We start from the raw sequence: 230,686 nt of genomic DNA on the forward strand, positions 1-230,686 counted from the left end.
AGAGACCGCCCGCCCGTGCCCGTACCGGCGGTGGGCTGGTTGGTGTAGATCGTCGTGCGGCCGGTCCAGTCCTGCCAGCCCGACGTGCCGGAGTACTTGTAGCGCACCACGTTGCCGGGCCGTCCGGATCCCTGCAGCGCCGCGCCGTTGCCCAGCAGGACCGAACCCGGCGAGTTCCCGGTGTCCGAAGCCATCTTCACCGGCGTCGTCCAGCTGCCCGAACCGTCCACAGTGGACGACTGGGTGTAGTAGAGGTCGGGCAGGAACCGGTCTTCCCCCGCCACGGTGACGTCCCGGCGCAGCCAGGCCATCAGCTTGCCGTCGGAGGTGGGCGCGACGTTCGCCTCCGACCAGCCCGCGCCCTCCGCCAGCCGGGTGACCTGGACCCAGCTGGCGCCCTGGTCGGTACTGCGCATCAGTGCGGTGAACGGCCCGTTCGCGGTCGCGCCGTACACGGTGGCCAGCAGCGTCCGGCTGTCCGGCAGCAGCAGGATGCCGCGCTGGAAGCGGGCCCAGGTGGTCGGCGGAGAGCCCGGGTAGCTGGTGGTCGCCGTGCCGGCTGCCGTCATGGTGGTCCCGTTGAGGGTCCAACGGCCGAAGACCCGGTCGTTCTCGTTGTAGGGCGTGGACGGGTCCGGATCCGGGGCCGACCGCGACAACGTGATCGGCTCGAAGTCGATCGCGACGACCGTCCCGGCGGCGTCGGCGAGCCGGACGGCATTGGTGGTCCCGGCCCACCTGCTCGGCAGGGTGACCGGGCTCCAGGTGGCGCCGTCGTCGGCCGAGGTCCGCATCGCGGTGGCGTTCGTGCCCGGTGCGTCGGTGCCGACCCCGTACGTGGCGAACAGCCGCGACGTGCGGCTGCCGTCCGGGTTGGTCACGCTCGCGTTGAACAGCGAGGGGAAACCCGCGTTCGGCGCGGTGGTGTCGGTACCGGGGTTGGTGTAGAAGGTCCGCCCCTGAGGGAGGCTCACGTGCGGCTGGCCGGGCGACGGCGGCTGGGCCGCGCCGGCCGGAGCGGCCACCGCGGCGGCCAGCGCCACCACCGTGAGCGCGAGCGCGGACGACCGGACAAGAGCGCGCATGAGCTGGTTCCCCCAGTGTCGGTTGGTGATTCTCGTCGGAACCTGGCCGTCGGGTCAGGCGTTCTGCCAGGTGGAGCAGAACCAGTTGGGCGTCTTCTGGCAGACGCGGAAGATCGTCACCGGGTTGGCCGAGGTGCCCGGGGTCTTCGAGCTGCAGCCGGAGCTGCTGCCGTTGGCGTCGTCGATGCCGCCACCGCCGCCGCTGCGGGTCCGCCACTCCGTGCGGAACCCGTAGCCGTCGCTGAAGGTGTCGCACGCGTACACGCGGGTGTGGCTGTTGGTGACGCCCCCGTAGCCGCAGCGGATCGCGCCCTGGTAGCTGCAGTTGTAGACCTCGGCGATGGCGTCGTGCGCCGACGCGGCCGGGGCCACGGCGACGGTGCCGATGGCGGCCAGCAGTGCCGCTCCGGCGAGGGTGGGCAGTCGGTGTTTCGACACGGTGCCTCCTGGTGACGTCCGGGTGGGAGTGCGCACGGACCACGGCGGACGTTCCGGACCGGTTGATGCCCGGGCCCGGATGCCACCCGATCGGCGCAATCGTGGCCTGAGGCGGCGGCACGGTCCGATTCGGACGGTCTCCGGCCGGGGACCGGCTTCGCTTACCGGAGAGCGTCGAGCAGCAGGCGTGCGGCCACCGCCGCGCCGTCCGTGCGGATCTCGGCGCCCAACGCCTCCGCTCGCGCCCGGGTCTCGGGTGCCAGTGCCGTTTCGAACGCCGCGCTGAGCGACTCGATGGTCGCCGTCGGGCCGTCGAGGGCCGCGCCGACCTTGCCAGCTGCCACCTGCCCGGCCCAGTACGGGTTGTCCGCCAGGCGGATGGGGACCACCACCTGCGGGACGCCCGCCCGGGCGGCCGTCTGCGTCGTGCCCGCGCCGCCGTGGTGGATCACCGCGGCCAGCTCGCCGAACAAGCGCTGGTGGTTGATCTCGCCGATGGCGAAGCAGTCGTCCTGGCCGTCGACCAGGTCCAGGTCCGCCCAGCCCCGGGAGACGAGGACGCGGTGACCTCGGGCGCGGCTCACTTCGACGGCCCAGCGGGCGATGTCCGGCGCCGGGCTGATGCTGCCGAAGCCCACGTAGACCGGCGGTGCGCCCGCGTCCAGGAACGCCACCAGCTCGGCCGGCAGCGGACGCTCGTCTTCCTGCGTCCACGCACCTGTCTGGACCACTTCGAGACCTGGAGTCTCCTGCCACGGTCCCAGGACCGCGTCCGCCGCCAGCCACGGCCGGGCGGAGTAGACGTGGTCGCGGACGTTGTCCACGGGTGGCAGGCCGAGTGCGGCCCGGTGGCGGTTGAGCGGCGCACGGAACTGCGCGTTCACCATGCGGGCGTCCTGCTCCCACAGCGCGGTGTTGGCGGCCCCCGCCGGCTCCGGCCAGCCCGGGCGCGGTGGCGGGGCGTGGTGCGGCGACGGCAGGTTGACCGCCGCATAAGTCGCGTAGACGTAGTGGATGCCCGCGGCTTCGGCCACGGACCGCGCGGCCACCTGCGCCAGGCCGGCGACCACCAGCGCGTCACAACCGTCGGCCGCTTCGGGGAAAACGTCGAACTGCGTGTCGACCAGTTCCGTCCGGTAGCGGGACAGTTCCGCCGCCGACGGCGGAGCCGCGCCGCTCATCAACGCCCGCACCGGTGGCCCGACCGGCACGGAGTCGATCCCGAGACCGGCCAGCCGCCGCGCGAACTCCTCGTCCGGCGGAGTGCACATCCGCACCTGCGCGCCGAGTGCCCGGAGCTGCACCGCGAGTGCCACCAGCGGTTCGACGTCGCCGCGCGTCCCGTACGTGGACAGCAGCACTCGCATTCGCGTCCTCTTCGTTCTCGTCGCAGACGTTTCGGCCGTGCCGCAAGCAGTCTACCGGTCGGCCGGTGATCGACTCCCTGCTCGCGCGGAACCGCCCGCGGTGACTACTGTGGCGCGCAAGGGCTCCTGACCGTCAACAGAACTTGAGGGCCACCCGATGCCTGTTTCGTCCGTACCCACGCCTGATGTTTCGATCATCCTGCCCTGCGCCGGACTGGGAACGCGCTTCGGAGCGCCGTACGCGAAGGAGCTGCACTGCCTGGCCCCCGGGGTCACCATCCTGGACCGCAGCCTGGAGGCCGTCGTCGAACTGGTGAAGAGCGGGCTCACCGTGCGCGTGGTCGTCGTGTTCGGGACGCACAAGCTGGAGACCGTGAAGTACCTGGCGCGCTACGCCGGGACCTTCCAGCTGGTCTTCGTCTACCAGGACGATTCGGCCCAACCGGGGCTCGACGGAGCGATCCGGTCCGCCTTGCCGATGACGTGGGGACCGGTGGCCCTCGTGCTTCCTGACATCGTTGTCAGCGGCGTCGGCAGCCTGCTCGCCGCCCTGCGGCAGACCGACATGGCGGGCTGGAGCGTGGTGGCCGCCGAAGAGCGGGATCCCGGCACCCTGCGGCAGATGGGCGCGCTGACCGTGGCCGACGAAGGCGGCGTCGTCACCGTCGAGGCGGCAGCGGAAAAGCCGGCGGATCCGTCGGGCTTCAACGCGCTTTGGGGCATGGTGGCGGTCGCCGAGGACGAGGCCCACCGGTTGCCGGACGTGGCGAGGCGGGACGCGGACAGCCCGTTGGCCGGTGCTGTCGCCCACATGGTGGAGCGGATCGTCAACTACAACACCGCCGAGGGCTGACGATCTTGTCCTTTGTGGACTCGCGATTTCCTGGAGGAGAAGCATGCTCGACGATGTGATGGCGGCGCTCGGCACGGTCCTGCCCCGGCTGGCCGCGGTCACCGGTACCCCCGGGATCGCCGTCGCGGTGGCGACGAGCGACGAGCTGCGGACGGCCGCGACCGGGTTCGCGGACCTGGCCGCGAACACGCCGATGACCGCCGGGACCGTGGCACCGGCGGGCTCGCTCACCAAACCCGTCACGGGCCTGGCTTTCATGCAACTGGTCGAAGCCGGCGTGGTGGGCCTGGACACGCCGATCGACCAGGTGCTGCCCGCGGGACTGCGTGGTCCGGACCCGGCGCCCGTCACCACCGCCATGCTGGCCGCCCACCAGGGCGGCTACTACAGCGACATCGTCACCGCCGCAGCGTCCACGGCGCCGGCCGAGCCGGTCCTCGACTACGTCCGGCGCCGGCACGAGGCCGGGCGCGCCGTGGAGTACGGCGGGGTGCTGCCGCTGGTGACGGCTCCGGGCCCGTACTCCTACTCGAGTTTCGGCGTCGGGGTGCTCGGCGGCGCGGTCGAGCACCTGGCCGGCGAACCGTACGGTGCCCGCGTCCACCGGGACGTGTTCGCCGCGACCGGCATGCGGGACACGAGCATCGACGACGGCACGCGGGGCATCGACGGTGCGACCGGGTACATGGCGTTCGGCGACTGGTGCGTGCCGAGCCCGCCCCTGCGCACCTCGGCCTACCCGGGGGTCGGGATGTACACCAGCGCCGCGGACTTCGCGCGGCTGCTGCAATCCTTGCTGCGCACGGCGCGGGGCGACCGCGGCCTGGTCGGGCCGGACTCCCTCGCGGCCATGGTGACCCCGCGGGCGCCGCGCCCGAGCCCGCACGGCGTCCGTTCGTTTTCCGGCCTGACGCTCGAACTCGCCGACCCCGACCTGGGCGACGACTGGTGGTGGGGGCACACGGCGGCGTTCCCGTGGGGGTTCTGGTGGGAGGCGCGGGTCTGGCCGCACCGCGACCTGGCCGCGGTCGCGGTGGGCAACCGCTGGGACATGGCCCGCTTCCACAACCCCGCGACCCGCAGCGCACCGGGCCTGGCCGTCGAGTGGGCGGGTCGTTGGGCGGTGTCCGGCGCCCCGGCCAAGCTCCCGGACATGGACGGGCGGGCCCGCTGGACCGGGCCCCGGCCCACCCCGGAAAGCTCGCGCTGGATGGGCGTGCTGACCGGCGAACGCACCCACGGCCTGCTCGGTGTGGCCGAACCGCTGCCGGTCACGACATTGACGACCGGCGCGCGTTCCCTGGGCGACGTGGACCCGGGCGGCTGGGACCCGGACGCGTTCGCGCGCGGCGTCGAGCAGGCACGGGCGGTGGCACCGGATCCGGACGCGCTCGGGGCGCTGGGCCGGGAACTCGGCCCGGCCGCGGCGCTGTGGATGCTGGAGTGCGGAGCGTCGAGCGCGGACGTGACGATGCCGGTCGGGTTTTACGCCGGTGCTTGATGGGCCGGTTGCCGGCGCCCCAATGTGGCGTTCGGTGCGTCTGACGCACCCGATGCCACATGGGGTGCGTGGGGCGGGCCAGTGAGAAGGCTCAGCGCAGCCGTACCTCCAGGGCGACCCGGTGCCGCCCGCGGGGCAACGGCACCCACGCCGGCTCGGCAACCGGCCGCACCGCGGGAAAGCGGTCGAACAGGCTGCGCAACGCCACTTCGGCCTCCACCTTCGCCAAGGCGACGCCGAGGCAGAAGTGCGGCCCCCAGCCGAAGCCGACGCTGCCCTCGCGGCCGCCGTGCTCGGCCTGCCAACGCACGTCGGCGGTGTGCGGGTGGGCGAACTGCGCCGGGTCGCGGTTGGCCGCGCCGAGCACCACCTGCACCGCGTCGCCCGCGCTGATCCGCACACCGCCCACTTCGAGATCGGTTGCGGCGTAACGGAGCCGGGCCAGCTGGACCGGGCCGTCGGTGCGGACCAGCTCGCGCACCGCGGCCGGCCACAGCTCGGGTTCCGTGCGCAGCAGCTCCCGCTGGGCGTCGTCGCGCATCAGCGCGAGCGCCGCGTTGGAGAGCATGTGCGCCATCGTCTCGTGCCCGGCGAGCACCAGGAACACCACGAGGGCCACGGCGTCGACGTCGGTCAGGTCGTCCTGGGCGACGACCTCGCTGAGCAGATCGTCGCGCGGCTCGGCCCGGCGCCGGTCGACCAAAGCGTGGCAGTAGGCGAACATCTCGCCCAGCGTCGGCGTGATCCGCGCCGGGTCACCCTCGACGAGCACCTTGCCCCAGCGCCACCAGTCCGCCCAGTCCGCTTCGGGCACCCCGACCTGTTCGCAGACCACGGCCATGGCCAGCGGGTAGGCGTACTCGTCGATCAGGTTCACCGTTCCCGGCGCCGCGCCGAGGTCGTCGAGCAGCCCGTCGACGATCTCCTGCACCCGCGGGCGCAACGCGGCGACCCGGGACGCGCCGAAGGCGTGGCTGATGCTGCGGCGCAGCCGGGTGTGCTCGGCGCCGTCGAGACTCAGCAGGCTCGCCCGCAAGTAGGGCAGGTGCTCCGGCGGCGTGCCCAGCGCGAGGAACGCCTCCTCCTGCGTCTGCGCGCCCTGTCCCGGCAGGCCGGTCGGATCGTTGCGCACGGCGGGGTCGGAGAGCACCGCGCGGACGTCGTCGCTGCGGGTGATCAGCCAGCCCTCCTCGCCGTTCGGCAGCCGGGCCCAGCAGACCGGTGACTCGGCGAGGATGCGGTCGTAGCCGCACTTGGGGTCGTTGAGCACGGCCGGATCGCGGACGTCCACCACGGGTTCGGACGACATGGGGCAGAACTCCTTCGGGCGTCAGCCCTTGAGCGGGCCGCCGTTGATCGCGACGCGGTTTCCGAAACGGGTGTACGGGTAGTAGTCGTACGTCGCGTGGTGCTGGACGCAGCGGTTGTCCCAGAACACGAGCGTGTTCGGCTCCCAGCGCACCCGGCAGGCCAGCATCGGCCGGTTCGGCACGACCGAGAACAGCAGGTCGAGCACCGCGCGGCTCTCGTCCGCCGACAGCTGCGGGATGCGCGACGTGTAGGCCGGGTTGACGTACAGCAGCGGCCGGTCGGTCTCCGGGTGCCGCACGACCACCGGGTGCTCGCTGACCGGGGGTTCGTAGCCGTCCGGGATCTTGTGGCCGCGGAAGGCGTGCGCGCCGTCGTGGATCGCGGTCAGCCCGGCCAGCAGTTCCTTCAGCTTCGGCGAAAGCATGTCGTACGCGAGGTGCATGTTCGCGAAGAGCGTGTCGCCGCCACTGCCCGGCTCGGGCATCCGCGTGATGTGCAGCATGGAGCCCAGCGACGGCTCGGCGTCGGCGGTGCCGTCGGCGTGCCAGCCGTTGCCGAACACGTTCGCCGACTCCGGGGCGGTCGCGACCTCGAGGATGTACGGGTTGCCGTGCTCGGGCGGCGGGTTCACCGGACGCAGCTCGCCGAAGCTCGCGGCCAGGCGCTGGTGGTCGTCCGGCGTGATGTCCTGGTCGCGGAACACCAGCACGTGGTGGTCCAGGAACGCCGTTTTCAGCTCGGTGAGCTGCTCCTCGGTCAGCTCCCGGGCCAGGTCGAGGCCGGTGACCTCGGCGCCGATCACCGGGGTCAGGCCCCGCACCGCCAGCGTCCGGTGGTCGCGCGCCGGCCGCGTCGTGATCCGCTTGACGGCGTCGAGTTCGTACTGCTCCATGGTTTCCTTTCCTTACGGTGTCGGGTTCTCGATGGCCGCGGCCACGGCGGTGACGTGGGGTGCACGCACGATGCCGTAGTGGGTGGCGGGCAGTTCGTGCCAGTGGCTCGGTTCGGGCAGGAGGGCTCGCCAGCCGTCGCGATCCGTCACGGGCAAGCCGGGTTCGGGTTCGGCGGCGAGCCAGACGTGGCTGGGTGTCGCGTCCAACCGGGGAAGCTCGTGCCCGGCCATGCTGCGCAGGTTGGCCCGGCACGCGCGGGCGAGCCGCCGGGCGTGCTCGCCCGCGGTGCCGTCGGAGGCGCCCAGTTCGCGCTCGAACACCGTCTCCAGCTGCGCGTCGCTGTAGTCCGCGGCGCTCGCGCCGGGCGGCGGCGGGTCGATGAGGTGCAGCGCCCGCACCGGGTTCCCGGCCGCCTCGGCTTCGGCGGCCATGCCCGTCGCCACCCAGGCGCCGAACGACCACCCGGCGAGTTGCCAGGTGTGGCCGGGGAACAGCTTTTCGAGAGCCGAGTGGTAGCGGCGGGCCCGGTCCGCCACCGGCCAGCCGGGCGGTTCCGGGCGGCTCAGCGCCGGGTCGGCGATCACGCAGACCCCGAGTGCCGGGTCCAAAGCCTCGACGAGCGGGCGGTAGGCGTGGACGTCCCCGCCGACCGGGTGCACGAGGCACACGACTTCTTGCCGAGTCCCTTCGCGCCACACTTGCACCACTACTTCGCCGGCGTCGCCGGCTTCGGAGAGCTTCGCCAGCAAGGCGGCCATCGTCACCTCGGGGCCGAGCCAGGCGAGGTCGAGGTCGACGCCGTAGAGGCGTTTCACCGAGTCGACGACGTCCAGCAGCGTCAGGGAGTCGGCGCCGAGGTCGTAGAGCGGCACGTCGGGGTCCAGTTCGGCGACGCCGAGCAGGGCGCGCACCTCTTCCGTCAGGTCCGCTTCGGCCGGTTTTGCCGTGGCCGGGGCGGTGTCGCGCTCGTGGAACGTGCGCGCGGTCTCGAGGCCGGTCGTCGCGACCAGCAGCTGCGGCAGCCCGGAGCCCAGTGCGCGGGCGAACGTGCGGCGGCCCTCCTCGACGCTCAGGCCGACCGCCAGGTGCGCCTGGTGCCGGGCGTCGGTTTCCAAGGCTGTGACGGCCATTCCGGTGTCGCGCCAGACGTCCCAGCCGATCGAGAGCCGGGCGGTCGGGCCGTCGCGGTGGGCGAGCGCGTCGAGGAACCCGTTGGCGGCGGCGTAGTCCAGCTGGCCGGTGCCGCCGAACCGCGCGGACAACGACGAGCAGTAGACGGCGAACGCGGGCCGGTGACGTTCGACGAGCCGCTCGGTGAGGAGCGCGCCGGCGAGCTTGACGGACTGCGTGCCTTCGCCGCGGGTGGCGATGAGGCCGCCGCCGGGAACCCCGGCCGCGTGCACGATCCCGGCGAGGGGTGCGCCGATGCGGGCGTCGACCTCGTCCGCGGTGATCTTCGTGAGGTCGGCGGCGAGCAGGTCGACGCGGTCCGCCCACGGCTTGAGCGCTTCGGGCAGGTGGGGGTCGCGCGCCAGCAGCACGACCCGGCCGGTCGTGCGGACGAGCAGTTCTTCGGCGACGGCGGTCCCGATGCCGCCGGTGCCGCCGAGGACGAGGTGGGTCCCGTCGGTCTCCACCGGCTCGCCGGCGTGGACCGGTGCGCTCTCCTGCGCCCACCAGAACCCGGCCCTGAGTGCGACGCGCTCGGGCGGGGGCGGCCCGGTGAGCAGGTCGGCGAGCGGGTCCAGGCCGGGGCCGGGCAGGTCGGCCCAGTGGCCGGGCACGCCGCTTTCCTGCGGGCCGACGGCGGTGATCCCGGCGAGCAGCCCGGCTTCGGGACGCGTGACGGCGGTGGTCGCGGGCGCGGCCCCGGCGGACACCCACCAAGTCCGGAGTGGACGGTCGTGGGCGGCCCGCAGGAGCGCCGCGGGGGTGTCGAGGCAGGCCCAGCTCGCGTGGGTTACCGACTTCTCGTCGACGGGCCCGGTGATGCCGAGGGGGAGGGTGTGGATCCAGTCGATTTCCCTGTCCGGCAGGGCATCCAGGACTTGGCGGAGGTCCGCGGTGTCGGCCGGGTCGGCTTCGAAGGTGTCGGGGCCGAGGCGGGCGAAGGTGCCGCCGGCGTGGACCCGCACGACGCGCGGATAGGCGGCGTCGAGAGCGGGCGCGGTGAGCGGGCCTTCGCCGGAGATGACGAGGACGCGATCGGTGCGGGTGGCGGCGGTGGTGGCCCGGCGGAGCCGGACCCAGGTGGGCTGGTGCAGCCACTCGGCTTCGGGCAGCCGCGTGACGGCGGCCCGGCGCGGGAAGTCGAAGTCGCGGGCGGCGAAGGCGGGCGGCGGGAAGTCCCACGGCGCGGGGGCGGGGGAGTGGCCCCAGTCGACGGAGGCGCCGGCCAGCCAGGCGGCCGCCAGTTCGGGAGCGGCACTTTCACGGGAAAGTGCCGGGTCGGCCACCTCCTGCGAGTTCGCCGCGGCAGGGGTCGTGTCGGCGGAGACAGTGGCCGGGCGCTCGGCCACCTCCCGCGGCTCGGCCGCGCGCAGCCACTCGACCGCCGCGGCCGCGTCTTCGCACGCCGCCGCCAGGCGCCAGCGGGCTTCCGGGCGGCCCGATTGCAGGTGCCGGAGAACGTCCACATAGGACTCGGGATGCGCGGACAAGTACTCCGCCACCCGAGCCGCCTCGAGACGCAGCGCCGAGGCGCTGCGAGCCGAAAGCACCAGGCACCGCACAGGATCCGCGCGCGAGGGCGACACCGGGCGGACCGACTCCAGCACCACGTGGGCGTTCGTCCCGCCGATGCCGAAGCTGCTCACCCCGGCCACCCGCGGCCCCGCGGGCCACGGCTCGGCCCGCGTCGGTACCCGGAACGGGCCCAGGTCCAGCGCCGGGTTGGGCGCGCGGAAATCGACCGTCGGCGGGAGCACCCCGTGGTGGACCGCCAGGGTCGCCCGGATCAGGCCCACCACCCCCGCCGCCGCGCCAAGGTGGCCGATCTGGCTCTTCACCGAGGACAACGCACAGCCCGTCGAATCGGGCATCGCCTCGCGCAGGGCCGCGACCTCGATCGGGTCGCCGAGGCGGGTCCCGGTCCCGTGCGTCTCCACGTACCCGACGTCGGCGCCGGAACGCCCGGATCGCCGAAGCGCGGCCCGGATCGCCGAGCGCTGCCCGGCCGGCGACGGTGCGCTGTAGCCCTGCTTCACCGCGCCGTCGTTGGTCAGCGCCGAGCCCGTGATCACCGAGTACACCGTGTCGCCGTCACGACGGGCCGCCGAAAGCGGCTTCAGCACCACCACGCCGACGCCGCTGCCGCCCACCGTGCCGTCCGCGTCGTCGCTGAACGGGCGGCAGTGCCCGTCCGCCGAGAAGATGTGCTGCGGCCGGTACCGGTACCCCTCGGCCAGGGTGACGTCGACGAGCACCCCGCCCGCCAGCATCACGTCCGCCTCGCCGCCGCGCAGCATCCCGGCGGCCTGGTGGACGGCGACCAGCGAGCTGGAGCACGCCGTCTGGGTCGTCAGCGCCGGACCGGTCAGGTCGAGGTGGTAGGCGATCTTCGTGGCCAGGAAGTCCTTCTCGTGGTGCAGGGCGAGCTGGAAGCCGTCCGGCAGCGCGGCCGGGTCGGCCTCGCGCAGCATCTGCCGGAAGTACGTGTCTTCGCCGCAGCCCGCGATCAGCCCGACGCGACCCGCTGCCCCGCCGGCGTGGGAAAGGGCTTCGACGCAGGCCATCAACAGCTGCCGCTGCTGCGGGTCCATCAGCGCCGCGTCGCGGTGGCTGATCCCGAAGTGCTCCGGGTCGAACGCCAGCGGGTCGTCCAAGAGGCTGCGCGCACCGACCAGGCCCTCGGCGGCGGGGAACTCCTCGATGCCCCGGCGGCCGGAAACGACCAGGTCCCAGAACGCCGCCAGGTCCGGTGCGCCGGGCAGCCGCACCGCCATGCCGACGACGGCCACCGGTTCGTCAGTAGCCGCCTCGGAGGAGGTCCGGGCCGGGGCCGGGCCGCTTTCGAGGTGCCGCGTCAGGTCCCGGAGCGTGACGTGCTCGAAGAGGTCGGCCGCGGTGAACCGATAGCCCGCCTCCGCACAACGCAAGTGGAACCGCATCAGCGAAAGACTCGTGGCGCCGGCGGCGAAGAACGTCTCGTCGGGACCGATCGGCGCGCCGGTCACCTCCTCGAACAGCGCCGCCAGCTCGCTCGACGGCCGCGTGGACGTCCGCAGCAGATCCTCTCCCGGGGTGAGGGAAGCGGCGTCCCGGTCGAGCTTCCCGCTGGGCGTGCGCGGCAGGGCGGCGACGACGCGGAAGCGGTCGACCCGCGCGTGCGGTGGCAGCAGCGGGGCGAGGTGGTCCGCGAGCTCCGCCGCCGAAGGCGTCCGGCGGCACTCCAGGAACGCGGTCAGCCGGTCGTCCTCGGCCGCGACGACCGCGTTGACGACGTCCGGGTGCCGCAGCAGCGCCGCTTCGACCTGCCCCAGTTCGAGACGGTGCCCGCTGAGCTTGACCTGCCGGTCGGCCCGGCCGTCGAAGTGCAGCAGCCCGGCGCGGTCGAAGTGCGCGAGGTCGCCGCTGCGGTAGTACAGCTCGGGCAGTTCGGCGAACTTCTCCGAAGCCGCTTCGTCGAGGTAGCACCGGTTCGCCGCGAGACCACCGATGAGCAACTCGCCGACTTGCCCCGGCGGCAGAGGCGCACCCGACGCGTCGGCGACCCGCAGGACCGCGTTCGCCACCGGACGGCCGATGGCGGGCCGATCGGGCCAGCCTGCCGGGTCGCCGTCGAGGGTCAGCGCGCTGACGACGTGGGTCTCGGTCGGGCCGTAGTGGTTGTGCAGGCGCGCGCCGGGAAGCCCGGCGAACCAGCGGCGGATCGCCGGCGTGCACACCAGCTGCTCGCCGGCGGTGATCACGTCGCGCAGCCGCGACGGGTACCGCCCGAGCCGGACGCCGTGCTCGGCGAGCAGCTGCAGGGCGACGTACGGCAGGAAGATCCGCTCGATGGCCGCGTTTTCCAGCTGCGCCAGCAGGGCCGGGACGTCGTGGCGCCACTCCGGGCGGACCAGGTGCAGCCGGCCGCCGCCGCACAGCGTCGTGAAGATCTCCTGGAACGACACGTCGAACGACAGCATCGAGAACTGCTGGGTCGCCGCGGGCGGCGCGTCCTGCCACTGCAGCAGGTTGGCCAGGGTACGGTCCGGGACGCGCACGCCCTTGGGCACGCCGGTCGAGCCCGAGGTGAACAGCGTGTAGAGCGGCCGCCCGGTGTGCCGGGCCGGGACGTCCGGCGCCGGGCCGTCGGTGAGGGTGACGTACCGCCGCTCGACGTCCGTGTCGAACGTTTCACCGGGGGCGAGCAGGATGCAGCGCGGCCGGACGCGGCCGAGCATGGCTTGCAGCAGCTCCGGCGGGTACGCGGGATCCAGCGGTACGGCGGTGATGTTCAGCCGCGCCAGTGCGAGCAGCGCGACGACGTGCTCGGCCGACGGCCGGAAGTACAGCGCGACGTCGGTCGCGTCGTCGGGCAGGGTGGCGGCGAGCCGGGCCGCGTGCGCGTCCAGTTCGGCGTAAGTCAGGGTCGTGTCGCCGGTCAGCGCCGGGGCGTCGGGCGTCCGCGCGACCTGACGTGCGAAGCCGTCCGCCACGGTTTCCCACGTCAGCTCTGCCGCGGCCCCACGGCCGTGGTCGCGGCGGTACGGCTCGGCCAGCTCGGCCGGAGTCCGCGCGGTGCCGTGCAAAGCGCGGTCGAAGACGTCGCCGAGTGCCGACGCCTCGGCTTCGGTGAAGTGGCCGTCGCCGTACTCCCAGAGGCAGTCGAAGCCGTCGGCGCGTTCCACCACCGACAGCGTGAGCGCGCACTTGGCCTCGGCCGCTTCGATCCACAGTGGACTGACCGAGCAACCGGGCAGGCTCAGCGCGCCGAAGTCGGTGTTCTCCAGGACGAACAGGTAGTCGAAGGCCGCATACGCCGGGTCGAGGTCGGCGAACGCGATGTCCTGGTGGTCCAGCGCCGCCCCCGACGCTGCGCCGAGCCGGCGGAGCTGGGTGTCCAGGTCCTCGTCCGGCTCCACCGACAGCGGCAGCCGCACGGTGTTGGCGAACATCCCGACGCCGTCCTCGAACTCCCGCACCGGCCGGTTCGCCACCGGGGCGGCGATCCGCGGCCGGGTCCGCCCGGTCACCGCGTACAGGCTCCAGGCGAACACGCCGAGCAGGAGCTGGAAGCGGGTCAGGCCCAGCTCACCGGCCCACTCGTCGACGCGCTCGCGCCCGATCGTCGTGGTCCGCAGCCGCCCCGCCAGGGACGCCTCAGCGGCGGGCTCGGCATCGTCGTTCCGGGTGGTCGGCCGGTCGCGGTAGCCGGGGGAAGCGAACCACCGGGACTGCCACGCGGCGAAGTCGAACGGCGTGTGCGCGCCCGGCCGCGGCGGGCCGCCGGACAGCTCGCGGAACAGGATGTTCAACGACCAGCCGTCGACCGCGATGTGGTGCAGGCACAGCAGAAAAGTGCCGTCGGGCCGCCAAGCCACGCGCAGCAGCCGGCCCGAAGCGAGATCGAAGGGTGCCGTGAAGAAGTCGTCGCCCGGCTCGGTCCACGGGTCGTACGGTGGTTTCGCCACCTGCCGCAGGCCGTCGGGCGTCGCCTCGAACGCGGTGCGCAGCGCCGGGTGCCGCTCCACCAGGCCGCGCACGCCCCGGCGCAGGGCGTCGACGTCAGGAGAACCGCTGACGCGGAAGGCGAGCGGCACGTGGTAGGCCGTGGATTCCGGATTCCGTTGCTGCAGCAGCCAAAGACGCTGTTGTTCGCTGGTGGCCGGCGCCGTCGTCGCGGTCGTCGGTGCAACCGGCTCCGGATAATCGGCTCGCCCCGCCGCGGAGACGGCGGCGGCGAGGTCGGCGAAGGTGCCGCGCTGCACGATCGAAGGCGCGAGGTCCACGCCCCAGCGTTCCCGGATCGCGAACCGCAGCCGCAACGCCTTGAGCGAGTCGCCGCCGGACCGCAGCCACGTGTCGAGAGGCCGGGCGTCGGGGATGTCCAGGACGCCCGACACGACGTCCAGCACTTCGCGCTCCCACGGGGTCGCGGCACCGCCGGTGTCCGGCCGCCACGGCGCGAACCCGCCGGCCAGGAGCGCGGCTTCGTCGACCTTCCCGTTCGCGTTCCGGGGCAGCTCCTCGACGCGGAACACGTGCTGCGGCCGCATGTAGGCCGGCACGGTCTCGCTCAGGTGCGCCTCGAAGTCGTCGTACGAAAACTCGCCGGCCACGACGAACGCGAGCAGCTCGGCCGTGGCCGCGCGGCGCACGGCCACGTGGACCTGCCGGACGGCCGGATGCGCGAGGAGCCGCTGCTCCAGCTCGCCCGGCTCGATCCGGAACCCGCGGACCTTCACCTGCCGGTCGGTCCGCCCGGCGTAGGCGTACCGCCCGCCGGGCAGCACGCGGACCAGGTCGCCGGTGCGGTAGAACCGCGCGCGGCCCTCGTCGAGCCACGGCAGCCGGACGAACCGCTGCCCGGTCTCCGCGGGCAGGCCGCGGTAGCCGAGCGCGACCCCGGCCCCCGAGAGGTACAGCTCGGCCAGTTCGCCTTCGACGGCCACGCGCTCGTCCGCCGTCACCGCGACCGCGCCGGTGCCCGGCAGCGGGCGGCCGATCGGCACCACGTCGCCGTCGAAGCCCCGCGGAATGGCATAGCTCAGGGCGAACGTCGTCGTTTCGGTCGGGCCGTAGCCGTTCTGCAGCCGCGTCGGCGAATCCGGGTTGGCCCGGTACCAGCGGCGGATCAGCGGGGCGTTGAGCTGCTCGCCGCCGATGACGACCCGGCGCACGGTCGAGAAGCTGTCCGGCACCGTCTCGGCGACCGCGTTGAACAGCGTCGCGGTCACGAACATCGTGTCGACGCGTTCCCGGACCAGCGCGTCGGCGAACGCCCGCGGGTCCCGGACGGTGTCGTCGTCGAGGATCACGCACGTGCCGCCGGTCAGCAGCGGCACCCACACCTCGAAGCTGATCGCGTCGAACGCCGGGTTGGCCAGGCAGGCGAACCGCGTGCCGTGGTCGAGCCAGCCGGGCTCGGCGAGCCGCAGGACACCCGCGTCGCGCACCTCGACGCCCTTGGGCCGGCCGGTCGTGCCGGAGGTGTAGAAGAGGAACGACGCCGGCGCGGGCTCGGCGGGCACACCGGGTTCGACGGGCGGCAAGTCGGGAAGCTCGTCGAGGACGACGACCGCGCCCGCGTCGGCGAGGATGACGTCGCGGCGCGCGGGCGGGCTCTGGCGGTCCAGCGGCACGACCTGCGCGCCCAGGCGCAGCACGCCCAGCATCGCGAGGATCAGTTCCGCCGACCGCGGCAGGCCCACGGCGACCGCGTCACCCGGGCGAACCCCCCGGCGGGACAACGAGTCCGCGACCGCCGCGGCACCGGCGTTCAGCTCGGCGTAGGTGAGCTGACGCGGGCCGTCGGACACGGCGACGGCGTCGGGGTGCCGCAGCGCCCGGTCGTGGACGCGGCGCGCGATCGAGGTCATCGGGCCGCCGGCTCGGCGGTGCTGAGTTCTTGGGTGATCAGCTTGGCCACCAGCGGCAGCGCGTCGCTTTCGAGCATGTCCCAGTGTCCGCAGTCCGCGGGGACCACCTCGAAGTCGCCGCGAACTCGGCGGCGCCAGAACTCCGCGGTGCCCGGGATCGTGTCCTCACCGACGGCCTGCACGAACACCACCCGTGCCGCCGTCTCGCCGGGGTCGTGCTCCCGGGCGGTCAGCCGGTTGTGGTTGTACGTGCGGTGGTAGCGCTCGATCTGCGCGTCCTCGATCCCCGGGTACATCCCGTTGAAGCGGACCAGCTTTTCGCGAAACTCGGCTGCCGGCACCGGTTCGATCGCCGCCCGCGCGGCCGGGTCGTCGGTGGCGGTGGTGTCGAGCAGGACGACGCTGACACGCGGGTGGTGCGCCGCCAGCCGGCGGCCCATCTCGTAGGCGACCAGGCCGCCGTAGGAAAGTCCACAAAGGACCAAAGCTTCACCGGGTCGCGGGTCGACGAGCCGCAGGTACTCCTCGGCCATCGCCTCGACGCTCGGCAGCGGCTCTTCGCCGGGGTTGAGCCCGGGCGACTGGATGCCGACGACGCCCGCGTCCTCGGGCAGCAGGGCGCTGAGTGGCAGGTAGCAGAACGCGGTCCCGCCGGCCGGGTGCACGCAAACGATGCGAGCGCGGCCGGCGCCGCGGCGGAACTCGATCAGGCTGCCGCCTTCCGGCGGGCGGTCCGCGCGCAGCAGGGCGGCCTGCGCCTCGATGGTCGGGTGCAGGATGACGTCCCGGATCGGCAGCTCACGGCCGAACTCCGCACCGATCGCGTGGGCCAGCTTGATCGCCGAGATCGACGTACCGCCGACGTCGAAGAAGTCGTCCGAGACGCCGATCGCGGGGTGCAGCAGCAGGTCTCGCCAGATTCCGAGCAGCGCCAGCTCGACGTGGTCGCGCGGGGCGGCGGTGTTGACGGCCGCGGGTGCGCTCGCCCGGGTGTGCGCCAGCACGGCGTCGCGGTCGAGCTTGCCGCTGCGGCTCAACGGCAGCCGGTCGAACTCGGCGAACACGGACGGGATCATGTAGTCCGGCAGGCGGTCGGCCAGCGCGGCGCGCCACTCGTGCGGCGTCCGGCTCCCACCGCCCGCGATACCGGCGACGAGCCTCGGCTCACCCTCGCGGTCCACGAGCACGGCGGCTTCGCGGACGCCGGGGACGGCCAGCAGCGCGGCCGTCACCTCGCCGGGCTCGATGCGGAACCCGCGCAGCTTGATCTGGTCGTCGCGGCGGCCGGCGTACTCGGCTTCGCCGTCGGGGAGCCACCGGGCCAGGTCGCCGGTGCGGTACATCCGTTCGCCGGGTACGAACGGGTCCGGCACGAACCGCTCGGCGGTCAGCCCCGGCCGGTGCAGGTACCCGCGGGCCAGGCAGTCGCCGGCCAGGAAGACCTCGCCCGCGACGCCCGGCGGCACCGGGCGCAGCCGTTCGTCGAGCAGGTACAGCCGCGAACCGGGCAGCGGCCGCCCGATCGGCGCCGGGCGGTCCACGGGTTTCGGGTCGAAGTGGGCGGTGGCGTAGAGCGTCGCTTCGGTCGGGCCGTAGCCGAAGCAGATCCGCAGGCCGGGCAGGGCCGCGGCGAACCGGGCGAGCGCGGCGTCGGTCAGCGGTTCGACGCCGGTGAGGACCTGCCGCAGCGCGAGCCCGGCCACCCGGCCGGGGTCCTCGTCGATCCAGCGGACGTAGGCGGGCGGCAGGAACGCCTGGACCACGCGGTGCTCCCGCAGCCACGCCATCAGCGCCGCGGGGTCGGGCCGGACGTCCTCGGGCACGACGTGCAGCACGGCGCCGGTGGTCAGGGGGAGCAGCAGTTCGTGCACCGAGGCGTCGAAGCCGATGCTCGACCACGCCGACGTCGCCTCGCCGGGGGTGGCGCCGAAGCGGTCGAGCCACTGGTCGAACAGGGCGAGGACGCTGTGGTGGGTGACGGCGACGCCCTTCGGCCGCCCGGTCGACCCCGACGTGTAGATCACGTAGGCCGTCTCCCGGGGGTCCGTCGTGACCGGGGTCCGGGCCTCGGCGCCGTCGGCCTCGATGGCCGCGACGTCGTCGCTCAGCACCAGCACCGGGCGCGCGTCCTCGACCATCGCCGCCCGTCGCGCGGCCGGCTGGGCGGGGTCGAGCGGGAGGTAGGCGGCACCGGTCTTCAGCACGCCCAGCACCGCGACGACGAGGTCCGCTGACCGTCCACTGAGGACGGCCACGACGTCGCCCGGTCCGGTCCCGCGGGCGCGCAAGGCGTTGGCCAGCTTCGTGCTGCGGCGGTCCAGCTCGCCGTAGGTGAGGGTCCGGTCGTCGCAGACGAGCGCGGGGGCGTCCGGGGCCGCGTCGGCGTTTGCGGTGAACCGGTCGACGAGCCCGCCGGGGCGCCGGTGCGGGCGGGGGCCGGTGCTCCAGGCCGTGAGGATCTCGCGGCGTTCTGCTGTGTCGAGCAGCTCGTAGCTCGCGATGTCGGCGTCCGGGCGCGCCACCAGCTGTTCGAGCACCCGGACGAGGTAGCGGGCGTACCGCTGGGCGGTGGTGTGGTCGAAGAGGGCGACGGCGTGGTCGAGGTGCCCGACGACGTCGCCGTCCTCGTCGGCCAGGTTGAGCGCGAGGTCGAACTTCGCGGGGGCGAACTCGACTTCGAGGGGCTCGACGGCCACGCCGGGCAGCTCCAGGAGGTCGTGCAAGGTCGGGACCCAGGCGAACATCGTCTGGAACAGCGGGGTGTGGGCCGGGCTGCGTGGGGGTTTCACCAGCTCGACGACCCGCTCGAACGGCAGGTCGACGTGGTCGATCGCGCCGCGCAGGGCCGCGCGGACCTGCTTGAGCAGGACCGCGCCGGTGGGGGAGCCGCCCAGCTCGGCGCGCACGGCGAGGGTGTTGACGAAGAAGCCGATCGTGTCGGGGTGGTCGCCGCCTTTGCCGCGATTGGCCGTGGGCACCCCGACAACGATGTCATCTTGCGCGGAAAGCCGGGACAACAGGATGAACCAGCAGGTCAGGATGGTGGAGTAGAGCGTGACGCCGTGCTCGCGCGCCACCGCCTTCGCCTTCGCGGTCAGCTCCGGCCCGAGCGCGAGCGGCACCCGGGCGCCGCGGAAGTCCTGCCGGGCCGGGCGCGGCCGGTCGGCGGGCAGTTCCAGCACCGGCGGCACGCCGTCGAGCCGCTCCCGCCAGTACGTCTCGAGCGGCGCCGGGCCGGCGCCGGCGAGCCAGTCCTGCTGCGCCCGCGCGTGTTCGCGGTAGCGGCCGCTTTCCGGCAGGTTCGCCGGTTCACCGCTCAGTTGAGCGGCGTAGAGGATGCCCAGCTCGCGCAGCAGCAGAGTCCGGGACGAGCCGTCGAAGACGACGTGGTGGACGGTGATCAGCAGGACGTGGTCCTCGGGGCCGCCGGCCAGCAGCCGGGCCCGGGCCAGCGGGGCGCGCGTGAGGTCGAACGGCTCCAACGGGTCGGTGCGCCGCAGCTCGGCCGCTTCGCCCGGCCGTCCGGCGACATCGGTGACGGTGCACGGAAACCCGTGACCGGCGGGTTCGACGATTTGCACGGGCCTGCCGTCTTCGACGACGATCCGGGTGCGCAGGGTTTCGTGGCGGTCGGCGAGGGCGCCGAAGGCTCGTTGCAGCGCCTCGCGGTCGAGCGAACCCCGTAAGGCGAAAGCCATGGTTTCGTTGTAGGCCGGGCCGGCCCCGTCCAGCTGGGAGACGGTCCAAAGGCGCTGCTGACCGGAAGACAGCGGTGCGGACACTCGCATCGAGGACGGCCTTTCCGGGCGGGGCGCGCGAACCGGTACGGCTTTGTGCCGTCGCAGCCGAGGTCGGGGAAACGCTCTCTGTCTGTCCCGACAGTTAACACCACACCATCGGGTGATGACGAGGGGTGACAAAAGTTTGCCCGGAAGTCTCTCCGGCGGACGCGGACAGGGCCGGAAGCGACAGCTTCCGGCCCTGCACGGGGTTCTCGCGAAACGGGTTCGGCTCAGAACCAGTGCGCGCGGCCACCGATCTTGCGTCCGGTCCCGCCGAGGATCGCCAGGACGACGCCGGCGACGGCGAGCACGATGCCGATCGTGTACAGCACGGGAATGCCGACGATGAAACCGATGATGAGCAGGATGACGCCGAGGACGATCATGGTGGGGAAAGCTCCTTTTCCGGGAGAGCCGCCACCTCGGGTGTGGCGGCGGCTCGCTTCGTTCACGGGGTACCCGCGATCGCCTCGGACAAACACACGTTCTCACTCGAAGGACTGGGCGCGCCCGGTCGCCGCCGGGTCCACTTCGGACGGAACACCCGGCTGCCCCGGCGTCAGATCCTGCGGTACCGGCTTTCCAGCAGCGCGAACACCCCGAAGACCGCGATCCCGGCGGCCAGCGCCAGCAGCAGGACCTGCCCGTACGGCTGGACCGCGAGCGTCTTGAGCGCGGGGTCGAGGCCGCCGGCCTTGGCGGGGTCGTACTCGACGGCGGCGACGACGACCATCGCGCCCACGGTGCCGTAGGTGAGTCCCATCGCGCACCAGCCCACCTGGCCGAGGCGTTCCGTCGACCGGCGCACCGCCGGGGATGCCCCGCCGAGGTCGAGGTCGTGGACGAACTTCTTCCTGATCCCGCGGTAGGCGAGGAACGCGGCCACGGCGATCACGATGACGCCGGCCGAGATCACCACGGCGGCTCCCCAGGACTCGGTCAGCACCGTGGCCACCACGGAGCCCGCCTTGCCGGATCCGCCGGTCGCGATCTTCCCGGCGCTGTAGGCGACGAGGCCGTACAGGACGACCTCGACGCCGCTGGTCGCGCGTCGCACCCAGCGCCGTCGCGGCTCAGCGTGCCGGTGGCCCGTGATCGCCTCGGTGAGCTGCCACAGCGCCAGCACTCCGGTGCCGGCGGCGATCAGCCAGAGCAGCCACGCGCCGCTGCCCGACGCGACGATCTGCAGCGCGCCGGCCTTGTCGGCCTTTTCGTTGTCGCCGAGCGCCACCTGCACCGCCAGCCACGCGACGACGAGGTGCACGAAGGCGTAGCAGGTCAGGCCGATTCGGGCGAACAGGCTGAATCCTCTGATGTCGGGCACCCGGGAATCCTGGTCCACTTCGGCTCACTTGACCAGGTGTTGGCCCGTTTTCGTCGGAAACGGCCGCTACGCGGCGTCGAGCGTGATCTCGGCCCACACCGTCTTGCCCGTCGAGCGCTGCCACTGGCCTTACGCGAGGCTCAAGCCCGCGACCAGCCCCAGCCCGTGCGGCGCCGAGCCCATGGACGGCTGCGAACACGCGGGATCGAGACACGCGTCGTCGACCTCGACGCACAGCCAGTTCGCGCGTCGCAGCAACCGGACCTGCCGCGGTGGTTCACCGTGGCGCAACGCGTTGGAGGTGAGTTCGTCGACCACCGTCACCACGTCGTGGCGCCGGTCGTCGGGGAGGTCGAGCAGGAGCCGGTCGGCCCACGCGCGAACCGCGGCCGGCTCGCTGAGGTCGTCGGCCACTTCGCGGACGACGACCCGCAGTTCGTCGGTGTGGTGCCGCGTCTGCTCGATCGTCATCGGCGGCTCGCCTTCCGTCCGGCTCCGCGACTACCTCGCGCGGCGTCCGGCACGTACGTACCCCGTGGACGGCCGTGGCGAACATGCGCGAGTCCTTCCGGTGGGGCGAGGCGGGGGTGGAGCTGGCTCCACGCGACGAGCGCCACCAGTGCGGTCAGCCCGAACACCGCGCCCAGCCCGATGGCGGACGCCGCCGCGCCGGCCAGCGGGGACGCCGCGGTCTGGCCGGCGCCGAGCCCGGCGAAGGACCACGTGACGCCGCGGGCGGGCCGCGTGGGGAACAGGCGGGCGGCCCAGAGGATGCACAGTCCGGTCAAGGCCAGGTAAGTGATGCCGAACAGCGCACCGGAAACCAGGGCGCCGGGGAGGCCGGGGTGGGGCAGGGCGAGGAGGGCGATGCCGGCCGCCGCGAGCGTCCAGGTGGCGAGGTTGCCGGCCCGCAGCCCGAACCGTTCGGCAGCCGGACCGGCCAGGCCGCCGAGCAGCCCGGCGACGCCGATGCCGAACCAGCACCAGGTCGCGGCGACCGGGCCCAGGCCGGCCTCGGTGAGGCGGGAACTGGAGAACGTCCAGTACGGCGCGCTCGTCGCTCCGATGAGGACCGAGTTGAGCATCAGCGGTGCCACGCCGCGAGCGGGACCGGTAGTCGCTTCGGCGGGCCGGGTGCGCGGCAGGGTCCGCCAGGCGACCAGCGTCATCGCCGCGCCGAGCACGGCGAACGTGGCCCAGATCGCGGGCCAGCCGAACGCCAGTAGAGGAGTGAACGCCGACGCGGCGAGCCCGAGCCCGGTTCCGGTGTTGGCCCAGGTCTGCGCCCGCGGCCGGGCGCGCGCGCCGACGGTCTCGCCGATGAGCTGGGCGACGCCGGGCGACACGAGCCCCGCGCTGCCGCCCGCGATGACGATCCCGGCGGCGAACACCACGACGTCCGGCGCCACCGCCATCAGCGCGAGCCCGGCGGTGGCGGCCGCCCCGGCCAGCAGCACGGTGCCGCGCGGTGACCGCGCCGACGTTCTCGGGGACAGGAGCAGCCCGAGGCCGTAGCCCGCGGTGGAGAGGCCGCCGAGCACGCCGACGGCGACGGTCGTGAGCCCGAACGTCTCGCCGAACCGCGGGACGAACAGCCCGTAGGCGTAGCGCGCGAACCCGTAGCAAAGCGCGATCACCCCCGCGCCGGTCGCGGCGATGGGCCACCACCGGGCGGTGTGCTCCTCCGTCTTGGTCGCCATACCTCCACCAAACAGACAGGTCTGTCTGGTGTCAAGTGATGCTATGGTTGCTGCAGGTAATGCAGCAGACCGATCGGTGTGGAGGCGTGGTGGGCCGGACTCGTCCTGGCGACGCGGGAGCGAAGGTGCTCAAGGCGGCTTCGGCGCTGTTCTACCGCGAGGGCATCCACGCGGTGGGCGTCGACACGGTGGCGGCCGAGGCGGGCGTGACGAAGGCCGCCCTCTACGGGAACTTCGGTTCGAAGAGCCGGCTGGTCGTCGCGTACCTGCGCGAGCGCGACCGCCGGTGGCAGGAGCAGATCGACACGATCACGGCCGGGCACGACGACCCGCGCGAGCGGGTGCTGGCGGTGTTCGACGCGTACGAGGCGTGGCTGTCCCGCGATGGCTACCGTGGCTGCGCGTTCCTCAACGCCGCCTCGGAGTACCCCGATCCCGAGGACCCGGTTCGCGAGGTGGTCCGCCACCACAAGACCGCCCTGCGCGGCTACCTTCGGACTCAGCTCGAGCGCGCCGGATCGCCCCGCGCGGACGGCCTGGCGGAGGAAATGATGCTCCTGCTCGAAGGAGCGACGGTCACGTCGGTGGTTTCCCGGGACGCACGGCCGTTTTCCGCGGGGAAGCGGCTCGCGGAGACGTTGCTCGCTGCGGCCGGCGACGAGGTTCCCCGTCCGGCTCGGTGACGGCCGGCCGGTCGATCAGCGGATCGCCCCGTGCGGCAGGACCGCGTGCACACCCCACGTCTCGTTGGCGACCTGGGTGATCCGCAGGTCCACGACCGGGCTGGCGAGAGCCAGCGCGGTCGGCTTGTCGACTCCGTGGAGCCGCTGCATCCAGGTCACCATGGCGTCCAGCGCGTCGGCCGTGGCCTGGTTGAGGTCGGCGTCGAACCCGAAGGTGACCCGGCCTTCCGGCGTTTCGGCGTGGATGCCCGGGAGCACCGGATCCGCCGACAGGGTCAGCGTCACCTCGGTGGTCATCGGGCATTCGATCGCCGTCCCGCCGACTTCGCCGTGTCCTTGCGCCGCGTGGCCGTCGCCGAGGTGCAGCAACGCGCCGGGCACGGTCACCGGCAGGGACAACGTGGACCCGGCGACGAGGTCGCGGCAGTCGATGTTGCCGCCGCCGGCCGCTCGGGGCGGAATGGTCGAGTGGGGTCCCGGTTCGGCGGGCGGCAGGCCGGTGATGCCGAGGAAGGGCGCGACGGCGACGGTGTGGCCGAGGTTGCTGGTGGCGGTGCCGTCGCCGATGTCCCACGTCAGCCGCGACGCCGGTCCGCCGGCCACGCCCAGCCTGCGGTTGAGCTCGTTGTCCTTCCCGCCCGCGGAGGTCCAGCCCCAGTCCCCGGGCGTGATCGACGTGAAGTGCACCCGCAGGACCATGCCCGGCTCGGCGCCGCGCACCGCGATCGGCCCGGTCAGGCAGTGTCCGCGCCGGCCCGGGATCATCGTGGGGCCGTCCAGCCGGGGTTCCAGACAGCCCGCGGCGTCGAGCGAGCCGACGACGACGGAATCGCCCGGGTCCACCGTGAGGACGGGCGGGGTGGCCCGGTCGAAGACGTCCACGGTGGTCTCGCGGGTCGCCGGGAGAAGGTGCTCAGCCACGGCCCGGACAGTGGCCGAGCGCGGCCCGGGCTGTCAAGCCGGGCGCGCGCTGGTCCATCCGGGTGCCGTTCCGGCCGGCACCTCAACCGGCCGCTCCCCGCCGGCGTGATCAGCCGGCCGACAGCCGCTGACGACGGGAGATCCATGCACGCGAAACGGGTACTGATCGGGCTCACGGCCTTCGTCGCCGCGATCGCCGGAACCACCGTCGCGGCGCCGGCCGCCTCAGCGGGGACCCTCCACGACTGCCCCGACCTGTTCTTCTGCTTCTACTTCAACAGCAACTTCGGCGGCGCCCACGCCACTTACGCCTACTCGGACGGCAACCTCGACAACGAGGTGTTCCGGTGGGGCGGCACCAACGGCCGCGGCGTCCAGGTGAAGAACAACGCCGCCTCGGTCGTCAACAACGCGGAATGGACCGCGACGGTCTACTACAACAGCGGCTGCAACGGCAGCGTCGCGTCGCAGTCGTTCGGCCCGTACAGCGGAGGCAACTTCACCGCGACCATGAAGAACAACAACGCGAGCTTCAAGTGGCCTTCGGGACCGGTCATCTTCAGCGACTGCGCCAACCGCGACCAGGACTAGCCGGAAGTCCGGCCGTGGTCACGTCCGACCGAGGGCGGCGCCGTGCGGGCGCCTTCGCGGCAGCCGTCACGGTGATCGCCCTCGCCGGCTGCTCGGCGCCGCCCGCCGCCCCGTCCGGCTTCGATCTCGGCGCGGCGCTCGGGAAGGTGCCCGCCGACGTCTCGACGGTGCACGGCCTCGACCTGCCCCTCGACCGGTCGCTGCTGACGCCGGTCGAGGAGCTCGAGGTCATCAAGGCACGCACCACACTGGTCGAGCGGTGCCTCGCGGCCCACGGGATCACCTACGTCTTTCCGGCGGTCGATCCCGTGCGGGACGCCGACAAGCCGCGGCGGCACGGTCTCGTCGACGCGGGCGAGGCCGCGACCTACGGCTACCGCGACCCGTCGGTGTTCGCCGCCCGCTCCGAGGCGCCCGTCCGGCGGCCGGCGCCGCCGCACGTCGTCTCGGTGATCACCGGCACGCGCACCGGCGAGGCCGGCGGCCGCGCCGTGCCGCCCGGAGGGTGCGCGGGCGAGGCGGACCGGACGATCGCGCCCGACGCGAAGCCCGGCCAGGAGCCGGTGAGCTTCGACCTGAGCAACCGCGGCTACGAGATCACCCGGACCACCCCGCCGGTGACCGCGGCCGCCACGCAGTGGTCGCGGTGCATGGCCGAGGCGGGGTTCTCCTACGCCGACCCGGACGCCGCCGTGAACGACCCCGCCTTCGGCTCGGGCCGGGCGTCCGCGCACGAGATCGCCGTCGCCACCCGGGACGTCCGGTGCAAGGAGCGGGCCGAGTGGGTCCGGACGTGGGTCGGCGTCGAGCGCGCGGTGCAGGACGTGCTCGTCCGGCAGCACAACGGCGACGTCGCCCGCGAGCGGCAGCACAAGGAGCGGCAGCTCGCCGTGGCGCGCGGCATCAACGGCTGACCCCGTGCGCTGACTCCGACCCCGTTTTCGCGTTGATCACGCCCGCCGCGGGCCACCCGGCGGCGTGTGTTTTCATGGGGAACTTCGGGGTCGGTCAGGTGGCTGAGGTGGGGGACGGATGAGCAATCCATTGGTTGCGCCGGTGAAGGATTCGACGACGGCGTACTCGGGGATCTCCCTGCTGGAATCGGCCGCCGACCTGAAATCCGCGATCGAGAGCGGCGACTGGGCATCGGTCGCGATGGGCGCGGTCGGCACCGCCCTGGATGCGCTCTCGATGGCGATGGATCCCTTCGGGGCGATCCTCGCTGCCGGGGTCGGGTGGTTGATCGAGCACGTGGGCCCGTTGAAGGAAGCCCTCAACGGCCTGACCGGCAACGCTGATGAGATCGCCGCGCAGTCGGAGACGTGGAAGAACGTCGCGACCGAGCTGGGCAGTGTCGGGGAAGACCTGACCGGGATGGTGAAGGCCGACACCGCGTCCTGGACGGGGAACGCCGGGGACACCTACCGGCAGCGTGCGCAGGACACGGTGACGCTGCTGGAGACCGCGCAGAAGGGTTGCGAGGGTGCGTCCAGTGGGGTGAAGACCGCGGGTGAGGTCGTTGCGGCGGTGCGGGCGCTGGTGCGGGACATCATCGCGGAGCTGATCGGGCATTTGATCAGCTGGGCGTTGCAGGTGGTGTTCACCTTGGGGATCGGGTTGACGTGGGTGGTGCCGCAGGTGATCGGTGCGGTCGCGAAGACGGCGTCGAAGATCGCGGATCTGGTCAAGCGGCTGGTCACCGCCTTGAAGGCGTTGGTTCCGTTGCTCAAGCGGGCGGGTGATTTGTTCGGGGACGCGGCGAAGGCGTTGAAGAACATCAAGCCCGGCAAGGCCGCGCCGGCGCCGAAGCACGCGGACATCAACGGCAGCCCGAAAGGCCTGGACGGTCCCAAGGGCAAGGGCGGGGACGACTCCACCACGACCGCGGGCGACCACTCGCCGCCCAAGACCGACCCGCCGAAGAACGACCCGCCGCCGCCGAAGAACGACCCGCCCAAGAACGATCCGCCCAAGAACGATCCGCCGCCGGCCTCGCGCGGCCTCGACGACCCGCCGGGCGGGGACTCGACCACGTCTTCCGGCGCGAAGGGCGGTTCGAAGGGGCCCGGCGGCGACCGGAACACCTCCGAGACCAAGGAACCGGGCTGCAAGGAAGGCAGCGGCGACCCGATCGACGTCCAAACCGGCGACGTCCTGGTCACCGAGAGCGACCTCGTCGTGCCGGGGCCGCTCGGCCAGCTCATCGTCCGCAACCACGTCTCGTCCTACCGGGCCGGGCGCTGGTTCGGGCCCTCCTGGGCGTCGCTGGTCGACGAGCGGCTGACCGTCGCGCGCGGGACCGTCACGTACTACAGCGCCGACGCGATGATCCTGCGCTTCCCGGTGCCCGCGCCGGGCGCGACGGTCACCTCCCCGCACGGCCCGCTGCGGCGGTTGCACGGGCAGGGTGCCGAGTACGTCCTGGAGGATCCCTCGCGCGGCACCCTGCGCCGGTTCGTCGCGGCCGACGGGAACCCGGACCTGTTCCTGCTCAAGGAGATCCGCACCGAGAGCGGGGCGTACACCGAGCTGGACCACGACGCCGACGGCGCGCCCGCACTGCTCACGCACTCCGGCGGCGCCCGGATCGCCTTCGACGTCGCCGACGGCCGGATCCGCGCGGTCCGCGCGCTGTCCGGAACGGGGACGTCCTCGTCGCCCGCTACGACTACGACCAGCACGGACACCTCGGCGTGCGCGCCAACTCCTCACCCCGGCCGGCCCGCTACACCCACGACGCCGAGGGCCGGATCACCGGCTGGACCAACCACATCGGCGCTTGGTACCGCTACGTCTACGACCCGCACGGCCGCTGCGTGCGGGGCGTCGGCGACCAAGGCTTCCTCGACACCACGCTGAGCTACGCGGACCGGCGGACCACCGTCACCGACTCCTTCGGCCGCCAGACGGTGTACGAGTTCGACGAGAACGGCAACACGGTCGCGCTGACCGACCGGCTCGGCGGCGTGACCCGCAGCGAGTGGGGGCCGCGCGACGTGCTGCTCTCCCGCACCGACCCGCTCGGCCGGCGTACCGGGTTCGAGCACGACGCGCACGGGCGGCTCGTCTCGGTGCTGCGCGCCGACGGGTCCCGGGCGCTGATCACCGAGCGGACCGAGACCGAGCTGGTGATCGAGGTGGCCGACGGCGACCGGGTCTTCCGCCGTCGCTACACCGCCCCGAACCTGCCGGACCCCTACACCGACCCGCTCGGCGTGACCGCGGACCAGCACCTCGAGCACGCGGCGGACCCCGGGACCGAGCCGGACGTCGCCGAGCCCCGGGTCGAGGCCGACCTGTTCGGGCGGCCGCGGGCGATCGAGCGCGCCGGCGGCCGGACCGCGTACGCCTGGACGGTCGAAGGCTCCCTGCGGGAAGTCCTCGCCGTGGACGGGACCCGCCGGCAGTGGACGTTCGACGGCGAGAGCGCCGAAACGTCCCGCACCGACGAGCTGGGCCGGGTGGTCCGCACCGAGAACGGCCCGATGGGCACGATCACCGCCACGGTCGACGCCGCCGGCGCGCGCACCACCCACCGCTACGACACCGAGCTGCGGTTGGTCGCCGTGACCAACCCCGCCGGGCAGACCTGGCACTACACCTACGACGCCGAAGAGCGGCTGCTCTCCCAGACGGACTTCGCCGGCCGGGTCACCCGGTGCGAGTACGACGCCGCGGGACAGCGGGTGCGGCTCACCGGGCCGGCCGGGGAGACCGTGGAGTCCCGGTACGACCTGCTGGGCAACCTGACCGAGCGGATCAGCCCGGCCGGTACCGAAACCTACCGCTACGACCCGGTCGGCCGTCTCGTGCGCGCCACCGGACCGGACGGCGTGCTGGAGCTGACGCACGACGGCGAGGGCCGCGTGACGCGCCAGACCACCGCGGCCGGGACCACCACCTTCGACTATCCCCACGGCGCCAAGACCCGGCGCACTCCGTCCGGAGTGGACGTCCATTGGGGACAGACCGCGGACGGCGCGGAGCTGCTGCGGATCGCCGGCACCGAGCTGACCCTGCACCAGGACGCCGCCGGCCGCACGCTGGGGCTCTCCGCGGGGCCGAACCCCTTGCTGCGACAGGGGTTCGACCCGGCGGGCCGGCTCGCCGCGCAGCACACCCCGGCGGGCGCCACGCGCTACCACCGGCGCCCGGACGGCAGCATCGCCACCCGGGAGGACCCGGCCGGGGGAGTGCGGTACGAGTTCGACACCGCCGGCCGCGTCACCGCCGCCCTGCGCCACGGCGCGGCCGAGCGCTACGCCTACGACGTGCTCGGCAACCTGATCTCGTCCTCGCCGGGGACCGGCCCCGAGGCGGGCCCGCGCCAGTACGCCGGCGGGGTGCTCGCCGCGGCGGGCGCGGTGCGCTACGTCCACGACGCGCAGGGCCGGCTGGTCCAGCGGACGCTGCCCGCGCCGGACGGCACGCCGCTGACCTGGACGTTCGGCTGGGACGCGCACGACCACCTGGTCGCGGTGCGCACGCCGGACGGCACCCGGTGGCGCTACCGCTACGACGCGCTCGATCGGCGCACCGCCAAGGAACGGCTGGACCCCGCGGGCGCGGTCGCCGAACGGGTCGACTTCGCCTGGGACGGCACGAATCTCGTCGAGGCCCGGCACACCGCCGGGGGCGCACCGGTGGAAACGCTCACCTGGATCCACCACCCCGACGAGGACCGCGTGGTGGCGCAGGCGCGCACCCTGCCCGACGGGCGGGTCGAGGTCTCCGCGGTGATCACCGACGAGGTCGGCACCCCGACCGAGCTGGTCGGCCCGGACCACGGCACGGTCAGCCCGGTGCGGACGAGCCTGTGGGGCCTGACCGCGGCCGGCGCCCGGCCGCCGACGCCGCTGCGGTTCCCCGGCCAGTACCACGACGCGGAAACCGGCCTGCACTTCAACGTCTTCCGCTACTACGACCCGGCCAACGCCCGCTACATCTCACCGGACCCGCTCGGGCTGACCCCGGCGCTGAACCCCGAGACCTACGTCGAAGACCCGTTCCTCGCCGCCGACCCGCTCGGCCTGACCCGCAACAGCGGCAAGGTCGTCAACTACGCCGACGACCCGACCGCGTTCCTCGACGACGACGCCACCTTCGAGGCCCCCGCCCCGTGCAAGACCGGCTCGAAGAAGCGCCCGAACCCGAACCAGGGTGCCGGGAACGGCGCCGCCGGGACGGGTTCCCCCACCAAGAAGCCCCGGACCGGCCGGTACGACCCGCCGCTCACCGGCGATGCCAACAAGTCGCACGGGGATTCCGGCCGCACGGTGATGGAAGGCGGCGGGAAGTCGGGCGGTGGCTCGATCGACGGCTCCGGCAAGGGCAAGTACCCCGGCGGCACCACACCGGCGGGCAACCACCTCACCGACGTCAACGACCTCAACGCGACCAAGCACGCGAACTTCGACCCGCGCATGCAGGCCGAGCTCGACAAGCTCAGGAACCCCAACGACAAGAACGGGTACAAGCCCGACACCGACGAGGGCTACTTCATCAAGGGGCACCTGAAGAACAACGAACTCGGCGGCTCCGGGACCGCGGACAACATGACCACGCTGTCGCGGAAGGCGAACTCCCAGATGTCGGGCAACTTCGAGAACAAGCTCAAGCAGGCGGACATCCGGGTCGGGCAGTTCAAGGACAGCGTCACCAAGATGAGCGACACGGAGCTGCAACGCAAGATCGACTCGTGGGGCATGAACTCGACGCCGGCGGAGTTCCGCAAGCAGGCCAACGACCTCAAGGTGGACTACTCGGTCACGGCCAGTGACAACGTCAAGTGGAAGGACGCCGCCAACCCCGCCGAACAGGGCATCCGGGACCACGTCAAGCTCGACGCCGAGTACAAAGGGTTGACCTCCGACGTGCAGAAGTTCATCCAGCACAACAAGGAGGACAACTTCCTGCCGGAGTTCCCGCCGAAGGGCACGAAGCTGGACACGATCAGCGGCGCGTTCGACCCGCCGATCGTCAAGGGGTCGAACCGGCCGATGCCCAACCTCGGCGAGTAGCGGGGCAGCTCCCCGGCGGGCACACCGGGGAGCTGCCCGGGTCCGGGCGTGGTTGGCGGGGGTCAGCCACGCCGGACAGCATCCGCCCGGCGGCGGGTCACCTTCCCGCCTGCGGTCCGATCATCGAGTTGACGTCGATCGGTTTCGGGATGGCGCCGAGCTGCAGCAACAGGTCCGGCACGCGTTGCAGGCGCCGCGAATCCAGGGTCGAGCCGTAGCCCGGCAAAGTGAGCAGCTTGGCGGTGTCCTCGTCGATCTTGGCGAACCGGACCAGCAGCGGCTCGACCTTGGCGCGGTCGTTCAAGGCGTCGTGGGTGGCCTTCTGCATCGCGCGCTGGAACGCGGCCAGGGTCTTCGGGTTCTCCCGCACCCACTTCTTCGTCGCGCCGTAGCCGGTCAGCGGGAAGTCCTGGGTCGCACCGGTGTTGATGTCGATCACGGGAATCGCGCCGACGGTCTTGGCGGCCTGCGTGATGTAGGGCTCCGGCAGGTACGCGGCATCCGCTTCCCCCTGCTGCAGCGCCGCGGCGATGTTCGGCAGCGGGATCAGCACCCATTTCACCTTGTCGAAATCGACGCCGTGATCCTGCATCACCGAGCGGGTGAGAAGATCCGAGGCGGTGTTCTTGGCCGTGATGGCGATCTTCTTGTCCGCCAGGTCGAAGATTGTTTTCACCGGTGAATTCGGAACCGTGACGATCGCATTGGACTTCGGGTTGACCGATGTCGCGTCGGCGACCAGTTGCATGTCGGCGGCGCCGCTGCTCTTCGCGGTGAAGAACGGGGGATAGGTCGAGAACGCGATGTCGGCTTCGCCGGAGATCGACTTCGTCAACGAGGCCTGACCGCTGGCGGCGATGACGGAATCGACGCTGAGGCCTTCAGCCTTGAAGTAGCCGTTGTCCTGGGCCAGCCAAAACGGCGCGAGGTCCGTGGTGGGCAAGATCGAGACCTTCAGCGTCGTCTTCTCCAGGCCGCTGCCGCTGGACGAGGCGGTCGAGCCCTCCGCGCCGAGTGCGCCGCAACCGGTGACGGCCATGACGGCCGAGAGGGCGAGGGCGGCGTGCCGAACCCGGCCACCGCTCCTGGCGATTCCAAACAAGTCCTGCTCCTCGAAGGAGATGGCGGTTGATCTACCGAATGCCGGGAAGATCCGTTAATCATTTCCCGGGGTGTCAGGCAGGCCACTGTAGGGACCTCCACAACCCTTGACAATGCGAAGTACACGTCAAAACGGGGTTTTCACCACAATGGCGGCACGAATTCTTGATCGAAGATCTTGTTTTTGCTCGCTGATCGTCGAAGGATGCTACGAATCGCCGTGTCCAGAAGCGGGAAACGCCACCGATTCCGGAAGGGCGGGCACCGGGATCGCGGATTCGACCGAAACCGGTTCGGCCGACGACGTTCACTGAGCGTGATCGCCGGCCGCGCAGCCGGGTGCGGGCTCGTTGATCACCTGCCCGCCGGACCGTGTGTCACGGCCGGTCGAGGCCCAGCCGGGTTCGACGACGCGCCGAAAAACTGCGGAAAACGTGGCCCCGGGGTCGTCGATCAATGCAAAAGACAATGGATCAACGGTCGCGCGCCCGGTGCCGACGAGCTCGGCACATTCACGTCATCGAAATCAAAAGGTTGCCGTCGCCGTTCCGGTCGGCACGCTATAATCGTCGGCTTGCGCGTATTTCCGGAAGTGCGCGAAGAGATCGTCGACGCGATGGTCGCCGCGCTGTCGAAACAGTCGAACGGCTCGTGCCGCGGATCCGGCCGTGGGCCCGGTGCTCGCGGCCGGCCGTGGTTTCGTCGGCGGAAGCGCGGGTTCTCCCTCTTTGCCAGGGCCGGAAGCGCTGACGGACTGCGATGCCGTGCTCTGGCCGCCGGGTGCGGCCGCTCGATGATCCCGCGGCATTCGCCGGCCGGTCGCTGGGGAGGAATGGCTGTCCGGGCCCGGCGGATCGGTGCGGAGCTGCGAAGATCGGCGCCCGGCGAGCAGTTGATGATCCATCGGCACCGGGTGGCGGAATAACGCTGGGATCACGAACTGGAATATTCCATCGGAATGGACGTTTTCCCGGAGGGGAACCGCGGCAGTCCATCCGGTCCGGCTCAGTATAGCTCTTGTTGGGTAACGGTTTTCCTTCTATTATCGCCGTGTGCGCCCGCTCACGGACGGTACCGAGCTGCTGGTCGGCCGGGACGACGAGCTCTCCCGGCTGGCTGCATGGATCCGTGAGGTGGCCGGGGGGCGCGGCCGCGCCGTCCTGGTGGACGGCGAGCCGGGCATCGGCAAGTCCGCGCTGGCCCGGGCCGGCTGCGCGGCCGCCGTCGACGCGGGGTGCCAGGTGTTCTGGGGCGCCGGCGACGAGCTCGGGCAGGCATTGCCGCTGCTGCCGCTGCTGGATGCCCTGCGGATCACGCAGGTCACGCGCGATCCCCGTCGTGACGCCATCTCCGAGCTGCTGGGGGGCGGCGCCGTCGCGGGCAAGGGCGCCGACCTCGCCGCCGCGGCGGCCGAGCAGCTGATCGCGCTGGTGGACGAGCTGTGCCAGGACGGACCGGCCGTGCTGGTCCTCGACGAGCTGCAGTGGGCCGATCGCACGACGGTGGCGGTGTGGAGCCGGCTCGCCCGCTCGGTCCGGCAGCTCCCGCTGCTCCTGATCGGTGTCCTGCGCCCGGTGCCGCGCCGTGACGACCTGCGCTCGCTCTACCGGATCGTCGGGCCGGCCGAGCGGCTGCGGCTGGGCCGCTTGGCGGAACCGGCGGTGCTCGAGCTGGTGGCGGCGCTGGCCGGCGGCCGGCCGGGTGACGAGCTGGCGCGGCTGGCCGACGACGCCGCCGGGAACCCGTTGTACCTCACCGAACTGCTCGATGCGCTGGCCAGGAGCTCGTGCCTGGCGGTCGACACCGCGGGCGTCGTGGAGCTGACCGGCGCGGCCACGCCGGACTCCTTACCGGAGGCGATCGCGGACCGGCTGGGCTTCCTGTCCGAGGCGGCGCGGACCGTGCTTCGGGCGGCGGCGCTGCTCGGTGACGGCTTTTCGGTCGCGGACCTCGCGACCGTGACGGACTGCTCGCTGGGCGACCTGCTGCCCGCCCTCGACGAGGCGCGCGCCGCCGGGGTGCTGGTGGCGGCCGGCGACGACCTGGGGTTCCGGCACCCGTTGATCCGCAAGGCGTTGTACGACGAGATGCCGACGGCGGTCCGGATCGCCTGGCACCAGGTCGCCGCGTCGGCGCTGGCCGAGGCGCGCGCGCCGGTCGAGCGGGTCGCGCGGCAGCTGCTGCCGATGGTGTCCACAACGGACAGCCGGGTGCCGGTGCCGCCCTGGGCCGTGCGGTGGTTGCTCGACGTGGCCACGCCGCTGATCGGCCAGGCGCCGGTGGCCGCCGTCGCGCTCCTGCGCCGGGCGGTGCGGGACGCCCCGCTCGACGACGCCGTGACCGGCGCACTGGCCGGCCGGCTGGCCGACGCCTACTACCGGGTGGGCAACGTGGCCCAGGCCGAGCGGATCGCCTGCCGTGCCCTGGACCGCGTCCGTGACCCCGACGTGCACGTCGACCTGCAGACGACGGTCGTCCAGTGCCGCGGGATGACCGGCCGCTCCGCCGAGTCCCTCGACGCGCTGAACGACGCACTGACCCGGCCGGACCTGGAGGCCCGGCACCGGGCCAGACTCCTGGTGCTCATCGCGCGGACGCACCGCGACCTCGGCGAGGTCGACACCGCCGGCCGGGTCGCCAAGAAGGCGCTGGCGGAGCTCGGCCCGGTCGAAGACCGCTGGGCGACGGGGTGGGCGCTGCACGTGCTGAGCCTGGTCGCGATGATGCGGGGCGAGTGGATCGACGCGCTGCCGCTGTTCGAGCGCGCGCTGGCCATCGTGCGGGGCGATCCCGCGCTGATCGACCTCACCCTGCTGCTGCGCATCAACCAGTCGGTCGCCTTCGGCGCGCTCGACCGCCACGCCGAGGCGCTCGCCGCCGCCGGGCAGGCGCGGGAACTGGCCGACCGCACCGGCAGCGTCATGCGGCTGACCCAGGCCCAGAGCGCGCTCGGGCGGGTGATGCTGCGCGCCGGCCGGTGGGACGACGCGCTGGCCGAAGTCGACGTCGTCGCGGACGACCACAAGGACCCGAGCGTGGTGTGCTGCGACCACGGCGTCGCGGCGATCATCCACTTCCACCGCGGCGAGGCGGCCGCGGCCCGGCGGCACCTCGACGTCGCGGCGCCGTACTCGGAACGCCTCGGCGACCTGGTCGTGGAATCGATGGTGCGGGCCCGCAGTCTCGCCCTCGAGCACGCCGGCGCACCGGGACGGGCGCTCGCCGTGCTGACCGACGTGCTGGCCGGCGAAGACGCGGCGGAGGACCTGCTGGGGGACACCGTCCGGCTGGCCGCGACGATCGGCGACGTGCGGACCGCGGCGGAGATCGAGGCCCGGGTGCGCGCGCTCGCCGCCAAGTCCACCGTGCCGCACCACCGCGCGCTGGGCCTGTACTGCCGCGGTCTGATCGAGCGCGACGGGACGAAGTTGTTGCGAGCCGCCGACGGCTACCGCGACACGGGCCGGCCGCTCGCCCAGGCCAAAGCCCTGGAAGCCGCCGCGGTCGCGTTCGCCGAAGCCCGGGCCGAGGATCGCGGGTCGGCGCGGGCCGCCTTCACCCACGCCATCGACCTCTACTCGAAGCTGGACGCACAATGGGACGTGGCGAGGCTGCGCGCCCTGTTCCGGGCGTTCGGCATCCGGCGCGGCCCGACGGTGAAGCACCGCCAGGCCACCCACGGCTGGGACAGCCTGACCCCGACGGAGGGCAAGATCGCCGCGCTCGTGGTCGAAGGCCTGTCGAACCCGCAGATCGCGGCCCGCCTGTACCTGTCCCCGCGCACGGTCGGCACGCACGTTTCGCACATCCTGAACAAGCTCGGCGTGAGCTCGCGCATCGACATCGCCCGGGAAGCCGCTCGCCACCAGTCCGCCTCGGGCTGAGCCCGAGGCGGCCGGTGTCCGAAGTGGAGCGTGCACGGCCGGCGTCAGACCCCCACCTCCGGGGCGTTTCCCTGGGGAAGAGCGAGCGTGCGCGGCGCGGGCGACGTCGAAGACCTGCGCGACACCGCGGCGTGCCCGCTGAGGACCTGGCCGAGCAGGATCGCCACCACCAGCAGCAGCGGTGTCCGCCAGGCACCGGTGTAGGTGTGCAGCCAGCCGCAGGCCAGCACGCCGAACCCGGCGATGACGTACCCCACGCCCTGGACCGTGGCGGACAGCGCGAGTGAGCTGCCCTTGCTGCGCAACGAGATCGTCGTCAGGGCGAACGCCAGCGCGCCCATGCCCGCGCCGGTGGCCGCCGCCCACAGCCAGGGCGCGACCGCCGGCGCGAGGAGCAGGCCGCCCACGCCGATGACGTTGGGTGTGGCCAGGGCGATGACGAGCAGGGTCTGGTTGGTGGTCCGGCGCGTCCAGCCCGGCACCAGCCACATCATGGGCAGGCCCATGGCCATCGACAACGCGAGGCACGCGCCCGCGGTCGCCGGCGGGACACCCGCGTCGCGCAGGATTCCGGGGAGCCAGCCCATGACCAGGAACGTCACCGTCGAAATGAGTCCGAAGTGGATGGTCAAGGCGGAGGCCGGCACCCACCCGGAGGTCGCGCGCGGCGACACGAACTCGCCGGGAGCGCGCCGCCACACCTGCAGGGCCAGCAGCGCCACGACCGCCCAGAGGCCGAGGGCGACCCGCCACGACGACGACAGCACCGCCGTGGGCGTGACCAGCGCACCGGCCGTGCTGCCGAGCCCGAGCCCGAGGGTGAAGGCGGCGGACCCGTTGGCCAGCAGCGGGAGCATGGTGCCGAGCACGGCGATGGACAGGCACGCCAGCGCCGTCCCGGCCAGCAGGGGCGCGGAGCCCCCGAGAACCCGTCCGGTCAGGGACAACACCAGCCCGAGGAGGGCCACGCTGACGGTCCGGCGCGTCCCCACCCGGCCGCACAGCCACGGTGTCGCCCAGCCGCCGAGGCCGATCGCCCACAGGGGCAACGCGACGAGTACCGCGGCGACCAGGTCACCGGCGACGGAGATGTCCGGGAGGGCGGCACCCAGGCTCGTCACGGCCGGCCGCAGGTTGATGGCGAGTACGAAGATCACGACCGTGGAGACGGTGGTAGCACGGAACATCGCTCCTCCTCGGCGTCGAGGTGCGGAGCGTCGGGCCCCGTAGAGCAATGCTTCGCGAAGCGCGTTCACCAGACATCCGTCACCTGACGGATGTACGAAGTTCCGTTGCGCGACAACGGTTGTGCGGTGATTTCGCAGCTCTGCGGATGGGCGTGCATCGGCACGGCCGAACGGATCCCCCTCGGCTGACGGTGTGGTTAATCACCGCCGGTGCGGGTGGATCAGTGGAAGATTCTCACCTCTCTTCCGCCCGGAAAGCGCACTTAAAGTGACCGAGAGCCGGGCCCGTCTCCGGGGCCGGACCCGCCGACCGAAAGAGCAGACCCATGCCTGGACAAGCGCGCGTCCCCGGAGCCGCTCGCGGAGGCGAGGACTTGGCCGGGCTGATGCAGCCGCGGCCGCTCACCATCGCCCACATCCTCGACCGCGCGGAGCGGCTCTTCGCGCACAAGCCGGTCGTCACGGCCGATGCCGAGCGGCTCACCTACGCCGAGGTCGCCGGCCACACCCGGCGCCTCGCCACCGCGCTGGACACCCTCGGCGTCCCGGCCGGTGCCCGGGTCGCCACCTTCGCGAGCAACAGCCGGCGCCACCTGGAGCTCTACCTCGGGGTGCCGGCCACCAAGCGGGTGCTGCACTCGATCAACATCCGGCTGTCGGCGGAACACCTCGAGTACATCGTCAACCACGCCGAAGACGACGTCGTGTTCGTCGATCGCGCGCTGCTGCCGCGGATCTGGCCGAGCGCCGGGCGGCTGCCGCTGGTGCGGCACTGGGTGGTGCTGCCCGACGGCACCGACACGGCGATCCCGGCGGACCCCCGCATCGCGCACTACGACGAGCTGATCGCCGCGGCCGAGCCGTTCACCGGCTCGTTCGAGGACGCGTTTTCGCTCGCGGACGAGAACCTGGCTTCGGGGCTCTGCTACACCTCCGGGACGACCGGGTCGCCGAAGGGTGTGCTCTACAGCCACCGCTCGACGGTCCTGCACTGCCTGGGCACGCTCGCGGCCGGCCTCATCGGCCTCTGCGAGAGCGACGTCGTGCTGCCGATCGTGCCCATGTTCCACGCCAACGCCTGGGGCCTGCCCTACGGCGCGATGATGGCGGGCGCCTCGCTGGTCCTGCCCGGCGCGTCCTCGGACCCGGCGCACCTGCTGCGGCTGATGGCGGCCGAGCGGGTGACCGTCGCCGGGGCGGTGCCCACGGTCTGGACGAGCATGGCTCCGCACCTGCGGGAGCACGACCTGAGCGCCACGCGGTTCCTGCTCGGCGGCGGCTCCGCCGTCCCCCCGGCGCTGTCGGAGGCCTACCGCGCCGCGCTCGGCGTCCCCATCACGCATTCCTGGGGGATGACGGAGGTCAGCCCCGTCGGGGTCATCGGGGGTACGCGCACCCAGCACCGGGACGCGAGCGAGGCCGAGCAGCTGGCCGTGCGGGCCGCCCAGGGCCAGCCGCTGCCGCTGGTGAACGTACGGATCGTCGACGTCGAGACGGGCCGGGAGCTGCCGCGCGACGGCGAGGCCGTCGGCGAGCTGCAGGTCGCCGGCCCCTGGGTCGCGGGCGGCTACTTCCGGGTGGACTCCGCCGGCAGCTTCACCGGCGACGGCTGGCTGCGCACCGGCGACCTCGCCACCATCGACGCCGAGGGCTACCTGCGGCTCGTCGACCGGATCAAGGACCTGATCAAGTCCGGCGGCGAGTGGATCTCGTCGGTCGAGCTCGAGGGTGCCATCGCCTCGCACCCCGACGTCGTCGAAGTCGCCGTGATCGCCCGGCCGGACCCGCGGTGGATGGAACGCCCCGTCGCCTACGTCGCCCTGCGCGAAGGCAGTGCCGCCACGGCCGAGGAGCTTCTGGCGCACATCACGCCGATGGTCGCCAAGTGGTGGCTGCCCGACGAGTTCGTCTTCCTGGCGACGCTGCCCAAGACGGGCACCGGCAAGCTCTCGAAGATCGCCCTGCGGGACTCGGCGCGGATCGCCTGAGGCGCCTCACGACGGCGTGGTGGTGCTCGCCCGCAGCTGGTGCAGCCGGAGCCCGAGCCGCAGTTCCAGGTCGTTCTCGCGACGCCAGTCGAGGCCGAGGACGGTGCCGGCCCGGTCGAGCCGCTTGAGCAGGGTGTTGACGTGCAGGTGCAGTGCCCGGGCCGTCGCCGCGACGTTGGCGTGGTGGGCGTAGTAGGCACTGAGGGTATCGACGAGACCGGTGCCACGCCGTTCGTCGTGGTCGAGGAGCGCGCCGATGGAGGCGGCGAGGAAGCGGTCGAGCTCGCCGGCCCGTTCGGGGTCGAAGACCATGGCGTACAGCGCGTACCGGCGCGTCGTGGCGCCCAGGTCGGTGTGGCCGAGCGCGCGCACCACCGCGGCGCAGCGCCTGGCGAGGGCGAAGGCGCGGGCCCAGTCGTGGTCGACCGCCCGTTCCCCGACGACCACGAGCGGGCCGCCCAGCGTGCGTCGCAGTCCACTGTGGACTTCTTCGACGGTTTGCTCGTCGTCCCCGCCGGGGAGGATCAGCGTGGCCCGGCCCAGGTGCTCGCCCGCCAGCCCGGCCCGGCCGCGGGCGATGTCGTGCAGGTGGCGCGAAAGATCGGTCGGCGGCACCGTGGGGGAGTCCGCGACGAGGACCAGGTCCAGGGCGTCGACGTCGATGTTGCGGGCGCGGGTGCGGGCGCGCTGGGCCGTGCTGATCCCGGGACCGCCGATCATGAGCTCGGTCAGGAGCTCGCCGCTCAGCCGCTCGCCGGCGTCGGCGACGGCCCGCTCCTTGAGGATGAGCAGCCCGAGGATGTGGGTGGCCCGCTCGATCGTGCGCAGGTCCATCGCGTCCGGGACGTCGTCGCCGGCGGACTTCCGGCTCCACGCCAGTGCGCCGAGGTAGCTGTCGCCCGCCTGGATCGCCGCGACGCTGAGGGAAGCACCATCGGCACCGGCGGAGAACGTGCAACGGCCCGAACGTCGTGCGTCCTCGACGGCACCGGCCAGCTCGGCCTCCGGCGGACCCGGGCACGGGCTCGACGCCGAGTCCCTGCGCACGACCGCGGTGCCGGTGTGATCGACGAGCGTGATGCTGCCGCCCAGCTGGTCGGCGAGGAGCTGCGCGACGTCGCCCGGTGTCCCGCCGCCCAGCACGGCACCCGTCAGCGCTTCGTGGATCGCTTGCGCCCGTTCGCTCTTCCGGTACGCCACCCGCAGCTCCTGCAGGGCGGTCCGGCTCGCTTCGTAGAGGCGGGCGTTGTCGAGGGCCACCGCGGCGTGATCGGCGAACGCGTTCAGCAGCGCGATCTCGTCGGCCTGGAAGGAGCGCTCGGAGCGGTCCGCGGCGAACAGGGCGCCCACCGCTTCGCCCCGGATGACCAGGGGCACCCCGAGCAGCGCGACGAGCTTCTCGGTGGTGACCAGGCGGTCGAAGTCCCGGTCGTGCTCGATGAGGGTCGACCCGGCGTAGTCGCGCACCCAGTGCGGGCTCCGGGAGGCCAGCACCTTGCCGCCCAGTCCCACCCCGGCCGGGATGCCCGCCGCGAGGAAGGTGGGGGAGACCGTGCCCTCCGACGCCCTGGCCGAGAGCCTGCCGTCCGCGCCCACGAGCGAGAGGTACGTGAAGTCCGTGCCGATCAGGTCGTGGGCGTGGTGGACGATCGACTGCAGGACCTCGTCGAGCCCGCCCAGCGCGGTGAGCGACTTGACGGTCGCGTACAACGACGCCAGCTCCCGCTGCCGGCGCGTCTCCGCGGAACCGGATCCGCTGGCCACAGTGCCATCCCCTCTTCGGCCGTGGGTGGACGAAAGTGCCACCGATCCGGCGGCAGGAGTGGGTGGTCCACACCTCAACCCCAGCGTAACGGCGCCCTAACATGACCGCCATCACCGGGCTGCGCTCAACGACGAAGGCGGCATCCATGGCAATTCCCCTCACCCAACCCGAAGGACAGCCCGGCCACGCCGACGCCGGCTCGTCCCCGGATCGACGCCGGGGCTTCCGCAAGCTGCTGGCCGCGGGGCTCATCGGCAGCTCGATCGAGTGGTACGACTTCTTCCTCTACGGCACCGCGGCCGCCCTCGTGTTCCCCAAGGTGTTCTTCCCGCACTCCTCGGCGCTGACCGGAACTCTCCTCGCGTTCAGCACCTTCTGGGCGGGTTTCGTGGCGCGGCCCGTCGGCGGGGTGCTCGCCGGGCACCTCGGGGACAAGTACGGGCGCAAGCCGGTCGTCGTCGCCTGCCTGGCGGTGATGGGGGCCGCGACCTTCCTGATCGGCTGCCTGCCCACCGCGGCGAGCGTCGGCGCGCTGGCCCCGACCCTCCTGGTCATCCTGCGCTTCATCCAGGGCCTGGCCACCGGTGGCCAGTGGGGCGGCATCGTGCTCCTGCTCACCGAGTCCGCCGGCCCGAAACGCCGTGGATTCGCCGGAACCTTCGGCCAGACCAGCGTTCCGGTCGCCGTGATTCTCTCGAACCTGATCTTCGTCGCGGCCAGCGGCCTGATGCCCGACGCCGCGTTCCTCAGCTGGGGCTGGCGCATCCCGTTCCTGCTCAGCGTCGTGATGTTCTCGGTGGTCCTCTACATCCAGGCCAAGGTGGAGGACACGCCGGAGTTCCGTGAGCTGCAACGGGAAACGTCGAAGCCGGCGGGCGCGGTGGTCCGGGCTCCGCTGGCCCAGGTCCTGCGCAGCAAGTGGGGCACCATCCTGCTCGGCTGCGGGCTCCTCTCCGCCACCAACAGCCTGTTCTACGTCAGCATCTCCGGACTGCTGAGCTACGGCACCGGTTCCCTCGGGCTCAAGCGGGATTCTTTGCTCGCGGTCGTGCTGCTCAGCTCCGTGGCGATGCTCGGGACCATCCCGTGGTCCGGGTACCTCTCGGACAAGGTGGGGCGCCGGCCGCTGATCCTGATCGGTGGCCTGGGCGTCGCCGCCTGGGGTTTCCCGTACTTCGGGCTCGTCGGCACCGCCTCGCTCCCGCTGATCTTCGTCGCGGTGACCGTGGGTTTCGTGTTCCAGTGCCTCACCTACGGCCCGATCGCGAGCTTCCTCGGCGAGCTCTTCGCACCCGGCGTCCGCTATTCGGGCGCGTCCCTGGCGTACCAGCTGTCCGCGATCATCGTCAGCGGCGGCACGCCGTTCCTCATGACCGCACTCATCGCGAACACCGGGAGCACGGTGCCGGTCGCCGCCTACATCACGCTGATGGGGCTGATCACCTTCGCCAGCGCGTGGTTCCTGCCCGAGACGAACACCGCCGAGGTCCGCGCCGACGCCGACGCGATCCCGGGCGCGCACCTCTACGCGGGGAAATGAGGCCGGAGTGAAGCAGACCACCCGCCGGCTCGCAGTGCCGGCCATGACGCTCCTGGTGGCGACCGCCGTGGCCGGACCCGCGTCCGCGTCCGCGACGGTGGCCGGGTGCGGAGCGCTGAACGAGCTGAAGATCCCGGCGTCGGCGATGAGCCTGCCGACCACCGGCGGCCGCGTCACGGCGGCCTCGGTCACGACCGCCGTCGTCAGCGGCAAGACGATCCGGTACTGCCAGGTCGACGCCGACCTCTTTCCCGTCGACCCGGCCGCGCCCGCCATCAAGATGCGCCTCGACCTGCCCGAGGACTGGAACCACAAGGCACTGATGTTCGGTGGTGGCGGCTACAACGGCACCACCCCCGATCCGGCGTCGAACGTGCCGTTCGGCCCGGTGGACCAACCGGTGCCGCTGGCCCGGGGGTACGCGACGTTCGCGAGCGACTCCGGTCACCAGCAGAACCCGGCGGCCCCGCCGTCACTGGACGGCTCGTTCGGCGCGAACGACGAGGCCCTGACGAACTTCGCCGCCGGTGACGCCCTCAAGAAGACGCTCGACGCGAGCCTGTTCCTCATCCGGCGCGGTTACGCGGCGGCGCCCGCCGAGGTCTTCTTCGCCGGAGGATCGACCGGCGGCCGCGAAGCGCTCAATGTCGCCCAGCGGTGGCCGACGGCGTTCGACGGCGTGATCGCCGCCTACCCCGCCTGGAACAACCTCGCCGAGATCCTCGACCTCGGTTACCTGACCCAGGTCCTGTCGCGCCCCGGCGCGTTCCCCGGCGTCGACAAGCAGACGCTCCTGTACACCAGCGTCATCAACGCTTGTGACGGATCGGACGGTCTGAAGGACGGGGTCGTCTCGAACCCGGGCGGGTGCCACTTCGATCCTCGTTCGCTCCGCTGCCCGGGCGGCACCGACGCCGGTCCGGCCTGCCTGTCGGACGCGCAGATCGGGGCGGTGAAAGCCATGTCTTCGCCGTTCCGGTGGCCGTACCGGGTCGCCAGCGGCGAGACGCAGTACCCGGGCTTCCCGTTCCTCTCGGGGGCGGACATGCGGACCCCGTTCCTCGGGTTCGGCACCACCGCACCGGCCAACCCCATGCCCGTCACGAGCGGCTACGGGATGCAGTACTGGGACCAGTGGGTCAAGTACTTCCTGACCCGCGACCCGCAGCGGAACTCGCTCGACATCGATCCCCGGCACCCCGGGAAGTGGCTCGGCCGCATCAGCGCGCTGTCCACGATCGAGGACCGCAACAACGCGGACCTGCGCCCGTTCGCCCGGGCCGGCGGCAAGCTGATCCTGCTCCACGGAGCCGCCGACGAGCTGGTTTCGCCCTACTCGACCAGTGACTACTACGAGCGGGTGCGCGACGTGCTGGGTCCCCGGGCGACCGACACCTTCCTGCGGTACTACGTCGTGCCGGGAGCGAACCACGCCAACTTCGGCACGCCGGCGGTCACGGCGAGCTGGGATTCGCTGTCGGCGCTCGAGCACTGGGTCGACCGGGGGCAGCCGCCGGCCAACGCGGTGGTGGCGGACACCAGCCACAACCGCACGCGGCCGCTCTGCGCGTACCCGGACTGGCCCCGGTACCGCGCGGGCGATCCGAATCGGGCTTCGAGCTTCGTCTGCACGCACTGAAACCCGGTGCGCGGGCGGCCTTCCGGCGAGGGAGGCCGCCCGCTGCGCGTGACGGGGTGTGGGCAGCCCGCCCGCCTGCCGGCTTCGCCGGCCGCTCCACCGGAAGCCGCGGGAACGGCCCGAAACTCGATCGAAACTCTTTGCCCGGCCGATCAACGCCGTGTTCTGCTGCCGGAGTAGGTGAGCGCCCGGAAGGAGACCACGGATGGCAGAACGTTCGTCAGGCCCGCGCGGCAAACGGTGGTGGCGGTCCACGACCGGCCGGGTGCTCGCGGCGGTGGGCACCGTCGCCGCGACGGCAGCCGTCCTGGTGACGGCGCCCGGCGCTGATGCCGCGGCCAGTACGCTGGGGGCCGCGGCCGCCCAGTCCGGCCGGTACTTCGGCACCGCGATCGCCGCGAGCAAACTCGGGAACTCGGCCTACACCACGCTCGCCGCGCGCGAATTCAACATGGTGACGCCCGAGAACGAGATGAAGCCCGACGCGACCGAGCCCAACCAGAACCAGTTCAACTTCTCGTCCGGCGACCAGATCTACAACTGGGCGGTGGGGCACGGTGCGAAGGTCCGCGGGCACACGCTGGCCTGGCACGCCCAGCAGCCGGGCTGGATGCAGAGCATGGGCGGCAGCACCCTCCGCAACGCGATGATCAACCACATCCAGAAGGTGATGGCCCACTACCAGGGCAAGCTCGCCTACTGGGACGTGGTCAACGAAGCCTTCAACGAAGACGGCAGCCGCCGCTCGTCGAACCTGCAGAGCACCGGCAACGACTGGATCGAGGTCGCGTTCAAGACCGCGCGCGCGGCCGACCCGTCGACCAAGCTCTGCTACAACGACTACAACATCGACAACTGGAACTACGGCAAGACCCAGGGCGTCTACAACATGGTGCGGGACTTCAAGTCCCGCGGCGTGCCGATCGACTGCGTCGGCCTGCAGGCCCACTTCACCGGCGGCAGCTCGGTCCCGAGCAGCCTCCAGACCACGATTTCCAGCTTCGCGGCGCTCGGCGTCGACGTGGCGCTGACCGAGGTCGACGTCACGAACGCCTCGACGTCGCAGTACTCGGCGCTGACCCAGGCGTGCATGAACGTCGCGCGGTGCGTCGGCATCACCGTGTGGGGCGTGCGGGACAGCGATTCCTGGCGCTCCGGCGAAAGCCCGCTCCTGTTCGACGGCAACGGCAACAAGAAGTCCGCCTACAACTCGGTGCTGAACGCCCTCAACGCCGGCGGAACGACGTCGACACCGACGACGACACCCACGAATCCCACGACACCGACCACCCCGACGACGACTCCGGGCGGCGGCAGCTGTTCCGCGGCGCTGTCGGCGGGACAGTCCTGGAACGACCGGTACAACCTCAACGTCTCGGTCAGCGGCTCCAACTCGTGGACGGTCACCATGACCGTGCCGAGCCCGGCCAGGATCAGCTCGACCTGGAACATCAACGCCACCTGGCCCAGCAGCCAGGTCCTGGTCGCCACGCCCAACGGGAACGGCAACAACTGGGGCGTCACCATCCAGCACAACGGGAACTGGAACTGGCCCAGCGTCAGCTGCAGCACTTCCTGAGGTGTGAGACGCCGGTAGCCCGATGCCGGTTCCGGTGCCCTCGCCGCACCGGAACCGGCATCAGGCGTCGGCCTGCTCGTCGGTGATCGAGTCGAGGATGTCGGCCGCGATGGCGCGGGCGGCGGGTCTCAACTCCTTGCTGAGCGCGTAAAACAGCTCCTGGGCGGGTTCGGCGGGCCAGTCCGCCGGCAGGTGTTCCCGGGGCAGCCGGGGGTCGGTGCGGATGGTCTGCAGCCAGTCGGACTCCAGGAGCAGGTCGCGGGCGAGGCGGTCCGGCGCCTGCGCCGCAGGGTCCTGCCAGCGGGCCAGGAACGCCCGGTAGTGCCCGGCCAGCCGGTCGATGTCCCAGGCCTCCCGGACGATCCCGGCGACCTCCGTCGGCGGCAGCGCGCGGGCCTGGAACACCTTGACGTGGCCGTCGGCGCCGAGACCGTCGAGCAGCGGGACCGGGTCGACCTCGCCCGGCGCGATCCACAGACCGCCCTGCAGGCTGCCGAACCCGGCCCACAGCAGCCTCGAACGCAGGGCGTGCCGCTGGCGCTGCCACGACTCGGGCATCGAAAACCCGAGCAGCGTCCAGGTGCCGTCCCACTGCCCGTTGACCGCGCCGGCCCGCCAGATGCGCCGCTCGCCGTCGTGCAGGATCGCCCGCGACCGTTCGGTCAGGCCGACGTAGACGTGGCGCCCGCGGCGGACCCGGTTCAGCAGGCCGCGCCGCGCCATCCGGCTCAGCGTGGACCGGGTGGCGTGCTCGGAGACGCCGACGCGGTCCAGCACGTCGAGCACGCTCGCGGTGGCGACGTGGATCTCGCGGTCGAGGACGTGGCCGCCGAAGAACGTGAGCAACAGCGTCTGCGGACGCGGGGTGTCGGCGCCGATGTCTTCGGCGGCGGAGACGGCCGGATCACTCACGCCGCGAGCATAAGCCCGCCTGATGTTGGGCAGTGTCTTGACGGTGGTTACCAAAGTGCTTAACGTTCGTCGCGGCGTGACGCGGGTCACGTGGGGTCGGCGACGAGGCAGGACGCGATGGCAGAAAACCTCCGCTCGCGGGCGCAGCTGCGCCGCGCGGTGCTCTCCAGCTACTTCGGCAGCGTGATCGAGTACTACGACTTCCTCCTCTACGCCACCGCGTCGGCGGTGGTCTTCACCAAGGTCTTCTTCTCGAACCTGGATCCGGTGCTCGGCACGATCGCCAGCCTCGGCACCTTCACCACCGGCTACCTGGCCCGGCCGATCGGCGGGATCATCTTCGGGCACTTCGGCGATCTGCTGGGGCGCAAGCGGATGCTCGTGATCACGATGTCGATGATGGGCATCGCGAGCACGCTGATCGGCGTCCTGCCCACCTACGCGCAGATCGGCGTGTGGGCGCCGGTGCTGCTGATCGTGCTGCGCGTGCTGCAGGGCATCGCCGTCGGCGGCGAGTGGGGCGGCGCGGTGCTGATGTCGGCCGAGCACGCGACCAGCCGCCGCGGGCTGTGGGCGAGCTTCACCAACGCCGGGGCGCCGAGCGGGATGGTGGTCTCCACGCTGCTGCTCACGCTGATGGGCGCGGTGACCACCGACGCGCAGTTCCTCTCGTGGGGCTGGCGCGTGCCGTTCCTGCTCAGCGTCGTGCTGCTCGCCATCGGCCTGTTCATCCGGCTGAAGGTCGACGAGACCCCGGTCTTCGCCGCCGCCCGCCGAACGGCCGGTGCCCCTTTGCTGGAGGTACTGCGCCACCACCCGAAGAACCTGCTCTTGGCGATCGGCGTGGGCTTCGGCGCCTTCGTCGCGCAAGGCACCCTCACCACCTACCTCCTGTCCTACGCCGTCCACGCGGGTTTTCCGCGCCAGACCGTGCTCAACGCGATCACGGTGTCCTCGGTCGGCGCGGTGATCGGCATCATCGGCTATTCGGCGCTGTCCGACCGCGTCGGACGACGTCCGGTGGTCATCGCCGGTGCGGTGGCCATGGGCGTGGTCGGGTTCCTGCTGTTCCCGCTGATCGACAGCGGTTCGGCGGCGCTGCTGACGCTGGCGGTCGTGCTGGGGCAGTCGATCGCGCACCCGGCGATGTACGGGCCGCTGGCCGCGCTGTATACGGAACTGTTCGCCACCCGCAGCCGCTACACCGGCGCGTCGCTCGGCTACCAGATCGCCGGGCTCGGCGCGGGCGTCGGCCCGGTGGTGTTCGCGGCCGTCGCCGGCTCGGGCACGGCCGTGATCTCCACGGTGATCGCGGCCTGCTGCCTCCTCACGGTGGTGTGCGTGCTCGTCCTGCGCGAAAGCCGCGACGTGGACCTGGCGGACCCGGCCGAGGTGGTGGCCGGGAGCGCCTGATGACGGTTCGGATTAGAGTCGGGCTTGTCCCGCGGCACGGCCCGCCGCCCCCGAGCAGAGGAGTTCGCATGCAAGGCGTAGATCCCACGGTGCCGCCCAGCGGCACGGGCTGTGCGGACTGCGAAGCCGCGGACCCGCAGGGCTGGTGGTTCCACCTCCGGCGCTGCGCCGAGTGCGGCCACATCGGGTGCTGCGACTCCTCGCCCGGTCAGCACGCCAGCGCCCACGCCGCGGCCGCGGGGCACCGGTTCGTGCGCAGCTTCGAACCCGGCGAAGAGTGGTTCTGGGACTACGGCGAGCAGGCGATGTACGAGTCCGGTCCGGAGCTCACCGGGCCCGGACACCGCCCGCTCGCCCAGACCGCGCCGGGACCGGCCGAGCGGGTGCCCGAGGATTGGACCCAGCGCCTGCACCAGTGACCGGGCCCCGGCACTTTCCTGTCCCGTGGACAACCGGTGAGACCCGCCGCTCCGGTGCTACCCTCCCTTGAATCGTTTCAAGTCGGGTGGGTGGAGCGGTCATGGCCGGTTGTCGCGCACGAGTCCTGCTCGCTCTCCTCGCCGCGTTGACGGCGACGTCGTTCGCGGCGCCGTCCGCGAGTGCGGCCGGGCCCGATGAGGCGCTTCAGGCCTTCGACTTGCGCACCGACAACGTCGTCGACCCTCTGTCCGCGGGCGACACCCCGTCGTTGAGCTGGAAGCTGCGCTCCGCCCGGCCCGGAGAACGGCAGACGGCGTACCGGATCCTCGTCGCGAGCAGTCCCCGCCTGCTCACCGAGCACCGGGCCGACGTCTGGGACAGCGGCCGGGTCGCGGGCGCCGAGTCCGTCGCGGTGCCCTATCGCGGGCCCGCCGGGGTCGCCGGGCAGCGGAACTACTGGACCGTCGAAGTGTGGGGCGCCCGCGGCGGAACTCCGGCCACGGCCGGAACGGCGTGGTGGGAGACCGGGCCCGCGCGGCCGGCCGACTGGGCGGGGGCCGAGTGGATCACGCCGGACACCGGCGGGGCCTACGCCTGGCAAGACTTCGTCCTGGACGTCGACTTCACGATCAAGGCCGCGGCCGCGAGCGTGGTCTTCCGGGCCGCCGGCCCCGACGACTTCCTGATGTGGCAGGTGAACGCCGCCACCACGCCGGGCAAGGTGCTGCTGCGGCCGCACGCGAAGAGCCACGGATCGTTCGCGCTGCTCGGGGAGACCGACCTGAGTGCCGTCATCACCCCGCAGACCGCCGGCGCGCCGCACCACCTGCGGATCGAAGCGCGGGGGAGCACCGTCGTCACGGCGATCGACGGGACCGAAGTGGACTCCCGGACGGTCGACGCGGTACGCGTGGGGACGATCGGGTTCCGCACCTCGGTCAGCCAGGGCACACCGGAAGCCGCCGCCTACGACAACCTGGCCGTGCACGGCCTCGACGGCACGCCGTTGTTCTCCGACGACTTTTCGGCCACCCCGGACGCCCGGTTCCCCGGCGCCACGGTCACCGACGGGAAGCTCGAACCCCAGGGCGACCCGCTGCTGCTCGCCCAGTCGCCGGACGCGCCGCTGCTGCGCGACGAGTTCACCCTGGACAAGCCCGTCGCGAGCGCCCGGGCCTACGTCCACGGCCTCGGTTTCTACGAACTGCACCTCAACGGCGGCAAGGTCGGCGACCAGGTGCTGGCGCCGGGGAGCACGCCGTACGACCGGCGCGCCCTCTACGACTCCTTCGACGTGACGAGCCAGGTCCACATCGGACGGAACGCGGCGGGACTGTGGCTGGGCAACGGGTACGGGCCGCGCTTCAGCCAGTACGGGTTCCGCTGGACCGGGCCGAAGCAGGGGATCGTGGCGCTGGTCGTCACCTTCGCGGACGGGACCCGCCGGACGATCACCACCGACGAGTCCTGGCGGTGGTCGGACGGCCCGGTGACGGCCAACGACCTCTACGCGGGCGAAAGCTACGACGCCCGGCTTCAGCAGGACGGCTGGGACCGGCCGGGCTTCGACGACTCGGCCTGGCACCCGGTGCGGGCCACGACCGCACCCGGGCCGTCGCTCACCGGGTCGACCGCGCCGCCGATCCGGGTGGTTCGCACGGTGAGGCCAGTGGCGGTGACGCAGCCGCGTCCGGACGTGTACGTCTACGACTTCGGGGAGAACTTCGCGGGCTGGGCGCAGTTGCGTGTCGCCGGGCCGGCCGGCACGACCGTGCGGATGCGCACGGCGGAGGAGCTGACCGCCGACGGGACGCTCGACACCACGACCAACCGCAACGCAGCGTCGACCGACTCCTACACCCTCGGCACCGCGCGCGGGGTCCAGGTCTACGAGCCCCGGTTCACCTACCACGGCTTCCGCTACCTCGAGCTCACCGGCTTCCCGGGGGAGCCGGACCTCGGCAGCGTCGCCGGCCGGGTCGTGCACGCCGACGTCGCCGCCACCGGGCACGTCGAGACGTCCGACCCGCTGCTGAACGCGATCTGGGCGAACAACCGGCGGGCGGTGCTGAACAACTCGATGAGCCTGCCGACGGACAACCCCGTCCGCGACGAGCGGACGCCGCCGGGCATGGACGTGCAGGCCTACCACGACGCGTCCGTCCTCGACTTCGGCATGGACACCTTCTACGGCAAGTACCTGCTCGACCTGCCGCCCGGGACGGCGTTGCCCAGCGACGACGGCAACGCCCAGCTGCCGGACATGGGCGGCGGCTCGGTCGACCTGGCCTGGTCGCTCTACGAGCAGTACGGCGACCTCGGCCGGCTCGCCGCCGCCTACCCGGCGATGAAGGCGTTCGTGGACACCAACGCCGCCGCGTACCCGGGCTTCGTCTGGCCGGAAGACCGCGGGTTCGGCGACTGGTGCCCGCCCGATCCGAACGCCGGCGGGGGACAGGGGAACCCGTCGGCCGGAGCGTGTTTCAGCGAGCGCTCGCTGGTCAACACCGCGTTGTCCTACCGGCAGGCCGAAGACGTCGCGAAAGCCGCACAGGCACTCGGGAACACCGGCGACGCAGCGCACTTCGCCGGCCTCGCGACCGCGATCGCCACCGCGTTCAACGCGCACTTCCTCGACGGCGCCACCTACGGCGACGGCCGGCAGACGACCAGCGTCCTCCCGCTCGCCTTCGGGCTGGTGCCGCCGGACAAGGTCGCCGCGGTCGGCGCGAAGCTCGCCGACACGATCCTGAACAAGGACGGCGGCCACCTCGACACCGGGATCTTCGGGACCCGCTACCTGCCCGAAGCGCTCGCCAAAGCCGGCCGGATCGACGTCGCCCTGACCGTGCTCCGCCAGAAGTCCTACCCGGGTTTCGGGTACGAGATCGGCCGCGGCGCGACGACGCCGTGGGAGCAGTGGACGTACGAGTCCGGCATGGAGACCCACGACCACGCGATGTTCGCCGGGATCAACGCCGCCTTCTACACGCAGTTCGCCGGGATCACGCCGGCGACGCCGGGGTACGCGACGATCGCGATCGTCCCGCGGGTGCCCGCCGGACTGGGGCACGTGGCGGCGTCGATCGACACGGTCCGCGGGGTGGTCGCGTCGGAGTGGACGCAGAGCGGCTGCCGCTTCGACCTCACGGTGACCGTGCCGGCCAACACGACGGCCACGGTCACGTTGCCGACCGGGACGCGGATCGCGGCCGGCTCCGGGACGTCGGAGTTCACCGCCCGGTACTGCGCCTGACCCCGGGTTCAGCCGGTGTTGGCGGCGTAGTTCACCGTGACGTTCTTGAAGCCGAGCGACTGCAGCAGACCGACCAGCATCGCCTTGGTGTTCCGTTCCGCGTCGGCGATCAGCGTGCTCTTCGCGGCCGCGCCCTCGATCTGTTTCTGGGCGAGCTGGTAGAGCGCCTGCTGCGAGTTCGGGTTCCCGCTGAGGAAGTCGTTGATCCGGGTGAACAGGCCCTGCTGCTGCGCGTAGACGTAGGACTCCTTGGTGTCCAGGGTCGCCGGCTCGAGCTGGGCGTGCGCCAAGGTGAGCGTGGCGGACAGGCGGTCGTCGGAGACCTGGACCGCGTCGCCCTTCAGCCGCGAGAAGTCCACGTAGGCGTTGTCCGTGCCGACGCCGATGAACAGCGTGTCGCTGCCCACCAGGAAGCTGGGCAGGATCGAGCTGGTCTTGATGTCGACGACCACCTGGAACGAGCCGCTGGCCGCCTCGTAGCGCGACAGCTCGACGATCGACTGAAGCAGCACCGGCCCGGAGCGCTCCTCGGTCTTCTCGGCGAACGGGTTGCGCAGCTGCGGTAACAGGTGCACCGCCGACGCGACCAGTACCGCCACCGCCAGAAGGACCACTGCCACGCCGATCGCGACGAGTCGCTTGCCCCATGCGCCCATGCCGGGAAGGTTACCCAGTCCGCTGCGCGGTCAAGCGGGCGCGGCGGTACCGTGATCCGCCTACGTGGTCGGATCTCCGAAAAGGGGAAGCTTCGTGCGCAAGTCCGTGTGGCTGTGGGTCCTGCTGGTCATCCTCGCCATCCTGGTGCTCGGACTGATCTTCGGTGGCTATCGCAAGGGCGACAAGCTCGGCGAGCCCGGTGCCGTCGAGCCGGTGGCGGCGCTGGGCCGGACGGCCTAGCGGGCGAGCCGCCGGAACCGCCCGGCCTTCCCGAGCGGCAGGTGCCGGCTACCGCCCGCGACCGTGTCCACAGTGGACGCTTTGGAAGCGGTCGTGGGCGGGAGCCGAGGGGATCAGCTTGCGGCGCAGGCCGAGGTGAGACCGTCGGCGCTGCCGGTGCCCTGGAAGCCGAACTCGGTGGACTGCCCGGCCGCGACGCCGCCGTTGTAGCCGACGTCGGTCCAGGTGACGCTGCCGGTGGTGCCGCTGTGGCCGGCGTTCCAGCCGTTGGTGACCGCCGCGCCGGAGGGCAGGTTCGTCGTCACCGACCAGCCCGACAGGGCGGTGGAGCCGGCGGTGACCCGCACGGTGGCCACGAAACCGCCGTTCCACGAGTTGAGGGAGACCGAGCTGGTGCAGCCGGACCCCGACGGAGTCGTCGGCGTGGTGGGCGTGGTGGGCGTGGTGGGAGTCGTCGGGGTGGTCGGGGTCGTGGTCGTGCCGCCGGCGTTGAGGGCGTCGAGGACGCTCGTGTAGGCGGCCTTCTTGTTCCCGTTGCCGTCGAACAGGAGCGGGTTCTCGCCGGTGCGCCACGAGTCGCTGTCGCGGATGCCCCAGACGGTGATGCCGGCGCAGCGGGCGACGGCCAGGCAGGCTCGGGTGACGGTGCCGTACACGGCGGCCTGGTTGGACCCGGAGATGTCCAGCTCGGTGATCTGGACTTCGACGCCGAGGTCGGCGAACCGCTTGAGGTTGGCCTGGTAGTCGCTCGGCGCGGAGTTGCCGAGGTGGGATTGGAAGCCGACGCAGTCGATCGGGACGCCTCGGGCCTTGAAGTCCTGCACCATGTTGTAGATGCCGGTGCTCTTGGCGTTGACGCCGTCGGTGTTGTAGTCGTTGTAGCAGAGCTTCGCGCCGGGGTCGGCGGCCCGCGCGGCGCCGAAGGCGGCTTCGATCCAGTCGTTGCCGGTGCGCTGCAGGTTGGAGTCGCGCCGGCCGCCGCTGCCGCCGTCGGCGAACGCCTCGTTGACGACGTCCCAGGTGTAGACCTTGCCCTTGTAGTGGGTGGCGACCTGGGTGACGTGGTTGATCGCGGCCTGGCGCAGGGCGGAGCCGCTGAGGCCCTGGGCCCAGCCCGGTTGCTGCTGGTGCCACAGCAGTGCGTGCCCGCGCACCCGCTTGCCGTTGCTCACCGCCTGGTCGAGGATGCGGTCTCCGCCGCTGTAGCTGAACTGGCCCTGGTTGGGCTCGGTGGCGTCCCACTTCATCTCGTTTTCCGGGGTAACCATGGAGAATTCGCGGTTGAGGATGCCGACGTAGGTCGAGTCGCCGAGCTTCCCGGCCGAGACGGCGGTGCCGAAGTACCGGCCCGTCTGGGCGGCCGACGCACCGAGCGTCGTGGCCGCACCGGCGGAGGAGGTGGCGAGCAGAAGCGACGCGCTCGCCGCCAGGAGCGTCGAAGCGAGGGCTGCGCGGGCTAGTGAACGCTTCGTCGGTTTCATGAGCAGGCCTCTCCGGACGGTGCTGTCGACGTTGACGGCGCTGGGAGGCCACTGGGAGCGCTCTCAGAACGGGCCGCTTCCCGATGAAACCACACCGGAACCGGCGAGCAAAGACTCTGCTCGTGATCAATTTTCCTTACATCGCTCGAAAGTTTCGCCGGTGATTGCCAAGGGCGCGGGGGACCGGTTACCTTCACCTGGGAGCGCTCTCAGTCCTGGGTCACCATCGCACGGCAACGACGACGAGGAGATGGCGAATGCGGGCACGAAAGCTGCGGGCCGGCCTGGCCTTGCCGGCCGCGGTGGCGGTCGGACTGGCGTTGACGGTGGCGCCCGCGTCCGCCGCGGACTACGAACGCCTGCTCAACGGCACCTTCTCCGGGGGCACCTCCGACCCGTGGTGGGCCGGGTCGGGCACGACCGCGCGCGTCACCGGCGGCGAGTTCTGCACCGACGTCCCGGGCGGCACGGCCAACGGGTACGACGCGCTGTCCGGCCAGAACGGGGTGCCGTTCGAGGCGGGCCAGCCGTACACCCTGACTTTCGACGCGCACGCGACGACCACCCAGCAGATCTCCGCCGTCGCGGGGGAAGCCGTTTCGCCCTACCGGCAGATCTCGCGGACCGACCTGACGGTCACCCCGGCGTCGCAGCACTTCACGGTCACCTTCACGTCCACTTTGGACTTCCCGGCGGCGGGCAACGGCCAGCTGGCGTTCTGGTTCGGCGGCCAGGCCGCCGCCAACACCGTCTGCCTGGACAACATCTCCCTCGTCGGTGGCGTGCTCCCGCCCGGCGGCCTGCCGCCGACCAGCGGCATCCGGGTGAACCAGGAGAGCTACGTGCCGGGCCTGCCCAAGCGGGCCACGCTGATCAGCGACTCGGCCGCCGCGCAGACCTGGACGTTGAAGAACTCCGCGGGCGCGTCGGTGGCCACCGGCCGGACCACGCCGCGGGGCGCGGACGCGGCTTCCGGCGAGAACGTGCACGAGATCGACTTCTCCGTCTACGACACCCCGGGGACCGGGTACACGCTGAGCGTCGGGTCCGGCACCAGCTTCCCCTTCGACATCTCGGCCGGCGGACTGGAGAAGCTGCGGTACGACTCGCTGGCGTTCTTCTACCACCAGCGCAGCGGTATCGCGATCGACGCCGCGTACGTCGGTGCCGACTACGCGCGCCCCGCCGGGCACGTGAACGTGGCACCGAACCAGGGCGACGACAACGTCCCCTGCCGGTCGGACCTGGACTGCGGCTACACCCTCGACGTGCGCGGCGGCTGGTACGACGCGGGCGACCACGGCAAGTACGTCGTCAACGGCGGCATCGCGGCGTGGGAACTGCTCGGCGAGTACGAGCGGGCGCTGCGGCTGGGGGACGCGAGCGCGCTGGGCGACGGCAAGCTGGCGATCCCGGAGCGGGCCAACGGCGTGCCCGACATCCTCGACGAAGCCCGCTGGGAGGTCGACTTCCTGCTCGCCATGCAGGTGCCGGACGGCAAGCCCGGCGCGGGCATGGTGCACCACAAGATCCACGACGCGCAGTGGACGTCCCTGCCCACCCGGCCCGACCAGGACAGCCAGCCGCGCCGGCTGTCGCCGCCGAGCACCGCCGCGACGCTCAACATGGCCGCGGTCGCCGCGCAGGCGTCCCGGCTGTGGCGGACCATCGACCCGGCGTACTCGGCGAAGCTGCTTGCCGCGGCCGAAAAGGCGTACGTGGCGGCGAAGGCCAACCCGAACGTCCTCGCGGATCCCGACGACGGGACCGGAGGCGGCGCCTACAGCGACACCAGCGTGACCGACGAGTTCTACTGGGCCGCCGCGGAACTGTTCGCCACCACCGGGAACAGCGCGTACCGCGCCGACGTCACCGGGTCGTCGCTCTACCGCGGGAAGAGCTTCACCACGCACGGCTTCGACTGGGCCTCGACCGGCGCGCTCGGCGACATCACGCTCGCGGTGGCCCCCACCGACCTGCCCGCGGCGGACGTCGCGGCGATCAAGGCGGCGATCACCACGACCGCCGACAGCCACCTGACGCAGATGGCTGCCATGGGCTACCCGGCGCCCTACCGCACGGCCGACGGCTCGTACGAGTGGGGCTCGAACGGCCTGGTGGCCAACAACGGCGTGGTGCTCGCCCTGGCCTACGACTTCACCAAGCAGGAGAAGTACCGCGACGGCGCGTTCGCGGCGATGGACTACCTGCTCGGCCGCAACCCGGCGAACTACTCCTACGTCTCCGGCCACGGCGACCAGCCGGTGCGGAACGTGCACCACCGGTTCTGGGCGCACCAGCTGGACGCGTCCCTGCCGACCGCGCCGCCCGGCGCGTTGTCCGGCGGGCCCAACAGCGGCCTGCAGGACCCGACCGCGGCCCGGCTGCTCACCGGCTGCGCGCCTCAACGTTGCTTCGTCGACGACATCCAGGCGTACTCGGTGAACGAGGTCGCGATCAACTGGAACGCGGCGCTCGCCTGGCTGGCCGGCTGGACCGCCGAGAAGTCGTCGTCCACTGTGGACACGACGGCCCCGGCCGCGCCCGGCGCTCCCGCCGCATCGGCGGTGTCGAGCACCGGCGCCACGCTGACGTGGGCGGCGTCGGTGGACCCGGAGAGCGGCGTCAAGAGCTACGACGTGGTCCGCTTGACCGGCTCGACCCGCACGGTCCTCACGACCGTCACCGGCACGACGGCGACCCTGACCGGCCTCGCGCCGTCGACCGCGTACACGCTGGTCGTGGTGGCACGCAACGGCGCGGGCCTGCCGAGCCCGGACTCACCGGCCGTGCAGTTCACCACCCGGCCGGCCACCCCGGCGGGCGGCTGCGCGGTGACGTACGCGGCGAACACGTGGAACGGCGGCTTCACGGCGACGGTCACGGTGAAGAACACCGGCTCGGCGGCCTGGTCCGGCTGGAAGCTGGGCTTCACCTTCCCGGGCAACCAGAAGGTGGCGCAGGGCTGGTCGGCGACCTGGGCCCAGACCGGCGCGAACGTGACCGCCACGGCGATGCCCTGGAACAGCTCGCCGGCCCCGGGCGACTCGGTGTCGATCGGCTTCAACGGCAGCTACACGGGGACCAATGCGAGTCCGGCGGCCTTCACCGTCGACGGGAGGCCGTGCGGCTGACCCGCGACGCGGCCGGTCGGCGAGCCCTGGGTTCAGCGGGGTGCGGGCTTCGCGGGGTCGGGGAACGGGCCGTCGCCGAGGATGCCGGAGCGGTCGGGTACGTCGGCGGCCGCCCGCATCCGGGCGAACTCGACCGCGAGCGCCTGGGGCGGGAAGTGCGCGTTGAGGCCGCTGGGGTTGGGCACGATCCACACGCGGGCGCCCCCGATCGTCGCGGTCTGCGGACCGAGCCGGGCGCCGGGGGTCTCGAACGCGGACCGGTAGCCGGTCACGCCCAGCATCGCCAGCCACCGCGGCCGGATCGCCCGGATCCGGTCGGCCAGGTCGTGGCCGCCCGCGACGAGCTCGGCGCGGCTCAGCTGGGCCGCGCGGGCCGTGGGGCGGCGCACGATGCTGGTGATGCCCAGTCCCCAGCCCAGCAGGAGCCGCTCCTCTTCGGCGCGCAGCTGCCGGGGCGTGAATCCGGCGCGGTGCAGGGCGGGCCAGAACCGGTTGCCCGGGGTGTGGAAGCTGTGCCCGGCCGCCGCCGAGGACAGGCCGGGGTTGATGCCGACGAACACCACCCGCAGCCCCTCGGCGAGCACGTCCGGCAGGACGGCGGCGTCCGGGCCGGTCACCGTGCCGGACTCCCTGGCGAAGGCACGACGATCACGGGGTGAGGTCCATCATGTCCTCGTCCTTGATCGCCTTGAGCGACGGCGGGTCGAGGTCGCCGCGGTCGAGCGCCGCCCAGTCGTCGGCCGTCGGGTTCTTGTAGAAGCCGCCGTAGCCCGGCCATTCGCCCGTGCGCGCCGCGTCACGCGCGCCGTGCATCTCGGCCGCGTCCCACTTGTCGATCGGCTTGGTGGTCACGTGCCCGGTGCCGTCCACCGTGTGGCCGCCCGCCGGGACGGCCTGCCCGGCCTGCGGGTTGTACCGCATGCCCTCGCCGCTGGAGTGCATGTCGTCGACCATCTTGTGGTACGAGTCGTCGGCGATGTCCATCCGCTTCTGCTCGTCGTCGTACACCTTCCGGCCCGCGTGGTCCGGGTCGTTCTTGATCTCGTCGCGCCGGTCCTGCTCGGCCTTCGCCGCGTCCGACTTCTTCTCGTCGTACAACGGGTGATCTTTGTTGTGGATGTGGTTGGGGTCGTCCCCGTGGTAGACCTTGTCGGAGAAGCTGTGGGGGTCGGGGTGGCCGGCTTTGATGGTCTCCGGGGTCTGGAAACCCTGCTGGTGCCCGTAACCGAGCTGGTTGAGCTGGACCGCGGTGCTCGGGTCGTTGGCTTCGATGGCGTTGCGCTGCGCGTTCCGGTAAGAACCGAGGCGGTCGTCGTAACCGAGTTTGTCGTCCTTCGTGACGTTGGGCTCGTCCCGGACGTCGCCCTTGGTGAACCCCGAGTCGTGGTTGGCGCCGCCCTTGCCCGTGCCCGGGTGGAACCGGTGGTTGGGCAGGTCCTCGTAGTACGCGTAGGCGTTGTTCTCCAGCGGCCCTTGCTCCTTGCGAGGCAGCTTGGCGCCGCCGTTGTCGCTCAGGATGTCGAAGCCGCCGGCGTGCTCGGACTGGTGCGTCTTGTTGCCGTTGATCGTGTAATCGTGCTTGTCGTCGAGGCGCTTGCGCTCGACCTTCTTGTCGCCGTAGGTGCTTTCCGGATACGTGCGCTTGCTCGTCGACGGCCCGGAGTTCCCCCGGGCGTAGGGGTGGGCCCGGGCGCGGGCGGCCGCGGCCGCGCACGGCGTGGTCCGCGTCGGGGCCAGGCCGAGCGGGTCGATCATCGCGGTCGGGTTGCCGACGTAGGCCAGCGAGTCCGGCGCAGGGGTCAGGCCCAGCGGGTCGTGCGAGAGGTACCGGCCGGTTTCGGGATCGTAGTAGCGGTAACGGTTGTAGTGCAGCCCGGTCTCGGGGTCGTGGTACTGGCCCGGGAACCGCAGCGGGGTGCTCGCGGCTCCGCCGGCCGAGACGGCGGGGCCCCACAGCGCGGTGTGCAGGTGCCCGGCCAGCGCGCCGGTGTCGTCGACCAGCTCCGCGGGCGAGCCGATCAGGTCGGCGACGATCGCGTGGAACCGGTCGCCGCCGTTCGCGCCGAGGACGCGTTCGGTCTGGGTGAGCGGGACCCGGTCGCCGGGCGCGTACTCCCACACCGTCGCGACCGGCGGCCGGCCCGGTCCACTGTGGACCTGTTCGGCCGGCAGCTGCCCGTCCCAGGCGAACTCGACCTGCTCGACGACACCGCCGCCCACGTCGAGACGTTGCTTGGCGATCCGGCGGCCGAACGCGTCGTAGCGGTAGCGCCACGTCGTGCCGTCCGGCGTGCGCACGCCGAGCAGCCGGTTCTCCGCGCTCCACTCGTAGGTCCACCGCTGCCCGCCGCGCTCGCGGGCGACGACGCGGCCTTCCCCGTCGTGGCTGTAGCGGGTCGGGCCGGCGGCGGTGAGCAGGGTGCCGGTGTAGGCGCGCGGGCCACTGGCCTGGGGCGCGCCGGTCCAGCCGGCTCCGGTGACGGCACCGGTCACGTCGTAGTCGTAGTCCTCCTGCCAGCGCGGGCCGCGCACGGCACGGACGCGCCCGACGGTGTCGACGTCGAGGGTGCGCTGCCCGGAGATCAGGTCGCTGACGCCGGCGAGGTAGCCGTCGGGCAGGTAGCCGTATTCGCGCCGCTGCACGGTGTCCGGGCCGCGGAGCACGGTCTGCGCCGACAGCTGCCCGGTGGGCGTCCAGTCCTGGCGCAGTTCCGCGACGGGACCGGCGGCGCCGAGCAGTCTGCGCACCGTCTCCCGGCCCGCGGCGTCGTAGCCGAACCGCAGGGTGCGCCCGGCGGTGACCAGCTCGGTCGGGCGCGCGGCGGTGTCGTAGCCGAAGACCGACTCCGCACCCGAGGGCGTCCGGCGGCCCACCCGGCGCCCGAGGGCGTCGAAGCGGGAGGCCACGACCCGGCCGTTGATCGACTCCGAGACGACGCGGCCGAGCCCGTCGTAGGTGAACCGGACCTCGCTGTGCCCGTTGGCCGCCGACACCATCCGGTCGGCCGCGTCGTAGGTGAACACGGCGACCTCGTCGGCGCTGCCGCGCCGCACGACCCGGCCCACGCTGTCCCGGTCGAGGGTGATGGTCTGCCCGGCGCCGTTGGTGCGGAGCACGAGCCGGCCCGCGGCGTCGTAGCCGTAGCGCAGGACGCGCCCGTTGTAGTCGGTTTCGCCCACCTTCCGGCCCGCGGCGTCGTACTCGTAGCGCCACACCAGGCCGCGTTCGTTGGTGACCGAGGTGAGCCGCAGTTCGGTGTCGTAGCCGTACTTCAGCGTTCCCCCGTCGGGGCTCCGCTCGCTGACCGGCAGGTCGAACTGGGCGTACTCGATGCGGGTGACGCCCCCGCGCGGATCCGTCCGCTCTTCGAAGCTGCCCTGCGCCGCCGAAGCGAACCGCTCGAGCGCGCCGTCGGCGTCGCGCGCCTGCACGAGGTGGCCGGCGGCGTCGCTGACCAGGGTGGTCGTGTTGCCCAGCGGGTCGGTGACGCTGGTGGTGTTGCCGAGCGCGTCGTAGCCGTACCGCCGGACGGCGCCGTCCGGCTCGGTGATGAGCAGGGGCAGCCCGGCGGCGTTGGCCTGGATCCGGGTGACGCCGCCGAGGGCGTCGGTCACCGAGTCGACGGTGCCGGTGAACGGGTCGTAGGTGTAGGAGGTCGTCGCGCCGGCCGGGTCGACGACGCGGGCGAGGCTGCCGTTCCGGTCGTATTCGTAGCGCCAGCCGGCGCCGTCCGGTCCGGTCACCGCGGTGGGCCGGTGCCGCTCGTCGTAGCCGATGACCGTGCGGCTGCCGTCGGGACGCGTCACCGCGACGAGGTTGCCGATCTCGTCGTAGTCCCAGCGCGTGACGTTGCCCAGTTCGTCGGTCTCGGCGACCACGCGCCCGAAACGGTCTCGCTCGGCACTGGCGGTGTTCCCGAGCGGGTCGGTCTGCCCGATCACCCGCAGCCGCTCGTCGAGCCGGTAGCGGGTGACGGCGCCGAGCGAGTTCGTGACGGTCGTGACGCCGGGCTCGTAGGCGAGTCCGGTGTTCAGGTAGCCATCGGTGCCCTGGGCGCGCACGCAGCGGCCCTGGGAGTCGTAGCCGTAGCCGTACCAGCGGCCGTTGACGTCTTCCCAGCGCGCGAGCCTGCCGTCGGCGTCGTAGGTGAACTTCTGCGGGGTGCCCACCGCGTCGACGACCTCGACCAGCCGGCGCGCGGAGTCGTAGCCGTACTCCGCCAGCGGGACGGGCGAACCCGCGGTGCGCAACGCCGTGACCAGGCCGTCGGCGCTGTCGATCTCGACGCGGTAGCCGCCGGAGTGCTCGATCGCCACCGGCACGCCGTCGCGGTGGCGCAGCACGATCCGGTTCTTCGCGCCGTCCACGACCGCGCGCAGCGGCAGCGTGGCGTCCCCGCGCCGGCCCGCGAAGTAGCGCACGCGGTCGGACTGCGGGTCGCCGACGATGTAACCGTGGCGCACCCGGCGCAGCGCCAGGTACGGGCCGCTCTCCGGGACCACCGCTTCCACGCCGGCCGGGACGGGGTAGCGCAGCAGCGTGCCGTCGGCCAGCGCCAGGTGCAGCCCGTCCGGCTCGACCTCGAGCCGTTCGTCCAGCGTCGAGGCCCAGGTCGGCCCGAACAGCCGGCCCGCCCGGTAGGACGACAGGTGCGTGCGCTCGATGACGAGCGGCAGCGCGCCGGGCAGCGAGACGTCCTCCTGCACCAGCATCACGGCGCCGGTCGCGACGTCGATCGGGTCACCGCAGTCGGTCTTGTCCTTCGTCTGCGTGGTGTGCTCGTCCGGCTTGGGGTTGTTGTCCTTGATCCGCGACCCGTCGCCCTTGGGATCACCCTTCGGCGTGCCCGAGGGCGTGGTGTTCGCGTCCGGTCCCTTGGCCGCAGGCGGCGGCGTCGGGTCCGGGCTCTTCGGCGTGTCGTCGGGGCCCTTGGACGCGGGCGGCGGGTCGGTCTTGGGCGGGGTGTGGTCGCCGGACGGGGTGGTGTTGTCGCCCTTCGCGCCGGAGGTGGTGGTGCTGTCGTCGCCCTTCGGTGGCGGGTCGGTCTTCGGGGGAGGTGCGTCGGGGCCGCCCTTGCCGTTCGGCCCGTCCAGGCCTTTGGGGTTGCCCTTGATGTCGATGTTCTTCGCCGGCGGCGCGGCCTTGCCGGGCTTGATGTTCTTCAACGCCTTCGCCGCGTCCCCGAACAAATCACCGGCCCGCTTGAGCAACGGAACCAACGCCTTCAAGGCGGTGACCAGCCGCTTGACCAGATCCGCGATCTTCGACGCCGTCTTCGCGACCGCACCGATCACCTGCGGCACCACCCACGTCAACCCGATCCCCAAGGTGAACACCACCTGCAACGCCCAGCTGATCAAATGCCCGATCAGCTCCGCGATGATGTCCCGCACCAGCGCCCGCACCGCCGCAACGACCTCACCCGCGGTCTTCACACCACTGGACGCACCCTCGCAACCCTTCTGCGCGGTCTCCAGCAGCGTCACCGTGTCCTGCGCACGCTGCCGGTAGGTGTCCCCGGCGTTCCCCGTCCAGGACGCGGTGTCGGCCTTCACCATCCCGGTCAGGTCTTCCCCGACACTGCCCAGTTCGGTCGCGACGTTCTTCCAGGTCTCCGACTGCGCGGCGATCTCATCGGCGTTGCCGGTGAGACCGTTGAGGGCTTCCTTCAACGGTCCGACGTGCTCGATGAGCCAGCCGACCCCGGCAGCGAGGATCGCACCGAAGGGATCCATCGCCATCGAGAGCGCATCCAGGGCGGTGCCGACCGCGCCCATCGCGACCGATGCCCAGTCGCCGCTTTCGATTGCGGATTTCAGGTCGGCGGCCGATTCCAGCAGGGAGATCCCCGAGTACGCCGTCGTCGAGTCCTTGGTTTCCGCGACCAACGGATTACTCACGTGCTGACCTTCCCCTCCACCTGCCGAGCGACCACCACTGAAGTTAACAAGCGGTGTCCGTGGGGAGGCCGCGAACCCCGGTCAGTGCCTTTTCAACCAGCCGATCGTGCCCTCGGGCCGAGCGGTTCGCGCCCCTAGGCCGGCTGCGTGACCGGCTCCCGCGCCCCGGTGCGTTCCGCGCCGATCCCGGCCGCCACGACGAACAGCACGCCCGCCGCCGCGGCGAGGTGCGGGACCTGGTGGAGCACCACGAGCCCGATCGTCAGGGCGATGGCCGGCTCCAGGCTCATCAGCGTCCCGAACGCCGAGGTGTTCAGCCGCCGCAGGGCGAGCATCTCCAGGCTGAACGGGACGACCGGCAGCAGGATCGCCAGCCCGAGGCCGATGAGCAGCAGCTCCCCGGTCAGGTGCCCGAACACGCCGGGCCCGTAGGCGAGCGTCGCCACGATACCCGCCACCGGCATCGACACGGCAAGCCCGCGCACGCCCGCCACCTCGTCGCCGACCCGCTGCGTCAGCAGGATGTAGCCCGCCCAGCACACCGCCGACGCGAGCGCGTAGCCGACGCCGAGCAGGTCGGCGCCCCCTCGCCACGGTTCGGTCAGCAACACGACGCCGAGCGCGGCGAGGACGGGCCACAGCCTCTTGCCGCCGCGCGTGACGGCCACGGTGAGCGGGCCGAGGAACTCCAGCGCGCTCGCCGTGCCGAGCGGCAGGCGGGCGACGGCCTCCATGAACAGCATGGTCATTCCCGCCGTGACCACGCCCAGCCCGCAGCAGGCCAGGAAGGTCGCCCGCCGGAACGACGACGGCCGTGGCCGGACGACGACCAGCAGCAGCACGCCGGCCCACGCCAGGCGCAGCCACGCCGCGCCCTCGGGGCCGATGCGGTCGAACAGGCCGACGGACACGGCGAGACCGAGCTGGACGCAGAGCATGGCGGCGACCGCGAAGGCCGCGCCGGTACGGGTGGAGGAGCGCACGAACCCAGCAAAACCGATCCGCACCGTTCGTGTCCACGTGCCGATCGTGGATGTATCGTTCATGAATCATGGACACTCGCCGGCTCCAGTTCCTCCTCGAACTGTCCCGCCACGGCTCGATGCGCGCCGTGGCGGATGTGCTCGGCACCACGACGTCGACGGTCTCGCAGCAGATCGCGGTGCTGGCGAAGGAAACCGGCGCGCCGCTGCTCGAGCCGGACGGCCGTCGCGTGCGGCTCACCCCCGCGGGACGGCGGCTGGCCGAGCACGCCGTGACGATCCTCGCCGCCGTGGAGGCCGCCCGCGCCGACCTCGACCCCGGGGCCGAACCGGCCGGCACCGTGCGCGTCGCCGGGTTCGCCACAGCCGTGCGGCGCTCCCTGCTCCCGGCGGCCACCGCGCTCGCCGAGCACCACCCGCGGGTGCAGCTGCGGATCAGCGAGTACGAACCGCACGAGGCCTTCGCCGCGCTGCTGGCCGACGACATCGACCTCGCCCTCACCTACGACTACGACCTTGCCCCGGCCGTCACGGACCCCGCGGTCACTGTCAGTCCACTGTGGACGGCGCGGTGGAGCCTCGGCGTCCCGGCGGCCGACGCGGTCCGTGCGCGGGGCGAGGACACCGTGGCGGTCTTCGAGGTGTTCCGCGGCCACGGCTGGATCGTCAACTCCCGCAACAGCGCCGACGAAGACGTGATCCGCCGGCTGGCGTCGACGGCGCGGTTCACCCCGCGCGTCACGCACCGCGCGGACAGCCTGGAGCTGGTGGAGGACCTCATCGCGACCGGCCCGGAGCCCGCCGTCGGCCTGCTTCCGGCCGGCCGCACCACGAGGCCCGGGGTCGCGCTGCTCCCGCTGGCCGGTCCGGACGTGCGGCAACGCGCCTTCGCCTGCACCCGTCGCGGACGTGAGGTGTGGCCGCCGCTCGCGCTGGTCCTCGGGCTCCTCGCCCGCTGAGCACTGACCTCAGGAGCGAGGCCGGCGCCGTAGCGCGGACGGCTCGCCCCGGCTCAGCGCGCCGACGTGCTCGGCGAGGGCGAACGTCTCGCTGAGGGTGCCTCCGGCGTCGAGGTGGTCGATGACCGCGGTTTCGGCCGTCTTGATCGCGAGCGCTCCTTCGAGGAGGTCACTGATCCGGTCGGGAGCCACCACGATGAGGCCTTCGCCGTCGGCCAGGACGAGGTCGCCGGGGTTCACCGTGACGCCGCCGCAGGTGACCGGCACCTGCAGCTCGCCGAGCTTCGACGCCGTGCCGGACAGCGGAGTGACGAAGCGGCTGTACAGCGGGAGTTCGCAGCTGCCGACGTAGGCCATGTCCCGGTAGCCGCCGTCCACGACGATGCCGCCGAGCGATCGGGCCAGGGCCCCGCGGGCGAACAGTTCGCCGCCGAGGGCGATCTCGCGCGCGCCGCCGTCGACCACGATCACGTCGCCCGGCGCCGCCGATTCGATGGCTTGCAGCACGCCGAGGAAGTCGTCGCGGCAGCGGACGGTGAACGCGGGCCCGAAGATCCGATGTTGGGCGGAGCGGGCGCGGATCGCGCTGTGCAGCACCCTGGTCGTCTTGTCGACATCGCAGAGGGCGGTCGTGTCCACCGCGAGGAACTTCTGGACGAGCTCGTCGTTCACCGGCATGGCGCGATGCTACCGACGGCTAGACCGCGAGATCAGCACGCAACGGGGTACCGCGCATTGCGCGCCACACCGCGGCCGGCGTCAAGGGCATGTCCGCGTGACGGACGCCGTACGGCGCCAGCGCGTCCACCACCGCGTTGACCACCGCCGCCGGCGAGCCGACCGTGGCCGACTCGCCGATGCCCTTCGCGCCGATCGGGTGGTGGGGGGACGGGGTCACCGTCTCGCCCAGCTCCCACGACGGGCACTCGAGCGCGGTCGGCAGCAGGTAGTCCATGAACGAGCCGCCCAGGTGGTTGCCGTCGGGGTCGAACGCGACCAGTTCCATCAGCGCCATCCCGATGCCGTCGGCGAGCCCCCGGTGGACCTGGCCGTTCACGATCGCCGGGTTGATGCGGACGCCGCAGTCGTCCACCGCCACGAACCGGCGCACCCGCACCTGACCCGTCTCCGCGTCGACGTCGACCACGCAAACGTAAGCGCCGAAAGGAAACGTCAGGTTCGGCGGGCTGTACACCGTCGTCGCGTCGAGGTGGCCTTCCACGCCCTCGGGCAGCGCCAGGTTCGAGTGCGCCGCCAGCGCGATCTCGCGGATCGTGTGGCCGCGGTCGGGGACGCCGCGGACGAACCAGCGTCCGCGTTCCCACTCCAGGTCGCCGGGATCGACCTCCAGCATCGCGGACGCGACCTGCCGCGCGCGCTCGCGGACCTTGCGGGCCACCGTCACCGCCGCCGCGCCGGACACCGGGGTCGAGCGGGAGCCGTACGTGCCGAGCCCGAACGGCGTCTGGTCGGTGTCGCCCTGCACGATCTGGACCTCGTCCTCGGGAATCCCCAGTTCGTGGGAAACCAGCTGGGCGAACGTCGTCTCGTGCCCCTGGCCCTGGGACATGCAGGACAGCCGCAGCACCGCCGATCCGGTCGGGTGGACGCGCAGTTCGGCGCCGTCGGCCATGCCGAAACCGAGGATGTCCATGTGCTCGCGGGGCCCCGCGCCGACCGCCTCGGTGAAGAAGCTGATCCCGATGCCCATCAGCTCGCCGCGCTCCCGTCGCGAAGCTTGTTCGCGACGCAGTTCGGCGTACCCGGCCATCTCGAGCGCCAGGGACAGGGCCCGCGGGTAGTCGCCGGAGTCGTAGTTCCACCCGGTCGCGCACGTGTACGGGAACTGCTCGGGCCGCAGCAGGTTCCGCTCCCGCAACGAAGCCGGGTCGACGTCCAGCTCGCGCGCGAGCACGTCCATCATCCGCTCGACGACGTAGACCGCTTCGGTGATCCGGAACGAGCACGCGTAGGCGACGCCGCCGGGCGCCTTGTTCGTGTAGACGCCGGTGACGGAACAGTGCGCCGCGGGCAGGTCGTAGGAGCCGGTGAAGACGTGGAAGAACCCGGCGGGGAACTTCGCCGGCTGGGCGGTGCCGTTGAACGCGCCGTGGTCGGCGAGCACCCGCACCCGCAGGCCGAGCAGCTTGCCGTCGCGGGTGGCGGCGATCTCGCCGTGCATGTGGTAGTCGCGGGCGAACGACGTGCTCATCAGGTTTTCCGACCGGTCCTCGACCCACTTCACCGGCCGTCCGGTGCGCATCGCGGCAGCTGCCGCGCAGAGGTATCCCGGGTACACGACGACCTTGTTGCCGAATCCGCCGCCGATGTCCGGGGCCACCACCCGGATCCGGTGCTCGGGCAGGCCGGTGACCCGCGAGTACATCAGCCGGTGCGCGTGCGGGGCCTGCGCGGTCGACCACACGGTGAGCTTCCCGCTGATCGCGTCGACCTCGGCGACCGCGCCGCACGTCTCCAGCGGAGCCGGGTGCACCCGCGGGTAGAGCATGTCCTGCCCGACGACGACGTCCGCGCGCGCGAACGCGGCGTCGGTCGCTTCGGCGTCGCCGGCGGCCCAGTCGAACACGCGGTTGTCGGTGCGGCCCAGGTCGTCGCGGATCACCGGGGTGTCCGGGGCCAGCGCGGTGAGCGCGTCGACGACCGCGGGCAGCGGCTCGTACTCCACGTCGATCAGCTCCAGCGCGTCGCGCGCGGAGTACCGGTCCTCGGCGACGACGAACGCGACCTCCTGGCCCTGGAAGCGCACCTTGTCCGTGGCCAGCACGGCCTGGACGTCGTGGGAGAGCGTGGGCATCCACGCCATCTCACGCTCGGCGAGCATCGCGCCGGTCAGCACCAGCCGCACCTTCGGATGCGCTTCGGCCGCGCTGGTGTCGACGGAGACGATCCGGGCGTGCGCGTGCGGGCTGCGCAGGACGGCGCCGTGCAGCAGGCCGGGCCGGACGAGGTCGTCGACGAAGGTGCCGCGGCCGCGGACGAACCGGGCGTCCTCCTTGCGCGTCCGCGAGCCGAAGCCGCCGGTCATCGTTCGCCTTCCGGGTTTTCGGCCGCCCAGCGGATGGAACGGACGATGTTTTCGTAGCCGGTGCAGCGGCACAACTGGCCCGAAATGGCTTCGCGGATGACGTCTTCGCCGGGGTCCGGGTCGCGGTCGAGCAGCCAGCGCGCGGTCATCAGCATCCCGGGGGTGCAGAAGCCGCACTGGATCCCGTGGCAGGCGACGAAACCCTGCTGCACCGGGTCGAGCGCGGCGCCGGCGTCGAGGTCCTCCACGGTGCGGACCCGCTTGCCGTCGGCCATCGCGGCCAGCACCGTGCACGACTTGACCGGGACGTCGTCGAGCCACACCACGCAGGCTCCGCAGTTCGAAGTGTCGCACCCCCAGTGCGTGCCGGTCAGCCCCAGGTCGTCGCGGAGGAAGTGGACCAGCAGCAGCCGCGGCTCCACCGAACGGCGGTGCCGCTCGTCGTTGACGGTCACGGTGATGTCCACGTCAGGCCTCCGCGCGGGTCAGGGCGAGCGCGAGCGCGCGCGTGGTGAGGACGGCGACGAGGTGGCGTTTGTAGTCCACCGGGCCGCGCTGGTCGGCGGCGGGCCGGCAGTGCTCGGCCGCGATCGCGCCCGCCTTGGCGAACCGTTCGGCGGTGGCCGCTCCGCCGCGGAGGAAGTCTTCCGCCTCGGCGGCGACGAACTGCGGTGCTCCGACGGCGGTCAGCCCGATCCCGGCTTCGTCGATCGTGTCGCCGTCCAGGGTGAGCACCGCGGCGGCCGCGGCGACCGCCCAGTCGCCCGCGCGCCGGCCGACCTTCGCGTAGGCGCTGCCCGTCCCGGGCCGGATCGGGACGCGGATGCCGGTCAGCAGCTCGCCGGTGCCGACCGCGGTTTCGTACGGGCCGTCGAAGAACTCCCGCACCGGCACGGCGCGTTCGCCGGCCGCGCCCTGGATCACGGCCTCGGCCCGGACCGCGGCGAAGGCGGCGGAGAGGTCTTCCGACGGGTCGGCCTGGCACAGCGAGCCGCCGACCGTGCCGCGGTTGCGCACGATCGGGTCCGCGATGACGCGTTCGGCGTCGTGCAACACCGGGAACAGCGTCCCGGCCTCGGGGGAGGCGAGCAGGTCGGCGTGCCGGGCGAGCGCGCCGATCCACAGCGCCGACGGCGTCGCGTCGATTCCGCTCAGCTCGGCCAGCTCGTTGATGTCGACGAGCACCTCCGGCTGGGCCAGCCGCAGCTTCATCATCGGGATCAGGCTGTGCCCGCCGGCGATGACCCGCCCGGCCTGGCCGTACTTCTCCAGCAGCGTCAGGGCGTGCTCGACGCTGGTGGCGCGCTCGTACTCGAACGGGGCGGGCACCTGCATAGCGGTCGATCGTTCACCGCGCGGACCGGCACCGCAACCGCCTTAAGCAAAGGGTTAATCGCGCGTTGTCGCACCTGGAGTGCGGGTGAAAGATCGATTCCCACCTGGACCGACGGCGGAAGCGGGGCGCGAGATGCGGATCGAGTCCGACGGGCACAGCCGGGACAACCCGCGCCTGTACGAGCTGGTCGAGGACGCTCCGGCCGGCAGCGGCAGCCCGACGGTCCACGCGTGGCCGGAGTTCCTCGACTTCCTCAAGGTCGCCGCCCGCCCGGTCGCCGGGCCGTGGCCCCCGCACCAGCGGCCCCGGCCGGACCCCACGGACGAGGCGCTGCCCGTGGCCGTGCCCGAACCCGACGACCCCGCGGAAAGCTGAGGGGAACACCGTGTACCCGACCCGGTTCCGCTACGAGGCGCCTCGCTCGCTGGACGAGGCGATCGGCACGCTGCACGACGGCGGCGAGGACGCGAAGGTGCTGGCCGGCGGGCAGAGCCTCGTGCCGCTGCTGAAGCTGCGGTTCGCCTCGCCGACGCTGCTGGTGGACCTCAACACCGTGCCCGGCCTCGACCGCCACGACGTGGACGAGAGCGGAAACCTGCACGTCGGCGCGTTGTGCCGGCACGGCGACCTCGAGCGCTCGGCCCTGCTGAAGAGCACCCAGCCGGTGATGGCCGCGGCCGCGCGGCTGGTCGCCGACCCGCTGGTGCGCAGCCGCGGCACCCTCGTCGGCTCGTTGTGCCACGCCGACCCGCAGGGCGACTGGGCGTCGGTGGTGCTCGCGCTCGGCGGCTCGGTCGTGGCCGCCGGCCCCGGCGGGCGCCGGACCATCCCGGTGCGGGACTTCGTGCACGGCCCGTTCCAGAACGCCCTGGCCCACGACGAGATCGCGGTCGAGGCCGTCATTCCCGCACCGCGCGGGACCCCTGGCGGCGGCTACCTCAAGCTGGAACGGCGCGTCGGGGACTTCGCGACCGTCGGCGTCGCCGTCGCGATCGAACGCGACGGGGACACGGTCACCCGCGCCGGCATCGCGCTGACCGGCGTCGGCGCCGCGACGATCGAGGCCGCCGACGCGGCGCAGGCCCTCGTCGGCGGACCGCTGACCGGCGACGTGATCGACCACGCCGCCGGGCTGGCCGCGCAGGCCGCGCGGCCCCAGGGCGACCACCGCGGCTCCGCGGACTTCAAACGGCACATGGTGCGCGTCTTCGTGCGGCGCATCCTCGAACGGGCCGGGGAAAGGGCGGCGTGAGATGACGAGCGTGCGGGTCATCCAGGAGGATTCGGACCAAGGTGACGTCCCGGCGCGGCGGATCACCGTCACCGTGAACGGGCGGCGCAGCGTCGTCGAGTGCGAGCCCCGGCTCCTGCTCTCGCACCTCCTGCGCCAGGGCCTGCGGCTCACCGGCACCCACCTGGGCTGCGACACCACCAACTGCGGGGCCTGCACGGTGCTCGTCGACGACCGGCCGGTCAAGTCGTGCACGATGCTCGCCGTCCAGGCGGACGGACGTGCGGTGACGACCGTCGAAGGCCTCGCGACGCCGAGCGGGCTGCACCCGCTGCAGGAGGGCTTCAAGGAGGAACACGGGCTGCAGTGCGGGTTCTGCACGTCCGGGATGCTGATGGCCGCGAAGGCACTGCTCGCGGAGAACCCCGATCCGACCGAGGACGAGGTGCGCTGGGCGCTGTCGGGCAACCTCTGCCGCTGCACCGGCTACCAGAACATCGTGAAGTCGGTGTTGTGGGCCGCCGCCCGGCTGCGCGACGAACCGGAGGCGTGACGTGTCGCAAGCGCTGGACGAGAACAAGATCGGCGGGCTCGGGGCCAGCCGCCGCCGCGTGGAGGACAACCGCTTCCTGCGCGGCAAGGGCAACTACACCGACGACATCGTGCTGCCCGGCATGCTGCACATGGAGATCCTGCGCAGCCCGCTGGCCCACGCGCGGATCAAGTCGATCGACACCAGCCGCGCCTGGGAGATCCCGGGTGTGCGGCTGGTGCTGACCGGCGAGATGGCCGCGACCCGCAACCTCGCCTGGATGCCGACGCTGTCCTACGACACGCAGGCCGTGCTGGCCACGGACAAGGTGCGCTTCCAGGGCCAGGAGGTCGCCTGCGTGGTGGCCGACGACCCGTACATCGCCAAGGACGCGTGCGACGCGATCGACGTCGAGTACGAGCCGCTGCCGCCGGTCGTCAACCCCGAGCAGGCGATGGCCGAGGACGCGCCGGTGATCCGCGACGACAAGGCCGGCCAGCGCGACAACGTCATCTACGACTGGGAAGTCGGTGATCGCGAGGGAACCGACCGCGCGTTCGAGCAGGCGGACCGGATTTCGAAGCTGCGCCTGCACTACCCGCGCTCGCACCCGTCGCCGATCGAGTGCTGCGGCTCGGTGGCCGACTTCGACCGGGCGACGTCGAAGCTCACCGTCTACCTGACCTCGCAAGCGCCGCACATCGTGCGTGCCGCGGTCGCGATGATCGCGGAGCTGCCCGAGCACCTGATCCGGATCATCTCCCCGGACGTCGGCGGCGGCTTCGGCAACAAGGTGCCCGTCTACCCGGGGTACGTCTGCTCGATCCTCTGCTCGATCCTGCTGGAACGGCCGGTGAAGTGGATCGAGGACAAGACCGGCAACCTGATCTCGACCGGGTTCGCCCGCGACATGTACCTCGACAGCGAGATGGCGCTGACGAACGACGGCCGCATCCTCGGCGTGCGGATGAACGCGGTGGCCGACCACGGCGCCTTTTTCGCCGACGCCCAGCCCAGCAAGTTCAAGATCGGCCTGCTGCACTCGGCGTTCGCCTGCTACAACGTGCCGCACGCCTACTTGGCCGCGCGCGGCACCTACACGAACAAGTCGCCCGGCGGGGTCGCCTACCGGTGCTCGTTCCGGGTCACCGAGGCGATGTTCTTCCAGGAGCGCATGGTGCACCAGGCCGCCCAGGACCTCGGGATCGACCAGGCCGAGTTCCGCCGGCGCAACTTCGTGCGCGACGACCAGTTCCCGCACCGCACGCCCTACGGCTTCCTGGTGGACTCGGGCCAGTACGAGAAGTGCCTCGACGTCGGACTCAAGGCCGTCGGGTACGAGGACTTCCTGCGGCAGAAGGAAGAAGCCCGCGGTCGCGGCCGCCGGCTGGGCATCGGCATCTCGACCATGACCGAGCCGCTCGGCGCGGGCAACAGCCGCGAGTACGACATCCTCGGCATCAAGATGTTCGACTCGGCCGAGCTGCGGGTGCACCTCACCGGCAAGGCGCTGCTGCGGATCGGCGCGCAGTCCCAGGGACAGGGGCACGAGACGACGTTCGCCCAGATCGTCTCGCACGAGCTGGGCATCCCGGCCGACGACATCGTGGTGGAGCACGGCGACACCGACACCGCACCGTTCGGCATGGGCACGTACGCCTCCCGCAGCACGCCCGTCGCCGGTGCGGCGACCGCGATGGTGGCGCGCAAGATCCGCGCCAAGGCGAGGAAACTCGCGGCGCACCTGCTCGAAGTGTCCGAAGAGGACGTCGAGTGGGAGCTGGGCCGGTTCTACGTCCGCAGCGCGCCGGACCGGGGCGTGACGATCCAGGAGTGCGCGATGGCCGCGTACGGGAACATGCCCGACGGCATGGAACCCGGCCTGGAGAACGTCGCCTACTACGACCCGCCGAACCTGACCTGGCCGTTCGCCGTCTACATCGTCACCGTCGAGGTGGACCCGCAGACCGGCGTGTGGGACGTGCTGAACCTGGTCGCCGTCGACGACTGCGGCGTGCGGATCAACCCGATGATCGTCGAAGGCCAGATCATGGGCGGGCTCACCGAGGCCTACGCGATGGCGAACATGCAGTTCATGACCTACGACGCCGAGGGCAACTGCATCGGCTCCACCTACATGGACTACCTGCTCCCGACCGCGTGGGAGACGCCGGGGTTCGAGCTGCACAGCGAGGTCGTCACGCCGTCGCCGCACCACCCGATCGGCGCCAAGGGCGTGGGGGAGTGCGCGGCCGTGGGCGGCCCGGCGGCCTTCGTCAACGCGGTGATGGACGCGATCGACGACACCGGCGTGCGCAACATCGACATGCCGGTGCTGCCCGACCGGGTCTGGGAAGCGCTGCGGGACCGCCGCGACGTGTCCGGGATGCCGCCGCTCCGTACATCGGACTGAAGGGATCGCGATGCACGACTGGAGCCTGCTCGACCGGGCCCGTGAACTGTCCGACCGGGGCGAGGCCTTCGCCTGGGCCACCGTGGTTTGGCGCCAGGGCCCGTCCTCGGGCAAGGCGGGCTGCCGCGCGATCGTCACGGCCGACGGCGTCTTGGACGGCTGGATCGGCGGGGCCTGCGCCGAACCGGCCGTGATCCGGGAGGCGCTGCAGGCGATCGCCGACGGCGAACCGCGGCTGCTGCTGCTCGGGACGTCCGGCCGGTTCGGCGAGGCGGTCCCGGAGGGGATGACGGCCGTGCCGATCGCGTGCCAGAGCGAAGGCGCGCTGGAGATCTACGTCGAGCCGGTCGAACCGGTGCCCCACCTGCTGGTCGTCGGCCGGTCGCCGATGGCGCGCACGCTCGTCGACCTGGCCACCGTGCTCGGCTGGTGTGCCGAACTGGTCGGACGCGCCGAGTTCGACGACGTCGGCCCCCGCAGCATGGTCGTGGTGGCGACCCAAGGGCACTTCGACGAAGACGCGGTCAAGGGCGCCCTGCGTGCGGGACCGGTGTATGTCGGGCTGGTCGGGTCGCGCCGTCGGGGCGAGGCCGTGCTCGGCTACCTGGCCGATCGCGGAGTGCCGCGGGCCGACTTGGACCGGGTGCGCGTCCCGGTCGGGCTCGACCTCGGCGCGGTGCCGCACCGGGAGATCGCCGTCGCGATCCTGGCCGAGCTGGTCGCCTTCCGCGCGTCCCGGGCCGGGTCCGGGCCGCTGGTCGCCGAGGTGGTCGATCCGGTGTGCGGGATGACCGTGATGCCGGGGGACGACCCGGTGGAGTACGAGGGACAGGCCTACCACTTCTGCTGCACCGGCTGCCGCGACGCGTTCGGCCGGGACCCCTCGAACTACGCGAGGAAGGACTCCCGATGCTGATCCGCAACCGGTTCGAGGTCGCCCAGCCGGTCGAAAAGGTCTGGCGGTTCTTCGACGACGTCCCGCGCGTCGCCGTCTGCCTGCCCGGCGCGGAGCTGACCGAGGACCTCGGCGACGAGCGCTACCGCGGCGGAGTCGCCGTCCGGATGGGCCCGGTGTCACTGCGGTTCCGCGGCACCGCCGAGATCGTCGAACGCGACGACGCGGCCCACCGGATCGTCGTCAACGCCGAAGGCTCCGAAGAGAAGGGCCGCGGGACGGCGGGCATGACGCTCACCGCGACGCTCGTGCGCTCCGGCACGGGCACCCGCGTCGACGTCGACCAGGACCTGCAGGTCTCCGGCGCCGCCGCGCAGTACGGCCGCGGCATGATCGCCGACGTCTCGTCGGTGCTGATGCGCGACTTCGCGGTGAACCTGCAGGACGGCATCGACCGCGTCGAACGCGGCGAGGAGCTCGTCGCCGGGGCGGCGCCCGCCCGCGGGTTCCGGATCGGCGTGCAGGCCGCGCTGATGGCCCTGCGCCGCGTCTTCCGCCGGTTCTTCCTGCCCTACCAGAGCAATCCGGCTTGAGGAGGACGTCGTGGTCCTGTGGTGGATCGGCAACGCCGTGCTGCTGTTCGTCGTGCTGCCGGTGGTGATCGCCCTGCTGAACCGGGTGCTCGCCGCCGTCGAACGCATCCGCGGCGCGGCCGACGACATCCTCGCCGGCGGCGGCCGCCTGGCCGGGCAGCTGGAGCCGGTGCCGGCCGCGCTGGCGCTCACCGCGTCGACGATCGAAGAAGTGTCCGCCGGTGCGACCCGGTACGCCGGCAGCGTCGCGAAACTGCTCGGCTGAAAGGAGAAACGGTCATGCCCGCAGCCGCTTGGGTCACCCTGGCCATCGCCGCCTTGATCATCCTGTTCGCCGCCGTCGGCCTGCTGCGCGTCGTCCTGCACCTGGCGCACGTGCGGAAGACGCTCGGTCTCGTGCTGGGCGGGGTCCGGCTGGTGGCCGAACGCACCGCGCCGGTGCCCGGGGCGCTGGAGAGCGTCAACGCTGACCTGAAACCGGTGCGCGACTTCTGCGAGACGGTGTGAGGAGGCGACCATGACGACGGGCTGGATCGTTGGGTACGTGATCGGGGCGGTGGTCGTGCTGGCCGTCGTCGCGCTGGTGGTGCCGATCCTGGTGCTGGCCCGGTCGATCGGCCGCGCGGCCCCACTGATCGACGACGAGCTGGCGGCGGCGGTGCGGCACACGGCGGCGCTGCGCGGCTTGCGCACGACCATCGACCACGCCGAGGTCATCACGGCCGGCCTGCGCCGCGGCCGGGAACGCCTGGGAGGCTGACGTGTCTTCTTCCGACGAGACGCTGTGGTGGATCGCCATCGTGGCCGGGTTCGTGGTGGTGCTCGCGGTCGCCGGGTTGCTGAGCCTGCTGATCCGGTACGTGCGCGTCATCGACGAGCGCGTCGCGGGCATCCGCGGAACGCTGCGCGCGGCAGCTTCGAACACGTCCGACACCGCGCTCATCCCGGAGACGGCCGGGCGCGTCGACGGGGTCCTGGCCGAAGGGCTGCGGCACCACCTGTTCCTCGGCCGGGTGCTCGGAAAGGTGAAGTCATGATGGTTGTGCTTACCGTCGCCGACATCGTGCTGCTGACCGCGGTGCTCGCGGGGTGTCTGTGCTGGGTGGGCTCGCTGCTCGCCCGGATCGCGGCGAACCTCGAGGACTGCGCCGAGAAGGTCCGCGAGATCAACTCGCACGCGGAGCTGATCGTGCCGGGCGTCGAGCACATCAACCGCACGGGCGGCGTGGTGGCGGGCGCTTTGCCGCTGCTGTACGGGATGGCCGAGGACATCGTCGTCGGCGCGACCTACCAGCCACCGACAGAGGAGCGGCCGCCCGCGCGACCGGCGTCGGGTACGCGACGCTCGCGGCTGCACGAAATGGTGGGGTTCACCCCGAGCTAGAGCTGTTTCAGAGCTTGTGCGATCAACCGGCTCGAACGTAACCGGGCGGTCGCGACCGGCTTGGTACGGGCGCGAGTGGCGGAAACTCCCGGTATCCGACACCCGATCGCCCGTCTTCGCGGCACCGGGATTGCAGCCACCCGGGTCCGGCTCGGTAGCCCGGACCCAAGGTCTTGAATGAGTCATTCAGGACCTCCGAAGACCTGAATGACTCATTCAAGACGTTCGCACTCGCCGCCGAGCCGTCAACGAACCTCGGACGCGCGACGCTAACGGCTGTGGCCGATCCAGTGCTCCGGCCAGTCGTGCTCGAACTGCTCGGTGTTGCACCGCGGGCGGTAGACGACCAGCAGCTCCCGCACGATCTGCTCCCGGTGCGCCCGCCCCGCGCCGGGAGCCTCGTACGTGCAGATGTGCACCTTCCAGCGCGACCCGGCGCGCTTGATCCAGCAGGCCGCCCGGGCGTGGTGGAACGGGAACCGCTCCCGCGACAGGTCATCGCTGTGTCCTATGTAGACCACGGCGTAACGGTCCGGGCGCTCGTCCGGGTCCGGCTTGTAGAGCACGGCGTACACCGCCGCCGTCGCGGGCGGGGTCCAGCCGCCGAGCAGCCGTGGTCCTTCGAACGGGTAGCCGGCCGCCGCACCGAGCCGGATCATTCGTCCTCGCCCAGCGCTTCCGTGCGCACCACCGGATATACCGGCAGCCCCGCGGTCGCCACCGCCCGGCCGAAGTCCCGGGTCGCGACGTCGACGGCGGTCGCGCGGTCCGGCGCCTCGACCAGCAGCCGCGCGCCGTAGCGCGTGGTGCCGATCCCGCTCGCGATGCCGCCGCTCGCCGCGACCGCGTCGGCCAGCTCGACGATCTCTTCTCGCGTCAGCACCCGGTCCCCGGCCGCCTCGATCGCCACGCTCCAGCGCATCCGCGTCCTCCTATCCCAGCCGTGGCAGCAAAGCCGCCAGCTCTTCCAGACTGCGCAGGTCGTGCCCGGGCACGACGAGGTCGACGTGCGGGGCGGCGACGAGCATCCCCACCGCGCCGGGGAGCCGGTGCGGGTTCGTCCACACCAGCCGGTGGCACAGCCGCGACAGCCGCTCGACGGCGTTCGCCAGCACCTCCGGATCGCCGCGGTCGAGGCCGTCGGAGCAGATCACCACCACCGCGCCGCGGCAGAGCCCGCGCCGGCCCCACCGGCGCACGAACTCGGCCAGGGAGTCGCCGATCCGCGTCCCGCCTTCCCAGTCGACGACCGTGCGAGCGGCTTTCGCCAGCGCGAAGTCGGCGTCACGCTCGCCCAGCTCGTCGGTGATCCGGGTGAGCCGCGTGCCGAAGCAGAACACCTCGACCCGGGCGGCGGCGCGCCGCGCGGAGTAGGCGAACTGCAGCAGGTGCCGCGAGTAGTCCGCCATCGAGCCCGACACGTCCAGCACCAGCACGAGCGGGCGCAGCTTGACGCGGCGACGGCGTCTCCGCAGCTCGTCGATCTCGCCGTAGCGGCGCAGCGTCCCGCGCACGGTGCTGCGCAGGTCGGGGATCGGGCCCTTGCGCGCGGGACGCGTCCGGCGGGTGCGCCGGCGTGGCGGGGTGAGCCGCAGCCGGGCCATCATCCGGCGGATGGCGGCCAGCTCGCCGGGCGTGCACGCGCCGAAAGCCTTGTCCCGGACCGCTTCGACGTCGGACGCGGTGAGCCCGAGCACCGCCTCGGCCTCCCGCTCGGGTCCGTCGCCCTCGGGGTCGGGCAGGGCGAGTACGGCGTCGGAGGCGACCTCCGCCAGGAACGCTTCAGGGGGTGCGTCGCCGCCGAGGAAGTACCGCCGGAACACCTCGTCGTAGCGCGGGATGTCCTCGTGGCGCCCCAGGAGCGTGACCCGGCCACCCCAGTACACATCGGACAGATCGGCCGGGTCGAGCACGGCCGTCGCCCGGCAGAACGTCAGGACGTCACCCGGCCCGGCGGCGATCCCGGCGGACCGCAGCGCGCGGGCGAAGCCGACGAACAGGGGGACGAAGGCTTCAGCCACCGGAGGTGATCTCCGCCAGGTTCGCGCGGACGACGTCGAGGTCGTCGCGGTCCTTGACGACCGCGCCGAGCGTGTCGGCGTCCAGCTCGTCCAGACCGAGGAAACGCAGCATCCGCGCCCAGTCGATCGTCTCCGCCACCCCCGGCGGCTTCGCCAGGTCGAGTTCGCGCAGCCGGTGCACGGCCGCGACCACCTTGCGGGCGAGCAGTTCGGGCAGCTCCGGTTCGCGGGCCAGCACGATCTCGACCTCCCGGTCGGCGGCCGGGTAGTCGATCCAGTGGTAGAGGCAGCGGCGCTTGAGCGCGTCGTGCAGCTCGCGGGTGCGGTTCGAGGTCAGCACGACCAGGGGCGGGCTCGGCGCGCGAATCGTGCCGATCTCGGGCACGGTCACCTGGAAGTCGGCCAGGAGCTCCAGGAGGAACGCCTCGAACTCGTCGTCCGCGCGGTCGATCTCGTCGATGAGCAGCACGGCGTCGGCCCCTTGGCGGACGGCGGTGAGCAGCGGACGTTCCACCAGGAACTCGGGGCCGAACAGGTCGGCCACGACGCGCTCGCCCGCGTCCGGGGCGGACAGGGCCCGGATGTGCAGGAGCTGGCGGGCGTAGTCCCACTCGTAGAGCGCCTGCGCGGTGTCGATGCCTTCGTAGCACTGCAGCCGCACGAGCCGGCGGTCGAACACCGCCGCCACCGTCTTGGCCAGCTCGGTCTTCCCGACGCCGACCTCGCCTTCCAGGAGGATCGGCCGGTGCAGCCGGGTGGCCACGAGCAGTGCGGTGGCCAGGCCTCGGTCGGCGAGGTAGCCGGCGCCACGCAGCCGCTCGGTCAGGCCGGCGACGGTGTCCGGGTACTCCCGCGTCACGGTTGCGGGTCGCGGCCGAGGACGAGGTCGCGGACCGTGCTCGTGCCGGCGTCGAGCTTGCCCTCGGCGGCCAGCTGGTCCCGCCAGCTCGAGGTGAGCCCCTCGAAGCCGACCGCCCGCATGTTCTTGCACGCCTTCTGCGGCCCACACGCTTCTTCGACGTCTTCGCTGCTCCGCCCGCCGGCGTCCCAGATCTCGCGCAGCACCCGGAGGGTCTCGTCGGAATCGGCCATCAGCCGAGGTTAGAAGCGGTTCGTTCCCTTGATGGCCCTCGATTAATGCTTCCCTTAAGTTGTACTGTCTCGTGATCGGCGCGACGGAGAACCTGGGACTATGACACTGGGCCAGCTCAACGCGTTCGTCCTGGTGGCCCGGCTCGGCTCGGTCACGGACGCGGCGAAGGCCCTCGGCGTGAGCGAGCCGGCGGTGTCACAGGCGCTGGCCGCCCTCCGCCTGCACCACGGCGACAAGCTGCTGACCAAGCGCGCGGGCGGGATGACGCTGACCGCGGGCGGCAGCCGGCTGCTGCCGATCGCTTCGCAGATGGTGGCGCTCGGTGCGGAGGCGGACGCCGCGGTCCGGCAGGCCAACGGCGTCGCGGCGCGGCTGCAGCTGGCGGTGACCAGCGAGATCGCCGAGTTCGTGGCGAACCCGTTGCTGGAGGCGTTCACCCGGCGCTCGGGCAACTCGATCGACGCGTCGGCCGGGCTGGCCCGCACCACGGAGCTGGCGGTCCTGGTCGCCAACCGGCTCGCCGACGTCGCCCTCGGCCCCGAGCTGACCGGCGACGCGGCGAAGGGCCTCGACTGCGTCCCGGTCTTCCGGGGTTCGCTCGTCGTGGTGGGCTCGCCGAACAGCCGGCACCAGGGCAGTCCCGCGCACTGGCGCTGGCTGCTCGACCCGGCCGGCGCCGACCCCGGCAGCGACACGCTCCGCCTGCTGCGCCGGCTGGGCGTGCCGGACGAAGGCATCCAGATCTTCCCCAACCAGACGGCGGCCTGGTCGGCGGCGGCGAGCGGGGTGGGGGTGTCGGTGGCGCTGGAGCACCTGGTGGCGCCCCAGCTGCGCCGCCACGAGCTGGCGGTGGTCCCGACCCGCGGGACGCCGATGTCGCTGTGCTGGCACGTGACGACGTTGCCGACGGACCGCCGTTCAGGGGCGGCCAATTCGTTGCGCCACTTCCTCGGCACTCCGGCCGCGATGCAGGTGATGCGCTCGCCGGGGAGCGGGGTGCCGCCGTCGCGGTTCCGGCCACCGGTCTACGTGACGATCTGGAGCTGACACCGGCTCGCCCGGCGGTCCCGGTGGTGGGCGCGACCCCCAACGACGCGCCCGCCACCGGGTCGCCCCGGCAGTCCCCCTCTTTCGCCGTGCCCCTAGGGTTCCGGAGGCCGTCCTCGTTTCGTCCTCGCGCCGGCATCCGGGGCGCCACCTGCGCGTTCCGAAGCCGGTAGCCTTGCTGACGAGGGGGATGCGATGAGGTTCCGGATTCTCGGGACGCTGGAAGTGCGGGCGTACGGGGACCGGGTCACCCTCGCGAGCCCGCGCCAGCAGCGCGCGCTCGCCGCCCTGCTGCTCAATCCCAACTCGGTCGTCCCGGTGGAGCGCATGATCGACGCGCTCTGGGAGGACGAGCCGCCGGCGACGGCCGTGAAGCAGGTGCGCAACTGCGTTTCCGCCCTGCGGAGCCGGCTCGGCGAGACCGGCGCGATGATCGTCACCGACGGCCCCGGGTACCGCCTGCGGACCGACTCCGACGACCTCGACTCGCTCCGGTTCCGCCGCCACGTCACGGCCGCGCGGGGGCTCGCCGCTCAGGCGAAGCTCGTCGACGCCGTCGAAGAAATCCGCGAAGCGCTCGCCCTCTGGCGCGGCCCGGCGCTCGACGGGCTGCGGACGACCACGCTGGCCGGCCGGGCCGCGGTGCTCGACGAACAGCGCGCCGACGCCGTGGAGCTGTGTGCCGAATGGCGGCTGCGGCTCGGCGAAACGGGGGAGGTCGTCCGCGAGCTGACCGAGTTCTGCGGCGAGCACCCGATGCGCGAACTGTCCCACCTGCTCCTGATGCGCGCCCTCGCGAAGGAGGGCCGCTACGCCGAGGCCTCGACGTTGTTCCACGGCCTGCGCCGGCGGCTGGCCGACGAGCTCGGCGTCGACCCGAACCCCGACCTGCGCCGGCTCCACGAGCAGATCCTCGCCGAGGCCACCCCGAGCGATCCCGAGCCGGCGGCGGAAGCCCCGCCCGAGCACCACCACTTCGACCGCGCGGTCACCGAGCTGGCCGAAGCCGTCACGTGGCAGTGGCGCGCCGAAGCCGAACTGCGGTCACTGCACCGGCCGCAGCCGATCGTCCTGCGCTGGTCGGCGGCCGGGCGGGCGGGGAAGCCGGCCCGGCGCGGCGACCTCGACGACATCGCGGAGACGTTCGCCGCGCTGCCCGAGCGGCAGCTGGTCGTGCTCGGCGATCCCGGCTCCGGCAAGTCGGTGCTCGCCCTGATGCTGACGCTGGAGCTGCTGCGCACTCGCACTCCGGGGACGCCGGTCCCGGTCCTGCTTTCGCTCGCGTCGTGGGATCCGCGGCGCGAACACCTCGACCGGTGGCTGGCGGGCCGGCTCGCCGAAAACCACCCGGCTCTGCTCAACGCCCGCGAGTACGGGCCCGGCGCACCCACCCGGCTCGTCCTCGGCGGGCACGTCGTCCCCATCCTCGACGGCCTCGACGAGATGCCGACCGACCTGCGCGCCGCGGCGCTCGACGCACTGGACCAGACCATGGCCGTGGGCCGCTCGCTGGTGCTGACCTGCCGGTCGGCGGAGTACGAGCAGGTCACGCGCGAAGCCGGCCCGGTGCTGGGCGCCGCGACCGTCGTGCGGCTCGAACCCGTTGCCCGCCAAGAGGCGATCACCTACCTGTCCGCGCGGGACAGCGGCCGCTGGCTCCCGGTGGCCGAGCGGCTGCGCCGGGATCCGGACGCGGCCCTGGGCCGCGTATTCCGGACGCCGTTGATGGTCGACCTCGCGCGGATCGGCTACGGCCGTCCGGGCGCGGATCCCGCGGAGCTGCTCGGGGCCGAAGACGCGGCGGCCCTCGAAGGGCAGCTGCTCGACTCGTTCGTCCCCAACGCCTACGCGCAGGTGCCGCAGTCGCCGGGGCGGAACCCGAAGACCAGCCCGTCCGGGCGGTACACGGCCGAGCAGGCGACCCGCTGGCTGGGCTTCCTGGCCCGGCACCTCGAACGGACGCGCAGCCGCGACCTGGCCTGGTGGCAGCTCTACCGGGCGGTGCCCGCCGGGACCCGGTCGGCCCTGATCGGCGTGCTGATCGCGTCGTTCTTCGTTGTCACGGGTCAGCTCGACGACGGGCCGGCGCTGGCCGCGATCTACGGCCTCTCCTTCGGCGGCGCCGGCTACCTGACCCACCGCTTCGGGCGCGCGCCGGAGCCGTTGCGCACCGAACTGCGCTTCGCCGGGGCCGCCGGGAAGTTCGCCGGCCGCTTCGCGATCGGTGCCGTCGTGGGAGTCCTGCTCGGGCTGGGGTGGTCGCTGGCCACCGGTCTGGTCGTCTTCCTCGCGGTCGTGTTCGGCCTGGTGTTCGCGGTGCACGTGTGGCTCGCGACGCCGGTCGACGCCAGCCGCGTGTCGAGCCCGCGGACGATCCTGCGCAACGAACGAACCGGCGCGATCGCGCTGTCCGTCTCCTTCCTGGTGTCACTGGGACTGTTCGACGGGATGGCGTTCGCGTTCACCGCGCAGACGCGGTTCCTGCCGGTGCTGGGCGGCCGGTACGACCTCGCGCTGGCCGTCGCCGGCGGGCTGGCGGGCGCGTCGTTCGGGTGGTTCATGGCCCGCGGCGTCGCCGCCGTCTGCTACGGCCTCGCGGGCGCGATCGCCGGCGGCCAGGTGTTCCCGGCGGCGACGAACCCGGTGCTGCCGATCGTGGTCGGCGTCTTCTTCGGCGGCGGCATCGGTCTGGCTGTCCTCGTGACGCGCGCCTGGGGCAACTACTTCGTCCACCACGTATGGCTCGCCGCGACCGGCCGCCTTCCCTGGCGGCTCATGCACTTCCTCGACGACGCCCACCGCCGCGGCGTCCTCCGGCAGGCCGGCGGCGTCTACCAGTTCCGCCACGCCCGCGTCCAGGAGCGGCTGGCCGAGATCAGTCACGACGAGCAGGAGGATCGATGACCGGCGAGGAGATCGTGCTGGGCCCGCTGCCGAAGGGGATCACGCCGGCCGGGGAAGGCAAGGTGTGGAACGTGCTCGGCCACACCTACTCCCTGAAGGCCGCGAGCGAGTCGAGCTTCGCGTTCGAGACGCTCGACCCGCCCGGCACCGGAGTACCGCCGCACGTGCACCCGACCCAGGACGAACACATCTACGTCCTGGAAGGCGTGTTCACCCTCTACCTCGACGGCGAGTGGGAGACCGCGGGGCCCGGCGACACCGTGCGGATGCCGAAGGGCCTCCCGCACGCGTACTACAACCGCGGCGAGAGCATCACCCGCGGACTGTTCTGGGTGAGCCCGGCCGGGCGGCTCGCGCAGCTCTTCGACCGGCTGCACGACCTGACGGACCCGGCCGAGGTGGTCCGGCTGTCGGCACTGCACGACGTCGACTTCCTGCCGCCGGGTTCGGTGGAGGGCGCCTGAACCCCGCCCGGTGAGGACCGTGCGGTCCCCACCGGGCGGGCGGTTCAGGTCAGCGGGAACCGCTGGGCCGCCGAGCTGTTGCAGTCCCAGATCTGCAGCCGCGTCCCGTTGCCCGTCGCGCCGTTCGGCGAGTCGAGGCAGCGGCCGGACTGGGGGTTGCGCAGGGAGCCGTCGGCCTGCTGCGTCCACCCCTGGCCGCCGACGCCGTTGCAGTCCCACAGTTCGACTTGGGCGCCGTTCGCCGTGCCGTTGCCGACGATGTCCAGGCAGCGGCCCAAGGTGCGCAACGCGCCGTTCGACGGGTGGAACCAGTGCTGGTCCACCGCGAAGGACTGGCAGTCCCACAGCTGCACCGCGGTCCCGTTCGCGCCGTGGTCGTCGCCGGCCACGTCGACGCACTTGCCGCCGGGGCCGGTGATCGGACCGCCGCCGGTGACGGAGAACTTCTGCGCCGCGGCGGCGTTGCAGTCCCAGATCTGCAGGCGGGTGCCGTTGGCGGTGGCGCCGTTCGGCGAGTCGACGCACCGGCCGGACTGCGGGTTGCGCAGCGAGCCGTCGGCCTGCTGCACCCACTTCTGGCCGCCGACACCGTTGCAGTCCCACAGCTCCAGGAGCGCGCCGGCCGCCGTGCCGTTGCCGGTGACGTCGAGGCAGCGGCCCAAAGTGGACAGTGAGGAATCCGCGTTGTGCGCCCAGCGCTGGTCGGAGGCGTTTGCCTGGCAGTCCCACAGCTGCACGGCGGTGCCGTTGCCGCCGGTGTCGTCGCCGGCGACGTCCAGGCACTTGCCTCCGGGGCCGGAAACCGTGGCCGCGTACGGCGGTGTCCCGGTGGACCCGGTGTACCCGACGGAGACGACATTGGACTGGACGGCGTCGTCCGCGGCGTCGGTCGGGTAGCCCGCGGTCATCACGCCTTCGAAGAACGAGCCGATGGACGCGTTGCTGTTGTCGCCGCCGGTGCCGAGCACGATCGAGCCCTCCTGGTGCATCGGCGTGTACCCGCCTGAGGGCAGCGCGCCGTTGTACCAGGTGGTGAGGTCGCCGCTCTGGGAGTTGCCGCCCTTGAGCGCGAACGTGGTCTGGCCGTTGTTCTTCAGCAGCGCGGTGACGAACGGGGTCGCGTTGCCGCGGTTGGCGGTGTTGGAGCGGTTCCCTTGGAACAGCCCGTTTTCGAGGTCGCCCGCCACCCACGGGCCGATCCCGGTGCACGGCGGGAAGTAGCACGTGGTGCCGAGGTTGACGGCGTCCATGTGGCCGTTGCCGGTGTCGGCGATCTGCGCCTCGACGTTGCCGTAGTCGAAGCAGCAGCCGCCGTTGACGTGCGTGCCGCTGGCGACCATGTACATGCCCTCGGGCTGGCCGTTGACCGCGACGCCGGCGCCGACGTAGTGCCGGTACCCGGTGCCGGGGGAGATGTAGACGCCGTAGACCTTGTGCCCGCCCGCGGTGACCGGCAGCGCGGACGCGATCGCGGCGACGTCCTGCCCGCCCGCGGTGCCCGGGCCTTCGACCGTGAGGTCGTTGTGGCGCGGGGACTGGTCGTAGATCACCGTGATGGTGCACGTCGTGCCGGCGCAGAACGAGTCCTGCGCGGCGGCGTTGGCGTACCCGCCGGTCGCGAGCAGGCCGATGTTCGTTTCGGCGCGGTCGGAAGCGCGTTGCACGCGGTAGAGGTTGCCGGCGTAGGCCGAGTAGAGGGCGCGCGTGGTGCTGTGCGCGGCGACGCACTGGGTGCCGGCGGCGCCGTAGATGTCGCACGGCAGGGAACCGGCGGCCTGCGAGGGGGTGCTCAGGCCGAGCATCGTCCCGAAGACGAGCAGTGTCGTGGTGAGGGTGGCGAGGAGTTTTCGACCGCGGGGCACGGGAACCTCACTCTCGAAGCCGCAGGTCAGCGACCCGGGCGGATTCTTACAACGTTGTATTTCCGGGAGAGAAGGGGGACACGGGAGTGCAAATGGGGATGTGGGGAGGGTATGGCCGGGTTCTCGATCGTGTCAACAGTTCACGGGGTGCGGATGGTCCAGTCCACTGCGATTCCGGGAGCGTGCACCCGGACGGCCTACCCGGCGGGATCCGTTTCGTGGCGCGCGATCCCCGATCCGCGCGTCCGATGCGCGCCGTCGGCCTCCGGGCGACCGGGGCGCCACCGCCCGGACCAGCGGCGCTCGGCGGGGAAGAAGCACCGACGCAGTAGGCTGAGGCGAATGAGCGCGGCATCCGGCACGGAGCACTCGATGGTCGAAACCCGGCACCAGACCCGGCTGCTCACCCTGCTGCGGGACGAGGGCCCGATGTCGCGGGTCGAGCTGGGGGAGCGGCTGGAGCTGCCGCGGGCCCGGGTGGGCGCGGAGGTGGCCCGGCTCGGCGAGGTCGGGCTGGTCGAGACCGCGGGGCCGTCGGCCAGCCGCGGCGGACGGCGCTCGACCCTGGTCCGGCTCGCGGGCGACTTGCGGGTGCTCTCGGTGGACGTCGGCGCGACGTCGGTCGGCGTGGCGGTCACCGACGCTTCGTGCGAGGTGCTCGCGCACGCCGTCGAGGACTGCGACGTCCGGCAGGGGCCGCACCCGGTGCTGCGGCGGGTCGCCGAGCTCGCGGCGAAGATCCGGGACGAGGCACCCGGCCGGCTGGTCGCGGCGGGCATCGGGCTGCCGGGTCCGGTCAGCTTCGCCGAAGGGATGGCGGTCGCACCGCCGATCATGCCCGGCTGGGACCGGTTCAACGTGCGGGACCACCTCGGCGGGCTCTGGGGCTGCCCGGTGGCGGTGGACAACGACGTCAACGCGATGGCGCTCGGGGAGCGCCACGCCGGGGTCGCGCGGTCGACCGACGACCTGATGTTCGTCAAGATCGGCACCGGGATCGGCTGCGGGATCGTGCTCGGCGGCAAGGTGTACCGCGGGGTCGCCGGCACGGCGGGCGACATCGGGCACATCCGGCTCGACGACTTCGGCCCGACCTGCGCCTGCGGTGAGGTCGGCTGCCTGGAGGCCTACTTCGGCGGGGCCGCGCTGGCCCGCGACGGGCTGGCCCTGGCGCGCAGCGGCCGCTCGGCCCACCTCGCCGAGGTGGCCACCGACCGCGGCGTGGTCACCGCCCGTGACGTCGGCCGCGCCGCCGCGGCGGGCGACTTCGGCGCGGTCAACCTCATCCGCGACGGCGGGCGCCGACTCGGCCAGGTCGTCGCGTCGCTGGTCAGCTTCCTGAACCCGGGGATGGTGGTGATCGGCGGCGGCGTGGCGCAACTCGGGCACCAGCTGCTCGCCGAGGTCCGCGGCGCGGTGTACCGCCGTTCGCTGCCCCTGGCCACCGGCAACCTCCCGATCGTGCTGTCGGAGCTCGGCGAGACGGCCGGCGTGATCGGGGCCGCCTGGTCCGCCACGGACCGCGCCTTCACCCTCAGCAGCTGACCCAGTTCGTCTTCTCACCCTGAGTCGCTGAACAACTTCCCCTCGTAATGTCGGAATCGGACAGACTTTTGCATCGCCGATCCGAAAGTCTGTCCGGTTTCGCACGTCTATCCGGGTGAAAACCGGACGTTTTACGACGACATCACCTTGACGAGTGATGCGCACCACCCTACTTTCGCTGCCTGAGAGACAAAGTCCGTTCAGTAAGCAGCACAAGTGGGGGGCACCGTGGCCGTCACCGGGACGAGGCGAGCCGATCCGGCGAGCCCCCGTACGGCGAACCTGGCCGCGGTCCTGCGAGCGCTGCGCACCGGACCGCTCTCGCGCACGCAGCTCGCGGCCCGTTGCGGCATCGCGAAGTCGGCGGTTCCCGGCCTGCTCACCGAGCTCGCCGGGCGCGGGCTGGTCCGCCCCGCCGGCGTCCTCCCCGGCAACGGGCGGCCGAGCCGGCTGGTCGAACTGCACGGCGAAGACGCCTACGCGCTCGCACTGGGCATCGAAGCCGACCGGCTGTCGGCACTGGTCACCGACCTCTCCGGCCGGGTACTGGCCGAACGCGCGGAGACCGTCGACGTCGCCGCGCTCGGGCTCCAGAGAGGCATGGACGAACTCGCCCACCTCGCCCACCGGGTGCTGCCCGGCCCGCCGGTCGGGGTCGCGATCTCGGTGCCCGGGCTGGTCGACTCGGCCGCGGCCGTGCTGCGGCTGGCGCCGGCCCTGCGTTGGCGCGACGCCGAAATCGCCGGGCTGATGGCGGCCCGGCTGAACCTCCCGGCCGACGCCATCGCCGTCGACAACGAGGCCAACCTCGGTGCGCTCGCCGAGTCGGTCGCCGGCGCCGGGGAGCTGTTCTACCTCAGCGGCGGCACGACGGTCGGGGGCGGGCTCGTCTCCGGCGGCGCCATCCTCCGCGGCGCGCGCGGGTTCGCGGGCGAGGTCGGGCACATCGCCGTCGACCCGTCCGGGGAACGCTGCTCGTGCGGCCGGGTGGGCTGCCTCGAGACGAAGGCGAACCTGGCCGCGGTCCTGCGCGCCGCGGCGCCGCCCGGCGACCCGCTGCACGATCCCGGTCTCGGCGTCGACGGGCGGGTCGCACTGCTCGTGCACCGCGTCCGGCAAGGTGACCGGCGCGCGGCCACGGCGGTCCACGAGCTCGGCGTCGCCCTCGGCATCGCCCTGTCCACCGTGGTCGACGTGCTCGATCCGGACGTCGTCGTCCTCGGCGGCTACTTCGCCGAACTCGGGGACTGGCTGGTGGAACCGATCCGCGTCGAGCTCGCCGTCCGGCCGCTCGGTCACGCCGGGGTGGTGCCGTCCCGGCTCGGCCTGAAGGCCCCGCTGCGGGGCGCCGCGTACCTGGCTGCCGAACGCCTCTTCGAGAACCCGACGCTCATCGAGGAGGCCTCGGTATGAGCGAGCTTGCGAGCGAATCATTCGACACTGCGCTTCCGGCTCAGGCGGCGCCGAGCGCCGGCGAGGTGTGCGCATGAGCCTGCTTTCCGTTCGCGGCATCGTGAAGACCTTTCCGGGGGTACGCGCGCTGGACGGCGTCGACCTCGACGTCGAACCCGGCGAGGTGCACTGCCTGCTCGGCCAGAACGGCGCGGGGAAGTCGACGCTGATCAAGGTCCTCGCCGGCGCGCACCGGCCGGACCAGGGCGAGATCACCTGGCAGGGCGAGCCGATCACCCTCGCCTCGCCGGTCGACGCGCTGCGCCTGGGCATCGCCACGATGTACCAGGAGCTCGACCTGGTGCCCGGGCTTTCGGTGGCGGACAACATCTTCCTCGGCCACGAACGGGCCCGGCTCGGGTTCACCAAGATCTCCCAGGCCCGCGACGAAGCCGCGCGGCTGATGGCCCGGCTCGGCCACCCCGGCATCCGGCCGTGGCACGAGGTGGGCAAGCTGTCCGCCGCCGGCCAGCAGCTGGTGTCGATGGCCCGCGCGCTCGCCCACGACGCCCGGCTGCTCGTGATGGACGAACCCACCGCCGCGCTGGCCGGCGAGGAGGTCGACAACCTCTTCCGCATCGTCGGCGAGCTGACGGCGGACGGCGTCGCGGTCGTCTACATCTCGCACCGGCTCGAGGAGCTGCGCCGGATCGGGCACCGGGTGACCGTGCTCAAGGACGGCCGGACCGTCGGCACCGGCCTGGACGCCCGCACCACGCCGACCGCGGACCTGGTCGCGCTGATGGCCGGGCGCAAGGTCGAGACCGTCTTCGGGCCGCGCCACGACGGCCACGCAGACCGCACCAGGACGGCGCTCGAAGTCCGGAACCTGGCCCGCGAGAACGAGTTCGAGGACGTCAGCTTCACCGTCCACGCCGGCGAGGTCGTCGGGATCGCCGGGCTGGTCGGCTCCGGTCGCAGCGAGTTACTGGAGACGGTCTTCGGTGCGCGCAAGGCCGACGACGGAACCGTTGCGGTGCAGGGGAAAGCGCTGAGCCCCGGCAGCGTCCGGGCGGCCGTCAAAGCGGGCATCGGCCTGGCCCCGGAGGAACGCAAGAGCCAAGGGCTCCTGCTGGACCTTTCGGTGGCGCACAACGTGACCCTGGCGAGCCTCGGCCGCTACGCGAAGTTCGGCTTCACCGAACGCGCGAAGGAACTGGACGACGCCGGCGCGAGCCTGCGCCGCCTCGACCTGCGGCCCGCCGACCCGCGGCGGATCGTCCGCACGCTGTCCGGCGGCAACCAGCAGAAGGCGGTGCTCGCCCGGTGGCTGGTCCGCGGGTGCAAGGTACTGCTGCTCGACGAGCCGACGCGCGGGGTCGACGTCGGTGCCCGCGCCGAGCTGTACCGGCTGATCGACGAGCTGGCCGCGACCGGCGTGGCGATCGTGCTGGTGTCCAGCGAAATCCCCGAGGTGCTCGGGCTGTCCGACCGGGTGCTGGTGCTGCGCGAGGGCCGTGTCCTCGCCGACCGGCCGTCCGCCGGGCTGACCGAGGCCGAAGTGCTCGACGTGATTCTGGAGGGGAGCGCGGCATGACCGACACCCAAGCACCGCCACAGGAAGCGCTTCCCGTCGAACGGAAGCGGTTCGCCTTCCGGGCCGACCCGCGGCTGCTCGGCCTGGCCGGGGTGCTCGTCGTGCTGTGCCTGGTCGGCCAGTTCACCCGGCCGGAGCTGTTCTTCACCGAAAGCAACATCTCCACGATCCTGCGGCTGGCCGCGGCGATCGGCGTGGTCAGCGTCGGGATGACGTTCGTGATCATCAGCGGCGGCATCGACCTGTCCGTCGGGTCGATCGTCGCGCTGTCGAGCGTCTGGCTGACGACGTTGGCCACGCAGTCCTACGGGCCGTGGGTGATGGTCCTCTGCGGACTCGCGGTCGGCCTCGGCTGCGGGCTGGTCAACGGCGTGCTCGTCTCCTACGGCAAGGTCGTGCCGTTCATCGCGACGCTGGCGATGTACGTCTCGGCACGCGGGCTTGCCGAGCGGCTCAGCGGCCGCCGCACGCAGGTCGTGGCCGACCAGGACTTCCTCGCCTTCTTCCGCGGCGCCCTGCTCGGCATCCCGGTGCTGATCTGGCTGTTCGCGCTGGTGTTCGCGGTCGGCTGGGTCGTGCTCAACCGCACCACCTTCGGCCGCCGGACCTACGCGGTCGGCGGCAACATCGAGGCGTCGCGGCTGGCCGGCATCAACGTCAAGCGGCACCTCGCGCTCGTCTACGGCGTCGCCGGGCTGTGCTGCGGGATCGCCGCGCTCATGGTCGTCGCGCGCACGACCGCCGGCGCGTCGACCAACGGCATGTTCTACGAGCTCGACGCCATCGCGGCCGTGGTCATCGGCGGCACGCTGCTCACCGGCGGCCGCGGCTCGCTGATCGGCACCCTGATCGGCGTGCTGATCTTCACGGTGCTGTCCAACCTCTTCACGCTCAACAACCTGGACACCGACATCCAGAACATCGCCAAGGGCGTGATCATCGTGCTCGCCGTGCTCTTGCAGTTCCGGGCCAGGAAAGCCAGGACCGGTCCGTAGTACCACCTTTGGAGGCCGTCATGACCGAACAACCCTTCCTCGGCCGCCGGGGATTCCTGCTGGGCGGGGCCGCCGTCGGCGCCGGCGCGCTGCTGGCCGGCTGCACGTCGAACACGCCCGCGAACTCGGAGTCCAACGCGCCGGTCGCCAACGCGGGCAACAACGCCCAGCCGGGAAAGCCGGTCACGATCGGCTTCTCCGCGCCGGCCGCCGACCACGGCTGGATCGCGGCGATCACCAAGAACGCCAAGGCCCAGGCGCAGAAGTTCAGCGAGGTGAAGTTCACCGCCACCGAAGGCACCAACGACGTCAACCAGCAGATCTCCCAGGTGGAGACGCTGATCAACGCCAAGGTCGACGTGCTGGTGATCCTGCCCTTCGACGGCAAGGCGCTCACCTCGGTCGGGCAGCAGGCGATGGACGCGGGGATCCCGGTGATCAACCTGGACCGCGTCTTCGACACGCCGCTCGCCTACCGGACGTGGATCGGCGGCGACAACTACCGGATGGGCGTCAACGCCGGCAACTACATAGCGAAGCAGCTGAAGGCGAAGAACGTCGCCAACCCGATCATCGGCGAGGTCGCCGGGATCGACTCGCTGCCCCTGACCCAGGAACGCAGCAAGGGTTTCTCGGACGCGCTGGGGCGGGCCGGGTTCAAGGTCGGCCCGCGGGTCTCGGCGCAGTTCACGTCGGAGTCGGGTGAGCAGCAGACCGCGAACCTGCTCCAGAGCGCGCCCAAGCTGGACGCCCTGTGGAACCACGACGACGACCAGGGCATCGGCGTCAACGCCGCGATCGACACCGCGGGCCGCAAGGAGTTCCTCATGGTCGGCGGCGCCGGCTCGAAGAACATGATGAACCTGATCAAGGCGGACGCGTCGCCGATCAAGGCGACCGTGCTCTACAGCCCGTCGATGGCCTCGACGGCGATCGCGCTGGGCCGCCTGCTCGGGCAGAACAAGGGGATCGGCGACCTCGCCGAGCACGACATCCCGGCCGAGATCACGACGTACTCCGCGGTCGTCACCAAGGAGAACGTCGACCAGTACCTCGACGTCGGCTTCGACTCCTGACCGGTCTTTCCACCCAAACCAGAGGAGGGGTATGTCCCCGGCACGGGAAACGATCGGGATCGGCATGGTGGGCCACGCGTTCATGGGTGCGGTGCACTCCCACGCGTGGCGCAGCGTGCACCGGTTCTTCGACCCACCGCTGGTGCCGAGACTCGCGGTGCTCGCCGGGCGCGACGAGACCCGGGCGACGGCCGCGGCGCAGCGGTTCGGCTGGGAAGCCGTCGAGACGGACTGGCGGAAGCTGATCGCCCGCGACGACGTGGACCTGGTCGACGTCTGCACGCCGGGCGACAGCCACGCCGAGATCGCGATCGCCGCGTTGGAGGCCGGGAAGCACGTGCTGTGCGAGAAGCCCCTGGCCAACTCGGTCGCCGAAGCCGAAGCGATGGCCGCGGCGGCGCGGCGGGCCCGGGAACGCGGGGTGCGGGCCATGGTCGCGTTCAACTACCGCCGGGTGCCCGCGCTCGCGCACGCCAGGAAGCTGGTGGCGAGCGGGGCGCTCGGGGAGATCCGGCACGTGCGGTCGGTGTACCTGCAGGACTGGCTGTCGGATCCGCAGGCGCCGATGACCTGGCGGCTGCGTCGCGAATCCGCTGGCTCGGGCGCTCTGGGCGACCTCGGGGCGCACATCGTCGACGCCGCGCAGTTCGTCACCGGCGACGTCATCACCGGCGTCTCGGCCTTGACGAACACCTTCGTCAAGCAACGGCCGGCCGAGAACGGCGGGACGGACGAGGTGACGGTCGACGACACCGCGTTGTTCCTGGCACGGCTGTCGGGGGGAGCCGTGGCGAGCTTCGAGGCCACGCGGTTCGCGCTCGGCCGCAAGAACGCGATGCGGCTGGAGGTCAACGGGTCGAAGGCGAGCCTGGCGTTCGACTTCGAGTCGATGAACGAACTCCAGTGGTACGAGGGCACCGGCACCGAGGCGGGCTTCCGGCGCATCCTGGTCACCGAGCCGGAACACCCGTACGTCGGGGTGTGGTGGCCGCCGGGGCACCTGCTCGGCTACGAGCACACGTTCACCAACGAGGTCGCCGACCTCCTGGAAGCCATCGGCGCGGGGACCGATCCCACACCGAGCTTCGACGACGGGCTGCGTGTCCAGCGCGTGCTGCACGCCGTCGAGGAAAGCGCGGCGGCGCAGGCCACTTGGACCGCGGTGGGGGAGTCCCGATGAGCCGTCCGGTCACGCTGTTCACGGGCCAGTGGGCGGACCTGCCGTTCACCGAGGTCTGCAAGCTCGCCGCCGACTGGGGCTACGACGGACTCGAGATCGCTTGCTCGGGCGACCACTTCGAGGTCGACCGCGCACTGTCCGAAGAGGACTACGTGCCGGGCCGGCTGGCCCTGCTCGCCGAACACGGGCTCAAGGTGTGGGCGATCTCGAACCACCTCGTCGGCCAAGCCGTCTGCGACGACCCGATCGACGACCGCCACAAAGCCATTCTCCCGGCGAGGGTGTGGGGTGACGGTGAACCCGAGGGTGTCCGGCAGCGGGCGGCCGCGGAAATGGCCGACACCGCGCGGGCGGCGGCCAAGCTCGGCGTCGACACGGTGATCGGGTTCACCGGGTCGAAGATCTGGAAGTACGTGGCGATGTTCCCGCCGGTCGGGCGCGATGTCATCGATGACGGTTACGACGATTTCGCGCGCCGCTGGAACCCGATCCTCGACGTCTTCGACGAGGTGGGCGTCCGGTTCGCGCACGAGGTGCACCCGTCGGAGATCGCGTACGACTACTGGACGACCAAGAAAGCGCTCGAGGCCGTCGGGAACCGGGCCGCGTTCGGGCTGAACTGGGACCCGTCGCACTTCGTGTGGCAGGACCTCGACCCGGTCGGGTTCATCCTCGACTTCGCCGAGCGGATCTACCACGTCGACTGCAAGGACACGAGAAAGCGCTTCGACGGCCGCAACGGCCGGCTCGGCTCGCACCTGGCCTGGGCCGATCCGCGCCGGGGCTGGGACTTCGTGTCGGTCGGCCACGGCGACGTCCCGTGGGAGGACTGCTTCCGGGCGCTCAACTCGATCGGTTACACCGGCCCGATCTCGGTGGAGTGGGAAGACGCCGGGATGGACCGGCTCCGCGGCGCGGCGGAGGCGGTGAAGTACCTGCGCGAGCACCTGTTCGACCAGCCGTCGGCGGCTTTCGACGCGGCTTTCAGCAACCAGAAATGAGGGAGTTCCATGTGCGGTGACTTGCCAGAGCAGCACTCCCGACGGACTTTCCTGAACGTGGCCACAGCGGCCCTCACAGTGGGGGCGGCGGCCATCGCGTTGCCCGGCACCGCGGACGCGTCGCCGGCCCGGCAGCGTGTCCCGCTCGACAAGATCAGCATCCAGCTCTACTCGCTGCGTTCGCTGCTGCAGAACGACCCCGAAGGTACGCTGTCCGCGCTGGCCGACATCGGCTACCGGAAGGTCGAGCTGGCCGGGACATACGGCCGCAGCGCCACCGAGTTCCGCGCCATCCTCGACCGCAACCACCTCAAGGCATCCTCGACGCACGTCGGCATCGACGGCGACCTGAACCAGACCATCGCCGACGCGAAGGTCCTCGGCAACCGCTACGCCGTCGTGCCGTACGCGCAGTTCGGCACCATCGCCGAGTGGGAGGCTTTCGCGGGCCGGATGAACACCGCCGCGGTCGCCTTCAAGAAGGCCGGGCTCAAGCTCGGTTACCACAACCACGACCACGAGTTCGCCCCGATCGACGGCGTGGTCCCGTACGACGTGCTCACGAAGAAGACGAACAAGCGTGACGTCCACCTGGAAATCGATCTCTTCTGGGCGGTGAACGGCGGCGCGGACCCGGTCGAGCTGTTCCGGCGCAACTACCCGCGCGTGACGCAGTACCACGTGAAGGACCGGACCGCGGACGGGCAGATGGTCGACCCCGGCGCGGGGGTCATCAACTTCCCGCGCATCTTCGCCGCGTCCTGCCACAACATCAGCGAGTACATCGTCGAGCACGACCAGCCGGCCGACCCGTTGAGCACCGCCAAGGTCGGCTTCGAGTACCTCCGCACCGTTCGGTTCTGACTCCCGGGGGAAAGCACATGCGAGTGTCACGTCGGTCGATGCTGGCCGGAACCGCCGCCGGGGTGCTGGTGCCCGCGATCGGCGTAGGCGCCGATTCGGCGTCGGCAGCGGGTCTGACCCGCAAGATCACGATCTACGCGGAAGCGCTTCCCGGCGGCCTCTACGGCTACGGTCTCGAGCCGGGCAAAGCCACGATCCCGGGGCCACTGCTGGAGATCTACGAGGCCGACACCCTCGAGATCGAACTGGTCAACCGGACCGACCAGCGGCTGTCGATCCACCCGCACGGCGTCAACTACGACACCGGGTCCGACGGTGCTCCGCTCAACGCGTCGTTCAACAACCCGGGCGAAACGCGGACCTACACCTGGAAGACGCGGACCCGGTACGAGGCGAGCGGCGGGTTCTGGATGCCCGGCAGCGCCGGGTACTGGCACTACCACGACCACGCGATGGGCACCGACCACGGCACCGGCGGGCTCGCGCGCGGGCTCTACGGCGGGCTGATCGTGCGCAAGCGCGGCGACCTGCTGCCGAGCAGCCAGTACACCGTCGTGTTCAACGACATGATGATCAACCACAAGATGGCCCCCGACACGCCGATGTTCGAGGCGCGTCTCGGCGAGCGCGTCGAATGGGTGTGCATCGGGCACGGCAGCCTGCCGCACACCTTCCACCTGCACGCCCACCGCTGGGCCGACACCCGCACCGGGATGTTGAGCAGCGCAGCCGACAACGCCCAGGTCGTCGACAACAAGAACCTCGACCCCGGCGGCTCGTTCGGCTTCCAGGTGATCGCCGGCGAAGGCGTCGGGCCGGGGGTGTGGATGTACCACTGCCACGTCCAGACCCACTCCGACGGCGGGATGGTGGGCCTGTTCCTGGTCCGCAACGCCGACGGCAGCCTGCCCGACGGGGCCCAGGAAGCGATCGACCGGTTCAAGCAGCACGGCCACGCCGGGCACGACATGAACCCCGACGGCCGCACCCACGCTTAGAAGGGATCGATCATGAGGAGACGGTGGTTCGGCAGGCGGGGGGCACTCGTGCTCGCCATCGGGGCGGTGCTCGCGGCCGGAGCCCCGCTGATCACGATGCCGGTGGCCCAAGCGGCCCCGGCCGTGGTGAACGTTCCGGTCAACGTGCTGCTCTTCCACGGCGCGGCGGCGGAGCAGAAGGACCCGGTGCTGCGCGCGGCGGACGCGATCGCACGGCTCGGCTCGGACAACGGCATCACGGTGACGGCGTCCTCGGACGCAGGCGTGTTCACCGCCGCGAACCTCGCCAAGTACCGCGGCGTGGTGTTCCTGTCCGCGCAGGGCGTGACGCTCGGCCGTGACCAGGAAGCCGCGCTGCAGGCCTACATGAAGGCCGGCGGCGGGTTCCTCGGCATCTCCGACGCGGCCCGCGCGCAGGACTCGTCCCAGTGGTTCACCGGCTTGATCGGCGCGCGCCCGGTCGGCGCGCGGCCCACGCCCGAGACGGTGGCGTCGGTGACCGCGAGCGCGGAGAACCCGCCGAACGAGACCAAGGAAAAGCTGGCCGACAACAACGAGAACACCAAGTGGCTGACGTTCGCCACGACGGGCTGGGCGGCCTACAAGATGGCCACCCCGGTCGCGGTCAGCAGCTACTCGCTGGTGTCGGCGAACGACTTCCCCGGCCGGGACCCGAAGAGCTGGACCCTGCAGGGTTCGGCCGACGGGAACACCTGGGTCGACCTGGACACGCGCACGAACGAGGTGTTCCAGGAGCGGTTCCAGACCCGGACGTTCACCTTCGCCAACACCACGGTCTACCCGAACTACCGGCTGAACATCACCGCGAACTCGGGTGAGCCACTCATCCAGCTCGCCGACCTCAAGCTGTTCAAGGACACCTCGACGACCCCGCCGCCGCCCGAGCCGGCGCCGCAGCAGGCCGTCGTCGACGTCCTCGACAGCAAGCACCCGGCCACCGCCGGGCTCCCGCAGAACTGGACGCGGACCGACCGGTGGCTCAACTGGGAGACCAACCCGGTCGGCACCGTCCACACGGTCGCGCAGGTCGAGGAGAAGGGCTACAACCCGGGTGTCGGCGCGAACGGCGCGTTCCACCCGATCTCCTGGTGCCGCGACTACGACGGCGGCCGCTCCTTCTACACCGGCATGGGCCGCACCGACGCCTCCTACGGCGAAGACCAGTTCCGCAAGCACCTGCTCGGTGCCCTGCGCTGGACGACCGGCATGGTCCGCGGCGACTGCCAGGCCGGCATCGCCGCGAACTACAAGATCGAACGGCTGACCGGGAAGAACGCGGCCGGGCAGCTCGACCAGATCGGCGAGCCGCACGGGCTGACCATCGCCCCGGACGGCAAGGTCTTCTACATCGGCAAGGCGGCCTGCCCGACCGGCCCGATCGTCAGCTGGGACGACCCGAACGTCGGCCTCGGCTGCGGCACGGTCCACCAGTGGGACCCGGCCACCAAGAAGATCAAGCTGCTCACGACCCTGCCGGTGATGGGCAACCGCGGCAGCGGTGACGAGCTGGTCAAGAACGAAGAAGGCCTGCTCGGGCTGACCCTCGACCCGAAGTTCACCGAAAACGGCTACATGTACGCCTACTGGATGCCGCACGCGTCGATCGACCGCGACAAGCGGATCGGCAAGCGGACGGTCTCCCGCTTCACCTACGACTTGGCGAAGCAGACGCTCGACCAGGCCACGCGCAAGGACCTGCTGTCCTGGGACGTCCAGATCCACAGCTGCTGCCACGCGGGCGGCGGCATGGCGTTCGACAAGGACGGCAACCTCTACATCGGGTCCGGGGACAACAACTCCTCGGGCGGCTCGAACGGCTACTCGGGCAACAACTGGACGCTCGACTACAAGGGCATCTCGTTCCAGGACGCGCGCCGCACGGCGGGCAACACCAACGACCTCGACGGCAAGATCCTGCGCATCCACCCGGAGGCGAACGGGACGTACACGATCCCGCAGGGCAACCTCTTCCCGAACGGGCCGGCGGACAAGACGCGCCCGGAGATCTACGTGATGGGCGTCCGCAACATCTCGCGGCTGCAGATCGACCCGGTGCACAACTGGATGACCGCGGGCTGGGTCGGTCCCGACGCGTCGTCGCCGAGTCCGGAGCTCGGGCCGGCGAAGTACGAGACGGCGACGGTGATCACCGAGGCGGGCAACCACGGCTGGCCCTACTGCATGGGCAACCGGCAGCCCTACCGCGACCGCAGCAGCACGAACGCCGCGGAGCTGACCGGCTGGTACGACTGCGACAACCCGGTGAACACCTCGCCGCGCAACACCGGCCTGGTGAACCTGCCGCCGATCAAGGACAACATGATCTGGTATTCGCCGGACGGCGGCGGCCCGGTCTTCCCGAAGCGGCCGGGCAGCTCGATCCCGACGTACAACGCGGCGGACGCCACCTACACCGAGCCGTACCTGCGGGGCGGCGGCCAGGCGATCATGTCCGGGCCGACGTACCACCGCTCGCTGGTCAACACGAACAGCGGCGTCGCGTGGCCGGAGTACTGGGACAACAAGTGGTTCATCGGCGACGAGTCCAACGCGCAGAACCGCGTCGCGGTCACCGTCGACCCGGCGGGTGTCCCGACGCACCAGCCGCCGGTGTTCGCCGAAACGTTCCGGCAGATCATCCCCGGCGGGTCCGGCGACACCCGGGTGCAGAGCTGGATGGACGCCAAGTTCGGGCCGGACGGTGCGCTGTACGTGCTCGACTACGGCAACGGGTTCTTCTCCCTGGACGCCAACCAGAAGCTGCTGAAGATCAGCTACACCGGCGGCGCCCCGACCCCGGCGCCGGCCGCGTCGTCGACGATGGTGCAGAACAAGGCGCTGACGGCGGCGTTCACCGGGTCGAAGTCCGGCGGTGTGTCCTACCGCTGGGAGTTCGGCGACGGTTCGGTGTCCACCCAGGCCGATCCGCGGCACACCTACCCGCGCACCGGGATCTTCACCGCCAAGCTGACCGTGACCTACGCGGACGGCGAAGCGGTGACCACCCGGACCGCGGTGAACGTCGGCTGCCTGGTGGCCGATCCGGGTCCGGTCGTGACACTGGGCGACGCGATCACGAAGGTGCCGAACCGCAACGCGGGCGGCGGCTGCACGGTCGACGACTTCATCGACGACGAAAGCACGTGGAGCACGCACGCGGCCTTCGTCAACCACGTCGATCAGGCGACCGGGACGCTCTCCGACCTCGGGGTGCTGAACGACGCCGAGGTGGCCGAGCTGAACGCGGCGGCGGAGGCGTCACCGATCGGGAAGCCGGGCACCACCGGCTACGACGCGATCTTCGACGGCACGGCCGCGTCGCTGCGCGGGTGGGAGCAGGCACCTTCGGGGCAGTTCACGCTGCAGCCCGACGGGTCGATCCGCTCGGCCGGCGGGCTGGGCATGCTCTGGTACGCCCAGCGGCAGTTCACCGACTTCTCGGTGAAGGTGCAGTTCAAGGACATCGCCCCGGACCCGAACCGGGCCAACAGCGGCGTCTTCGTCCGGTTCCCGGATCCGCGGACACCCCTGGACCAGCGGCCGCCGGGCAGCTGCGGCACGGTCGGCTCGGCGCGGACGTCGCAGGCGTGGGTCGCGATCTACTGCGGACACGAGATCCAGATCTACGACGGCGACTCCGGTGAGCCGCAGAAGACCGGGTCGGTCTACAACTTCGACCCGCGCCCGATCGATCAGGCGGGAGCGCGGCCGAAGGGAACGTGGAACGAGTACGAGATCAAGGTCGTCGGGCAGCACTACACGATGATCCGCAACGGCGTGGTGATCAACGAGTTCGACAACACGCCGGGTCAGCAGTCCTCGCGCGCCGGGGATCCGCCGACCGACCTGCGGCAGTTCGTCAGCGGGTTCATCGGGCTGCAGAACCACAGTGACAACGACCTGATCGAGTTCCGCAACATCCGGGTGCGGCAGCTGTAGCGCGATGGGGGGGCCGGGCCCGCCCGGCCCCCCAACCCCTCCCAGGAAAGGTCTTCCGCGATGTCCCCACGACTGATCGCCGTGCTGCTGACGGCGTTCCTGGCGGTGCTCGGGCTGGCCACGCCCGCGGTGGCGGCCCCGGTCCAGACGCTGACCTGGACCGGGAACAACAGCACCACCGAATACGCGTCGGCACCCACCGGCGCGCTGCCCGGCGAGACCACGATCGTCTTCGAGAACAGCGAAGCCACCGGCAACACGACGGGGATGTCGCACACCCTGACGTTCGACACGTCGACGCCGGGCTACAACCACGACGTCTCGCTGAACGTCCTGGCCAACCCGTTCGACCCGCAGAACGGCCGGCACGAGGCGGTCGTGACGCTCACGCCGGGCAAGTACCGGTACTTCTGCACGATCCCCGGGCACACCGCAATGGTCGGCGAGTTCGTCGTGTCCGACGGCACCGGCGACACGACCCCGCCGGCCGTCACCGCCGCCGTGGCGGGGGACAAGGACCCGTCCGGCAACTACGTCGAGTCCGCCACGGTGACGCTGTCCGCGACCGACGCGGGATCCGGCGTGGCGTCGGTCGAGTACCAGCTGGACGGCGGTACCTGGACCGCTTACGCGGCGCCGGTGGTGGTGTCCGCCGTGGGCATGCACATGCTCCACTACCGTGCCACCGACGTCGCCGGGAACACGTCCGAAGAAGGCATGGAGCACTTCACGATCGTCGAAGGGCAGGGGGACACGACCCCGCCCACGGTGACCGCCGCGATCAGCGGTTCCCAAGACGCGTCGGGCAACTACGTCGACGTCGCCACGGTCCGGCTGACGGCGACCGACGCCGACTCCACGGTGGCTTCGGTGGAGTACCAGCTCGACGGCGGGGCGTGGACCGCTTACACCGCACCGGTCGCGGTGACCGGTGCCGGTGAGCACATGTTCCACTTCCGCGCGACCGACGCCGCCGGGAACACGTCACCGGAGGGCATGTCCCACTTCACCGTGGTGAAGAGCGACACGACCCCGCCGATCGTCACGGCTTCCGTGGGCGGCACGCGGGACGACGACGGCAACTACGTCGGCAAGGCGACCGTCACGGTCGTGGCTTCGGACACCGGGTCCGGGGTCGCGGCGGTGGAGTACCGGGTGGATGGCGGGGCGTGGACCGCTTACGCGGCACCGGTTCCGGTCACTTCGGTGGGTTCGCACACAGTCGACTACCGGGCCCGGGACGTCGCCGGGAACACGTCCGCTCCGGCGAGCGTGTCCTTCACGGTGGTCTCCGGCGGCGACACGACGGCGCCGGTGGTGACCCTGATGGTGGGCGGCGAGCAGGGCGGTGACTGGTCGTACGTCGGCAAGGCGACGGTGACGATGGCCGCCACCGACACCGAGTCCGGTGTGGACACTGCTGAGTACAAAGTGGACAGCGGAGCGTGGACGCGGTACACCGCGCCGGTGGTCGTCTCCGCGCTCGGCACGCACACGGTGCGCGTCCGGGCCACGGACGTCGCCGGGAACGTCTCGGAAGAGGTGTCCGGCGCGTTCACGGTGGTCGCGGCCGTGCCGCCACCGGACGCCTGCCCGGACTCCGACACCCGGGACACCGTGGTGATCGGCGAGGTCGACAGCCAGGTGGAGAACATCGACATCGGCAACGGCTGCACGATCAACGACGTCATCGGCGCGGACGCGGAGTACGCGTCGCACGACCGGTTCGTGAAGCACGTGAAGGCGGTGACGCAGGAACTGGTCGGCAACGGAGTGCTGTCTTCCGGGGACCGCAACCGCATCGTGACGGCGGCGATCGAGTCGGACATCGGCGGCGGCGCGGCCGCCGATCGTGGCCGCAGCGTGAGGAAGGCGTTGTAGCGCCAGGGTTGTCCGGCCAGACTGAGCTGAAGGGCACCTTCCTCGCAGGTGACGAGAGGAAGGTGCCCTTCAGCTTACGTGCCCTCAGCCGGCTGCCTTCACCTCATCGAGCGCCTGGCGGACAGCTTTGCCGAAGTCGTCGCCGCAGGCGGGGTCGCTCCAGCGTTCGTAGGCGATCGTCATGACGAGCGCGCCGAGCTGAGCGGCCACGCGGGAGGCCGGATCGGGCACGCCGCGGCGTTCGAGGGCTTCGGCCATCGCCGCGGTGAGCCCGAGGCCCTTCAGCGCCTCGCGTTCCCGCAGCTCCGGGTTGGCGGCGATGACCGCCCGCCGCCGGGCGCTGAACTCGCGGCGCTCGGCGGTGAAGGCTTCGCGGCCGATCGCGTCGAGGGCGTGGGCCACGGCGTCGAGCGGGGCGGCCGTGGCCGGGGCGCCGGCGATCCCGTCGGCGAGCAGTCCGGCCATCGTGTCGCCGCCGAAGAGGACCTCCCGCTTGTCCGGGAAGTGGCGGAAGAAGGTGCTCTTCGTCAGCCCGGCGCGTTCGGCGATCTCGATCACGGTGGTGTTTTCGTAGCCCCGCTCCTCGAACAGGTCGAGCGCGGCGACGACGAGTCGCTCCGGTGCGTGGGGCTGCCAGCGGGCCATGGGGCGAGTGTACGGGACTTGGTCCCGTCACCTCGTGTACGGTGATGGGACCAAGTCTCATCACTCTGGAGGTGGCTCATGAGCCGCGCTGTCGTCTACGAGAAGTTCGGTGGTCCCGAGGTCCTGGAGCTGCGCGAGGTGCCGGAGCCGCACGCCGGGCCGGGCGAGATCCGGATCCGGGTGGCGGCGGCCGGCCTGAACCCGATGGACTGGGGCCTGGCGTCGCATCCCGCGCTGGCGGCGCAGTTCGGCGTCACGGTGCCGTCGGGTTTCGGCTACGACCTGGCGGGCGTCGTCGACGAGGTCGGCCCGGGCGCCACGGGTTTCGCGGTGGGCCAACGCGTCTTCGGCGGCGTGATGGCGCGCGCCGCGGCGGATTTCGCGGTCGTGGCCACGCCGGCGGAGACACTCTGGCCGACTCCGCCGGGCATGACCGACGAGGTGGCGGCGACGTTGCCGGTGGCCGGCATGACGGCGGCCGCCGCCCTCGCGGCGATCGATCTGCGGCCGGGTGACACGGTCCTGATCGGCGGCGCCGCGGGCGGGGTGGGCGTGTTCGCCGTGCAGCTGGCGAAGCTCGTGGGCGCCCGGGTGATCGGAACGGCGGGGGAGGGCACGTTCGAGTTTCTGCGGCAGCTGGGTGCTTCGCCTGTCGCATACGGTCCCGGACTGGCGGATCGCGTCCGATCCCTGTCCCCGACCGCGGCGACCGACCTGTTCGGCACCGAAACGGCATCGGCCGCGCTCGAGCTCGGGCTGCCACCGGAGCGGATCTCGACGATCGCGGCGGGCCCGAACCCGCCCGGCGGAGTGCGCGCGACCGGCGGCATCGACGCGGCCCCGGAAGCGATGGCGCGCCTCACGGACGCGATCGTCGCGGGGGAGATCGTCGTGCCGATCGCCGGAACTTTCCCGATCGAGAAGGTGCGCGAGGCGGTGGAACTGCAGGCGGGCAGGCATGTCCACGGCAAGATCGTGCTGACGCTGTAGCAGTGCGCGCCGGCGTCACGACGACAGCGATCCCCTGACGCCGGCGATGATCAAATCCAGACCGTCCCCGAAAGCCCGGTCGCGCTCTTTCCTCGGCCACGCGGTCTTCCGCGCCTGCTCCTCGATCGTGTACCCGTTCGCATACGCCAGCGCCGTGTCCACGGCAACGGTCGCCCTGCAGGCCGGAACACCCGCGCCGACCAGGGCGCCGATCAGGTGCTCGAACACCGCGATCGCCTCGTCGCCGGGGTGGTGGAAGCCGGAAATGAGCCGGGCGCCGTCGCGGTGGGCCAGCATCACCTCGCGCATCCCCGATGCCGCGCCGCGCAGCAGTTCGTCCCACGGGGCCTCGGCCGGAAGCGACGCGGCGGGGCCCACCAGGGCGGCCACCATCGCGTCGAGCAGGGCCTGCTTGCTCGGGTAGTGCCGGTACAGGGCACTCGCGCGCACCCCGAGCCGGCTCGCCAAGAGCCGCATCGTCAGGGCGTCCAGGCCGGCTTCGTCGAGCAGTTCGATGGCCGCCTGCAGCACTTCGGTGCGTCGCTGCCCCACGAAGGCCTCCAAAAATCCGGGCTTGACAGTACCGCTCCACCTACGTGAACAATGTACACGTGAACGTTGTTCACCTAGGGATGGGGGATCACGATGACACGGATTCTGGTGATCGGCGCCGGGCTCGGCGGGCTGACACTCGCGCACGCCTTGGTCCGCGCGGGCCTCGACGTCCGCGTGTTCGAGGCGGATGACGGGACCGGCGAACGCACCCAGGGCTACCGGATCGGTCTCGCGCCGCCGGCGATGGACGCTCTGCGCGCCAGCCTGCCGCCGCGGCTCTACGACCTCGCCGAAGCGACCAGCGGCAGCCTGACCGGGCCCGGATTGCTCTTCGACGAGCGGCTCACGCTGCTCAGCAGCGACCTGCCGGGACCGGAAGAGTCGAGGGCGTTCGACCGGCAGGTGCTGCGGCAAGTCCTGCTCGGCGAGCTGGGCGACCGGGTCGCCTTCGGCAAGCGGCTCAAGACTTTCACGGACGACGACGAGTCCGTCACCGCCTTCTTCGCCGACGGGACAAGCGCCACCGGTGAGGTCCTGGTCGGCGCCGACGGCGGGAACTCCGCGGTTCGGCGCCAGCTGGTGCCCGAGGTTCAGCTCGTCGACGCCGACCTCTGCGGGGCGATGGGACGCACTCCCATCACCGAGCGCTTCCGCGAGCTCGTCCCGGGACGCGGCACCATGGTCAAGGGGCCCGGGATCACCTTGATGCTCGGCCGGATGGAATTCGACCGGGAACCCTCCGAGGCGGCCGCGGAACTCGTCCCCGGCTTGTCCATGCCCCGCCGGGAAAGCTACGTGCGGTGGGTGCTGCTCGTCCCGCCGGCCACCGTGCCGGCCCGGGAGGACGCCCGCGAGCTGGTCCTCGACCTGATCGACGGCTGGCACCCCGACCTCCGGGACCTGATCGGCAGCGCCGACATGAGCGCCGTCGGGCGCTCGAAGGTCTTCGACCGCCCGATGCCGCCCTGGCCGGTGAGCCGCGTGACGCTGCTGGGCGATGCCGCGCACCAGACGCTGGCCAGCGGCGGCAACGGCGCCATGACCGCGATGCAGGACGCCGTGCGGCTGAGCGCACTGCTGGCCGAGGGACGGGACCTCCTCGAAGCGCTGGAGCACTACCAGCACGACTTGCTGGAACGCGGGAACGCCGCGGTCGAGGTCGGCAAGCAAGCCCTGCGCAGGTTCGTCCCGGTCGCGGGGGAGGCGCGATGAACGACCAAGTCCGGTCGGCCGACGTCCGGGAGCTGCGAGAGTTCTTCGGCTACGAATAAGTCCAGTGACCCAGCCAGGACTCGCGCCAAGCCACGGTCAGCTCGCTCACCCCGTCCACCCCGGACTGGTCGACGTGCGCCTTCCACGCCTCCTCCAGCGCCGCGCACAGCTTGGACGCGGGCAGCTCGGCGCCTCCCGAGGCGAACTGGCGCAGGACCGACTTCGGCACCGCCAGTTTTGCCTTGCCCCGCACCACGGACTGCTCGGTCGCGCGGCAGATGAGGTACTCGACGGTGGCCAGGTCGCCGGCCGAACCCGTGGTTTCCGGGGACACCGTAGGCGCGACCTGAGCCAGGGCGCGGTAGAGGCAGTCGAGCGGGGTGGCGAGACCCTGGTACTGGCGGGCGATCTCCCACGACACCCACACCGCCATGCAGTCGGGCATCTGGTACGGGCGGTAGGTGAACGCGGGACCGGTGAACGTCTGGTAGTCGCCGGTCGGGTCCTGGGCGGCCGGGCCCGGCCCGTCCGGGTCGGGCGGCAGGCCGAGGCGCTTGAACAGCTCGCGCAGCAGCTTGTGCGGCCGGGCCGGGGTCGTGGACTCGCCGAGCAGCTTGCCGAGGATGCGGTTCAGCCGGTCGGCGGCCACGCCGTGGATCGCCAGCTGCAGGTGGACGAACGCGACGTCCGACAGCGTCGTGGCCGCGCAGCCGACCACCCCCACCTGGGGGTAGCGCTGCAGGAAGGAGGCGATCGCGTTCGTGGAGCCGATCCGCGCCGGCCCGACGAACGTCACCGGCAGGACCGCGCCGATCCGCTGGCGGGACCGGAGGTCGCCCTTGTACAGCGGGGAGAACTCGCCGTCGGCGTGGTAGACCTCGAACCAGTTGCCCTGCCGGTGCCCCGGCCGCGTGTCGGCGAGCCAGAAGCTGTAGCCGTGCTTCTCGCACAGTTCCCGGAACCGGTCGGCCAGCTCGAACCGCGCGGCCGCGGACGCGTCCCGCAGCGCGATCGCGAACCGGACCGCCAGCGACGCGCACGGCGACGCGACCTCCTTGCGGGTGCGGAGGTCGTGGTTGCGGGTCTTGACGACCGTCGGCAGCTGGGCCGGGCACTGCAGTGACAGCAGCGGCGCGTCGATGAGCGCGGACGCGGCGTCGGAGATCTCCCGCACCAGGTCGCGGACGGCCAGGCCGTGCCACTCGCAGACTTCGCGGGCGCCCGGGTCGATCGCGATCAGGCCCTCGAACCGTTGCGCGGACTCGTAGATGAAGGTCGGGTTGGGCGAGGTCGTCTGGTGGAACACCCAGGCGTCCCCGTTCTGCTGCGGGCGTTCCGCCGGCTGCTGACCGTCGACGCGCTCGAGGACCTCGGTGCCGTCCAGGGGCTTGCGGGTGCGGGTGCCGATCACGACGCCGGCGCCGTTCGTGGCCGAGCACAGCGTTTCCAGGAACACCGCGCTCTCGGAGTCCGTGGACACGAGCTCGCGCAGGTAGCCGTGGCGGGCCATCGCGTGGTGCACCTCGAAGTCCACTTTGGTCACCGGCTGCCGGGTGATCTCGAAGCCGGCCCGGGCCAGGTCGGCCACGTTCCGCACGGAGACCCGCTGGTTGCGCATCCTCACCATCCTCCGGACGAGTCGAACCGGACGTCGGCCTCGAGCGGCTTGCGGCGGTCCCACGCGCCGGAGCCCGCCCACCGCGGCGCCCCGATGCGGGACAGCGGGATCGCCGATTCGCGCCACGACGCCTGGCCGAACAGCACGAGCGCGGCGAGCACCGGAAGCCCCACGGCGACGGTCAGCGTGGCCTGCACGACCACGCCGCCGCTCTGCGTCGCGACGGCCGCGGCGAACGCGGCGACGGCCGCGATGCTCAGCTGGACCAGCGCCTGCGGCAGCGTGCCGAGGTACCCGAGCACGGTGCGGCGCGGCGGCAGCGACAGGCGGCTGTAGAGGAAACCCGGCAGCAGCAGCAACATGGTGATCACGGACTGGCCGTCGCCGATGTGGCCGAGCGCCTCGGTCGCGGCCCGGCCGTACGGCCACGGGCTGCCCACCAGCAGCCAGCCGAGCACGAACGAGACCGTCGCGACGGCCAGCGCGTAGAAGGTCACGTTGAGCGGGCCGGACTTCGTGGAGTCCTTGAGCACGAGCGTCGCGCGCACGCGGACGTGGTCGCCGCGCGGGTCGCGGCCACCGGAGCGGCGCCAGTACGCCCGCGCTTCGTTGTCGGTGATGCCGTTGACCAGCACGAGGTCCTGCCCGAACTCCCGGTCGGTCAGCTCGCGCGCGGCCTCGCGCAGGTTCGCGGACGTGAACTCCGGGTGCCGGCGCAGCGAGTTGTCCAGCTCGCCGACGTCCGTCCGCACCGCCTCGCCGGTGGTGGCCGCGGCGGCGAGCCGGTGGCAGGCCGGCAGGCTGCGCGGGGACAGCTCGACCCCGGACTGGCCGGCCTCCCACTTGCGGCGGCGCACCAGGTCCGCCAGCCGGCGCAGGACGGTCTGGGCCTGCAGTTCGAGGATCTTGTGCCGGGCGCCGTCGGCTTCCTGCAGCGGGGCGGCGTCCTGGCGTTCGGCCAGCGAAAGCAGGTCCTCGGCCAGGCCGTCCACCTGGTGCTGGTCGGCGTCGGTCGACAGGTACATCCGGGAGATCTCGGCCTCCGGCGCGGTCCCGGCCACCAGGTGGTAGGACTTCAGCGTCGCCGGGATCATGGTCTCGTAGCTGACGACGTAGCCGCGGCGGCTGGAGGCCAGCCGCCGCCACTGCTCCTTCGCGACGGGCTGCCGGGCGTCGACGTGCAGCGGGGTTTCGTAGCTGAGCCGGTGTTCCTCGACCGCATCGTCCAGTGCGACGACCAGCATGTAGTCGCGGACGGCGACGTTCAGCAGGTACGCGTACTCGACCAGCAGCTCCGAATAGCCCGAGAGGATGTCGAGCGCCAGTTCCCGGCACTGCCGCCCGTACCCGGGAACCGTGCCGCCGGTGGGCGCCAGCGCGAACTCCTCGTCCGGGTGGTTCCGCTCGGTGAGCAGCGTCAGCAGCGCCTGCTGGATGAGCCAGCGCGGTTCGTGCACCTGGAACAGAAAGGTGTTCAGCTCGTGTTTCGCGGTTTGCGCGTTCTCGTCACCGGCGAGGATCCCGCGCAGCAACCGGTACAGCCCGGCGGCGACCAGCCGCGACGCCTCGTGCTGGGTCAGCCGCGGCAGCTTCTGGCCCGCGCTGTCGAAGACGTCGACGGGGGAGACGTCCCGGCGCGGCAGCCGGGCCAGCGGCACCCACAGGGACCGTTGCCGGGCCGGTCGCGAGGCCGCCCGCCCGCCGTGTTCCTGCCCGATGAGGTCCTGCAGCTGCGCGGTGGCCTGGCGCTGTCCTTCGTCGAGGAGCTTGAGGCTGACGTCGACCTCGGTGCTGCGCCGCGCGGTGCCGTGCTCGACGACGGTCAGCCGCTCGGTCAGCCGGCGCACGTGGTTGAGCCGCAACGAGGTGTCCAGCAGCGCCAGCCCGACGGCCGCGCCCTGCCGGGACAGCCGGGGCGGGGCGCCGGGAATGGGGATCGTCTCGATCGCGTGCCGGAGACTCTCGATGCCGTCCACACCACTGAGAGTAGGAGGTGCGGCGAGTTGATACACGGAAAATGCGGCTATTGCCCGACCGCTCGCCGGATCCGGTGTCGGCTCAGCCCGGCACCGGCCGCGCTCAGGCGGCGCGGTCCAGCTCGTCCCCCTGGTACGGGCCGGGCTTCGGGCGGACCTTCCCGCCGGGGAACGCCAGCCGCAGGATCGTGCGGTGCACCGTGCCGAGCTGGCGGGAGAACGGCCCCGTGTTGTACGGCAGGCCGTAGCGCCGGCAGATCTCCCGGACCTGCGGCGCGATCTCCGCGTACCGGCTGCTGGGCATGTCCGGGAACAGGTGGTGCTCGACCTGGTAGCCGAGGTTGCCGCTCATCAGGTGGAACAGCGGGGAGCCGGTGATGTTCGCCGCGCCGACGAGCTGGCGGACGTACCAGCCGCCGCGGGTTTCGTCGCGGACCTCGTCCTGGCTGAACGTGTACGTCTGGTCGGGGAAGTGGCCGCAGAAGATGATCGAGTGCGCCCACAGGTTGCGGATGATGTTCGCGGTGAAGTCCGCCCAGAACGTCGCGGCGAACGTGCCGCCGCCCTCCGCGCGCGCCGCCGCGAGCTGGGCCCGCACCGCGCCCCGGCGGCGCCGGCCGCGGGCCCGGTCCGCCAGGACCCGGGCCCGGGAACGCGGCTCGGGGTTCATGAGCCGGCCGACGGCCGTCGCGGCGAGCGCGCTCACCAGCGGCCAGCCGACGTAGTCCTTGAGGATCTGGTCGCGGGCCTTGCCGGAGATGCCCTTGATGTCGTGCCACACGTCCTTCATCGGCTTCTCGCCGGAGCGGATGGCCTCGACGTCGAGGTCGTGGACCGCGACACCCCACTCGAAGAACGCCATCAGCAGCAGGTTGTACAGCGGCTGCGCCAGGTACGCCGGGTGCCACTTCTGGTGCGGATCGATGCGCATGATCTCGTAGCCGAGATCCTTGTCCTTGCCACGGATGTTCGTGTACGTGTGGTGGATGTAGTTGTGCGAGTGCTTCCACGCCGTCGCGGTCGAAGCGGTGTCCCAGTCCCATGTGGACGAATGGATGTACGGGTCGTTCATCCAGTCCCACTGGCCGTGCAGGACGTTGTGCCCGATCTCCATGTTCTCCAGGATCTTCGCGACCGCCAGGCAGCCGGTGCCCGCCGTCCAGGCCACCTTGGACCGGGAGCCGAGCAGCAGCGCCCGGCCGGCCACCGCGATCTGCCGGTGCAGCCGGATGACGCCCTTGATGTAGCGGCGGTCGCGCTCGCCCAGGTCGCCGCGCACCTGGTCGTGGATGGCGTCGAACTCGCGGGCGAGTTCGTCGAGCTGGTCCGCGCTCAGGTGGGCGAACGGGTGGGTGGTGGAGGACATGGGTTCCTTTCTCCGTTCAGAGTTCGATACCTAAAGTTCGACCGTGACCCGGCCTTCGGCGCCGTGCACGCAGGTGCGCACGATCTCGTTGTGCTTCTCGCTGACGGCGTTCGTGCGCAGGTCGCGGATCCGGCCTTCCCGGATCGGCAGCACGCACGTGTGGCACACCCCGACCCGGCAGCCGAAGGGCATGTCGACGCCCGCGTTCTCGCCCGCGACGAGGATCGGGGTGCCGGGTGGGCAGTCCGCGTCGAGGTTGCGGTGGGCGAACCGCACGGTGCCGCCCGCCCCCTCGGCGTCTTCACCGCCCACGATCGGCTGGAACCGTTCGTGGTGCAGCCGGTCGGTGTCGCCGTGGCGTTTCCAGTGCGCCTGCAGCGCGTCGAGGAGTTCGCCGGGACCGCAGGCGTAGGTCTCCCGCTCGCGCCAGTCCGGGCACAGGGTGTCCAGGTGGGCGGGGGTGAACCGGCCGTCCTCGCTGGTGATCCGCAGTTCGAGGCGGAAACCCTCGTGCTGCTTTTCGAGGGCGGCCAGCTCGTCGCCGAAGGTGACGCCGTCCGCCTCCCGCGCCGAGTGCACGTGGACGACATCGCGCAGGCCGGGCCCCGGCGCGAGATGACGCAACATGCTCATCACCGGCGTGATGCCGCTGCCGGCGGTGACGAAGAGCAGGCCGCGGTCGAGCCGGTCCGGCAGGGTGAACGACCCTTCGACCTCGCCGAGCCGCACGACCTCCCCGGGGTGGACCTGCTCGACCAGGAACGGCGAGACGACACCGCCGTCGACCCTCTTGGGGGTGACCGAGATGAGCCCGTCCGCGCGGTCGGGGCTCGACGTCAGCGAGTACGCGCGCCAGTGGTGGACGCCGTCGATGACCACGCCGAGGCGCACGTACTGCCCGGGCCGGTGCCCGACCCAGTCGAAGCCCGGCCGGATCAGCACGGTGGCCGCGCCGCCGCGTTCGGGTTCGACGCGCTCGACGCGTCCGCGTAGCTCCCGAGTCGACCACAGGGGGTTGATCAGCTCGAGGTAGTCGTCCGGGCGCAGGGGGGTGAAGAGCCAACGCAACGCGCGCAGTGCCCGGCGCCGCAGTGGCGACGCCGGGGGACGCATTCCCACTTCAGCCATGCTGATTGAGTGTACAGACGTGCACTCAACTCGCAGCCCGAGTGGTGTGAAACGTTTAAGTCAGCGGCACGCCGACGAGGCGGTACGGGCGCAGCGTCACCGGTCCGAGGAGGCCGGACGCGAGCACCTGGCCGCGCGCGTTGGCGCCGGTGTTCGTGACCCGCACCCGGACGCGGTTGCGGCCGGGGCGCAGGGCGGCGGTCACGTCGGTCCGGTAGGGCGGCCACAGCCGTGACCCGGTTGACGTGCCGTTGACCTCCACTTCGGCCACCTCGTGCACCTCGCCGAGGTCGAGCGTCCAGCGTCGGCCGGGGACGGCGGGCACGTCGAACTCCGTTTCGTACCAAGCGGATCCGGAGTACGCGGGGTCCACGTCGGTCCACGAGCCGAGGGGCCGCGTGATCACCGGCGCACCCGCGCGGTCGAAGTGGAACGTCCAGTCGCCGCCGAGCGGGACGGGCACGAGGGAGTCGGAGACCGTCGCCGCACCGGAGTAGTCGTGTGAGCCGTTCGTCGCGGTGACGGTGACGCTGCCCGGTCCGCTCGAGCGCACGATCGCGGTCCGGCCGTCGATGCGGTCGACCGGCGTCGAGGCGGACGTCGCGTGCAGAGGTTCCCGGCCGCCGCGGAAAACCACCACCAGTGCGGCTTTCGGCTCGAGTCGCAGTCGCACTGCCGTAATCGCCCCGGCCTTCTGCCAGACACCGGCCGGGGTCGCCGAACCCGTGTCGGGGTCCCACACCTCGGGCGTTCCGGTCGCCGGGAACGTCGCGGTCAGCTCCACGGCGTCGGCGCGTTCGCTCACCACTACGAACGCCTGCTCGCCCCGGTTTTCCAGGCGCAGCACCCGGACATCGGCGTGCGGCGGCTCGAGCGCGGCCGCCGCGCCGCCGGCGGTGACCGCCGCTGCCCCGGCCGCACCCGGGTCGGCCACCCGCACCACCGAGCGCGTCGCGAACAACTCGGCCAAGGCGGACCGCAGGCCGGCGTCGTTGCCGCCGGCTTCGCGGGCCGGTGGCGTGCCGATGACGACCACGTTGCCGCCCCCGCGGGCGAACCGGGTCAGCGTCCGCACCGCGCCGAGTGCCAGGACCGGCGTCTCCGGCACCACGACGATCCGGTACGCCTGCTGCCCGACGACCAGCTTCGGCCCGCTCGGCCGGGCGTGGGTGACGAGGGCGGGGTCGGCGTCGAGCGCGCCCTCGTCGAGGAAGTCGAAGTCCACCTGGACGTCTTCGAGCGCGTGCGCGGTGGTCAGGAAGGCCGTGTCGAGCGCGGCCATCGCCGGAGTGTCCTGAGTGGACTCCGCGGCGCGCTGCGGCTGCAGCAGCGCGGTCCGTGCGACGGCCGGCGCACGGCAGGCCTCCATCAGCCTGCCGATCCAGTCGTTCAGCGGCGCGGACACCGGCCACCACGGGTTTGCGGGCTGGAACGGCGGCGGGTAGACGATCTGGCTCTCGTCGCTGAACCGCGCGTGCAGCAGCGTGTGGTTGACCCCGCGCACGGCGAACGCGCCGACGACCTCGCGGACGAACGCCGGGGTCACCGGCCAGCCGGTGCCGCCCATGGCCTCGAGGTAGACGCGTTCGAGCCCCAGCTGGTGCGCGGTGCTGGCCGGGAATCGCGACAGCGTGCGGTGGTAGCCGCGCTGGTAGTGGTCGAAGATCAGGTCGGTGCCGGGCACCTGCGCCCACTGGTTGTTCGCGTTCAGGTTGCCGGAGCTCTGGAGTTGTTCACCGGGACCGTATTCGTCCCAGAGCGGGTTGGAGATCAGCTTGACGCCGTGGTCGGCCATCCACCGGCCCTGGGTGCGGTAGTACGCGGCGGCGAACCGGTTGCTGACCGCCCGCCAGAACAGCCCGCGCAGGCGGAGGCCGTCCGTCCCGAGGTCGTCGTGCACCGCGGTCAGGGCGATCCCGGGGGACGTCCCGAGGCGGCCCAGCTCGGCGTCGAGGGTGGGGGACCAGGGGACGGTGTCGAAGGGGCCGTGCGCCGAGGCGAGGTAGGGCTCGTCGTCGGCGAAGCCGCGCAGCACCGCTTTCGCCGCCCACGGGAAGCGGCGCAGGTATTCGCCCGGCACGGCGTCGAGGAACAGCCGGACGGCTTCGTCGTCCATGAGGTCGAGGTAGGCGCGGCCGGAACCGGTGGGCGTGCTCAGCGGGCGGACGGTGAACAGGTCCAGCTGCCACCGGCCGGCCGGCGGGGTCCACGTCCCGCCCGCGCGGGCCTGCGCGGTGAGGTCCACGAGCGACCGCGGGTCGGCCGAGCCGGCCGGGCGGGCGGTCGCGGCGACCAGGGGCAGGCCGGTGGTGGGCAGGTCGAAGGCGTCGAGGGCGGCCGCGGTGTCGAAGGTTTCGTCGTACAGCACGGTTCCGGTGGGGTCGCGGACGGTGAGGCGGTCCCACGAGGACCGCTGGCTCGCCACGGCGCGCACCCCGACGCGGCCGGTGGCGAAGGCGATGTCCGCCGGGGCCTTCGCCGCGCCGTCCAGCGTCACGGTCAGGTTGGTGCCCCGGATTTTGACGAGGAGCTGGTGGTCCGCGCCGGGGTCGAAGCCCGGCACCGGCGTGCCGCCGCGGACGAGGGAGAACGAGCCGCCGGTCTGCTGCCAGACGTCGACGGCACCGTCGGCGCGCAGGTCGGCGAGGACACCGTCGCCTTCGCTCGTACTGCGCACCATCAGGCCGGCGGTCGCGCTCTCGACGCGGACCGTCGCCTCGACGTCGTAGTCCTGCCACTGGGCACCTTGCCGGAGCAGGGTGACGCCGTCGCGCGCGGCGGCGTCGACGAGCAGCCGGCCGTCCGAAACGGACAGTCCGCGGCTCGTCAGCGGTACGGGGGAGCCGCCGGTGGCGGTGAGCACCTGGTGCCCGACGCCCTTGAGCCGCAGGTCGGGCCGCGGCGGGTACACGCGGCCGCCGACCGTCCCGCCGTCGACGACGAGCCCGCCGGCGCGGCCGCTGGGGAAGTAGTCGTCGTTGAACAGCCAGATGTGCATGCCGTGGCGCTGGGCTTCGCGCAGGGCGAATTCGATGGTGGCGAACCAGTCTTCGGTGAAGAACGCCGGTTTCAGGGCCGCGGTTTCGAACGGGAAGAGCAGGACTTCGTGCACGCCTTGGCCGCGCAGGTCGGCCAGCCCGGCGGCGACGAGGTCCGGCGTGACGGTGCCGTTCCAGAACCACAGGACGGTGGGGCGCGAGTCGGGCCGCGGGTCGGTGAAGCGGCCGGCGGGGAAGCCGGCGGCGGCCCCGGCCGCTTCTGCCGCCTCGGCCGCGTCTGCCGCGGAGACCGGGATGGCGACTCCGGTCGCGACGGTCGTCGCCGCGGCGAGCGCGAGCAGCTGCCGCCGGGACAGGCGCACTCCGGCCACGATCCGCACTTCGTCGTGCTCGGTCATGGAGTCCCCTCAGTGACTTGAAACGATTCAATAGGCAGGTAATTTACGTGACCCGGGTCACGCCCGTCAAGGACTGTTCGGGGATGAACGCGGGGTACGGTCACCGACCGTGGAGCCTCTGGTGGTGACCTTGGCTGTCGACGGGCGCGCCCAGGCGGCGTGGAACGCGACGCGGCGCAGGTGGTTCCCGCCGGCGCGGCTGCTGCTCGACGAATGTCATGAAAGGGTCGTTCACCTAGTCCGACGACCTGAACGAGTCGTTCATGACGTCCGGGCCGAGCCGCGAGAGAGGAGCGCCGCGGGCGTCGCGAATGACTCATTCGCGACGCTGCCACCGCCGGGCCGCGCCACCTGGTGTCGCGCGTCCGAGGTTCGTTGACAGCGCGGCGGCGAGGGCGAACGTCTTGAATGACTCATTCAGGTCTTCGGAGGTCCTGAATGACTCATTCAAGACCTTTGGTCCGGGCTACCGAGCCGGGCTCGGGCTCCGCGAGCGCCCTCACTCCAGCGGCCCGAACGTCGACGAACTTGCCGCGCGCCACCTAGTTCGGGGTGTTGCGCGCGTACTCCGTCAACTCGCCCCGGTTCTGCAGGTTCGACTTCGCCATCAAGCTCGCCACGTGCTTTTCCACCGTGCGCGGCGAAATGTGCAGCCGGCGGGCGATGTCCTTGTTGCCCATGTTGTCCGCCAGCAGCTGCAGCACCTCGTACTCGCGCACCGTCACGCCCGCCGACCGCAGGCTCGCCGGGAGGCGGTCGGAGCCCGTGCGGCGCTGGCCGACCGGGGCGCCGATCTTGCGCAGCAGGCCGCGGCACGCGCTCGCGACCGCCGTCACCTCCGCCTGGTGGAAGTACTCCTCGGCCTCCTTGAGCCACGTCACCGGGTCGCCCCAGCCGTCGGCCGAGGCGGACTCCGCCACCATGCGCAGGCCCAGGTGCCGGCTCACCGGGAACGGGGCCGCCGCCTCGATCGCCGCGGCCACGGCGGCGTCGGCGCGGTCCGGGGCACCCGCGCGGCCGTGGCGGACCGCGTCGCCCAGGAGCACGAACTGGCGGTTCCAGCGCATCCCGCTCACCGCCGTCGGCGGCCGGGCCACCTCCGGCTCCGTCCCGTCGAGCGCCTCGATCAGCAGCCGCAAGCCGTGCTGGCCGGCCAGGTGGAAGCGGCTCGGCTGCCGCTCCTCCAAGGTCAGCACCTGGGCCAGCTCGCGGCGGGCGCGTTCGGCGTCCTCCTCGAGCAGGGAACAGAACACCTGCGCCAGCCCCACGCTCAGCACGAGCTCCTGCGCGGTGGCGCCACCTTCCGCGCGGAATTCCTCGAGCGCGCGCTCCATCCGTGGCCGGTCGGCCTGGTGGGCGGCCACCATCGCGCGCGTCATGTGCGTGTACTGCAGCAGCGCGACCAAGCCGAGCCGGCCGAGTACCGCGAGGTTCTCGTCGAGGATCGTCTCGGCCTGCGCGAACTCGCCGCGCATCGCCGCGTGCACCGCGCGGCTCGCGTCGACCGCGCAGGTCAGCGTGATCGCGCCGGTGCGCTGGGCCTCCGCGCGGGCCAGGTCGAACGTGCGGACGTCGCCCTCGGCCAGCATCCGGTGCCCGCCGAGCCGCACCAGCACCTGGGTGCGCAGGTGCGTCAGCTGGTGGTGTTCGGCCAGCCGCCGCGCCAGCTGCAGGTAGCGCTCGGCTTCGGTCAGGTCCGTCTCCAGCGCCACCATGCCGAGCACCTGCAGCGCCTGGCACGACACGAACGGCACGCCGGCGCGCTCGGCGACCTCCCACGCCTGCTCGGCCAGCTTCCGGGCCCGCTCGGTGTGCGCCGGGCCCGGGATGTCCAGCCACAGCGTCGCTTCGACGGCGTCGAGACCCGCCTTCTGCTCCTCGGTGATCTCGCCGCCGAGCGGGGCGCGGGCCTGCTCGATCTGGTTGAGGCACTCGTCGTGCCGGCCGCCGATGTAGGCCGCCCACGCCAGCTGGATGTGCAGGTCGACCGCCCGTTCCAGGCGGCCGATCTCGGCGAAGCGGGCGGAGAACCCGACGGCCCGGTCGAACTGCCCGGTCTGCCCGAGCGCGTGCAGCAGGGATTCGAGGGCGTCGGCGCGGTCGTCGGGGCTCGCGGTGGCCAGGAGCTCGACGGCGCGGGTCAGCATGGTCACCGCGGTGTCGGCCGCGCCACCGTCGAGCGCGCGGCGCCCGGCTTCGGCGAACAGCCGTCCGGCGCCGGGGTGGTCCATCGCCGTCAGCCGCAGCGCCGCGGCCAGCGCGCACAGCTCGCCGGGCAGGCCGGGGTGTAGGAGCTCGACGGCGTCGGCGGCCCGGCGCGCCAGGTTCGCCTTCGTCGACGGCACGAGCCGGGCCAGCAGGGCCTCGGCGGTCAGCGGGTGGCGGAAGGCGTACCAGCCGGGCGTGGTCTCGTCGGTGGTGACCAGGTGTGCGGCGACGCTCGCGCTGATGTGGTTGTGCAGCATGCGGTCGTCCATGTCGGTGACCGCCTGCACGACCGAAAGCGGGAACCGCCGGCCCAGCACGGCGGCCACCGACAGCAGCGTTTCGCCGTCCGGGCCGAGTGCGTCGACGCGCGTGGCGATGCTGCTGATCAGCGCCTCCGGCACGCGGGCCTGCAGCTCGCCGACGACCTGCCAGCCGTTCGCGCCGCCGACGAGCAGGCCGTCGCCGAGCATGCCGTGCAGCAGCTCCTCGACGACGAACGGCACGCCCTCGCTGTTCTGCCACAACAGGTTCGCGACGGCGGCGGGGACCGCGGCCGGCTCGGTCTCCAGGCAGGCGGCCGCGAATTCGCGGGTGCGCTCGGCGTCCAGCCGGGCCAGTTCGAAGGTGTGGCTGGACGAACGCTGCGCCGCGGCGGTCGCCAGCCGCAGCGCCTCACCCGGCTCGCCGCGCAGGGTGCCGATCAGCATGACCCGGCTGGAGGCCAGGTTGTCGACGAGGTACTCGACGATGAACAGCGTTTCGGCGTCGGCGTTGTGCAGGTCCTCCAGCACGATCAGGCAGCCGCCTTCGCGACCGGCCACCGACAGCAGCCGGAAGACGGCTTCGGCCAGCACGAGCAGGTTCCCGTTGTCGTGCGGGCGGTCGCCGCGGTACCAGTCGGGCACGAGCCGGGCGAGCACCGGCACGAGCGGATCGAGCTCGGGAGCGGCCGGCGGGAGACCGCCGCGGAAGTGCGAAAGCAGCGCTTCGGCCAGGGGCCGGAACGGCACCATCGGGCCGATCGAGCTGGCCCGTCCGCGTAGCACCGGGAGCCCGGTCGCCAGTGCCCGCGAGGCGATGTCGGCGGCGAGCCGGGATTTCCCGATCCCGCCTTCGCCGACAAGGAAGAAGGCCCCACCGTGGTCGGTGCGGGCCTTCTCCAGAGCCTCCGACAGTGCGCCGAGCTCCCTGTCGCGCCCGATGAGACGCGTCGAACGGATGCCCATCGCGGTCACTATAACCGGATGGGACCCCTCCGGACGTAGGTCGAAATACCCACGCCCGCCGGTGTCTCACTATTCGGTGAAACCGCCCGTGACGACCGTGATGTCCATCGTGGTCAGGGAGTTCTGGCTGACCCGGGCCGCCTTGCCGGACAGGGCGTGGTTGCGGGCGCCGGTCCGGGAGGTCCGGGGGAGGGTCAAGTCGCCGATCGGGTTGTCCGGGCCGGCGAAGTCGTGCTCGGTCATGCGGGTGGCTCCACTCTCGGTAGTGCTGGGTCGGACGGAGGCGGGAAGGGCTACTTGGGGAAAGCGATGCTGACGGTGAAGACCGGGGTGATGTCCAGAGTGTCGGCACCGTTGTGGCTCAGCCGCGCCGTCCGGCCGGCCAGGGCGCGGTTGCGGGCGCCGGTCCGGGTCGGTGTCGGGAGGGTGGGGTCGCCGATGGGGTTGTCCGTGCCGGTGAAGTCGTGCTCGCTCATGGCGTGTTCTCCGCTTTCGGTCGCGATCGGGGCAGGGACGGACGTCAGAGGGCGAAGGTGCCGTTGGTGACGACGGTGGGGCCACCGAGCGTCTCGAGGGTCATCCCGGACAGCCGGGGCCGGGTGCCGGCCAGCGCCTGGTTGCGGGCTCCGCGGCGGTTCGCGCGGGGGAGCACCAGGGCGCCGACGGTGGCTTCGACGGTCTCGGCGGTGATGTCGGGCATCGTTCGTTCTCTCCTCTGGGCGGGACGGGGGTGGGGACGGTCTGCTCAATGGGTCGGTGGTTGCAGGAGCAGGGCGGACGGGACGCGGGGGCCGAAGCCGAGGCGCAGCAGGCCGTACCCGATGCCGGCCAGGCCGGTCAGCAGGCCGGGGGACGGGACGCCGTCGGGGGTGCCGCAGCGCGCGCCGTCCTGTTCGACGGCGGTGAGCAGCTGCCCGGTGCGGGTGGCGACCGCGGCGGCGGCGCCGTGGTGCCCGCTCTCGGCGAGGAAGCCGAGCACGTCGGTGATGCCGGTTTCGCCGTGGCAGAGGCTCAGGTCGCGCAGCGGGTCCTGGGCGGCGAGGGCCGCCACCTGCTCGTCGAGGCCGAGCACCGCGGGCTGACCGGCGTAGGCGAGCACCTGCCCGGCCAGGCCGGAACACCAGCCGTGCCCGGTGGCGGCCTTCGCGGGCGGCAGGGTCGCGGTTTCGCGCGGGTACCCGGCCAGGGCCCAGTCGACGCCGGCCGCGCCGTGCGCGAACCCCGGGTCGGCGAGGTCGGGATCGAGGGAGCGGACGGCGAGTTCGGCCGCGTACGCGTCGGCCAACAGCGCGGCTTCGCCGGATCCGGTCTGGGTGGCCACCGAGCGCAGCGCGACCAGGCCGCCGGCCAGGCCGGTGGTGAACCGCGGGGAGGTCTCCGGCGTCGGGGCCGGCATGACGGCGACCGTGCGGGCGGTCAGGTCGAGCAGGTCCGGCCGGTCGAGCAGCCGGGAGAGCCGGGCCGCGGCGTAGGCGACGCCGCCGAGCCCCAGCAGCCCGCCGGGGCCGGCCGCCGCGGCGAGCTCCGGATCGGCCTCCAGCGCCGAAACCAGCCACGGCAGCCCGGAAAGCGCCTTCCCGGCCAGGTCGCGGTAGCGGTCGATGCCGGTCAGCTCGGCCAGTTGCGCGAGGAACAGCGCCACGCCGGTGTAGCCCTCACCGAGCCCGGCGCCCATCGGCAGCACGGTCCAGTACTTCTCGTCGACGAGCTCCAGCCCGACCCAGTTGACGCGGCCGCCGGCCGACGACGCGCGGGCGATGATCGCGTCGGCGACGCCGCACGCGGCCGAGAGCAGGTGCGCGGGTTCGGGGCTCTTGCTCGGCAAGACGGTCCCGGTGACGCCGGTGCCGGCGTGGGTCTCGGCCGCCGGCCGGGTGGCCAGCGCCGCGGAGATCAGCCACTCCTGGTCGCGGCGGTCGATCGTGGTCATCCCGGCGACCTTCGCGCGCACCGTCTCCAGCGGCGGTTCGGCCAAAAGCCCCGGCAGCCGGTTCCCGTCGGCGTCCCAGAGGTCCGCGGACCCGGGCCGGCCGGTGAACATCGGGACGTCGCCCGCCCACAGGTCGGTGAGCTCGGCGGCGACGAGCCCGCGGCGGACCTCGTCGGTGCTGTCGTCGTGCAGCAGCCCGAACGCGTCGTCGCGGGCGTCGGCTTCGGCGAGCAGCGACGGGTGGGTGGTCTCGTCGAGCAGCCGCGTGTAGAAGTTGGTCGGGCGGACGAGGACGCGGATCCCTGCGCTCGCGCAGCGGTCCAGCTGCCGCCCGAACTCCGCCGCGCCGCCGGCGATGGCGTCGTACCCGGCACGGAATCCGGCCAGCAGCGCGGCGCCGTGCTCGGCCGGCTCGACGTCGACGCCGCCGAGGGTGGGCCGGTTGACGCCGGTGCCGACGCCGCCGGGCACCCGGGTCAGCCGCATCCGGTCGGTGCCGGCGTCGAGCCAGTCGACGCGGGTCAGCGCCGGGGCCGCCGCACGGCCGCCGCCGAGCCCGGAGATGTCGACCGCGCCGTGCTCGCCGACGATCATCTGCGGCAGCAGCAGGGTCCGGTGCACCGACCGCGCGAGCAGCTCGGCGGCGGGGTCGGCTTCGGTGGTCTCGTCGGCGGGCAGCACCGGCTGGAACAGCGTCTCGATGTCGATCAGCACGGGCTGGTCGCCGGCGGCGATGATGTTCTCGAAGTGCACGTCGGTGCCGTCGAGGGCGTGCAGCAGGGCGAGCAGCACGCCCTGGCGGCGGTAGAACCGGTCCACCTCGGTGAGATCGGCGCACGGCCGGTGCTCGACGAAGCGGAGCCAGCCGTAGCCGGCACGCACCACGACGTCGACCGTGCGCAGCTCGAGGCCGGGCACCCGCGGGTTGAGCCAGTCCACCAAGCCGGTGAACGCCGCGTGCAGGTCGAGCGGGCGGGGCTTGTAGATGACGCGCGCGCCGCCGGCGAACCGCAGCTCGCGGACCGAGCGGCCGCGCTGGTGGGCGTCCCCGGTGCCGCCGCTGATCTCGACCAGGAGGCCGGGGTCGGTGCCGGTGAACGCGCTGAGGGCCGTGCGGTCGGCGGTGAAACGGCCGAGCAGCTCGGTGACCGACTCGATCGCGTGCAGCGCCGCCTGCGCGGCGAGCCGGGCGAGCACGGGGTACCGGCGCAGCAGGTCGGTCAGCCCGGCCGGGGTGCCGGTCTGCCGGACGAAGTCGGCGAAGCGCTCTTCGCCGGTTTCGCCCGCGAGGATCTCCGCGCGGCGGGCCCGGCCCAGTTCCAGCACCAGCGTGCGGGCGGCGAGCCCGGCGAGCTGGTGACCCAGCTGCGCGGCGCAACGATCGGCGATCGCGGTGGCGTCGACGGCGGGCGAAGCCGCTGCGGCGCCGGCGATCGCGGCGCGGGCCGCGTCGGTGAAGGGGCGGAACACCGCGGCGAACGCGGAGCGCCAGTGCGGGCCGGGCGCCGGAGCGGCACTTTCACGTGAAAGCGCCGCTTCGGCGAAGGCGGCCCACGCGGGGAGGGAACTGTCGGTACGGCGTTCCCGCGCGGTCAGCGCCGCCGCCCACCAGGTGGGCGGGAGCGTCGTGGTCGCCGGGTTCGGCTGCGGGGGAATCACGGGATCGAGCATGCCAGCGGGTGACGCGGGTTACATGGGGGTGCTACGCCCGCATTCCCGCGCGGCATGGGGGCGTTCTAGGGGTTCATGGGGGCACCGGCGAGGAATCGCCTGGTCGCGAACTCCGCGTTGGGGCCGGACGGACGTGGCGGCTGGTCCGTTCGGCGGGCGGGCCCGGCAGGGGTTGACGAGGGCGCGCGCCCCCTCGATCCCCCACGCGGGGCACCCCCGGCACACCTGGTTCCGCGGTCGCGCGCGCGACCGCGTCGCCCGCGCGCGAGGCGGACTCCGGTGCCGGGAGCGGCGCCGGAATGCGGGGCCGCCGCACCCATGTGCGTCGGCGCCGCAGCGATGACGATTCGTCGTGAGAAGTTCGCGGCTCGCCCCGCGGACGTTCCCCGAACACACAGGGAGCGACGCACGATGACCACGTTCCAGATCGAGCAGACCCCCGACGGGCCCGGTGTGGCCGCCGGCCCCCCGCTCAAGTTCGTCCTGTCCAGCGTCCAGTCCGACTCGCACATGTGGAACCTCGTCGCCCTCCAGCTGATCATGGAGGAGATGGGGCACGAGGTGGTCAACCTCGGCGCCTGCGTCCCGGTCGGGCGGCTGCTGGCCGCCTGCCGCGCCGAGCGGCCGGACTGCCTGGTGATCAGCACCGTCAACGGCCACGGCCACGTCGACGGCGCCCGGGTGATCTCCGCCCTGCGCGCCGATTCGGAGCTCGCCGGCCTGCCCGCCGTCATCGGCGGCAAGCTCGGCGTCCAGGGCGACGCCAACGCCGAGCTGGAGACCGAGCTGCTGGCGCTGGGCTACGACGCGGTGTTCCACGTCGGCGCCGGCGACTCCGGCCAGGCGATCGCCTCGTTCCGCGAGTTCGTCGCCGCGAACGTCCGGACCTTGCGGTGACCGCTGCCCGGTCGGTGTTCAGCAGCTTCGTGGCCGAGCACCGGCGCCGCCGGACGCTGCTCGTCCAGCCGCGCATGGGGTTCTCCGACCCCGTGACGATGCGCCGCGGGCTGCGCGCGGTCGCCGAGGCCGGCGTGCCGGCCGTGGGCACCGTGACCCTGGACAGCTACACCCGCACCGGGCAGCACGACCTCGCCGCCATGTCGATCGCGTCCGGCGTCCCGCTCAACGGCTACCCGCTGGTGGCGCTCGGCGCGGCCGTCACCGCCGAGCTGGTGGACGGCCTGTACGGCCCGCGCTTCCCGGTCCAGGTCCGGCACGGGTCGGCGCAGCCGGAGGACATCTTCGCCGCGATGCTCGAAGCCGGGCTCGACGCCTCGGAGGGCGGGCCGGTGTCCTACTGCCTGCCCTACAGCAGCGTGCCGCTGCGGACGGCGGCGAAGTCGTGGTCGCGCTCGGCGTCGCTGCTGGCGGGGCAAGCCGTCGAGTGCCATCTGGAGAGTTTCGGCGGCTGCATGCTCGGGCAGCTGTGCCCGCCCGGGTTGCTCGTCGCGCTGTCGGTGCTGGAGTGCCTGTTCTTCGTCGAGCACGGCGTGCGCAGCGTGTCGGCCAGCTACGCGCAGCAGACCAGCCCGGAGCAGGACGCCGAAGCGCTGTGGGCGATGCGGCGGCTCTGCGCCGAAGAACTGTCCACTGTGGACTACCACGTCGTGCTCTATACCTATATGGGCCTTTTCCCGGAGTCCGCGGCCGGGGCCCGGGAGCTGGTCGCCGAGAGCGTCCGGCTGGCCGTGCGCACCGGCACCGAACGGCTGATCGTCAAGACCACCGCGGAAGCGCACCGGATCCCGACCGTCGAAGAGAACGTCGAGGCGCTGCGGCTGGCGCACGCCACGGCACTGGACGTTCCTTCGGCGGAGACGCCGCCGGCCGGGGACACCGAGGTGTACGCGCAGGCGCGGCGGCTCGTCGACGAGGTGCGTTCGCTCGCGCCGACGCTGACCGAGGCGCTGCCGGTGGCGTTCGAACGCGGCCTGCTCGACGTCCCGTACTGCCTGCACCCCGACAACGGCGGCGAAACCCGGTGCGTGCTCGACGACGAAGGCCGCCTGCAGTGGTGGCACACCGGCCGCATGCCGCTGCCGCCCGCATTGGGCGGCCGCCGCGGCCACGACCGGGTCAGCGCGACCCGGCTGCTCGCCGACCTGTCCTACCACCGCCGAAGGCTCGACCCGGTCCTGTCCTGATCCGCCCCGACCAGCTGGGAGTGAGAACGCCATGGAGTACACCGATCCGCCGGACCCCCGCACGCACCTGACCTCGGAGACCACGCGGAACGTGCTGGGCCTCCAGCACAAGCTGCTGGCCGAGGCGCGCGCGTTCCTGGGCGCCCGCGGCTTCACCGAGTTGCTGCCGCCGGTGATCGGCCCGGTCACCGACCCCGGCGGCCGCGGCGCGAAGCAGGTGGACGTCGACTTCTACGGCCACCGCTACAAGCTGATGACCAGCGCGATCCTGTACAAGCAGGCGTCGCTGCTCGGCTTCTCGAAGATCTTCTACGTGGCGCCGAACGTGCGGCTGGAGCCCCTGGAGACGGCGAACACGAGCCGGCACCTGGCCGAGTTCCACCAGCTCGACGTCGAGGTCGCGGGGGCGTCCCGCGACGACGTGCTCGACTTGCTGCAGGACCTGGTGGCGCACGTGGTGCGCCGCGTCGTCGAGGACGCCGGCGACGTGCTGGAGATGCTCGGCCGCGACTCGGGCGCGTTCGCCGACCTGCTCGGCGGCGCGTTCGGCCGGCTGTCGCACGCCACCGCCGTCGAGACCCTGCGCGAGCTCGGGCACCCGCAGAGCGCGGACGCCGAGATCGACTGGGCGGGCGAGGCGATCCTGTCGGAGAAGCACGCGCGGCCGTTCTTCCTCGTCGACTACCCGAAGGGCTCGCGCGGGTTTTACGACCGCGAAAGCGTTTCCACGCCCGGAGTCCTGCGCAACTTCGACCTCATCGCGCCCGAGGGGTACGGCGAGCTGTGCAGCGGCAGCGAGCGCGAACACGACTACGGCCGGATCGTGACGCGGATGCGCGAGACGGGGGAGAACCCCGCGAAGTACGCGTGGTACCTCGACTTGGTTCGTGAAGGGATCCCGGCGAGCGCCGGTTTCGGCCTCGGGGTGCAGCGGTTCACCCGGTACGTGGCGGGGCTGGACGCGGTGTGGCAGGCGACGGCGTTCCCGAAGCTGCCGGGGGTGGTCTCGCCGTGACCGCGTTGCACGCTGAGGGTTTCCCCTCCGATGAGGTCCGGGCGCGGGCGCTGCAGGGTGCCGCGGCGGTGTTCCCGGCCGCTTCTTCTTACGGGACGACGTTGTTCGGCGCTGCTGCTTCTCTCTCTGACGATGCCTTGGAGTCGGCTCGGCTGGTCCCGCCGGTGTTCGTGCCGCGACGGCTGGAGAAGCTGATCGAGCTGGGCCGCGAGCCGCTGTACGGCGACGTCTCGCTGGCGACGTCGATCGGCGGCTTCGAGTCTTCGCTGCCGCTGTACCTGTCGGCGTTCGGCTCGACGCAGGTCGCCGGGGCCGGGCTGGGAGCGGCGGCTTCGGCGCAGGCCGCGCGGCTCGGCATCCCGATGGTGATCGGCGAGAACGTCGTCCCGGTGCACGGCCACGGTCGTGCGGGCGGCGCGTCGGACGGGACGCTGCTGGAGCGGATGCGGGCGTACGCGGACGCGGTGCCCGACGGGCTCGGCGGTGTCGTGGTGCAGCAGAGCACCGAGGACGCGGACGCGGAGGTCTGGAACCTCGTGTACTCGGACCCGTCGGCGGCCCCGCTGTTGGAGTCCGGGCGGCTGGCGTTCGAGCTGAAGGTGGGTCAGGGCGCGAAGCCGGGGCTCGGCGGGATGACGCTGGTCTCGCCTTCTTCTGCCGCTTCGCTGTCTGATTTGTACACAGTGGACGTTGCCTTGGGTTCGCGGGTGCTGCGGAGCAGTTCGCCGGGGACGTTCACCGACGAGATCCTGCGTCAGCAGATCCGGTTGATGCGCAACAACTTCCCGCGGGCGGGGGTGTGGGTGAAGCTCCCGCCGGGCCGGGACATCGCTTCGGCGGCTTCAGTGGCTTGGTCGGCGGGGGCTTCCGCGGTCACGGTCGACGGCGCCGAGGGCGGTTCGGGCTGGGCGCCTACTTCTTTTGCCTCCGTGGGCCTTCCCTTGGCGGAGTGCCTTTCCCGGATCGGGTCGCCGGCGGGCTGTTTGCTGGCGTCGGGCCGCATGTGGGAGGGGACGCGGGTGGCGAAGGTCCTGGCGCTGGGAGCCCGCGCGGCCGGCTTGGGCCGGGCGGCGCTGCTGGCGGTGGACACGGACCCGGTTTCCGGGCTGGTCCGCTTCGCGGAGGCGCTGGCGTTGGAGTTGCGGTTGCTGTTGAGCGCGCTGGGCCAGTACCGGGCCGATGCGCTCACCCCTGACGATGTGTGGTTCCCCGGCACGCCGGACCGGGTGCGCGAGCAGGTGCTGTCATGACGGCCCGGCTTGCCCCTCACCGCGCCGGTCCGGGTGTCTTGAATGAGTCATTCAGGACCTCCGGTGACCTGAATGACTCATTCAAGACGTTTGGTCTGCCGGGGATCGGCGGTGCGTCATGACCGCCGTCGGCGAGCCGCGCGCGGCGGTGGAGCTGGACGCCGCGGTCACTGCGGCAGGCAGCGGAGTTGCGCCGGGCGGAGCGACCGCCAGTGGCTCGGCGGCGGCCGAGCCGGCCGCCGCCGAGCCGGGCACTGCCGGGATCAAACCGGGTGGGCCGGGTGTTGCGGCCGCGGAGCCGGGTGTGGCCGAGCCGGGCACCGTCGCGACCAGACCGGGTGCGGCGGGCGTTGCGGCTGCCGGGTCGGGTGGTCTGCCGCGGCTTGTCGTGAGTGAGAAACTGTGTTCTAACCCGGTTTCCCACTCACGACCGGCCGGGCCGGGCGCTGCGGCCGAGCCGAGCGCTGCGGTGCGTGGGGGCGCGAACGTGCCGAGTTCCGCTGCGGCCGAGCTGGGCGCTGCGGCCGAGCTGGGCGCTGCGGCCGAGCCGGGTGCTGCGGCCGAGCTGGGCGCTGCGGTGCGTGGGGGCGCGAACGTGCCGAATTCCGCCGCGGCCGAGCCGGGCACAGCCGCAGCCAAGCCCGCCACCGCCACCGGCAAATCCCTCCCCGCTCCCTTCCTCGGCCTGGTCCTCGCCATGGGCCTCTCCTCCTTCGGCGACGCGGTCTGGCTGATCGCCCTCTCGGTCACCCTCGTCGGCACCGCCGGACCCGCCGTCGCCGGACTGATCCTCGCCCTCGGTTCCCTCCCCAAGGTCCTCACCCTGCTCGTCGGCGGCGCGGTCGCGGACCGAACCGGGCCAAGGCGAGTCCTCGTCACCACCGACCTCATCCGCGCGGGAGCCATGCTCGCCGGGGCCGCCGCCGTCCTTGTTGTCGGTCCCCAGCTGCCCCTCCTCGCCGGGCTCATCGTCGTCATGGCCGTCGCCAGTGCCTTCTTCATCCCGGCCTCCGATGCCCTCCGCCCGAACCTGCTGCCGCCCGAACACCTCGTGCGGGGCAACGCCGTCTACCTCGCCGCCGTGCGTGGGGGGCAGGCCGCCGGTGGAGCGCTCGGGTCGTGGCTGGCCGGGCTCGGCGGGCTCGTCACCGTCGCCGTCGTCAACGGCGTCAGTTTCGGGATCTCCGCCCTCGCCGCCGGCAAGACCAAGACCCTGACCAGCCAAGAACCCCGCGAGCGCGTCAAGATCAGGCAGCTCGGGAAGGAAATCGGCGAGGGCTGCCAGTACGTCGCGAGAAGGCCCGCGCTGAGGACCGCCATGATCGTCACCGGGCTCCTCGAGCTCAGTGGCGCCGGCCCGATCAACCTCGGCCTGGTCCTGCTCGGCGGCACCCGGGGCGCCGGCTGGCTGCTCACCGCCATGACGCTCGGCGCGTCCCTCGCCTTCGTCGTCTCCGTCAAGTGGCCGCCCCGGGAGAAGGCCGGGCGGCTGGCGACGGGTGGCCTCGCCGCACAGGTCGTCTGCCTCGCGCTGCTGGCCAGCGCGAACCTCGCCGTCGGCATCGCCGCCTTCTTCGCCCTCGGCCTGGTCGCCGGCCTGACCGCCCTGGTGCTCGTGTCCCTGGCCCAGCGGTGGTCGGCGCCGGAGATGCGCGGCCGCGTCATGTCGATCCTCGCGCTGTTCACCCTCGCCGCCACCCCGGTCGGCAACCTGCTGATCGGCGTGCTGACCGAGGCGATCGGCGTCCCGCTCACCATGTTCGCCCACGCCGCGGTCGCGCTCGGCGCGCTCGCCCTGCTCGTCGCCACCCCGGCACTCGGCCGGGCCACTCTCACAGAGGAGAAGAAGTCATGACCAACCCCTTCGAAGACGAGAACGCCACCTTCCTGGTCCTGGTCAACGCCGAGAACCAGCACTCGCTCTGGCCGTCCACTGTGGACGTGCCGGCCGGCTGGCGCACCGTGCACGGCGAGGACACCCGCGCCGCGTGCCTGGAGTACGTCGAGACGCACTGGACCGACCTGCGTCCGGCGAGCCTCATCGCCTCGATGCGCTGACCACCCACCCGCCGGCAGAACCGAACTGGAGCTGATCTACGTGAACGACGACACCCGGCAGCTGCTGGCGGCCTGGAACGACACCACCACCGACGTCCCGGAAGCGGGCCGCACGCTCGCCCGGCTGCTCGCCGAGCAGGCGACCCGCACCCCGGACGCGACGGCGCTGGTGTTCGAAGGCGAGTCCCTGACCTACCGCGAGCTCCACGGACGAGCCGACGGGCTCGCGCACCTCCTGGTCGAGCGGGGCGTGGGCCCCGGTGTCCTCACCGGCGTCTGCGCCGACCGATCCCTTGAGCTGGTGATCGCCCTGCTGGGGGTGCTCAAGGCCGGTGGCGCCTACGTCCCGCTCGACCCGGACTACCCGGCCGACCGGCTGGCCTACATGGTCGCCGACAGCGCCGCACCGGTCGTCCTCACCCAGACCCACCACAGAAACCTCTTCGCCGCCGAGACGATCTGCCTCGACGAGCTCGACCTGACGGACGCCCCGGCAGTCGAGGCGCTGACGTCCACAAAGGATCTTGCGTACGCCATCTACACCTCCGGCTCCACCGGCCGCCCCAAGGGCGTGCTGGTGCCGCACGAAGGCATCGTCAACCGGCTCGCCTGGACCCAAGCCGAGTACGGCCTCACCGTCGAGGACCGTGTTCTCCAGAAGACGCCGTCCAGTTTCGACGTCTCCGTCTGGGAGTTCTTCTGGCCGCTGCTGACCGGCGCCACGCTCGTCGTCGCGCGCCCCGGCGGCCACCGCGACCCCGCCTACCTGGCCGGGCTGATCCGCACCGAGCGGATCACTACCGTCCACTTCGTCCCGTCGATGCTGCAGGCGTTCCTGCTCGACCCGGCCGCCGCGACCTGCACCGGCCTGCGCCGCGTGCTGTGCAGCGGTGAAGCACTGGCCGACGAGCTGCAGGCCCGGTTCTTCGAGACGCTCCCCGATGTCGAACTGCACAACCTCTACGGCCCGACCGAAGCATCCGTCGACGTGACGTACTGGGCGTGTGACCCAGCACAAAGGACAGTCCCCATCGGACGTCCGGTGTGGAACACCCGCACTTACGTCCTGGACGCCGAGCTGAACCCGGCCGCGCCGGGTGTCGCCGGTGAGCTGTACCTCGCCGGGATCCAGCTGGCCCGCGGCTACCACGGCCGGCCAGGCCTGACGGCCGAGCGGTTCGTGGCCAGCCCGTTCGAGCCGGGGGAGCGGATGTACCGCACCGGCGACCTCGCGCGCTGGTCAGAAGACGGCGCACTGGAGTACCTCGGCCGCACCGACCACCAGGTGAAAATCCGCGGCCTGCGCGTCGAGCTGGGCGAGATCGAGGCCGTCCTCGACCGGCAGCCCGGTGTCGGCGGCTCGTGCGTGCTGGCGCGTGAGGACCGCGTGGGCGATCAGCGCCTGGTCGGCTACGTCGTCCCGGACGGTGCCGCGCCCGACGTCGACGCCCTGCGCGCGGCCCTCGCGGAGAACCTGCCGGAGTACATGGTGCCGGCCGCCTTCGTGGTCCTGGAGACGCTGCCGCTGACCCCGAGTGGCAAGCTCGACCGCAAGGCCCTGCCCGCGCCGGACTGGTCCGCGGCCCGCACCGGCCGCGCCCCGCGTACCCCGCGCGAAGCCGCACTCTGCGAACTGTTTTCCGAGATCCTCGGCGTCGATGGCGTCGGCATCGACGACGGCTTCCTCGCCCTCGGCGGCCACTCCCTCCTCGCGGCCAAGCTCGTCTCCCGCATCCGCGCGACGCTCGGTGTCGAAGCGGCCATCGGCGACGTCTTCCGCGCGCCGACCCCGGCCGGCCTGGCCGAACTCCTCGAAGACGCGCCGGAAGCGCGCCCGCCGCTGACCCCGCGTCCTCGCCCCGAGCCGATGCCGCTGTCGTTCGCCCAGCGCCGGCTGTGGTTCCTCGACCAGGCCGACACCCGGAACGCCGGCTACCACGTGCCGCAGGCCGTCCGCCTCGACGGCCCGATCGACGCCGAAGCGCTGCGGCGGGCCGTCGAAGACGTCGTCGCCCGACACGAAACCCTCCGCACGATCTTCACCCGCGACGGCGACGAGCCGGTGCAGCACATCCTGCCGTCCGGAAAGGTCTCATGGACCGAGAAAGAGTCTACTGAGGACTCTCTAGCCGCCGATCTGACCGCGGCCACCGAGGAGGGCTTCGACCTCGCCCGGGAACTGCCGATCCGCGCCACGCTCTTCACCCTGCCCGGCGACACCGCCGTGCTGCTGCTCGTCGTGCACCACATCGCGAGCGACGGCTGGTCCTTCGCGCCGCTCCTGCGTGACCTGTCGACCGCCTACACCGCCCGCGTCACCGGCGAAAGTCCGAAGTGGACGCCACTGCCGGTGCAGTACGCGGACTACACGCTGTGGCAACAGGAACTCCCCGTCGAGCGTGATCTCGCGTACTGGCGTGACGCCCTGGCCGGGCTCCCGGAAGAACTGCCGCTGCCCGCCGACCGCCCACGTCCGGCGGTCGCGAGCCACCGCGGCGGGGTCGTCCCGATGGACGTGCCCGCCGACGTCCACCGCCGCCTGGCCGGACTGGCCGCGGCGGAAGGCGCGACGCTGTTCATGGTCCTGCAGGCCGCGTTCGCCGCGCTGCTCACCCGCCTCGGCGCCGGTGGCGACGTCCCGGTCGGCTCGCCCGTCGCCGGCCGGACCGACGCGGCCCTCGACGACCTCGTCGGGTTCTTCGTCAACACCGTCGTCCTGCGCACGGCCACCGGCGGCGACCCGACGTTCCGCGAACTCCTCGACCGCGCCCGTGAGACCTGCCTGGCCGCGTTCGAGCACTCCGAGGTCCCGTTCGAGCGCGTCGTCGAGGAGCTGAACCCGGCCCGCTCGCTCGGCCGCCACCCGCTGTTCCAGGTCCTGCTCGTCCTGCAGAACAACCTCGCCGCCGAACTCGACCTGCCGGGCGTCCGCGCAACCGGCGAGCGCGTCGACATCGGCTACGCGAAGTTCGACCTGGCCGCGATCTTCGAGGAACGCGACGGCGAGCTGACCGGCCTGCTGGAGTACGCGAGCGACCTGTTCGACCGCGACACCGCCGTCACGCTGGCCGGCCGCCTCCTGCGCGTCCTCACCGCCGTCGCCGCGAACCCGGACAGCCGCATCGGCGACCTCGACCTTCTCGACGCGGCCGAGCGGACCCAGGCCGAGACGGGGGGCATGCTCGCCCCGGCCTCGCCGGCTGTCACCCTGCACGAGCTGGTCGGGAGCCACGCCCGCCGTACCCCGGACCGTGCCGCGCTGTTGTTCGAGGACGAGACCGTCACCTACGCCGAGCTGGACGCCCGCGCGAACGGCGTCGCCGCGCTCCTGGCCGGCGTCCCGGCCGGGCGGATCGTCGGGATCTGCCTCGACCGCGGCCCCGACCTCGTCGCCGCCATTCTCGGCGTGCTCAAGGCCGGCTGCGGCTACACGCTGCTGGACCCGTCGTTCCCCGCCGAGCGACGGCAGCTGCTGGCCGAGCAGGTCGACGCGCCGGTCGTGCTCGACGATCTGTCCGCGGTGGAGCCGGCCACCAAGGCACCGCAGCGTGCAGTGAACCCGGCTGGACCGGCGTGCGTCATGTTCACCTCGGGCTCCACCGGCACGCCGAAGGGTGTCGTCGCGTCTCACGAAGCCGTCGCGACGACGATCCTCGGCCAGGGCTACACCGGTGCCGTCTGGCTGCAGACCGCGCCCGTGTCCTGGGACGCCTTCGCGTTCGAGCTGTTCGGCGCGCTGCTGACCGGCGCGGCCTGCGTCCTGCAGCCCGGCCCCAAGCCTGAGCCCGCGCTCATCGCGGACCTGGTCGAACGCCACCGCGTCACGACGATGTTCGCCTCGGCCAGCCTGCTGAACTTCCTCCTCGACGAGTACCCGGCCGTGTTCGAGCAGGTCAGCCACGTCTACACCGGCGGCGAAGTCGCGTCGGTCACCCACCTGACCAAGGCCCTGGAGACCCACCCGGACGTGGCGTTCACCAACGCCTACGGGCCGGTCGAGAACATGATCTTCGTCAGCAGCCGCCGCATCACGGCGGCTGACCTGACCGGCGCGCCCATCCCGATCGGCACCCCGCTGAACGGCAAGCGCGCGTACGTCCTGGACGGGCGGCTGCGGCCGGTCGCGCCCGGCGTCGTCGGCGAGCTGTACGCCGCGGGCGGCGGTATCGCGGACGGGTACGTCGGCCGTCCCGACCTCACCGCGGTCCGGTTCGTCGCTTCGCCCTTCGAGCCGGGGGAGCGGATGTACCGCACCGGCGACCTGGTGCGCCGGCGCGCCGACGGCGTCCTCGAGTACGTCGGCCGCGCCGACGACCAGGTCAAGATCCGCGGGTTCCGCGTCGAGCCCGGCGAGATCCGGACGGCGCTGGGCACGCACCCGGCCGTCACCGAATCCGCAGTCGTCGTCCGCGAAGACCGGCCCGGCCAGAAACTGCTGGTCGCCTACGTCGTGGGCGAGCCGGCCGACTTCCGCGCCTACCTCGCCGAGCGGCTGCCGGAACACCTCGTGCCGTCGGCGTTCGTCCTGCTGGACGCGCTGCCGCTGACCCCCAACGGCAAGCTCGACCGCCGCGCCCTGCCCGCCCCCGAGCGCACGAGCACCAGCCGCGCGCCGCGCACCCCGCGTGAAGAAGTCCTCTGTGGACTCTTCGCCGACGTCCTCGGCGTCGAGTCGGTCGGTGTCGACGACGGGTTCTTCGCCCTCGGCGGGCATTCGCTGCTCGCCGCCCGGCTCGTCGCCCGCGTCGGCGCGGTGCTCGGGGTCCGGATCGGCGTCGCGGACGTCTTCCGCGCGCCGACCGTCGCCGGGCTGGCCGCGGTGCTGGACACCGCCCGCGCCGCCCGCCCGGCCGTCGTGGCCCGCCCGCGTCCCGACGTCCTGCCGCTCTCGTCGGCGCAGCGCAGCCTGTGGTTCGTCGAGCAGTTCGACCAGGCCGGCGCCACCTACAACGTCCCGCGCGCCCTGCGGCTGACCGGCGCCCTCGACGTCGCCGCGCTGCGCCAGGCGTTCGCCGACGTCGTCGATCGCCACGAGGCCTTGCGGACCGTCTTCCCGGACACCGACGGCGTGCCCCGCCAGGAGATCCGCCCGCTCACCGAGCTACCGTGGACCGAAGCCGCGGTCGACGTCACCGAGTTCGCCGCCCGTGAGTTCGACCTGACCGCCGACCTCCCGATCCGCGCCGCGCTGATCCCCGACGGCGACGACCACGTCCTGGTGATCGTCACCCACCACATCGCCGGTGACGGCTGGTCCTTCGGCCCGCTCCTGCGCGACCTGTCGGCCGCCTACACCGCTCGCGCGGCGGGCGACGCTCCGAAGTGGACACCGCTGCCGGTCCAGTACGCGGACTACGCGCTGTGGCAACAGGACCTGACCGACGACTCCCTCGACTACTGGGCCGACGCCCTCGCGGGACTACCCGACGAGATCTCCCTGCCCTTCGACCACCCGCGTCCGCCCGTCGCGAGCCACCGCGGCGCGACCGTCCCCGTCACCCTCGACGCGGACCTGCACACGCGGTTGCTGCACCTCGCTCGCGGCGAGCACGCGACGCTGTTCATGGTGCTGCAGGCCGGGTTCGCGGCGCTGCTGTCCCGGCTCGGCGCCGGGGAAGACGTCGCTGTCGGCACCCCGTCGGCGGGCCGGCCGGACGCCGCGCTCGACGACCTCGTCGGGTTCTTCGTCACGACGCTGGTGCTGCGCACCGACCTCAGCGGCGACCCGAGCTTCACCGACCTCGTGCGCCGCGTCCGGGAGAGCTCGCTCAAGGCGTTCGACCACGCCGACGTGCCGTTCGAGCGGGTCGTCGAGCGGCTCAACCCGGCGCGCTCGACCGCGCGGCACCCGCTGTTCCAGGTGATGCTCGCACTGCAGAACAACGTCGCGGCCAACCTGGCCCTGCCCGGCCTGACCGCGGCCGACGTGCCGGTGACGACCGCGACGGCGAAGTTCGACCTGACCCTCAACCTGGAGGAGACCACCGGCGCCGACGGCACGCCGGCGGGGATCGGTGGCTACCTGGAGTACGCGACCGACCTGGTCGACCCGAGCACCGCGGCCGACCTGGCCGCCCGGTTCGTCCGGCTGCTCACCGCCGCCGTCGCGACCCCCGCCGTCGCGTTGTCCACAGTGGACCTCCTATCGGACGTGGAGCGGACGGCGATCGACGTATCCAACGAAGAGACGGCCCGGTCGCTGCCGAACACCTCGGTCATCGAGCTGTTCGAAGCCCAGGCCGCGGCCACCCCGGACGCGCCCGCACTGGAGTTCGGCACCACGACGTTGACGTACGCGGAGCTGAATACCCAGGCCAACCGGCTCGCCCACCGACTGGCCAGGCGCGGCGCTGGGCCGGAGCGGTACGTCGCCCTCGCCCTGCCGCGCGACGAGCAGCTGATCATCGCCATGGTCGCCGTGCTCAAGACCGGCGCCGGCTACCTCGCGCTCGACCTGGACTACCCGGCCGACCGCATCGCCATGATGCTGGAGGACGCTGACCCGGCCCTGGTGCTCACCCGCGAAGAACTCATCTTCGACGGAAGTCCCGAGAACCTGCCGCACACCGCGTCGCCGGACAGCCCGGCCTACGTGATCTTCACGTCCGGGTCGACCGGCCGCCCCAAGGGCGTCGTCGTCCCGCGCCGGCCGCTGCTGAACTTCCTCCTCGACATGGTCGAGCGGTTCGGCATCACCCCGGCCGACCGGCTGCTGGCCGTCACGACCGTCGGCTTCGACATCGCGGGCCTGGAGATCTTCGCGCCGCTGCTGGCCGGCGCGACCGTCGTCCTCGCGAGCCGCGACGACGTCCGCGACACCCGCGCCCTGGCCGCGCTCGCCGAGGACGGCGTCACGTTCCTGCAGGCCACGCCGAGCCTCTTCCACGCGCTGCTGGCCGAGCCCGTCGACCTCTCCGGCGTGCACGTCCTGGTCGGCGGCGAAGCCCTGCCCGACGACCTGGCCGTCGCGCTGCGGGCGCGGGCGGCGTCGGTGACCAACATGTACGGCCCGACCGAGACGACCATCTGGTCCACCACCGCCCGCGTCGGCGACGGCGCGCCGACCATCGGCACGCCGATCGCGAACACGCAGGTCCATGTGCTGGACCGCGCGCTGCGGCCGGTGCCGGCGGGCGTGCCGGGCGAGCTGTACATCGCCGGCGACGGCGTCGTGCGCGGCTACCTCGGCCGTCCCGACCTCACCGCGGACCGGTTCGTCGCTTCGCCGTTCGCGGCGGGGGAGCGGATGTACCGCACCGGCGACCTGGTCGCGCGCCGGCGCGACGGGGAGATCCGGTTCCTGGGCCGCGTCGACCACCAGGTCAAGATCCGCGGCTTCCGCATCGAGCTGGGCGAGATCGAGGCCGTGCTGGCCACGCACCCGGCGGTCGCGCTGCGCGCGGTCGTCGTCCGCGAGGACCGGCCCGGCGACAAGCGCCTGGTCGCCTACGTCGTGGCTCACGAGAATGTCGAGGTCGAGGACCTGCGCCGGCACCTGGCCGCCGCGCTTCCCGGGTACATGGTGCCCTCGGCGTTCGTGCTGCTCGACGAGCTGCCCCGGACCCCGAACGGCAAGCTCGACCGCAAGGTCCTGCCCGCGCCGGCGCTCGAAAGCGGCGCCGGCCGGCTCCCGCGCACCGCCCGCGAGCACGCGCTGTGCGAGCTGTTCGCCGAGGTCCTCGGCGTGCCCGAGGTCGGCGTCGACGACGGCTTCTTCGACCTGGGCGGCCACTCATTGCTGGCCACCCGGCTCGCCGGGCGGATCCGCGCGGTGCTGGGCCTCGACGTCACCGTGCGGGCGCTGTTCGCGAACCCGACCGTCGCCGGGCTGAGCGAAAGCCTCGATGACGCCGTCGCGGCGCGGCCGGCCGTCACGCGCCGCGAGCGCCCGGACCGGCTTCCGCTGGCGCCGGGACAGGAGCGGTTGTGGTTTCTGTCCCGAATGGACAGCGAGGACATCTCGTACCACATGCCTATCGCGTTGCGGCTGCGCGGCGACGTCGATGCCTCCGCCCTCCAGGCCGCACTGTCCGATGTGGCCGGTCGGCACGAAGCCCTGCGCACGTACTACGCCGAGGACGAGTCCGGCCCGCACCAGGTGGTTCTGGATTCCTTCGAGGTCCCGTTCGAAGTCACGACCGGCTCGGTCGCCGACGCCGCGCGGACGCCGTTCGACCTGGCCGCCGCGCCGCCCGTGCGGTCGTGGCTGTTCAGCGAAGGCGACGAGCACGTCCTGCTGGTGTTGACCCACCACATCGCCGGCGACGGCTGGTCGATCCCGGTGCTGCTCGGCGACCTCGCCGACGCGTACGCCGCCCGTGTCCAGGGTGAGCGTCCGAAATGGACCCCACTGCCGGTGCAGTACGCGGACTACACGCTCTGGCAACGGGAACTCGACACCGACATCGCCTACTGGGTGAACGCGCTCGCCGGGCTGCCGGACGAGCTGGCGCTGCCCTACGACCGCGTCCGGCCCGCCACCGCGGACCACGCCGGCGGGTCGGCGGCCGTCGAGATCCCGGCCGAGCTGCACGCCCGGCTCCTGGAGCTGGCAGCCGGGCACCGCGCCACCCTGTTCATGGTCCTGCAGGCCGCCCTCGCCACCCTGCTCGCGCGGTTCGGCGCCGGGGACGACATCCCGATCGGCACCCCGGTCGCCGGTCGTCCCGACCCGGCCCTCGACGACCTCGTCGGGTTCTTCGTCAACACCGTCGTGCTGCGCACGGACCTCAGCGGCACTCCGACTTTCGCCGAGCTGGTCGAGCGCGTCCGCGAAGCCGACCTGAGCGCGTTCGAGCACGACGACGTTCCGTTCGAGCGCTTGGTCGAGGAGCTGAACCCGGCCCGCTCGGCTTCCCGGCACCCGCTGTTCCAGGTGATGCTGGTGCTGCAGCAGGACACCCCGCCCGTCTCACTGTCCGGAGTGGACACAGAGCCGTACGAAGTGGCCCGCGCGGTCGCCAAGTTCGACCTCACCGCGGCCCTGGAGGAACACGCCAACGCCGGGGGCATCACCGGTGCCTTCGAGTACGCGACAGCGTTGTTCGACGCCGCCACCGCCTCGCGGCTGGCGGACGCGTTCGTCTGGTTGCTGGAGCAGATCGCCGACGCGCCCACAACGTCGGTCGCGGCGTTCGACGTGCTCACGACCGCGGAACGCGAACTCGTGCTGACCTCGGGCAACGCCGTCGAGGTGAGCGCCGCGCCCGAGGACTGCCTGCACACCATCGTCGAGCGGCAGGACCCCGGCGCCGTCGCGATCCTGTTCGAAGGCGAGACGCTGACTTACGGCGAGCTGAACGCCCGCGCCAACCAGGTCGCCCATCATCTCCTGGACGACGGTGTCCGCCGCGGCGAGGTGGTCGGTGTCCTGCTGGACCGCGGCTTCGACTTCGTGGCCGCGGTGCTCGGGGTGCTCAAGTCCGGCGCCGCGTACACCCTGCTGGACCCGAGCTACCCGGCCGAGCGCCTGGCCGCGGTCGCCGAGCAGGCCGGCGTCCAGCGGGTCCTCACGGCTCTGCCCGGCCACCCGGACCGCACGAACCCCGGCGTCGAGCTGACCCCGGCCGACCTGGCCTGCGTCATGTTCACCTCGGGCTCCACCGGCGTGCCCAAGGGCGTCGCCACCTCGCACCGCGGGGTCGTCGCGACGATGGGGCAGGCCTACGCGACCTTCGACGCCGACCAGGTGTGGCTCCAGTGCGCGCCGGTGTCGTGGGACGGCTTCGCGCTCCAGTTGTTCGGCGCGCTGCTCTACGGCGGCCGCACGGTCCTGCAGCCCGGCCAGAACCCCGAGCCGGACCGCATCGCCGCGCTGGTCGTCGAGCACAGCGTCACCGTGCTGCACGCCTCGGCGAGCCTGTTCAACTATCTCCTGGACCAGGAGCCGCAGGTCTTCACCGTGCTGCGCCGTGCGATGACCGGCGGCGAGCCGGCGTCCGTCGAGCACGTGACGAAGGCGCTGCGCGAGTACCCGGACGTCCGGCTGATCAACGGCTACGGCCCGGCCGAGAGCATGGGCTACACGACGTTCCACCCGATCACCTCGGCCGACCTCGGCGGTGTCGCCATCCCGATCGGCCGGCCGGTGGCGAGCAAGCGCGCCTACGTCCTCGACGCGCATCTCGCCCTGGCCGCGCCCGGCGTCACGGGTGAGCTGTACCTCGCGGGCCACGGCCTCGCCGACGGCTACCGCGCCCAGCCCGGCGCCACCGCCGAGCGGTTCGTCGCTTCGCCGTTCGTGGCGGGGGAGCGGATGTACCGCACCGGTGACCTGGTCCGCTGGAACGCCGAGGGCGTCCTCGAGTACGTCGGCCGCGCCGACGACCAGGTCAAGGTCCGCGGCTTCCGCGTCGAACCCGGCGAGGTGCGCGCGGTGCTGGCTCGTCACGACGGTGTCGAGCAGGCCGCGGTCGTCGTCCGCGACGGCCGCCTGATCGGGTACGTCGTCGGCGCTGCCGAACCGGCCGCGCTGCGGGCGTACCTGGCCGACCGGCTGCCGGACTACCTGGTGCCGTCGGCCATCGTGCCCCTGGACGAGTTGCCCCGGACGGCGAACGGCAAGCTGGACCGCCGCGCGCTGCCCGCGCCGGACTTCGCGGCGGGCTCGCGCCGCCGGCCGCGAACCGTCACCGAGAACGTCCTCTGTGGACTGTTTGCCGAGGTGCTCGGCCTGCCCGAGGTGGGTCTCGATGACGGTTTCTTCGAATTGGGCGGGCATTCGCTGCTGGCCGCCCGGCTGATCGGCCGCGTCCGCGCCGTGCTCGGCGTGGAGCTGGGCATCCGCGACCTGTTCCGCACCCCGGCCGTCGCCGGGCTCGCCGAGGTGCTCGGCGACGCCGCCCCGGCGCGGCCGCCGGTGACCCGTCGTGAGCGGCCCGAGCGGCTGCCGCTGTCGTTCGCGCAGCAGCGGCTGTGGTTCGTCGACCAGGCCGAGGAAGCCAACGCCGGGTACGACGTTCCGCGTGCGCTGCGCCTGCGTGGTTCCCTTGACGTGGCCGCGCTGCGAACGGCGCTGGCGGATGTTGTCGAGCGGCACGAGTCGCTGCGTACGGTGTTCCCGTCCCACGAAGGTGAGCCGTGGCAGGAGATCTTGACCACTCGGGAGGTCCCGTGGGCGTTCGTCGAGTCCACTGAGGACTCGCTGCCGGACGTTCTCGCGGAGGCCGCCGCGCACGTCTTCGACCTGCGCAGCGAGCTGCCGATCCGGGCGCACCTGGTCGAGGTCGCCGCCGACGACCACGTGCTGCTGCTGGTGCTGCACCACATCGCGTCCGACGGCTGGTCGGCCGCGCCGCTGTGGCGCGACCTGGCCTCCGCGTACGCGGCCCGTCTCGACGGACACGCGCCGGAGTGGAAGCCGTTGCCGGTGCAGTACGCGGACTACACGCTCTGGCAGCGCGAAGTCCTCGACGAGCCGGAGATCGCCGGCCAGCTCGCGTTCTGGCGCGACACGCTCGCCGGCGCACCCGAGGAACTGGCGCTGCCCGCCGACCGGGTCCGCCCGGCCGTCGCGACGCACCGCGGCGGTTCGGTGGAGTTCGCGCTCGGCGCGGACGTCCACGCGGCCCTCACCGAGCTGGCCCGCTCCGGTGGTGCGACGCTGTTCATGGCGCTGCAGGCCGGGTTCGCGGCTCTGCTGTCGCGGCTCGGCGCGGGCGACGACGTCCCGCTGGGCACCGCCGTCGCCGGCCGCGGCGACACCGCGCTCGACGACCTCGCCGGGTTCTTCGTCAACACGCTGGTCCTGCGCACCGACGTCTCCGGGCAGCCGACGTTCCGGCAGCTCCTCGAGCGTGTCCGCGACGCCGGGCTGGCCGCGCTGGCGCACGCCGACGTCCCGTTCGAGCGGGTTGTCGAGGAGCTGAACCCGGCGCGTTCGGCCGCGCGGCACCCGCTGTTCCAGGTGATGCTGGTGCTGCAGAACAACGCCACCGCGCAGCTGAGCCTGCCGGGTCTGGCCACCGAAGGTGTCACGGTCCGCCGTGACGTCGCGAAGTTCGACCTGACCGCGGGCATCGAGGAGAACCACACCGCCGACGGCGCTCCGGCCGGGCTGAGCGGGCAGCTGGAGTACGCCGCCGACCTGTTCGACGCGGCCACGGCGTCCTCGATCGCCGAGCGGTTCGCGCGGCTCCTCACCGCGGCCGTGCTGACTCCGGACGTCCCGCTCGCGGACCTGGACCTGCTCGCCCCCGGCGAACGGGCCGAACTGCTGGCCCAGGGCACCACCGAGGTCACCGCGCCCGCGATGCGGTTGCACGAGTTGGTCGAGCGGCAGGCGCAGTGGGCGCCGGACGCGACGGCGCTCGTCTTCGAAGAGCAGCGTCTCACCTACGGGCAGCTCGACGTCGAGGCCAACCGGCTCGCCCGGCACCTGATCGCCGAGGGCGTCCGCCGAGGCGACCTGGTCGGTGTCCACATCGGACGCTCGCCGCGGCTGGCCGTCGCGCTGCTCGCCGTGCTCAAGGCCGGGGCCGCCTACACCGTGCTGGACACGGACTTCCCGGCTGAACGGCTGGTCGGAGCGCTGCGGCGGACGTCGGCGGCGGTCGTCCTCACCGATGGTCGTTACCTGCCGTGGAAGCGGATTGATGTGGTTGCCGACGCGGCCGCGATCGCCGTCCGCGACGGCGGTGTCCTCGGTCTGCCCGGCAGCCCGGACGACCTCGCCGTGGTCATGTTCACCTCCGGTTCCACCGGTGTCCCGAAGGCGGTGGCGGCTCCGCACCGCGCGGTCGTGGGCACGCTGACCGGCCAGGACTACGCCGGGTTCGGCCCGGACGACGTCTGGCTGCAGTGCGCGCCGGTGTCGTGGGACGCGTTCGGCACGCAGCTGCTCGGCCCGCTGCTGGCCGGCGGCACGGTCGTGCTGCAGCCCGGCCAGCGTCCCGAGCCGGCGCTGATCGAGGACCTCGTCCTGGCGCACGACGTCACGGTCCTGGACGTCTCGGCCAGCTTGTTCAACTTCCTGGTCGACGAGCACCCGGCGGTGTTCACGACGGTCCGCCGCGCGATGACCGGCGGCGAGGCGGCCTCGCCCGCGCACCTGGTGAAGGTGCTGCGTTCGTACCCACACGTTGCGGTGATCAACGGCTACGGCCCGGCCGAGACCATGGGCTTCAGCACGTTCCACGCGGTCACGGCGGTCGACGGACCGGTCCCGATCGGGCGGCCGGTCACCGGCAAGCACGCGTACGTCCTCGACGCGCGGCTGCGGCCGGTGCCCGCCGGGGTCGTCGGTGAGCTGTACCTGGCGGGGGTCGGCACCGCGCACGGCTACCTCGGTCAGCCTGGGGCGACGGCCGAGCGGTTCGTCGCTTCGCCGTTCGCGGCGGAGGAGCGGATGTACCGCACCGGTGACCTCGCCCGGTGGAACGCTCTCGGTGTTCTCGAGTACGCCGGCCGGGCCGACGACCAGGTCAAGATCCGCGGCTTCCGCGTCGAGCCCGGCGAGGTGCAGGCCGTGCTGGCCGCGCACGACGGGGTCACGCAGGCGGCCGTCGTGGTTCGGGACGGGCTGCTGGTGGCCTACGTCGTGGGCACCGCCGACCCCGCGGTGCTCACCGACTTCGCCGCCGCGCGGCTGCCGGAGTACCTGGTGCCGTCGGTCATCATGCCCTTGGCGGACCTTCCGCTGACCGCCAACGGCAAGCTGGATCGTGCTGCTTTGCCCGCGCCGCAACGGGTCGTCGCCGGGCACGTCGCGCCACGGAACCCGGTGGAGACTGCTCTCGCCGCGATCTGGGCCGATGTCCTCGGTATCCCTGAGCCGGGAGTGGAGGACAACTTCTTCGCCCTCGGCGGCCACTCACTGCTGGCGGCCAAGGTGACGGGCCGGATGCGCACCGAGTTCGGGGTGCGGCTGGGGGTGCGGGCGCTGTTCGAGGCCCCGACGATCGCTTCTTTGGCGCGGCTGGTGCCCTCGGCGTCCACAGTGGACTTCGAGCCGATCCCGGTGCGCGAGAACGGGGTCCGGACGCCGCTTTCGCCGGTGCAGCGGGGCCTGTGGTTCGCCGAACGACTCGCACCGGGCTCGGCGGAGTACCTCGTACCGCTGGCGTTGCGCATCGGCGGCAACCTCGACGTGAAGGCCCTGGGCGGCGCGCTGTCGGCGGTCGTGGCGCGGCACGAGGTGCTGCGCAGCCGGTTCGTCGAAACCGATGGTGAGCCGATCCAGGTGGTCGACCCGGTGCGGCCGGTGCCCCTGCCGGTCACGCCGGTAACCGACGTCGAGGCGTTCCTCCGCTCTCAGGTCGACACCCCGCTCGATCTCGAACACGGCCCCGTCTTCCGCGCCGCACTCGGCCGGATCTCCGCCACCGACCACGTCCTCGTCCTGCTCCTGCACCACATCGTCGCGGACGGGTGGTCCATGGGCGTGCTCGCCGCCGAGCTTCGCGACCACTACTCCGGGGTGAAGCCCGCGACCCTTCCGGTGCAGTTCGGCGACGTCGCCGCCTGGCAGGCCACGGCCGATGACCAAGCCGGGCTCGCCTTCTGGCAGCAGGCTCTCGACGGCATGCCGCACGTCGCCGAGTTGCCCGCCGACCGGCCGCGGCCCCTGACCAGGGACATCGCCGGCGCCAAGACCGCGGTGCACGTCCCGGCGAACGTGGTGACCAAGCTGGCCACCCTCGGTGCCGGGCACGGCGCGAGCCTGTTCATGACCGTGCTGGCCGCCTTCGAAGTCCTGATCGGCCGCTACACCGCCATGCGGGACTTCGCGATCGGCACCCCGGTGTCCGGCCGCGGCCACCCGCAGACCGAGCCGCTCATCGGCCACTTCGTCAACACCGTGCCGCTGCGCGCCGACCTGACCGGCGACCCCGCGTTCACGGACCTCCTGCGCAGGGTCCGCACCAGCACCCTCGCGGCGTTCGACCACGACGACGTCCCGTTCGACCGGATCGTCGAGCTCCTGCGCCCGCAGCGCGACCTCACCCGCACCCCGCTGGTGCAGATCGTGTTCGCCTTGCAGAACAACGAAGAGGCAGGCTGGGCGCTGCCGGGCCTGGCCGTCGACAAGCTCGCCGTCGACACGCGGGTCAGCAAGTTCGACCTCGAACTCGCCCTCGCCCAGGACGCCGACGGCGCCCTGACCGGCATCTTCGAGTACCCGACCGCGCTCTTCGACAGCACCACGATCGAGCGGCTGGCCGGCCACTTCACGACGCTGCTCGAAAGGATCGCCGACGCACCCGAAACCCCCGTCGGCGAGCTGGACCTGCTCAGCGCGACCGAGCGCGACCACCTCGTGCACGGCGTCAACGACACGAAGGTCGCCTACGACGAGGACGTCTGCCTGCACCACCTCATCGCCGGACAAGCAGCGAAAACCCCGCACGCGATCGCCGTCGAGTACCTCGACGACCACATCGACTACGCCGAACTGGAACGCCGGGCCGGCGTCCTCGCCGCGCGGCTGGCCGGACACGGCGTCGGCCCGGACGTCCCGGTCGGCCTCCGGATGGACCGCTCGATCGACCTGATCGTCGGCCTGGTCGCCATCCTCAAGGCCGGCGGCGCGTTCGTCCCGATCGAAACCGACGCGCCGGAACCCCGGGTCCTGGGTATCCTCGGTGACGCGCACTCGCCGGTCTGCCTCGTCAACGAAGGCGCAGAAGTCCCCGAGAGCAAAGAGGTGACCTTCCTCGAAGTGTCCGCATTGGACGGTGAAGCACCGAAGCTGCCGGACACCACCCACCCGGACAACCTCGTCTCGATCTACTACACCTCCGGCTCCACCGGGAAGCCGAAGGGCGTCGCGAGCACCCATCGCGGCTGGGTCAACCGGCTGCGCTGGCACCAGGACACCTACCGGCTCCAACCGGGCGAAGGCCTCCTGCAGAAGACGACCCTGGTCTTCGACGACGCGGCCGTCGAATGCCTGTGGCCGCTCATCGTCGGCGGGCGCGTCGCGCTCATCCCACCGGGCCTGCACCGCGACCCGGCCGCGATCCTCGAAGGGGCGCTCCGACACAAGGTGGTCAACCTGCAGTTCGTGCCGAGCATGCTGACCCTGTTCCTCGAGCAGCTCACCCCGGCCGACCGGGCCGCGCTCAAGACGGTGCGCAACGTCATCACCAGCGGCGAGGCGCTGCAGCCGGAACTGCTGAAGCTGTTCTTCGACCGGCTCGGCACCCAAGCGACCCTGCACAATCAGTGGGGCGCCACCGAGGTGTCGATCGACTCGACCATGCGCGAATGCGTCCGCGCCGACCTCGACGGCGCCGGCTCGGTGAGCGTCGGCTCGCCGATCGCGAACAACCGGATCCACGTTCTCGACGAGCACCTGCGGCCGGTCCCGGTCGGCGTCCCCGGTGACCTGTTCATCGGCGGTGTCGGTCTCGCGCGGGGCTACCTCGGCGACCCGGGCAAGACGGCGGCGGCGTTCCTGCCCAGCCCGTTCGACCCCGGCGAGCGGCTCTACCGCACCGGCGACCGCGGCCTGCGCACCCCCGACGGCGCGCTGACCTTCCTCGGCCGGCAGGACTCGCAGGTCAAGATCCGCGGCATCCGCGTCGAACCCGGTGAGGTCGAGCAGGTGCTCCTGGAGCTGCCCGGCGTGCGCGAAGCCGCCGTCACGGTGTGGCAGCCGACGCCGGGCGACAAGCGTCTCGCCGGCTACGTCACCCCGCAGGCCGGCGTCGCGCTCACCGAGTCCGAGGTCCGCGAACAGCTGCGCGAGCGGCTGCCCGTCTACCTCGTGCCGACGGCGCTGAGTGTGCTGCCGGAGTTCCCGACGACGACCAGCGGCAAGATCGATCGGAAGGCGCTGCCCGCACCGGCCGCGGCCGGCGCCGAGTACCGGGCCCCCGAAGGCCCGGTCGCGGAGCTGGTGGCCGAGGTGCTGGGTAGCGTGCTCGGAGTCGAGCGCGTCGGCGCGGACGACAACTTCTTCGACCTGGGCGGGCACTCCCTGCTGGGTGTCCGGGTGGTCGCCGAGCTGCGGAAGCGGCTCTCGGCGGACATCCCGATCCGCCTCATCTTCGACTCGCCCACGGTCGCGGAACTCGCCGACGCCGTCTCCCGCGCCACCCGCCGCGAGTTCGAGGCCATCCCGAAGCGGCCCGACGGTCCCGCGCCGCTCGCCGGCGTCCAGGTCGGCATGTGGCTGGCCGACCGGATGGCGCCGTCCAGCGCGGAATACCTGGTGCCCAACGCGGTCCGCCTGCGCGGCTCGCTGGACATCGACGCTCTCGCCGCCGCCCTCACGAAACTGGTGGAGCGGCACGAGATCCTGCGGACCCGGTTCGTGGAGATCGACGGCGAACCCAGGCAGGTCGTCGACCCGGCCGGGCCGGTCCCGCTGCCCGTCACCGACATCGACGCGATCACGCCGTTCCTGGAAGCGCGGCCGATCGACCTCGCCACCGGCCCGGTGTTCGCCGCCGCGCTCGGCCGCCTGGCCGAGGACGACCACGTGCTCGTGCTGTCGGCCCACCACATCGTCCTCGACGGCTGGTCCGAAGGCCTCCTCGCCGAGGAGCTGCGCGACCTCTACGCGGGTGTCGAACTGCCGCCGCTGCCGGTGCAGTACGCCGACGTCGCGACCTGGTCCCAGCCCAGCGAGGCCGACGTCGAGTTCTGGCGGACGCAGCTCGCCGGCGTGCCGCCGGTCGTGCAGCTGCCCGCGGACCGGCCTCGGCCCGCGGTACGCGACCCCCGCGGCGCGCGGTACGAGTTCAGCGTCCCGGCCGAACTGGCGAACCGGCTCGCCGAGCTGGGCGCGGAGGCCCGGGCCAGCCTGTTCATGACCCTGCTGGCCGGGTTCCAGGTGCTCGTGTCCCGGCACACCGGACTGCGGGAGTTCGCCGTCGGCAGCCCGGTCGCCGGCCGGGACCACCCGGACACCGAGCGGCTGATCGGCCAGTTCGTCAACACCCTCGCCCTGCGCGCCGACCTGACCGGCTCGCCGGGCTTCACCGAGCTGCTCGGACGGGTCCGGGAGACGGCGCTGAACTCCTTCAGCCACCAGGAAGTCCCGTTCGACCGGGTCGTCGCCGAGCTGCGGCCCGACCGCGACCCGAGCCGGAACCCCTTGGTGCAGCTGATGTTCGCGCTGCAGACGGTGTCCGAGGGTGGCTGGGAACTCGGTGAGCTGGACTGCGAACCCCTGAGCGTCGAGACCGGCGCGGCCAAGTTCGACCTCGCGATGGTGCTGCGTGAGCAGCCCTCCGGCGCGGTCGACGGCGTCCTCGAATACCCGGTCGCGCTGTTCGACGAAGACACGATCGCCGGGTTCGCCGAGCGGTACGTCCGGCTCCTGGCCGGGTTCGCCGCCGACCCGGGGCGTCCGGTGGACCGCGTCACGATGCTGAACGCGGCCGAGATCGCGCCGACGGACGACGACGCACCGGGCGGCACCTTCGCCGGGCTCATCGAGGCCCAGGTGCGGCGGAACCCGGACGCCCCGGCCGTCGTGGCCGGACCGTACTCGCTCACCTACGCCGAGCTGGACTCGGCGGCCAACCGCCTGGCCCGGTACCTGCGGAGCCGGGGCGCCGGCCCGGAGAAGGTCGTCGCGCTGCTGCTGCCGCGCTCGGCCGGCCTGGTCGTCGCGCAGCTGGCGGTGGTCAAGACCGGGGCGGCGTTCCTCCCGATCGACCCGGGCTACCCGGCGGAGCGCATCCAGTACATGCTCGACGACGCGAACCCGGTGCTCACGCTGCGGGACCTGCCAGCGTCCACAATGGACGATGGTCCGCTGAACGTCGAGGTCCGGCCGGAGAACGCGGCCTACGTCATCTACACGTCCGGCTCGACCGGACGGCCGAAGGGCGTGGTCGTCAGCCACGCCGGCCTTGGCACGCTGGTGGCCAACACCATCGCCGCCTACCAGGTCGGCCCGGGCGACCGCGTGCTGCAGTACGTGTCGCCGAGCTTCGACGCGTCGATCCTGGAGCTGTGCGCGTCCCTGATGACCGGCGCCGCACTGGTCGTCACCCCGCCGGGACCGCTCTTGGGTGACCAGCTGCGGGATGTCCTCGCCGAAGGACGGGTGACGCACGCGCTGATCCCGCCCGCGGCCCTGGCCACGGTCGAGGACCCGGACCTGCCGGACTTCCGCACGGTCGTGGTCGGCGGCGACGTCTGCCCGCCCGACCTGGTCGCGAAGTGGGCGCCCGGCCGCCGGATGCTCAACATGTACGGTCCGACCGAAGCCACGGTCGTCTCCACGGTGAGCGAACCGCTGGTGCCGGGCGAACAGGTGACCATCGGCTCGGCACTGCGGCACACGAGCGCGTACGTCCTGGACGACCGGCTCCAGCCGGTGCCATCGGGGGTGGCGGGCGAGCTGTACGTCGCGAGCCCGGGCCTCGCCCGCGGTTACCTCGGGCGGCCTGGACTCACCGCGAGCCGGTTCGTCGCGAACCCGGCGGGCGGGCGGATGTACCGCACCGGTGACCTCGTCCGCCGCACCCGCGCCGGCGAACTGGAGTTCCTGGGGAGGACCGACGACCAGGTCAAGATTCGCGGCTTCCGCATCGAACTCGGCGAAGTCGAGTCCGCGCTGCGGGCCTGCCCGGCGCTCATGGCCGCAGTGGTGTTGGCCAAACCGGACCCGGTCGGGCAGAAACGCCTGGTCGCCTACACCGTCGGCGACGTCACCCCCGCGGACCTGCGCGCCTTCCTCGGGCAGCGGCTGCCGGAGCACCTGGTGCCCAGCGCGTTCGTCGTGCTCGACGCGCTGCCGGTCAACGCCAGCGGCAAGCTCGACCGTGCCGCGCTGCCCGAACCGGCCGAGGAGACGGCGGACTACGTCGCCCCGAACAGTCCCGAGGAGCAGCTGATCGCCGACATCTGGGCCGAGGTCCTGGGCGTGCCCCGCGTCGGGCTCGGCGACGACTTCTTCGCCCTCGGCGGGCATTCCGTGCTCGCCGCCAAGGTCCGCATGCGGCTGCAGGCCGCCTTCGGCGTGGACCTGCCCCTGCCCGTGCTGTTCCAGACCACCACGGTCGCCGCGCTCGCCGCCGTGGTCCACACCGAGATCGAGGCCGAGCTCGCCGGCATGTCCGAGCAGGAGCTCCTCGACTCCCTCACCGAGGAGGCCAGCGCATGACCACGTTCGACACCCGCCCCGCCGCCGACGCCGATCGGGCCGCCCGGCTGCGGGCCGCGGTGCTCGCGAAGCGCCTGCGCGGCCGGGCCACCGCGCCGGTCCGCGCGTTCGGCCGCGCCGACCGCGACGCGCCGCTCCCGCTTTCGGCCGGGCAACAGAGGTTGTGGTTCCTCGACCGCCTCGACCCGGACAGCGCCGAGTACGCGGTGCCGCTCCTGCTCCGCCTGGACGGCGCCCTCGACGTCGACGCGCTGCGCCGCTCGCTCGACGCCCTCGTGGCGCGGCACGAGATCCTGCGCACGACGTACCTCGCGGAGGACAACAAGCCGCGTCAGGTGATCGGGGCTCCGGCCCCGGTCGACCTGCCGGTGGTCGACGGCGACCTGGACGCGGTGCTCGCCGAGTACGTCAGCCGGCCGTTCGACCTCGGGGCCGGCCCGGTGTTCCGGGCCATGCTGATCCACGAGGCGTCCGAGCGGCACGTGCTCGCGCTCAACGTCCACCACATCGCCTGCGACGGCTGGTCGCTGCCGATCCTCCTCGAGGACCTGCGCAAGCTCTACACCGGTGAGCAGCTGCCTCCGATCGAACTGTCCTATGCGGACTTCGCCGTCTGGGAACAGTCCCGGGTGGACGCCCACGACGCCGACCTCGCGTACTGGACGGACCGGCTCGCCGGGCTGGAGACCCTGGAGCTGCCGGCCGACCGCCCGCGCCCGGCCCTGCGCGACCCCCACGGCGCGTCGGCCCGCTTCACCATCCCCGCAGCCGCGGCGGAAGCAGTACTGAATCAGGGAAAGAGCGTCGGCGCGACGCCGTTCGTGACGCTGCTCGCCGCCGCGTACGTCGTGCTCGGCCGGCACACCGGGCGGGAGGACATCGCCGTCGGTACCCCGGTCGCCGGTCGCGGACGGGCCGAGCTGGAACACATGGTCGGGTTCTTCGTGAACACCGTCGTCGCCCGCGGCGACCTGTCCGGTGACCCGGACTTCGCCACCCTCGCCGATCGGGTCCGCGCGGCCCGGCTGGCCGACCAGGCCCACGAAGACCTGCCGTTCGAGCGCCTGGTCCAGGAGCTGGCCCCGGAACGCGACCTCGCGCACACTCCGGTGGTCCAGGTGATGTTCGCCGTCTACGACTCGTCGTCCGGGGAGTCCCCGCTGGGCGACCTGCGGGTGTCGAGCGTGGACCTGCCGTCGACGACGGCGAAGTTCGACCTGATGATCTCCTTCGTCCGCCAGGCCGACGGGTCCGTCGAAGGCGTCCTCGAATACGCGACCGCGCTCTTCGACCAGGCCCGGATGGACCGCATGGGCGAGCACTTCGTCCGGCTCTTCACCGAACTCGCCGCCCGCCCCGGCGCCCGGCTGTCCGAAGTGGACGTCCTCGGCGCGGACGAGCGGACGTTGCTCCTCGAGACGTGGAACGCCACCGCCGAGCCCTACCTGCGCGGCACGCTGCACGGCCGGATCGCCGAGCAGGCCGCGTCCGACCCGGACGCGATCGCCGTCCGCTGCGGCGGCGCCGAGCTGACCTACGCCGACCTGGAAGCCCGCGCGACCCGGCTCGCCCAGCGGCTGCGAGCCCACGGCGTCGGCGTCGAGACCCCGGTCGGGGTGCTGTGCGAACGCGGCCCGCTGCTGCTGCCGGTCCTGCTCGCCGTCCTCAAGACCGGCGGCCACTACATCCCCCTGGACCCGGCGTACCCGCAGGACCGCAAGGAGTACATGCTCCGCCAGGCCGGCGCCCGCGTGCTCGTCACCACCCGCCGCTACGCCGGCGAGAACCTCGGCGACGTCGTGCTCTACGCCGACGAGCCGGTCGCCGACGACCCGGTGGCGTGGCAGGACCCGGTCGTCGACCCGGAGAACCTCGCCTACGTCATCTACACCTCCGGCTCGACCGGCCGGCCCAAGGGCGTGATGATCAGCCACCGCGGCGTGCTCCACTACCTGGACTGGTGCCGCCAGGCCTACCGCGCCGACGAGGGTGACGGCGCCCCGGTCCACTCGTCGCTCGCCTTCGACCTCACCGTCACCGGGCTGTTCCTGCCGCTGTTGTGCGGCACGACCGTGACGCTGGTGCCGGAGGACGAGCACCCGGTGGCCGGGCTCGCCGACGTGCTGTCGAGCGGCCGGAAGTTCAGCTTCGTCAAGCTCACCCCGGCCCACCTCGAACCGCTGCGCCGCTGCCTCGCGCCGGAAGCCGCCGACGCGGCCGCGCACCTGGTCGTCGGCGGCGAGCAGCTCACCGCCGAAGCCCTGGAGTTCTGGCGCGAGAACGCACCGGACGTCGTCGTGGCCAACGAGTACGGCCACACCGAGACGTCGGTGGCCAACGTGATCAACGTGCTGCCGGCCGCCGAGTGCGTCACCACGCCGATCTCCGTGGGCCGGCCGATCTGGAACACCGAGGTCTACCTGCTGGACGAGCATCTGCGGCCGGTCCCGGCCGGCGTCACCGGCGAGCTGTACGCGGGCGGTGCCGGCCTCGCGCGCGGCTTCGCGGGCAGCCCGGGCCTGACCGCCGCGAAGTACGTCCCGAACCCGTTCGGGCCGGGACGGCTCTACCGCAGCGGCGACCTCGCCCGGTACCTGCCGGACGGACGGCTGGAGTTCGTCGGCCGCACCGACCACCAGGTCAAGGTGCGCGGCTACCGGATCGAGCTGGGCGAGATCGAAGCCGCGCTCGTCGGCGGCCCCGGCGTCACCGAGGCGGTCGCCGTGGTCCGCGACGGCGCGCTCGCGGGATACGTCGCACCGTCCACTGTGGATGCCGAAGCGCTGCGGACGCACCTGTCCGAGCGGCTCCCGGAGTACATGGTCCCGTCGACCCTGACCACTTTGGACACGCTGCCTCTGACTTCCAACGGCAAGATCGACCGCGTCGCGCTGCCCGTCCCGGACGCCGCCCCGGCGCCGACGTCCGGGGTGCTCCCGCGCGACGAGCTGGAGATGGCTCTGGCGAAACTGTGGGAAGACCTGCTCGGCCGCCGCGTCGGCGTCACCGACGGCTTCTTCGACGTCGGCGGGCACTCCCTGCTGGCGGTTGTGCTGGTCGACCGGATCAAGGCCGAGCTGGGCGCGACCGTCGGCCTGGCCGAGGTGTTCCGCGCCCCGACGATCCGGGCGCTGGCCGACCACATCCGGGCCGGGGACAGCGGCGGGGGACTGGTGGTACCGCTCTCGCCGGGCCGCGCGGGCGTCGCCCCGCTGTTCCTGCTGCCGCCGACGGCCGGGAGCCCGTTCCCGTACCTGCAGCTGGTGGCCGAGCTGGACCCGGCGCTGCCGGTGTTCGGCCTGCAGGCACCCGGGTTCGCGCCCGGCGAGGACCCGGTGCACACCATCGAGGAGCTGGCCGCGGCGTTCGTCGCCGACCTCCTGCCCGTGGTCGGCGACCGTCCGATCCGGCTCGCCGGCTGGTCGCAGGGCGGCTCGGTCGCCTTCGAAATGGCCGCACAGCTGGAAAAGGCCGGTCGCGCGGTCGAGCACCTCTGCGTCATCGACGCGACCGTCCTCGGCGTCGACGACTACGGCAACCCGCTCCCGGAGGTGGACACCAGCGACCCCCTCGCGTGGTTCGGCGAAGCGGTCCTCAAGCTCGCTCCCGGAGCAGCCGACACCCTGGACGAGATGCTCGCCGAAGCGCGTGACCGCGGCATGGTCTCGGAAGTCGCGGGCAACGCCGTCGTCGAGCAGATGGCGCGGGTCTACCTCGCCGGCAAGGACGCCGTCGAGGCCTACCGCTGCCGCGCCGTCGTCGACGCCGGCATCCACCTCATCACCTCCACCGGCACCCACCCGGTGAAGGGCCGCCCGGAGGTGCGGCCGGAGAGCTGGCGCGCCCGCACGCGCGGCGAGCTCACGGTGACACCGGTTTCGGGCCACCACTGGGACATGGTCGAACCGCCGCACGTGGCGGAGCTGGCCCGGGCCGTGCTGGCCGGGCTCGCCGTGACCGCCGACGAGTGAAGGAGAACGCCATGACCGAAGACCTCGCGGTCGCCGCACCGGCCCCCGCCACCGTCACCGACCCACGCGCGGGAAGCTTCCGCGTCGACGCCCACCACGGCGAGATCCTGCAAGGGGTGTTCGTCGCCGCCGGCCGGCTCCGCCGCGGGCTCGTCACCCTGCCGTGCCCGCTCTACAGCACCCGCGCCACGTTCCTGCCCACCGAAGACACCGGCACGACGGTGCGTCCCGCTTGGCGCACCAAAGCGCGTCGCGCCGCCGACCTGACGCTGGCACGGCTCGGCCGCCCGATCCCGGGCGGCCTGCTCGACATCACCAGCGACATCCCGCTGTGCCGCGGGTTCGGCTCCTCGACGGCGGACGTGACGTCGGCGATCGGCGCGGTCCTCGCCGCGACCGGCCGCCGGCTCTCCCCGGCTGAGGTGGGCTCGCTGGCCGTCGAAGCCGAGACCGCGTCCGACTCCCTGATGTACGGCGGCCGGGCGGTCGTCTTCGCCCACCGCGAAGGCGAGCCCATCGAGGACCTCGGCGAACTGATGCCGTTGGCGGTACTGGGGTTCGGCACCAGCCCCGGCGGCCGCGGAGTCGACACCCTCGAACTCCCGCCCGCGCGCTACACGTCGTGGGAGATCGAGGCGTTCCGCCCGTTGCGCGGCCTGCTGCGGCGCGCCGTGCGCGACGGTGACGCGAGCCTGCTCGGCCGCGTCGCCACCGCCAGCACCCTGCTCAACCAACGGCACCTGCCCATCCCCGGCCTGGACGACATCCTCGCCGTCGCCCGCGCCTCGGGGGCCGCCGGCGTGCAGGTCGCCCACAGCGGCGACGTCGCCGGCCTGCTCTTCGACGCGACCGACCCCGAAACCCCGGCGCGGCGGGAGTTCGCCGCGACCCGGCTCGACGTGACCGAGACCTGGCAGTTCGAAACCGAGAGGTGAGTCCGATGACCCTTGCCGCACCCGTCAGCCGGTCCGTTGTGGAAGCGACCGAGCTGCCCCGGATCATCCGCATCCGGCCCAACTTCCACGTCGCCGCCTTTGGCCTGATGAAGCTGCTGCCCGCCCGGTTCATGCTCGACCGCGCCGAGGAGCGCGGCGAAGTCGGCCCGGGCACGACCGTGCTCGAGACGTCGTCGGGCACGTTCGGCCTCGGTCTAGCCATGGTCTGCCGGCTGCGCGGCTACCCGCTCACGATCGTCGGCGACACGGCGATCGACGCGCCGTTGAAGCGCCGTCTCGAGCACCTCGGCGCCCGCGTCGAAATCTGCCCGGAGCCGAGCGCGGTCGGCGGCTTCCAGCGCGCGCGGCTCGACCGGCTGGAGGAGCTGCGCGCGGAGTACCCGAACCACTGGGTACCGGGCCAGTACAGCAATCCCGACAACCCGCGGTCGTACGCGCTCGTGGCCGAGCAGCTCGCCGAGACGATCGGTGTGCCCGACTGCCTGGTCGGCGCGGTGGGTTCCGGCGGTTCGACGTCCGGTACGAGCTCGTTCCTGCGGATGCTCGTCCCGGACCTGACGCTCATCGGCGTCGACACCCAGCGCAGCGCCATCTTCGGCCAGGCCGACGGCCCGCGCGTGCTGCGCGGGCTCGGCAACAGCCTGGTGCCGCCCAACGTCGAGCACGCCAGCTACGACCAGGTGCACTGGATCGGCGCGGCGGAGGCGTTCGCCGCGACGCGTGAGCTGTACGCGCGGCACTGCCTGTTCATGGGCCCGACCAGCGGCGCGTCGTTCAAGGTCGCCGACTGGTTCTCGCACCGGAACCCGGACGCGACGGTCGTCGCGCTGCTGCCGGACGAGGGCTACCGCTACCAGGACACGGTGTACTCGGACGAGTGGCTGCGCGCGCAGGGGCTGGCGCACCCGGGGGCGGCCGAGCCGTACGAGGTCGTCGCGCCCGCCGAGCCGGGTGGCTCGTGGACGTGGCTGAACTGGGGCCGGCGGTCGCTGGCGGACGCGTCGTGACGCGCACGCTGCTGCTCGTCGAGAGCAACACCACCGGCACCGGGCGGCTGTTCGCGCGGCAGGCCCGTTCCCTCGGGTACGAGCCGGTGTTGGCCGCGGCCGACCCTTCGCGCTACCCGTACGCGGCCGAGGACGGCGTGCGCGTCGTCGTGTGCGACACGTCGGACGCGTGCGCGGTGCTGGCTTCGGAGGTCGGCGAACCCGCCGGGGTGACCAGCAGTTCGGAGTACTTCATCCCGGTCGCGGCCCGGATCGCGGCGAAACTGGATCTGCCCGGCCCGAACCCGGACGCCGTGACCGAGTGCCGCAACAAGGCGCACCAGCGGGCGGTGCTCGGGGCACCGTGCACGGTGGCGACGTCGGTGGCCGAGGCGGTCGCGGCGGCGGTCGAGTTCCCGGTGGTGCTCAAGCCGGCCGAGGGGTCGGGGAGCGTCGGGGTCCTGCGCTGCGAGACGCCCGACGCGGTGGCCGCCCAGGCGGCGGCGCTGCTTTCGGTGACACACAACGAACGCGGGCTGCCGGTACCGGCGCAGGTGCTGGTGGAGCCGTACGCGAGCGGGCCGGAGTACTCGGTGGAGTTGTTCGGCGACGTCGTCGTCGCGGTGGTGCGCAAGCACCTCGGCCCGGCACCGTTCTTCGTCGAGGTCGGCCACGACGTCCCGGCCGCGCTGCCCCCGGCGGACGAGACGGCGTTGATCGACACGGCCCGGGCGGCGGTGACCGCGCTCGGGCTGGGCTTCGGCGCGGCCCACGTCGAGATCCGCCTGACTCCGTCGGGGCCGTGGCTGATGGAGGTCAACCCGCGCCCGGCGGGCGGCATGATCCCGGAGCTGGTCCGCGCGGCGACGGGCGTCGACCTGGTGGCGGCCCAGGTTTCCGCGGTGCTGGGCCTGCCGCCCGACCTGCGGGCTTCCCGGCGGGCGTGCGCGTCGCTGCGCTTCCTCACCGCCACGTCCACCTCGGTGATCGCGGCCGGGGACGCGGTGGCGAGGGCGTCGACGGTGCCGGGTGTGGTCGATGCCAGGCTGTACCGCGCGGACGGCACGGTGGTCCGCCCGGCCCGCGACTACCGCGACCGCGCGGGGCACGTCCTCGCGGTGGCCGACCGGCCCCGCGGCGGCCGCGCGGCGGCGGCCGCCGGACTGGACCGCTTGCGGGCGGCCCTGGTTCCCGCGCCGAAGGGAGAGTCCCGATGACCGGCCCCGACGTCTTGAATGAGTCATTCAGGTCACCGGAGGTCCTGAATGACTCATTCAAGACCATTGGGCCGCGGGGGAGAACCCGATGACCCTGCGGTTCCTGATCAACGCCGTAGCGCAGACCGCTGCCGCCGCCCGCCCCGCTCACGTCGCGAATGACTCATTCGGGACGCCGGAAGCCGCGAATGAGGCATTCGCGACCTCCGGGCGAGCCACCGCACCCCACCCGGACACCCCGGAAGGAGCACCTCGATGACCATCGCCCCAGGCGGAACCGGCCGGCTCGCCAGCCCCATCTCCGCCGCGGCCAGGGAGATCCTCTTCGACCGCGACACCGCCCCCGCACCCGATCCGGTCGCCGCCGAACTCGGGCTCATCAGCCAGGTCGACCGCGCCCACGTCGTCATGCTCGCCGAACGCGGCATCGTCGACCGGGCCCGTGCCAGCGAACTCCTCCGAGGCATCGAAAGCCTGCGGAGACAAGGCTTCGCGCCGCTGCACGACGTCCCCGCACCGCGCGGCCGGTACCTCGCCTACGAGTCCCACCTCATCGACACCCTCGGCGCCGAGGTCGGCGGGATCCTCCACAGTGGACGCTCACGCAACGACCTCAACGCCACCGTCGTCCGGCTGCGGCTGCGCGAACCGCACGAACGCCTGCTCGCCGAGTCCGACGCCCTCGGCCGCGCGCTGCTCGAGCGGGCCCGGCGCTGGGCCGGCGTCACCATGCCCGCCTACACCCACCACCAGCCCGCCGTCCCGATCACCTACGGCCACTACTTCGCCGGCGTGGCGAGCGCGCTCGTCCGCGACGTCGAAAGCCTCTGGCAGGCCGGTGCGGAGATCGACCAGAACCCCCTCGGCGCGGGCGCGGTCGGCGGCACGTCGCTGCCGGTCGACCAGCACCGCACCACCGCGTTGCTCGGCTTCGCCACGCCGATCCCGAACTCGCTGCACGCCGTCGCGTCGCGGGACCTGGTGCTGCGCCATCTTTCCGCGGCCACCGTCCTCGGCGTCCTGCTCTGCCGCGTCTCCCACGACTTCCAGGCGTGGACCAGCGCCGAGGCCGGGCTGCTGCGGCTGGCCGACGACGTCGTCGGGTCCAGCTCGATGATGCCGCAGAAGCGCAACCCGTTCCTGCTCGAACACGTCCAGGGCCGGGCGCTGGCCCCGCTCGGCGCGTTCACCGCGTCGGCGAGTGCGATGGCCACCGCGCGGTTCACCAACGCCATCGCCGTCGGCACCGAAGCCGTCGCCCCGGCGTGGTCGGCGCTCGAAGCCGCGACCGACGCCGTCGTCCTGCTGCGGCTCGTCGTCGAAGGCGCCGAGCCGGTGCCGGAGCGGATGTACGAACGCGCCGTCGACGGCCAGACCGCGGCCACCCACCTCGCCGAACGGCTCGTCGACGCCGGCGTCCCGTTCCGCCAGGCCCACCACGAAGTCGGCGCCATCGCCAAGGAGGCGCTCGACGCCGGGGTAAAGCTGCACGAAGTCGCCCGGGTCCGGCTGGCCGGACAACCGGCGCACGTCCTCGCCGCACTCGACCCGGCCGAGGTCGCCCAGCACGCGGCCTACGGCGGCGGTCCCGCGCGGGAGTCCGTGCTGGCCGCCGTCACCGAAGCCGAGACGGCGTTCGCCCGGATCCGCACCGCCGCCGAGGAACGCCGCTGGCGCTGGAGCCAGGCCGAGGTCGGCCTCGACGACGCCGTCCGATCCCTCATCGACCCCCGGAGCACCCCGTGACGTTCACCGTCGTCCGCAACGACGAAGACCAGTACTCGATCTGGCCCGCCGGCCGCGACCTGCCGCCGGGCTGGCTGAGCGCCGGGGTCACCGGCAGCCGCGAGGAGTGCCTCGCGCACATCGACACCGTCTGGACCGACATGCGCCCGCGGAGCCTCCGCGAGCGCATGGCCACCCGCTGATCCCGAGGAGCTTGCAGTGACCACCTTCGCCGACGACCTCGCCACCGTCCGCCCGGACGCCGTGCCCGCGCAGGGCACGCATGTCGAACTCCGCAGCGACACCTTCACCCTCCCCACCCCGACGATGCTGGAGGCCGCCGCGCGCGCCCCGCTCGGCGACGATGTCTACGGCGAGGACCCGACCGTGGACCGCCTGGAGCAGCTCGCCGCCGAGCTGCTCGGCAAGCAGGCCGGCTGCCTGATGCCGAGCGGCACCATGGCGAACCTGACCGCGCTGCTGGCGCACTGCCCGCGCGGCGGCAAGGCGATCGTCGGGCACGAGTCCGATGTGTACGTCTACGAAGCGGGCGGCGCGTCGCTGTGCGGCGGCATCGTCTACGACCCGCTGCCGAACCTGCCCGACGGCACGATCGACCCGGCGGCGATCGCCGAGGCGTGCGCGGTCGACCGCAGCGACCCGCAGATCGCGCCGCCGGCGGTGCTGAGCCTGGAGACGCCGCAAAACCGCTGCGGCGGGCTGCCCCTGCAGCTGGACTACCTCAGCGAGGTGTCCCGGCTGATCCGCTCGCACGGCGTCGCCCTGCACCTCGACGGCGCCCGCCTGTTCAACGCGGCGGTGGCGCTCGGCGTCAGCGCGGCGGAGGTCGCCAAGCACGCCGACACGGTGCAGATCTGCCTGTCGAAGGGGTTGTGCGCGCCGATCGGCTCGGTGCTGGTGGGCGACCGCGTGACGATCGCGGCGGCGCGGCGGATGCGCAAGATGCTCGGTGGCGGCATGCGCCAGGCGGGGATGATCGCGGCGTGCGGCATCGTGGCGCTGACGGACATGACCGAGCGGCTGGCCGACGACCACGCCCGCGCGGCGCGCCTGGCCCGTGGTCTGTCGCGCATCCCGGGCGTCCGGCTGGACCCGGGGCCGCCGCTGACGAACATGGTGTTCTTCAAGGTCCGCGACGACCGCTACACGACCCGGACGCTGATCGAGGCCGCCCGCCGTCGCGGGATCCGGGTGGAGGAGCTGGGCACCGACCGCATCCGCGCGGTGACCCACGCGGGCGTCGACGACGACGCGGTGGACCGTGCGGTGTCGGTGTTCGGCGACCTCCTGGGCCACGACGCCCTGGTGCGGTGAGCCGCCGGGCCGGGGCGGGTGCGCCCCGGCCCGTAAGAGTTTCCTAATCCGCCGGCCGGTCTGTCCGGCGGCAGCCCCGGCTAGGGTCGCCGGATGTCGCTGCGTGGGTTCCTCGTCGCCGTCCCTGGGCTCCTGCTCGCGGGGTTCGGCGCGGTACACCCCGCGCAGCTCGACGCGGCCACCGCACCCTGGTGGACCACGCTGCACATCATCCTGCTGCCGGTCTTCCCGTTGCTGGCCGTGGCGCAGTGGTACCTGCTGACCTCGGCACCGCGGTGGCTCCGCTGGCCCGGCTGGGTGGCGGCGTTCGGGTACGCGGCCTTCTACGGCGGGCTCGACGCCGTCGCGGGGATCGCCGGCGGCACGGTGGTCCACGCCCAGCACGGCGCCACCCCGGTCGTCGGCGCGGTGTTCACGGCCGGCGATCTGGTGGGGTCCATCGGCGCGGGCTGCTTTCTCGTGGCCAGTGTCCTGATCGTCGTGGCGGCGATCCTGCGCGCGGGGTGGTGGGCCGTGCCGGGTGGGGCGGTGCTCCTGCTCGCCGGCGTGTCCTTTCTGGACAGTCACATCTTCTGGCCACGTGGCGTGTTCACGATGCTGGGTGTCGCCGTCGGGATGTCCTGGGTGTACCTGGCCGGCGAACGAAGCGCGCAGCGATGAGGAGAACGAGATGAACCGCACCCGGCGGCGCGTGGTCACCGGCGTCCTGGCCACGGCTCTGGTCGCGGTCGCGGTCGCGGCCGGCCTGTACTGGTTCCAGCCGTGGCGGCTCTGGGTGGACGAGACGGTCGAGGAGTCCCTGCCGCTCGCCGCTCCCGTGTCCCAGCCGTCCGTGCCGGCGCCCCCGCCCGCCGCATCGGCCCCGCCCGCCGCGCCCGCTGAGGTCGCGACCGGGACGCTGATCAGCCACGAGCACCGGACCGCCGGCACCGTCCGGATCCTGCGCGCCACCGACGGGTCGCTCGTGCTGCGCCTGGAGAACCTGACGACCAGCAGCGGCCCGGACGTGCACGTCTGGCTCACCGACGCCCCGGTGAAGCCGGGCAAGGACGGCTGGGCCCTGTTCGACGACGGCCGGTACCTCGACGCGGGCAAGCTCAAGGGCAACAAGGGGAACCAGAACTACCCGCTGCCGGCGGGCACCGACCTCGCCGGCTACACCAGCGTGAGCCTCTGGTGCGACCGCTTCGACGTCTCCTTCGGCGCGGCCTAGCTGTCGGGTGAACGCGCCTGATCGCTGACCCGGCCCGATGACCAGGGCTTGACACGTCCTGCTCAGTAACTGTACATGTTTGTACATGTTCACCCGGCTGTCTCTCGTCCGAGAGCGAGCGCTCGGCGCCTTCTACGGTCTGGCGATCGGCGACGCGCTCGGCATGCCGACGCAGTCGATGTCGCGCGCCGCCATCGCGGCCGCGTACGGGCCGATCAGCGGTTTCGTCGATGCCGTCGCGGAGCAGCCGATCGCGCCCGGGATGCCGGCCGGGTCGATCACCGACGACACCGAACAGGCCGTGCTCGTCGCCCGGCTCGCCATCGACGGCGACGGCCGGATCGACGCGCACGACTTCGCGAAGGCCCTGCGGAAGTGGGAGGCGGACATGATCCGCCGCGGCTCGCTCGACCTGCTCGGCCCCTCGACCCGGCGCGCCCTCGACCGGCTCGACGCGGGCGCCGGCGCCGACGAGGCCGGCCGGGACGGCGCCACCAACGGCGCCGCCATGCGGATCACCCCCGTCGGCATCGCGACGCCGCTGGGCGAAGGCTTCCTCGACGCGGTCGTCGCGGCCAGCCGCGTCACCCACAACACCGGCTTGGGGATCGCCGCGGCCGCCGCGGTGGCCGCCGCCGTTTCGTCCGGTGTGGACGGTGCCGACCTCAAGACGTCGCTGGACGAAGCCGAGCGCGCGGCGGCCGAGGGCGCGCTGCGCGGGCACTGGGTCGCCGGCGGGGACATCGCGGCCCGCATCGCCTGGGCGCGCGGCTGGGTGCGGGGCCTGGGCCGCGCCGGCTTGGCCGACGCGCTCACCCGGGTGATCGGGACTTCGGTCGCCGCTCAAGAATCCGTGGTCGCCGCCTTCGCGCTCGCCGAAACGCTCGGGGACGACCCGGCGGCGGCCCTGACCCTCGCCGCCGAGATCGGCGGCGACACCGACACCGTGGCAGCCGTGTGCGGGGCGATCCTCGGCGCACACCACGGGATTTCCGGACTGCCCGCACACCTGGTAGACCAGGTGCGGGTGGTCAACCGGCTCGATCTGGCCGTCATCGTGGACGGCCTCCTGCGGCTGCGAGGTAATGATGGTCGATTCAGCTGACGTCTCCGGCAAGAGCGCCGTGACCACCCCGGAGCGGACCGGAGCACTGGAGACCCGCGGCATCGAACCCGTGCCCGCGGGGGAGCGCCACGGGCACCCGATGCAGCTGTTCTGGGTGTGGTTCGCCGCGAACATCAGCATCCTCGGGCTGCCGCTCGGCGCGACCCTGGTCGCGGTGCAGCACCTGGCGTTCTGGCAGGCGGCGATCGTCGCGGTGCTCGGCGCCGCCGGCTCGTTCGCGGTCGTCGGCGTGGTCTCGATCGCGGGCCGGCGCGGCGGCGCGCCCGGGCTGACGCTGTCGCGTGCGGTGTTCGGCGTCCGGGGCAACATCGGGCCGACCGTGGTGTCGCTGGTGTCCCGGCTCGGCTGGGAGACGGTGAACACGACGACCGCCGCGTTCGCGTTCCTCTCCCTCTGCGCGATCCTGTTCGGCGCGAACGCCGACGCGAAGGCGTCTCCGGTGCTGACGATCGCCGGCGTAGCCGTGTTCGTCCTGCTCACGGTGACGGTCTCCGGCCTCGGGCACGCGGTGCTGGTGGCGGTGCAGCGCTGGTCGACGTGGATCTTCGGCGCGCTCAACGTCGTCGTCGCGGTCAGCCTGATCACCCGGATCCATTGGGGCCAGGTGTTCGCCGCGTCGCCCGCGCCGGTCGGCGCGATGATCGCCGGCGTCGGCACCATCGCCGCCGGGACCGGGATCGGCTGGGCCAACGCGTCCGCCGACATGTCGCGCTACCAGTCGCCGACCGTCCGGGCCGGGTCGCTCGTCGCCTCGGCCGCCGCGGGCGCGGGGATCCCGCTGGTGCTGCTCATCTCGCTCGGCAGCCTGGTCTCGGCCGACGATCCCTCGCTCGCTTCGGCGGGTGACCCGGTCGCGGCCATCCGCGAGCTGCTGCCGAGCTGGATGGCGGTGCCGTACCTGATCGCCGCGTTCGGCGGGCTGCTGCTCTCGAACCACCTTTCCGTGTACTCCGCCGGCCTGACCACGCTGACCCTGGGCATCCGGCTCAAGCGGGTGTACGCCGTGGTCGTCGACATCGTCGTGACGTTCCTCGGCTCGCTGTACTTCATGCTGGTGGCCGACGGGTTCTACGGCCCGTTCATCGCGTTCATCAGCCTGCTGGCGGTGCCGATCACGGCGTGGGTCGGCGTGTTCGTCGTCGACATGGTGCGCCGGCGGGACTACGACCCGGTGGCGCTGATGGACGTGCACCGCACGAGTGCGTACTGGTACCGCGCGGGCTGCGAACCGCGCGCCCTGCTCGCCTGGGCCGCGGCCATCGTCGCGGGCTACCTGTTCACCACGGCCGGCACCGGGGACGACGCCTGGTTCACCGGACCCCTGTCCGGCACGTGGCTCGGCACCAACGGGCTCGGCTGGGTCGTCACGTTCGCCGTGGCCGCCGGGTTGTACGCCGCGCTCGGTGGTGCGAGGATCCGTCGATGACCGGCCGGCTCGTCCACACCGGACAGGCCGTCGTCGACCTCGTGATGCGGGTCGAGGCGCTGCCGCCCCCGGGCGGTGACGTGCTCGCCTCGGATGTCCGCTTCACCGCGGGCGGCGGGTTCAACGTGATGGCCGCCGCGGCCCGCGCCGGAGCGGAGGTCGTCTACGCGGGGGAGCACGGCACCGGGCGCTTCGGCGACCTGGTCCGCGAAGCCCTGGCGGCCGAAGGTATCGAGCTCGTCCAGACCCCGGTCGCATCGGACACCGGGGTGTGCGTCGTCCTGGTCGACGCGGCCGGCGAACGGACGTTCATCACCGAGACCGGCGCCGAAGGCACCCTCACGGCCGAGCACCTGCACCGCGTGCGGCCGCGGGCCGGGGACCTGGTGTACGTCACCGGGTACAGCCTCCTCCGGGAGTCGAACCGCGACGCGCTGCTCGAGTGGCTGCCGTCGATGGGGGAGCACCGGGTGCTGCTGGACCCCGGGCCCCTCGCGGCGGACGTCGGCCCCGACGTCTGGCGGGCATTGTTGCCGCATGTCGACATCCTTTCGTGCAACGCCGCGGAGGCCGCCGCGATGTCCACTGTGGACGGAGTCGAGGCGGTCGCGGTGCGGGTCACGCGCGTCGGCGCGGCGGGCTGCGATGTCGTGGAGAACGGGGTGACCGTGCGCGTCCCGGGTTTCCCCGTCGACCCCGTGGACACCAACGGCGCGGGGGACGCCCACGCCGGGGTGCTGGCGGCGGAACTGCTGCGCGATTCGCCGCTCCTGGTGGCGGCCGAACGCGCGAACGCCGCCGCGGCGATCGCGGTCGGACGGTACGGCCCGGCGACGAGCCCGTCCCGCGCGGAGGTCGACGAACTCCTGGCGAGCCAGGAGCAACTCGGTCACCGCGGGTACTAGGGGAAAGCGAGCCGCTCCGGCAGCCGCGCGGCCAGGTGGCCGATCAGCTCGCTGGTGCGCCGCGGCACGTGGACGTCGTCGGCCAGCAGGGCGTAGATGTCGGCGGGTGGCGTCGGCACCCCGGGGAGCACCCGCACCAGCGCGCCGCTGTCCAGGTGGGACCGGACCTGCCATTCCGAGCGCATGACGATCCCGCGGCCCCGCAGCGCCCAGTCCGTCACGATGTCGCCGTCGTTGCTCGACAGGCTGCCGCGCACCCGGACCTGACGAGGCTGGGCCGCACCGCCGAACCGCCACACGGCGAAGTCGCCTTCGTTCTCGCGCAGCACGATGCAGTCGTGGCCGGCCAGGTCCTCGATCCGCTCGGGCGTCCCGCAGCGGTCCAAATAGGACGGTGCCGCGCACGGCACCCGGCGGTTGCGCGCCAGCCGGCGCATCCGCAGCGTGGAGTCCGGCGGCGTGCCGACGTGCACGGCCAGGTCGAACTCGCGCCGGTGCGGCCGCAGCGGCAGCGCCGACGTGTGGAGCTGGACCCGCACGTGCGGGTGCAGCGCGGTGAACTCGCCGACGAGCGGTGCCACGTGCGCGCGGCCGAGCCCGAGGGTCGCCTGGACGACGATCGAGCCCCGCAGGTCGCCGGAGCGGTGGCTGACCAGGTCGTCGAGCTCCCGCACCTGGTCGAGGATCGCCTCGACGCGGGAGGCGTAGAGCTCGCCTTCCGACGTCAGCGCGAGCCGGCGCGCGCCGCGGTGCACCAGGCGGACGTCGAGGCGGCGTTCCAGCGCCTTCAGGCGTTTGCTCACCACCGGCAGTGAGACGCCCAGCTCGCGCGCGGCGGCCGTGAGCGTCTCGCTGACGGCGACCACGTGGAAGAAACCGAGGTCGTCGAGTCTTTCCATGGGGGAAAGGATAGGTTGCCGCCCGCGATCTTGCCGGTGCGCCGGGCCACCGCCCACAGTGGAGGGACCCCACTTCGAGGAGCGTCTCGTGAACTACCGCATCGCGGTCATCCCCGGCGACGGCATCGGGCGCGAGGTCGTCCCGGAAGGCCTGCGGTGCCTCCGCGCCGCGGCCGACGCGCACGGCTTCGCGCTCGAAACCGCCGAATTCGGTTTCGCCTCCGCCGAGTACTGGCTGGAGCACGGCGAGATGCTGCCGCCGGACTGGCAGGAGCAGCTCGCGGGCTTCGACGCGATCTTCTTCGGCGCGGTCGGCCGGCCGGACGTGGTGCCCGACCACGTGTCGCTGTGGGGCAGCCTGCTGAAGTTCCGCCGCGGGTTCGACCAGTACGTCAACCTGCGCCCGGTCCGGCTGCTGCGCGGCGTGCGGTCCCCGCTGCGCGACCACGGGCCGGGGGACATCGACTTCCTCGTCGTCCGGGAGAACACCGAGGGCGAGTACTCCAGCATCGGCGGCCGGATCTTCGAGGGCACCGAGCGGGAGACCGTGCTGCAGGAGACGGTGATGACCCGCACCGGCGTGGACCGCGTGCTGCGCTACGCCTTCGACCTCGCCGCCGCCCGGCCGCGCAAACATCTGACGTGGGCGACCAAGAGCAACGGCATCTCCATCTCGATGCCTTACTGGGACGAGCGTGCGGCCGCGATGGCCACCCGGTACCCGGAGGTCGTCGCGGACAAGGACCACATCGACATCCTCGCGGCCAAATTCGTGCTGAGCCCGCGGGCGTACGACGTCGTCGTGGCCGGCAACCTCTTCGGCGACATCCTCTCCGACCTCGGGCCCGCGTGCACCGGCACCATCGGGATCGCCCCGAGCGCCAACATCAACCCCGATCGCACCTGGCCGAGCCTGTTCGAGCCGGTCCACGGCTCGGCGCCCGACATCGCCGGGCGGGGGATCGCCAACCCCGTCGGCCAGATCTGGAGCGGCGCGCTGATGCTCGACCACCTCGGCGAACCGGAAGCCGCCGCGCGGGTCGTCGCCGCGATCGAGAGCGTACTCGCCGAGCAGCCGGCCGTGCTCACCCCCGACCTCGGCGGCGCGGGGACGACGGAAGGGCTCGGCACGGCGATCGCCACCCGGATCACGGCCTGACCGGCCGGCCTCGAGCGCCCCAATGTGGCCTTCGGTGCGTCTGACGCACCCAAGGCGGCCTTCGGTGCGTCAGACGCAACCAAGGCCACCTTGGGGCGCTTGCCTGGCCGGCCGAGGAGCGGTCAGGAACCGCCGGCGAGCAGGTCGCCGAGTCCGCCGCGGGCGTCTTCGAGCACCAGCGCCTCGGCCTGCGCCGAGTCGCCCGCCCGCAGCGCGCGGACGAGCGCGCGGTGGGTCGCGTAGCGATCCAGGCCGAACGTGTCGTCGACGCTGACGCGTTCGAGCACGCGCGAGCGCCGTTCCGGGTAGGAGAACACCCGGGTCTGGTCGAGCAGGCGGACGAGCACCGGGTTGCCGGCGCACGACTCGACGAGGCCGTTGAAGCGTTGCATGGCGTCGAAGAGCCGGCCGACGTGCTTGGCCACGTCCTGCCCGGATTCGTGGCGCTGCTTGATGAGGATGAGCAGGTCGTCGGCCTCGTCGAGGACCGCGTCGAGCCCGTCCAGCTGCTCGGGCGTCGCGTGCCGGGCGGCGAAACGGGCCACCATGCCGCGCAGGCCCACCTCGACCTCGGCGAGGTCCTGGACGGCGACGCCGCCGAACATCGCCACCTTGACCGTGCGCGGGCCGGACCGCTCGATGAGGCCGTCCTGCTCGAGGCGCCGGATGGCCTCGCGCACCGGCGTCGGGCTGACCGACAAGCGCTCGGCGAACCCGCGTTCGGTGACCTTCTGGCCCGGGCGCAGTTCGCCGGTGGTGATGGCGTCGCGCATCGCGCGGTACACGCGGTCGGCCAGCGTGTCGGTCTGCAATGCCTCACCCATCATGCGGCCAGCCTACGGCAAAACCCTTTTGCAACTATTGACCATCTTGCTATAGCAAAAGTACGGTGGCCGCCATGACGTCGACCACCCCGCGCGTCCGGACGGGACGCATCACGTTCTTCGTGGCTCTGGCGGTCTTCGCGCAGGAGTCGACGTGGAACCTCTACGACTCGCAGGTCCCGCCGCTGCTGCGTGAGCACCTCGGCAGCGCCGCGCTCATCGGTGCGCTGATGGGGATGGACAACCTGCTCGGCATCTTCATCCAGCCGTGGATGGGCAACCGCTCGGACGGCACCCGGACGTCGTGGGGCCGGCGCATCCCGTACCTCGTGGTCGGCATGCCGGTGGCGGCCGTGCTGTTCGTGGTCATCCCGCACGCCGCCGTCTCGCTGCCGTTGCTCGTCCTGGTGATGTTCGGCTACGCGCTCGTCGCGAACTCGTTCAAGCCGATCGCCGAGTCGCTGCTCCCGGACTTCATCGGCCCCGAGCGGCGCAGCCGGGCCAACGCGGCGGTCAAGATCGCCTCCAGCATCACGGTGATCGTCGCGGCGCTGATCAGCATCTTCCTGATCGACGACTTCCCGAAGCTGTCCTTCGCGATCCCGGCGGCGCTGATGCTGGTGTCCGTCGGCGTGCTCGCCTGGCGGGTGCGCGACAGCAAGTCCCCGGCCTACCAGGCCGCGCTCGAAGAGGATCGCTCCGAACAGGACGCCCGGCCCCGGGTACGGATGCGGGACGTCCTGCTCGACATCCTGCGGGACGCCGACCGCAGCCGGCTGCTGGTCATCCTGGGCGTCTTCGCCTTCGGCGGCGCGTGGTTCGCGTCGCGCTCGCTCGTCACCAACTACGGCATGGAGACGCTGGGCATGTCCCGCGGCGACGCCGGCGGGCTCACCCTGCCCAGCGGGCTGGCGTTCCTCGCGGCCGCCTACCCGGTCGCGCTGTTCGCCGAACGCTTCGGCCGGCTGCGGGTGATCCTCATCGGGATGGCCGTGTTCGCCGCGGCGATGGTGCTGGGCACGATCGTCCGGACGCCGACCGGCACGGTCGTCGCCATGTGCGTGGCGGCCGCGGGCGCGGCGGCTTTCATGGTCAACATGGCGGTCGTCCTGTGGAACCTCGCGCCCTCGGCCCGGGTGCTCGGAACCTACACCGGCCTCTACACCGTCGGCTGGTCAAGCGGTGGGTTCCTCGGCCCCGCGCTGGTCGGCGGCATGGTCGACGTGACCGGGTGGCCGTTCATGCTCCTCGACGTCGGTGCCGTCACGGTGATCGCGGTGCTCCTGGTGGCCCGTGTCGCTTCGCTGCAGCGGCGCCGTTCCGACGGGCGCGTCTTGTGAGCCGTGTGCTGATCACCACCGACTACCTGCGTCCCGGCGACGAGGTGGATGCGTACCTCCGTAAGGCCGGCCTGGAGACCGTGTACTCGCCGATGACCGGCAGGCGCGACCCCGAGCAACTCGTGGGCGTCCTGGACGGAATCGACGCCGCGCTGGTCGCCAACGAGCCGCTGACGGCCGACGTGCTGGCCCGCGCGCCGAAGCTGCGCGTCATCGTCCGGACGGGCGTCGGGTACGACTCCATCGACGTCGGAGCCGCTGCCCGGCACGGGATCAGCGTCAGCAACCTGCCCGGCGTCAACGCCAACGCCGTCGCCGAGTACACCTTCGGGCTGCTGCTCGGCGGGGCGCGGCGGCTCGTGCAGTCCGCTTCCGGTGTGGCGGCGGGGAAGTGGCCGCGCGAGGACGGGCATGAACTGCGTGGGTCGACGCTCGGGCTCATCGGGTACGGGGCTTCGGCGCGGGCGGTCGTTCCGCTGGCTCGCGCCTTCGGGATGACCGTCGTCTGCACCTCCGGCCTGCGTGGGCCGGGTGTCCGGTTCGTCGAGCTGCCCGAACTGCTGTCCACTTCGGACTACGTCTCGGTGCACACAGCGCTGACCGACCGGACCCGGGGACTGCTGGATGCGCTGGCGTTCAAGCAGATGAAGCCGACGGCGCTGCTCGTCAACACCGCCCGGGGCGCGATCGTCGACGAGCACGCGCTCGTCGCGGCCGTGCTCTCCGGCGAGATTTCGGGCGCGGCGCTCGACGTCGTGCGCGAGGAGCCGTTGCCGGCCGACAGTCCGCTGCGAGGGGTCGACGGGATTGTCGTCTGTTCGCATCTGGCCGGGCAGACCGCCGAAGCGCGCTTGGCCGCAGGCCTGCGCGGAGCCGAAGAACTGGTCGCGACCCTCGAAGGCCGGGCCCGGCACGTGGTGAACGGAGAGGGATGAGGGACATGGACAAGGTGCGTGTGCTGGCGCCGAGCGGCATGCTCGGCGCGGGCTGGGACCACGCGACGGTCGAACGCGGCATCGCCTTGGGCGCCGACGTCATCAGCATCGACGGCGGATCGACGGACTCGGGCCCGTACTACCTCGGCGCCGGAAAGGCCAAGACGACCGCCAAGGCCGTGGCACGTGACCTGCGCAGCCTGTTCACGGCCGCCGCGGGCGCCGGGATCCCGGTGATCGTGGGCTCGTGCGGGACGAGCGGCACCGACGCCGGCGTCGACTGGGTCGCCGGGATCGCCGCCGAAGTGCTGGCGGAGGAAGGCCTGGACCTGAAGGTCGCGAAGATCTACAGCGAGCAGGACGCGGCCGAGCTGAAGGACCACCTCGGCTCCGGCCGCGTGCATCCGTTGCCGCCACTGGGAGAGCTGGCCGCGGAGACCCTGGAGAGCTGCACGCACATCGTCGGCGCGATGGGGCACGAACCGATCGTCGAGGCTTTGCGCGCGGGGGCGCAGGTGGTGCTCGCCGGCCGCGCGACCGACACGGCGGTGGCGGCGGCGTACCCGCTGATGAAGGGCATGCCGGCCGGGCCGACGTGGCACGCGGCCAAGATCGTCGAATGCGGCGGCCAGTGCACGGACAACCCGCGTGCGGGCGGCGTCCTGGCGACCATCGACGCCGACGGTTTCACGATCGAGCCGCTCGACTCGAGTGCGGCGTGCACGCCGATCCTGGTGGCGGCGCACATGTTGTACGAGACGGCGAACCCCTTCGAGATGCGCGAGCCCGACGGCACGCTCGACGTCCGCGAGGCGCGGTACTCGGCCGTCGACGACCGGATCGTCCGGGTCACCGGGTCGCGGTTCCACGTCGCGGACCAGTACACGATCAAGCTGGAGGGCGCGCGGGTCACGGGGTACGAGACGATGTCGTTCTCGGCTATCCGCGACCCGCTGGTGCTCGCCGACATCGACGAGTGGGCGTCGCTGATGCGCACGCTGATCACCCAGCGGGTGGGCCAGACGCTGGGCCTGGCCGACGACGAGTACGCGTTCGACCTGCGGCTGTACGGCCACAACGCGGTGCTGGGCGAGCTGGAGCCGGAGAGCGGGCCGCCGCGCGAGGTGGGTGCGATGCTGCTGGTCAACGCGCCCGATCAGGCGACGGCGACGGCGGTGGCCAAGATCGCCAACCCGCTGATGCTGCACCTGCCGACCCCGGCGATGGACTACCTGCCGAGCTTCGCGTTCGCGTCGTCCCCGGCCGAGGTCGAGCGCGGCGCGGCGTACGAGTTCGTGCTGAACCACGTCGTCGACTGCGCGCCACTGGACCTGTTCCGGATCGAGTTCGAGGGGAAGTCCCTTGCCTGAAACGACTTTGGCGAAGCTGGCCCACGAGGTCCGGTCGAAGAACGCGGGCCCGTTCTGGGTGACCTTGGAGCTGTTCATGCGGGACGCCGGCGGCTACCGGGTGGCGGCGGACGAGACGTTCCTGAACGAGCGCGTGGTGGCGTCGCTCTACCGAGTCGACGAGGGGACGATCCAGATCTTCCGGATCCCGTCGCTGAACGTCGTGAAGATTTCGTTCCCGCGGCCGGTGAGCCAGGGGTCGCTGCGGGACCGGGACATGCACGCGGGGCAGCACCACGTGCCGCTGGCGCGGATGGTGGTCCCGCTCAGCTGACGAGGCGGGGCAGCAGCTTGCGCACACCGCGCCGCAGGTCGTCGAGCGCATCCTTATCGCCGACGATGTGCCGCTGCAGCGCCTGCTGGAACAGGCCGTCGAACAGGGCGTAAGCCTCCGACGGCGTGCACGTCGGCTCGATCCCGGTCAGATCCGCGTACGCCCGGACGTTGCGCCAGATCATGTCCTGCAGGCTCTCGTCGATCTCGGCGACGTCGTCGCGGAAGGCTTCCTCGAACAGGGACTGCGAGCGCAGGTCGTACCAGAGCCGGTGCATGAGCGGCGCCTCTTCGAGCGCCGCCGCCAGCCCGTCCGCGCACGCTTCGGCCAGCGCGGACGGGGTGGCCGCCCCGCCCACTCCGCCCTCGTAGCGCTTCACGCACGCTTCCTTGTACCGGCGCACGCAGTACGTGATCAGCTCGACCTTGTCGGCGAAGTAGTAGTGCAGCAGTCCGTGCGAAAACTTGGTGTGCTCGGCGATCGTGCGCAGGCTCGTGCGGGCGTAGCCGAGGTCGGCGAGGGCGAGCAGGGCCGCGTCGGCGAGTTCGCGGCGGCGGTCCTCGAACTTGTCGACCTTGGTCCGGCGCCGCACGGCGGCTGGGCTGGTCACCGGCCGAAGATACCATCGAGCGGTTCTCTGACCAATCGTCCAAGAAAATCTTGACATTCGTCCAAACGGCGGCCAAGGTCGTGTCCAGCGACCGACCCGGCTCGGGAGGGACGACGATGTCTCTGTACTTCTACCTGGAAAAAGGCGCCTCCCTGAACCCGGACGCGCCCTGCCTGACCCTCGACGGGATTTCCGTGTCCTACGGCCAAGTGGTCGATCTCGCCGAGACCGTCGCCCGCGCTCTGCGGCACTCGGGCGTGCAGCCGGGGGACAAGGTCGGCATCCTCTCGGCCAACGATCCGACCGCCTTTTCCTGCGTCTTCGGCATCGCCCGCGCGGGTGCCGTGTGGTGCCCGATCAACCCGCGCAACGCCGCCGGCGAGAACGCCGAACTCCTGGACCTCTTCGACTGCGCCACCCTGATCTTCCAGCCCGGCTTCGAAGACTTGGTCCGTCAGATCGCCCCGAAGCTGCCGAAGCTGACCACGCTCGTCCGGCTCGGTGACGGCGACGACTTCGCCTCCGGCTTCCCGGAATGGCTCGACGCGGCCCGGGCCGATCCCCCCGTCGAAGCCGCGCAACCCGAAGACGTGGTCGCGCTGGTCGGGACCGGCGGCACCACCGGGCGCCCCAAGGGCGTCATGCTCACCGGCCGCAACCTCGAGGCGATGTCGGCGATCACGCTGATGAGCTACCCCTTCGACGGCCGCCCGGTGTACCTGGCCCTGGCCCCGCTGACCCACGCGGCCGGCGTCCTGTGCTTCCCGATCCTCGCCCGCGGCGGCGAGATCGTGATCATGGCGAAACCCGACGTCGGCCGCTTCCTGGAGCTGATCGAGCGGCACCGCGTCACCCACACGTTCCTGCCGCCGACGCTGATCTACATGGTGCTCGGCCATGAGGCGCTCGATCGCACGGACCTGTCGTCCCTGCAGTGCTTCTGGTACGGCGCGGCCCCGATGTCGACCGCCCGGCTGACCGAGGCCCTCACCCGGATCGGCCCGATGGCGCAGCTGTTCGGTCAGTCCGAAGCCCCGATGATGATCTCGACGATGTCGCCCGCGGACCACCTGAGACCCGACGGCACCGTCCACACGGGACGACTGGCGTCGGCCGGCCGCCCGTCGCCGCTGGTCACGGTGGCGATCCTCGACGAGGACGGGCGGCCCGTCCCGCAGGGGGAGCGGGGGGAGATCTGCGTGCGCGGCTCGCTGGTGATGGCGGGCTACTACCGCAACCCCGAGGCGACCGCGGAGGCGTCGGCCCACCGCTGGCACCACACCGGCGACATCGGCTTCCTCGACGACGAGGGCTTCCTCCACATCGTCGACCGCGCCAAGGACATGGTCATCACCGGCGGCTTCAACGTCTACTCGGCCGAGGTCGAGCAGGCGGTGATGGCCCACGACGCCGTCCGCGACTGCGCCGTGATCGGGCTGCCCGACGACAAGTGGGGCGAACGCGTCACCGCCGTCGTCCAGCTGCAGCCCGGCCGGGAGCTGGACACCGGCGAGCTGATCGCGTTCGTCAAGGACCGCATCGGCAGCGTCAAGGCGCCGAAGCAGATCGAAATCTGGCCGGAGCTGCCGCGCTCCACCGTCGGCAAAGTCCTGAAAGCCGACATCCGCTCCACCTTCACCGAACGCAGCAAGGAGGCTGTCCGACCATGAAACTCGCGCTCTACCTGCCGAACTTCCGGGACAAGGTGACCGTCCGGGAGCTCGAAGACCTCACCGCGCTCGCCGAAGACCTCGACTTCGACTCCGTCTGGACGCTCGACCGGATCATCGTGCCGGAGGCCTCGGACCGGGGGGAGATGCAGTACCCCTTCGGGATGCTGGACGAAATGGGCAAGCAACTCCCGGTGAGCTCGCGGGGCGAGTTCCTCCAGGGCATGCCGCTGCTTCCCTGGCTCGCCGCGAAGACGTCGAAGGTCCGGATCGGCATGAGCATCATCGACACGCCGTACCGTTCGCCCGGCGTCCTCGCCGCGGAGCTGGCCACCATCGACCACCTCTCGGGCGGCAGGCTCAACGTCGCCGTCGGCTCCGGCTGGATGCCGGAGGAGTTCGCCGCCGCCAGCGCCGCGCACATCTTTCCCAAGCGGCACAAGCACGTGCGCGAGACCCTCGAGATCATGCAGGGCATCTGGACCAACGAGGTCTTCGAGTACCACGGCGAGTTCGCCGACTTCGAGCCGGCCGGATTCGGGGCGAAACCGGTGCAGAAGCCGCACCCGCCGATCTTCTTCAGCGGCCTGAAGGACCCGAAGCGCTCCGCGAGCCGCATCGCCAAGTACAACCTGTCGGGCTGGATCGGGATCCAGGACTCGCCCGAGGACATCCAGCGGTGGCGCACCGAGATCCAGCGCGAGCTCGACGAGCTCGACACCCAGCGGTCCGTCGACGACCTCGAGATCTCCAGCATGATCTGGTTCGTCATCACCGACCAGGACATGGACCAGACCCCCCGGGGCAAGGGCACGAACCTGCTCGTCGGGTCGGAAGCGCAGATCACCGACCAGCTGAAGCGGTACCGGGAAGCCGGGCTGACGATGCCGTTCCTGTGGCCGCCGTTCCAGGACGTCCCGGTTGCGAAGACGCTCGACGACATGAAGCGTCTCAAGGAAGAGATCCTGCCCAAGATCGAAGCGATGTGAGAGGAACCAGCATGTCCGAACTCGAGGGAAAGCGCGTCTTCGTCACCGGGTCCGGCGCGGGCATCGGCAAGGCGATCGCGGCGCTGTTCACCGAACGCGGCGCGAAGGTCGTGATCAGCGACATGAACGCCGACGCGGCCAAGCAGGCGGCCGAGGAGATCGGCGCCGCCGGCGTCGCGAACTGCGACGTCACGGACGAAGGCCAGGTGCAGTCGGCCATCCAGCAGGCGGTCGACCTGCTCGGCGGTCTCGACGTCCTGGTCAACAACGCCGGGATCGAGGTCGCGTCGCCGCTGCTGCAGCAGTCCACGGAGAGCTTCGACAAGATCTTCGCGGTCAACGTGCGCGGCACGTTCGTGACGATGAAGGCGGCGACCCCGCACCTGATGGAGTCCAAGGGGAACATCGTCAACATCGCGTCGATCGCCGGTGTCGGCGGCAGCCCGCTGCTCGGCTCCTACTGCGCGACGAAGGCGGCGGTCATCCAGCTGACCCGCGTCGCCGCGGTGGAGATGCGCCCGGCCGGCATCCGCGTCAACGCGGTCTGCCCGGGCTTCGCCGACACGGCGATGGTCGAGCGCCTGGTCCCCGACTTCGAGGCGGCGACCCAGGTCCCGTTCGGCGACCTCGTCGCGGCGAAGCAGGGCCGGCTCGGTACACCGCAGGACATCGCGGAGGTGGCGGCGTTCCTGGCGTCCGACCGGGCGAGCTGGGTGACCGGCAGCCACTACGTCCTCGACGGCGGGCTGACGGCTTCGCTGGTGTGACTTCGCGGCCGGCCGCCTCGCTTGTGGCCGGCCGGCGTTCGGAGCGGCAGGGCTACGCGTCGGCGGGCGGGTTGTCGCCGCGTCGAGCGTGCTGTGCCTGGCCGGTGGGTCCGCGCGACCCACCGGCCGGGGCCGTTCACGAGCGGCAGAGCAGCGCGTCAGGCGTGCGGTTCGAGCCGACGCGGCCCGTGTACGCCACCCCGGCGAGGTACTCGCCCGGCGCGCATTGTCCCTTGTAGTTTCCCGAAGCGAAGTCTCCGCCCAGGTCGCCCGCCGGGCGGTTGTCGCCGCGGTCGAACCAGACCGTGCGGCCGTTGTGGCCCAACGGCGTGGGGGAGCGGCCGCACAGCACCGCCGAGACCGCCGCGCCCCGGACGCTGTAGCCGACCACCGCGTGGTCGGGCGGGCATTGCGCCTTCGAGTACCCCGACGCCCAGTCGATGTCTACATAGGACTCGTCACGGACCACGGCGTAAGCCGTCGGCGTGGGCAGCGTGCCGGTGCACAGGCCGCGGCCACCGGTGTGCGCCAGGCCGGTGAGACGCTGGCCGTCGGGGCAGGCGCCCTTGCGCGCGCCCGAATCCCAATCGCCCAGCGTGCGGACCGTGCGCGACTCCTGGAAGTCGGCGTAGTCCAGGTTCAGCATCGACCAGTGCTCGGCCGGCGCGATCGGCCCGGTGCGCGACGGCGCGTTCACCAGCCGCTGCCAGGCCGGGCCACGCCAGTCGCTGCCGTCCAGGACGTCGATGCGGTGGCCGGCCGCGTCCCAGGCGAGCAGTGACCACCCGTCTCCCGAGCCGTTGGTCTGGAAGCCGACCGCGGGCCAGTAGGCGAAGTCGGTGTCGGTCTGGGCGAGGTAGTCCACGAAGTTCTCGAACCACGCGCGGGAAGCGGCGTCGGTGGTCCCGCGGCCCTCGCCGAACTCGCTGATCCACAGCGGCGCGGTGTAGTGCTTCCCGGTGTCCTGCTCGACGAAGAACGCCTGCCGGTACAGGGTGTCGCGCAGTTCCTGGGGCGAGAGGTCGCGGTAGCGCGGGTCGTGCGTCTCGCCGATGCCGGTCGCGCCCGAGTGGTTCGGACCCGTGTAGCCGTAGAAGTGCGCCGAATAGACGAGTTTCCCGGAGTCGACGAGCGTGTGCGACAGCGTGCGGGCCGGTTCCAGCGTGGGCCGTCCGTGCGCGAAGCCGTCGATGGGCAGGCCGGTCCAGTTGATGCCCTCGACGATGATCAGCAGGTCGCGGTCGGCTTCGGTCAGGATGCGGTCGGCGACCTGCTGGCTCGCGCGCTGCCAGTCCGTGCCGTTGCCCCAGCCCCAGTTCGGGTCGTCGAAGGTGTTGCGGCGGACTTCGTTGTACAGGTCGGCGCCGACGACGCGCTTGTTCGCGGCGTAGCGGCGGGCCATGAACAGCCAGTCGTCCTGCCACTGCTGCTCGGACTGCGCGGTGTTCCAGCGCTCGTTGCCGTCGAGCCCGCAGCACCAGCGCGACGTCGTGGTGTGGTTGTTGAGGATCACGGCGAACCCGCGCGCGGTGAGCCGGTCGACGACGCGGTCGTACACCTGCAGCGGCGTCAAGCCGTGCAGGCCGGGGTTGGCCGGCAGGTCGGGCACCGGGTTCGGGTCGTGGATCATCGCGTTGGAGAACTGCAGCCGGACGCTGTTGAGGCCCAGGTGCGCGAGTCCGTCGATGACGGTGTCGATCGACGCGCGGTCCAGCCCGAGCGGGGTCTGGTGGGCGATCTCGCCGGCGTGGTGGTTCGCGGGGTCGTCGACGTCGCCCGACCCGGTCCACGTGCCGCTCGCGCCGTGCCAGTTGGCGGCCTTCAGCTTGAAGCGGTCGCCGTTCGCGTCGACGATGTAGCGCCCGCGGGTGCTGAGCGGCCCCACGAAGGCCGGCGGGTCGGTCGCGGCCGACGCGGACGGGGCGGGAACGACCACGAAACCGATGGCGGACAGCACGGTGAGCACAGCACCCGGGAACCTCACGGGCGGAGGTTAACCAACCTACCCACGAGTTGCATACGGCCAGGTGGATCAACCCGGCGGTGGACAGGACCACGCGGACGTGTTGGGCTGGGGGTGACTTTCCGCCCTGCGACGCCCGAGGAGCGCGGCTCTGAGCCTGTTCGAGTACCTCCGCGAGAACTGGATCGACGTCGTCAACGACGCGATCCTCCACGTGGACCTCACCCTCGCGGCGGTGGCGCTGGCCGTGCTGATCGGGATGACGATCGGCGTGCTCACCTACCGTCGGCGGTGGCTCGGCTCGCTGGCGACCACCACGACCGCGGCCTTCCTGACCATCCCCTCGATCGCGCTGCTGGGCATCCTGATCGGCCCGTTCGGACTCGGGCTGACGAACGTCCTGTTCGCACTGGTGCTCTACGCACTGCTGCCGATCACGCGCAACACGATCGTCGGCCTGCGCGGCGTCGACCCGGCCGTGGTGGACGCGGCGCACGGCATGGGCCTCGGTCGCGCGCGGGTGCTGTGGCGCGTCCGGCTGCCGCTGGCCTGGCCGGTGATCCTCTCCGGCATCCGCGTCTCGACGCAGATCACCATCGGGATCGCGGCCATCGGCGCGTACGTCAAGGGCCCCGGGCTCGGCAACGAGATCTTCGACGGGCTCGGCCGGTTCGGCGCGGTCAACTCGCTGAACCAGGTGCTGACCGGAACGCTGGGGATCGTCGTCCTGGCGTTGCTGTTCGACCTGGCCTTCGTGGTGGTCGGGAAGCTCACCACGCGACGGCGTCGACGCTCGATCGGCGAAGCGGAGCCGGGGAAGACCATCGGCACCGCGGGCGAGACGATCGAGCTGAAGGACGTCAGCAAGCACTACCCCGGGCGGTCGCTGCCCGCCGTCGACCGCCTTTCGATGCGGATCCCGGCCGGCGAGATCGTCGTCCTGACCGGCCCGTCGGGCTGCGGCAAGACGACGACCATGCGGATGATCAACCGGCTCGTCGAACCCACCTCGGGCGCGATCACGATCGGCGGCACCGACGTGACGGCCCTCGACGTCGACGAGCACCGGCGTCACACCGGCTACGTCATCCAGCAGGTCGGGTTGTTCCCGCACCTTCGGGTGGACGCCAACATCGGCGTGGTGCCGCGGGTGCTCGGCTGGACCCGGCGCCACGTCGCCGGGCGGGTGCGGGAGCTGCTCGACGTCGTCGGCCTGACCCGCGAGCACGGTTTGCGGTACCCGCGTGAGCTTTCCGGCGGCCAGCAGCAGCGCGTCGGCGTCGCGCGGGCGATGGCCGCGGACCCGCCGGTGATGCTGATGGACGAGCCGTTCGGCTCCACCGACCCGATCACGCGCGCCCGGCTGCAGGACGAGTTCCTGCGCCTGCAACGTGAAGTGCGCAAGACGATCGTGTTCGTCACGCACGACTTCGACGAGGCGCTCAAGATGGGCGACCGGATCGCCGTGCTGCGCCCGCGCTCGGAGATCGCGCAGTACGACACGCCCCAGGCGATCCTGGCCGCGCCGGCCGACGACTACGTCGCGTCCTTCGTCGGCTCGAAGCGAAACCTGAAGCGGCTGGGGCTGATCCCGGTGTCGGACGTGGAACTCCGGCCGGTGACCGACGGACTCCCGCCGATCTCGCCCGAGGCGACCCTGCGGGACGCGCTGGACACGATGGTGCGCACCGGCAGCACCGAGGTAGTCGTCTCCCAGAACGGCACCGCGCTGGGAGTGTGCGACGTCGCCGGCATCCTCGGCGCGCTGCGTCCCGACGACGAGACGCCTCCGGCGGCCGCGGAAGCACCCGCACCGGCTCCCGACAGTGTCGCGCCGTCCCGGCCCCGGCGGGGCCGGCTCGGCCTGCTGGTCCGCCCGGTGCTGCTCGCCCTCGCCCTGCTGGTGCTCTTCTTGCTCGTGCGCGCGCAGCCGGTCGACTCGATCGAACAGCGGTACCTCAACGCCGGCGAGATCTTCGCCGAACTGGGCGCGCACCTGCGGCTCACGCTGATCTCGACGGTGTGCACCCTCGCCATCGCCCTCCCGCTCGGCATCCTGCTGACCCGCCCCGGCGCCCGGTGGGTCCGGCCGATCGGGCTGGGTCTGGGCAACCTCGGCCAGGCGATCCCGTCGATCGGGCTCGTCGTGCTGCTCGCCCTCTGGATCGGCACGGGCACCACGACCGCGGTGACGGCGCTGGTCGTCTACGCGACCTTGCCGGTGCTGCGCAACACGATGGTCGGGCTCGACGGCGTCGACCCGACCCTCGTCGACGCCGCGCGCGGCATGGGCATGACGAAGACGGCGATCCTGTGGCGGATCGAGCTGCCGCTGGCCGTCCCGGTGATCCTCGCCGGCATCCGCACGGCGCTGGTGCTCACCGTCGCGAGCGCGACCCTCGCCACCTTCATCGACGGCGGCGGTCTCGGCGGCGGGCTCGTCGCCGGGATCGGGCTGTACCGCCCGATCCTGAGCCTGACCTTCGGCATCGTCGTCGCCGCGCTGGCGCTGTTCGCCGACTGGCTGGGCCTGGTCGCCGAGGAGGTCCTGCACCCGCGCGGCCTGTAACCGACTCAAGGAGGACGTCCCATGCGACGCACGACTGCCGCTGTTCTCGCGCTCGTCGCGGTGCTTGCCGCGGGCTGCACGATCGGCAAGGACCAGACCGGCGCCCAGGTGGGCGAGGGATCCATCAAGAAGATCGACGCGCTCAGCGGCGCCCAGATCCGCGTCAGCTCCAAGGAGTTCGACGAGCAGCTGCTGCTCGGCCAGATCGCGCTCGTCGCGCTGCAGGCGGCCGGGGCGAGCCCGCAGGACAAGACGAACATCACCGGCTCGAGCAACGTCCGCCAAGCGCTCACCAGCGGCGCGGTCGACCTGTACTGGGAGTACACCGGCACCGCCTGGATCAGCTACCTCCACGAGACGAAGCCGATCGCCGACGCGCAAGCGCAGTACGACGCGGTCAAGAAAGCCGACGCCGCCAACGGCGTCACGTGGTGGGCCCGCTCGCCGGCCAACGACACCTACGCGATCGCGGGCAACCCGGCGACGGTGGCCAAGACCGGCGTGAAGACGATCTCGGACTACGCGGCCCTGGTGAAGAAGGACCCGGCCGCGGCGTCCACCTGCATGGGCCCGGAGTTCAGGAGCCGCGACGACGGGTTCCCGGGCCTGGCCAAGACCTACGGGTTCACCCTGCCGGATCCGCAGGTGCACCTGCTCAACGACGCCGTCGTGTACCCCAGCGTCGGCAAGGGCGACCCGTGCGGCTTCGGCTCGGTCGCCTCCACCGACGGGCGCGTGGCCGGCCAGAAGCTGACGGTGCTGGACGACGACAAGCACTTCTTCCCGACCTACAACCCGGCCATCGCGATCGCGTCCGGCGTCGCGGGCAAGTACCCGCAGCTGGAGCAGCTCTTCACCCCGATCGCGGCGAAGCTCGACACGGCGACGCTCACGGACTTGAACAAGAAGGTGAGCGTGGACGGCCAGAAGCCGGCGACGGTGGCCCACGACTGGCTCAAGTCGGCGGGCTTCATCAGCTGAGCGGACCGGGCGGTTCTTCGCATTCCGCCGAAATGCCGCGGTGCCGCCCGGGATCTGTCATGCTCCGGCGAAGCACCCGTACCGCGAAGGAAGTGACGATGTCGGCCGAAATGGACCAGCTGATCGCCCAGTTCGAGACCTTCCAGTCGAAGGTCCGCCAGGCCGAAGCCCGGTTCGCCGGCGTCGGCGACATGCAGGAGCGGATCGCGCAGGTCGAAACCACCGTCACTTCGCCCGACGGCACGGTGACGGTCGTCGCGGGGGCCGGCGGGACCGTCACCGACCTGCGGCTCACCGCCGGCGCGATGCACCTCGAAGCGGGCCAGCTCGCCCAGCGGATCATGGCCACCCTGCGCCAGGCCGTGGCCGGGGCCGCCCAGCAGCAGGCCGGCATCGTCGACGACGCGTTCGGCGACCAGCTCGGCGTGGACGTCAGCGGGCAGGTCCGGCAGGCCCAGGCCGAAGCATTCGGAACCGCCGCGCCCGAACCCGCGTCGGAGCAGCAGGCGTCGCGGCCGCGACGCCGGCCCGCTCCGGGGGACGACGACGACTTCGACCAGGGCCCCATCCTCCGCCGCTCCTGAAACCGACCGAGGGAACTTCCGCGATGTCAGACGGAATCCAGACCAACATCGACGCGATCTCCGGATACGCGCGCCAGCTGCCCTACTACGAGCAGGAAGCGGACAAGTTCGGCGCCAAGATCGACACCGCCGACGTGACCGACACGGCCTGGGGCGTCGTCGGGATCTGGGCCAAGCAGGGCTACACCGACCGGCTCGGCGAGCTGCGTTCGCTGCTGGGCGAGCTGAAGGACGGCGTCGACGGGTTGACCACCAAGATGACCAAGGCCGCCGAGATGTACCGCGGCACCGAAGAAGCGGGCGTGATCGCCTTCGGCCGGTACGAGGCGGAGATCGACGCGATCGGGGAGCAGGGCAAGTGACCGAGCCGAAGAAGAGCATCGCGGACGCACTGGACGTCCAGGCGTACGACGAGAGCACGAGCGCGAACCTCGACCGCGCGGCGGAGGCCACGCCGGTGGTCGGCACCCTGTACAAGTCCGGCAAGTCGATCGCCGAGCACGCCCGGCAGGCGGCCTCGGCGGACGGCGTGGGGGAGCTGGCTTCGGCGGGCAAGGCGCTGGTCGGCGACGGCGCGGGGTTCGTAGCCGGCGCGGCGACCGACATGGTCACCTTCGCGATGGACCCGATCGGCTGGCTGGTTAGCCACGGGCTGAACATGCTGCTCGAGCTGGTGCAGCCGCTGCAGGACGCGCTGCACGCGGTGACCGGCGACGGGCCGGCCATCGGGCATGCGTCGGAGAACTTCACCACGATCGCGCACGGCTTCGTCGCGCTCGCCGAGGACTTCGAGCAGACCGGTGACACGGCATTGGCCGAGTGGGTCGACGAAGCCGGCAAGGCGGCCAAGGAAGCGCTCGGCGACTTCTCCTCCGGCATCCGCGGCGTCGGCTCGGCGGCCGGGTCGGTCGCCGAGGTGCTGCAGATGTGGTCGATGGTCATGCAGGTCATCGAAGAGGTGATCAAGGCGATCATCACCGAGCTGGTGTCCTGGCTGATCACCATCTGGCTGCCGGCGCTGGCCGCGTCGGTGATCAGCTTCGGCAGCTCGGTCGCCGCCGCGATGACCGCGTCCATCGCCAAGGCCGCGAGCGTGCTGCAGAAGGTGACCCGCTACCTCGGCAAGTTCGGCAAGCTGCTCGACACGTTCATCGAGTTCCTCGCGAAGTACTCGACGAAGGTCGTGGAGATGACCCGGAAGTTCCGGCTCGGCCGGTACGCCGGGGAGTCGCGCTTCGGCCTCGACACGCTGGAGAACACCGCGCGCGTGCCGTTCACGCCCGGCAACCGCGCGCTGACCACGATGTTCGGCACGTCCGTCGGCGCGAGCCCGCTGGTCGCGGGCGCGAGCGTGAAGGCCGGCATCGCCGCGGGCAAGACGGCGTTCACCGAAGGCAAGGAAGCCGTCACCCCGGAGGAGGACGAACCGTGGTTCGACAAGAGCGCGATCGGCGGGGACCAGAGCCCGGAGGAGACCCGGCGGAACTTGGACATCTAGCGCGGAAGGCCGTCGAGTTCGACGACCGGATGGAGGCCGCTGCCGACGCCGCGCAGGTACGCCCGGGATTCCGGGAGCGCGTCGAGGCGCTGATGCGCGAGCACTGGCGGGAGCCGGTGATCGTGCTGCGCCTGGGGGACACGGACCTGAGGTTCGCCGTCCCCGGCCGTCGCGAGGACGGCACGGTCGAGGGTTCGCAGCCGGTGCTGCGGGCGTTCGGGAACGTCGCGCGCGGAATCGGCGCGGCAGTGGGGTTCGTCGCGTACTTGGCGAGCGCGGCCGGCAGCGGTGGCGGTGGCGGCAAGACCGAGCGCGCGGCCGACGTGACCGGCCCGGCGGACGCCCGGGTCCTCGAGCCGCTCGACCTGCTCCGGCGGGCGAAGGGCCCGTGGCTGGTGTGCTCGCCGTCCTCGGTCGCGCTGGTGGAGACGGGCTCGACGTACGTGGATCCGGCCGACGCGCCCGAACCGCGGGTCCTCTGGGAGGCCCGGGGACCGGGCGCCCCGGAGGTCAGCTTCCGCAAGCGCACCCTGACCTGGCCGGACGGCTCGCGGTTCAAGTTCCCGCTGCAGAGCCGCACGGAAGAGCGGCACCTGCGGCAGTTCCACGAGTACCCGGACGTCGTCCACTGGCCGCGCTGACCTGAACCTTCCGTGTGTCGTGACCTTCTTGGCCCTCCCGCCGACTGAACGGGGCCAAGGAGGGCCGATGAGCCTCCGACCGCCCGATACCGGCTCGGCGAGCCCGACGCGTTGCCCGAGCGAACCGATCTTCGCGTAGACCTCTCGGTGCGCGATGCCTTGGCCTACTGGGCCCACTGGGGCGGCCCGTAACGCGAACCTCGGCGTCGGCGACCCATGGACGGAAGATCCGTCGTCGGAAGCCGGTCATGTCGTTCTATCTGCGCACGAGCATCAAGGTGGGTCCCGTTCGCGTGAAAATGTCACGCTCGGGACTCGGAGCTTCGGTAGGCATCCCTGGGTTCCGGGTCGGCGCCGGTCCACGAGGTACCTACGTCTCACTCGGTGGGGGCCTCGTGTCCTACCGCGCTACCGTTCGCCCGAGCCGCGGGTCGGCTCGGAAGACCACACCCGGTTCCCGCCGTGCGGACCCGATCGCCGACCTCCCGTTGCCCGGCGACGTCGACTTTTCCGACGTTTCCGGTGCCACCACGATCGAGATGGCGGAGGTCGGCTCGAGCGAGATCGTCACCCAGCTCAACGATGCGGCGCGGTCACCCTTGTTCTGGCCGTGGTGCTTGGTGCTCACCATCGGGTTGATGGTGCTCTCGCCCTGGGTCGTCGTCGCCGGGGCACCCCTCACCGTGTGGGTCTTCTGGAAAGACAGGGTCAGACGCACGGTAGTGGCTTTCTACGACGTGCAAGGCGCGGAGGCGGCGCGGTTTCAACAGCTGGTCGATTCCTTCGCGCAGGCGCAGGCGGCTCAGCAAGCCTGGCACGTGGTCGCGTCCGGCGCGGTGGTGACCACTCACCAGCACAAGGTCAATGCCGGAGCTTCCTCTCTCGTCAAGCGGTTGGCGTTGGCCAGGGGCACCGGAGGTCCCCGGCATCTGTCGTCGAACATCGCCCTGCCCTCGCTCACCACGTCCCGGCGGTCGGTCTACCTCCTGCCGGACCGCGTGCTGGTCCGTGACGGGAAGCATTACGCGGATATCGCCTATGAGAACCTCCGGTCGGAAGCAACTCCTCAGCGGTTCATCGAGGACGGCAGTGTGCCCTCCGATTCCGTCGTTCTGGGCCACACCTGGCAGTACGTCAACGTCAGAGGCGGCCCCGATCGCCGGTTCAAGAACAACCGGCAACTCCCCGTTCTTCAGTACGGACGTCTCACGCTGACCGGTGGCGGCGGATACAGCGCGATCTTCGATTTCTCCACTTCGCGGGCGAGTTCTGCGCTGGCCGACTCCCTGCGGACGATGGCCACCGTTCCGGTCGCGCCCGCGCCGCCCGTTCTCGCGTACGAGCACCGTCAGGTCGTCGATCCGCCGTTGCCCTCGATCGACCTCGACAGGCTCGTCGATGACGGCACCAAGCCTGCCGACGCGGCCGTTGCCGTCTTGTCCCGACGCCGGCTGTCGGCCCAGGGCCGGGTCACCGTCGTGGGCGAATCCCATTACCAGCCGGCCCTGCGTCGGGCAGTGCGCGGCGCAGTGCCGGGCACCGATCCCGCGCGACACGTGCCCGTCGTCGCGGCTCTCGTGCCGGAGCCCGGCAATCCTGCCGACCGGTATGCCGTGCGGGTGGACGTGGTGACCGCCGGTGGCTCGGAACCGGTCGGTTACCTTTCCCGTTCCACCGCTCGCGCGTACCAACGCCCGCTGATCGCTCTTCGGAACCAGGGCTGCGTCGGAACCTGCCCGGCAAGAGTCACCGGAGGTGGGGCAGATCGTTCGTACGGGATCTATCTCCACCTTGCCGGTCCCGAAGCGCTGCTGCTGGAGAACCTGGTCGGCGAAGCCGACCTTTTCGAGCCCGCGCGACAGATCACCGTGACGCGAGAAGAGGATCATCAGGCGACACTCGCGCCGTACCACCGAGGCGATGCGTCGCAGACCCTGGTGGTGGCCGAACTCGCCTCATCGACTGTTTCGCGCGGTAAGCACCGAGGAGCTTTCGCGGTCGAAGTCAGGCTGGGCGGAGCGAGGGTCGGCGAGTTGACCGCGGCAATGAGTACTCGCTACCAGCACTTGGTCGTCGGCACCGAGAAGAGGGGCGTCAAACCGAGGTGCGAGGCGGCCTTGACCCACGGCGAGCGTGGCTACCAGATCGATCTCTACCTTCCGGGCACGCAGTGAGCCGGCTCTGCGCAAGCCGGCTGGTTCCGCTTGGCTGATCAGCCGGACCGGTGACAGTCGTCCGGAGGAGACGCCTGAAGCAAGGCCTCAGCGGCCGGGAAGTCCGGCAGCGTCAGCGCCGAGTGTTCAGGCCGCGGCGTGGACGCCGGTACCTTCGTCAGCTTCCGGAGCGCGGCGTTCCGCTGTTCGAGCGCCTCCGCCGTGGTCGGGAACAGCGTGGCCTTGCCTTCGCTCACCAGGGCCTGGTTCCGCTCGACGAAGTCCCGCGACCGGCTCTCGTAGGCCGCGAAGGCCGCCGCGTGGTCGGGGATCGTGGCCAGCGCCTGGCCGAGCATGTACGCGCCGACGAGGGCGAGGCTCGTGCCCTGGCCGGTCAGGAAGGACGGGGCGTAACCCGCGTCGCCGACGAGGGCGACGCGGCCGTCCGTCCACTGTGGCAGGTGGATCTGGCTGACGACGTCGAAGAAGAGGTCGTCGGCTTCGCGCATCGCCGCGACCATGCGCGGGATCTCCCAGCCCTCGCCCGCGAAAGTCTCGGCGACGAGATCCCGTTGTGCCTCGGGGTTCCGGAACGCCTCGATCGGCGGGTTCGGGCGGGCGAAGACCAGGAAGCCGTGGATCTCCTTGCTCTCGAGGACCGAGTAGAGCGCCGCGCCCTTGCCCGGGGTGCTCCACGTGAGCCCTTCGCGGTAGAGGCCGAAGTCGTTGGGCATGGTGAACCCGGCGAAGCTGTAGCCGAGGTAGTGGTGGAACTGCTCTTCGTCGCCGAAGATCAGCCGGCGGGTGTTCGAGTGCAGGCCGTCGGCGCCGAACACCAGGTCGAAAGTCTCCTGCCGGCCGCTGTGGAAGGTGACGTCGACGCCGTCGGCGTGCTGCGTCAGGGTTTCGACGCTGTCGCCGAACCGGAAGTCGGCGTCGTCGCGCACGAGGTCGTACAGCGTCTGCGTCAGGTCGCCCCGGCGGATCTCGACGTCTTCGCCGTCGACGCCGCCGATGATCGCATTGGGTTCCAGCGAAGCCACTTCGCTGCCGTCGGTGTCGAGGAAGACCAGCCGGCGGGTCGAGATGTGCAGGTCCCGCAGGCGCGGCAGGATCCCCATCCGCCGGGCGGCGTCCAGGGCCGTGCCGCGGACGTCGATCGGGTAGCCGCCGTCCCGGATCGTGGCGGACTTCTCCACGACGGTGACGGCGAACCCGGCCTTCCGCAGCCAGAAAGCCAGTGCGGGACCGGCGATGCTCGCGCCCGAGATCAGGGCGGAGCGTGGTGTGGTGTTCATGATGACCCCCGATAGCTAAGTTAGGTATCTATATCGCGGATGCGACAATGCCGGGGAGAACCTGCGGCATGACGCAACTGTATACCTAAGTTAGCTATCTAAGGGGTGTGATGGCCGCCACTGACGCCGGCGACGAGCTGCGTGCCGTGCTGCCGCGGCTCGTGCAGCTGGGCAACCTGATGAACCGCAGCGGCCTGGGGGAGCGGGCGATGAAGCAGGCCGGAGCCGACCTCGACCGGCCCGGTCTGTCGATCATCCTCGCCCTGCACATGACCGGGAAGTCGATGCGCGTCGGCGAGATCGCGGACCGGATGCAGGTCGCCGGGCCGCACGTCACGCGGCACCTGCACATCCTCGAACGGCGGCGGCTCGTGCACGGCCTGGCCGACCCCGACGACCGGCGCGCCCGCCTGGTCGAGCTGACCCCGGCCGGCGCCGAGCTGGCCGACCGGTACGTCACCACGCTCCTCGGCTGGTTCGGCGACGCGCTGTCCGGCTGGTCCTCGACGGACCGGCAGACCTTCTACGCCCTGCTGCTGCGGTTCACCGACGACCTCGCGGCCTTCCTCTCGGCGACCACCGAAGAAGGCTGATCCCGCACCGCGTCGCGCCGGATGGCGACCGCCAGCGCGGGCACCAGGGCGAGTGCGACGGCGGCCGCCGCGGCGAACACGTAGTACGGCACGACCAGGCTGCCGGTGGAGCTTTCGATGAGCCCGTAGACGTACGGGCCGATGAAGCCGCCGGTGATGCCGAGCATGTTGATGAACGCGAGCCCGGCCGCCGCCATCAGGCCGGACAGCCGCGACATCGCGACCGACCAGAACAGCGGCAGCGTGCCGAAGGCGAAGAAGTTCGACACGAACAGCAGGCTGATGCTCCACACCGGGTTCCGCGAGACGAGGAAGCCGACGAGCACCACCAGCACGGCGCTCGCGCACACCCCGATGAGCGCGACCTCGTGCCCGTGCCGGCGCTTGAACCACGGGAAGAACAGGACGCCGGCCAGCGCCGAGATGCCGCCGCTGCCCGCCACGAGGCCGATCAGGAACGGGCTCGACAGGCCCAGTGACTGGATGTAGGCCGGGAAGTTGAACCCGATCCCGCCGCCGATCGACTGGTTGATCAGGTAGATCGCGCCGAGCAGCAGCACCGTCGGGCGGCCGAAGGCGCGCCTGAGGTTCCCCCGCACCCGTGTCGGCGAAGGGGTGTCCTGCGCGGACGCGCGTTCGGTCAGGATGGCGGCTTCTTCGGCGGTGAGCCACTTCGCGTCCTGCGGACGACCCGGAAGCGCGAACCAGACGACGATTCCGATGAGGACGGTCACGAGCCCTTCGACCAGGAACATCCATTGCCAGCCGCGCAAACCGCCGACGCCGTGCAGTTCCATCAGCGCGCCGCCCAGGGGCGAGCCGATGATGACGGCGACGCAGGGCGCGGTGTAGATCAGGCCGACGATCGTGACGCGGTGCTTCTGCGAGAACCACTGGGTGACCATGTACATCATGGCCGGGAAGAGTCCCGCTTCGGCGGCGCCGAGCAGCAGCCGCAGGACGTAGAAGGACACGTCGTCCGCGACGAACATCATCGCCGCGGAGACCAGGCCCCAGGTGATCGCGATGCGCGTGATCCACACGCGGGCGCCGACGCGGTAGAGCACGAGGTTGCTCGGCACTTCGAGCAGGGCGTAGCTGACGAAGAACAGGCCCGCGCCGAGCCCGTAGGCCGCGGCGCTGATCCCGACGTCCGCCGCGAGCGCGGTCTTCGCGAGCGCGACGTTGGTCCGGTCGACGTAGGACATGAAGTAGGCGATGCCGAGCACGGGCAGCAGCCGCGTGATCGCCTTCCGGGTGGCGAGTTCGTGGCGGAGGTCTTTCGCATTCGTCATCGGATTCCCTCGTCTGACCTGCGATACTACGGAGTATCACGGTAAGTAGGGCGCGTGGCGGTGTCAACCGCCGGACGTCGGCCGTGCGACGATGACCGGGCTGGAGGAGGCAAGGTGAGCGCGACCCCCGGGTTCGAGCCCGACGCGCGGCGCAGGATCCTGGACGCCGCGGCCGAGGCGTTCATGGTGCACGGCTTCGCCAACGCCACGATCGACGACATCGCGCGCGAGGTCGGAGCCACCAAAGGGCTGGTGTACTACCACTTCCGGTCGAAGTTCGACATCTTCCTCGCGGTGTACGAGGAGGCGATGGGCCGTGTCCGCGGGCGCGTCGAGCTGCACGCCCACGGCGCCGGCACCGGCCGCGACCGGCTGGTGGCGATGGCGGTGGCGCACCTGGTCAACCTGATGACGGACCTGGCGTACCACCACGTCGTGCACCAGGCCGTCCGCGGCCAGGTGGCGGTCGCGCTCAAGACCCGCCAGCGCGACGCGCTCGAGCAGTTGAACGAGCTGCGAAGCGACTACGAGCGGCTGTTCCGCGGCGTCCTGGCGGACGGCATCGCGGACGGCTCCCTCCGCGAGGTCGACGCGTCCCTCGCGACCCGCACCCTGCTGAGCAACCTCAACGCGGTGGACACGTGGTACCACCGCGTCGACGGCCAGCCGGCGGCGGAGATCGAAGGTCTGGCGCGGCGGATCGTCGACCTGATGATCGGTGGCTTGGCTTCTCCGCTGTGAGCGGAACGGTGTAACGCATTCCGTGCAGTTTCCGGACGCCCGTTTTGTGATATCCTTGCCGTGTTCGAACCATCGGTTCCGGTGAAATCCCGCCCCGTCCATTCTCCTGCCCGGCGAGATCCCTCTACCTGACGCTTCGCTTGCCCAGTGTGCCATCAGAAGCCGCTGTTCCACGCGAGTGTGCGCGTGGACCGATGTGAAGGGGAATGCCCATGAACGACACCGTTCTGGCCCAGACGGCCAACATCAACCCCGGCCTCGCCGCGATCGGCTACGGACTGGGGGCGATCGGCCCGGGAATCGGCGTCGGCCTGATTTTCGCGGCCGTCATCAATGGTACCGCCCGTCAGCCGGAAGCGCGAGGGAAATTGCAGACCATCGGTTATTCGACGTTCGTGCTGACCGAAGTTCTCGCGTTGATCGGCATCGTCGTGTACTTCATCGCGTCCACCAAGTGAACCCGGCGCCTGCGTGCGGTGTCCCCGTGCGCAGGCGCCGCCGCCCGCGTTAGATAGGTTACAGTACTTGACTGTAACGAAACGCGGGGTTAGCGTCGAGCGCAGGCCGGGTGGCGATGACGCCCTTCGGCGGTGGAGCCACAGGAAGGTGGTTCGCTCGATGGTGGAGACCTACGTACTCGTCCCGGGGGCCTGGCACGGCGCCTGGTCCTGGCGGCCCGTCGCGCGGATCCTGCGTGCCCGCGGGCACCGGGTCTTCGCGCTCACCCTGCCCGGCCTCGGCGACGACGACCCCCGGCGGTGCGAACTCTCCGACACCATCGACTTCGTCGCCGGCTTCCTCGACGCGAACGATCTGACCGATGTCACCCTGGTGGGCCACAGCTGGGGTGGCTACCCCGTCTTCGGGGCGGCCCACCGGGTCCCGCACCGGCTGCGCCGGCTCGTCTTCTACAGCGCCTTCGTCCCCGAGGACGGTGTCGCGCTCGTGGACGACGTGCCGCCCGGGCACGCCGCCCTGTTCCGGCAGCTCGCCCGCGAGTCGGCCGATCACTCGGTCGTTCTCCCTTACGAGGTCTGGCAGAACGCCTTCGCCCAGGACACGCCCGAACCCGCGCGGAAGCTCCTGTACGACCTGCTCGTCCCGCAGCCGATGAGCTACTTCGAGCAGCCCATGGCCGCGCCGCCGCTCGGGGTGCCCGTCAGCTACCTGGCCGGCGAAGCCGATCTGGCCATGCCGCCGGGGGAATACGCTTGGTGCCCGCGGTTCCCCGACCGGCTCGGGGTCGAGCCGGTCAGCGTGCCCGGGGACCACGAGGCGTTCCTGACCCGGCCCGACGTGTTCGTCGCGAAACTCGAAGAAGAAAGGCGGAAGTCATGAGCGAAGTCATCGCCGGTGTCGAGGTGCCCGACACAGCGGCGGTCGCCGAAGCGACGCGGCACCTCCAGGAGACGACCAGTCCGCTCGTCTACCACCACTCCCGCAGGGTCTACTTCTTCGGCCGGATCCACGCCGAGCGACTCGGCGCGCAGCCGGATCCCGAGCTGCTCTACCTGGCCGCCATGTTCCACGACACCGGCCTCGCGACGCCGTTTTCCGATGTGGAGCAGCGGTTCGAGGTCGACGGCGCCGACCACGGGCGCAAGTTCCTGCTCGAACGCGGGTTCTCCGCCGCGGCCGCGGAAACCGTGTGGACGGCGATCGCGCTGCACACGACGCCCGGCATCCCCGGCCGCATGGGCCCCGAGATCGCCGGCACGCACTTCGGCGTGCTGACCGACATCGTCGGGTTCGGGCTCGGCGAGCTGGACACCGGCCGGGTCGAGGAGATCCTCGCCGTGCACCCGCGGGGCGACTTCAAGAACGAGTTCCTGACCGCCTACTTCGAGGGGCAGAAGGACCGCCCGGACACCACGAACGGCACGGTGAACGCCGACGTCCTCGAGCACTTCATCCCGGGCTTCCGGCGCACGACGACCGTCGAGCGCGTCCTCGGGTCCGCCTGGCCGAGCTGAAACCGGAGCAGCCATGAAAGCCATCACCGTAAGCGACCGCGAAGCGGGCGTCGGCGGCTTCACCCTGACCGACCTGCCGCACCCGCACGCCGCCGAGAACGACGTCATCGTGCGGGTGCACGCCGCCGGCTTCACGCCCGGCGAACTCACCTGGCCCGCGACCTGGACCGACCGCGCCGGTCGCGACCGCACGCCCAGCGTGCCCGGGCACGAGCTGTCCGGCGTCGTGACCGAGCTGGGCTACGGCACCACCGGTCTCACCGTCGGCCAGCGGGTCTTCGGCCTCGCCGACTGGACGCGCAACGGCACCCTGGCCGAATACACCGCCGTCGAAGCGCGCAACCTCGCGCCGCTCGCCGCCGACATCGACCACACCGTGGCCGCCACGCTGCCGATCTCCGGACTGACCGCGTGGCAAGGACTGTTCGACCACGCCGGGCTCACCACCGGCCAGACCGTGCTGATCCACGGCGCCGCCGGCGGCGTGGGGTCGATCGCCGTCCAGCTCGCCCGCGAGGCGGGCGCCCGGGTGATCGGGACCGGCCGGGCGGACGACCGCGACCTCGTGCTCGGCCTCGGTGCCCACGCCTTCCAGGACCCGGGCGCCGATCCGGGGGAGCGGGCCGACGTGGTCTTCGACGTCATCGGCGGCGACGTCCTCGCGAAGTCGGCCGCGCTGGTGCGCCCGGGCGGCACCCTGGTGACCATCGTCGAGCCGCCCACGGTGCTCCCGGAAGGCGGCCGCGCCGTCTTCTTCGTGGTCGAACCCGATCGTGTTCGACTCGCAGAGCTGGCTCGGCGGGTGCGCGATGGACGCCTGAAGCCTCTGGTCGGCGAGGTGCGTCCGCTGGCCGAGGCGGCTGACGCGTTCGGCCACCGCCGGCGCGTCCCCGGAAAGACGATCATCCGGGTGGCGGCGGAGTGACGAGCCGGCCGCGCCGCGAGCGAGGTGCCCGCGGCGCGGCCGGGGCGATCAGTGGACTTCCGCCGCGCAGGACAAATCGTGCGCCGGGCGCGAGCCGGTCACGAGGAATTCCGTCACCGCGGTGTTCCCGCACTGGTTCGGCGTGAACAGGTAGGCGCCGTGCCCGCCCTGGTCGATCGTCACCATCCGGGCACGCTCACCGAACGCCGCGCGCAGCTTGCGGGCGTTCACCAGCGGCGTCCCCGGGTCGCGCTCGTTCTGCACCATCAGCACGTTCGCCGGCCCCCGGTCGGTGATCCGCACCTTCGGCTCCACCGGCGCCGACGGCCAGAACGCGCACGCCGCGATGTTCGCCGACGCCGCGCCGAGCAGCGGGTACCGGATCCGGTCGACCGCCACGTCCAGCTGGTAGCTCGCCACCGACCGCGGCCAGGCGGTGTCGCCGCAGAGCACGGTGAACCGGGCGGCGAAGAGGTTCTCGACCGAGCTCTCCGCGGGCAGTTCCGGCGCCTTCGGGGCCCGGCCCTGGTCCAGGGCCTGCCAGTCTTCGGCCAGGGACGTCAGGTCCGTGACGTACAACCCCTCGAACGTCAAACCGCGGAAATGCGACCCGGTGAGGCCTTCGACCGGGTTCCGGTCCAGCCGCGCGGCCAGCTCGTGGAACTTGGCGGTCACCCGCGCCGGCGTGCTGCCGAGCCCGTACTCCGGGTGGGCCGCGGCGAACTTCGCGAAGTCCGGGAAGCGGTCCTCCATCCCGCGGCCGAAGCCGCGCATCGCGTCGATGTCGTAGCCGCCCGGCCCCAGGTTGCTGTCCAGCACGAACCGGCCGCTGCGCTCCGGGAACATCGTCGTGTACACCGCGCCCAGGTACGTGCCGTACGAGGCGCCGAGATAGGACACCGTGGACTCACCGAGCGCCTGGCGGATGCGGTCCATGTCCCGCGCGGTGTTCGCCGTCGTGACGTACGGCAGCATCGACCCGGTTTCGGCGTTCGCGCACTGCTCGGCTTCCGTCTTCGCGAGCGCGGCCTGCTTCACGACGTCGGCCGGGCCCTTCGCGTACGGCAGGTTGCCGACGGCCATCTGCGCGGGCGTCAGGTCGCAGGTCACCGGCGTGCTGTGCCCGACCCCGCGCGGGTCGAAGCCGATGATGTCGTACTCGTCGAGCACGCTTTGCGGCAGCTTCACGAGCTTCAGCAACTGCGGGTAGTTCAAGCCTTCGCCGCCGGGACCGCCCGGGTTCGTCAGCAGCACGCCCCGCCGCTTCTCCGGGTTCTTGCTCGGCAGGCGCGACACCGCGACGTCGATCTTCCGGCCGTCCGGGTCCCGGTAGTCCAGCGGGACCTTCAGCGTCGTGCACTCCAGGTCCGGCGTCGGGAAGGCCCCGGCCGGGCACGGGCCCCACGTCGGCTCGTTCGGTGTGGCGGCCGCGGACGGCACCACGGCGGTCGCGCCGAGCACGGCGACGGCGACGACCAGCAAGGTTTTTCGCATCGGTTTTCCCTCTCTCGTGCGCGCCGCGGTCAGCGGCGCGGTTCCCAGCGGAAGAGCCGCGTGGCCAGCGCGACGGCGATGACGACCCAGGCCAGGGTGGGTCCGAAGAGGACCAGCGAGTCGCCGATCGGGCGGCCGCCGTTCCAGGCGTCGAGCACCAGCTCGGTCGCGGAGCCGCCCGGGAGCAGGCGCTTGAGCAGCGTGAGGTCCCCGGTGCCGGTGACGCCGACCCAGCCGCCCACGGCGATGACGCCGAGGCTCACCGGCAGGGTCGTCACCTGCGCGTGCTCGGGCGAGTTCGTCAGCCCGGCCGTCGCCAGGCCCAGCGCGAGCATCATGGCCACGGTCGCGACGACGGCCGCGACCAGCAGCAGCGGGTTCGCCGGCGACCCGGCGACCGCGGCGAGCACGCCGAGGATGACGCCGATCTGGACCACCGACAGCACGGTGATCGGCAGCAGCAGCCCGCCGAGGATGCCCGCGTCGCCCGCCGCGGTCGAGCGCAGGCGCTTGAGGAACAGGTTCTGGCGACGGGAGGCCAGCGTGGTCACCGTCGTCGTGTAGAGCCCGATGCCCGCCACGAAGAACAGCGCCAGCGAGGCGATGTAGCCGAGGCTGCCGACCTCGGTGAACAGGTCGTGCTTGGCGATGAAGAACGCACTGAGCGCGGCCGGCAACACCATGGCGGTGACCAGGACGAGGCGGTTGCGGAAGATCTGGATCAGCTCGCCACGAGCGATCGTGAGCATGGGACAGGTCCCCTTTCTCAGGAATGGCCGATCGCGCGGAAGACGTCGTCGAGCCGCGTCGGCCCGGCCTGGAGGTCGAACAGCTCCACGGCGTGGTCCTGCGCCCAGCCGAGCAGCGTGTGGAGGTCCTTCTGCAGGCCGAAGGTCTCGACGAGGAACTTGCCGTCCGCTCCGCGCGTGGCGTGCAGCGGCGGCGCCGGAGCGTGCGGCGGGAGTCCGAAGTGGATGGTGGCGGGCAGGGTCCGCGTCAGCTCCGCGACGGTGCCCTCCCGGTGGAACGCGCCCTGGTGCATCAGGCCGATGCGGTCGGCGCGCTGCTGGGCCTCTTCGAGGTAATGCGTCGTGAGGACGACGGTCGAGCCGTCCTCGCGCAGCCGGTCCACGGCGTCCCAGAGCGCGTCGCGCGACTGGATGTCCAGGCCGGTGGTGGGCTCGTCCAGGAAGACCAGCTCGGGTGTCCCGAACACGGCGGTGGCGAAGTCCAGCCGCCGCTTCTCGCCGCCGGAGAGCCGGCCGACCTTCGTCGCGGCCTTGCGGGTGAGGTCGACCACGCCGAGGACGCGGCCGACGTCGTCGGTGCGTCCGGTGAGCCGCCCGACGAGCCGGACGGTCTCCCGCACGGTCAGGTCCGGGGCGAACCCGCTCTCCTGCAGCATGATCCCCATCCGCGACCGGACGGCGGCGCGGTCGCGGGGGTCCTTCCCGAACACCCGCACGGCGCCCGAGTCCGGCGCGCGGTGGCCTTCGACCGTCTCCAGGGTCGAGGTCTTCCCGGCGCCGTTCGTGCCGAGCAGGGCGTAGAGCTCGCCGCGTTCAACTTGGAACGAAAGGTCTTTCACGGCGGGGAATCCGTCGTAGGTGAGGTTCAGGCGATCGACGTCGATGACCGGTGTCGTGGACATGCCCCGATTCCAGCGGTTCGCGCCGCCGGCCGGCAGTGTGGTGACGTCACCCCGACATATGACGCAGTGTCACTGGTGGCGCGCGCCGAGCCCGTTACGCTCGGATCATGGAAGTGCCGATGATCGCGCGCAGGAGTTCCTGGACCGGCGGGGCGATCCAGGACCGGCTGCGCCGGCTCAACCTGATCACGACGGTCCCGCCGCTCGCGTTCGTCGGTGTGCTGCTGCTCGTGTTCACGGCCCGGACCTGGTGGCACGTCGTCATCCAGGTCGTGGGGCTGATCGCGGCCCTGGCGACGGCCGAACGCTGGACCGCGGGCGACTTCCTGCGCGTCGCGCGGCCCAGCCTGGTCGTGACCGCGGTGGTCTGGCTGGCCGGGGCGCTGACCGACGACCCCTCCTCGTTCTACGGCCTGTCCCTCGTGGGGTCGTTCCTCATCCCGCCGCTCCCGCGCCGCCGGATCCCGGCGCTGGCCGGGCTCGCCGTGCTGGTCGCCGTCCTGGGCGCGACGAACGTGCTCGTGCACGACGACCGCGTCGGGGCCCGGCTGATCCAGTTCGCCGCCATTCCCGCGGCGGCGGTGCTGATCTCGACCGGGTTCATGTTCGCCAGCCAGCGGTTCTTCGACCTGATCGCGGAGCTCGAGCAGTCGCGCGAGCGGGAGGCGGAACTGGCCGTGATCCGGGAGCGCGTGCGCTTCGCGGGCGACCTGCACGACATCCAGGGGCACACGCTGCACGTGGTGAAGCTGAAGGTCGCGCTCGCGGAGAAGCTGCTGGACAGCGACGTCGACCGGGCGCGGGCGGAGCTGGAGGAGGTGCGCAGCCTGGTCGGCGACACCATCGTGCAGACCAAGGAGCTCGCCTACGCGCAGCGGCGGCTCAACCTGTCCGCCGAACTGGAGAACGCGAAGAACCTGTTCGAAGCCGCGGGCATCCACGTGCGCGTCGATCGGGAGTCCGAAGTGGACGCTCGCGTGGGTGAGCTGCTCGGCCAAGTCCTGCGCGAGACGACGACCAACATCCTGCGCCACGCCCAGGCACGCCAGGTGCGGATCACGCTTTCGCGGTGCGGGATCGCGATCGTCAACGACGGTGCGGCCGACGACGGCCCGCCCGAGCTCAGCGGGCTCTCGGCGTTGCGGCACCGCTTGGTGGAGAACGGCGGCGAGCTGGAGGTGTCGGCGACGGACGGCCGGTTCCTGACGGCAGCGTCGTTCCCCGCGATGAAGACCCGGGAGGACGGCCGATGACCACCGTGGTGCTCGCCGACGACGAGGCTTTGCTCCGCAAGGCGCTGGCGGCGCTGCTGCCATTGGAGGGCGAGATCACCGTGCTCGCCGAGGCCGAAGACGGCGAACAGGCGGTGGCGGCCACGCTGCGCCACCGCCCTGACGTGCTCGTCATCGACCTCGAAATGCCCACAGTGGACGGTCTGGGCGCGGTCGCGGAGATCCGGCGCGCGCGGCCGGAGCAAGTGATCCTGATGCTGACCCGCCACGCCCGCCCCGGCGTGCTCCGGAAGGCGCTGAAGCTGGGTGTGCAGGGGTTCGTCAGCAAGTCGGCGGAACCGGCGCACATCACGTCGGTGATCCGGACGCTGCACGCGGGCAAGCGCTGGATCGACCCGGACGTCTCGGCCTTGGCGGTCGTCGACGACTGCCCGCTGACCGACCGCGAACTCGACGTCCTGCGCGCGACGCGGGAGGGGTTTTCGGTGGCCGACATCGCGGGGCAGTTGCACCTGGCGGAGGGGACGGTGCGGAACTACCTGTCCAACGCGATGCAGAAGACCCAGACCCGCACCCGCCACGAAGCGGCCCGCTACGCCCGCGAGCACGACTGGCTCTAGCGCTCGGGTGCGTGGACGTTCGGCGGCCGGCGCGGCGCGGCGACCCCTTCGGCCACCCAACCGAAGGTCTTGAATGAGTCATTCAGGACCTTCTGTGCCCTGAATGACTCATTCAGGGCACCGGGTTCTCGCACGACGAGCGCCTGCCATGAGCTGTCAGCCGACCGGGAACTTGACCGCCGTCAGCTCCTCCGAAACCGCCCACAAGCGCTGCTGCACCGCCACGTTGTAGGACTGCGGGGTGGACGTCACCACCTGCGGACGCCCGCGGTAGCCGCCCGGGCCGGCGGGGCCGTAGTACTGGCCGCCGAGGGCCGCGGGGTCCGTCGCCGCGCGGAGGGTCGGGAGGGCGCCGCGCTCGGAGCTCTGGGTGAACAGCGGGGCGACCAGCGGGAAGAGCGCGCGGGCGATCGCGGGGGAGTTGCGCATCAGCTCCGTGCGGGCCACGCCCGGGTGGGCGGCGATCGACGTCGTCGTGCCGTGCGGGGCGAGGCGGCGCTGCAGTTCGTAGGCGAACATCAGGTTCGCGAGTTTGGCCTGCCCGTAGGCCGCGACGCGGTCGTAGGACTTCTCCCACTGCAGGTCGTCGAAGTGGATCGAGGCGCGGATGCGGTGGGCGATGCTCGCGACCGTCACCACCCGGGAGCCCTCGACCGGCAGCAGCAGGTCGAGCAGCAGGCCGGTGAACGCGAAGTGCCCGAGGTGGTTCGTGCCGAACTGCAGCTCGAACCCCTCCCGGGTGGTCTGCTTCGGCGGGTACATGACGCCGGCGTTGTTGACCAGCAGGTCGATCTTCGGCAGCGTCCCGTGCAGGTCGGCCGCGGCGGCCCGCACCGAGTCGAGGGACGACAGGTCCAGCGCCTGCACGGTGACGTCGGCGTTCGCGCCGAGCCGGGCGGCGGCCTGCTTGCCCTTTTCGACGTCGCGGACGGCCAGCACCACCGTCGCGCCGCGCTCGGCCAGCACCTTCGCGGTGTCGAACCCGAGCCCGGTGTTGGCTCCGGTGATGACGGCGACGCGGCCCTTCTGACTCGGCACGTCGCGTTCGGTCCAGTTCTCGCCCATGGCGTTCCCTTCGTGGCGGCCCTTTCGGACCGGTGGTCTGTTATGTGAACGACGCTAAGGAACCATCGGTCTGTTGTCAAGAGACTGCCGGTCTTCAATTTCGGGCGGCGGGCGTTACGCTGGGTGGCATGACGTTCCAGCGGGCCCGCAGCGCGGAGCAGCGGGAGGAGCGGCGCCGCACGATCCTCGACACGGCGCTGGCGATGCTCGACGAGATGCCGGTGGCCGACGTGAGCCTCAACGAGCTCAGCCGGCGGGTCGGGCTCGCGAAGTCCAATGTGTTGCGCTACTTCGAATCCCGGGAAGCGGTGCTGCTCGAACTGCTCGACCGGGCGTTGCGGGGCTGGCTGGTCGAGGTGGCCGACGAACTGGCCGGCGGCGTCGACCTCGAGCGGCCCGCGGGGGAGCGCGGCGAGCGGTTCGCGGCGGTCATCGCCCACTCCCTGGCGCGACGCACCGTGCTGTGCGACCTCATCGGCGCGCAGGCGGGTGTCCTGGAACACAACGTGTCCACCGACGTCGTCGTGCGGTTCAAGCGGTCCGCGCTCGCCGGGCTGGACTCGATGGCCGAACTGATGCGTCGGTACGTACCCGAGGTCGGGGACGAAGCGGCGACGGTGTGCTTGTTCGCCATGATCCTGACCGGCGGCCTGTGGACGCACTGCCGCCCGTCGCCCAGTGCCCTCGCCGCGTACGAGGTCGACCCGGCCTTGGCGGCGCTGCACCTGGACCTGGCCCCCGCGCTGGAAAACGGCCTGGCGCTGCTGATCGCGGGAGCGCTGAGGCGGAACGACGACCGCCGGACCGGGTGAAGCCCATAAGCTCATTTGCTAGCATGTGGGCATGCCTCCCGACGCGAAGCGGCAGTTCAGCGTCTACCTGCCGGTCGAGCTCATCCGGCGGGTGAAGCACGCCTCCGTCGATGCCGACGAGTCCCTCTCGTCCTTCGTCGAGCGCGTTCTCGAGGACCACCTGCGACAGAGCGAGGAACGCCCGTGATGCGAGTGCTGCCGATCCGCTACAGCTCGGACGTCGAGGCCATGACGCGCTTCTACCAGACACTCGGCCTGCGGGTCGGCGAAGTGTCGCGGCCCGGCGGCTGGGTCGGGATGCCGGCCGACAGCGGCATGCTGGCCCTCCACCGGGGCGGGAAAGGCCGCTGCGAGCTGGCCTTCGAGACCGACGAACGCCTGGAAGACGTCGCGGAGCGGCTGCGGGCGGCCGGGTACGAGCCGGGGCCCGTGATCGACGAAGGGTTCGGACGCTCGCTGCGCGTCCAGGACCCCGACGGCGTCCCGGTGCAGATCAACGCGTACGACCGAGAGCTCTACACATGACCGTCCTGCCGCGGGGAACGCTGATCCTCGCGGTGGGGATCGTCGCGCTCGAGTTCGCCGCGGCGGTCACCAGCTTCGTCGCTTCCACCCTGTTGCCGGTCGTCGCCCGTGACCTGGACGCGGGCGACCGGCTCGGGCTCCTGATCGCCGGCTCGACCCTCGGGCTGTTCGTCGCGCTTCCGCTGGCGAGCCGGGTGCTGGGCCGGCTCGGCACTCGGGGCACTCTCGCCGCCGGGATGCTCGCCTACGTCGGCGGGCTCGTCGTGGCGGCCACCGCGCAGAGCGCCTGGGTGTTCGCCCTGGGCCAGCTTTCCACCGGGCTCGCCAGTGGCCTGCTCGCGGTGTTCGGCGTCAGCTCCGCCATCCGGCACCTCGACGAGCGGCTGCGCCTGCGGGTGGTCGCGGCGTCGTCGGCGATGTGGATCCTGCCCGCCCTGGTCGGCCCGGCCGCGACGCTGGGCCTGGAGCACCTCGTGGGCTGGCGCTGGACCCTGCTGGTGCCGGTGCCGTTCGTCCTCTTCGGACGGTTGCTGGTCGTGCGCGCTGTCCGCGACGACCCGCCCGCCGACGCCGCGAATCGCCCGCTGGGACGGACGTTGCTGGTGCCCCTGGGTGCGGCGGGCGTCGTGCTGAGCACCGGCTGGCCGCTCGCAGTGGCCGGCGCGGTGGTCGCCGCGGCCGGGATGGTCGCGATCCTGCCGGCGGGCACGGCGCGCCTGCGACGGGGGAGGCCCGCCGCGCTCGCGGCGATGGTCCTGTTCGCGGTCGGCCACTTCGGCGCCGACAGCCTGATCACCGTCCTGCTGACGACGGGGTTCCGGGTGAGCCTCGGCCAAGCGGCGATCGTCTTGAGCGCCGCGCCCTTGGCCTGGGCGGTCACGAGCCTGTTCGCGCGACGCTTTCCCACCACCGGCCTGACCCTGACCGCGCTGGGCACGGGAGTTTTGGCGATCGCATTGGCCACCGGCCGGCCGTTCGCGGTGGTGCTCGCCGCGTGGACGGTCGCCGGGATCGGCGTCGGCCTCGCCTATCCCGGCCTGTACGTCCGGGCAACCACCGCGGGGCCGAGCGGGTTCACCGCGACCGAGCTGGCGACCGCGGTGATCACGGCCGAGTGCGTCGGCCAGCTCCTGGGCCGCGCGATCGGCGGCGCCCTGAGCTCGGCCGGCGGGTTGTTCGCCTCCTACGTCGTGTTCGCGGTCGCGCTGGCCGCGGCCGCCGTGGTGAGCCGAAGGTGACCCGGCCGCACAAGTGATTCGGCGATACGCTCGGCGCCGACCTGGACGCGGAGGTGCTGTGGCGAAGCTGGTTTATTCGGCGATCGCATCGCTGGACGGGTACGTCGCGGACGAGGAGGGCGGCTTCGACTGGGCCGCTCCCGACGACGAGGTGTTCGCGGCGGTCAACGACCTCGAACGCCCGATCGGCACCTACCTCTACGGCCGCCGGATGTACGAGACGATGGTCTTCTGGGAGACCGCCGGCGACGACCAGCCCGCGGTCGCCCGCGACTTCACGCGGATCTGGCAAGCGGCCGACAAGATCGTGTACTCACGGACGCTCGGGACACCGTCGAGCGCGCGCACGCGGATCGAGCGGGACTTCGACCCCGCGGCGATCGCGCGGCTGAAGGAAGCCGGTGACCTCTCGATCGGCGGTGCGGAGATCGCCGGGACGGCGCTCGCCGCGGGCCTGGTCGACGAATGCCACCTCTTCCTCGTCCCGGTCGTCGTCGGAGGCGGGACGCGCGCATTGCCGGACGGCGTCCGCCTCCAGCTCGAACTGCTGGGGGAGCGGCGCTTCCGCAGCGGGGTCGTGCACCTCCACTACGGCGTCCGGAACGCTCGCCGGTAGGCGCCGGGAGTCGTGCCGACCTGGGCGCGGAACCGGCGCCGCAGGTTGACCGCCGACGTCAGGCCGACCCGGGCCGCGATCGCCTCCACCGGCAGGTCCGTCTCCTCCAGCAGCGTGCGGGCCGCCGTCACCCGGCGGGCCAGCAGCCACGCGCCGGGGCTCGTGCCGAGCTGGTCGGCGAAGCGCCGGGCCAGCGTGCGGGGCGAGACGCCGGCACGGGCGGCCAGGCCGGCCACCGACAACGCCGTTCCGAGCCGGTCGCCCGCCCAGCCGAGGAGGCCGTCCAGGGCGTCCGGCGCCGGGGGAGGCGGCGCGAACTGGGCCTGGCCGCCGTCGCGGTGGGGCGGCATCACCATGTGCCGTGCGACGAGGGCGGCGTGCGCGGGACCGTGGTCCTTCCGGACGAGGTGCAGGCACAGGTCGATCCCCGCGCCCGCCCCGGCGCTCGTCGCGACGTCGCCGTGGTCGACGTACAGCACGTCCGGCTCCACGCGCACCCGCGGGAACTCGCGCCCCAGCTGCTCGGCGCGGCCCCAGTGGGTCGTCGCGGACCGGCCGTCCAGCAGGCCCGTGCGGGCGAGCGCGAACACCCCCGAGCAGATGGTGACGAGCCGCGCGCCCCGGGCGTGGGCCCGCAGCAGCGCGCGGCGGACGCGCGGGGGCAGCGGCGCCTCCACCGGCGCCCAGCCCGGGATGATCACGGTGTCGGCGGAGTCCAGCGCCGCCAGGCCGCGCGCGACGGACATCGTGTACCCGGCCGTCGTCGGCACCGGGCCGGGCGTCTCCGCACACACCTCGAACTCGTAGTGCCGCGGCACCCCGGCCCGCGGCGTGCCGAAGACCTCGGCGGCGCAGCCGAGCTCGAACGTCGACTGCACCGGCCGCACCAGGGCCACCACGCGATGCATGGCAGGAAAGTACCCCAAGGTGTCTTCCCGGACACTGGTCCGGCCCGTCCCGCGCGGGCACCGTGGCGGTCATGCACCCCGAAATCCTCGAACAGAACGGCTACACCTGGGCCACCGTCCGGGAAGCGCCCGTCCGCGAACTGTTCCCCGGCATCCGGTTCCGTCCACTATGGACCGGACCGGGCGGCGCGCACGCCGGAGTCCTGGAGATGGACGCCGGTACGTCGTGGCCGCGCAAGGACGTCCACGAACCCGGCCCGGAGGAGGTCTACGTCGTCTCGGGAACATTCCACGACGGGGCGCGCGACCATCCGGCGGGCACGTTCCTGCACGCACCCGCCGGCACGTGGCACGTGCCCGCGAGCGCCACCGGCTGCACCCTGTTCCTCTTCTACCCGGAGGGCTGAGCGCCCCACCGCCAGTCCGGTTGCCTGGGGTGGCCGGGCAGTTCCCCGCGCCCGGTCGCCCAGAGCAGGGTCGGCCACGGATCGGTGTCCGTGGGCGCGCCGGGGAAGAAGCGGGCGAGCAGCCGGCCGCACACGCCGGCCTCCGGCGTCCAGGGGAGGCCGAGCCCGCAGGCGACGTCGTGCATGTGGACCAGGGTTTCGCCGACGGCCATCGCGGCGAAGCCCTCGGTGTCCAGGACGCCGTCGTCGTGGTGCGCGCGAACGTCCGCCGGGGTGCTCCGCACGATGGCCACCAGGAGGGCGCCGCACGCGTCGACGCACCGCAGCAAACCGGCCGGCCCCGCGGCCCGGTCGGCGAAGAGCACCAGGCCGGGGCCCCCTTCCCGGTGCTGGGCCCAGGCGAACGGCACCGACCGGTCGGTGGCGGCGACCCGCGGACCGAGCTGGGCCGCGTAGAAGAAGAAGTTGTCGGCGATGTGCTCGACCGTCTCCCAGCAGGTCCAGTCCATCGGACCGGCTTGGGCGTCCCAGTCGGCGTCCCGCGCATCGGCGAGGGTCGCGGTGGTCGTCCGCACGGTGGTTTCGACGTCGGCCGCGGTGATCGACATCGGCCGAGCCTATCGGGTAGCGACCCTGGTGCCGAACGGTTTACTGCGGTACAACCGGAGGCGTGGCCGAGCGCGTACGGCGCCCCGACCAGCATGCCGCGGTGGAGCGGGACGTGCTGGTCCGGTACCTCGACGCGTGGACGGCGAAGGCACTGCGGTCCCAGCGCGGCGGCACGTACGTCGAGTGCGGCGGCTTCGCGGCCGACGCGCTCCGGGTGTTCGGCGAGTTCTCCGACCGGCTCGACGATCACCACCTGGAGCTGGTGATCATCGGCTCGGCCGTGCCCGAAGGAGTGCCGGCGGGCCTCTCGGTCCGGGTCGCCGGAGATCCCCGCGACCTCGAGGTCACCGGCCCGGTGCTGACCCATTTGGACGGTCCGGACGCGTGGCCGCTGGTCGCGCCGATGGCCCGCGGCAAGGGGCACGAGGTGCTCGTCACCGCGCCGGCGGGGGACCACCCGGAGCAGGGGTGCTCGGTCGAGCTGGTCGCCGAGGACGGCGAAACACGCCTGCTGGTTTTCCTGACAGCGGACGAGAAACACCTCGCGACGTTCAAGAGCGAACTGTGGGCGGTGGACGAGTTCGCGGGCATCCGCTACCGCGACCCGCGGGACGCCGAGGGGATCCTGGTCGACATCTCGCTGACGCCGCAGCTGCTGCCGCTGCGGCGGGCCTTGGTGGCGGAACTGGGGCGCCGAGGCCGCCGCACGGTCGCCGAGCTGCAGCGGTTCACGCTGCTGGAGACGATCTACCGCCCGGAGGACGCGGTCGGGGCGCTGACGTCCGCGGTCACCGCCGGGGAGGTCACGCGGGAGCAGGAGAAGGGGCGGCTGACGCCGCGGACCGTGGTCGGCCTTCCGTAGCGGTGGTCGTCATCGAGGCGCGTCCGTCTCGAGAGCGGCTTCGCGCAGTGCCGCGGCGACCCGGGCCGCCGGCTCGGGCAGCGGTCCGGGGAGGTGGGCGAGCAAGACCCGGCGCTGTTCCCCGGGACCGCCGCGAACCTCCAGCACGCGCACGCCGGGCGGCGCCACCGCACCCATCGCGCCGGGCACGGTCGTGATGCCGCAGCCGGCGGCGACCAGCTGCAGCTTCGCCAGCCAGTCGCGGGCGGTGTGGGCGATCTCGGGCCGTTCGTCCAGGCCGGGCCACACCCCCAGCACGCGGTCGTCGCCCGAGCCCGCGATCCAGCGCTGCCCGCGCAGGTCGGCGACGTCGACGTAGTCCCGGCGCGCGAGCGGGTGGCTCGCCGGCACGGCCACGCGCAGGCTGCGCTCGGCGAGGGTCCGCACGGCCAGCGCCGGGGTTTCGCTGTCGGGCGGGCGGAACGGCGGCGCCGAGGCCACCAGCGCGAGGTCCAGCGTGCCGGCGCGCAGGGCGCGGACCAGCGCGGGCGTGCCGCCTTCCCGGCTGAGCACGGTGATCGCCGGGTGGGTGCGCCGCAGGGTGGCCAGGGCGCGGGGCAGCAGGTCGGCCCCGGCGGTGGGGAACCAGCCCAGCCGGACCGTGCCCTGCTCGCCGGGCAGCCCGGCCAGTTCGCGCGCGGTGGCGTCGAGCTGGTCGAGGACCCCGGCGGCGCGGCGCACCACGATCCGTCCGGCCGAGGTGAGCCGCACCCCGTCGTGGCGCCGTTCCAGCAACGGCGCACCCGCGGCGCGCTCCAGCGACGCGATCTGCCGGGAGACCGCGGACTGGGTGTAGCCGAGCGCGGTGGCCGCGGCTGTGAGCGTGCCCCGCTCGGCCACCTCGCGGAACACCCGCAGCGCGGTCAGGGAGGCGTCGGCGAAGGTCATGACATCTACGCATACCAGGTCTGCGGTTCTTTCGCTTTTCGCATGGCCAGACCCGGTCTTAGCGTGGAGGCATGACCCCGAAAGCCGCTCTCGTCACCGGTGCCACCCAAGGCCTGGGCCTCGCCCTGGTCGAAGGACTCGCGGCCCGGCTGTCCACCGAGGACACCGTCTACCTGACCGGCCGTGACGCCGGGCGGGTCGCCCAAGCCGTCGAAGCGATGCCCGCCGGCGGCGCCGAGGTCCGCGGCGAGGTCCTCGACGTCGCCGACCCCGGCGCGGCCGCCCGCCTCGCCGCGAAGCTGGCCGAGCGGCACGGCGGTGTCGACGTCGTCCTCGGCAACGCCGTCATGCGCGTCGGCCCCGAAGACGACCCGCGCGCGATCGTCGGGGACTACGCCGAGGTCAACAACTTCGGCACCACCCGGCTGCTGCGCGCGTTCGCGTCGCTGCTGCGCGACGGCGGCCGGTTCCTCGTCGTGGCCAGCTCGTTCGGCACGCTGAACCACCTCGCGCCCGCGCTGCACGACCGGTTCGACGGACTGTCCTCATTGGACGAGGTGGACAAGCAGGTCGCCGCCTGGCGCGACGCCGTCGAGGACGGCAGCGCCCGCGGCGGGGACTGGCCGGGCTTCGTCAACATCCCGTCCAAGATCGGCCAGGTCGCGGCCGTGCGCACGCTCGCCGCCCAGCGCCGTGCCGACGACCTGGCGCGCGGCATCCTGCTCGCCGCCGTCTGCCCCGGGATGATGAACACGCCGACGTCCGCACTCTGGTGGGACGTGAGTGCCGCGCCGAGTCCCGCTCGAGCGGCGGAAGCGGTGCTGGACCTCGTGTTCCGGCCCGTCGAGCCGGCCCAGTACGGCGAACTGATCCGTGCCGGCGTCGTCCTGCCCTGGACTCGGGATCAGCCGCCGAGCGTGGCGTCCAGCGAGCGGGACAGGACGGCGTCCAGAGTGGCCAGCGTCTCGCCGTCGAGCACGATTTCGCCCGCGGAGACGTTGCCCGCCAGGTGATCCGCGTTCGCGGTGCCGGGGATGAGGTGGACGTTCGGGGCCCGGTGCAGCAGCCAGGCCAGCCCGATCTGCGCCGGCGTGCGGCCCAGTTCCCGCGCGGTGGTCTGCACCGCAGGCTCGTCGGTCACCTTCGGCAGGCCGGGGAAGGCGCCGCCGAGCGGGAAGAACGGCACCCAGGCGATGTCCTCCGCGACGCAGAGCTCGAGCATGTCTTCGTCGTCGCGCCCGACGAGGCTGTAGGCGTTCTGCACGCACGCGATGCCGGCCGGGAGCGCCCGGCGCAGGACGTCGAGGGTGACGCTGCTGAGGCCGATCGCGCCGATCTTGCCTTCGTCGCGCAGGGCGGTCATCACGGCGAGCTGGTCGTCGAGGTCGACGAGCTGGTCGCCCTCGGCCACGACGCCGGGCCGCCGGTCCGCGCGGCGCAGGTTGACCAGCGGGATCCGGTCGAGACCGAGCGCCCGCAGGTTGTCCTCGACGCTCGCTCGCAGCTCCTCGGGCCGTTGCGCCAGGCGGAGCGGGATCGGGCCGCCGGGGTCGGGGTCGGCGCCGACCTTGCTGGCGACCAGGACGTCGTCCCCGGGCCGGACGGCCTCGCGGATGATCTCGTTGACGAAGCCGTTGCCGTAGAACTGGGCGGTGTCGACGTGGTCGACGCCGAGGTCGAAGGCCCGGCGCAGCAGCGCGACGGCCGCGCCGCGGTCGTCGTGGAGGCGTTCGAGCTGCATCGCCCCGTACCCGGCGCGGGCGACGGTCCGCCCGGCGAGCGCGCCGGCGCCACCCGGTCGCGGGGCACTTTCGGTGGAAGGCATGCGTAGTCCCGTCTTCGTGCGATGATGGTGAAGCGGAGGAACCTCCGTTAAGCCGACAGTAGCACAACCGGAGGTGCCTCCGTTTTGTCTTCGCCCGAACCTGACCGCCCGGTGCGCTCCGACGCGCGGCGCAACCGGGAGAAGCTCGTCGCGGTCGCGCGAGCCGCCTTCGCCGCGGCCGACGGCACCGTCGCGCTGGAGGCGATCGCCCGCGAGGCCGGCGTCGGCATCGGCACGCTCTACCGCCACTTCCCGACCCGCGAGGCGCTCGTCGAAGCCGTCTACGCGGCCGAGCTCGACGACGTCACCGCGAGTGCCCCGGCGCTGCTCGGGGAGCTTCCGCCCGATGCTGCCCTGCGCGCGTGGATGGATCGCTACGCGGCTTTCGTGGAGACCAAGCGCGGAATGGGCGACATCCTGCGCGCGAGCGTGGCTTCCGGCCGCATCGCGACGCCGGCGACGCGCCGGCGCATCACCGCGGCGATCGGCGCGATCCTCGACGCGGGCGCGCTCGCGGGCACGCTGCGCGCCGGCGTCGACCCGGAAGACGTCACCTTGATGCTGCTCGGCGTCTTCCTGTCCACTTCGGCCGGTCAGGACGCGGAGCGGATCGGCCGGATGCTCGACCTGATCGTCGACGCTCTGCGCCCGGAGCCCACAGTCACGCGGTGACGAGTCCGGCGGGGTGCGTCACCGCCCCATCTTCTCGAGCAGTTCGGAAGCGTCGACGACCTGCTCGAGGATCGCCGGGCTGGGATTCGCGCAAAAAGAACGGGCCCGGCCGATCCCAAGGATCAGCCGGGCCCGTCAGCAACTCGAACTCACGCCAGATCGAACCGGTCCAGCTCCATGACCTTCGTCCAAGCGGCCACGAAGTCCGACACGAACTTCTCACGCGCGTCGTCGCTTGCGTAGACCTCGGCCAGTGCCCGCAGCTGGGAGTTCGCGCCGAACACCAAGTCGACCGCCGTGGCGGTCCACTTCAGCTTGTCCGTGCTCACGTCCACGATCTCGTACACGTTCTCGTCGGACTCCGACGCCTTCCAGCGCGTTCCCGGGGAAAGCAGGTTGGCGAAGAAGTCGTTCGTGAGCACGCCCGGCTGGTCGGTCAGGACGCCGTGCTGGGCGCCGGCCAGGGCGCGCATGCCGCCGACCAGGACCGTCATCTCCGGGGCCGACAGGTTGAGCATGTACGCGCGGTCGACCAGGAGCGTCTCCGGCTGGAGCTTCTCGCCCGCCCGCAGGTAGTTGCGGAACCCGTCGGCGCGCGGCTCGAGCACCTTGAACGAGTCCGTGTCCGTCTGCTCCTGGGTCGCGTCCGTGCGGCCCGGGTGGAACGGCACCGTCGTCTCGACGCCGGCGTCGCGCGCCGCCTTCTCGACCGCCGCCGAGCCCGCCAGCACGATCAGGTCGGCCAGCGAGATCTGCGCGCCGCCGGCCTCGTTGAACTCGCGCTGGATGCCTTCCAGGGTCGAAAGGACCGTCGCGAGCTGCTCGGGCTGGTTGACTTCCCAGTTCCGCTGCGGCTCGAGGCGGATGCGGGCACCGTTCGCGCCACCGCGCTTGTCGGTGGAGCGGAAGGTCGCGGCCGACGCCCACGCGGTGTTGACCAGCTGGCCGACCGTGAGACCGGAGTCGAGCACCTTCGCCTTGAGGGCGGTGATGTCGGCGTCGCCCACGAGGTCACCCTCGACGGCCGGCACCGGGTCCTGCCACAGCTGCGGCTCGGCGACCCACGGGCCGAGGAAACGGCTGACCGGGCCCATGTCGCGGTGCAGCAGCTTGTACCACGCCTTGGCGAAGGCCAGCGCGAACTCGTCCGGGTGCTCCAGGAAGCGGCGCGAGATCGGGCCGTAGACCGGGTCGAAGCGCAGCGACAGGTCCGTCGTGAGCATCGTCGGCTTGTGCTTCTTGTTCGGGTCGTACGCGTCCGGGATGATCTCCGGCGCGTCCTTGGCGACGTACTGCTTGCCGCCGCCCGGGCTCGTCGTGAGCTCCCACTCGTAGGCGAAGAGGATCTCGAAGAAGCGGTTGCTCCACTCGGTCGGCTTGTCCGTCCACGTCACCTCGAGACCACTGGTGATCGTGTCGGCGCCCTTGCCGCTGCCGTGGGTGCTCAGCCAGCCGAGGCCCTGCGACTCCAGCTGCGCGCCCTCGGGCTCCGGGCCCACGTGGTCGTCGGCGACACCGGCGCCGTGGGTCTTGCCGAAGGTGTGGCCACCGGCGATGAGGGCGACGGTCTCCTCGTCGTTCATCGCCATCCGGGCGAAGGTCTCCCGGATGAAGTGGGCCGCCGCCTCGAAGTCCGCACTGCCGCGGGGACCCTCGGGGTTGACGTAGATGAGGCCCATCTCGGTCGCGCCGAGCTCGGGCACCATCTCGGTGTCGGTCGCGTAGCGCTCGTCGCCGAGCCAGGCGTCCTCGGGGCCCCAGAAGATCTCCTCGGGCTCCCAGGTGTCGACGCGGCCGAAGCCGAAGCCGAAGGTCTCGAAGCCCATCGACTCCAGCGCCACGTTGCCGGCCAGCACCAGCAGGTCGGCCCACGAGATCTTCTGGCCGTACTTCTGCTTGACCGGCCACAGCAGGCGGCGCGCCTTGTCGAGGTTGGCGTTGTCCGGCCAGCTGTTCAGCGGCGCGAAGCGCTGACCGCCGTCACCGGCGCCGCCGCGGCCGTCGTGGATGCGGTAGGTGCCCGCCGCGTGCCAGCTCATCCGGATCATCAGGCCGCCGTAGTGGCCGAAGTCCGCCGGCCACCAGTCCTGCGAGGTGGTGAGCACCTCGGTGATGTCCCGCTTGAGGGCATCGACGTCGAGCTTCGCGAACTCCTTGGCGTAGGCGAACTTCTCGCCCAGCGGGTTGCTCTTCGACGAGTGCGCGTGCAGCACCGTCAGGTCGAGCTGGTTGGGCCACCAGTCCTTGATGCCGCGCGGACGGCCGCCCGTCTTCGGAGTCGGCGAATCGATCGCCGGGTTCTCGCTCTCGCTGCCGTGCGAGGTCACCGAGTCGTGCGCGACCGGGCAGCCGGCCGCCGCCTTCTGGTCCACACCCTGTGCGCTCGAGGGGGTGTTGTCCTGGGTGTTGCTCATCTACTTCCTTCCGAACCGGCAATCATGGGGATGTTCGGGTCGGCCGCACAGTCGGGGCAGGTGCCCCAGTACACGACCTCCGCCTGGTCGATCACAAAACCGTGGTCGTCCGAGGCGGTCAGGCACGGGGTGTGGCCGACGGCGCAGTCGACGTCCGCGATCGCACCGCAGGTGCGGCACACGACGTGGTGGTGGTTGTCCCCGACCCGGGACTCGTACCGGGCGGTCGCGCCCGCGGGTTGGATGCGCCGCACCAGGCCGGTGTCGGTGAGCGCCCGCAGGACGTCGTAGATCGTCTGGTGCGACACCGTCGGGTGCTCGGCCCGCACCAGCGCGATCACCGTCTCGGTGTCGACGTGCGGGTGCTCGCGCAGCGCGGTGAGCACGGCCAGCCTCGGCCGCGTCACCCGCAACGAGACCGCCCGCAGCTGCGCCTCGAAGTCGGTCATCACTCCGGTCACCCTAGGGGGCTTCTCTGGAATGAGTCAAGTTATGACCGGCGTGTCACCCGGCCGGGTTTTTCATGATCAGCTTAGCCGGATCCGGTTGCGCGCGATGAGCTGGGCGGCGATGACGGTGCGCTGGATCTCGTTGGTCCCCTCGCCGACGATCATCAGCGGCGCGTCGCGGAAATAGCGTTCGACGTCGTATTCCTTCGAGTAGCCGTAGCCGCCGTGCACGCGGATCGCGTCCAGCGCCACCTGCATCGCGGCTTCCGAGGCGAACAGCTTGGCCATCCCGGCCTCCAGGTCGGCGCGTTCACCGGCGTCGAGCTTCTCGGCGGCGTCCAGGGTGAGCAGGCGGGCCGCGCGCACCTTGGTGGCCATGTCGGCGAGCAGGTTGCCGACCGACTGGTGCTGCCAGATGGGCTTGCCGAACGACTCGCGTTCCTGCGCGTACTTCACGGCGTCGTCCAGGGCCGCCTGTCCGACGCCCACCGCGCGGGCGGCGACCTGGACGCGGCCGACCTCGAGGCCGCGCATCATCTGCGCCCAGCCCTCGTGCGGCGTCCCGCCCAGGACGGCGTCACCGGGTACGGACATCGCGTCGAAGACCAGTTCGCACGCCTCGACGCCGCGATAGCCCAGCTTGGGCAGCTTGGGGGAGACGGTCAGGCCGTCGCCGGGCTCGACCAGCAGGACGCTCATCCCACGGTGGGCCGGCGAGGCGGCACGGTCGGTGACGCACAGCAGTCCGATCAGCCCGGAGTGCGCGGCGTTGGAGATCCAGGTCTTCGACCCGGTGATCGACCAGCCGGAACCGGCACTGTCGTCGGGAACGGCGTGGGTGCGCATCGCCTGCAGGTCGCTGCCGCCGCCGGGCTCGGTCAGCGCCATCGTGGCGCGGACGCTGCCGTCGGCCATGGCGGGCAGGTACTTCGCGCGCTGGCCGGGCGTGCCGAACGTCTTGATGAGGTACGTGATCACGGAGTGCCCGCCGATCGCCCCGGCGAGGCTCATCCAACCGCGAGCGAGCTCTTCGGTGACCCGGGCGAAACACGCGGCGCTGACGTCGACGCCACCGTGTTCGGCGGGGACCAGCAGGCCGAAGAACCCGAGCGTCTTCATCTCGTCGATCAACTCGGCGGGGTAGACGTCGTCGGCCTCGAATTCGCGGACGCGGGGGCGGACGCGCTCGTCGACGAACTCCGCGGTCAAGGCCACCATCTGCGTTTCGTCGTCGGTCAGCGTCATCACCCAAGCCTAACGCGGACGGCGTACTGTACCCCGGCTCCCATTCGCGCGCAGTCCGACGCCGACCTCCTCAGCGGATTCAGGCAAACCCCGAAGTCCCGATGGGCACCCGTCGCCCCGGTTCGTCCGTATCGACGTACTTTCGATGGCGAAGATCTTTTCCATTCCGGAGAAAGGAACCACAATGGCGAACAACTGGACCAGAACAGCCATGACGGCCGCGGCTGCCGCGTCGGTCGTTTCCCTGCTCGGCGCCGTTCCCGCGGCTGCCGCGAACGTCACCCGGCACTGCGTGCTGAATTCGGAAACCGGTGTGCAGCACTGTTCTTCGGGCCTGCAGCGCTCGATGGCCGTCGCGGAAGCGGACGGCGATGTCGTGCAGGGCACCTTCTTCGACGGTCCCGACTACACCGGGAACTCGCTGACGATCACCGGACCCGAACTGTGCAAGAAGGACGGCTGGGTCAACTGGCAGTTCGACCTGGGCGACGACTGGAAGAACAAGATCTCGTCCGTGCAGCCGTGGGGCGACTGCTGGGTCTGGCTCTACCCGGAGCCGAACCTCGGCGGCGACCGGGACGGCCCGTTCAAGGAGAACACCGGGAACGTCGGGTCCTTCATGAACGACCGCACGCAGTCCATCGGTTTCAGCTGAGCGAAGGAGTGCCACCATGACCAGCAAGCGCAACGCGTGGACGGCGGCGGGCCTCGGTCTGCTGACCGCGGCCGGCCTCGTGCTCACAGCGCCGGGCGCGTCGGCCGACGGCCAGCCCACCGCGCGCGAACTGCTCGACAAGTGCGACAACGGCACGGATTCCTGCGTGTTCCACCCGTCTGGTCCGCCGGAGGAGCACACCGGGGACGGGCACCAGGTCGGCGAAGCGGCTTTCAACTGCACCGGCGATTTGCAGCGCAGCACGGTGAACTGGTCCGACACGACGGGCGAATCGAACAGCTTCGGCGTGTCGCTGTCCGCCGAATACGGTTTCTCGGAAGTGTTCAAAGTGTCGATCGAGACGTCCTACCAGCACACCTGGGAGTCTTCGCACACCGAAGGACAGGCGACCAACGTCGACGTCCGGCCCGGGGAAAAGGGCTGGGTGGAACGCGCGCCGAGGATGCAGAAGGTGCACGGCACCTACGAAATGCATTTCCCGGACAAGTTCTACGACCACTACATCTGGTACCAGGACTTCGACGCGGACGGCCCGGTGCCCGGCTCGACCGGGGACATCACCCAGCACACCGCGCCGATGACCGACCAGGAGCGCGCCGAACATTGCGGCTGAGCTCTCCGGCCGCCGCCGCGCGAGGGGTGCGGCGGCGGTCGGCCCGCTCACACCCGGGAATCATTTCCGGTCGCCGGACGCTGGGAGAGGTGTGAAAAAGATCGGCTTCCTCTCGTTCGGCCACTGGTCGGCGAGCCCGCACTCCGAGACCCGGTCCGCCGCCGACTTCCTGCACCAGTCGATCGACCTGGCGGTCGCGGCCGAGGAGCTCGGCGTCGACGGCGCGTACTTCCGCGTGCACCACTTCGCGCGGCAGGCGGCGAGCCCGTTCCCGCTGCTCTCGGCGATCGGGGCGCGCACCTCGAAGATCGAGCTCGGCACCGGCGTGATCGACATGCGCTACGAGAACCCGCTGTACATGGTCGAGGACGCGGGGGCGGCCGACCTGATCTCGGGCGGCCGGCTCCAGCTCGGCATCAGCCGGGGATCCCCCGAGCAGGTGATCGAGGGCTGGCGCTACTTCGGGTACGCCCCCGCCGACGGCGAGACCGACGCCGACATGGCCCGGCAGCACACCGAGGTCTTCCTCAAACTGCTCGACGGCGAGGGCTTCGCGCAGCCGAACCCGCGCCCGATGTTCGCCAACCCGCCGGGCCTGCTGCGGCTCGAGCCGCACTCCGAGGGCTTGCGCGACCGCATCTGGTGGGGCTCCAGCTCGAACGCGACGAGCGTCTGGGCCGCGAAGCTGGGGATGAACCTGCAGAGCTCCACGCTCAAGGACGACGAGACGGGCGAGCCGCTGCACGTCCAGCAGCGCAAGCAGATCGAGGCCTACCGCGAGGCGTGGACGGAGGCCGGTCACGAGCGCGAGCCGCGCGTGTCGGTCAGCCGCAGCATCTTCGCGTTGACGAACGACCAGGACCGCGCGTACTTCGGCGGCGACCGCAACTCGCGCGACCAGGTCGGCATGATCGACGAGAACACCCGCGCGATCTTCGGGCGCTCGTACGCCGCCGAGCCGGACGAGCTGGTGCGGGAGCTCAAGGAGGACGAGGCGGTCCAGGCCGCGGACACCCTCCTGCTGACCATCCCGAACCAGCTGGGGGTCGACTACAACGCGCACGTGCTGGAGAGCATCCTCACGCACGTGGCCCCGGAGCTCGGCTGGCGCTGACACTCACCCGGTCCGGTGGTGGCGGCCACCGGGCCGGGAGTGGTCAGCCGTGCGAAACGGTCAGGCCGTAGAACGCGACCCGCGCGCCCTTGGTCGTGCTGCTCGACGAGGACTGGTTGTACGAGCCCGCCTTGAAGTACTGCTTGTACGCCTTGAACGACGACGGGATCGAGTAGTGGGTGACGCTGCCGTTGACCGTCAGGTCGATGGTGTTGCCACCCGAGATCCCGATCGTGTAGGTCCACGTCTTGCCGACCGCCACGTGTCCGACCGTGTGCGACGTCTGGCCGCCGTCGGGGGAGTTCTCCGTGCCCAGGACGATGTCGCCGCTGGAGCGGTAGTACAGCTCCAGCAACGGTTTCGTCGATGATCCGCCGGTGCCGAGGTGGACCTGGCCCACGCACACGTTCGACGTCACCGACACCACGCGCAGCGTCGCGTTCAGCTTGTGCGACCCGCTCAATGACCAGTTCGCGGCCGAGCCGTCGCGGTTCATCTCGCGCAGCTCGGACCGCGCGTAGTTCGAGTTCGGCGTGGTGACGCCCTTTTCCGGCGCCCAGAACGTCATCGCGCCGTCGCGGGTGTCGGTGTAGAAGTAGCTGTCCTGGAAGCCGTTCGCGCCCTTCAGGCGGGACGAGGAGATGGTGGTCGGCGACCCGGGGGAGCCGACCGGCTCCTGCAGCTGCCAGATCCCCAGGTCGAAGTTGCCACCCGGGGCCACCGACGGGTCGGCCGCCAGCGCGGGGAGGGCGGTGGCGGCGGCCAGGGCCGGAATCGCCAGCAGGACGAGCAGGGAACGCACGCGCATCGAGGTGTCCTTTCACGATGTAAATGGTCTGGACAACCCGGCGGCGTGGGAAAACGGTAAGTCCCTGTTGGCGTCATGTCAAGGATTGACCTGTGACCTACCGCGTCCCGTGATTCTCCGCCACTCAAGTCGGACAAAAACCAACCAATGTTCCCAACTTGTCAGGAAGCGACTTTCGTAGCTAACCGCGACCACGGCCGGTCTGGTCTGCTCCCCGGGTACCAGCTTCCAGGTCCCCGAAGGGAGATGTTCATGCAGGTAGACGGACGTTCCGTGGTCCGGCGAGCCGCGATGGTCCTCACCGCGGCAGCAGCCTTCGCCGTCGTCGCCGCACCCGGTGCGTCGGCCGGTGACCCGCGGATCGTGGGCGGCACGCCGACCACGATCGACGAGTTCCCGGCCACCGTGATCTTCAACGTCAACGGCGCGCAGCACTGCGCCGGCACCCTGGTCGCGAAGAACAAGGTGCTGACCGCCGCGCACTGCACCGACGGCGTCGAAGCGTCCCGGATGGAGATCATCGGCGGGCAGACGAAGTTCAGTGACACCTCCGGCACGAAGGCCGGCGTGAGCGACGTCTGGCAGAACCCGGGCTTCGACATGAGCGGCATGCAGCACGACAACTCCGTGCTGACGCTCGACAAGGACCTCCCGTACGAGCCGGCCACGCTGGTGCAGTCGGCCGGTGACGCGGCCTACCAGGCGGGCAAGGACGTCACGGTGGTCGGCTGGGGCACGACGTCCGAGGGCGGCGACGTCTCCGACACGCTGCTCAAGGTGTCGGTGCCGGTGGTGGACAACGACACCTGCGCGGAGAAGTACAGCACCGGTGGGGCGAAGTACGACAAGGCGTCGATGTTCTGCGCGGGCGTGCCCGAAGGCGGCAAGGACTCCTGCCAGGGCGACTCCGGTGGCCCGGCCTACGTCGACGGCAAGCTCGCCGGCATCGTCTCGTGGGGCGAAGGCTGTGCCCGCAAGGACTTCCCGGGCGTCTACACCAACGTCGGCAACGACTACTCGGTGCTCAGCTCGCACCTGGGCTGAGCCGGACCGGGTGGCGGTGGATCAGGCGGGACAGCTGAAGTCGTGGTGGGGTGTCTTCAGGGTCAGCAGGTAGCCGTCCACCGCCGCCCGGGTGCACGGGGTGCGCCGGTAGGCCCCGTGCCCCGAGCCTTCGTAGGTCAGCAGCGTCGTGTTCGCCGGCGCCTGGCGGTGGGCGTTCACCGCCCAGGCGTACGGCGTCGCCGGGTCGTAGCGGCTGCTGAGCAGCAGGATCCGCGGCGCTTTCGAGACGTTCAGCCGGTGCGGCGGGTTCGCGGGCGGGCCGGCGACACCGAGGCACGCGGTCGCTTCGTCGTGGCCGATCGTGCTGCCGCGCATGATCGGCGACCGGCGCAGCTCTTCGGCGTGCATCGCCGCATATCGCGCGAAGGTCGGCATCCGCAGGTCGAAGTCCTGGCAGACGACGGCCAGGCGGATCGACGTGTAGTTGTAGACGAACTCCGCCCGCATCGGCGAGGTACCGGCCGCGGTGTCGGCGATCACCCGGCCCACGTCATCCCAGTCCGGGATGCGCATGTCCTGGTGCACCCGGTCGCGCAACCAGTTGTGCGGGAACGGCATCGCGTCGGCGGCGACCTGAGCCTGACGCCAGGTCGCCAGGACGTCCCGGCCGTGCAGTGCGCACGTCGTGGTGGCGGCGCACCACGCGGTGAACTGCCCGAACAGCTCGTCCACGGCGGCGGCCCGGTCACCCACGAAGTGCTCGAGATCGACGCTGTGGTCGATGACGCCGTCCAGCACCATCGCGCGGACGTGGTCGCCGTACCGCTCGGCGTACTGCTGGCCGAGCAGCGTGCCGTAGGAGGCGCCGTGGAAGCTGATCCGGTCCTCGCCCAGTGCGCGGCGGACCGCGTCCAGGTCGCGGGCGTTGACGGCGGTGTCGGCGTGGTCGAAGACCGGCAGGTTCCGGGCTCGGCAGTCCGTGACCACCTGCCGGTCGTAGGCGCGCAGCGCCTCGAACCGCGCCCGATCGGCGGGCTCGTTGTCGGGTGCGGCGTCGGGGATCTCGCAGCCGATGTAGCTGCTGTTGCCGGTCCCGCGCAGGTCGAAGCCCACGACGTCGAACCGGGCCTCGACTTCCGCGCCGAAGTAGCCGGGGGACAGCGGGATCTCCGCGCCGGACGTGCCGGGGCCGCCGGCGTCGGCCATGAGCACGCCGACGCGGTGCGCCGGGTCGGTGGCGCGGTGCCGGGCCACCGCGAGGCCGATCGACGGCCCGTGCGGCCGGTCCCAGTCGAGTGGCACCCGGAGCGTGCCGCATTCCCCGTCGGGAACGCCGGGGTTGTCCGGGTCGTCCGGACAGGTCGTCCAGGCGATCGGGTACGGCGACCACGTCGCGTCCGCGAGCGCGGGAGTCGCGCCGGTCAGCAGGACGGTGCTTGCCAGGAAAGCGCTTGCCAGAAGAGTGCTTGCCAGGACAGCTCCGAACGCCCGCACGGTGCCCCCTCGACGTGTCGGTCCGCATCCGACCGTAGGACTCCCGTGGCCGGACCACAAGCGTTCGCGGCAAGGAAAAACCAACCGGTCGCCGGGCGTCGATCGTGCTTATGCTGACGGCCCTCGTTCTCTCGCGAAAGGGTCCCCGCCATGGAACAGCCCGAGAGCCAAGCAGTCGCTTCGCCGTCCGCCGACGGCGTCAACCGGCGGAGCCTGCTCGCCGGAGTCGGCGGTCTCCTCGCCGCCGGGGGAGTCGCCACGGCGCTCGCCCCGGCCGCTGCGGCGGACCCCGCGGTCCGGCCCGAACGGAACCCGCGGGTCGAGGACCTGCTCAGGAAGATGACCCTCGCCGAGAAGCTCGGGCAGCTCCAGCTGGTCGGCACCGAAGACCTCGCACGGACGTCGCTCGCGACCGGGCAGCTCGGCGGAGTGTTCTCCGTGGTGGGTGCCGCGAAGCTCAACGCGCTGCAGAAGATCGCCGTCGAACAGACCCGGTTGCGCATCCCGCTGATCTTCGGCCTCGACGTGATCCACGGGTACACCACGAACTTCCCGATCCCGCTGGCCCAGGGCGCGAGCTTCGACCCCGGCGTGCCGGCCGCCGACGCGACGGTCTCGGCGAAGGAAGCCCGGCGCAGCGGCATCCACTGGACCTACGCGCCGATGATGGACGTCACGCACGAGCCGCGCTGGGGGCGCATCGCGGAAGGGAACGGCGAAGACCCTTACCTGGACTCGCAAATGGCCGTCGCCAAGGTCCGCGGCTACCAGGGCGGCGACTACTCGTCCCCGGACCGCCTCGCCGCCTGCGCCAAGCACTTCGTCGCCTACGGCGGCGCGGAAGGCGGCCGCGACTACAACACCGTCGACGTCTCGCTGCAGCGCCTGCACAACCTCTACCTGCCGCCGTTCAAGGCGAGCGTCGAGGCCGGCGTGGCGACCGTGATGGCCAGCTTCAACACCATCAGCGGCGTCCCCGCGCACGGCAACGGCTACGTCCTGCACGACGTCCTCAAGGGAATGTACGGCTTCCGCGGGTTCGTCGTCAGCGACTACACGGGCATCGAGGAGCTGATCCTGCACGGCTTGGCCGGCGACGGCGCGGACGCCGCGGCCGCCGCGCTGCCGGCCGGGGTGGACATGGAGATGGTCAGCACCAACTACGTGAAGTTCGGGGAACAGTTGCTGGCCCAACGGCGGATCACCCGCGACCAGATCGACGACGCCGTCCGCCGGATCCTGCTGGTCAAGGTCAAGCTCGGCCTCTTCGAACGGCCGTACGTCGACGAGGCCGGCGAGGTGAAGGCGCCGTCGCCCGCCGCGCTCGCCGCGTCGCGGCAGGCCGCCGGGCGGTGCATGGTGCTGCTCAAGAACGACGGGCCGGTGCTGCCACTGGCCAAGTCGGTCGGCTCGGTGGCCGTGGTCGGCCCGCTCGGCGCGGCGACCTACGACCTCAACGGCACCTGGGCGGGCCTGGGCACCGGCGCGGGCACGACCCCGCCGGTGACCGTCGTCGACGGGATCAAGGCCGCGGCGCCCGGGGCCGCGGTGACCTACACCGCGGGCTGCACCGTCGACGGGACCGACACCAGCGGGTTCGCCGCCGCGCAGCAGGCCGCCCGCGCGGCCGACGTCACCGTCGTCGTGGTCGGCGAAACCGCCGCCATGAGCGGTGAGGCGGCCGCTCGCAGCAACATCGACCTGCCCGGGGTGCAGCAGCAGCTGGTGGCCGCGATCAAGGAGACCGGGAAGCCGTTCGTGGTGGTGCTGGTCAACGGCCGGCCGCTGACGATCCCCTACCTGCACGACAACGCGCCGGCGATCCTCGAGGCGTGGGCGCCGGGGGTGCAGGGCGGGCACGCGGTCGCCGACGTCCTGTTCGGCACGGTCAACCCGGGCGGCAAGCTGCCGGTGAGCTTCCCGCGCGCCGTCGGCCAGGTCCCGATCTACTACAACCACGAGAACACCGGACGCCCGGCCGATCCGAACAACAAGTACACCTCGAAGTACCTCGACCTGGAGTCCGGTCCGCTGTACGAATTCGGCTACGGCCTTTCGTACACGACGTTCCGCGTCGACGGCCTGCGCCTTTCGGACACGCGGATGTCCGCCCGCGGCGGCCGGATCCAGGTGACCGCCCGGGTGACCAACACGGGCGGCCGCGCGGGCGACGAGGTCGTCCAGCTGTACCTGCGCGATCCGGTCGCGAGCATCGTGCAGCCCGTCCGGCGGCTGCGCGGGTTCCAGCGGGTCACCTTGGACGCGGGTGCTTCGAAGACGGTCTCGTTCACCCTGACCCCGGACGACGTCGGCTTCTACGACAACGCAGCGAAGTTCCGCGTCGAGCCGGGAAAGATCGAGGTCTACGTGGGCTCCAGTTCGGCGGCCACGCTGACCGCGAGCTTCACCGTGGGGTGACGCCGATAACGCAGGCGACCGGCGGGTCGAGGTCGAGCGTCTCGACCCGCAGCTCGGTGAAGCCCGCCTTGGCGAGCAGGTCCTGGAGTTCGCCGGCGGCCCTGGTCGTGGTGTCCCGGTTCGCGCCGGGGCACCGCGGCTGGGACGCGAGCGCGATGCGACCGCCGGGACGCAGCAGGCCCCGCAGCTCGCGCAGCCGCTGCGGGGGATCGGGCCAGAAACCCGAAGAATTCACCGCGAGGACGGCGTCGAGCGGTTCGCCGAACGACGGCAACCGCTCCACCGAGGCGTGGATCAGTTCGATCCGGTCAGCCGCGGCCCGGTTTCGCCGGCTCGCGCGCCCGACCATGACCGCGGAGTGGTCGACGCCGTAGACGCGGCCCCGGGTGGCGCGGGCGGCCAGTTCGCCGAGGGCGATCCCGGGGCCGAAGCCGACTTCGAGCACCCGGTCCTCGGGCTGGATGTCCAGCAGTTCGACCACCCAGATGTTCCGCCGCCGGTTCGAGCTCCGGTGGGCCATCACAAACCCGGCCACCCGCCCGCCGACGCCGCGTGGGTGGTGGAACTGCTCGATCATCCGCCGCTTGAGCCCTGTCTTCGCCATGCCGCGAGTCAACGGCTTCAAGTACGCTCGAAGTCAAATGTCCGAGGAGCTGCTGACGATCGGCGAGCTGGCCCACCGCACCGGCGTGGCCACCTCGGCGCTGCGGTACTGGGAGGAGCAGGGGCTGCTCCCGGCGCCGGAACGGGTCGCGGGCCAGCGGCGTTACCCGCCTTCGGCCGTCGAGCTGGTCGGCGAGATCCTGATCTTCCGGGACGTCGGGTTCACCCTGCGCGAACTGAAGACGCTCATGGACCTGCGCACGTCGGCCGCGGAGGGCTGGCGCGAGCTGCACGAACGCAAGCTCGCCGAGCTCGACCGGCGGATCGCCCAGGCACAGGCCGCCCGCACGGCGATCGCGCACGGCCTGGCGTGCCCGCGCGAGGACGTCCACGACTGCCCGAACTTCCGCCGCGGGGTCACGGCCCGCCTGGCGGGAGCCACTCTGGAAGAGGCCCACTCGCACTGACGGGTCGGGGCCGGGACGTCGGTGCCCAGGGTGCGGGTGAACGTCTCCGGGATCCGGACGTCGTCGCGGCCGAGATCGTGGATGCTGCGGTGCCCGAGGGCCGGCAGCGTCGAGTCGATGCCGCCGACGGTGACGTAGAAGACCTGCATGGGCTCGAACTCGTCGATCAGTGCCTTGCACTCCGCGGTGCTCAGCTCGCCCGGGGAGTAATGTCACCGCGTGTCGATAATCAAGGCTCTCGAAGGAACGGCACCCGGATGACCGATGACGTGCTCGCCCGGCCCGCGAACCGCCGGGGCCGCCCGCCGGGCACCAGCGCGCGCGAACTAGAGGTCGCCGCGCTGCGGCTGTTCAGTGAGCAGGGCTTCCACGAGACGACCGTCGACCAGATCGCCACCGCGGCCGGAGTCAGCAGGCGGACGTTCTTCCGGTACTACGACGCCAAGGCGGACGTGCTCTGGAACGAGTTCGACACCGAGGTCGCGACGATCCGGGCCCTGCTGGCCGAAATGCCGGCGGACCTGCCGGTGCTGGAGGCGGTCCGCCGCGCGGTACTGGCGGCCAACCACTACCGCGCGGACGACGTGCCGGAGCTGCGCAGGCGGATGACGCTGCTGAGCACGGTGCCGGACCTGGCCGCGAGCGCGGCGGTGCACTACGACGCGTGGGAGCGCGCGGTGAGCGCGTTCGTCGCCCGCCGATCCGGGCAGCCGGAGGAGTCGCTCTACCCGCTGGTGGTGGGGCGCGCGGTGCTGGCGGCCTGCCGCGCGGCGTACGACCGCTGGTCCGCCCGCGCCGACGCCGATTTGACGGTGTACCTGGACGCGGCGCTGCGGGCTCTCGCGGCCGGGCTCGCCGACGACGTGCTCGGGGTTGAACCCGACCCGGTGCCGGGCTGACGTCCGTCCGGCGCGCTACCAGTCGCGTTCGGCGAGGACGCCGGGCAGGCCCTCGGTGAGCATCCGGCGCCGGACCCGGTGCAGCAGCCGGGACATGAAGAACCCGCCGGCGCCGCGGAACCCCGTGTGCCGGTAGGTGAGGCGGGTCCCGGTCGCCGTCTCGGCGAGGTGGCACGTCACGGTGCTGGGTGGGTCGGTTTCCTCGTTGCGCCAGCTGAAGCTCAGGAGTTCGGGTGCGTCGGCCGCGAGGATTTCGCAGCGGACGATGCCGTCCCAGCCCGGGACCGGCCGGCCGACGAACCGGAACTTCGTGCCGACTTCGGGTGCGAAACCTTCGGGTCTGCCGCCGCGGCCGGTCGACGTCCAGCGCGGGACCAGGGCCGGGTCGGTGAGGGCGCGCCAGACCCGGGGGCGGGGCTGCGGGTACTCGCGGACGATCTCGAACTCGCTCATGGGTCGCTCCATTCGTTACAGTCACTGTAAACAGTACTCCTGCTGTACGATGGGCCGGTGCGGGAACCCGAGACGCTGCGGGAGCGGCGGAAGCGCGAACTGCGGCAGCAGCTGTCGGACACGGCGACCGTGATGTTCCTGGAGCGCGGGTTCGACGCGGTCCGCGTCGCCGACGTCGCGCGCGCGTGCGGGGTCACCGAAAAGACGGTCTTCAACCACTTCGGCAGCAAGGAAGCGCTGCTCGCCGACCGCTGGGACCCGCAGGTGGAGGCGCTGAGCGCGCGGCTCGCCGACACCGCGCCCCTGGACGCGGCGCTCGAGGTGCTCGGCGAGGAGCTGGACTTCCTGGTCGCGTCGGCGCGGCGGCACAGCTGGGCGGAGGTCCGCCGGTTCGGCGAGCTGATCCGGACGACCCCGGCGCTGGTGGCGCACCACCGAGCGGCCCGCGACCGGCTGACGGAGGCCGCGGTCGAGGCGCTGGCCACCCGATCAGGCGCCACGCCCGACGACCCGATCGTCCGCATCACGGCGGCGGCGGTCACGGGGCTGTGGAACGTGTACGCGCTGAGTCTCCAGCGACACCAGGCGAAGGGCGCGGCGCGGGCGGCCCGGGAGGTCCGCGCGGACCTCGCCCGGGCGGCCGACGCGCTGCGGCAGGGACTCTGACCGGCGCCGGTGAACTGCTGGTTCAGTGGGGGAGCGGCCCCGTCAACTGCTGCTCCGAAGTGACCTGAAAGGTGCACACCGCAGCGGACTTCCCGGCCAGCCAAGCCTTGCTGTCGGGGTAGAAGACCCCCACCGAGGCTTCGACCGGCGGGACGTACCCCGGCCCGAACATCGCCGCACGCTGGGCATCGCAGCCGGCCTTCGCCTGGGCTTCCAGGGTGTCCTCGCCCGGGTACTCGCCCTCGAAGTAGCCTTTCAGCGGCACCGTCGCGAACGCTTCGCCGTCATGGGGAACCGTGCACGACACTTTCGTCGCGTCGAGGCTGTACGCCGGCGGCGTCGTGTAGCACTCGCCGGGCTTCAAGCCGACGATCGTCGGGGTCGTTCCCAGGAGTTCGGCGCGGTTCACCAGGACGATCACGCCGATCGTCAGCGCACCCACCCACACCAGGCTGATCACGATCCCGGCGATCGCCATCCCGCGGCCGGTCTGGTTGGTCCGGCCGATCTGCACCAGCGCCACGATGCCGAAGATCAGTCCGAGCACGAGCGAGAACCCGCAGACGCCCAGGATCCCCAAGATCAGCGACGCGACCGCGAACGTGTTGCGCCCCCGGGGCCCGGGCGGCGCCGGCGCCACCTGCATCCACTGCGGCGGGTTGGGCGGCGTGGCGCCGGGTGGGTACTGCTCGGACATGGATCCCCCTCTGCCGGACGCCGCCGAACGGACGCCCGGCCTGAGCATAGTGGCGGATCGTGACGCGATGTCACACTTGACGCCTTGTCGCTCGATGGGGTGACTGCTTACAGTTTTTCCTCCGGCTTCGCGGGGAGGAAGCATGCACGCCAGACGGCGCTCGATCCGGTTCAGCGGCACGGAAGTCACCATCAGCGCGGCCCTCAAGGACGGCCTCTTCGGCACCGACCGCAAGCACACCTTCAGCGTCACGAAGATCAAGAGAATCAGCAACTCCGAGCCCGGGTTCTCCCGGCCGGGACGGCTGACGTTCGTCGTCGACGGCGCCTCCACCGAAGTTGTGAAGAACCCCGCCAGCGGCGGGGACCAGGTGGACATGAACACGTTCTGTTACAACAGCGTGGACGCCGGCCAGGTGCGCAAGCTCGTCGCGGAGATCAAGAAGGCCATGGGCGTGACGTAGGAGTACCCGTTGCGCTCCGAGGCGGCGAAGCTATACCGTGAGCAAACTAGAACAGGTTATAGTTTGTGGCGGGCCGGATCGAGGAGCGGACATGGCGAAGAAGGCGCCGCGCGGCGACGAGGCCGACTACGTCGTCGTCGGGTCGGGGAGCTCGGGGGCGGCGATCGCGGGCCGGCTGGCGCAGTCCGGGGCCAGCGTGATCGTCCTCGAAGCCGGGAAGAGCGACGAGCAGCTGCTGGTCAAGAAGCCCGGGCTGGTGGGCCCGATGCACGCGGTGCCGCAGCTCAAGGCCCTCAACGACTGGGGCTTCTACGGCATCCCGCAGAAACACGTTCTCGATCGCCGGATGCCGGTGCCGCGCGGCAAGGTCGTCGGCGGCTCCAGCTCCATCAACGGCATGGTCTACGTCCGCGGCAACCGCGCCAACTTCGACTCCTGGGCCGCCGAGGGCAACACCGGCTGGGACGCCGACCGCGTCAACGCCGCCTACAAGCGCATGGAGGACTTCGAGGACGGCGAGAACGCGTTCCGGGGCGCGGGCGGCCCGATCCGGGTCACCCGTGCCAAGACCCCGCAGGAAGGCTCGCTGCAGTTCATCGACGCCACGTCCGACGCGCTCGGTTGCAAGGTCCTCGACGACTACAACGCCGAGTCCCAAGAGGGCGTCAGCCGGATGCAGCAGAATGCCGCCGACGGCCTCCGCTACAGCGCCTCACGCGGCTACCTCCACCACCTCGCGCCGCCGACCCTCCAACTGCAGTCCGGCGTGCTGGTGAAGAAGGTCCTCTTCGAGAACGGCCGCGCCGTCGGCGTCGAGGTCGTCGACGGCGGCCGGCCGCGCACGATCCGCGCCGGCAAGGAGGTCATCCTCTCCGCCGGGTTCGTCGGCTCCGCGCAGCTGCTCATGCTGTCCGGGATCGGCCACGCCGAGCACCTCAAGGAGCACGGCATCGACGTCCTCGCCGATCTGCCCGTCGGGGACAACATGCACGACCACATGTTCCACGCGCTGACGTTCCACGTGTCCTCCAGCAAGAACAAGGGCGCGGCGTCGTACTTCGCCCGCGGCCTGGCCCGCGAGCTGCTGAAGCCCGGCACCACGTTCCTGGCCAACTCGGTCTTCGAGGCGGTCGCGTTCCTGAAGACCTCGCAGGCCGACGCCGTTCCCGACCTCCAGCTGCACCTCCTTCCGTGGGCGTACGTCTCGCCCAACCAGGACGCGCCGATCCGGCACGACGTCGACAAGCGCCCCGCGCTGACTGTGCTGTCGACGCTGATCTACCCGAAGAGCCGCGGCACGCTCCGGCTGGCGTCGGCCGACCCCACGGCGGCGCCGCTCATCGACTTCCAGTACCTGTCCGATCCGGGCGACCTGGAGGTGCTCGCCGAGGGCTCGGAGATGGTCCGCGAGATCTTCGCGTCGAAGGCGTTCAAGGGCGCGGTCAAGGAAGAGATCCACCCCGGCACGAACCTGCGCGGCCAGGAGCTGCGCGACGCGATCCTCAACCGCGCGACGTCGGTCTACCACGGCGTCGGAACCTGCCGGATGGGCGTCGACGAGCTCGCGGTCGTCGGTCCCGACCTCAAGGTGCGCGGCGTCGAGGGCCTGCGGGTCTGCGACGCCTCGATCATGCCGTCGATCACCGGCGGCAACACCAACGCGCCCGCCATCATGATCGGCGAAATGGGCGCTCGGCTCGTCCTCGGGAGCGGATCGTGACCGTGACCCCGCTCGAACTCACCCGCCCGGCGTCGGTGACCGACGCGTTCCTGCGCGAGCTGGTCGCCCGCGTGCCGGGTTCGTCCGGCGAAACCTGGAAGCTCACCGAGGTCTACACCGGCGACGTGCTCGTCGAGCTGCCGCAGTCGACGCCGGCCGACATCGAGCAGGCGTTCGCCGCCGCCCGCGAGGCGCAACGCAGGTGGGCCGCCACGCCGCTCAAACAACGGCTGGCGGTGTTCAAGCGGGCGCACGCGCTCTTCGTCGACCGCGCCCGGGCCGTGACCGACCTCATCCAGGTCGAGAGCGGCAAGAACCGGCGGATGGCGATCGAAGAAACCTGCGACCCCGCGATGGTGATGAGCCACTACCTGCGGCGGGCCGCCAAGCTGCTGGCGCCGACCAAGCGCGGCGGGCCGGTGCCGCTGCTGACGTCGTCGACCGAGGTCCGGCAGCCCAAGGGAGTCGTCGGCATCATCGCGCCGTGGAACTTCCCGTTCGCCACCGGCATTTCCGACGCTATCCCGGCGCTGATGGCCGGCAACGCGGTCGTCCTGAAGCCGGACAACAAGACCGCGCTTTCGCCGCTCTACGGCATCAAGATGCTGGAGGAGGCCGGCCTGCCGGAGGGCCTGTTCCAGGTCGTCTGTGGCGAGGGCCCCGACGTCGGCCCGACGCTGATCGACCAGGCCGACTACGTGATGTTCACCGGCTCCACGGCCACCGGACGCGTGATCGGCGAGCGGGCCGGGCGCAACCTCATCGGCTGCTGCCTGGAGCTCGGCGGCAAGAACCCGATGATCGTCCTCGACGACGCCGACATCGCGGAAGCCGTGCAGGGCGCCATTTTCGGCGCGTTCGGCAACACCGGTCAGATCTGCATGCACATCGAGCGGATCTACCTGCCGGAGTCCCGGTACGACGAGTTCAAGGACGCGTTCGTGGCGGCCACGAACGCGCTGGACGTCCGCGCGGCCTACGACTTCGGGCCCGACATGGGCTCACTCGTTTCGCCCGACCACATGCGCCGGGTCAAGGAGCACGTCGACGACGCGGTCGCGAAGGGCGCGACCGTGCTCTGCGGCGGCAAGCCGCGCCCCGACCTCGGCCCCGCGTTCTTCGAGCCGACGATCCTCGAAGGCGTCACCAAGGACATGGTCTGCGGCGTGACCGAAACGTTCGGGCCGGTCATCGCGCTGCACCGGTACCGGACCGTCGACGAGGCCGTCGAGCTGGCCAACGACACCGACTACGGCCTCAACGCCTCGGTCTGGGGCCGCGACATCGGCGCCGCGCGAGCGGTCGCGGCGCGCCTGGAGTCCGGCAACGTGAACGTCAACGACATCCTCGCGACCGCGTTCGCCGCGAAGGGGACGCCGTCCGGAGGCGTGAAGAGCTCCGGGGTCGGCGCCCGCCACGGCGACCAGGGCCTGCTCAAGTACACCGACGGGCAGAACCTGGCCGTGCTGAAGAAGCAGGTCATGGGCCCGCGGCCCGGACAGGGCTACGAGAAGTACGTCGAAAGCATGCTGTCCGGGCTGAAGCTCATGCGTCGCCTGCGTATCCGCTGATCAGTTGAGCTTCCGGGTGTCGGCGGGCAGGCCGCCGCCGGCGTAGACGTCTTCGGCGAGCTTGGCCAGCGCGGTCAGGGCGACGTTCTGGCTCCACGGGCCGTACGACACGCGGGAGACGCCGAGCTCCTGCGCCCGGGCCAGCGGGATCGAGCCGGGGATGCCGATGAGGTTGACCTTGCGCTCGCCGAGTTCTTCGACGAGCCGCGCGACCTGGGCCTCGTCGAGCTTGCCGGGCACGAAGAAGTTGGACGCGCCCGCGTCGAGGTAGGCGCGGCCGCGAGTGATCGCCTCGGTCAGCGCGGTCTCGGGGTCGGTCTTGATGAAGGCGTCGGTGCGGGCGTTGAGCACGAAGTCGACCCCGGCCTTCTGCGCGGCCTCGACGGCGGCTTCGACCGCCTTCACGGCGTCGCCCAGGGGCTTCATCTGGTCTTCGAGGTTGGCGCCGACCGCGCCGGCCTCGATCGCCCGGGCGATGGTGCCGCCGGGATCGCCGTAGCCCGCTTCGAGGTCGGCGGTGACGGGCAGGTCACCCGCCGTCCGCACGATCAGCGCGACCTCGGCGATCATTTCGTCGCGCGGGATCTTCTCGCCGTCCGGGTAGCCGCGCGAGGCGGCGATACCGTGGCTGGGCGTGGCGAGGGCCTGCGTACCGGGCGTCTCGGCGACGACCTTGGCGGTGATGGCGTCCCAGACGTTGACGACGAGCAGCAGCTCGGGCGCGGCGTGCAGCTCCTGCAGCCGGGTGGCCTTCTCGGCGGTGGAAGTCATGCCGCCAATCTAGAGCGGGCCGCCGATCTTCGCTTCAGCCGTCCACGAGGAGTCCACGCAGTGGTCCTTGCAGCCGGCCCGCCCGCCGGGACACGCCGGGGAGCAGCACGAGCCGGTGGGTGCGGCGCTCGCCCCGGCGTTCGCGCTCCGCCTGCTCCTCCGCCAGTGGCCGCCAGAGGTCGTCGACGACGTCCGCCGGGTCGCCGTCCACCTCGGCCACCTCGCGGCCGAGGTGCTCGGCCCACAGGCGCAGCCGCGTCGTGCGGGCCAGCTCGGGGTCGTCGGTCGCGATGTTGACCTCGGTGTCGTTGAACAGCGAGTGCTCGTTGAGGTTCGCCGACCCGACGGTCAGCCACTCGTCGTCGACGATGCCGAGCTTCGCGTGGACGTAGACGGGGGAGGAGGCGTCGCCGTCATGCGCGCTGATCGTCGTGGCGAGCAGACGGCCGTGGCCGTCGTCGGCGTCGAGCAGCCGCCCCAGCTGGCCGCGGGTGGTGTCGGCGCCGTTGCTCGGTTTCCGCGGCAGCAGCAGGACCATGCGGAAGCGGTCGTCGGGCGGGTTGCGCAGCTTGTCGAGAAGCACTTCGGCGATCTCGGGCGACCACAGGAACTGGTTTTCCAGGTAGACCAGCCGGCGCGCCGACCGCAGCGCCCGCAGGTAGCCGTCGAGGATGGTGAACTCGCCCTTCGGCGCGAAGTCGTACGTGCTGTTCGGCACCGTGCGCAGCAGCTGGACACGGGTGCCGCCGGCCGGTCCCGGCACGGCCGGTGCCGGCAGGTCCTCGTCCGCGACCTCCGTCCACCGTCGCCGGAAGTGGTCGGCGACGTCGGCGACGATCGGGCCGGCGAGCCGGGACGCCAAGTCGTGCCAGCCGATCGGCCGCGGCGGGTGGTCCGGGCTGTCGTGGCGGTCGCCCTCCAGCGCGGTGAAGTCGACGCCGCCGACGAACGCGATCTCGTCGTCGACCACCACGAGCTTCTCGTGGTGGCAGTGCATGGTCCGCTCGCGGGAGTCCAGCACACAGCGCACGGCCGAGCCGTCGGTGAACTTCCGCTGCTCCCGCTGCGCCAGGCCCCGCGTCGGCTGGAACGCCGGCACCGGCGGCCCGGCCCACAGCAGGACCCGGACTTCGACGCCGCGCTCGGCGGTCTCGGCCAGCAACTCCCGCAGGGTGAGGGCGCCGGGCTCGCGCGTCAGCCGGAAGTCCGCGCTCGCGTGCCAGTTGGCGATGTGCACGTGGGACTTCGCGCCGCGGATGGCGTCCTCGATCGCCGGCAGGGTCTCCTCGCCGTCGATCAGGATCTCGACGCGGTTGCCGTCGCGGACCGCGGCCCGGCCGCCGAGCCGGTCTTCCGCGCCGCCCGGCTCGAGCACGTCGCCCCACCCCAGCGCGCGAAGGCGGCGCTGGTGGTGGGCGCACAGGACGTGCTCGAGCCCGTCGCCGAGCCGTTCGTCTACCTTGTCCAAGAACGAGTGAAAAGACTTCACCCGTCCTATGTCACTACAGATCGGCCCGGTTCGCCGATCAGCGGCTGCCGCGCAGGGTGGCGCGGCCGGCGTACCGGGCTTCGGCGCCCAGCTCCTCCTCGATGCGGATGAGCTGGTTGTACTTGGCCGTGCGGTCGGAGCGCGACAGCGAACCCGTCTTGATCTGGCCGCAGCCGGTGGCGACGGCGAGGTCGGCGATCGTGGTGTCCTCGGTTTCGCCGGAGCGGTGGGACATCACGGCCGAGTAGCCGGCCTTGTGCGCGGTGTCGACGGTCAGCAGCGTCTCGGTGAGCGTGCCGATCTGGTTGACCTTGACCAGGATCGAGTTCGCGATCCCGCGGTCGATCCCGTCCTGCAGCAGCTTGACGTTGGTGCAGAAGACGTCGTCGCCGACGAGCTGCACGCGGTCGCCGATGCCGTCGGTGAGCTGCTTCCAGCCGTCGTAGTCGTCCTGCGCGAGGCCGTCCTCGATGGAGACGATCGGGAACCGCGTGGTCAGGTCGGCGAGGTAGGCGACGTGCTCCTCGACGCTGCGCTTGCGGCCCTCGCCGCGGTAGTCGTAGACGCCGTTGTCGTAGAACTCCGACGCGGCCGGGTCGAGCAGCAGCGCGATGTCCTCGCCGGGGGTGTAGCCGCTCTCCTCGATCGCGCGGACGACGAACTCGAGCGCTTCGTCGGCCGACGCGAGGTTGGGCGCGAAGCCGCCTTCGTCGCCGACGTTGGTGCCGTGCCCGGCCTTCTTCAGCGACGCGCGCAGCGTGTGGAAGACCTCCGAGCCCATCCGGACGGCCTCGGCGAAGGTCGTCGCGCCGACCGGGCCGATCATGAACTCCTGGAAGTCGATCGGGTTGTCGGCGTGCGCGCCGCCGTTGATGATGTTCATCATCGGCATCGGCAGCTGGTGGGCGAAGACGCCGCCGACGTAGCGGTACAGCGGCAGGGTGTTCGCCGCCGCGGCCGCTTTCGCGACGGCCAGGGAGATCCCGAGCGTGGCGTTGGCGCCGACCCGGGCCTTGTTCGCCGTCCCGTCGGCCGCGATCAGCGCGGCGTCGACCTCGGACTGGGCTTCGGCGTTCAGCCCGATGACCGCTTCGGCGAGCTCGGTGTTGACCGCCGTGACGGCCTTGCGGACCCCTTTGCCGTGGTAGCGGGCTTTGTCGCCGTCGCGGAGTTCGACCGCCTCCCGCGTGCCGGTGGAGGCACCCGACGGGACGGCGGCCCGGCCCAGCGAGCCGTCCGCCAGCACGACGTCCACCTCGACGGTCGGGTTGCCCCGGCTGTCGAGCACTTCACGACCATGAACACGGGCGATTGCCGTCATTTCAGCTCCTTGAAGATGTTCCCCAGGGGCGCCGGCGGCGCTGCCGTGCGCGGGTCCGTGCCGCAGGCTAGCAGAGGGTGTCTGAATCGATAAGGGGCAATCACGCGGCCGGTGCGGCGA

General features: G+C 71.9%; 175 protein-coding genes and 4 pseudogenes (2 of these 179 only partly in view). 110 read left to right on the forward strand and 69 right to left on the reverse strand.

The window, feature by feature from the left end; genetic code table 11:
* The 3 genes from AB0M59_RS01010 to AB0M59_RS01020 form a co-directional block, all read right to left on the reverse strand.
* A protein-coding gene (locus tag AB0M59_RS01010; RefSeq protein ID WP_364606452.1) for a sialidase family protein crosses the window boundary here: on the reverse strand, positions 1–1,085 show its 5' end (the start). Its footprint begins 1,165 nt before the window's first position; only the first 1,085 of its 2,250 coding nucleotides appear in the window; it begins with the start codon at positions 1,083–1,085; its stop codon lies beyond the left edge, outside the window.
* Between the two features lie 54 nt (positions 1,086–1,139).
* Complete coding sequence (locus tag AB0M59_RS01015) at positions 1,140–1,523, reverse strand: hypothetical protein (protein WP_364606455.1); 384 nt, start codon at positions 1,521–1,523, stop codon at positions 1,140–1,142.
* A gap of 161 nt (positions 1,524–1,684) precedes the next feature.
* Positions 1,685–2,890, reverse strand: a complete 1,206-nt coding sequence (locus AB0M59_RS01020; RefSeq protein ID WP_364606458.1) for a glycosyltransferase — start codon at positions 2,888–2,890, stop codon at positions 1,685–1,687.
* Positions 2,891–3,047: 157 nt separating this feature from the next.
* On the opposite strand from AB0M59_RS01020, the gene AB0M59_RS01025 reads away from it, so the two are divergent.
* Positions 3,048–3,743 carry a hypothetical protein gene (locus AB0M59_RS01025; RefSeq protein WP_364606461.1) on the forward strand — a complete coding sequence of 232 codons (696 nt, stop codon included), beginning with the start codon at positions 3,048–3,050 and terminating at the stop codon, positions 3,741–3,743.
* Between the two features lie 43 nt (positions 3,744–3,786).
* Positions 3,787–5,244 carry a serine hydrolase domain-containing protein gene (locus AB0M59_RS01030; RefSeq protein ID WP_364606464.1) on the forward strand — a complete coding sequence of 486 codons (1,458 nt, stop codon included), beginning with the start codon at positions 3,787–3,789 and terminating at the stop codon, positions 5,242–5,244.
* A gap of 91 nt (positions 5,245–5,335) precedes the next feature.
* On the opposite strand, the gene AB0M59_RS01035 is transcribed toward AB0M59_RS01030, so the two are convergent.
* From AB0M59_RS01035 to AB0M59_RS01070, 8 genes are all read right to left on the reverse strand, one after another.
* The gene (locus AB0M59_RS01035; protein WP_364606467.1) at positions 5,336–6,553 is read right to left on the reverse strand and encodes a cytochrome P450; all 1,218 of its coding nucleotides are present in this window, start codon (positions 6,551–6,553) and stop codon (positions 5,336–5,338) included.
* A 21-nt stretch (positions 6,554–6,574) separates the two neighbouring features.
* Complete coding sequence (locus tag AB0M59_RS01040; RefSeq protein ID WP_364606470.1) at positions 6,575–7,447, reverse strand: TauD/TfdA family dioxygenase; 873 nt, start codon at positions 7,445–7,447, stop codon at positions 6,575–6,577.
* A gap of 12 nt (positions 7,448–7,459) precedes the next feature.
* Positions 7,460–15,973: an amino acid adenylation domain-containing protein gene (locus AB0M59_RS01045; protein ID WP_364606473.1), complete on the reverse strand. Its 8,514-nt coding sequence runs from the start codon at positions 15,971–15,973 to the stop codon at positions 7,460–7,462.
* Complete coding sequence (locus tag AB0M59_RS01050) at positions 15,970–19,761, reverse strand: amino acid adenylation domain-containing protein (RefSeq protein ID WP_364606476.1); 3,792 nt, start codon at positions 19,759–19,761, stop codon at positions 15,970–15,972. Before AB0M59_RS01050 ends, AB0M59_RS01045 begins: the two co-directional genes overlap by 4 nt.
* A 224-nt stretch (positions 19,762–19,985) precedes the next feature.
* A complete protein-coding gene (locus AB0M59_RS01055; RefSeq protein WP_364606479.1) occupies positions 19,986–20,141 on the reverse strand; it encodes a hypothetical protein in 156 nt (51 codons plus the stop codon).
* Between the two features lie 173 nt (positions 20,142–20,314).
* Entirely contained in the window at positions 20,315–21,079 is a 765-nt protein-coding gene (locus AB0M59_RS01060) for a DUF1206 domain-containing protein (protein ID WP_364606482.1), read from the reverse strand.
* Positions 21,080–21,208: 129 nt separating this feature from the next.
* A complete protein-coding gene (locus tag AB0M59_RS01065) occupies positions 21,209–21,550 on the reverse strand; it encodes an ATP-binding protein (protein ID WP_364606485.1) in 342 nt (113 codons plus the stop codon).
* The gene (locus tag AB0M59_RS01070; RefSeq protein ID WP_364606488.1) at positions 21,547–22,779 is read right to left on the reverse strand and encodes an MFS transporter; all 1,233 of its coding nucleotides are present in this window, start codon (positions 22,777–22,779) and stop codon (positions 21,547–21,549) included. Before AB0M59_RS01070 ends, AB0M59_RS01065 begins: the two co-directional genes overlap by 4 nt.
* Before the next feature lie 89 nt (positions 22,780–22,868).
* Here AB0M59_RS01070 and AB0M59_RS01075 point away from each other — a divergent pair, with 89 nt between their 5' ends.
* Positions 22,869–23,462: a TetR family transcriptional regulator gene (locus tag AB0M59_RS01075; RefSeq protein ID WP_364606491.1), complete on the forward strand. Its 594-nt coding sequence runs from the start codon at positions 22,869–22,871 to the stop codon at positions 23,460–23,462.
* 15 nt (positions 23,463–23,477) lie between these two features.
* On the opposite strand, the gene AB0M59_RS01080 is transcribed toward AB0M59_RS01075, so the two are convergent.
* Entirely contained in the window at positions 23,478–24,383 is a 906-nt protein-coding gene (locus AB0M59_RS01080) for an acetamidase/formamidase family protein (RefSeq protein ID WP_364606494.1), read from the reverse strand.
* 144 nt (positions 24,384–24,527) lie between these two features.
* On the opposite strand from AB0M59_RS01080, the gene AB0M59_RS01085 reads away from it, so the two are divergent.
* The 4 genes from AB0M59_RS01085 to AB0M59_RS01100 all read left to right on the forward strand — a co-directional run bounded on the left by AB0M59_RS01085 (position 24,528) and on the right by AB0M59_RS01100 (position 30,994).
* A complete protein-coding gene (locus tag AB0M59_RS01085; protein ID WP_364606497.1) occupies positions 24,528–24,974 on the forward strand; it encodes a peptidase inhibitor family I36 protein in 447 nt (148 codons plus the stop codon).
* A 14-nt stretch (positions 24,975–24,988) separates the two neighbouring features.
* Positions 24,989–25,888, forward strand: a complete 900-nt coding sequence (locus AB0M59_RS01090; RefSeq protein WP_364606499.1) for a hypothetical protein — start codon at positions 24,989–24,991, stop codon at positions 25,886–25,888.
* Positions 25,889–26,006: 118 nt separating this feature from the next.
* A complete protein-coding gene (locus AB0M59_RS01095) occupies positions 26,007–27,833 on the forward strand; it encodes a DUF6531 domain-containing protein (RefSeq protein ID WP_364606502.1) in 1,827 nt (608 codons plus the stop codon).
* Between the two features lie 137 nt (positions 27,834–27,970).
* A complete protein-coding gene (locus AB0M59_RS01100; protein WP_364607098.1) occupies positions 27,971–30,994 on the forward strand; it encodes an RHS repeat-associated core domain-containing protein in 3,024 nt (1,007 codons plus the stop codon).
* Positions 30,995–31,091: 97 nt separating this feature from the next.
* On the opposite strand, the gene AB0M59_RS01105 is transcribed toward AB0M59_RS01100, so the two are convergent.
* A complete protein-coding gene (locus AB0M59_RS01105) occupies positions 31,092–32,033 on the reverse strand; it encodes an ABC transporter substrate-binding protein (protein WP_364606505.1) in 942 nt (313 codons plus the stop codon).
* A gap of 1,114 nt (positions 32,034–33,147) precedes the next feature.
* Between AB0M59_RS01105 and AB0M59_RS01110 the strand changes: the two genes are divergently transcribed.
* Positions 33,148–35,979, forward strand: a complete 2,832-nt coding sequence (locus AB0M59_RS01110) for an AAA family ATPase (protein WP_364606508.1) — start codon at positions 33,148–33,150, stop codon at positions 35,977–35,979.
* A gap of 44 nt (positions 35,980–36,023) precedes the next feature.
* Here AB0M59_RS01110 and AB0M59_RS01115 read toward each other — a convergent pair whose 3' ends face one another.
* Positions 36,024–37,166 (reverse strand): MFS transporter, encoded by a 1,143-nt coding sequence (locus AB0M59_RS01115; RefSeq protein WP_364606511.1) that lies wholly within the window; start codon positions 37,164–37,166, stop codon positions 36,024–36,026.
* A 326-nt stretch (positions 37,167–37,492) separates the two neighbouring features.
* On the opposite strand from AB0M59_RS01115, the gene AB0M59_RS01120 reads away from it, so the two are divergent.
* The gene (locus AB0M59_RS01120) at positions 37,493–39,154 is read left to right on the forward strand and encodes a long-chain fatty acid--CoA ligase (protein WP_364606514.1); all 1,662 of its coding nucleotides are present in this window, start codon (positions 37,493–37,495) and stop codon (positions 39,152–39,154) included.
* 6 nt (positions 39,155–39,160) lie between these two features.
* Here AB0M59_RS01120 and AB0M59_RS01125 read toward each other — a convergent pair whose 3' ends face one another.
* The gene (locus AB0M59_RS01125) at positions 39,161–40,918 is read right to left on the reverse strand and encodes a GAF domain-containing protein (RefSeq protein WP_364606517.1); all 1,758 of its coding nucleotides are present in this window, start codon (positions 40,916–40,918) and stop codon (positions 39,161–39,163) included.
* Between the two features lie 146 nt (positions 40,919–41,064).
* Here AB0M59_RS01125 and AB0M59_RS01130 point away from each other — a divergent pair, with 146 nt between their 5' ends.
* The 3 genes from AB0M59_RS01130 (at position 41,065) to AB0M59_RS01140 (ending at position 45,677) form a co-directional block, all read left to right on the forward strand.
* On the forward strand, positions 41,065–42,459 hold the full coding sequence (locus AB0M59_RS01130) for an MFS transporter (RefSeq protein WP_364606519.1): 1,395 nt from the start codon (positions 41,065–41,067) through the stop codon (positions 42,457–42,459).
* 43 nt (positions 42,460–42,502) lie between these two features.
* A complete protein-coding gene (locus AB0M59_RS01135) occupies positions 42,503–44,098 on the forward strand; it encodes a tannase/feruloyl esterase family alpha/beta hydrolase (RefSeq protein WP_364607101.1) in 1,596 nt (531 codons plus the stop codon).
* Positions 44,099–44,303: 205 nt separating this feature from the next.
* Entirely contained in the window at positions 44,304–45,677 is a 1,374-nt protein-coding gene (locus tag AB0M59_RS01140) for an endo-1,4-beta-xylanase (protein ID WP_364606522.1), read from the forward strand.
* 60 nt (positions 45,678–45,737) lie between these two features.
* Here AB0M59_RS01140 and AB0M59_RS01145 read toward each other — a convergent pair whose 3' ends face one another.
* Positions 45,738–46,589, reverse strand: a complete 852-nt coding sequence (locus AB0M59_RS01145) for a PaaX family transcriptional regulator C-terminal domain-containing protein (RefSeq protein WP_364606525.1) — start codon at positions 46,587–46,589, stop codon at positions 45,738–45,740.
* Positions 46,590–46,706: 117 nt separating this feature from the next.
* Here AB0M59_RS01145 and AB0M59_RS01150 point away from each other — a divergent pair, with 117 nt between their 5' ends.
* The 3 genes from AB0M59_RS01150 to AB0M59_RS01160 all read left to right on the forward strand — a co-directional run bounded on the left by AB0M59_RS01150 (position 46,707) and on the right by AB0M59_RS01160 (position 51,678).
* Complete coding sequence (locus AB0M59_RS01150) at positions 46,707–48,002, forward strand: MFS transporter (protein ID WP_364606528.1); 1,296 nt, start codon at positions 46,707–46,709, stop codon at positions 48,000–48,002.
* Between the two features lie 68 nt (positions 48,003–48,070).
* A complete protein-coding gene (locus AB0M59_RS01155) occupies positions 48,071–48,421 on the forward strand; it encodes a UBP-type zinc finger domain-containing protein (protein ID WP_364606531.1) in 351 nt (116 codons plus the stop codon).
* Positions 48,422–48,522: 101 nt separating this feature from the next.
* Positions 48,523–51,678 (forward strand): family 78 glycoside hydrolase catalytic domain, encoded by a 3,156-nt coding sequence (locus tag AB0M59_RS01160; RefSeq protein WP_364606534.1) that lies wholly within the window; start codon positions 48,523–48,525, stop codon positions 51,676–51,678.
* Positions 51,679–51,686: 8 nt separating this feature from the next.
* On the opposite strand, the gene AB0M59_RS01165 is transcribed toward AB0M59_RS01160, so the two are convergent.
* The gene (locus AB0M59_RS01165) at positions 51,687–52,334 is read right to left on the reverse strand and encodes a DUF4230 domain-containing protein (RefSeq protein WP_364606537.1); all 648 of its coding nucleotides are present in this window, start codon (positions 52,332–52,334) and stop codon (positions 51,687–51,689) included.
* 94 nt (positions 52,335–52,428) lie between these two features.
* Here AB0M59_RS01165 and AB0M59_RS01170 point away from each other — a divergent pair, with 94 nt between their 5' ends.
* Complete coding sequence (locus AB0M59_RS01170) at positions 52,429–52,575, forward strand: hypothetical protein (RefSeq protein WP_364606540.1); 147 nt, start codon at positions 52,429–52,431, stop codon at positions 52,573–52,575.
* A 113-nt stretch (positions 52,576–52,688) separates the two neighbouring features.
* Here AB0M59_RS01170 and AB0M59_RS01175 read toward each other — a convergent pair whose 3' ends face one another.
* On the reverse strand, positions 52,689–54,056 hold the full coding sequence (locus AB0M59_RS01175) for an endo-1,4-beta-xylanase (RefSeq protein WP_364606543.1): 1,368 nt from the start codon (positions 54,054–54,056) through the stop codon (positions 52,689–52,691).
* Positions 54,057–54,313: 257 nt separating this feature from the next.
* On the opposite strand from AB0M59_RS01175, the gene AB0M59_RS01180 reads away from it, so the two are divergent.
* Positions 54,314–57,190, forward strand: a complete 2,877-nt coding sequence (locus tag AB0M59_RS01180; RefSeq protein ID WP_364606546.1) for a glycoside hydrolase family 9 protein — start codon at positions 54,314–54,316, stop codon at positions 57,188–57,190.
* Between the two features lie 32 nt (positions 57,191–57,222).
* Here AB0M59_RS01180 and mug read toward each other — a convergent pair whose 3' ends face one another.
* The 3 genes from mug to AB0M59_RS01195 form a co-directional block, all read right to left on the reverse strand.
* On the reverse strand, positions 57,223–57,807 hold the full coding sequence (gene mug / locus AB0M59_RS01185; protein ID WP_364606549.1) for a G/U mismatch-specific DNA glycosylase: 585 nt from the start codon (positions 57,805–57,807) through the stop codon (positions 57,223–57,225).
* Positions 57,808–57,838: 31 nt separating this feature from the next.
* A complete protein-coding gene (locus AB0M59_RS01190; RefSeq protein ID WP_364606551.1) occupies positions 57,839–63,091 on the reverse strand; it encodes an RHS repeat-associated core domain-containing protein in 5,253 nt (1,750 codons plus the stop codon).
* A 134-nt stretch (positions 63,092–63,225) separates the two neighbouring features.
* On the reverse strand, positions 63,226–64,074 hold the full coding sequence (locus AB0M59_RS01195) for an EamA family transporter (RefSeq protein ID WP_364606553.1): 849 nt from the start codon (positions 64,072–64,074) through the stop codon (positions 63,226–63,228).
* 68 nt (positions 64,075–64,142) lie between these two features.
* On the opposite strand from AB0M59_RS01195, the gene AB0M59_RS01200 reads away from it, so the two are divergent.
* Positions 64,143–65,033, forward strand: a complete 891-nt coding sequence (locus tag AB0M59_RS01200) for a LysR family transcriptional regulator (RefSeq protein ID WP_364606555.1) — start codon at positions 64,143–64,145, stop codon at positions 65,031–65,033.
* Positions 65,034–65,042: 9 nt separating this feature from the next.
* Here the strand turns inward: AB0M59_RS01200 and AB0M59_RS01205 are convergent, their stop codons facing one another.
* The 4 genes from AB0M59_RS01205 to AB0M59_RS01220 are packed head-to-tail and all read right to left on the reverse strand — an operon-like array spanning position 65,043 to position 69,414.
* A complete protein-coding gene (locus tag AB0M59_RS01205; RefSeq protein WP_364606558.1) occupies positions 65,043–65,711 on the reverse strand; it encodes an RraA family protein in 669 nt (222 codons plus the stop codon).
* 19 nt (positions 65,712–65,730) lie between these two features.
* Positions 65,731–68,079, reverse strand: a complete 2,349-nt coding sequence (locus AB0M59_RS01210; protein WP_364606561.1) for an aerobic carbon-monoxide dehydrogenase large subunit — start codon at positions 68,077–68,079, stop codon at positions 65,731–65,733.
* Positions 68,076–68,546 (reverse strand): (2Fe-2S)-binding protein, encoded by a 471-nt coding sequence (locus AB0M59_RS01215; protein WP_364606564.1) that lies wholly within the window; start codon positions 68,544–68,546, stop codon positions 68,076–68,078. The genes AB0M59_RS01210 and AB0M59_RS01215 overlap by 4 nt, the downstream gene beginning before the upstream one ends.
* A 1-nt stretch (position 68,547) precedes the next feature.
* Positions 68,548–69,414, reverse strand: a complete 867-nt coding sequence (locus tag AB0M59_RS01220; RefSeq protein ID WP_364606567.1) for a xanthine dehydrogenase family protein subunit M — start codon at positions 69,412–69,414, stop codon at positions 68,548–68,550.
* A gap of 133 nt (positions 69,415–69,547) precedes the next feature.
* On the opposite strand from AB0M59_RS01220, the gene AB0M59_RS01225 reads away from it, so the two are divergent.
* Genes AB0M59_RS01225 through AB0M59_RS01275 form a run of 11 tightly spaced genes read left to right on the forward strand, consistent with a single transcriptional unit; the run spans position 69,548 to position 76,463 of the window.
* The gene (locus tag AB0M59_RS01225; RefSeq protein ID WP_364606570.1) at positions 69,548–69,790 is read left to right on the forward strand and encodes a hypothetical protein; all 243 of its coding nucleotides are present in this window, start codon (positions 69,548–69,550) and stop codon (positions 69,788–69,790) included.
* A gap of 10 nt (positions 69,791–69,800) precedes the next feature.
* Positions 69,801–70,667 (forward strand): xanthine dehydrogenase family protein subunit M, encoded by an 867-nt coding sequence (locus AB0M59_RS01230; protein WP_364606573.1) that lies wholly within the window; start codon positions 69,801–69,803, stop codon positions 70,665–70,667.
* 1 nt (position 70,668) lies between these two features.
* Complete coding sequence (locus tag AB0M59_RS01235; RefSeq protein ID WP_364606575.1) at positions 70,669–71,199, forward strand: (2Fe-2S)-binding protein; 531 nt, start codon at positions 70,669–70,671, stop codon at positions 71,197–71,199.
* 1 nt (position 71,200) lies between these two features.
* Positions 71,201–73,591 carry an aerobic carbon-monoxide dehydrogenase large subunit gene (locus tag AB0M59_RS01240; RefSeq protein ID WP_364606578.1) on the forward strand — a complete coding sequence of 797 codons (2,391 nt, stop codon included), beginning with the start codon at positions 71,201–71,203 and terminating at the stop codon, positions 73,589–73,591.
* 10 nt (positions 73,592–73,601) lie between these two features.
* Positions 73,602–74,507 carry an XdhC family protein gene (locus tag AB0M59_RS01245; protein ID WP_364606581.1) on the forward strand — a complete coding sequence of 302 codons (906 nt, stop codon included), beginning with the start codon at positions 73,602–73,604 and terminating at the stop codon, positions 74,505–74,507.
* Positions 74,501–75,079, forward strand: coding sequence for an SRPBCC family protein (locus AB0M59_RS01250; RefSeq protein WP_364606584.1), 579 nt, complete (start codon positions 74,501–74,503; stop codon positions 75,077–75,079). The genes AB0M59_RS01245 and AB0M59_RS01250 overlap by 7 nt, the downstream gene beginning before the upstream one ends.
* A gap of 10 nt (positions 75,080–75,089) precedes the next feature.
* Complete coding sequence (locus AB0M59_RS01255; protein WP_364606587.1) at positions 75,090–75,344, forward strand: hypothetical protein; 255 nt, start codon at positions 75,090–75,092, stop codon at positions 75,342–75,344.
* 14 nt (positions 75,345–75,358) lie between these two features.
* Positions 75,359–75,586 (forward strand): hypothetical protein, encoded by a 228-nt coding sequence (locus AB0M59_RS01260; protein ID WP_364606590.1) that lies wholly within the window; start codon positions 75,359–75,361, stop codon positions 75,584–75,586.
* 10 nt (positions 75,587–75,596) lie between these two features.
* On the forward strand, positions 75,597–75,839 hold the full coding sequence (locus AB0M59_RS01265) for a hypothetical protein (protein ID WP_364606592.1): 243 nt from the start codon (positions 75,597–75,599) through the stop codon (positions 75,837–75,839).
* 1 nt (position 75,840) lies between these two features.
* On the forward strand, positions 75,841–76,116 hold the full coding sequence (locus tag AB0M59_RS01270; protein WP_364606595.1) for a hypothetical protein: 276 nt from the start codon (positions 75,841–75,843) through the stop codon (positions 76,114–76,116).
* A complete protein-coding gene (locus AB0M59_RS01275) occupies positions 76,113–76,463 on the forward strand; it encodes a hypothetical protein (protein ID WP_364606598.1) in 351 nt (116 codons plus the stop codon). The genes AB0M59_RS01270 and AB0M59_RS01275 overlap by 4 nt, the downstream gene beginning before the upstream one ends.
* 269 nt (positions 76,464–76,732) lie before the next feature.
* On the opposite strand, the gene AB0M59_RS01280 is transcribed toward AB0M59_RS01275, so the two are convergent.
* The 5 genes from AB0M59_RS01280 to AB0M59_RS01300 are packed head-to-tail and all read right to left on the reverse strand — an operon-like array spanning position 76,733 to position 79,576.
* Positions 76,733–77,122 (reverse strand): hypothetical protein, encoded by a 390-nt coding sequence (locus AB0M59_RS01280; protein ID WP_364606601.1) that lies wholly within the window; start codon positions 77,120–77,122, stop codon positions 76,733–76,735.
* On the reverse strand, positions 77,119–77,385 hold the full coding sequence (locus tag AB0M59_RS01285; protein ID WP_364606604.1) for a hypothetical protein: 267 nt from the start codon (positions 77,383–77,385) through the stop codon (positions 77,119–77,121). The genes AB0M59_RS01280 and AB0M59_RS01285 overlap by 4 nt, the downstream gene beginning before the upstream one ends.
* Positions 77,386–77,395: 10 nt before the next feature.
* Positions 77,396–78,484 (reverse strand): VWA domain-containing protein, encoded by a 1,089-nt coding sequence (locus AB0M59_RS01290; protein WP_364606607.1) that lies wholly within the window; start codon positions 78,482–78,484, stop codon positions 77,396–77,398.
* Positions 78,477–79,343, reverse strand: a complete 867-nt coding sequence (locus tag AB0M59_RS01295; protein ID WP_364606610.1) for a MoxR family ATPase — start codon at positions 79,341–79,343, stop codon at positions 78,477–78,479. Before AB0M59_RS01295 ends, AB0M59_RS01290 begins: the two co-directional genes overlap by 8 nt.
* A complete protein-coding gene (locus AB0M59_RS01300) occupies positions 79,340–79,576 on the reverse strand; it encodes a hypothetical protein (RefSeq protein WP_364606613.1) in 237 nt (78 codons plus the stop codon). Before AB0M59_RS01300 ends, AB0M59_RS01295 begins: the two co-directional genes overlap by 4 nt.
* A 100-nt stretch (positions 79,577–79,676) precedes the next feature.
* On the opposite strand from AB0M59_RS01300, the gene AB0M59_RS01305 reads away from it, so the two are divergent.
* From AB0M59_RS01305 to AB0M59_RS01315, 3 genes are all read left to right on the forward strand, one after another.
* Positions 79,677–80,624 carry a LysR family transcriptional regulator gene (locus tag AB0M59_RS01305; RefSeq protein WP_364606616.1) on the forward strand — a complete coding sequence of 316 codons (948 nt, stop codon included), beginning with the start codon at positions 79,677–79,679 and terminating at the stop codon, positions 80,622–80,624.
* 195 nt (positions 80,625–80,819) lie between these two features.
* Positions 80,820–83,528 carry a BTAD domain-containing putative transcriptional regulator gene (locus tag AB0M59_RS01310; protein ID WP_364606619.1) on the forward strand — a complete coding sequence of 903 codons (2,709 nt, stop codon included), beginning with the start codon at positions 80,820–80,822 and terminating at the stop codon, positions 83,526–83,528.
* Complete coding sequence (locus tag AB0M59_RS01315) at positions 83,525–83,992, forward strand: cupin domain-containing protein (protein ID WP_364606622.1); 468 nt, start codon at positions 83,525–83,527, stop codon at positions 83,990–83,992. Before AB0M59_RS01310 ends, AB0M59_RS01315 begins: the two co-directional genes overlap by 4 nt.
* A 44-nt stretch (positions 83,993–84,036) precedes the next feature.
* On the opposite strand, the gene AB0M59_RS01320 is transcribed toward AB0M59_RS01315, so the two are convergent.
* The gene (locus AB0M59_RS01320; protein ID WP_364606625.1) at positions 84,037–85,854 is read right to left on the reverse strand and encodes an arabinofuranosidase catalytic domain-containing protein; all 1,818 of its coding nucleotides are present in this window, start codon (positions 85,852–85,854) and stop codon (positions 84,037–84,039) included.
* Positions 85,855–86,196: 342 nt separating this feature from the next.
* Here AB0M59_RS01320 and AB0M59_RS01325 point away from each other — a divergent pair, with 342 nt between their 5' ends.
* From AB0M59_RS01325 to AB0M59_RS01375, 11 genes are all read left to right on the forward strand, one after another.
* Positions 86,197–87,399 carry an ROK family transcriptional regulator gene (locus tag AB0M59_RS01325; RefSeq protein ID WP_364606628.1) on the forward strand — a complete coding sequence of 401 codons (1,203 nt, stop codon included), beginning with the start codon at positions 86,197–86,199 and terminating at the stop codon, positions 87,397–87,399.
* 216 nt (positions 87,400–87,615) lie between these two features.
* Positions 87,616–88,812, forward strand: coding sequence for an ROK family transcriptional regulator (locus AB0M59_RS01330; protein WP_364606631.1), 1,197 nt, complete (start codon positions 87,616–87,618; stop codon positions 88,810–88,812).
* A gap of 73 nt (positions 88,813–88,885) precedes the next feature.
* On the forward strand, positions 88,886–90,388 hold the full coding sequence (locus tag AB0M59_RS01335) for a sugar ABC transporter ATP-binding protein (protein WP_364606634.1): 1,503 nt from the start codon (positions 88,886–88,888) through the stop codon (positions 90,386–90,388).
* Positions 90,385–91,383, forward strand: coding sequence for an ABC transporter permease (locus AB0M59_RS01340; protein ID WP_364606637.1), 999 nt, complete (start codon positions 90,385–90,387; stop codon positions 91,381–91,383). Before AB0M59_RS01335 ends, AB0M59_RS01340 begins: the two co-directional genes overlap by 4 nt.
* Positions 91,384–91,403: 20 nt before the next feature.
* The gene (locus tag AB0M59_RS01345) at positions 91,404–92,459 is read left to right on the forward strand and encodes a substrate-binding domain-containing protein (RefSeq protein ID WP_364606640.1); all 1,056 of its coding nucleotides are present in this window, start codon (positions 91,404–91,406) and stop codon (positions 92,457–92,459) included.
* A 31-nt stretch (positions 92,460–92,490) separates the two neighbouring features.
* Positions 92,491–93,639 carry a Gfo/Idh/MocA family oxidoreductase gene (locus tag AB0M59_RS01350; RefSeq protein ID WP_364606643.1) on the forward strand — a complete coding sequence of 383 codons (1,149 nt, stop codon included), beginning with the start codon at positions 92,491–92,493 and terminating at the stop codon, positions 93,637–93,639.
* Positions 93,636–94,640 (forward strand): sugar phosphate isomerase/epimerase family protein, encoded by a 1,005-nt coding sequence (locus AB0M59_RS01355; RefSeq protein WP_364606646.1) that lies wholly within the window; start codon positions 93,636–93,638, stop codon positions 94,638–94,640. The genes AB0M59_RS01350 and AB0M59_RS01355 overlap by 4 nt, the downstream gene beginning before the upstream one ends.
* Positions 94,641–94,649: 9 nt before the next feature.
* The gene (locus AB0M59_RS01360) at positions 94,650–95,504 is read left to right on the forward strand and encodes a TIM barrel protein (protein WP_364606649.1); all 855 of its coding nucleotides are present in this window, start codon (positions 94,650–94,652) and stop codon (positions 95,502–95,504) included.
* 17 nt (positions 95,505–95,521) lie between these two features.
* Complete coding sequence (locus tag AB0M59_RS01365) at positions 95,522–96,502, forward strand: multicopper oxidase domain-containing protein (RefSeq protein WP_364606652.1); 981 nt, start codon at positions 95,522–95,524, stop codon at positions 96,500–96,502.
* A gap of 12 nt (positions 96,503–96,514) precedes the next feature.
* On the forward strand, positions 96,515–100,462 hold the full coding sequence (locus AB0M59_RS01370) for a ThuA domain-containing protein (protein WP_364606655.1): 3,948 nt from the start codon (positions 96,515–96,517) through the stop codon (positions 100,460–100,462).
* Positions 100,463–100,522: 60 nt separating this feature from the next.
* Entirely contained in the window at positions 100,523–102,343 is a 1,821-nt protein-coding gene (locus tag AB0M59_RS01375) for a copper-binding protein (protein WP_364606658.1), read from the forward strand.
* Between the two features lie 84 nt (positions 102,344–102,427).
* Here the strand turns inward: AB0M59_RS01375 and AB0M59_RS01380 are convergent, their stop codons facing one another.
* Positions 102,428–102,988 carry a helix-turn-helix domain-containing protein gene (locus AB0M59_RS01380; protein ID WP_364606661.1) on the reverse strand — a complete coding sequence of 187 codons (561 nt, stop codon included), beginning with the start codon at positions 102,986–102,988 and terminating at the stop codon, positions 102,428–102,430.
* Between the two features lie 78 nt (positions 102,989–103,066).
* Between AB0M59_RS01380 and AB0M59_RS01385 the strand changes: the two genes are divergently transcribed.
* The gene (locus tag AB0M59_RS01385) at positions 103,067–103,978 is read left to right on the forward strand and encodes an NADP-dependent oxidoreductase (RefSeq protein WP_364606664.1); all 912 of its coding nucleotides are present in this window, start codon (positions 103,067–103,069) and stop codon (positions 103,976–103,978) included.
* A gap of 15 nt (positions 103,979–103,993) precedes the next feature.
* Here AB0M59_RS01385 and AB0M59_RS01390 read toward each other — a convergent pair whose 3' ends face one another.
* Positions 103,994–104,530, reverse strand: a complete 537-nt coding sequence (locus AB0M59_RS01390) for a TetR/AcrR family transcriptional regulator C-terminal domain-containing protein (RefSeq protein WP_364606667.1) — start codon at positions 104,528–104,530, stop codon at positions 103,994–103,996.
* A gap of 93 nt (positions 104,531–104,623) precedes the next feature.
* Between AB0M59_RS01390 and AB0M59_RS01395 the strand changes: the two genes are divergently transcribed.
* Positions 104,624–105,745, forward strand: a complete 1,122-nt coding sequence (locus AB0M59_RS01395) for an NAD(P)/FAD-dependent oxidoreductase (RefSeq protein ID WP_364606670.1) — start codon at positions 104,624–104,626, stop codon at positions 105,743–105,745.
* Between the two features lie 49 nt (positions 105,746–105,794).
* Here AB0M59_RS01395 and AB0M59_RS01400 read toward each other — a convergent pair whose 3' ends face one another.
* The 10 genes from AB0M59_RS01400 to AB0M59_RS01445 all read right to left on the reverse strand — a co-directional run bounded on the left by AB0M59_RS01400 (position 105,795) and on the right by AB0M59_RS01445 (position 122,253).
* Positions 105,795–107,363: a hypothetical protein gene (locus tag AB0M59_RS01400; protein ID WP_364606673.1), complete on the reverse strand. Its 1,569-nt coding sequence runs from the start codon at positions 107,361–107,363 to the stop codon at positions 105,795–105,797.
* Positions 107,364–107,365: 2 nt separating this feature from the next.
* Positions 107,366–109,339, reverse strand: coding sequence for a hypothetical protein (locus AB0M59_RS01405; RefSeq protein WP_364606676.1), 1,974 nt, complete (start codon positions 109,337–109,339; stop codon positions 107,366–107,368).
* A gap of 103 nt (positions 109,340–109,442) precedes the next feature.
* Positions 109,443–110,705 carry an acyl-CoA desaturase gene (locus AB0M59_RS01410; RefSeq protein ID WP_364606679.1) on the reverse strand — a complete coding sequence of 421 codons (1,263 nt, stop codon included), beginning with the start codon at positions 110,703–110,705 and terminating at the stop codon, positions 109,443–109,445.
* 30 nt (positions 110,706–110,735) lie between these two features.
* The gene (locus tag AB0M59_RS01415; RefSeq protein WP_364606682.1) at positions 110,736–111,833 is read right to left on the reverse strand and encodes a ferredoxin reductase; all 1,098 of its coding nucleotides are present in this window, start codon (positions 111,831–111,833) and stop codon (positions 110,736–110,738) included.
* A 55-nt stretch (positions 111,834–111,888) separates the two neighbouring features.
* Positions 111,889–115,230 (reverse strand): glycosylhydrolase-like jelly roll fold domain-containing protein, encoded by a 3,342-nt coding sequence (locus tag AB0M59_RS01420; RefSeq protein ID WP_364606685.1) that lies wholly within the window; start codon positions 115,228–115,230, stop codon positions 111,889–111,891.
* A gap of 542 nt (positions 115,231–115,772) precedes the next feature.
* The gene (locus AB0M59_RS01425) at positions 115,773–118,664 is read right to left on the reverse strand and encodes an AAA family ATPase (RefSeq protein WP_364606688.1); all 2,892 of its coding nucleotides are present in this window, start codon (positions 118,662–118,664) and stop codon (positions 115,773–115,775) included.
* A gap of 69 nt (positions 118,665–118,733) precedes the next feature.
* Positions 118,734–118,907, reverse strand: a complete 174-nt coding sequence (locus AB0M59_RS01430; protein ID WP_364606691.1) for a hypothetical protein — start codon at positions 118,905–118,907, stop codon at positions 118,734–118,736.
* Between the two features lie 50 nt (positions 118,908–118,957).
* Complete coding sequence (locus AB0M59_RS01435; RefSeq protein ID WP_364606693.1) at positions 118,958–119,140, reverse strand: hypothetical protein; 183 nt, start codon at positions 119,138–119,140, stop codon at positions 118,958–118,960.
* A 44-nt stretch (positions 119,141–119,184) separates the two neighbouring features.
* Positions 119,185–119,364 carry a hypothetical protein gene (locus AB0M59_RS01440; RefSeq protein WP_364606696.1) on the reverse strand — a complete coding sequence of 60 codons (180 nt, stop codon included), beginning with the start codon at positions 119,362–119,364 and terminating at the stop codon, positions 119,185–119,187.
* A 45-nt stretch (positions 119,365–119,409) separates the two neighbouring features.
* Positions 119,410–122,253, reverse strand: coding sequence for a type 2 lanthipeptide synthetase LanM family protein (locus AB0M59_RS01445; RefSeq protein WP_364606699.1), 2,844 nt, complete (start codon positions 122,251–122,253; stop codon positions 119,410–119,412).
* A 423-nt stretch (positions 122,254–122,676) separates the two neighbouring features.
* Between AB0M59_RS01445 and AB0M59_RS01450 the strand changes: the two genes are divergently transcribed.
* From AB0M59_RS01450 to AB0M59_RS01540, 19 genes are all read left to right on the forward strand, one after another.
* Positions 122,677–123,162 (forward strand): cobalamin-dependent protein, encoded by a 486-nt coding sequence (locus AB0M59_RS01450; RefSeq protein ID WP_364606702.1) that lies wholly within the window; start codon positions 122,677–122,679, stop codon positions 123,160–123,162.
* A complete protein-coding gene (locus AB0M59_RS01455) occupies positions 123,159–124,409 on the forward strand; it encodes a methylaspartate mutase (RefSeq protein WP_364606704.1) in 1,251 nt (416 codons plus the stop codon). The genes AB0M59_RS01450 and AB0M59_RS01455 overlap by 4 nt, the downstream gene beginning before the upstream one ends.
* A gap of 31 nt (positions 124,410–124,440) precedes the next feature.
* Complete coding sequence (locus AB0M59_RS01460; RefSeq protein WP_364606707.1) at positions 124,441–125,424, forward strand: asparagine synthetase A; 984 nt, start codon at positions 124,441–124,443, stop codon at positions 125,422–125,424.
* Positions 125,421–126,674 (forward strand): glutamate synthase-related protein, encoded by a 1,254-nt coding sequence (locus AB0M59_RS01465; protein WP_364606710.1) that lies wholly within the window; start codon positions 125,421–125,423, stop codon positions 126,672–126,674. Before AB0M59_RS01460 ends, AB0M59_RS01465 begins: the two co-directional genes overlap by 4 nt.
* Before the next feature lie 487 nt (positions 126,675–127,161).
* On the forward strand, positions 127,162–128,529 hold the full coding sequence (locus AB0M59_RS01470) for an MFS transporter (protein WP_364606713.1): 1,368 nt from the start codon (positions 127,162–127,164) through the stop codon (positions 128,527–128,529).
* Positions 128,526–128,732: an MbtH family protein gene (locus AB0M59_RS01475; protein WP_364606716.1), complete on the forward strand. Its 207-nt coding sequence runs from the start codon at positions 128,526–128,528 to the stop codon at positions 128,730–128,732. The genes AB0M59_RS01470 and AB0M59_RS01475 overlap by 4 nt, the downstream gene beginning before the upstream one ends.
* 31 nt (positions 128,733–128,763) lie before the next feature.
* Entirely contained in the window at positions 128,764–148,797 is a 20,034-nt protein-coding gene (locus tag AB0M59_RS01480) for a non-ribosomal peptide synthase/polyketide synthase (RefSeq protein ID WP_364607104.1), read from the forward strand.
* The gene (locus AB0M59_RS01485; RefSeq protein ID WP_364606719.1) at positions 148,794–152,768 is read left to right on the forward strand and encodes an amino acid adenylation domain-containing protein; all 3,975 of its coding nucleotides are present in this window, start codon (positions 148,794–148,796) and stop codon (positions 152,766–152,768) included. The genes AB0M59_RS01480 and AB0M59_RS01485 overlap by 4 nt, the downstream gene beginning before the upstream one ends.
* Before the next feature lie 11 nt (positions 152,769–152,779).
* On the forward strand, positions 152,780–153,703 hold the full coding sequence (locus AB0M59_RS01490; RefSeq protein WP_364606722.1) for a kinase: 924 nt from the start codon (positions 152,780–152,782) through the stop codon (positions 153,701–153,703).
* Positions 153,704–153,708: 5 nt separating this feature from the next.
* On the forward strand, positions 153,709–154,731 hold the full coding sequence (locus AB0M59_RS01495; RefSeq protein WP_364606725.1) for a pyridoxal-phosphate dependent enzyme: 1,023 nt from the start codon (positions 153,709–153,711) through the stop codon (positions 154,729–154,731).
* Complete coding sequence (locus tag AB0M59_RS01500; RefSeq protein ID WP_364606728.1) at positions 154,728–155,927, forward strand: ATP-grasp domain-containing protein; 1,200 nt, start codon at positions 154,728–154,730, stop codon at positions 155,925–155,927. Before AB0M59_RS01495 ends, AB0M59_RS01500 begins: the two co-directional genes overlap by 4 nt.
* 255 nt (positions 155,928–156,182) lie before the next feature.
* Entirely contained in the window at positions 156,183–157,673 is a 1,491-nt protein-coding gene (locus AB0M59_RS01505) for an argininosuccinate lyase (RefSeq protein ID WP_364606731.1), read from the forward strand.
* Entirely contained in the window at positions 157,670–157,855 is a 186-nt protein-coding gene (locus tag AB0M59_RS01510) for an MbtH family NRPS accessory protein (protein ID WP_364522041.1), read from the forward strand. Before AB0M59_RS01505 ends, AB0M59_RS01510 begins: the two co-directional genes overlap by 4 nt.
* Positions 157,856–157,871: 16 nt before the next feature.
* On the forward strand, positions 157,872–158,987 hold the full coding sequence (locus tag AB0M59_RS01515; protein ID WP_364606734.1) for a GntG family PLP-dependent aldolase: 1,116 nt from the start codon (positions 157,872–157,874) through the stop codon (positions 158,985–158,987).
* A gap of 93 nt (positions 158,988–159,080) precedes the next feature.
* Entirely contained in the window at positions 159,081–159,647 is a 567-nt protein-coding gene (locus AB0M59_RS01520; RefSeq protein WP_364606737.1) for a hypothetical protein, read from the forward strand.
* Positions 159,648–159,657: 10 nt separating this feature from the next.
* Positions 159,658–160,200 (forward strand): DM13 domain-containing protein, encoded by a 543-nt coding sequence (locus AB0M59_RS01525; RefSeq protein WP_364606740.1) that lies wholly within the window; start codon positions 159,658–159,660, stop codon positions 160,198–160,200.
* Positions 160,201–160,285: 85 nt separating this feature from the next.
* Positions 160,286–161,305 carry an ADP-ribosylglycohydrolase family protein gene (locus AB0M59_RS01530; protein WP_364606743.1) on the forward strand — a complete coding sequence of 340 codons (1,020 nt, stop codon included), beginning with the start codon at positions 160,286–160,288 and terminating at the stop codon, positions 161,303–161,305.
* The gene (locus tag AB0M59_RS01535) at positions 161,289–162,752 is read left to right on the forward strand and encodes a cytosine permease (RefSeq protein ID WP_364606746.1); all 1,464 of its coding nucleotides are present in this window, start codon (positions 161,289–161,291) and stop codon (positions 162,750–162,752) included. Before AB0M59_RS01530 ends, AB0M59_RS01535 begins: the two co-directional genes overlap by 17 nt.
* Positions 162,749–163,657: a PfkB family carbohydrate kinase gene (locus tag AB0M59_RS01540; RefSeq protein WP_364606749.1), complete on the forward strand. Its 909-nt coding sequence runs from the start codon at positions 162,749–162,751 to the stop codon at positions 163,655–163,657. Before AB0M59_RS01535 ends, AB0M59_RS01540 begins: the two co-directional genes overlap by 4 nt.
* Here the strand turns inward: AB0M59_RS01540 and AB0M59_RS01545 are convergent.
* Positions 163,654–164,556 (reverse strand): LysR family transcriptional regulator, encoded by a 903-nt coding sequence (locus AB0M59_RS01545; RefSeq protein WP_364606752.1) that lies wholly within the window; start codon positions 164,554–164,556, stop codon positions 163,654–163,656. The genes AB0M59_RS01540 and AB0M59_RS01545 overlap by 4 nt on opposite strands.
* An 88-nt stretch (positions 164,557–164,644) precedes the next feature.
* On the opposite strand from AB0M59_RS01545, the gene AB0M59_RS01550 reads away from it, so the two are divergent.
* Positions 164,645–165,715 (forward strand): tartrate dehydrogenase, encoded by a 1,071-nt coding sequence (locus AB0M59_RS01550; protein ID WP_364606755.1) that lies wholly within the window; start codon positions 164,645–164,647, stop codon positions 165,713–165,715.
* A 122-nt stretch (positions 165,716–165,837) separates the two neighbouring features.
* Here the strand turns inward: AB0M59_RS01550 and AB0M59_RS01555 are convergent, their stop codons facing one another.
* Positions 165,838–166,542: a GntR family transcriptional regulator gene (locus AB0M59_RS01555; protein ID WP_364606758.1), complete on the reverse strand. Its 705-nt coding sequence runs from the start codon at positions 166,540–166,542 to the stop codon at positions 165,838–165,840.
* 71 nt (positions 166,543–166,613) lie between these two features.
* On the opposite strand from AB0M59_RS01555, the gene AB0M59_RS01560 reads away from it, so the two are divergent.
* The 4 genes from AB0M59_RS01560 to AB0M59_RS01575 are packed head-to-tail and all read left to right on the forward strand — an operon-like array spanning position 166,614 to position 170,497.
* Positions 166,614–167,879, forward strand: coding sequence for an MFS transporter (locus AB0M59_RS01560; protein WP_364606760.1), 1,266 nt, complete (start codon positions 166,614–166,616; stop codon positions 167,877–167,879).
* Between the two features lie 5 nt (positions 167,880–167,884).
* A complete protein-coding gene (locus tag AB0M59_RS01565; protein WP_364606763.1) occupies positions 167,885–168,814 on the forward strand; it encodes a phosphoglycerate dehydrogenase in 930 nt (309 codons plus the stop codon).
* A 5-nt stretch (positions 168,815–168,819) separates the two neighbouring features.
* Positions 168,820–170,184: an acyclic terpene utilization AtuA family protein gene (locus AB0M59_RS01570; RefSeq protein ID WP_364606766.1), complete on the forward strand. Its 1,365-nt coding sequence runs from the start codon at positions 168,820–168,822 to the stop codon at positions 170,182–170,184.
* Positions 170,177–170,497 carry a DUF4387 domain-containing protein gene (locus AB0M59_RS01575; protein ID WP_364606769.1) on the forward strand — a complete coding sequence of 107 codons (321 nt, stop codon included), beginning with the start codon at positions 170,177–170,179 and terminating at the stop codon, positions 170,495–170,497. Before AB0M59_RS01570 ends, AB0M59_RS01575 begins: the two co-directional genes overlap by 8 nt.
* Here the strand turns inward: AB0M59_RS01575 and AB0M59_RS01580 are convergent.
* On the reverse strand, positions 170,490–171,107 hold the full coding sequence (locus tag AB0M59_RS01580; RefSeq protein ID WP_364606772.1) for a TetR/AcrR family transcriptional regulator: 618 nt from the start codon (positions 171,105–171,107) through the stop codon (positions 170,490–170,492). The two genes, AB0M59_RS01575 and AB0M59_RS01580, sit on opposite strands and share 8 nt — an antisense overlap.
* A 116-nt stretch (positions 171,108–171,223) precedes the next feature.
* On the opposite strand from AB0M59_RS01580, the gene AB0M59_RS01585 reads away from it, so the two are divergent.
* From AB0M59_RS01585 to AB0M59_RS01595, 3 genes are read left to right on the forward strand one after another with little or no spacing between them, the layout of a single operon-like run.
* Complete coding sequence (locus tag AB0M59_RS01585; protein WP_364606774.1) at positions 171,224–172,777, forward strand: long-chain fatty acid--CoA ligase; 1,554 nt, start codon at positions 171,224–171,226, stop codon at positions 172,775–172,777.
* Positions 172,774–173,766, forward strand: coding sequence for an LLM class flavin-dependent oxidoreductase (locus tag AB0M59_RS01590; RefSeq protein ID WP_364606777.1), 993 nt, complete (start codon positions 172,774–172,776; stop codon positions 173,764–173,766). The genes AB0M59_RS01585 and AB0M59_RS01590 overlap by 4 nt, the downstream gene beginning before the upstream one ends.
* Positions 173,767–173,777: 11 nt before the next feature.
* Complete coding sequence (locus tag AB0M59_RS01595; RefSeq protein ID WP_364606780.1) at positions 173,778–174,533, forward strand: SDR family oxidoreductase; 756 nt, start codon at positions 173,778–173,780, stop codon at positions 174,531–174,533.
* A gap of 136 nt (positions 174,534–174,669) precedes the next feature.
* Here the strand turns inward: AB0M59_RS01595 and AB0M59_RS01600 are convergent, their stop codons facing one another.
* The gene (locus AB0M59_RS01600) at positions 174,670–176,517 is read right to left on the reverse strand and encodes a cellulase family glycosylhydrolase (RefSeq protein WP_364606783.1); all 1,848 of its coding nucleotides are present in this window, start codon (positions 176,515–176,517) and stop codon (positions 174,670–174,672) included.
* A gap of 238 nt (positions 176,518–176,755) precedes the next feature.
* Between AB0M59_RS01600 and AB0M59_RS01605 the strand changes: the two are divergent.
* From AB0M59_RS01605 to AB0M59_RS01650, 10 genes and pseudogenes are all read left to right on the forward strand, one after another.
* Positions 176,756–177,202, forward strand: a pseudogene (locus AB0M59_RS01605) (ABC transporter permease); the annotation flags it as partial.
* Between the two features lie 117 nt (positions 177,203–177,319).
* Positions 177,320–178,180: pseudogene (locus tag AB0M59_RS01610) on the forward strand (ATP-binding cassette domain-containing protein); the annotation flags it as partial.
* A gap of 414 nt (positions 178,181–178,594) precedes the next feature.
* Positions 178,595–179,065: pseudogene (locus tag AB0M59_RS01615) on the forward strand (ABC transporter permease subunit); the annotation flags it as partial.
* 21 nt (positions 179,066–179,086) lie between these two features.
* The gene (locus AB0M59_RS01620) at positions 179,087–180,046 is read left to right on the forward strand and encodes a glycine betaine ABC transporter substrate-binding protein (protein ID WP_364606786.1); all 960 of its coding nucleotides are present in this window, start codon (positions 179,087–179,089) and stop codon (positions 180,044–180,046) included.
* A gap of 98 nt (positions 180,047–180,144) precedes the next feature.
* Positions 180,145–180,630: a YbaB/EbfC family nucleoid-associated protein gene (locus AB0M59_RS01625; protein WP_364606789.1), complete on the forward strand. Its 486-nt coding sequence runs from the start codon at positions 180,145–180,147 to the stop codon at positions 180,628–180,630.
* 23 nt (positions 180,631–180,653) lie between these two features.
* Positions 180,654–180,992 (forward strand): hypothetical protein, encoded by a 339-nt coding sequence (locus AB0M59_RS01630; RefSeq protein WP_364606792.1) that lies wholly within the window; start codon positions 180,654–180,656, stop codon positions 180,990–180,992.
* The gene (locus AB0M59_RS01635) at positions 180,989–182,128 is read left to right on the forward strand and encodes a hypothetical protein (protein WP_364606795.1); all 1,140 of its coding nucleotides are present in this window, start codon (positions 180,989–180,991) and stop codon (positions 182,126–182,128) included. The genes AB0M59_RS01630 and AB0M59_RS01635 overlap by 4 nt, the downstream gene beginning before the upstream one ends.
* Before the next feature lie 29 nt (positions 182,129–182,157).
* Positions 182,158–182,769 (forward strand): hypothetical protein, encoded by a 612-nt coding sequence (locus tag AB0M59_RS01640; RefSeq protein ID WP_364606798.1) that lies wholly within the window; start codon positions 182,158–182,160, stop codon positions 182,767–182,769.
* 248 nt (positions 182,770–183,017) lie between these two features.
* Positions 183,018–183,143: pseudogene (locus tag AB0M59_RS01645) on the forward strand (DUF4236 domain-containing protein); the annotation flags it as partial.
* Between the two features lie 114 nt (positions 183,144–183,257).
* Positions 183,258–184,943: a hypothetical protein gene (locus AB0M59_RS01650; protein ID WP_364607107.1), complete on the forward strand. Its 1,686-nt coding sequence runs from the start codon at positions 183,258–183,260 to the stop codon at positions 184,941–184,943.
* Positions 184,944–184,981: 38 nt separating this feature from the next.
* On the opposite strand, the gene AB0M59_RS01655 is transcribed toward AB0M59_RS01650, so the two are convergent.
* Entirely contained in the window at positions 184,982–186,220 is a 1,239-nt protein-coding gene (locus AB0M59_RS01655) for an FAD-dependent monooxygenase (protein WP_364606801.1), read from the reverse strand.
* Positions 186,221–186,330: 110 nt separating this feature from the next.
* Here AB0M59_RS01655 and AB0M59_RS01660 point away from each other — a divergent pair, with 110 nt between their 5' ends.
* Positions 186,331–186,813, forward strand: a complete 483-nt coding sequence (locus AB0M59_RS01660; protein ID WP_364606804.1) for a MarR family transcriptional regulator — start codon at positions 186,331–186,333, stop codon at positions 186,811–186,813.
* Here the strand turns inward: AB0M59_RS01660 and AB0M59_RS01665 are convergent.
* Positions 186,744–188,108: an MFS transporter gene (locus tag AB0M59_RS01665; protein WP_364606807.1), complete on the reverse strand. Its 1,365-nt coding sequence runs from the start codon at positions 188,106–188,108 to the stop codon at positions 186,744–186,746. The two genes, AB0M59_RS01660 and AB0M59_RS01665, sit on opposite strands and share 70 nt — an antisense overlap.
* A gap of 114 nt (positions 188,109–188,222) precedes the next feature.
* On the opposite strand from AB0M59_RS01665, the gene AB0M59_RS01670 reads away from it, so the two are divergent.
* From AB0M59_RS01670 to AB0M59_RS01690, 5 genes are all read left to right on the forward strand, one after another.
* Positions 188,223–188,849, forward strand: coding sequence for a TetR/AcrR family transcriptional regulator (locus AB0M59_RS01670; RefSeq protein WP_364606810.1), 627 nt, complete (start codon positions 188,223–188,225; stop codon positions 188,847–188,849).
* 212 nt (positions 188,850–189,061) lie between these two features.
* Entirely contained in the window at positions 189,062–189,307 is a 246-nt protein-coding gene (locus AB0M59_RS01675) for an ATP F0F1 synthase subunit C (RefSeq protein ID WP_364606812.1), read from the forward strand.
* A gap of 160 nt (positions 189,308–189,467) precedes the next feature.
* Positions 189,468–190,187 (forward strand): alpha/beta hydrolase, encoded by a 720-nt coding sequence (locus AB0M59_RS01680; protein ID WP_364606814.1) that lies wholly within the window; start codon positions 189,468–189,470, stop codon positions 190,185–190,187.
* The gene (locus AB0M59_RS01685) at positions 190,184–190,822 is read left to right on the forward strand and encodes an HD domain-containing protein (protein ID WP_364606816.1); all 639 of its coding nucleotides are present in this window, start codon (positions 190,184–190,186) and stop codon (positions 190,820–190,822) included. The genes AB0M59_RS01680 and AB0M59_RS01685 overlap by 4 nt, the downstream gene beginning before the upstream one ends.
* A gap of 13 nt (positions 190,823–190,835) precedes the next feature.
* On the forward strand, positions 190,836–191,747 hold the full coding sequence (locus tag AB0M59_RS01690) for an NADP-dependent oxidoreductase (RefSeq protein WP_364606818.1): 912 nt from the start codon (positions 190,836–190,838) through the stop codon (positions 191,745–191,747).
* A gap of 48 nt (positions 191,748–191,795) precedes the next feature.
* On the opposite strand, the gene AB0M59_RS01695 is transcribed toward AB0M59_RS01690, so the two are convergent.
* The 3 genes from AB0M59_RS01695 to AB0M59_RS01705 are packed head-to-tail and all read right to left on the reverse strand — an operon-like array spanning position 191,796 to position 194,892.
* On the reverse strand, positions 191,796–193,241 hold the full coding sequence (locus tag AB0M59_RS01695) for an alpha/beta hydrolase (protein ID WP_364606819.1): 1,446 nt from the start codon (positions 193,239–193,241) through the stop codon (positions 191,796–191,798).
* 29 nt (positions 193,242–193,270) lie between these two features.
* Positions 193,271–193,990 carry an ABC transporter permease gene (locus AB0M59_RS01700; protein ID WP_364606821.1) on the reverse strand — a complete coding sequence of 240 codons (720 nt, stop codon included), beginning with the start codon at positions 193,988–193,990 and terminating at the stop codon, positions 193,271–193,273.
* Positions 193,991–194,007: 17 nt separating this feature from the next.
* Complete coding sequence (locus AB0M59_RS01705; RefSeq protein ID WP_364606823.1) at positions 194,008–194,892, reverse strand: ABC transporter ATP-binding protein; 885 nt, start codon at positions 194,890–194,892, stop codon at positions 194,008–194,010.
* A 107-nt stretch (positions 194,893–194,999) separates the two neighbouring features.
* On the opposite strand from AB0M59_RS01705, the gene AB0M59_RS01710 reads away from it, so the two are divergent.
* Together AB0M59_RS01710 and AB0M59_RS01715 are read left to right on the forward strand one after the other, a co-directional pair.
* Entirely contained in the window at positions 195,000–196,145 is a 1,146-nt protein-coding gene (locus AB0M59_RS01710; protein ID WP_364606825.1) for a histidine kinase, read from the forward strand.
* Positions 196,142–196,744, forward strand: a complete 603-nt coding sequence (locus AB0M59_RS01715; protein ID WP_364606827.1) for a response regulator transcription factor — start codon at positions 196,142–196,144, stop codon at positions 196,742–196,744. The genes AB0M59_RS01710 and AB0M59_RS01715 overlap by 4 nt, the downstream gene beginning before the upstream one ends.
* Positions 196,745–196,900: 156 nt before the next feature.
* Here the strand turns inward: AB0M59_RS01715 and AB0M59_RS01720 are convergent, their stop codons facing one another.
* Entirely contained in the window at positions 196,901–197,809 is a 909-nt protein-coding gene (locus tag AB0M59_RS01720; protein ID WP_364606829.1) for an SDR family NAD(P)-dependent oxidoreductase, read from the reverse strand.
* 128 nt (positions 197,810–197,937) lie between these two features.
* Between AB0M59_RS01720 and AB0M59_RS01725 the strand changes: the two genes are divergently transcribed.
* From AB0M59_RS01725 to AB0M59_RS01745, 5 genes are read left to right on the forward strand one after another with little or no spacing between them, the layout of a single operon-like run.
* Positions 197,938–198,621: a TetR family transcriptional regulator gene (locus AB0M59_RS01725; protein WP_364606831.1), complete on the forward strand. Its 684-nt coding sequence runs from the start codon at positions 197,938–197,940 to the stop codon at positions 198,619–198,621.
* A gap of 31 nt (positions 198,622–198,652) precedes the next feature.
* Positions 198,653–198,808 carry a CopG family transcriptional regulator gene (locus AB0M59_RS01730; RefSeq protein WP_364606833.1) on the forward strand — a complete coding sequence of 52 codons (156 nt, stop codon included), beginning with the start codon at positions 198,653–198,655 and terminating at the stop codon, positions 198,806–198,808.
* Complete coding sequence (locus AB0M59_RS01735) at positions 198,808–199,146, forward strand: VOC family protein (protein ID WP_364606835.1); 339 nt, start codon at positions 198,808–198,810, stop codon at positions 199,144–199,146. The genes AB0M59_RS01730 and AB0M59_RS01735 overlap by 1 nt, the downstream gene beginning before the upstream one ends.
* Positions 199,143–200,384 carry an MFS transporter gene (locus tag AB0M59_RS01740; RefSeq protein ID WP_364606837.1) on the forward strand — a complete coding sequence of 414 codons (1,242 nt, stop codon included), beginning with the start codon at positions 199,143–199,145 and terminating at the stop codon, positions 200,382–200,384. Before AB0M59_RS01735 ends, AB0M59_RS01740 begins: the two co-directional genes overlap by 4 nt.
* Before the next feature lie 58 nt (positions 200,385–200,442).
* Positions 200,443–201,000 carry a dihydrofolate reductase family protein gene (locus tag AB0M59_RS01745; RefSeq protein ID WP_364606839.1) on the forward strand — a complete coding sequence of 186 codons (558 nt, stop codon included), beginning with the start codon at positions 200,443–200,445 and terminating at the stop codon, positions 200,998–201,000.
* Here AB0M59_RS01745 and AB0M59_RS01750 read toward each other — a convergent pair.
* Positions 200,973–201,908 carry a helix-turn-helix domain-containing protein gene (locus AB0M59_RS01750; RefSeq protein ID WP_364606841.1) on the reverse strand — a complete coding sequence of 312 codons (936 nt, stop codon included), beginning with the start codon at positions 201,906–201,908 and terminating at the stop codon, positions 200,973–200,975. The two genes, AB0M59_RS01745 and AB0M59_RS01750, sit on opposite strands and share 28 nt — an antisense overlap.
* Positions 201,909–201,979: 71 nt before the next feature.
* On the opposite strand from AB0M59_RS01750, the gene AB0M59_RS01755 reads away from it, so the two are divergent.
* Entirely contained in the window at positions 201,980–202,315 is a 336-nt protein-coding gene (locus tag AB0M59_RS01755; RefSeq protein WP_364606843.1) for a cupin domain-containing protein, read from the forward strand.
* Here the strand turns inward: AB0M59_RS01755 and AB0M59_RS01760 are convergent.
* Positions 202,300–202,923 carry a maleylpyruvate isomerase N-terminal domain-containing protein gene (locus tag AB0M59_RS01760; protein WP_364606845.1) on the reverse strand — a complete coding sequence of 208 codons (624 nt, stop codon included), beginning with the start codon at positions 202,921–202,923 and terminating at the stop codon, positions 202,300–202,302. The two genes, AB0M59_RS01755 and AB0M59_RS01760, sit on opposite strands and share 16 nt — an antisense overlap.
* Positions 202,924–202,985: 62 nt before the next feature.
* Between AB0M59_RS01760 and AB0M59_RS01765 the strand changes: the two genes are divergently transcribed.
* Entirely contained in the window at positions 202,986–203,786 is an 801-nt protein-coding gene (locus AB0M59_RS01765) for a hypothetical protein (protein WP_364606847.1), read from the forward strand.
* A 9-nt stretch (positions 203,787–203,795) separates the two neighbouring features.
* Here AB0M59_RS01765 and AB0M59_RS01770 read toward each other — a convergent pair whose 3' ends face one another.
* Positions 203,796–204,713 carry a LysR family transcriptional regulator gene (locus tag AB0M59_RS01770; protein WP_364606849.1) on the reverse strand — a complete coding sequence of 306 codons (918 nt, stop codon included), beginning with the start codon at positions 204,711–204,713 and terminating at the stop codon, positions 203,796–203,798.
* Positions 204,714–204,784: 71 nt separating this feature from the next.
* Between AB0M59_RS01770 and AB0M59_RS01775 the strand changes: the two genes are divergently transcribed.
* Positions 204,785–205,726, forward strand: a complete 942-nt coding sequence (locus AB0M59_RS01775) for an SDR family NAD(P)-dependent oxidoreductase (protein ID WP_364606851.1) — start codon at positions 204,785–204,787, stop codon at positions 205,724–205,726.
* On the opposite strand, the gene AB0M59_RS01780 is transcribed toward AB0M59_RS01775, so the two are convergent.
* On the reverse strand, positions 205,618–206,538 hold the full coding sequence (locus AB0M59_RS01780) for an aldo/keto reductase (RefSeq protein ID WP_364606853.1): 921 nt from the start codon (positions 206,536–206,538) through the stop codon (positions 205,618–205,620). The two genes, AB0M59_RS01775 and AB0M59_RS01780, sit on opposite strands and share 109 nt — an antisense overlap.
* Positions 206,539–206,622: 84 nt before the next feature.
* Between AB0M59_RS01780 and AB0M59_RS01785 the strand changes: the two genes are divergently transcribed.
* A complete protein-coding gene (locus AB0M59_RS01785; RefSeq protein WP_364606856.1) occupies positions 206,623–207,210 on the forward strand; it encodes a TetR family transcriptional regulator in 588 nt (195 codons plus the stop codon).
* A 149-nt stretch (positions 207,211–207,359) separates the two neighbouring features.
* Here the strand turns inward: AB0M59_RS01785 and katG are convergent, their stop codons facing one another.
* From katG to AB0M59_RS01800, 3 genes are all read right to left on the reverse strand, one after another.
* Entirely contained in the window at positions 207,360–209,624 is a 2,265-nt protein-coding gene (katG, locus tag AB0M59_RS01790; RefSeq protein ID WP_364606859.1) for a catalase/peroxidase HPI, read from the reverse strand.
* Positions 209,621–210,073 (reverse strand): Fur family transcriptional regulator, encoded by a 453-nt coding sequence (locus AB0M59_RS01795; protein ID WP_364606862.1) that lies wholly within the window; start codon positions 210,071–210,073, stop codon positions 209,621–209,623. The genes katG and AB0M59_RS01795 overlap by 4 nt, the downstream gene beginning before the upstream one ends.
* A 78-nt stretch (positions 210,074–210,151) precedes the next feature.
* Entirely contained in the window at positions 210,152–211,318 is a 1,167-nt protein-coding gene (locus tag AB0M59_RS01800; protein WP_364606865.1) for an acyl-CoA dehydrogenase family protein, read from the reverse strand.
* A 184-nt stretch (positions 211,319–211,502) separates the two neighbouring features.
* Between AB0M59_RS01800 and AB0M59_RS01805 the strand changes: the two genes are divergently transcribed.
* From AB0M59_RS01805 to AB0M59_RS01815, 3 genes are all read left to right on the forward strand, one after another.
* Complete coding sequence (locus tag AB0M59_RS01805; protein ID WP_364606868.1) at positions 211,503–211,973, forward strand: hypothetical protein; 471 nt, start codon at positions 211,503–211,505, stop codon at positions 211,971–211,973.
* 16 nt (positions 211,974–211,989) lie between these two features.
* Entirely contained in the window at positions 211,990–212,607 is a 618-nt protein-coding gene (locus AB0M59_RS01810; protein ID WP_364606871.1) for a hypothetical protein, read from the forward strand.
* Between the two features lie 91 nt (positions 212,608–212,698).
* Positions 212,699–213,721: an LLM class flavin-dependent oxidoreductase gene (locus tag AB0M59_RS01815; RefSeq protein ID WP_364606874.1), complete on the forward strand. Its 1,023-nt coding sequence runs from the start codon at positions 212,699–212,701 to the stop codon at positions 213,719–213,721.
* 43 nt (positions 213,722–213,764) lie between these two features.
* Here the strand turns inward: AB0M59_RS01815 and AB0M59_RS01820 are convergent, their stop codons facing one another.
* Positions 213,765–214,529 carry a polysaccharide lyase family 7 protein gene (locus tag AB0M59_RS01820; RefSeq protein WP_364606877.1) on the reverse strand — a complete coding sequence of 255 codons (765 nt, stop codon included), beginning with the start codon at positions 214,527–214,529 and terminating at the stop codon, positions 213,765–213,767.
* 252 nt (positions 214,530–214,781) lie between these two features.
* Between AB0M59_RS01820 and AB0M59_RS01825 the strand changes: the two genes are divergently transcribed.
* Positions 214,782–215,573 (forward strand): serine protease, encoded by a 792-nt coding sequence (locus AB0M59_RS01825; RefSeq protein ID WP_364606880.1) that lies wholly within the window; start codon positions 214,782–214,784, stop codon positions 215,571–215,573.
* Positions 215,574–215,594: 21 nt separating this feature from the next.
* Here AB0M59_RS01825 and AB0M59_RS01830 read toward each other — a convergent pair whose 3' ends face one another.
* Positions 215,595–217,028 carry an alpha/beta hydrolase gene (locus AB0M59_RS01830; protein ID WP_364606883.1) on the reverse strand — a complete coding sequence of 478 codons (1,434 nt, stop codon included), beginning with the start codon at positions 217,026–217,028 and terminating at the stop codon, positions 215,595–215,597.
* Between the two features lie 150 nt (positions 217,029–217,178).
* On the opposite strand from AB0M59_RS01830, the gene AB0M59_RS01835 reads away from it, so the two are divergent.
* Entirely contained in the window at positions 217,179–219,446 is a 2,268-nt protein-coding gene (locus AB0M59_RS01835) for a glycoside hydrolase family 3 N-terminal domain-containing protein (protein ID WP_364606886.1), read from the forward strand.
* On the opposite strand, the gene AB0M59_RS01840 is transcribed toward AB0M59_RS01835, so the two are convergent.
* Entirely contained in the window at positions 219,433–220,050 is a 618-nt protein-coding gene (locus AB0M59_RS01840) for a class I SAM-dependent methyltransferase (RefSeq protein WP_364606889.1), read from the reverse strand. The genes AB0M59_RS01835 and AB0M59_RS01840 overlap by 14 nt on opposite strands.
* A 37-nt stretch (positions 220,051–220,087) precedes the next feature.
* On the opposite strand from AB0M59_RS01840, the gene AB0M59_RS01845 reads away from it, so the two are divergent.
* Together AB0M59_RS01845 and mftR are read left to right on the forward strand one after the other, a co-directional pair.
* Positions 220,088–220,516 (forward strand): MerR family transcriptional regulator, encoded by a 429-nt coding sequence (locus AB0M59_RS01845; protein ID WP_364606892.1) that lies wholly within the window; start codon positions 220,088–220,090, stop codon positions 220,514–220,516.
* Between the two features lie 257 nt (positions 220,517–220,773).
* Positions 220,774–221,415 carry a mycofactocin system transcriptional regulator gene (gene mftR, locus AB0M59_RS01850; protein WP_364606895.1) on the forward strand — a complete coding sequence of 214 codons (642 nt, stop codon included), beginning with the start codon at positions 220,774–220,776 and terminating at the stop codon, positions 221,413–221,415.
* 15 nt (positions 221,416–221,430) lie between these two features.
* Here mftR and AB0M59_RS01855 read toward each other — a convergent pair whose 3' ends face one another.
* Positions 221,431–221,868 carry an SRPBCC domain-containing protein gene (locus AB0M59_RS01855; RefSeq protein ID WP_364606898.1) on the reverse strand — a complete coding sequence of 146 codons (438 nt, stop codon included), beginning with the start codon at positions 221,866–221,868 and terminating at the stop codon, positions 221,431–221,433.
* Positions 221,869–221,925: 57 nt separating this feature from the next.
* On the opposite strand from AB0M59_RS01855, the gene AB0M59_RS01860 reads away from it, so the two are divergent.
* Positions 221,926–222,534, forward strand: coding sequence for a TetR family transcriptional regulator (locus AB0M59_RS01860; RefSeq protein ID WP_364606901.1), 609 nt, complete (start codon positions 221,926–221,928; stop codon positions 222,532–222,534).
* Between the two features lie 22 nt (positions 222,535–222,556).
* Here AB0M59_RS01860 and AB0M59_RS01865 read toward each other — a convergent pair whose 3' ends face one another.
* Positions 222,557–223,231 carry a DUF4190 domain-containing protein gene (locus tag AB0M59_RS01865; protein ID WP_364606904.1) on the reverse strand — a complete coding sequence of 225 codons (675 nt, stop codon included), beginning with the start codon at positions 223,229–223,231 and terminating at the stop codon, positions 222,557–222,559.
* 142 nt (positions 223,232–223,373) lie between these two features.
* On the opposite strand from AB0M59_RS01865, the gene AB0M59_RS01870 reads away from it, so the two are divergent.
* From AB0M59_RS01870 to AB0M59_RS01880, 3 genes are all read left to right on the forward strand, one after another.
* The gene (locus AB0M59_RS01870; protein WP_364606907.1) at positions 223,374–223,694 is read left to right on the forward strand and encodes a hypothetical protein; all 321 of its coding nucleotides are present in this window, start codon (positions 223,374–223,376) and stop codon (positions 223,692–223,694) included.
* Positions 223,695–223,785: 91 nt separating this feature from the next.
* A complete protein-coding gene (locus AB0M59_RS01875; protein ID WP_364606910.1) occupies positions 223,786–225,414 on the forward strand; it encodes a GMC family oxidoreductase N-terminal domain-containing protein in 1,629 nt (542 codons plus the stop codon).
* The gene (locus tag AB0M59_RS01880; protein ID WP_364606913.1) at positions 225,411–226,985 is read left to right on the forward strand and encodes a succinic semialdehyde dehydrogenase; all 1,575 of its coding nucleotides are present in this window, start codon (positions 225,411–225,413) and stop codon (positions 226,983–226,985) included. The genes AB0M59_RS01875 and AB0M59_RS01880 overlap by 4 nt, the downstream gene beginning before the upstream one ends.
* On the opposite strand, the gene AB0M59_RS01885 is transcribed toward AB0M59_RS01880, so the two are convergent.
* The 4 genes from AB0M59_RS01885 to AB0M59_RS01900 form a co-directional block, all read right to left on the reverse strand.
* Complete coding sequence (locus tag AB0M59_RS01885; protein WP_364606916.1) at positions 226,986–227,756, reverse strand: isocitrate lyase/phosphoenolpyruvate mutase family protein; 771 nt, start codon at positions 227,754–227,756, stop codon at positions 226,986–226,988.
* A gap of 34 nt (positions 227,757–227,790) precedes the next feature.
* Positions 227,791–229,245 (reverse strand): phospholipase D family protein, encoded by a 1,455-nt coding sequence (locus tag AB0M59_RS01890; RefSeq protein ID WP_364606919.1) that lies wholly within the window; start codon positions 229,243–229,245, stop codon positions 227,791–227,793.
* 37 nt (positions 229,246–229,282) lie between these two features.
* Positions 229,283–230,566, reverse strand: a complete 1,284-nt coding sequence (gene eno, locus AB0M59_RS01895) for a phosphopyruvate hydratase (protein WP_364606922.1) — start codon at positions 230,564–230,566, stop codon at positions 229,283–229,285.
* Between the two features lie 100 nt (positions 230,567–230,666).
* On the reverse strand, positions 230,667–230,686 hold the 3' end of the coding sequence (locus tag AB0M59_RS01900; protein ID WP_364606925.1) for a glycosyltransferase. Its footprint extends 1,960 nt past the window's final position; only the last 20 of its 1,980 coding nucleotides appear in the window; its start codon lies beyond the right edge, outside the window; the stop codon is at positions 230,667–230,669.

This window comes from Amycolatopsis sp. NPDC051371 (genome assembly GCF_040682155.1).
Lineage (GTDB): Bacteria > Actinomycetota > Actinomycetes > Mycobacteriales > Pseudonocardiaceae > Amycolatopsis.

Bases quoted from the DNA above. Each gene is read 5' to 3' on its own strand.
- AB0M59_RS01020 (WP_364606458.1), bottom strand. From the start codon at position 2,890: ATGCGAGTGCTGCTGTCCACGTACGGGACGCGCGGCGACGTCGAACCG.
- AB0M59_RS01025 (WP_364606461.1), top strand. From the start codon at position 3,048: ATGCCTGTTTCGTCCGTACCCACGCCTGATGTTTCGATCATCCTGCCC.
- AB0M59_RS01030 (WP_364606464.1), top strand. From the start codon at position 3,787: ATGCTCGACGATGTGATGGCGGCGCTCGGCACGGTCCTGCCCCGGCTG.
- AB0M59_RS01035 (WP_364606467.1), bottom strand. From the start codon at position 6,553: ATGTCGTCCGAACCCGTGGTGGACGTCCGCGATCCGGCCGTGCTCAAC.
- AB0M59_RS01040 (WP_364606470.1), bottom strand. From the start codon at position 7,447: ATGGAGCAGTACGAACTCGACGCCGTCAAGCGGATCACGACGCGGCCG.
- AB0M59_RS01045 (WP_364606473.1), bottom strand. From the start codon at position 15,973: ATGACCTCGATCGCGCGCCGCGTCCACGACCGGGCGCTGCGGCACCCC.
- AB0M59_RS01050 (WP_364606476.1), bottom strand. From the start codon at position 19,761: ATGCGAGTGTCCGCACCGCTGTCTTCCGGTCAGCAGCGCCTTTGGACC.
- AB0M59_RS01055 (WP_364606479.1), bottom strand. From the start codon at position 20,141: ATGATCGTCCTCGGCGTCATCCTGCTCATCATCGGTTTCATCGTCGGC.
- AB0M59_RS01065 (WP_364606485.1), bottom strand. From the start codon at position 21,550: ATGACGATCGAGCAGACGCGGCACCACACCGACGAACTGCGGGTCGTC.
- AB0M59_RS01070 (WP_364606488.1), bottom strand. From the start codon at position 22,779: ATGGCGACCAAGACGGAGGAGCACACCGCCCGGTGGTGGCCCATCGCC.
- AB0M59_RS01085 (WP_364606497.1), top strand. From the start codon at position 24,528: ATGCACGCGAAACGGGTACTGATCGGGCTCACGGCCTTCGTCGCCGCG.
- AB0M59_RS01095 (WP_364606502.1), top strand. From the start codon at position 26,007: ATGAGCAATCCATTGGTTGCGCCGGTGAAGGATTCGACGACGGCGTAC.
- AB0M59_RS01105 (WP_364606505.1), bottom strand. From the start codon at position 32,033: ATGGCCGTCACCGGTTGCGGCGCACTCGGCGCGGAGGGCTCGACCGCC.
- AB0M59_RS01115 (WP_364606511.1), bottom strand. From the start codon at position 37,166: ATGTTCCGTGCTACCACCGTCTCCACGGTCGTGATCTTCGTACTCGCC.
- AB0M59_RS01120 (WP_364606514.1), top strand. From the start codon at position 37,493: ATGCCTGGACAAGCGCGCGTCCCCGGAGCCGCTCGCGGAGGCGAGGAC.
- AB0M59_RS01130 (WP_364606519.1), top strand. From the start codon at position 41,065: ATGGCAATTCCCCTCACCCAACCCGAAGGACAGCCCGGCCACGCCGAC.
- AB0M59_RS01135 (WP_364607101.1), top strand. From the start codon at position 42,503: ATGACGCTCCTGGTGGCGACCGCCGTGGCCGGACCCGCGTCCGCGTCC.
- AB0M59_RS01140 (WP_364606522.1), top strand. From the start codon at position 44,304: ATGGCAGAACGTTCGTCAGGCCCGCGCGGCAAACGGTGGTGGCGGTCC.
- AB0M59_RS01150 (WP_364606528.1), top strand. From the start codon at position 46,707: ATGGCAGAAAACCTCCGCTCGCGGGCGCAGCTGCGCCGCGCGGTGCTC.
- AB0M59_RS01155 (WP_364606531.1), top strand. From the start codon at position 48,071: ATGCAAGGCGTAGATCCCACGGTGCCGCCCAGCGGCACGGGCTGTGCG.
- AB0M59_RS01160 (WP_364606534.1), top strand. From the start codon at position 48,523: ATGGCCGGTTGTCGCGCACGAGTCCTGCTCGCTCTCCTCGCCGCGTTG.
- AB0M59_RS01165 (WP_364606537.1), bottom strand. From the start codon at position 52,334: ATGGGCGCATGGGGCAAGCGACTCGTCGCGATCGGCGTGGCAGTGGTC.
- AB0M59_RS01175 (WP_364606543.1), bottom strand. From the start codon at position 54,056: ATGAAACCGACGAAGCGTTCACTAGCCCGCGCAGCCCTCGCTTCGACG.
- AB0M59_RS01180 (WP_364606546.1), top strand. From the start codon at position 54,314: ATGCGGGCACGAAAGCTGCGGGCCGGCCTGGCCTTGCCGGCCGCGGTG.
- AB0M59_RS01200 (WP_364606555.1), top strand. From the start codon at position 64,143: ATGGACACTCGCCGGCTCCAGTTCCTCCTCGAACTGTCCCGCCACGGC.
- AB0M59_RS01205 (WP_364606558.1), bottom strand. From the start codon at position 65,711: ATGCCGGTGAACGACGAGCTCGTCCAGAAGTTCCTCGCGGTGGACACG.
- AB0M59_RS01210 (WP_364606561.1), bottom strand. From the start codon at position 68,079: ATGACCGGCGGCTTCGGCTCGCGGACGCGCAAGGAGGACGCCCGGTTC.
- AB0M59_RS01220 (WP_364606567.1), bottom strand. From the start codon at position 69,414: ATGCAGGTGCCCGCCCCGTTCGAGTACGAGCGCGCCACCAGCGTCGAG.
- AB0M59_RS01225 (WP_364606570.1), top strand. From the start codon at position 69,548: ATGCGGATCGAGTCCGACGGGCACAGCCGGGACAACCCGCGCCTGTAC.
- AB0M59_RS01235 (WP_364606575.1), top strand. From the start codon at position 70,669: ATGACGAGCGTGCGGGTCATCCAGGAGGATTCGGACCAAGGTGACGTC.
- AB0M59_RS01245 (WP_364606581.1), top strand. From the start codon at position 73,602: ATGCACGACTGGAGCCTGCTCGACCGGGCCCGTGAACTGTCCGACCGG.
- AB0M59_RS01250 (WP_364606584.1), top strand. From the start codon at position 74,501: ATGCTGATCCGCAACCGGTTCGAGGTCGCCCAGCCGGTCGAAAAGGTC.
- AB0M59_RS01260 (WP_364606590.1), top strand. From the start codon at position 75,359: ATGCCCGCAGCCGCTTGGGTCACCCTGGCCATCGCCGCCTTGATCATC.
- AB0M59_RS01265 (WP_364606592.1), top strand. From the start codon at position 75,597: ATGACGACGGGCTGGATCGTTGGGTACGTGATCGGGGCGGTGGTCGTG.
- AB0M59_RS01275 (WP_364606598.1), top strand. From the start codon at position 76,113: ATGATGGTTGTGCTTACCGTCGCCGACATCGTGCTGCTGACCGCGGTG.
- AB0M59_RS01280 (WP_364606601.1), bottom strand. From the start codon at position 77,122: ATGATCCGGCTCGGTGCGGCGGCCGGCTACCCGTTCGAAGGACCACGG.
- AB0M59_RS01285 (WP_364606604.1), bottom strand. From the start codon at position 77,385: ATGCGCTGGAGCGTGGCGATCGAGGCGGCCGGGGACCGGGTGCTGACG.
- AB0M59_RS01300 (WP_364606613.1), bottom strand. From the start codon at position 79,576: ATGGCCGATTCCGACGAGACCCTCCGGGTGCTGCGCGAGATCTGGGAC.
- AB0M59_RS01305 (WP_364606616.1), top strand. From the start codon at position 79,677: ATGACACTGGGCCAGCTCAACGCGTTCGTCCTGGTGGCCCGGCTCGGC.
- AB0M59_RS01310 (WP_364606619.1), top strand. From the start codon at position 80,820: ATGAGGTTCCGGATTCTCGGGACGCTGGAAGTGCGGGCGTACGGGGAC.
- AB0M59_RS01315 (WP_364606622.1), top strand. From the start codon at position 83,525: ATGACCGGCGAGGAGATCGTGCTGGGCCCGCTGCCGAAGGGGATCACG.
- AB0M59_RS01325 (WP_364606628.1), top strand. From the start codon at position 86,197: ATGAGCGCGGCATCCGGCACGGAGCACTCGATGGTCGAAACCCGGCAC.
- AB0M59_RS01335 (WP_364606634.1), top strand. From the start codon at position 88,886: ATGAGCCTGCTTTCCGTTCGCGGCATCGTGAAGACCTTTCCGGGGGTA.
- AB0M59_RS01340 (WP_364606637.1), top strand. From the start codon at position 90,385: ATGACCGACACCCAAGCACCGCCACAGGAAGCGCTTCCCGTCGAACGG.
- AB0M59_RS01345 (WP_364606640.1), top strand. From the start codon at position 91,404: ATGACCGAACAACCCTTCCTCGGCCGCCGGGGATTCCTGCTGGGCGGG.
- AB0M59_RS01350 (WP_364606643.1), top strand. From the start codon at position 92,491: ATGTCCCCGGCACGGGAAACGATCGGGATCGGCATGGTGGGCCACGCG.
- AB0M59_RS01355 (WP_364606646.1), top strand. From the start codon at position 93,636: ATGAGCCGTCCGGTCACGCTGTTCACGGGCCAGTGGGCGGACCTGCCG.
- AB0M59_RS01360 (WP_364606649.1), top strand. From the start codon at position 94,650: ATGTGCGGTGACTTGCCAGAGCAGCACTCCCGACGGACTTTCCTGAAC.
- AB0M59_RS01365 (WP_364606652.1), top strand. From the start codon at position 95,522: ATGCGAGTGTCACGTCGGTCGATGCTGGCCGGAACCGCCGCCGGGGTG.
- AB0M59_RS01370 (WP_364606655.1), top strand. From the start codon at position 96,515: ATGAGGAGACGGTGGTTCGGCAGGCGGGGGGCACTCGTGCTCGCCATC.
- AB0M59_RS01375 (WP_364606658.1), top strand. From the start codon at position 100,523: ATGTCCCCACGACTGATCGCCGTGCTGCTGACGGCGTTCCTGGCGGTG.
- AB0M59_RS01380 (WP_364606661.1), bottom strand. From the start codon at position 102,988: ATGGCCCGCTGGCAGCCCCACGCACCGGAGCGACTCGTCGTCGCCGCG.
- AB0M59_RS01385 (WP_364606664.1), top strand. From the start codon at position 103,067: ATGAGCCGCGCTGTCGTCTACGAGAAGTTCGGTGGTCCCGAGGTCCTG.
- AB0M59_RS01395 (WP_364606670.1), top strand. From the start codon at position 104,624: ATGACACGGATTCTGGTGATCGGCGCCGGGCTCGGCGGGCTGACACTC.
- AB0M59_RS01400 (WP_364606673.1), bottom strand. From the start codon at position 107,363: ATGCGCAACCAGCGGGTCTCCGTGCGGAACGTGGCCGACCTGGCCCGG.
- AB0M59_RS01410 (WP_364606679.1), bottom strand. From the start codon at position 110,705: ATGTCCTCCACCACCCACCCGTTCGCCCACCTGAGCGCGGACCAGCTC.
- AB0M59_RS01415 (WP_364606682.1), bottom strand. From the start codon at position 111,833: ATGGCTGAAGTGGGAATGCGTCCCCCGGCGTCGCCACTGCGGCGCCGG.
- AB0M59_RS01420 (WP_364606685.1), bottom strand. From the start codon at position 115,230: ATGACCGAGCACGACGAAGTGCGGATCGTGGCCGGAGTGCGCCTGTCC.
- AB0M59_RS01425 (WP_364606688.1), bottom strand. From the start codon at position 118,664: ATGGGCATCCGTTCGACGCGTCTCATCGGGCGCGACAGGGAGCTCGGC.
- AB0M59_RS01430 (WP_364606691.1), bottom strand. From the start codon at position 118,907: ATGACCGAGCACGACTTCGCCGGCCCGGACAACCCGATCGGCGACTTG.
- AB0M59_RS01435 (WP_364606693.1), bottom strand. From the start codon at position 119,140: ATGAGCGAGCACGACTTCACCGGCACGGACAACCCCATCGGCGACCCC.
- AB0M59_RS01440 (WP_364606696.1), bottom strand. From the start codon at position 119,364: ATGCCCGACATCACCGCCGAGACCGTCGAAGCCACCGTCGGCGCCCTG.
- AB0M59_RS01450 (WP_364606702.1), top strand. From the start codon at position 122,677: ATGACCACGTTCCAGATCGAGCAGACCCCCGACGGGCCCGGTGTGGCC.
- AB0M59_RS01460 (WP_364606707.1), top strand. From the start codon at position 124,441: ATGGAGTACACCGATCCGCCGGACCCCCGCACGCACCTGACCTCGGAG.
- AB0M59_RS01475 (WP_364606716.1), top strand. From the start codon at position 128,526: ATGACCAACCCCTTCGAAGACGAGAACGCCACCTTCCTGGTCCTGGTC.
- AB0M59_RS01485 (WP_364606719.1), top strand. From the start codon at position 148,794: ATGACCACGTTCGACACCCGCCCCGCCGCCGACGCCGATCGGGCCGCC.
- AB0M59_RS01490 (WP_364606722.1), top strand. From the start codon at position 152,780: ATGACCGAAGACCTCGCGGTCGCCGCACCGGCCCCCGCCACCGTCACC.
- AB0M59_RS01495 (WP_364606725.1), top strand. From the start codon at position 153,709: ATGACCCTTGCCGCACCCGTCAGCCGGTCCGTTGTGGAAGCGACCGAG.
- AB0M59_RS01505 (WP_364606731.1), top strand. From the start codon at position 156,183: ATGACCATCGCCCCAGGCGGAACCGGCCGGCTCGCCAGCCCCATCTCC.
- AB0M59_RS01520 (WP_364606737.1), top strand. From the start codon at position 159,081: ATGTCGCTGCGTGGGTTCCTCGTCGCCGTCCCTGGGCTCCTGCTCGCG.
- AB0M59_RS01525 (WP_364606740.1), top strand. From the start codon at position 159,658: ATGAACCGCACCCGGCGGCGCGTGGTCACCGGCGTCCTGGCCACGGCT.
- AB0M59_RS01530 (WP_364606743.1), top strand. From the start codon at position 160,286: ATGTTCACCCGGCTGTCTCTCGTCCGAGAGCGAGCGCTCGGCGCCTTC.
- AB0M59_RS01535 (WP_364606746.1), top strand. From the start codon at position 161,289: ATGGTCGATTCAGCTGACGTCTCCGGCAAGAGCGCCGTGACCACCCCG.
- AB0M59_RS01540 (WP_364606749.1), top strand. From the start codon at position 162,749: ATGACCGGCCGGCTCGTCCACACCGGACAGGCCGTCGTCGACCTCGTG.
- AB0M59_RS01545 (WP_364606752.1), bottom strand. From the start codon at position 164,556: ATGGAAAGACTCGACGACCTCGGTTTCTTCCACGTGGTCGCCGTCAGC.
- AB0M59_RS01555 (WP_364606758.1), bottom strand. From the start codon at position 166,542: ATGATGGGTGAGGCATTGCAGACCGACACGCTGGCCGACCGCGTGTAC.
- AB0M59_RS01560 (WP_364606760.1), top strand. From the start codon at position 166,614: ATGACGTCGACCACCCCGCGCGTCCGGACGGGACGCATCACGTTCTTC.
- AB0M59_RS01570 (WP_364606766.1), top strand. From the start codon at position 168,820: ATGGACAAGGTGCGTGTGCTGGCGCCGAGCGGCATGCTCGGCGCGGGC.
- AB0M59_RS01585 (WP_364606774.1), top strand. From the start codon at position 171,224: ATGTCTCTGTACTTCTACCTGGAAAAAGGCGCCTCCCTGAACCCGGAC.
- AB0M59_RS01590 (WP_364606777.1), top strand. From the start codon at position 172,774: ATGAAACTCGCGCTCTACCTGCCGAACTTCCGGGACAAGGTGACCGTC.
- AB0M59_RS01595 (WP_364606780.1), top strand. From the start codon at position 173,778: ATGTCCGAACTCGAGGGAAAGCGCGTCTTCGTCACCGGGTCCGGCGCG.
- AB0M59_RS01620 (WP_364606786.1), top strand. From the start codon at position 179,087: ATGCGACGCACGACTGCCGCTGTTCTCGCGCTCGTCGCGGTGCTTGCC.
- AB0M59_RS01625 (WP_364606789.1), top strand. From the start codon at position 180,145: ATGTCGGCCGAAATGGACCAGCTGATCGCCCAGTTCGAGACCTTCCAG.
- AB0M59_RS01630 (WP_364606792.1), top strand. From the start codon at position 180,654: ATGTCAGACGGAATCCAGACCAACATCGACGCGATCTCCGGATACGCG.
- AB0M59_RS01640 (WP_364606798.1), top strand. From the start codon at position 182,158: ATGGAGGCCGCTGCCGACGCCGCGCAGGTACGCCCGGGATTCCGGGAG.
- AB0M59_RS01655 (WP_364606801.1), bottom strand. From the start codon at position 186,220: ATGAACACCACACCACGCTCCGCCCTGATCTCGGGCGCGAGCATCGCC.
- AB0M59_RS01660 (WP_364606804.1), top strand. From the start codon at position 186,331: ATGGCCGCCACTGACGCCGGCGACGAGCTGCGTGCCGTGCTGCCGCGG.
- AB0M59_RS01665 (WP_364606807.1), bottom strand. From the start codon at position 188,108: ATGACGAATGCGAAAGACCTCCGCCACGAACTCGCCACCCGGAAGGCG.
- AB0M59_RS01675 (WP_364606812.1), top strand. From the start codon at position 189,062: ATGAACGACACCGTTCTGGCCCAGACGGCCAACATCAACCCCGGCCTC.
- AB0M59_RS01680 (WP_364606814.1), top strand. From the start codon at position 189,468: ATGGTGGAGACCTACGTACTCGTCCCGGGGGCCTGGCACGGCGCCTGG.
- AB0M59_RS01685 (WP_364606816.1), top strand. From the start codon at position 190,184: ATGAGCGAAGTCATCGCCGGTGTCGAGGTGCCCGACACAGCGGCGGTC.
- AB0M59_RS01690 (WP_364606818.1), top strand. From the start codon at position 190,836: ATGAAAGCCATCACCGTAAGCGACCGCGAAGCGGGCGTCGGCGGCTTC.
- AB0M59_RS01695 (WP_364606819.1), bottom strand. From the start codon at position 193,241: ATGCGAAAAACCTTGCTGGTCGTCGCCGTCGCCGTGCTCGGCGCGACC.
- AB0M59_RS01700 (WP_364606821.1), bottom strand. From the start codon at position 193,990: ATGCTCACGATCGCTCGTGGCGAGCTGATCCAGATCTTCCGCAACCGC.
- AB0M59_RS01705 (WP_364606823.1), bottom strand. From the start codon at position 194,892: ATGTCCACGACACCGGTCATCGACGTCGATCGCCTGAACCTCACCTAC.
- AB0M59_RS01710 (WP_364606825.1), top strand. From the start codon at position 195,000: ATGGAAGTGCCGATGATCGCGCGCAGGAGTTCCTGGACCGGCGGGGCG.
- AB0M59_RS01715 (WP_364606827.1), top strand. From the start codon at position 196,142: ATGACCACCGTGGTGCTCGCCGACGACGAGGCTTTGCTCCGCAAGGCG.
- AB0M59_RS01720 (WP_364606829.1), bottom strand. From the start codon at position 197,809: ATGGGCGAGAACTGGACCGAACGCGACGTGCCGAGTCAGAAGGGCCGC.
- AB0M59_RS01725 (WP_364606831.1), top strand. From the start codon at position 197,938: ATGACGTTCCAGCGGGCCCGCAGCGCGGAGCAGCGGGAGGAGCGGCGC.
- AB0M59_RS01730 (WP_364606833.1), top strand. From the start codon at position 198,653: ATGCCTCCCGACGCGAAGCGGCAGTTCAGCGTCTACCTGCCGGTCGAG.
- AB0M59_RS01735 (WP_364606835.1), top strand. From the start codon at position 198,808: ATGCGAGTGCTGCCGATCCGCTACAGCTCGGACGTCGAGGCCATGACG.
- AB0M59_RS01740 (WP_364606837.1), top strand. From the start codon at position 199,143: ATGACCGTCCTGCCGCGGGGAACGCTGATCCTCGCGGTGGGGATCGTC.
- AB0M59_RS01750 (WP_364606841.1), bottom strand. From the start codon at position 201,908: ATGCATCGCGTGGTGGCCCTGGTGCGGCCGGTGCAGTCGACGTTCGAG.
- AB0M59_RS01755 (WP_364606843.1), top strand. From the start codon at position 201,980: ATGCACCCCGAAATCCTCGAACAGAACGGCTACACCTGGGCCACCGTC.
- AB0M59_RS01760 (WP_364606845.1), bottom strand. From the start codon at position 202,923: ATGTCGATCACCGCGGCCGACGTCGAAACCACCGTGCGGACGACCACC.
- AB0M59_RS01770 (WP_364606849.1), bottom strand. From the start codon at position 204,713: ATGACCTTCGCCGACGCCTCCCTGACCGCGCTGCGGGTGTTCCGCGAG.
- AB0M59_RS01775 (WP_364606851.1), top strand. From the start codon at position 204,785: ATGACCCCGAAAGCCGCTCTCGTCACCGGTGCCACCCAAGGCCTGGGC.
- AB0M59_RS01780 (WP_364606853.1), bottom strand. From the start codon at position 206,538: ATGCCTTCCACCGAAAGTGCCCCGCGACCGGGTGGCGCCGGCGCGCTC.
- katG (WP_364606859.1), bottom strand. From the start codon at position 209,624: ATGAGCAACACCCAGGACAACACCCCCTCGAGCGCACAGGGTGTGGAC.
- AB0M59_RS01795 (WP_364606862.1), bottom strand. From the start codon at position 210,073: ATGACCGACTTCGAGGCGCAGCTGCGGGCGGTCTCGTTGCGGGTGACG.
- AB0M59_RS01800 (WP_364606865.1), bottom strand. From the start codon at position 211,318: ATGACGCTGACCGACGACGAAACGCAGATGGTGGCCTTGACCGCGGAG.
- AB0M59_RS01805 (WP_364606868.1), top strand. From the start codon at position 211,503: ATGGCGAACAACTGGACCAGAACAGCCATGACGGCCGCGGCTGCCGCG.
- AB0M59_RS01810 (WP_364606871.1), top strand. From the start codon at position 211,990: ATGACCAGCAAGCGCAACGCGTGGACGGCGGCGGGCCTCGGTCTGCTG.
- AB0M59_RS01820 (WP_364606877.1), bottom strand. From the start codon at position 214,529: ATGCGCGTGCGTTCCCTGCTCGTCCTGCTGGCGATTCCGGCCCTGGCC.
- AB0M59_RS01825 (WP_364606880.1), top strand. From the start codon at position 214,782: ATGCAGGTAGACGGACGTTCCGTGGTCCGGCGAGCCGCGATGGTCCTC.
- AB0M59_RS01835 (WP_364606886.1), top strand. From the start codon at position 217,179: ATGGAACAGCCCGAGAGCCAAGCAGTCGCTTCGCCGTCCGCCGACGGC.
- AB0M59_RS01840 (WP_364606889.1), bottom strand. From the start codon at position 220,050: ATGGCGAAGACAGGGCTCAAGCGGCGGATGATCGAGCAGTTCCACCAC.
- AB0M59_RS01845 (WP_364606892.1), top strand. From the start codon at position 220,088: ATGTCCGAGGAGCTGCTGACGATCGGCGAGCTGGCCCACCGCACCGGC.
- mftR (WP_364606895.1), top strand. From the start codon at position 220,774: ATGACCGATGACGTGCTCGCCCGGCCCGCGAACCGCCGGGGCCGCCCG.
- AB0M59_RS01855 (WP_364606898.1), bottom strand. From the start codon at position 221,868: ATGAGCGAGTTCGAGATCGTCCGCGAGTACCCGCAGCCCCGCCCCCGG.
- AB0M59_RS01865 (WP_364606904.1), bottom strand. From the start codon at position 223,231: ATGTCCGAGCAGTACCCACCCGGCGCCACGCCGCCCAACCCGCCGCAG.
- AB0M59_RS01870 (WP_364606907.1), top strand. From the start codon at position 223,374: ATGCACGCCAGACGGCGCTCGATCCGGTTCAGCGGCACGGAAGTCACC.
- AB0M59_RS01875 (WP_364606910.1), top strand. From the start codon at position 223,786: ATGGCGAAGAAGGCGCCGCGCGGCGACGAGGCCGACTACGTCGTCGTC.
- AB0M59_RS01885 (WP_364606916.1), bottom strand. From the start codon at position 227,756: ATGACTTCCACCGCCGAGAAGGCCACCCGGCTGCAGGAGCTGCACGCC.
- eno (WP_364606922.1), bottom strand. From the start codon at position 230,566: ATGACGGCAATCGCCCGTGTTCATGGTCGTGAAGTGCTCGACAGCCGG.